Source organism: Metabacillus litoralis (genome assembly GCF_020524045.1).
GTDB lineage: Bacteria > Bacillota > Bacilli > Bacillales > Bacillaceae > Metabacillus > Metabacillus litoralis_C.
On the sequence record NZ_JAIVKL010000004.1, the window covers coordinates 1 to 170,984 of the forward strand.

At 33.5% G+C, this 170,984-nt stretch carries 170 protein-coding genes, 1 tRNA gene and 2 riboswitches; of the genes, 140 read left to right on the top strand and 31 right to left on the bottom strand.

Annotated features, from left to right (window positions below; all coding sequences use genetic code 11):
• Positions 1 to 273: 273 nt before the first annotated feature.
• The 5 genes from LC076_RS07825 to LC076_RS07845 all read left to right on the top strand — a co-directional run bounded on the left by LC076_RS07825 (position 274) and on the right by LC076_RS07845 (position 4,590).
• Positions 274 to 843 carry a 5-formyltetrahydrofolate cyclo-ligase gene (locus LC076_RS07825; RefSeq protein WP_226667434.1) on the top strand — a complete coding sequence of 190 codons (570 nt, stop codon included), beginning with the start codon at positions 274 to 276 and terminating at the stop codon, positions 841 to 843.
• Positions 836 to 1,633, top strand: a complete 798-nt coding sequence (locus tag LC076_RS07830; protein ID WP_226667724.1) for a DUF92 domain-containing protein — start codon at positions 836 to 838, stop codon at positions 1,631 to 1,633. Before LC076_RS07825 ends, LC076_RS07830 begins: the two co-directional genes overlap by 8 nt.
• Positions 1,634 to 1,699: 66 nt before the next feature.
• On the top strand, positions 1,700 to 2,632 hold the full coding sequence (locus LC076_RS07835) for an L-lactate dehydrogenase (protein WP_226667436.1): 933 nt from the start codon (positions 1,700 to 1,702) through the stop codon (positions 2,630 to 2,632).
• A 50-nt stretch (positions 2,633 to 2,682) separates the two neighbouring features.
• The gene (locus LC076_RS07840) at positions 2,683 to 2,850 is read left to right on the top strand and encodes a hypothetical protein (protein ID WP_226667437.1); all 168 of its coding nucleotides are present in this window, start codon (positions 2,683 to 2,685) and stop codon (positions 2,848 to 2,850) included.
• 204 nt (positions 2,851 to 3,054) lie between these two features.
• Positions 3,055 to 4,590 carry a rhomboid family intramembrane serine protease gene (locus LC076_RS07845; RefSeq protein ID WP_226667438.1) on the top strand — a complete coding sequence of 512 codons (1,536 nt, stop codon included), beginning with the start codon at positions 3,055 to 3,057 and terminating at the stop codon, positions 4,588 to 4,590.
• Here the strand turns inward: LC076_RS07845 and LC076_RS07850 are convergent.
• On the bottom strand, positions 4,580 to 5,455 hold the full coding sequence (locus LC076_RS07850; RefSeq protein ID WP_226667441.1) for a hypothetical protein: 876 nt from the start codon (positions 5,453 to 5,455) through the stop codon (positions 4,580 to 4,582). The genes LC076_RS07845 and LC076_RS07850 overlap by 11 nt on opposite strands.
• 169 nt (positions 5,456 to 5,624) lie before the next feature.
• Here LC076_RS07850 and LC076_RS07855 point away from each other — a divergent pair, with 169 nt between their 5' ends.
• Positions 5,625 to 7,088 carry a spore germination protein gene (locus LC076_RS07855; RefSeq protein WP_226667442.1) on the top strand — a complete coding sequence of 488 codons (1,464 nt, stop codon included), beginning with the start codon at positions 5,625 to 5,627 and terminating at the stop codon, positions 7,086 to 7,088.
• A gap of 648 nt (positions 7,089 to 7,736) precedes the next feature.
• On the opposite strand, the gene LC076_RS07860 is transcribed toward LC076_RS07855, so the two are convergent.
• Positions 7,737 to 9,167 carry a carbon starvation protein A gene (locus tag LC076_RS07860; RefSeq protein WP_226667443.1) on the bottom strand — a complete coding sequence of 477 codons (1,431 nt, stop codon included), beginning with the start codon at positions 9,165 to 9,167 and terminating at the stop codon, positions 7,737 to 7,739.
• Between the two features lie 338 nt (positions 9,168 to 9,505).
• Between LC076_RS07860 and LC076_RS07865 the strand changes: the two genes are divergently transcribed.
• The 6 genes from LC076_RS07865 (at position 9,506) to LC076_RS07890 (ending at position 16,541) form a co-directional block, all read left to right on the top strand.
• Positions 9,506 to 9,700 (top strand): YqgQ family protein, encoded by a 195-nt coding sequence (locus LC076_RS07865; protein WP_226667444.1) that lies wholly within the window; start codon positions 9,506 to 9,508, stop codon positions 9,698 to 9,700.
• A 113-nt stretch (positions 9,701 to 9,813) separates the two neighbouring features.
• Positions 9,814 to 10,770: an ROK family glucokinase gene (locus LC076_RS07870; protein WP_226667446.1), complete on the top strand. Its 957-nt coding sequence runs from the start codon at positions 9,814 to 9,816 to the stop codon at positions 10,768 to 10,770.
• A gap of 542 nt (positions 10,771 to 11,312) precedes the next feature.
• Positions 11,313 to 13,223: an LTA synthase family protein gene (locus LC076_RS07875; RefSeq protein WP_226667447.1), complete on the top strand. Its 1,911-nt coding sequence runs from the start codon at positions 11,313 to 11,315 to the stop codon at positions 13,221 to 13,223.
• A gap of 250 nt (positions 13,224 to 13,473) precedes the next feature.
• Entirely contained in the window at positions 13,474 to 14,568 is a 1,095-nt protein-coding gene (locus LC076_RS07880; RefSeq protein ID WP_226667448.1) for a M14 family metallocarboxypeptidase, read from the top strand.
• Positions 14,569 to 15,080: 512 nt separating this feature from the next.
• A complete protein-coding gene (locus LC076_RS07885; protein WP_413465963.1) occupies positions 15,081 to 16,196 on the top strand; it encodes a hypothetical protein in 1,116 nt (371 codons plus the stop codon).
• Positions 16,197 to 16,217: 21 nt separating this feature from the next.
• Positions 16,218 to 16,541, top strand: a complete 324-nt coding sequence (locus LC076_RS07890) for an MTH1187 family thiamine-binding protein (protein WP_226667450.1) — start codon at positions 16,218 to 16,220, stop codon at positions 16,539 to 16,541.
• A 245-nt stretch (positions 16,542 to 16,786) separates the two neighbouring features.
• Here the strand turns inward: LC076_RS07890 and LC076_RS07895 are convergent, their stop codons facing one another.
• Positions 16,787 to 16,960, bottom strand: a complete 174-nt coding sequence (locus LC076_RS07895) for a DUF2759 domain-containing protein (protein ID WP_146946436.1) — start codon at positions 16,958 to 16,960, stop codon at positions 16,787 to 16,789.
• A gap of 269 nt (positions 16,961 to 17,229) precedes the next feature.
• Here LC076_RS07895 and LC076_RS07900 point away from each other — a divergent pair, with 269 nt between their 5' ends.
• Positions 17,230 to 17,862, top strand: coding sequence for an MBL fold metallo-hydrolase (locus LC076_RS07900; RefSeq protein ID WP_226667451.1), 633 nt, complete (start codon positions 17,230 to 17,232; stop codon positions 17,860 to 17,862).
• Positions 17,863 to 17,919: 57 nt separating this feature from the next.
• Here the strand turns inward: LC076_RS07900 and LC076_RS07905 are convergent, their stop codons facing one another.
• A complete protein-coding gene (locus LC076_RS07905) occupies positions 17,920 to 18,168 on the bottom strand; it encodes a DUF2626 domain-containing protein (protein ID WP_098799530.1) in 249 nt (82 codons plus the stop codon).
• 348 nt (positions 18,169 to 18,516) lie between these two features.
• Here LC076_RS07905 and LC076_RS07910 point away from each other — a divergent pair, with 348 nt between their 5' ends.
• A complete protein-coding gene (locus LC076_RS07910) occupies positions 18,517 to 18,897 on the top strand; it encodes a Spx/MgsR family RNA polymerase-binding regulatory protein (RefSeq protein WP_319005495.1) in 381 nt (126 codons plus the stop codon).
• A 113-nt stretch (positions 18,898 to 19,010) separates the two neighbouring features.
• On the opposite strand, the gene LC076_RS07915 is transcribed toward LC076_RS07910, so the two are convergent.
• Positions 19,011 to 19,082, bottom strand: a tRNA-Gln gene (locus LC076_RS07915).
• A gap of 238 nt (positions 19,083 to 19,320) precedes the next feature.
• Here LC076_RS07915 and comGA point away from each other — a divergent pair.
• The 11 genes from comGA (at position 19,321) to LC076_RS07970 (ending at position 24,879) form a co-directional block, all read left to right on the top strand.
• The gene (gene comGA, locus LC076_RS07920; RefSeq protein ID WP_226667453.1) at positions 19,321 to 20,388 is read left to right on the top strand and encodes a competence type IV pilus ATPase ComGA; all 1,068 of its coding nucleotides are present in this window, start codon (positions 19,321 to 19,323) and stop codon (positions 20,386 to 20,388) included.
• Positions 20,378 to 21,412, top strand: a complete 1,035-nt coding sequence (gene comGB, locus LC076_RS07925) for a competence type IV pilus assembly protein ComGB (protein WP_226667454.1) — start codon at positions 20,378 to 20,380, stop codon at positions 21,410 to 21,412. The genes comGA and comGB overlap by 11 nt, the downstream gene beginning before the upstream one ends.
• A 9-nt stretch (positions 21,413 to 21,421) precedes the next feature.
• Positions 21,422 to 21,736, top strand: coding sequence for a competence type IV pilus major pilin ComGC (gene comGC / locus LC076_RS07930; protein ID WP_226667456.1), 315 nt, complete (start codon positions 21,422 to 21,424; stop codon positions 21,734 to 21,736).
• Positions 21,714 to 22,163 carry a competence type IV pilus minor pilin ComGD gene (gene comGD / locus LC076_RS07935; RefSeq protein ID WP_226667458.1) on the top strand — a complete coding sequence of 150 codons (450 nt, stop codon included), beginning with the start codon at positions 21,714 to 21,716 and terminating at the stop codon, positions 22,161 to 22,163. Before comGC ends, comGD begins: the two co-directional genes overlap by 23 nt.
• Complete coding sequence (gene comGE, locus LC076_RS07940; protein ID WP_226667459.1) at positions 22,150 to 22,473, top strand: competence type IV pilus minor pilin ComGE; 324 nt, start codon at positions 22,150 to 22,152, stop codon at positions 22,471 to 22,473. The genes comGD and comGE overlap by 14 nt, the downstream gene beginning before the upstream one ends.
• Positions 22,364 to 22,909 (top strand): competence type IV pilus minor pilin ComGF, encoded by a 546-nt coding sequence (gene comGF / locus LC076_RS07945; protein WP_264191477.1) that lies wholly within the window; start codon positions 22,364 to 22,366, stop codon positions 22,907 to 22,909. The genes comGE and comGF overlap by 110 nt, the downstream gene beginning before the upstream one ends.
• Positions 22,899 to 23,309, top strand: a complete 411-nt coding sequence (gene comGG, locus LC076_RS07950) for a competence type IV pilus minor pilin ComGG (RefSeq protein ID WP_226667461.1) — start codon at positions 22,899 to 22,901, stop codon at positions 23,307 to 23,309. The genes comGF and comGG overlap by 11 nt, the downstream gene beginning before the upstream one ends.
• Before the next feature lie 11 nt (positions 23,310 to 23,320).
• Positions 23,321 to 23,815 carry a shikimate kinase gene (locus LC076_RS07955; RefSeq protein ID WP_226667464.1) on the top strand — a complete coding sequence of 165 codons (495 nt, stop codon included), beginning with the start codon at positions 23,321 to 23,323 and terminating at the stop codon, positions 23,813 to 23,815.
• Positions 23,816 to 23,869: 54 nt separating this feature from the next.
• Positions 23,870 to 24,061 (top strand): YqzE family protein, encoded by a 192-nt coding sequence (locus LC076_RS07960; RefSeq protein ID WP_226667465.1) that lies wholly within the window; start codon positions 23,870 to 23,872, stop codon positions 24,059 to 24,061.
• 125 nt (positions 24,062 to 24,186) lie between these two features.
• Positions 24,187 to 24,405 carry a helix-turn-helix transcriptional regulator gene (locus tag LC076_RS07965; RefSeq protein WP_226667467.1) on the top strand — a complete coding sequence of 73 codons (219 nt, stop codon included), beginning with the start codon at positions 24,187 to 24,189 and terminating at the stop codon, positions 24,403 to 24,405.
• Positions 24,406 to 24,879 carry a hypothetical protein gene (locus LC076_RS07970; RefSeq protein WP_226667469.1) on the top strand — a complete coding sequence of 158 codons (474 nt, stop codon included), beginning with the start codon at positions 24,406 to 24,408 and terminating at the stop codon, positions 24,877 to 24,879.
• Between the two features lie 59 nt (positions 24,880 to 24,938).
• Here the strand turns inward: LC076_RS07970 and LC076_RS07975 are convergent, their stop codons facing one another.
• The 3 genes from LC076_RS07975 to LC076_RS07985 all read right to left on the bottom strand — a co-directional run bounded on the left by LC076_RS07975 (position 24,939) and on the right by LC076_RS07985 (position 26,189).
• Positions 24,939 to 25,253, bottom strand: a complete 315-nt coding sequence (locus LC076_RS07975; protein WP_226667470.1) for a DUF3889 domain-containing protein — start codon at positions 25,251 to 25,253, stop codon at positions 24,939 to 24,941.
• Positions 25,254 to 25,674: 421 nt separating this feature from the next.
• Positions 25,675 to 25,815, bottom strand: coding sequence for an anti-repressor SinI family protein (locus LC076_RS07980; protein ID WP_226667472.1), 141 nt, complete (start codon positions 25,813 to 25,815; stop codon positions 25,675 to 25,677).
• Entirely contained in the window at positions 25,812 to 26,189 is a 378-nt protein-coding gene (locus LC076_RS07985; RefSeq protein ID WP_226667474.1) for an XRE family transcriptional regulator, read from the bottom strand. Before LC076_RS07985 ends, LC076_RS07980 begins: the two co-directional genes overlap by 4 nt.
• A 450-nt stretch (positions 26,190 to 26,639) precedes the next feature.
• On the opposite strand from LC076_RS07985, the gene LC076_RS07990 reads away from it, so the two are divergent.
• From LC076_RS07990 to LC076_RS08090, 21 genes are all read left to right on the top strand, one after another.
• Positions 26,640 to 27,377 (top strand): YveK family protein, encoded by a 738-nt coding sequence (locus LC076_RS07990; protein ID WP_226667475.1) that lies wholly within the window; start codon positions 26,640 to 26,642, stop codon positions 27,375 to 27,377.
• The gene (locus tag LC076_RS07995; protein ID WP_226667477.1) at positions 27,367 to 28,035 is read left to right on the top strand and encodes a CpsD/CapB family tyrosine-protein kinase; all 669 of its coding nucleotides are present in this window, start codon (positions 27,367 to 27,369) and stop codon (positions 28,033 to 28,035) included. Before LC076_RS07990 ends, LC076_RS07995 begins: the two co-directional genes overlap by 11 nt.
• Positions 28,036 to 28,276: 241 nt before the next feature.
• Positions 28,277 to 28,432 (top strand): hypothetical protein, encoded by a 156-nt coding sequence (locus LC076_RS08000; RefSeq protein WP_226667479.1) that lies wholly within the window; start codon positions 28,277 to 28,279, stop codon positions 28,430 to 28,432.
• A 19-nt stretch (positions 28,433 to 28,451) separates the two neighbouring features.
• Complete coding sequence (locus tag LC076_RS08005; RefSeq protein ID WP_226667481.1) at positions 28,452 to 30,275, top strand: polysaccharide biosynthesis protein; 1,824 nt, start codon at positions 28,452 to 28,454, stop codon at positions 30,273 to 30,275.
• Between the two features lie 17 nt (positions 30,276 to 30,292).
• Complete coding sequence (galU, locus tag LC076_RS08010) at positions 30,293 to 31,174, top strand: UTP--glucose-1-phosphate uridylyltransferase GalU (RefSeq protein ID WP_226667483.1); 882 nt, start codon at positions 30,293 to 30,295, stop codon at positions 31,172 to 31,174.
• Between the two features lie 50 nt (positions 31,175 to 31,224).
• Positions 31,225 to 32,379: a glycosyltransferase family 4 protein gene (locus LC076_RS08015; protein ID WP_226667484.1), complete on the top strand. Its 1,155-nt coding sequence runs from the start codon at positions 31,225 to 31,227 to the stop codon at positions 32,377 to 32,379.
• Positions 32,364 to 33,470, top strand: a complete 1,107-nt coding sequence (locus LC076_RS08020) for a glycosyltransferase family 1 protein (protein WP_226667486.1) — start codon at positions 32,364 to 32,366, stop codon at positions 33,468 to 33,470. The genes LC076_RS08015 and LC076_RS08020 overlap by 16 nt, the downstream gene beginning before the upstream one ends.
• A 5-nt stretch (positions 33,471 to 33,475) precedes the next feature.
• Positions 33,476 to 34,366, top strand: a complete 891-nt coding sequence (locus tag LC076_RS08025) for a glycosyltransferase family 2 protein (protein WP_226667488.1) — start codon at positions 33,476 to 33,478, stop codon at positions 34,364 to 34,366.
• A 21-nt stretch (positions 34,367 to 34,387) separates the two neighbouring features.
• Positions 34,388 to 35,458, top strand: a complete 1,071-nt coding sequence (locus LC076_RS08030; RefSeq protein WP_226667489.1) for an EpsG family protein — start codon at positions 34,388 to 34,390, stop codon at positions 35,456 to 35,458.
• A gap of 11 nt (positions 35,459 to 35,469) precedes the next feature.
• Positions 35,470 to 35,616 carry a hypothetical protein gene (locus tag LC076_RS08035; RefSeq protein WP_226667491.1) on the top strand — a complete coding sequence of 49 codons (147 nt, stop codon included), beginning with the start codon at positions 35,470 to 35,472 and terminating at the stop codon, positions 35,614 to 35,616.
• 13 nt (positions 35,617 to 35,629) lie between these two features.
• Positions 35,630 to 36,238: a sugar transferase gene (locus LC076_RS08040; RefSeq protein ID WP_226667492.1), complete on the top strand. Its 609-nt coding sequence runs from the start codon at positions 35,630 to 35,632 to the stop codon at positions 36,236 to 36,238.
• Positions 36,235 to 36,870: an acetyltransferase gene (locus LC076_RS08045; RefSeq protein ID WP_226667493.1), complete on the top strand. Its 636-nt coding sequence runs from the start codon at positions 36,235 to 36,237 to the stop codon at positions 36,868 to 36,870. Before LC076_RS08040 ends, LC076_RS08045 begins: the two co-directional genes overlap by 4 nt.
• Before the next feature lies 1 nt (position 36,871).
• The gene (locus tag LC076_RS08050; RefSeq protein WP_226667496.1) at positions 36,872 to 38,041 is read left to right on the top strand and encodes a DegT/DnrJ/EryC1/StrS family aminotransferase; all 1,170 of its coding nucleotides are present in this window, start codon (positions 36,872 to 36,874) and stop codon (positions 38,039 to 38,041) included.
• Between the two features lie 45 nt (positions 38,042 to 38,086).
• Entirely contained in the window at positions 38,087 to 38,824 is a 738-nt protein-coding gene (locus LC076_RS08055) for a glycosyltransferase family 32 protein (RefSeq protein WP_226667497.1), read from the top strand.
• A 25-nt stretch (positions 38,825 to 38,849) separates the two neighbouring features.
• Positions 38,850 to 39,485 carry an acyltransferase gene (locus tag LC076_RS08060; protein WP_226667498.1) on the top strand — a complete coding sequence of 212 codons (636 nt, stop codon included), beginning with the start codon at positions 38,850 to 38,852 and terminating at the stop codon, positions 39,483 to 39,485.
• Between the two features lie 54 nt (positions 39,486 to 39,539).
• Positions 39,540 to 40,778 carry a glycosyltransferase gene (locus tag LC076_RS08065; RefSeq protein WP_226667499.1) on the top strand — a complete coding sequence of 413 codons (1,239 nt, stop codon included), beginning with the start codon at positions 39,540 to 39,542 and terminating at the stop codon, positions 40,776 to 40,778.
• The gene (locus tag LC076_RS08070) at positions 40,775 to 41,905 is read left to right on the top strand and encodes a polysaccharide pyruvyl transferase family protein (protein WP_226667501.1); all 1,131 of its coding nucleotides are present in this window, start codon (positions 40,775 to 40,777) and stop codon (positions 41,903 to 41,905) included. The genes LC076_RS08065 and LC076_RS08070 overlap by 4 nt, the downstream gene beginning before the upstream one ends.
• Positions 41,902 to 43,080 carry a glycosyltransferase gene (locus tag LC076_RS08075; RefSeq protein WP_226667502.1) on the top strand — a complete coding sequence of 393 codons (1,179 nt, stop codon included), beginning with the start codon at positions 41,902 to 41,904 and terminating at the stop codon, positions 43,078 to 43,080. The genes LC076_RS08070 and LC076_RS08075 overlap by 4 nt, the downstream gene beginning before the upstream one ends.
• 74 nt (positions 43,081 to 43,154) lie before the next feature.
• Complete coding sequence (locus LC076_RS08080; protein ID WP_226667503.1) at positions 43,155 to 44,150, top strand: glycosyltransferase family 2 protein; 996 nt, start codon at positions 43,155 to 43,157, stop codon at positions 44,148 to 44,150.
• Between the two features lie 92 nt (positions 44,151 to 44,242).
• Positions 44,243 to 45,796, top strand: a complete 1,554-nt coding sequence (locus tag LC076_RS08085) for a lipopolysaccharide biosynthesis protein (RefSeq protein ID WP_226667505.1) — start codon at positions 44,243 to 44,245, stop codon at positions 45,794 to 45,796.
• Positions 45,797 to 45,984: 188 nt separating this feature from the next.
• Entirely contained in the window at positions 45,985 to 47,079 is a 1,095-nt protein-coding gene (locus LC076_RS08090; RefSeq protein WP_226667506.1) for a polysaccharide pyruvyl transferase family protein, read from the top strand.
• A 297-nt stretch (positions 47,080 to 47,376) separates the two neighbouring features.
• On the opposite strand, the gene LC076_RS08095 is transcribed toward LC076_RS08090, so the two are convergent.
• Positions 47,377 to 49,494 (bottom strand): right-handed parallel beta-helix repeat-containing protein, encoded by a 2,118-nt coding sequence (locus LC076_RS08095; RefSeq protein WP_226667507.1) that lies wholly within the window; start codon positions 49,492 to 49,494, stop codon positions 47,377 to 47,379.
• 1,117 nt (positions 49,495 to 50,611) lie between these two features.
• Between LC076_RS08095 and galE the strand changes: the two genes are divergently transcribed.
• The 11 genes from galE (at position 50,612) to LC076_RS08150 (ending at position 60,411) form a co-directional block, all read left to right on the top strand.
• Positions 50,612 to 51,661 carry a UDP-glucose 4-epimerase GalE gene (galE, locus tag LC076_RS08100; protein WP_226667508.1) on the top strand — a complete coding sequence of 350 codons (1,050 nt, stop codon included), beginning with the start codon at positions 50,612 to 50,614 and terminating at the stop codon, positions 51,659 to 51,661.
• Between the two features lie 239 nt (positions 51,662 to 51,900).
• The gene (locus LC076_RS08105; RefSeq protein ID WP_226667510.1) at positions 51,901 to 52,200 is read left to right on the top strand and encodes a DUF5658 family protein; all 300 of its coding nucleotides are present in this window, start codon (positions 51,901 to 51,903) and stop codon (positions 52,198 to 52,200) included.
• A gap of 245 nt (positions 52,201 to 52,445) precedes the next feature.
• Positions 52,446 to 54,380 carry an asparagine synthase-related protein gene (locus tag LC076_RS08110; protein WP_226667511.1) on the top strand — a complete coding sequence of 645 codons (1,935 nt, stop codon included), beginning with the start codon at positions 52,446 to 52,448 and terminating at the stop codon, positions 54,378 to 54,380.
• A gap of 13 nt (positions 54,381 to 54,393) precedes the next feature.
• Complete coding sequence (locus tag LC076_RS08115; protein ID WP_226667512.1) at positions 54,394 to 54,537, top strand: paeninodin family lasso peptide; 144 nt, start codon at positions 54,394 to 54,396, stop codon at positions 54,535 to 54,537.
• Positions 54,538 to 54,804: 267 nt separating this feature from the next.
• Complete coding sequence (locus LC076_RS08120; RefSeq protein ID WP_226667513.1) at positions 54,805 to 55,749, top strand: aldolase; 945 nt, start codon at positions 54,805 to 54,807, stop codon at positions 55,747 to 55,749.
• Positions 55,742 to 56,047, top strand: a complete 306-nt coding sequence (locus LC076_RS08125; protein ID WP_226667514.1) for a lasso peptide biosynthesis PqqD family chaperone — start codon at positions 55,742 to 55,744, stop codon at positions 56,045 to 56,047. The genes LC076_RS08120 and LC076_RS08125 overlap by 8 nt, the downstream gene beginning before the upstream one ends.
• Positions 56,028 to 56,540: a lasso peptide biosynthesis B2 protein gene (locus LC076_RS08130; protein WP_226667516.1), complete on the top strand. Its 513-nt coding sequence runs from the start codon at positions 56,028 to 56,030 to the stop codon at positions 56,538 to 56,540. The genes LC076_RS08125 and LC076_RS08130 overlap by 20 nt, the downstream gene beginning before the upstream one ends.
• Positions 56,533 to 57,720, top strand: coding sequence for a nucleotidyltransferase family protein (locus LC076_RS08135; RefSeq protein ID WP_226667517.1), 1,188 nt, complete (start codon positions 56,533 to 56,535; stop codon positions 57,718 to 57,720). Before LC076_RS08130 ends, LC076_RS08135 begins: the two co-directional genes overlap by 8 nt.
• Before the next feature lie 11 nt (positions 57,721 to 57,731).
• Entirely contained in the window at positions 57,732 to 59,531 is a 1,800-nt protein-coding gene (locus tag LC076_RS08140) for an ABC transporter ATP-binding protein (RefSeq protein WP_226667518.1), read from the top strand.
• A 40-nt stretch (positions 59,532 to 59,571) separates the two neighbouring features.
• Positions 59,572 to 59,709 (top strand): paeninodin family lasso peptide, encoded by a 138-nt coding sequence (locus LC076_RS08145; protein WP_226667519.1) that lies wholly within the window; start codon positions 59,572 to 59,574, stop codon positions 59,707 to 59,709.
• Positions 59,710 to 59,808: 99 nt separating this feature from the next.
• The gene (locus LC076_RS08150; RefSeq protein WP_226667521.1) at positions 59,809 to 60,411 is read left to right on the top strand and encodes a hypothetical protein; all 603 of its coding nucleotides are present in this window, start codon (positions 59,809 to 59,811) and stop codon (positions 60,409 to 60,411) included.
• Between the two features lie 157 nt (positions 60,412 to 60,568).
• Here the strand turns inward: LC076_RS08150 and LC076_RS08155 are convergent, their stop codons facing one another.
• The 10 genes from LC076_RS08155 to LC076_RS08200 form a co-directional block, all read right to left on the bottom strand.
• Entirely contained in the window at positions 60,569 to 61,681 is a 1,113-nt protein-coding gene (locus LC076_RS08155) for a nucleotidyltransferase family protein (protein WP_226667522.1), read from the bottom strand.
• 14 nt (positions 61,682 to 61,695) lie between these two features.
• Positions 61,696 to 63,498 carry an ABC transporter ATP-binding protein gene (locus LC076_RS08160; RefSeq protein ID WP_226667523.1) on the bottom strand — a complete coding sequence of 601 codons (1,803 nt, stop codon included), beginning with the start codon at positions 63,496 to 63,498 and terminating at the stop codon, positions 61,696 to 61,698.
• Positions 63,485 to 63,970, bottom strand: coding sequence for a signal peptidase I (locus LC076_RS08165; protein ID WP_226667525.1), 486 nt, complete (start codon positions 63,968 to 63,970; stop codon positions 63,485 to 63,487). The genes LC076_RS08160 and LC076_RS08165 overlap by 14 nt, the downstream gene beginning before the upstream one ends.
• The gene (locus LC076_RS08170; RefSeq protein ID WP_226667530.1) at positions 63,960 to 64,226 is read right to left on the bottom strand and encodes a PqqD family protein; all 267 of its coding nucleotides are present in this window, start codon (positions 64,224 to 64,226) and stop codon (positions 63,960 to 63,962) included. Before LC076_RS08170 ends, LC076_RS08165 begins: the two co-directional genes overlap by 11 nt.
• Positions 64,226 to 65,008, bottom strand: coding sequence for a hypothetical protein (locus tag LC076_RS08175; RefSeq protein ID WP_226667531.1), 783 nt, complete (start codon positions 65,006 to 65,008; stop codon positions 64,226 to 64,228). The genes LC076_RS08170 and LC076_RS08175 overlap by 1 nt, the downstream gene beginning before the upstream one ends.
• Before the next feature lie 62 nt (positions 65,009 to 65,070).
• Entirely contained in the window at positions 65,071 to 65,262 is a 192-nt protein-coding gene (locus LC076_RS08180) for a hypothetical protein (protein ID WP_226667533.1), read from the bottom strand.
• 280 nt (positions 65,263 to 65,542) lie between these two features.
• Positions 65,543 to 65,878, bottom strand: coding sequence for a helix-turn-helix domain-containing protein (locus LC076_RS08185; protein ID WP_226667534.1), 336 nt, complete (start codon positions 65,876 to 65,878; stop codon positions 65,543 to 65,545).
• 114 nt (positions 65,879 to 65,992) lie between these two features.
• Positions 65,993 to 66,118 (bottom strand): anti-repressor SinI family protein, encoded by a 126-nt coding sequence (locus tag LC076_RS08190; RefSeq protein WP_226667728.1) that lies wholly within the window; start codon positions 66,116 to 66,118, stop codon positions 65,993 to 65,995.
• Positions 66,119 to 66,178: 60 nt separating this feature from the next.
• A riboswitch (cyclic di-GMP riboswitch) is annotated at positions 66,179 to 66,275 on the bottom strand.
• Positions 66,276 to 66,741: 466 nt separating this feature from the next.
• On the bottom strand, positions 66,742 to 67,539 hold the full coding sequence (locus LC076_RS08195; RefSeq protein ID WP_226667536.1) for a YqhG family protein: 798 nt from the start codon (positions 67,537 to 67,539) through the stop codon (positions 66,742 to 66,744).
• Between the two features lie 68 nt (positions 67,540 to 67,607).
• Positions 67,608 to 69,293 carry a DEAD/DEAH box helicase gene (locus LC076_RS08200; RefSeq protein ID WP_226667538.1) on the bottom strand — a complete coding sequence of 562 codons (1,686 nt, stop codon included), beginning with the start codon at positions 69,291 to 69,293 and terminating at the stop codon, positions 67,608 to 67,610.
• A 322-nt stretch (positions 69,294 to 69,615) separates the two neighbouring features.
• A riboswitch (glycine riboswitch) is annotated at positions 69,616 to 69,708 on the top strand.
• 247 nt (positions 69,709 to 69,955) lie between these two features.
• Between LC076_RS08200 and gcvT the strand changes: the two genes are divergently transcribed.
• The 4 genes from gcvT to LC076_RS08220 all read left to right on the top strand — a co-directional run bounded on the left by gcvT (position 69,956) and on the right by LC076_RS08220 (position 74,945).
• On the top strand, positions 69,956 to 71,059 hold the full coding sequence (gcvT, locus tag LC076_RS08205; RefSeq protein ID WP_226667539.1) for a glycine cleavage system aminomethyltransferase GcvT: 1,104 nt from the start codon (positions 69,956 to 69,958) through the stop codon (positions 71,057 to 71,059).
• Positions 71,060 to 71,283: 224 nt separating this feature from the next.
• A complete protein-coding gene (gcvPA, locus tag LC076_RS08210; protein ID WP_226667541.1) occupies positions 71,284 to 72,630 on the top strand; it encodes an aminomethyl-transferring glycine dehydrogenase subunit GcvPA in 1,347 nt (448 codons plus the stop codon).
• The gene (gene gcvPB / locus LC076_RS08215; protein ID WP_226667543.1) at positions 72,623 to 74,080 is read left to right on the top strand and encodes an aminomethyl-transferring glycine dehydrogenase subunit GcvPB; all 1,458 of its coding nucleotides are present in this window, start codon (positions 72,623 to 72,625) and stop codon (positions 74,078 to 74,080) included. The genes gcvPA and gcvPB overlap by 8 nt, the downstream gene beginning before the upstream one ends.
• Before the next feature lie 181 nt (positions 74,081 to 74,261).
• Positions 74,262 to 74,945 (top strand): helix-turn-helix domain-containing protein, encoded by a 684-nt coding sequence (locus LC076_RS08220; RefSeq protein ID WP_226667544.1) that lies wholly within the window; start codon positions 74,262 to 74,264, stop codon positions 74,943 to 74,945.
• Between the two features lie 83 nt (positions 74,946 to 75,028).
• On the opposite strand, the gene LC076_RS08225 is transcribed toward LC076_RS08220, so the two are convergent.
• Positions 75,029 to 76,267 (bottom strand): hemolysin family protein, encoded by a 1,239-nt coding sequence (locus LC076_RS08225; RefSeq protein WP_226667547.1) that lies wholly within the window; start codon positions 76,265 to 76,267, stop codon positions 75,029 to 75,031.
• 486 nt (positions 76,268 to 76,753) lie between these two features.
• The gene (locus LC076_RS08230; protein ID WP_226667549.1) at positions 76,754 to 77,134 is read right to left on the bottom strand and encodes a rhodanese-like domain-containing protein; all 381 of its coding nucleotides are present in this window, start codon (positions 77,132 to 77,134) and stop codon (positions 76,754 to 76,756) included.
• A gap of 182 nt (positions 77,135 to 77,316) precedes the next feature.
• On the opposite strand from LC076_RS08230, the gene LC076_RS08235 reads away from it, so the two are divergent.
• From LC076_RS08235 to LC076_RS08290, 12 genes are all read left to right on the top strand, one after another.
• A complete protein-coding gene (locus LC076_RS08235; protein ID WP_226667551.1) occupies positions 77,317 to 78,153 on the top strand; it encodes a biotin/lipoate A/B protein ligase family protein in 837 nt (278 codons plus the stop codon).
• A 561-nt stretch (positions 78,154 to 78,714) separates the two neighbouring features.
• The gene (locus LC076_RS08240; RefSeq protein ID WP_226667552.1) at positions 78,715 to 79,044 is read left to right on the top strand and encodes an SdpI family protein; all 330 of its coding nucleotides are present in this window, start codon (positions 78,715 to 78,717) and stop codon (positions 79,042 to 79,044) included.
• Between the two features lie 450 nt (positions 79,045 to 79,494).
• Positions 79,495 to 82,059, top strand: a complete 2,565-nt coding sequence (locus tag LC076_RS08245) for a vitamin B12-dependent ribonucleotide reductase (RefSeq protein WP_226667554.1) — start codon at positions 79,495 to 79,497, stop codon at positions 82,057 to 82,059.
• A gap of 730 nt (positions 82,060 to 82,789) precedes the next feature.
• A complete protein-coding gene (locus LC076_RS08250) occupies positions 82,790 to 83,551 on the top strand; it encodes an SDR family NAD(P)-dependent oxidoreductase (protein WP_226667556.1) in 762 nt (253 codons plus the stop codon).
• 42 nt (positions 83,552 to 83,593) lie between these two features.
• Positions 83,594 to 83,899: an ArsR/SmtB family transcription factor gene (locus LC076_RS08255; protein ID WP_226667557.1), complete on the top strand. Its 306-nt coding sequence runs from the start codon at positions 83,594 to 83,596 to the stop codon at positions 83,897 to 83,899.
• Positions 83,900 to 84,812: 913 nt separating this feature from the next.
• Positions 84,813 to 85,232: a transcriptional regulator MntR gene (gene mntR, locus LC076_RS08260; protein WP_226667558.1), complete on the top strand. Its 420-nt coding sequence runs from the start codon at positions 84,813 to 84,815 to the stop codon at positions 85,230 to 85,232.
• Between the two features lie 740 nt (positions 85,233 to 85,972).
• Positions 85,973 to 86,986: an ABC transporter ATP-binding protein gene (locus LC076_RS08265; protein ID WP_413465962.1), complete on the top strand. Its 1,014-nt coding sequence runs from the start codon at positions 85,973 to 85,975 to the stop codon at positions 86,984 to 86,986.
• Positions 86,967 to 87,935: an ABC transporter ATP-binding protein gene (locus LC076_RS08270; RefSeq protein ID WP_226667560.1), complete on the top strand. Its 969-nt coding sequence runs from the start codon at positions 86,967 to 86,969 to the stop codon at positions 87,933 to 87,935. Before LC076_RS08265 ends, LC076_RS08270 begins: the two co-directional genes overlap by 20 nt.
• A 50-nt stretch (positions 87,936 to 87,985) precedes the next feature.
• On the top strand, positions 87,986 to 89,599 hold the full coding sequence (locus LC076_RS08275) for an ABC transporter substrate-binding protein (protein ID WP_226667562.1): 1,614 nt from the start codon (positions 87,986 to 87,988) through the stop codon (positions 89,597 to 89,599).
• 251 nt (positions 89,600 to 89,850) lie between these two features.
• Entirely contained in the window at positions 89,851 to 90,858 is a 1,008-nt protein-coding gene (locus tag LC076_RS08280; RefSeq protein WP_226667564.1) for an ABC transporter permease, read from the top strand.
• A gap of 26 nt (positions 90,859 to 90,884) precedes the next feature.
• Positions 90,885 to 91,781, top strand: coding sequence for a nickel transporter permease (gene nikC, locus LC076_RS08285; RefSeq protein ID WP_226667572.1), 897 nt, complete (start codon positions 90,885 to 90,887; stop codon positions 91,779 to 91,781).
• A gap of 510 nt (positions 91,782 to 92,291) precedes the next feature.
• Positions 92,292 to 93,182, top strand: coding sequence for a patatin-like phospholipase family protein (locus tag LC076_RS08290; protein ID WP_226667574.1), 891 nt, complete (start codon positions 92,292 to 92,294; stop codon positions 93,180 to 93,182).
• On the opposite strand, the gene LC076_RS08295 is transcribed toward LC076_RS08290, so the two are convergent.
• Together LC076_RS08295 and LC076_RS08300 are read right to left on the bottom strand one after the other, a co-directional pair.
• Positions 93,179 to 93,556 carry an SA1362 family protein gene (locus LC076_RS08295; RefSeq protein WP_226667576.1) on the bottom strand — a complete coding sequence of 126 codons (378 nt, stop codon included), beginning with the start codon at positions 93,554 to 93,556 and terminating at the stop codon, positions 93,179 to 93,181. The two genes, LC076_RS08290 and LC076_RS08295, sit on opposite strands and share 4 nt — an antisense overlap.
• Positions 93,557 to 93,598: 42 nt before the next feature.
• Positions 93,599 to 94,549, bottom strand: coding sequence for a DUF1385 domain-containing protein (locus LC076_RS08300; protein ID WP_226667578.1), 951 nt, complete (start codon positions 94,547 to 94,549; stop codon positions 93,599 to 93,601).
• A 316-nt stretch (positions 94,550 to 94,865) separates the two neighbouring features.
• Between LC076_RS08300 and LC076_RS08305 the strand changes: the two genes are divergently transcribed.
• The 27 genes from LC076_RS08305 (at position 94,866) to spo0A (ending at position 119,923) form a co-directional block, all read left to right on the top strand.
• A complete protein-coding gene (locus LC076_RS08305; protein ID WP_226667580.1) occupies positions 94,866 to 95,396 on the top strand; it encodes a YqhR family membrane protein in 531 nt (176 codons plus the stop codon).
• 418 nt (positions 95,397 to 95,814) lie between these two features.
• A complete protein-coding gene (gene aroQ / locus LC076_RS08310; protein ID WP_226667582.1) occupies positions 95,815 to 96,252 on the top strand; it encodes a type II 3-dehydroquinate dehydratase in 438 nt (145 codons plus the stop codon).
• Position 96,253: 1 nt separating this feature from the next.
• Positions 96,254 to 97,315 (top strand): M24 family metallopeptidase, encoded by a 1,062-nt coding sequence (locus LC076_RS08315; protein WP_226667584.1) that lies wholly within the window; start codon positions 96,254 to 96,256, stop codon positions 97,313 to 97,315.
• A gap of 108 nt (positions 97,316 to 97,423) precedes the next feature.
• A complete protein-coding gene (gene efp, locus LC076_RS08320) occupies positions 97,424 to 97,981 on the top strand; it encodes an elongation factor P (protein WP_226667587.1) in 558 nt (185 codons plus the stop codon).
• 273 nt (positions 97,982 to 98,254) lie between these two features.
• Positions 98,255 to 98,536, top strand: coding sequence for a YqhV family protein (locus tag LC076_RS08325; RefSeq protein WP_226667589.1), 282 nt, complete (start codon positions 98,255 to 98,257; stop codon positions 98,534 to 98,536).
• A 90-nt stretch (positions 98,537 to 98,626) separates the two neighbouring features.
• Entirely contained in the window at positions 98,627 to 99,547 is a 921-nt protein-coding gene (gene spoIIIAA / locus LC076_RS08330; protein ID WP_226667591.1) for a stage III sporulation protein AA, read from the top strand.
• Complete coding sequence (gene spoIIIAB / locus LC076_RS08335; RefSeq protein ID WP_226667593.1) at positions 99,544 to 100,059, top strand: stage III sporulation protein SpoIIIAB; 516 nt, start codon at positions 99,544 to 99,546, stop codon at positions 100,057 to 100,059. Before spoIIIAA ends, spoIIIAB begins: the two co-directional genes overlap by 4 nt.
• A gap of 21 nt (positions 100,060 to 100,080) precedes the next feature.
• Complete coding sequence (gene spoIIIAC, locus LC076_RS08340) at positions 100,081 to 100,287, top strand: stage III sporulation protein AC (RefSeq protein ID WP_026558844.1); 207 nt, start codon at positions 100,081 to 100,083, stop codon at positions 100,285 to 100,287.
• A gap of 14 nt (positions 100,288 to 100,301) precedes the next feature.
• On the top strand, positions 100,302 to 100,694 hold the full coding sequence (gene spoIIIAD / locus LC076_RS08345; RefSeq protein ID WP_413465964.1) for a stage III sporulation protein AD: 393 nt from the start codon (positions 100,302 to 100,304) through the stop codon (positions 100,692 to 100,694).
• A gap of 51 nt (positions 100,695 to 100,745) precedes the next feature.
• On the top strand, positions 100,746 to 101,957 hold the full coding sequence (gene spoIIIAE, locus LC076_RS08350; protein WP_226667594.1) for a stage III sporulation protein AE: 1,212 nt from the start codon (positions 100,746 to 100,748) through the stop codon (positions 101,955 to 101,957).
• Positions 101,958 to 101,969: 12 nt separating this feature from the next.
• Positions 101,970 to 102,623 (top strand): stage III sporulation protein AF, encoded by a 654-nt coding sequence (gene spoIIIAF, locus LC076_RS08355; protein ID WP_226667596.1) that lies wholly within the window; start codon positions 101,970 to 101,972, stop codon positions 102,621 to 102,623.
• Positions 102,613 to 103,272: a stage III sporulation protein AG gene (spoIIIAG, locus tag LC076_RS08360; RefSeq protein ID WP_226667599.1), complete on the top strand. Its 660-nt coding sequence runs from the start codon at positions 102,613 to 102,615 to the stop codon at positions 103,270 to 103,272. Before spoIIIAF ends, spoIIIAG begins: the two co-directional genes overlap by 11 nt.
• 3 nt (positions 103,273 to 103,275) lie before the next feature.
• Positions 103,276 to 103,926 (top strand): SpoIIIAH-like family protein, encoded by a 651-nt coding sequence (locus tag LC076_RS08365; protein ID WP_226667601.1) that lies wholly within the window; start codon positions 103,276 to 103,278, stop codon positions 103,924 to 103,926.
• A gap of 696 nt (positions 103,927 to 104,622) precedes the next feature.
• Positions 104,623 to 105,126, top strand: a complete 504-nt coding sequence (gene accB, locus LC076_RS08370) for an acetyl-CoA carboxylase biotin carboxyl carrier protein (protein WP_226667603.1) — start codon at positions 104,623 to 104,625, stop codon at positions 105,124 to 105,126.
• Positions 105,127 to 105,138: 12 nt separating this feature from the next.
• Positions 105,139 to 106,491, top strand: coding sequence for an acetyl-CoA carboxylase biotin carboxylase subunit (accC, locus tag LC076_RS08375; protein WP_226667605.1), 1,353 nt, complete (start codon positions 105,139 to 105,141; stop codon positions 106,489 to 106,491).
• A gap of 24 nt (positions 106,492 to 106,515) precedes the next feature.
• The gene (locus LC076_RS08380; protein WP_226667606.1) at positions 106,516 to 106,926 is read left to right on the top strand and encodes an Asp23/Gls24 family envelope stress response protein; all 411 of its coding nucleotides are present in this window, start codon (positions 106,516 to 106,518) and stop codon (positions 106,924 to 106,926) included.
• Between the two features lie 506 nt (positions 106,927 to 107,432).
• Positions 107,433 to 107,825 carry a transcription antitermination factor NusB gene (gene nusB / locus LC076_RS08385; RefSeq protein ID WP_226667608.1) on the top strand — a complete coding sequence of 131 codons (393 nt, stop codon included), beginning with the start codon at positions 107,433 to 107,435 and terminating at the stop codon, positions 107,823 to 107,825.
• A 26-nt stretch (positions 107,826 to 107,851) separates the two neighbouring features.
• Positions 107,852 to 108,709: a bifunctional methylenetetrahydrofolate dehydrogenase/methenyltetrahydrofolate cyclohydrolase FolD gene (folD, locus tag LC076_RS08390; RefSeq protein ID WP_226667609.1), complete on the top strand. Its 858-nt coding sequence runs from the start codon at positions 107,852 to 107,854 to the stop codon at positions 108,707 to 108,709.
• A 412-nt stretch (positions 108,710 to 109,121) separates the two neighbouring features.
• Positions 109,122 to 110,474, top strand: coding sequence for an exodeoxyribonuclease VII large subunit (gene xseA / locus LC076_RS08395; protein ID WP_226667611.1), 1,353 nt, complete (start codon positions 109,122 to 109,124; stop codon positions 110,472 to 110,474).
• On the top strand, positions 110,467 to 110,721 hold the full coding sequence (locus LC076_RS08400) for an exodeoxyribonuclease VII small subunit (protein ID WP_226667614.1): 255 nt from the start codon (positions 110,467 to 110,469) through the stop codon (positions 110,719 to 110,721). Before xseA ends, LC076_RS08400 begins: the two co-directional genes overlap by 8 nt.
• Positions 110,718 to 111,602: a polyprenyl synthetase family protein gene (locus tag LC076_RS08405; protein ID WP_226667616.1), complete on the top strand. Its 885-nt coding sequence runs from the start codon at positions 110,718 to 110,720 to the stop codon at positions 111,600 to 111,602. Before LC076_RS08400 ends, LC076_RS08405 begins: the two co-directional genes overlap by 4 nt.
• 378 nt (positions 111,603 to 111,980) lie before the next feature.
• Positions 111,981 to 113,879, top strand: a complete 1,899-nt coding sequence (gene dxs / locus LC076_RS08410; protein ID WP_226667618.1) for a 1-deoxy-D-xylulose-5-phosphate synthase — start codon at positions 111,981 to 111,983, stop codon at positions 113,877 to 113,879.
• On the top strand, positions 113,876 to 114,706 hold the full coding sequence (locus LC076_RS08415) for a TlyA family RNA methyltransferase (RefSeq protein WP_226667619.1): 831 nt from the start codon (positions 113,876 to 113,878) through the stop codon (positions 114,704 to 114,706). Before dxs ends, LC076_RS08415 begins: the two co-directional genes overlap by 4 nt.
• Positions 114,707 to 114,959: 253 nt before the next feature.
• Positions 114,960 to 115,409: a transcriptional regulator AhrC/ArgR gene (gene ahrC / locus LC076_RS08420; protein WP_226667621.1), complete on the top strand. Its 450-nt coding sequence runs from the start codon at positions 114,960 to 114,962 to the stop codon at positions 115,407 to 115,409.
• Positions 115,410 to 115,497: 88 nt separating this feature from the next.
• Complete coding sequence (gene recN / locus LC076_RS08425) at positions 115,498 to 117,201, top strand: DNA repair protein RecN (RefSeq protein WP_226667622.1); 1,704 nt, start codon at positions 115,498 to 115,500, stop codon at positions 117,199 to 117,201.
• A gap of 337 nt (positions 117,202 to 117,538) precedes the next feature.
• Positions 117,539 to 118,816, top strand: a complete 1,278-nt coding sequence (spoIVB, locus tag LC076_RS08430) for a SpoIVB peptidase (RefSeq protein WP_226667733.1) — start codon at positions 117,539 to 117,541, stop codon at positions 118,814 to 118,816.
• A gap of 318 nt (positions 118,817 to 119,134) precedes the next feature.
• On the top strand, positions 119,135 to 119,923 hold the full coding sequence (gene spo0A, locus LC076_RS08435; RefSeq protein ID WP_226667624.1) for a sporulation transcription factor Spo0A: 789 nt from the start codon (positions 119,135 to 119,137) through the stop codon (positions 119,921 to 119,923).
• A gap of 222 nt (positions 119,924 to 120,145) precedes the next feature.
• Here the strand turns inward: spo0A and LC076_RS08440 are convergent, their stop codons facing one another.
• The 3 genes from LC076_RS08440 to LC076_RS08450 form a co-directional block, all read right to left on the bottom strand.
• Positions 120,146 to 120,640 (bottom strand): hypothetical protein, encoded by a 495-nt coding sequence (locus tag LC076_RS08440; protein ID WP_226667626.1) that lies wholly within the window; start codon positions 120,638 to 120,640, stop codon positions 120,146 to 120,148.
• 89 nt (positions 120,641 to 120,729) lie between these two features.
• Entirely contained in the window at positions 120,730 to 121,704 is a 975-nt protein-coding gene (locus LC076_RS08445) for a ketoacyl-ACP synthase III (RefSeq protein WP_226667627.1), read from the bottom strand.
• A gap of 350 nt (positions 121,705 to 122,054) precedes the next feature.
• A complete protein-coding gene (locus LC076_RS08450) occupies positions 122,055 to 122,207 on the bottom strand; it encodes a YycC family protein (RefSeq protein ID WP_226667629.1) in 153 nt (50 codons plus the stop codon).
• A 50-nt stretch (positions 122,208 to 122,257) separates the two neighbouring features.
• Here LC076_RS08450 and LC076_RS08455 point away from each other — a divergent pair, with 50 nt between their 5' ends.
• Positions 122,258 to 122,980, top strand: coding sequence for a glycerophosphodiester phosphodiesterase (locus LC076_RS08455; protein WP_226667631.1), 723 nt, complete (start codon positions 122,258 to 122,260; stop codon positions 122,978 to 122,980).
• A gap of 378 nt (positions 122,981 to 123,358) precedes the next feature.
• On the opposite strand, the gene LC076_RS08460 is transcribed toward LC076_RS08455, so the two are convergent.
• Entirely contained in the window at positions 123,359 to 123,595 is a 237-nt protein-coding gene (locus LC076_RS08460) for a DUF2627 domain-containing protein (RefSeq protein WP_226667633.1), read from the bottom strand.
• Between the two features lie 160 nt (positions 123,596 to 123,755).
• Between LC076_RS08460 and LC076_RS08465 the strand changes: the two genes are divergently transcribed.
• From LC076_RS08465 to LC076_RS08500, 8 genes are all read left to right on the top strand, one after another.
• Positions 123,756 to 125,828, top strand: a complete 2,073-nt coding sequence (locus tag LC076_RS08465; protein WP_226667643.1) for a sigma-54 interaction domain-containing protein — start codon at positions 123,756 to 123,758, stop codon at positions 125,826 to 125,828.
• A gap of 416 nt (positions 125,829 to 126,244) precedes the next feature.
• Positions 126,245 to 127,141, top strand: coding sequence for a phosphate butyryltransferase (yqiS, locus tag LC076_RS08470; protein WP_226667646.1), 897 nt, complete (start codon positions 126,245 to 126,247; stop codon positions 127,139 to 127,141).
• Positions 127,142 to 127,161: 20 nt separating this feature from the next.
• Positions 127,162 to 128,259 (top strand): Leu/Phe/Val dehydrogenase, encoded by a 1,098-nt coding sequence (gene bcd / locus LC076_RS08475; protein ID WP_226667654.1) that lies wholly within the window; start codon positions 127,162 to 127,164, stop codon positions 128,257 to 128,259.
• Positions 128,260 to 128,388: 129 nt separating this feature from the next.
• Positions 128,389 to 129,498: a butyrate kinase gene (buk, locus tag LC076_RS08480; protein ID WP_226667655.1), complete on the top strand. Its 1,110-nt coding sequence runs from the start codon at positions 128,389 to 128,391 to the stop codon at positions 129,496 to 129,498.
• A 54-nt stretch (positions 129,499 to 129,552) separates the two neighbouring features.
• Positions 129,553 to 130,977, top strand: coding sequence for a dihydrolipoyl dehydrogenase (lpdA, locus tag LC076_RS08485; protein ID WP_226667657.1), 1,425 nt, complete (start codon positions 129,553 to 129,555; stop codon positions 130,975 to 130,977).
• A 120-nt stretch (positions 130,978 to 131,097) separates the two neighbouring features.
• The gene (locus LC076_RS08490; protein WP_226667659.1) at positions 131,098 to 132,090 is read left to right on the top strand and encodes a thiamine pyrophosphate-dependent dehydrogenase E1 component subunit alpha; all 993 of its coding nucleotides are present in this window, start codon (positions 131,098 to 131,100) and stop codon (positions 132,088 to 132,090) included.
• Positions 132,091 to 132,102: 12 nt separating this feature from the next.
• Entirely contained in the window at positions 132,103 to 133,086 is a 984-nt protein-coding gene (locus tag LC076_RS08495) for an alpha-ketoacid dehydrogenase subunit beta (protein ID WP_226667661.1), read from the top strand.
• A gap of 44 nt (positions 133,087 to 133,130) precedes the next feature.
• Positions 133,131 to 134,420: a dihydrolipoamide acetyltransferase family protein gene (locus LC076_RS08500; protein ID WP_226667663.1), complete on the top strand. Its 1,290-nt coding sequence runs from the start codon at positions 133,131 to 133,133 to the stop codon at positions 134,418 to 134,420.
• A gap of 105 nt (positions 134,421 to 134,525) precedes the next feature.
• Here LC076_RS08500 and LC076_RS08505 read toward each other — a convergent pair whose 3' ends face one another.
• On the bottom strand, positions 134,526 to 135,437 hold the full coding sequence (locus tag LC076_RS08505; protein WP_226667665.1) for a diacylglycerol/lipid kinase family protein: 912 nt from the start codon (positions 135,435 to 135,437) through the stop codon (positions 134,526 to 134,528).
• Between the two features lie 612 nt (positions 135,438 to 136,049).
• Between LC076_RS08505 and LC076_RS08510 the strand changes: the two genes are divergently transcribed.
• The 9 genes from LC076_RS08510 to LC076_RS08550 all read left to right on the top strand — a co-directional run bounded on the left by LC076_RS08510 (position 136,050) and on the right by LC076_RS08550 (position 146,176).
• Positions 136,050 to 137,948, top strand: coding sequence for a methylmalonyl-CoA mutase family protein (locus tag LC076_RS08510; RefSeq protein WP_226667668.1), 1,899 nt, complete (start codon positions 136,050 to 136,052; stop codon positions 137,946 to 137,948).
• Between the two features lie 42 nt (positions 137,949 to 137,990).
• Entirely contained in the window at positions 137,991 to 140,102 is a 2,112-nt protein-coding gene (scpA, locus tag LC076_RS08515; RefSeq protein WP_226667735.1) for a methylmalonyl-CoA mutase, read from the top strand.
• Positions 140,099 to 141,103, top strand: a complete 1,005-nt coding sequence (gene meaB, locus LC076_RS08520; RefSeq protein ID WP_226667670.1) for a methylmalonyl Co-A mutase-associated GTPase MeaB — start codon at positions 140,099 to 140,101, stop codon at positions 141,101 to 141,103. The genes scpA and meaB overlap by 4 nt, the downstream gene beginning before the upstream one ends.
• Positions 141,104 to 141,261: 158 nt before the next feature.
• The gene (locus tag LC076_RS08525) at positions 141,262 to 141,699 is read left to right on the top strand and encodes a BrxA/BrxB family bacilliredoxin (RefSeq protein ID WP_226667672.1); all 438 of its coding nucleotides are present in this window, start codon (positions 141,262 to 141,264) and stop codon (positions 141,697 to 141,699) included.
• A gap of 329 nt (positions 141,700 to 142,028) precedes the next feature.
• Positions 142,029 to 142,820 (top strand): transporter substrate-binding domain-containing protein, encoded by a 792-nt coding sequence (locus tag LC076_RS08530; RefSeq protein WP_226667674.1) that lies wholly within the window; start codon positions 142,029 to 142,031, stop codon positions 142,818 to 142,820.
• Positions 142,821 to 143,090: 270 nt separating this feature from the next.
• A complete protein-coding gene (locus LC076_RS08535) occupies positions 143,091 to 143,753 on the top strand; it encodes an amino acid ABC transporter permease (RefSeq protein WP_226667676.1) in 663 nt (220 codons plus the stop codon).
• Positions 143,746 to 144,468, top strand: coding sequence for an amino acid ABC transporter ATP-binding protein (locus LC076_RS08540; RefSeq protein ID WP_226667678.1), 723 nt, complete (start codon positions 143,746 to 143,748; stop codon positions 144,466 to 144,468). Before LC076_RS08535 ends, LC076_RS08540 begins: the two co-directional genes overlap by 8 nt.
• A gap of 193 nt (positions 144,469 to 144,661) precedes the next feature.
• Complete coding sequence (locus LC076_RS08545; protein ID WP_226667680.1) at positions 144,662 to 145,615, top strand: aromatic acid exporter family protein; 954 nt, start codon at positions 144,662 to 144,664, stop codon at positions 145,613 to 145,615.
• A gap of 51 nt (positions 145,616 to 145,666) precedes the next feature.
• A complete protein-coding gene (locus LC076_RS08550) occupies positions 145,667 to 146,176 on the top strand; it encodes a L,D-transpeptidase (protein WP_226667682.1) in 510 nt (169 codons plus the stop codon).
• Positions 146,177 to 146,278: 102 nt separating this feature from the next.
• On the opposite strand, the gene prli42 is transcribed toward LC076_RS08550, so the two are convergent.
• Positions 146,279 to 146,371, bottom strand: a complete 93-nt coding sequence (prli42, locus tag LC076_RS08555; RefSeq protein ID WP_204954379.1) for a stressosome-associated protein Prli42 — start codon at positions 146,369 to 146,371, stop codon at positions 146,279 to 146,281.
• 158 nt (positions 146,372 to 146,529) lie between these two features.
• Between prli42 and mce the strand changes: the two genes are divergently transcribed.
• The 5 genes from mce (at position 146,530) to LC076_RS08580 (ending at position 152,245) form a co-directional block, all read left to right on the top strand.
• Positions 146,530 to 146,943, top strand: a complete 414-nt coding sequence (gene mce / locus LC076_RS08560; RefSeq protein ID WP_226667685.1) for a methylmalonyl-CoA epimerase — start codon at positions 146,530 to 146,532, stop codon at positions 146,941 to 146,943.
• Positions 146,944 to 148,497, top strand: a complete 1,554-nt coding sequence (locus tag LC076_RS08565; RefSeq protein WP_226667686.1) for an acyl-CoA carboxylase subunit beta — start codon at positions 146,944 to 146,946, stop codon at positions 148,495 to 148,497.
• A 20-nt stretch (positions 148,498 to 148,517) separates the two neighbouring features.
• Positions 148,518 to 149,636, top strand: coding sequence for a tripeptidase T (locus tag LC076_RS08570; protein WP_226667688.1), 1,119 nt, complete (start codon positions 148,518 to 148,520; stop codon positions 149,634 to 149,636).
• Positions 149,637 to 149,803: 167 nt separating this feature from the next.
• Entirely contained in the window at positions 149,804 to 150,907 is a 1,104-nt protein-coding gene (locus LC076_RS08575) for a CAP domain-containing protein (protein WP_226667690.1), read from the top strand.
• 180 nt (positions 150,908 to 151,087) lie between these two features.
• The gene (locus LC076_RS08580; RefSeq protein ID WP_226667691.1) at positions 151,088 to 152,245 is read left to right on the top strand and encodes an FtsW/RodA/SpoVE family cell cycle protein; all 1,158 of its coding nucleotides are present in this window, start codon (positions 151,088 to 151,090) and stop codon (positions 152,243 to 152,245) included.
• Positions 152,246 to 152,416: 171 nt separating this feature from the next.
• On the opposite strand, the gene LC076_RS08585 is transcribed toward LC076_RS08580, so the two are convergent.
• Positions 152,417 to 152,878, bottom strand: a complete 462-nt coding sequence (locus LC076_RS08585; protein ID WP_226667693.1) for a BsuPI-related putative proteinase inhibitor — start codon at positions 152,876 to 152,878, stop codon at positions 152,417 to 152,419.
• A 367-nt stretch (positions 152,879 to 153,245) separates the two neighbouring features.
• Here LC076_RS08585 and urtA point away from each other — a divergent pair, with 367 nt between their 5' ends.
• The 16 genes from urtA to LC076_RS08665 all read left to right on the top strand — a co-directional run bounded on the left by urtA (position 153,246) and on the right by LC076_RS08665 (position 167,590).
• Complete coding sequence (gene urtA / locus LC076_RS08590) at positions 153,246 to 154,493, top strand: urea ABC transporter substrate-binding protein (protein WP_226667695.1); 1,248 nt, start codon at positions 153,246 to 153,248, stop codon at positions 154,491 to 154,493.
• A 361-nt stretch (positions 154,494 to 154,854) separates the two neighbouring features.
• Positions 154,855 to 155,757, top strand: coding sequence for an urea ABC transporter permease subunit UrtB (gene urtB / locus LC076_RS08595; RefSeq protein ID WP_204954372.1), 903 nt, complete (start codon positions 154,855 to 154,857; stop codon positions 155,755 to 155,757).
• Between the two features lie 16 nt (positions 155,758 to 155,773).
• Complete coding sequence (gene urtC / locus LC076_RS08600) at positions 155,774 to 156,847, top strand: urea ABC transporter permease subunit UrtC (protein ID WP_413465965.1); 1,074 nt, start codon at positions 155,774 to 155,776, stop codon at positions 156,845 to 156,847.
• Positions 156,822 to 157,565 (top strand): urea ABC transporter ATP-binding protein UrtD, encoded by a 744-nt coding sequence (urtD, locus tag LC076_RS08605; protein WP_226667699.1) that lies wholly within the window; start codon positions 156,822 to 156,824, stop codon positions 157,563 to 157,565. The genes urtC and urtD overlap by 26 nt, the downstream gene beginning before the upstream one ends.
• 1 nt (position 157,566) lies before the next feature.
• A complete protein-coding gene (gene urtE, locus LC076_RS08610) occupies positions 157,567 to 158,268 on the top strand; it encodes an urea ABC transporter ATP-binding subunit UrtE (protein ID WP_226667701.1) in 702 nt (233 codons plus the stop codon).
• A gap of 13 nt (positions 158,269 to 158,281) precedes the next feature.
• Entirely contained in the window at positions 158,282 to 158,584 is a 303-nt protein-coding gene (locus LC076_RS08615) for an urease subunit gamma (protein ID WP_146946253.1), read from the top strand.
• A 35-nt stretch (positions 158,585 to 158,619) separates the two neighbouring features.
• On the top strand, positions 158,620 to 158,928 hold the full coding sequence (locus LC076_RS08620; protein WP_226667704.1) for an urease subunit beta: 309 nt from the start codon (positions 158,620 to 158,622) through the stop codon (positions 158,926 to 158,928).
• A 12-nt stretch (positions 158,929 to 158,940) separates the two neighbouring features.
• Complete coding sequence (ureC, locus tag LC076_RS08625; RefSeq protein WP_226667706.1) at positions 158,941 to 160,647, top strand: urease subunit alpha; 1,707 nt, start codon at positions 158,941 to 158,943, stop codon at positions 160,645 to 160,647.
• 9 nt (positions 160,648 to 160,656) lie between these two features.
• Positions 160,657 to 161,103, top strand: coding sequence for an urease accessory protein UreE (gene ureE / locus LC076_RS08630; RefSeq protein ID WP_146946250.1), 447 nt, complete (start codon positions 160,657 to 160,659; stop codon positions 161,101 to 161,103).
• Positions 161,096 to 161,782: an urease accessory protein UreF gene (locus LC076_RS08635; protein ID WP_226667708.1), complete on the top strand. Its 687-nt coding sequence runs from the start codon at positions 161,096 to 161,098 to the stop codon at positions 161,780 to 161,782. The genes ureE and LC076_RS08635 overlap by 8 nt, the downstream gene beginning before the upstream one ends.
• Before the next feature lie 26 nt (positions 161,783 to 161,808).
• Positions 161,809 to 162,426, top strand: coding sequence for an urease accessory protein UreG (gene ureG, locus LC076_RS08640; RefSeq protein ID WP_226667710.1), 618 nt, complete (start codon positions 161,809 to 161,811; stop codon positions 162,424 to 162,426).
• Positions 162,423 to 163,235 carry an urease accessory protein UreD gene (locus tag LC076_RS08645; protein WP_226667712.1) on the top strand — a complete coding sequence of 271 codons (813 nt, stop codon included), beginning with the start codon at positions 162,423 to 162,425 and terminating at the stop codon, positions 163,233 to 163,235. Before ureG ends, LC076_RS08645 begins: the two co-directional genes overlap by 4 nt.
• A gap of 162 nt (positions 163,236 to 163,397) precedes the next feature.
• Positions 163,398 to 163,865, top strand: coding sequence for a chemotaxis protein CheW (locus LC076_RS08650; RefSeq protein ID WP_226667714.1), 468 nt, complete (start codon positions 163,398 to 163,400; stop codon positions 163,863 to 163,865).
• Between the two features lie 118 nt (positions 163,866 to 163,983).
• Positions 163,984 to 165,219 carry a DNA polymerase IV gene (locus LC076_RS08655; RefSeq protein ID WP_226667717.1) on the top strand — a complete coding sequence of 412 codons (1,236 nt, stop codon included), beginning with the start codon at positions 163,984 to 163,986 and terminating at the stop codon, positions 165,217 to 165,219.
• A 172-nt stretch (positions 165,220 to 165,391) separates the two neighbouring features.
• Positions 165,392 to 166,804, top strand: coding sequence for an NADP-dependent phosphogluconate dehydrogenase (gene gndA, locus LC076_RS08660; RefSeq protein ID WP_226667719.1), 1,413 nt, complete (start codon positions 165,392 to 165,394; stop codon positions 166,802 to 166,804).
• A gap of 627 nt (positions 166,805 to 167,431) precedes the next feature.
• A complete protein-coding gene (locus LC076_RS08665) occupies positions 167,432 to 167,590 on the top strand; it encodes a hypothetical protein (protein ID WP_226667721.1) in 159 nt (52 codons plus the stop codon).
• Between the two features lie 32 nt (positions 167,591 to 167,622).
• Here LC076_RS08665 and zwf read toward each other — a convergent pair whose 3' ends face one another.
• Positions 167,623 to 169,098: a glucose-6-phosphate dehydrogenase gene (gene zwf, locus LC076_RS08670; protein WP_226667737.1), complete on the bottom strand. Its 1,476-nt coding sequence runs from the start codon at positions 169,096 to 169,098 to the stop codon at positions 167,623 to 167,625.
• A 630-nt stretch (positions 169,099 to 169,728) separates the two neighbouring features.
• On the opposite strand from zwf, the gene rnz reads away from it, so the two are divergent.
• Positions 169,729 to 170,661: a ribonuclease Z gene (rnz, locus tag LC076_RS08675; protein WP_226667723.1), complete on the top strand. Its 933-nt coding sequence runs from the start codon at positions 169,729 to 169,731 to the stop codon at positions 170,659 to 170,661.
• Positions 170,662 to 170,984 lie beyond the last annotated feature (323 nt).

Here is a 170,984-nt window from a genome sequence, read left to right on the forward strand (position 1 = left end):
GTACGTAATTCCTTTTTACCTTCCACGTGAATCTAGCCTCCTTTTATATTATCTATTATATAAGGATAAATTAGGTAAAATCATTTTTCTTTAAAAACCTTCTTTGTTTCCTAGTAATAGCAGCCTTCTTAGTCATTTCAGATATGTATCTCAAATCTCCTCTCCACTTAACAACTGCCATACAAGCTTACAACTTAACAGTTTTTTATAGAAAAATGATTTTACCTAATTTATCCTTATATAATAGATAATATAAAAGGAGGCTAGATTCACGTGGAAGGTAAAAAGGAATTACGTACATACATAAAAACGTTGCTTAATGAAATGAGTGATAACACTTATAGGACTTTTTCTGAAAACATAAGTAAGAACTTACAATCATTACTATTGTGGAAACAAGCAAACACGATCGCCATTACGATTTCTAGAGGAAGAGAGGTAGATACTAAATCAATTATTTTAAAAGCATGGAAAGAAAATAAAAAGATTGTCATCCCCAAATGTAATCCTCAAACGAAAGAAATGGTTTTTCATCATATAGAATCTTTTGACCAATTAGAAGAAGTTTATTTCGGACTTATGGAACCAAAAATAGCGGAAACTGCTGTTGTTAGACCTGAAGAAATTGATCTATTAATAGTTCCAGGTATTTGTTTTGATTCAAAAGGTTTTCGAATTGGGTATGGTGGAGGGTATTATGATCGCTATTTAGTTAATTTTACTAAGCCTGCGATTTCTTTAGCCTTTTCCTGTCAACTTGTCAATCATATACCAAAAGAAGCTCATGATATTCCAGTAACGAAGATTTTAACAGAACACGAGGTTATCACCTGTGATGTTTAGTTTATTCAATTTATTTGTGATTATTTTTATTTTCTTCGTATCGTACTCTGCTTGGAAATCAAAGTCTTTAAACTTGAGCGGATCAATTGGAGCTGTTGTTGTTGGTCTTTCCATTTATATTGGATTTTCGTGGGAAGGACTTGTTATACTAGGATGTTTTTTTGGGAGTTCTAGCTATGTAAGTAAGTATAAAGCAAAGCTAAAATCAAGTATTTTGAATATTATAGAAAAAGGCGAACAACGAGATATTTTTCAAGTAGCGGCTAATGGAGGGGTTGCTGCCTTAATGGGAATATCCACATTACTTTTTCCTAGCTATCATGAAGTTTTTCTCATAGGTTTTTGTGTATCGCTAGCTTCAGCTACATCAGACACATGGGCTTCAGAGGTTGGTACATTAAGTAGTAGGGACCCAAGAATGTTATTTACTTTAAGAAGAGTTCCTAAGGGTACATCAGGTGCTATATCAAGTCTAGGTACGTTTGCCGGCTTAATAGGCGCCATTTTCATTAGTATATTTTCAGTGTTGCTTTTTTCTATGTCAGCTTATTTGATTTTCTTTATAACATGCATGGGTTTTCTAGGAAATATTTTCGATACGATCTTAGGTCAAACAATACAAAATAAATATTATTGTCCTCTTTGTAAAAAAATAACGGAAAAACAGATTCACTGTTTTACAAAAGGAGAAAAAATAAACAAATACAGTTTTCTTAACAATGATTCTGTTAATTTTTTATCCATTGCCTTTACCACAATTTTCGCAATACTTATTTCACTTTATATTTAATGATTTTATCATATTGGACCAATATGAATTGTAAACAAAATTGCGTTTAAGAAAGGGTGAGATGTAATGGCTGTTCATGTTAATCGTGTGGCACTTATCGGAACTGGTTTTGTAGGATCAAGTTATGCATTTGCTTTATTAAATCAAGGTGTAACAGAAGAATTGGTTTTAATAGATCTTAACAAGGAAAAGTCCGAGGGAGATGCAATGGATCTTAACCATGGTTTAGCCTTCGCTCCAACAAGAACAAAAATATGGTATGGAGATTATACCGATTGTAAGAAAGCCGACATTGTTGTATTGTGTGCAGGTGCCAATCAAAAGCCAGGAGAAACTCGATTAGATTTAGTCGCAAAAAATTTAAGGATTTTCAAATCAATTGTCGAAAGCGTAATGGAATCTGGATTTGATGGAATATTTATCGTCGCGACAAATCCAGTGGACATACTTTCTTATGCTGTTTGGAAGTATTCTAACTTACCACAAAGTCGAATTATTGGTTCAGGGACGATTTTGGATACAGCCAGGTTTCGATATTTATTAGGAGAGCATTTTGAAGTTGATACACGTAATGTTCATGCCTATATAATTGGTGAACATGGTGATACAGAATTACCTGTATGGAGTCATGCCGATATTGGAGGAAATCCAATAATGGAAACAAGTGGTATTGAAAAAGCTAAACTCGATGAGATCTTTGTTAATGTAAGAGATGCAGCGTATCATATAATCGAACGGAAAGGTGCAACGTATTATGGAATTGCAATGGGGTTAGTGCGTCTTACAAAAGCAATTCTTCATAATGAAAGTTCAATTTTAACCGTTTCTTGTTATCTTGATGGTGAATATGGAGAAACTGACCTTTATATCGGTGTACCTGCTGTTGTAGGCAGTGAAGGAATTAAAAAAGTGGTAGAACTAAACTTAAATGAAACAGAAAAACAACAATTTGCTTCATCTGCTAGTGTATTAAAACAAACAATGCAGCCATTTTTTTAAAGGATAAAATTTCGCTTTCCTACTAAAACTAGGAGTAGGAGGGATGAAAAATGAGACGATTAATTATGCTTGCTGCTGGATCTTTTGCTTTGTACCGTTATCGTTATCGAATTGTTAATTATGTACTAGGTCATCCAGAATTACGTAGATTTTTTATTCAATTATCAATGAGGATCCCATTTATTAGAGATCGCTTTGTAAACAGAGCTTTTCATTAATAAAGACATTAAAAGAGCTGACTATAAATTATGTCAGCTTTTTTCTATCTCTGTATAACCTAGTTGTTTAATTGTTTGGGTGATCGAGACCAGTTTTCACGTTTACTTCAGGTGATCACCATTTGTCGCTTTTCATAATGCTTTTTTCTTCCTTTTTATTTTAACTACTTGATATAATAAACAAAAATGGGTCGGAGAGATTATATGGATATTGAACAGGATTATTTTTATTGGTCATTAATAGAGCAGCTTGTTATAGAGCAAAAATATACCATTTTAGGGTTATCACAAGATGGAAATGAAATCTTATTAGAACCGGTACGAAATAAACAATTTTCAATTGTGAGGCTAAGAAGGATGGATGTTGATTGGGGGAACTCCCTTTCAATTGATATTGAAAAAGCAGGACAAAAATTTCAGAGTCTTCTAAATCAAGGTGTTAGAACACCACTTACTATTGCAAATATCTATGTTTCAACTTTACCTCCTGTTGACGACTATCCAGATGCATTTGAAAATGGGTATACAATAGGCAAAAAGGGAGCTATTAATATCACATCTCTTCTATTGGTAAAGGATGAAAAAGACAATGGACTTAAAAGGGTAGAGGAGTTATTAAATGTACCCCTTAAAGATCGTCTGGAAGGTAAAGAAACAACTGACAATGAAGATGTTCAGAAAATAAGAAATCGAGTTGTAGCATATCATAATGATCTACGTGAAGAGGAACGTAAACTTTTTCAAAATGGGAAGCCTTTTTTTACATATATTTTTCTGATTATCCAAATTTTTATGTTTTTACTTCTCGAGTTTTATGGAGGAAGTGAAGATACAGAAACATTAATTCAATTTGGTGCAAAATTTAATCCGTATATTTATGAAGGTGAATGGTGGAGGTTTATAACTCCTATCGTATTACATATTGGGTTTTTCCATTTATTGATGAATAGTTTTGCTTTGTATTACATTGGTCCAGCAGTTGAAAGAGCTTACGGATCTGCCAGATTTTTGTTTATTTACCTTATTGCAGGTATTTCAGGTTCCATAGCAAGCTTTGCGTTTAGTCCGTTTGTATCAGCTGGAGCTTCTGGTGCTATTTTTGGTTGTTTTGGTGCTTTGCTGTATATTGGTATTCATAACAGAAAAGCCTTTTTAAGAACGATGGGGCCCAATCTATTTGTCATTATAGGAATTAATCTAGCACTGGGCTTTGTTATTCCAAACATCGACAATGCTGGTCATATTGGTGGATTAGTTGGTGGATTTTTAGCAGCTCTTATCGTCCAAATTCCACAAAAAAAACAGCGATTACTTAGTATCGCTGGAGTAATAGTAGCTATTGGTTTATTGTATGGGTTATATCAATATGGTATGAATGAAACCGAAAATCAATCTCCACAGTATACTTTATTAAAAGCTCAAGAGCTCATTAAAGCATATGAATATGAAGAAGCTTATACTTATTTAACTCAAGCCATACAGGAAGGAAATAGTTCACCGAACATCTTATTTACCTTATCTGTAGTTGAGATAGAGCTTGGTGAATATGATCAAGCGATAAAACATTTAGAGGAAATAACATCGAAAGACGACACATTTCATCAAGCACATTATAACTTAGCCATACTTTATGCAAATGAAGGGAATTTAGATCTTGCTTTAGAAAAAGTAAATCAGGCTCTTCAATATGATTCAACAAATGAACAATACAATCAACTAAAACAGAAGCTTATTCAGTAAACTCAATTCTTTGAATAAATTTAAATGGTTTTCCTTGTTCAGTTTGGGTAAGAACAATAATATGTGACGAATTTTTCGCGAGTAAGATCAGAGGCATGGTGCTACCTTTAGCTGGGTACACTTTGCCTTCTTTAGATTTTAAGCCTAAAAAATAATTCTTATATAACCCTTCCCATAAACTTCCGATGACTTCTTGTGTTTTAGCTTTTGACAGTCCTAATAGTGGAGAAGTGTTATATCTTATTAAATCGATTAGTGGTATAGCTTCATATTCATTACGTTCAATTTTATAATGATCGATTAATTGATTCCAGTTATATTCTAAATGTTGTTCAGTAACTTTATCTAATATCCCCTTCCATTCTTCCTCTTCTTTCGTCTGCGGTTTTTTGAAAGAAAAAAGCTCAGTGAACTCTGAGTCAATGACGTATAAATGATCACTAGTCATAAATTGCGTGCTTCGTATCAAATCATTATTTAAGTGGATTTCACCATAATGGAGACTGATGGATTGAAAATGACTACTATCTTCTCCTGTAACTTTTTTAAATTGAGCGAGCTTTTGACTTTGATCTTCCCATTCTGACAGTGTATCTATTAATTTTCCATCTGAAAATAAAAGGGATATATCTTGCCTTAAATAAATTTCCTTATCTGTGTATGAATGTACGTCCCATTCTATCATGTACTCATCATCATCCTTATTTCCAACGAGTTCTAATGAAGTAGCGGCTTTTTCAAAAGAAACTGATTCATCTATTGGGAAAAAGATGATACTTTCTCTTGCTGCATTACCATGGTAAAAGTAAAAAATTGCAGATGTGATAAAAGCAAAAATGATAATAAATAGCGATTTTTTTTTCATCAATAATCAACTCCGAGATAGGACAGGTTGCTAGAGTTTATGATGTTACGCTTGTATTTATGAATATAAGTGTGAATTTGTCATTGAAAATATAAAAATATACAGGTATGTTTTACCATTTATACGTCAATGATGAATACCAAATCGTTATGCGAAATGGAGTAATCTTATGACGGAAAAGAACGAGAAAAAACCAGTATCAAAAAATTTCGAAGAAAATATTACTTATTTAAATGAACGATTAGGTGTAAAGAAAAGCTTTGATGTCATTCAATTAGATGTAGAATATGCGAACCGAAATATGGCATTATTCATGGTTGATGGATTTGTGAAAGATGATATTCTTCACTATCTAATGAAGTACTTATCAGAGCTTACTCCTGAACAGATAGAAGAAAACACCTTGGAAAAACTACTAAAAACATATATTCCTTATGTTGAAATTGATAAAACGAATGACTTAAATATGGTTGTGCAAACTGTGTTAGCAGGACCAACAGCACTTGTGATTGATGGTATTGATGAGATTATCTTGATAGATGCTCGTACATATCCCGTAAGAGGACCTCAGGAGCCTGATATGGAGCGTGTTGTGCGTGGATCAAGGGATGGTTATGTTGAGACGATTGTTTTCAATACAGCGCTAACTAGAAGGCGAATAAGAGACAGATCACTACGCATGGAGTATTTGCAAATCGGAAGGCGTTCAAAAACAGATGTTGTTGTTTGTTATTTAGAGGATATCGCAGATTTATCACATGTGGAAGATTTGAAAAAGTCACTTGAAGCAATTGATACAGATGGACTACCTATGGGAGAGAAAACAGTTGAGGAATTTATCTCAGGTCGTCACTATAATCCATATCCAACTGTTCGATATACCGAGAGACCTGATACTGCTGCTGCCCATTTATATGAAGGTCATGTTATCGTTTTTGTTGATGGATCACCAAGCGCATTGATCACACCTACAACTTTTTGGCATCATCTACAGCATGCAGAGGAATATCGAAATAAGCCAATTGTTGGTGCTTATTTAAGATTTGTAAGATTCATTGCTGTTTGGGCTTCTTTATTTATTCTCCCATTTTGGTTTTTGTTAGCTCAAAACCCAGAACTTTTACCACCAGGATTAGAATTTATAGGAATAGAAGATCATGGACATATTCCTCTGCTTATTCAGTTTCTATTAATTGAACTTGGTATTGATGTCCTAAGGATGGCCGCCATACATACACCTTCTTCCTTAGCTACAGCTTTAGGTCTAGTCGCAGCACTCATGGTTGGTCAAGTTGCGGTAGAAGTTGGACTATTAACAAATGAAGTTATTTTATATTTGGCCATTGCGGCAATAGGAACATTTGCTACACCTAGCTATGAATTAGGTCTTGCTAATAGAATCTACCGAATCGTTTTATTGTTGTTTACAGCTTGGTTAGGTGTTATTGGTTTTGTCGTTGGAATTACAGGATGGATCATTATGCTTGCAAGAATGAAATCATTTAATGTTCCTTATTTATATCCGTTTATTCCATTTAACTTCAGAGCAATGCGTGATGTGTTATTAAGATCACCAATGCCATTAAAAAATCGCCGTCCAACCTTTTTACACCCGCAAGATCCAGATCGTTGAATGAAAGAAAGACCAGAATATTAATTGTTCTGGTCTTTTGTCTATGTAAAAAGTTTTTTCGAAAAACCAGATCATTTTATGCATAAAAATTCTACGAAGTAAAAAGCCTTTGTATATAACATCTAGTTATAATTTTCTGGAAAAATCCATTTGAGGCCATGGGAACACTGTTTTTACAGTGAATTAATGTTTAAACACCAAATTGAATTTGTCTTCCTGAGATTATTAAAAGTACTCTATCTACATTTACACTGTTGTCTTTCAGAATCTAAATAGAATGCTATTTGATTATCAATTCAAAACAGAAGTAATGCGCCAGGAATCTGGTTTTTTTTCTTCATTTTTTATTAAATACTAATTAGGTTGATTGTAACGAAAGGTGCGAGACTCCTGCGGGTGCAGCGGGACAGGTGAGATCCCACAGGCGCTTGCTCCGAGGAAGCTCACCGCCCGCCCCGCGGAAAGCGAGCAACCTGAAGTGGAAATCAACCCTTCGCACACTTATTATTATTATCCGTTAGAGATGAACTAATATAAAAGACCAGAGTATCACATGAAACATAATTTACTCTGGTCTTTTTATTAAAATATTCTTGTAAATAGTAAAAGTGAATTGACATCTAAAAGAACGCGAAAACAACCTTGTTATTAAGCTGCATGATCAAGCGGAATGGTTGTATTTTTATGTCTCTTAAGTTGATATAGAAACCAGGCTAATACAGAAACGAAAATGATTGCTCCGCAAATCATTGATGTTTCGTAGGATAAGTGAAATCCCTCAGGAGCATAGAAAATATATGAACCTGTTACTGCAGTCATAAATAATGCAGGTAAACTACAAATCCAGTGAAACTTTTTATTTTGCAACAAAAACATTGCCGCTGTCCAAAGCATCACAGTAGCAACTACTTGGTTTGTCCAACCAACATAACGCCAAAGGAAAGAGTAGTCCATTTGTGTTAATAAATAGGTTGGGATAACAACAGGAATTGTCATTAAGATTGTTTTCATCTTACTATCAAAATTTCCGAATTTACTTAATAACTCTACCAATATCATTCTAGATGATCTTAGAGCAGTATCACCTGTTGTGATTGGAAGAATAATCACACCAAGAATAGCAAGAATTCCGCCAAATTGACCTAAAGTTGTTTTGCTTATTTCATTTACAACACCTGCTGCCCCACCATTAGCTAATGCACCTTGTAATCCATCTGGTCCACCGAAGAATGTCATACCAGCTGCTGCCCAAATTAAAGCGATGATCCCTTCAGCCACCATTGCTCCAAAAAATACTTTTCTTCCATCACTTTCTTTTTTTAATGTTCTAGCCAAGATGGGGCTTTGAGTACTATGAAAGCCAGAGATCGCTCCACAAGATATTGTGACCATCAATAAAGGCCATATCGGTATTTCTCCAGGGTGTAAGTTTTCAAGAGTGATATTTGGAATGGAATGATCCATAAAAAATAAGGCAAAACCAATTGATACAGCCATAATAATTAAAACTAAACCAAAAATCGGATAAATTTTCCCAATTAGTTTATTTACAGGTAGAATAGCAGCTAATACAAAGTAAACAAAAATTAAAATTAATGATGCAGAGTAACTTAATGGTGTTAGTTCTTCAACTAATTGTGCTGGTCCTGCTGTAAAGGCAGCAGCTACAAGAATCATTAAAATAAGTGAAATAACATTGATAACCGATTTAACGTATTTACCTAAATATCTCCCAACAAGTGTAGGATATTGCTCACCACCATGTTTGAGTGAAAGCATTCCTGAAAAATAGTCATGAACAGCTCCAGCAAATAAGCAACCGATAACGATCCAAATAAAGGCAACTGGTCCATATAAAGCACCCAAGATTGCTCCAAATATTGGACCTAAACCTGCTATATTCAATAGTTGAATAAGAGAAGCCTTAATCCAACTCATTGGCATAAAATCTAAACCATCTGATTTAGAATATGCAGGGGTAATTCTTTGATCATCAATCCCAAATATGCGTTCTACAACCTTTGAATAAACAAAATAACCTACAATTAATATAAGTACTGATAGTAAAAATGTTGCCATATATTTGCTCCTCCTAAAACTTTCCTAATAAGTAATCCCTATTTTAAACGCGAAAGGAATGAAAAATCAATATATTTTTCGGAAAAAATAAATTATTCAGACAAATTTAGTATTTTCTTAATTGAATAGTATTAAAAGACAGTAGAATTAAGGGAGTTGTATTTTTATTTTTATATTAAAATATTTTAAACTTAATATTGAAATACTTATTTGTACTATATTTGAGGAATTTCTTAAACGTTTTCTTGACGCATTTTTCATTTTCTTTATACTTTATAGTAGAATGTAAAGTAAGATAGGCAAAAACAGCTATAGATATTGTGTAAGTAGGTGATCATATGAATTCAATTTATGATGTACAGCAGCTTTTAAAGAGATATGGAACGATTATTTACATAGGAGACAGAATTGCTGATTTAGAACTAATGGAAGATGAAGTAAAACAATTGTTTGAGTCAAAGATAATAGAACCAAAAGACTATCAAATGGCGATACTTTTGTTAAGACAAGAAGTTCAAAGATTGAAAGGTTAAGCGGTTAAACGAACTGTACAAGGCTTTATTACTGAATGAAATATCAGAGAAATAAATGCAAAATGAAAACGATTACGAGAAACATATATAATAGTAGGAAAAGGTGATTTTTTATGAACGAACAATGGTTAGTTGGAATTGATTTAGGTGGAACAACAATTAAGATGGCTTTTATTAACTATTATGGTGAAATGATAGAAAAGTGGGAAATACCTACTGATAAAACAGGTGAACACATCACAACAGATATCGCAAAAGCAATTGATGCAAAGCTTGATGAGTTAGGGTTACCTAAATCTAAACTGTCTGGTATTGGTATGGGGGCTCCAGGTCCTGTTGATTTAGAAAATGGACTGATTTATGAAACCCCAAATTTGGGTTGGGTAAATTATCCTTTACGTGCTCATTTAGAACTAGAAACAGGATTACGAGCTGTTGTTGATAATGATGCAAATATCGCAGCTCTCGGAGAGATGTGGAAAGGAGCTGGGGATGGTGCAAAAGATATTATATGTGTTACGCTCGGTACAGGTGTCGGAGGCGGACTCATTTCAAATGGTGAAGTAATACATGGTGTTAATGGCGCAGGAGGAGAAATTGGTCATATTACTGTTGTTCCTGAAGGTGGAGCACTTTGTGGTTGTGGAAAAACGGGATGTATTGAAACAATCGCGTCAGCAACTGGCATTGTAAGAATTGCAAAGGAAAAACTAGAATTAACTGATCAAGAAAGTATTCTTAAAAATTATCCAGAGTTAACTTCCAAAGATGTGTTTGATGCAGCAAATCAAGGAGATACTCTTGCAGAAGAAGTAATTGATTATGTCACTTTTCAATTAGGTTTAATGCTGGCAAATGTTTCTAACGGGTTAAACCCAGAAAAAATTGTTATAGGTGGAGGAGTTTCAAAAGCGGGGGATAAATTGATTACTAAAGTTGAACAAAACTTTAAACGATTTGCCTTCCCAAGAGTAGGTCAAGCAGCAACAATTACAATTGCTACACTTGGCAATGATGCTGGGGTCATCGGTGGAGCATGGTTAGCTAAAACAAAGTTAAATAATAACTAATAATGAATAACAATATATGAAAGGAGCATTCTACATGTTGAATGCTCCTTTTTTTATGTACTTAGTAGAACACTGGTTAAAATAACTACTTCTTTCTATTGATTAACAGATGTTCAGTTTATGTTTTATTTTCTGAATATTTTTACTTTAAATGAATTTGAAACTTTTTATCGTTTCATACGTCTAACAATAGGGAAGAAAGAATAAGCTTAACATTATAATTCTATCAGGCTATTGTAAGGAGAATGTTAAAAAGGATTGATTTTTTGTAAAAGAAGTATTAAGATATGATTTAGTTGTTCAATCACCAACCTAATAAATGGAAATTTATAGAGATAGGCTGTTTTCGTAAACTTTGCTGCTTTTTTAACTAAACTGAAGTAAACAATACTGTATAAAGCATTGAGGTATCTTTTCTTCATAGATTAGTACCTAAAACAATGTTCTTACTTCATATTTAGAGCAAGTGGCAACATTCTTACAGAAGAGAGCCAGAGATAAAAGGAAAGTGTATTTGTCCCAAGGGATGAGGAGGTAAATTAATGCGTAAGAAATCATTTTCGAAAATATCGTTTTTACTTATAGCAACTTTACTACTATGGCTAAAAACATATATAGTCTATAAAACTAGTTTTGATATAAAAATTGAAAATTTCACTCAAGAATTTATTTTATTCATTAACCCGTTAAGCTTTTTATTACTGATTTTTGGTGTAGGGCTTTTCATGAAAGAAAAAAATCGAAACCGTTATATATTTGGAGCTAGTATTTTTGTTACAGTTCTTTTAATATCTAACATGGTATTTTATCGCTTTTTTAATGACTTTTTAACAATCCCTGTTTTATTTCAGACAAGCAATATGGGGGATTTAGGAAGTAGTATCACAAGTTTATTTTTACCGACTGATTTGTTAATGTTTGTTGACTTAGGAATTTTATATTGGTTACTTAAAAAGCCAACATTCCGTGCAACAACAGTATTAACGAGAAAAGAAAAATCTGCATACTTCTTATTAGTAGCGGCTGTATTTTTCTTTAATTTAGGATTAGCTGAAACAGAACGTCCACAATTATTAACTCGTTCTTTTGATCGTGAGATGTTAGTTAAGAACATTAGTGTTTACAACTTCCATATCTATGATGCATTCTTACAATCTAAAACTTCTGCACAACGAGCACTAGCAGATAGCGATAATTTAACAGAAATTGAAAACTATGTTAATGCGAATCGCAAAGTCTCAGAAGAAGATTTAAAAGGTATTGCAGAAGGACGAAATGTGATTTTACTGTCACTTGAATCATTACAAAGCTTTGTAATTAATGAAAAATTAAATGGTGAGGAAATAACACCATATTTAAATGATTTAATCAATGAAAGTTATTATTTTGAAAACTTCTACCACCAAACTGGTCAAGGAAAAACATCTGATTCAGAGTTCATAGTTGATAATTCATTATATCCACTTGGACGTGGTGCAGTTTTCTTTACAAATAGCAATAATGAATACCATGCTACACCAGAAATTTTAAAAAATTACGGATACTACAGCACAGTTTTCCATGCTAACAACAAGAGCTTCTGGAACCGTGATTTAATTTATCAAACATTTGGTTATGATCGCTTCTTTGATGTGAATGATTATGAAGTAACAGAAGAAAACTCTATTGGTTGGGGTTTGAAGGATATAGATTTCTTTGAACAGTCTGTTCAACATATGGACAATTTACCACAGCCTTTTTATACTAGATTAATTACATTAACAAATCACTTCCCATTTGAACTTTCGGAAGAAGATCGCTTTATAGATGAATTTGATTCAAATAGTAAAACACTTAATCAATATATACCAACAGTTCGATATATGGATGAAGGTGTGAAACGTTTTGTTGAATCATTAAAAGAAACAGATGTTTATGAGAATTCAATTATCATTTTATATGGTGATCATTATGGAATTTCTGAGAACCATAATGTGGCAATGGCTAAGTTTTTAGGAAAAGAAGAGCTTACACCATTTGATGTTGTTCAATTACAACGTGTTCCATTTATTGTTCATATTCCAGGTGTAACTGATAAAAATCCACAAACAATCTCAAAAGTTTCAGGTCAAATTGATATTCGTCCAACGATCATGAGTTTACTTGGAATCGATACAAGCGAACAAATTCAATTTGGTACAGATGTTTTCTCTGATGATAAACTGTCGTTTACTGTATTAAGAGATGGTAGCTTTATTACTGAAAACAATGTTTATACAAGAGGGATCTGTTATGATAAAGAAACAGGTCAACCTGCAGATCAAGCAATTTGTGATCCATATATGGAAAAAGCAAAACAAGAGTTAAATTACTCTGACGAGATCATTTACGGTGACTTATTACGTTTTTACCAAGAAAATGCTGAAGCAGAAACTGAAACAGAAGCAACCGAAAAAGCTGAAAAAAACAAATAATTAGCAAATAAGGCTGACTTATGTAAGTATCTTCCGCAATAGTCGTGGAAAATCTTACGAGTCAGCCTTTTTATTTACGCATGGATGATACTTTTGCTTTTAAATAACCACTTGGATTTAACAAGTACTGTAAGTGTGAAAAATATAAACTCACAAGTAAAAATGTTTATGGAAAACCATATGAACATAACAACAATTTATCAATTGTTTCATAAGCTATAAGTAAAATAGGCTAATGGGGGTTAAATTGATGTTTGTTCGAGTTAAAAAGGCAATACCCTTAAAAGAACTCGCAAATCATTTAAAGCTTAATGAGCAACTTCTTGTTGACAGCAATAGAGATAAACGAAATAGAACCATTGATGAAAATGAGATCATTTGTATACCTGATGCTTGGAAAAAATATATACAAAACAATTTGTTTGTTGATTGTGAAGTTAATCAAACTAAAAGTTCCGAATTAACGACTAAGAAGCCGTATAATTCCGTTACTTTAGAACAAGATATTGAAAAATTACAGTTACAGTATCCTTTTATTAATAAACAAGTGATTGGATATAGTGTTTTAAATACACCTATTTATGAATTAACAATTGGTCATGGTAAAAAGAAGATTCATATGAACGGATCTTTTCATGCGAATGAATGGATCACAACAAGTGTCATTATGCATTGGTTTCAAAATTATTTAGAGGCATTAGTAAATGATCATGATTTAGATGGTCAATCATGTATAGATCTTTATAACGATACAAAGTTATCGTTAGTTCCAATGGTCAATCCAGATGGAGTTGATCTTGTGTTAAATGGGCTACCAGATCATATTGAATATGAGCCCTCTTTATTACAAATGAATGATCTTAGTATTGATTTTTCCCAGTGGAAAGCTAATATTAGAGGAATTGATTTAAATAATCAGTATCCTGTAAAATGGGAGATAGAAAAGGCACGTAAGCTTCCAAAAGCACCAGCACCACGTGATTACCCTGGTGATGCACCATTAACAGAGCCTGAAGCGATTGCGTTAGCTGAACTTGTTAAAAGAAGCCAATTTGATCGAGTACTTGCTTTTCATACCCAAGGGGAAGAGATCTACTGGGGATATCTAAGAAAAGAACCAGTAGAAGCGGAAGAAATCGTTAAAGAATTTAATAAACTTAGCGGATATAAGGCAGTGCGAGATATTGATAGTCATGCTGGTTTTCGTGATTGGTTTGTTAATGATTGGAGAAGGTCAGGTTTTACGATTGAATTGGGTATAGGTACAAATCCATTACCATTTTCACAATTTGATGAGATCTATCGCAAAAGCAAAGGAATATTTCTTGCGGCGTTATACATGTAATGATGTTTGAAGTGGCTGGGACATAAGTATTAAAGCTAATGATAAACCCGAATTATTAGGTGGGATATCAATTAATCATTCGCCTAATAGTTCGGGTTTTTATTTGCTGTTATCAATAGTTTTTTGATTTTGCGTAATAATTCTAACAACTAGTGGAATGGAGCGGAAGTCACTCGACTCCTACGGGAATTGAGGAAAGGCTGAGACCCCGCAGGCATGCCGAGGAGGCTCAGCTTCCTCCCCGTGGAAAGAGAGTGGCTGCAGCGCAATGGAACGAACTTGTTTCTGTCAGCTTAACTGAATTTAGATTTATGCGTCTTTTTGTATGACTTATATAATTATATCCCAGCCTCTTCTTAAAAATTTAGTCATATTTGAGTGTTTTTTTATAATATAGAAAAAAGAGAGTGAAAGTTGGAACATTTTCAAACGTTAATCGTATGATTAGTAACACTCATTTTTACGAATGATAATAATAGATCTAAAAAAGGCAAGGGGTGAATATGAAGTTGATGAGATTAACTAAATGTATAAATGTGTTTATGTTAATCATACTACTTGGATCAGGCTGTAAACCATCTCATCAACAAGACAATAAAGAGCTATCATCTATGAGGAAGCTTCCACTTCATAAAAAAGAAGCTACACATCAATTTTTTGGAGAAACTGAAGTTACACCGCTACAAATAAATGAAGCCTTATTTCATTCTGTTGCTGATTGGAAAGATGATGAAACAGTTTTATATGTGACAAACAATGCTCAAGGGTCTGAAGTGCATACATATAACATCTTTACTGGTGAAACAACACAATTCTATAAATCTGAATTTCCGATTTTACAAGTAGAAGCAAATGAAGAGCAAACTATGTTTCTTATCCATACAAGCCCATCAAACTATGAAGCTGAATTGGTGATCGTTAATGATGAGGCAGACATGTTGTATTCAACAAGAGTCGAGTCCTTTGAACTAAACTTTATATGGAATCACACAAAAACAGATCAGCTTTTTATATCAAGCTTTAAGGAAGATTGGACGTATGATACTTATGTTTTAAATGTTCTTGATAAAAAAATCGTTAAAAATCAAATTAATCAACCTTTCATACAATGGCTAAATGACCACCAAGTTACATACTTAAAATGGGATCAAGAGGAACCTTCGTTAACTGCACCACTTTATGTGTATAATATGGAAAAAAAATCAGAATCATTACATGTAGAAAATGTTGTTGCAAATACAAATTTTTCGAAAATGATCTCAACAATTGAGCTTTTTAATTCTGATGGTGATGCTAAAGTGGCTTTCTACGACAGTAATAATTTGAAGAAAATAAGTGAAATGAGTACTCGGTTAGTATCACTTTACTCTGATTGGTCAGTACCCTATCTTGATATGGATGAAAAGAATGGCATTTTTTATATGTTAGAAGTAAATGAAGCAAAAACAGCGTTCTCACTGGTGAGCTTCTCTACACTAACAGAAGAGAAAAAGGTGTTGTTAAACTCAATTGAAAATCTACCGATTAAACTATCTCCAAGTGGGGAATATGTATTATACGGTGCTAGATTAGAGCAGCTTATTGATGTAAATAAAGTAACGATGAAAGAATTGATTACTTTTAATTAGGATTAGAAAGGGATGAGATAAATGGCAATAGTAGACATTACAGTTATTCCATTAGGAACAAGTAGCCCAAGTGTAAGTGAGTATGTTGTAGATATTCAACATATCCTAAAAAATTATGAAATAGAAGGAAAAATTAAATATCAGCTTACCCCTATGAATACAATTATTGAAGGGGAATTACATACGCTGTTAGAAGTGATTGAAAGCATTCATGAAGCTCCATTTAGTAAAGGTGTTCAGCGAGTTGCTACAAACATAAGAATTGATGATCGTCGTGATAAAAAGTCAACGATGGAAGGTAAGCTTGAAAGTGTTCATAAACAAATTCAAGATGAAGATCAATAATAAAAACCAGAAAACTCTCTTAGGTATTAATTTCTAAGAGGGTTTTTTATTTCAGAGAATTAATTTTTGAAAACAGATAGGGTGTTATGAGGCACTAGACGGCTCAGATGCCTCCTCGGTGCTTTTCAGGTCGGTTATTTGTATCAATCTTTAACTTGGAGTGAGTACGGGTTATAAAGAGTTTATAAAATAAATGAAGGCCTTCACCGTTAAGAATGGTAAAGGCCTTCTGTTTGTATTTAGATTTAGTGAGCAGTTGGAAAGCCATGATGGATGACAGTCATTACTGCAAACCATCCAAAAACGACGAATGTACCGAATGCAAAAAATGCACCAAGAAGATTCTTATCCTTAAGTGAACGGATAAATCCAAAAATCCCAAGTATGGTTACAAGTGCAAAAATAACTACTAAGCCCATTATAAAAGCCCCCTTACTATATGTAGATCATTTTTCATTGTATCAATTAATAAGGTATACAAGATACAAAACAAGTCCTTCTAATATTTTAATCGGTTTCATGACGTTTGTCGAGTTTATTTTCTACTTAAGTAGACAGGAACGAAAAGTAAAAAGTATTCTCTTTTATTCTTATTATACCCATTTTAAACATTTGTAAAGAATGTCGTTAAAGAAGACAATAGTGTAAAATAGAAGATACACGTGAAAATATGGAGGGAAGAAAACAAATGGCATGGAGACAATTACCATTAGGTCCACTGCAAACAAATTGTTATATCTATTCGAACGATAAGAAAGAGTGTTTAATTATAGATCCTGGTGGTGATGCAAACAAGCTTATAGGAATTTTACAACAACAACACATAAAACCATTAGCCGTATTATTAACACACGCTCATTTTGATCATATAGGTGCTGTAGATGATGTTCGTAATAAGTGGGGAATTCCTGTTTATGTACATAGTAAAGAAAAACATTGGCTTACAGATCCATCTTTAAATGGTTCACAATTTTTCATGGCTGGTGCTATAAAAGTAGCAGACGCAGATGAAATAATAAAGAGTGAAGGTATTCTTACTATTGGAGATTTTTCACTAGAAATATTTGAAACCCCTGGTCATTCACCTGGCAGTGTTTCGTATTATTCGTCTGAAGAAGGAGTTGTTTTCTCAGGAGATGCTTTATTTGCAGGAAGTATCGGCAGAACAGACTTACCTGGAGGAAATCACGATCAATTAATCAAAAGTATTCATGATAAATTATTAACACTTCCAGAAGATACGATTGTTTTGTCTGGACATGGTCATGAAACAACTATTGAACAAGAAATGGAAAGTAATCCTTTTCTAAATGGATTTTAAGATAAGAAAAAATAAAAAACAGGCAGCCTTTTAAAAGGCTACCTGTTTTTTTGGGAATTAATGTCCCATGTTATGCCCTGGAATCATCATGAATGTTGTCCAATACGTAAATCCGACGAAGAAAATTGTTAAGTAAGCACCAAAAATATAGATGTACATGCGTTCGGATAATTTTAAGTAAGATAAGAAGACAAAAAATCCAGTTTGTCCGAAAAATAGTAAGGAAGTTGTCTTCATATCACCAAGGTAGAACATAACAGCGAAGATTCCTGTCCAGAATCCTAATACTCGGAACATACGATCCATATGTATCCCTCCTTTGTTGACTTTGCCTCAAGCTCTTCTTGTTTACATGAACAATCAAGCTATAAAGTTGTAATTAATACTGAAAAAGATAAATTCATAATGATAGCTTTTGACAAAAAGTTATTTGACATACAAGACATCACTCTAATTATTATAATGTACCCTTTATATAATTGTAAATAGCGTTTACACACTCGATACGACAATCTAACAAAGATCAATTCATATGTAAACAAAATGTTCAAAATATAATATAGCAAAACAGTGTACATAAGTTATACAAATAGTGTACAATAAGTTATACGAGAAAGCGGTTAGATAAAAACTATTTTAAAAGGAGAATGTATTGTGAATAAAATAACGTTCTACAGTTATCCAAGTTGTACATCTTGTAGAAAAACAAAACACTGGTTAAATGCACATCATGTTCACTTTCAAGAAAGGCATCTTTTCCGTGAAACTCCAACATTTGACGAACTCAAGCAAATTTTAGAATTAACAACAGAAGGTATAGACGAAATCCTTGCTACAAGAAGTCAAACATACAAAGACTTAAACATAGACATTAATGAATTAAGCTTGTCAGAACTACTTAATTTAATGATAGAAGAGCCAAAATTACTTCGTCGCCCTATCATTACTGATGGAAAAAAATTAATTGTAGGCTACAATCCTCAAGCATTAAGCAAAATAGCTCGTAAACATGATATTCAGAGATCAGTTTCATAAAAGTTTGTGAAAACGATAAAGACGCCCACTGTCATTTTTCAGTAGACGTCTTTATTTTGTTTCCTCGATACTCCTCCAGTTTTTACAACGAAGATCAAGGCGTTTTGTTCTAACTGGGCTAGCTGGATTTGAACCAACGCATGTCGCAGTCAAAGTGCGATGCCTTACCGCTTGGCTATAGCCCATTGATATTACTAATTAGGGCTGTGGTTAAGTAACAATATGTTGCTCTTTGGCATTTATTATTATGTTCAACTTTTAAATTTTTATCATATAAAATACAAAAAATGAACTGAAAATTAATTTTTCCCCATGTGAAAACATTCTTTTAATGGTGCATTTCTCATTTTTAATTATGTGCTATGTTTTCCAAAACCTTGTACAATGATGTTCAGAAGCAAAGGAAGGAGTTGAAGAAATAGCTTGCAGTCAATTGAACATTTGAGTGAGCGGATCATTGAAGAAGCCTGTGCGTTGAAAGCATCGGATATTCACATTATCCCTAGAGACCAGGAAACACTTATCCAATTTAGAGTTGACGATGATTTAATTGAAAAACATACAATGAAAAAAGACATTAGTGAAAGAATTATTTCACACTTAAAATTCTTAGCATCAATGGACATTGGTGAAAAAAGAAGACCTCAAAACGGTGCATTAACAATCTCTACAAAAAATGTTAATGTTCATCTCCGCTTATCAACATTGCCGACAATTCATGAAGAAAGTTTAGTAATAAGAATTTTACCTCAAGGAAAAATACCTCATATTACTCATTTATCTCTATTTCCTGCAACAACAAACAAATTACTTTCGATTCTAAATCACTCACACGGTTTGATGGTGTTCACAGGTCCGACCGGCTCTGGTAAGACAACCACATTATATTCACTTATTCATTATGCAAAGCGGCACTTTAATCGCAATATTATTACATTAGAAGATCCTGTAGAAACAAAAAGTGAGGAAGTCATGCAAGTGCAAGTAAATGAAAAGGCCGGTATTACGTATGCAGCTGGATTAAAAGCGATTTTACGTCATGATCCCGATATTATCATGGTTGGTGAAATTAGAGACAGAGAGACAGCTCAAATTGCGATAAGAGCTAGTATGACTGGTCATCTCGTCTTATCGACCATGCATACGAGAGATGCTAAAGGTGCGCTCTACAGACTGCTTGAATTTGATGTGAGTTTATCTGAAATAGAACAAACTCTAGTTGCTGTTACTGCTCAACGCCTTGTCCAACTAAAATGTCCTTTTTGTGAAGGCATTTGTTCGCCTTATTGTAAGAAGCTAAGACAAAAGCGAAGATTAAGTGTGTATGAATTACTTTACGGAAAAAATCTAACAGCAGTTATTAAAGAAGCAAAAGGAGAAGTATCAAGCTATTACTATCCGACTTTAAAGGATGTGATTAAAAAGGGGATTGCTCTTGGTTATCTTTATCCTCATTCTTATGATCGTTGGGTGTTCAAGCATGAAGACTAAACGAAGATGGGGTTTAAAGGAACAAGCATTTTTTCTTAAACGTTTAAGTAGTATGTTAGACAAAGGCTATACACTAAGCGAAGCTCTCAACTTTCTTTATGTAAATGAATCAAGTAAAAGAAAAGATGATTTATTAACTTGTCTTTCACAGCTCTCTGCCGGTCACTCTTTTCGGTACACTCTCTCAAATTTACACTTTCATAAAGATGTTTTAAGTTATTTGTATTTTGCAGAACAACACGGTGATCTTGAATTTGCTTTAAGGGAGTGTAGTGAAATTCTTTCTAAAAAAGTCACACATATTGAAAAACTCGGAAAAATCCTTCGTTATCCCATCTTTCTCATCTTTACAGTTAGTTTTATACTATCCATTGTCCAAGCTGTTATTACACCACAATTTGAACAACTTTATGATTCTATGAATATTGAAACTTCCTTTTTTTCAAGAACCTTATTGGTTGTCTTTGCATCCTTAAAATGGGTAGGAATTGGTAGTGTTATTTTCATTGTTTATATCATCTTTTATTATTTAGTATTCTACCGAAAAAAATCGGTGGAAACTCAGATGAAGCTAGTCAGTAAAATACCAATTTTAAGAAAAGTAGTTAGTATGCTTCATAGCTATTTTTTTGCTTTACAGCTAAGCAATTTATTAAGAGGAGGACTATCAACCTTTGAGAGCTTAAAGATATTTGAAACACAAACCATATTACCATTCTTTAAAGCTGAAGCAGATTATTTGATTCGCAAATTAAAAACAGGTGAACAACTTCACCAAATGATTAAAAGTCGCGGATATTATGAGCCAGAGCTTTCATTAGTCATACTCCATGGACAAGCAAACGGACAGCTTGCAAGAGAACTATATATGTACAGTCAAATACTACTTGAAAAATTAGAAAATCAAATTGTTAAAACAATAACCATCATTCAACCAGTCATTTATGCATTTGTCGGAATAATTGTGCTGTTTGTCTATTTATCTATGCTTTTACCAATGTATAAAATGATGGAAAATATTTAGGAGGAGCAAATGAAAAAAGAAAAGGGCTTTACACTTATTGAAATGTTAATCGTTTTGTTAGTCATCTCTGTCTTACTTCTTATTACGATTCCTAACGTAACAAAACATAATGCAAGTATTCAACAAAAAGGGTGTGAGGGATTAATTAATATGGTACAAGCCCAGGTGTCTGCTTATGAAATTGATTATAAAAAAACGCCAACACAAGCTAACTTAGTTGATGAAGGCTACTTAAGAGCAACACAAACCTGTCCTGATGGAAGCAGTATAGTGATCTCTGCTGATGGAGAGGTAACGAAGGGTGCAGCACCAACAGGAAGCTAAGAAAAATGGATACACACTTTTAGAAACCCTTATTGTCCTAGTTATCGTAAGCATAATGAGTTTTGTTTTAGTCATGAATATCAATCCGATTTATAATAAAAAAGTAATCAATACATTTATAAATCAATTAGAAAAAGACTTACTTTATGCTCAGCAATATGCGCTAGTCAATGAAAGTACCGTTTATGTGGTTTTTTCTGAAAGTGAGAAAAAATATCGTGTAACAAATGGTATAGGTGATGATCTATTGAGCAGGAATTATCATCAGCATGTTATATTCGAAGCTGCAACACTTGAAAACCGAGTAATCTACAATCGTCTCGGATCTATTCAAAAAAGTGGCACAATGTTTATTCATTATCATAGTGAAAAATACCGTTTAGTATTTTACCTAGGAAAAGGAAGGTTTACAATTGAGAAACTCTAAAGGATTTTCACTAGCTGAAACGATAGCTGCCTTTAGTTTATGGATGTTAATCACCTTACTCATCATACCTCAACTTGTTTTAATAACAAAAGAAAGAGTTAACACCCAGCAATCGTTAGCAGCATATAAAATTCTTCATGAGAAAACACAACAAGTGACTTATAATACCAATGAAAAAAGAAATGAAGTCATTAAACATGATGGTGTTGATTACCATTTATCTTGGGAGGAGGAAAATCCTTATAATAAAGCTTGCTTATCATGGGAAAATTCATCAAAAAAAGCTAAATCTGTTTGTTTCCTCTTATAATACTGAGAAGGGTTTCACGTTTTTGAATTTACTTTTCTCGTTTGTCATATACTCTCTAATTATTTCATCACTCACGATGCTTTTTACCTTTTTAGTAACAAATTCTCAATATGAAAATGATTTAAAGGCATACGAATGGGAACTTTTCATTATTCAACTGCATAAAGAAATGAAAAACTCAGATGATTGGACAGTAAATAAAGACAGCCTTTTATTTACAAATAAACAAGGACAACTCATAAGCATTAGCAAATATAATCAGTTGATCAGACGTCAAGTATTTGATAGGGGACATGAAATACTATTAATGAAAATAAGAGCATTAAAATTTGACCAACTTCAGGCAGGGATAAAAATGACTGCCATTAGCCAAGCGGGAAAAGAATACAACTTTACATTTAGATCATATAAGGATTTATCATATAATGAAAGCTGAAAAAGGATTTATTTTTCCATCCACAATGGTCATTGTTTTATTTTGCTTATTAGTTGTCACACATCTCTCAACAACACTTATTAGTGATAAGAAATTCTACTTTGAAACAGAACAAAAGTACATACTTGAAAATTTAATGACAGTCGCAGTTAATCAAACATTAAAAGAACTTCGTAATACTAGTGGAGAATTACAGCAACCAAAAACAATTACTACGCAAAATGGAAGCTTCACATACAAAATGACTGCAGTTTCAAGTGAGCTTACTGAAGTAAATATTAAGTGTGAAACAATAGAAAATCGAAAATATCAAGCAAGTTATCAATACAATTCATTAAAAAATGAAATATCAGTATGGTCTGAAAATTTAAAAATATGGTATGGTATAAAGAAAACGTGAGGAGAAATACCGTGAAGGCAATTTATTTAACAGGATTTATGGGGGTAGGAAAGACGACAATTGGAGAAGAATTAGCCAAACAATTACAGCTACCTGTCATAGATACTGATCTACAAATTGAAAAAAAATTAAACAAAAGCATCCGAGAGATATTTGAACAGCATGGAGAACAATACTTTCGTGATCAAGAAACACGCATTTTAAAAGAGCTTCCAACAACAAACACCATTATTACAACAGGTGGGGGGATTGTCATTAATCCAGAAAATCGCAAATGGATGAAGAAAAATGGACAAGTTGTATTACTACATGCTGACATTGATACCATTTATGAAAGAGTTCATGCTGATCTTAACAGACCTATAGCTAGTAAGAAAAATAAAGCTGAACTAACTGATTTGTACCAATCTCGTGTTGAGTTTTACAAAGATTGTACGTTTATTGTCAAAACAGCTCATAAAAATATTGACGAAATTGTTAACGAAATAAGCGAAAGACTAAAATAGCATAATCTTGGTAATAATGAAGGTTAAGAACTTATGAGTAATGAGGTGACTACCTTGTCTACAAACGATTATGTTAAATATGTCACACAGCAGCTTGTCAAATATATGGATACACCAAAAGAAGCTCGTAAAAAACAAAGAGAAGAACGTAAGCATAATGAAATTTCCTCAACCTTTTATAGTAACAGGTGGTTAGGTGTATTACCGTTTGCTTTCAAATTATTCTTAAAAAAACGCAAAAAGTAAATATCTGCAAAAGGAGCAGTCCATCAAAGGATTGCTCTTTTTTAAATAATGCATGTTAAGTCAACTTTATATTATGTTAAAAATACTTTACAATAATCTTAAGAGTAAATATAGAAGGTGAAAAAATGTTGCTTCAGAATCGTGTGAAAGAGCTTCGAGCAAGGTTTGATCTAACACAAGAGATGTTAGCGGTAAAAGTTGGTGTAACAAGACAGACAATTGCTGCGATAGAAAAAGGCTCATACACACCGTCCTTGTTATTAGGTTTAAAAATTTGTGATGTGTTTCAAGTAAGAACTGAAGAGGTATTTTGGATAATTAAAAAAGAAGAAGGAGAGAGGTAAATGAAAAATATTTTACAACCAGCGATATTAAATATAATTACAGTTATTCTGGCTGGATGGGCTTTAATTACACTTTTTAATACAAATGTACAATTTGCTAAAATAATGCAGAATCCAGAACCACCATGGGAGATAACAATAAATATGATACCAATCTTTACATTTTTTATTATTTGCACCCCTATTGCCATTTATTTATTGGTTATCAGTAAAAAGAAACATAAAAGCCTATTTAAAGCATTGATGTTACCTCCTGAACTTGAAGAAGCTGATGAAAGAGAACAACTGATCACAGCAAATGCTTGTAGAAGTTCATATATCGCTATGTGGTATGCCGTTCCTATTGCAGCAGGACTAATGAGCTTCTACCCTCTACTAAAAGAACTAATACCATACTATCCCATCATTATTCTTTTACTCATCCCAATTGTTCAAATGATTAGTTATTTTCATTCCATACAAAAACAGCAATAAAAAAAGCTGACTTGATGGATTTTAAAGCAATAAGCTTAAAATCATCAAGTCAGCTCCCATTATGCTTCTGGGATCACTTGGACTTTTTTAATTTCACCTGTTGATGAATCAAAGGTAATTGTTGTATAAACCGAAAAATCCTGCATACCCTCTCTTAAGGTAAAACGATACTGTTTTACAGTAATGTCCTTTTTCTTCTTATCCCAAATCTTTTGAGAAAATAAAACCTGTGATAAAGGATAACGTTTCTTAGTCTCTTTCACAGCAACATCTTCCCATGTTTTTTGAGACACTGCTTGTACACCAGAAGTAAAAGGAACTGTAGAAGTAGTTAAACCAAAAAGGATCGCAGTAAACAACATCCACTTTTTCACGTAGTAACACCTTCCTTACTACATATTTTTACCATTATCGAAGAAATCATACATATGCTCATATTCATTTAATATGTTTGTTAGTAGATAAGTGTAGCGTAATCAATACTTCTGGCCAATCCTTATGATCTATTGATTGCACCTTAAAACTTTGATCACACAGAAATAAAACTGTTTTAGGGATAGTTGATTTGTTAAAAGACAATTCATATCGTTGATCCGAAACAACTGAAGATTTCATAAATGATTAATATAATGAGTAGGTAGTGTGTTTGAGGTTTAATACTAGAAGATATTTCAATTACTTCTCTAAATGGCATTTGACAAGCTTGATGCTGATAAAAGTCTAGCTCTCGATTAGACTTTCATTAGCACCAAGATGAAACAATTTACTTTGAATTATATTTTACTGACTGCTTCTCTACTTTGTGGAAGATGTACCATGTTGAAGAAATTGAGAAATGTCATCAAAAGACAATCCAAGCTGCTTTGCTTCTTGTATTAGTTCTAGCCATTCCTGATCTAATTGTTCAATTTGCAGTTGATCTTGGATATCACTCATTTTGGCTTGTCCTCCTGAATAAGTTGATTGGTGTTTTTTGCTTCCTTCCACTTTCTAAACTTTAAATAATCACGAAATTCCTTGAAATCATTTTTACTCATACCCTCTGAAATGGCTTTATTCAATAAACGGCTCCATTCTTCATCCAAAACAAATTCCTGTGATTGAGCGGCCGAAGATGAACTTCCTAATAGATCTTCAACATCTGTTTGCAATGTTGTAGCAATCTTTCTTAAAAATTGTAGAGATGGATTTTTTTGAACATCTCGTTCAATATAACTTAAGTAAGATTTTGACACTCCTGCCAACTCAGCTAATTCACTAATTGAATATCCCTTCTGCTGCCTCAGCTCCCTTAAGCGTTCTCCAACCATGTATGCGGTCTCCTATCTTCTCGAACAAATATTTAAGCTTACATCATTCATTATATGAAACAATTCGTTCTTAATAAAATAACAAAAACATATGATAAAGAAAGATATCTAGAGAAAAATAGAACAAAACGTTCTTTTTAACGAAAAAATGACAAAATTTAAGAGTTTTTAATAATAGGTAGAATAGCATATATTGATAGGAGTAAAAGGTATTATAAAAAATTCAAAAGGTTATTTCATACATTTACATAAAATAAATAAGTTAAATGTTGTGACATCCTAGAAATTAAAATGATCTTTTGTCGATTCATAAGAAAATTGAAATTTTTTTCTTAAAAAAGGATTGACTTGTTCTTTATAGTGAACTATTCTGAATTTAGAGAACAAAGAATTAAAGGTAACATGAATCTTATCGTTCTTAATTAAGAAAAGAGAAGGTGGCAATTTGGTATGTCTAGCTTTCATGAGCTTGAAAATAAACAGCTAAGTGATCATAAGCAAGCGAAGGAAATCAACTTAACGGAAGTATTCATTGTAATTAGAAGGTATATGTGGATCATTGTTCTCATATCAATCCTCTCAACATCAGCTGGAGCGTACTATTCAAATGCAACATATAGTCCTTTGTATAAGTCGACAGCAAGAATCATTATAGGGGCGGACAGTTCTTTAATAGCTACACTTAAGGTTATCATTCAAGATTCAACCGTGTTAGAAAAGGTTGTACAAAAGCTAGATCTACCTTATTCTCCAGAAGCACTTAGTGGGAAAATTGAGGTAAGCAGTATCGCTGATTCACAGGTTGTCACAATATCTGTATTAGATTCAGATCCAAAGCAAGCGGCAATTCTAGCTAATGAGGTTGCTGAAACGTATAAAAAAGAAATCCCTAAAATATTAGACTTTAACGATGTAAAGCTACTATCGGAAGCAAAGGAAATTCCAATTCCTATCAATCAAGACAAAAATCGGATGGTAATCATCTCACTTATTGGCGGGTTTGTCATTGGGATAGGTTTAGCTTTCTTACTAGATTCTCTTAATAATAGTGTTAGAAAAGAGTATGAAGTAGAAGAAATACTAGGTTTACCTGTTTTAGGAACTGTATCAAAAATGAAAAAGAAAAATATGCAAAAGAAAAAAAGAATAACTAGATTTGAAAATAGGAGTGAGTCACTTGGTTCTTAAGTTAAATAAAAAAAAGGCTTTAAAGGAGATGACAAGACGACACTTTGTTTCCTATTCAAATCCAAGTTCCATAATAGCTGAACAATTTCGAACAATTAGAACAAATATTCAATTCTCTTCAATAGATGTTCAACATAAAACAATTATTATTACCTCACCATCATCAAGTGAGGGAAAAACAACATCAGCCATTAACCTAGCAATTTCGATTTCACAACAAGGAGAAAGAGTTTTATTAATCGATGCAAATTTAAGAAGACCTAAATTACATATTTCCTTTAATTTAAAAGAATCATATGGATTAACAGATGTGCTTATGGGAAGATTGCCTTTAGAAGAAGCTGTATTTCAATCACAAATTGGAAAATTAGAAGTGCTAACAAGTGGTATCATTCCACCAAACCCAACAGAAATAATCGGTTCAAAAGCAATGAGTTATTTTCTAAAAGATGTAAAAGAGGAATACGACACAGTTATTTTTGATTGTCCACCTGTACTAGAAACAACTGATACAAAATTACTAGCTGGACAATGTGATGGAGTCATCATGGTATTAAAAAGTGGAAAAACTGATCGAGAAAAAGCTATAGAAGCAAACCGCTTATTACATTTAGTAAGAGCAAAGGTTTTAGGAATAATTTTGAATGAAAAAGAATAATTTTTAGTTTATTGTTCTTTATAAAGAATTTAATAAACTTAATAAAGTTAAGGTGATGTCTCCTAGCCTTTATCAAAGGAGGTACTCGGTCATACTGTGGGTTGAAAAAAACCTTAGGCGCTTGTCGTCAAGAGTATGGTGTGAGGGCGGGTTAAATGCCCATATCTATTAAAATAATTACGCATATATCTTGGAAACAAGATTTATACGTAATTATTTTAGTATAAAAGGAGCCAAAGAAATGAAGGAATTTGATCAATTTCCAAAAGCAATGAAGAAACTCGTGCGATACATAAAACAAGATGCTTCAATAGAACAGCTTGAGTTATTTAAAAAGGAACTAGATGATGCCATGCAAAAAAGAACAATGCTATTAAAGAAAACGTCGCAAAATTAAATGAAAGGAGTGAAATACTTTGTCCTATCATAGTCGAATCTGGTTATTAATCGGATTAGATTCAATCATTGTTTTATCAACTATTTACTTTAGCCAAGCTTTGATAAACCCTAACATGCAAACTTTAACTCTTCCTGTATTTATTAGCTCAATTGCACTTTTACTAAGTCATCATCTTTTTTCTTTTACATATAAGCTTTATAAAAAAGCATGGGAATATGCAAGTGTTGGGGAACTTATTAGTATTTTTAAAGTTATTACTTTTACGATAATTTTAACAGCTATCGTACAACAAGTTGTTCTACGTCAAATAGATTTTCGCATCCTGGCCATTACATGGATGATTCATTTGCTATTTATTGGAGGCTCAAGGTTTGTTTGGAGAGTGTATCGTGATACATATTTAAGAAACACAGTTAATCAAAAACGAACACTTATTATCGGTGCCGGTTCTGCCGGAACAATGGTGGCAAGACAATTACTCCAAAATTATGATGCAGAGTTACAACCAGTTGCCTTTATTGATGATAATACGAAGAAACAAAAATTAGATATATTAGGAATACCTGTAGCTGGTGGTGTAGATCAAATTGAGAAAATCACGAAAGAATTCAATATAGCAAACATAGTTATTGCTATTCCATCACTAAATAAAAAGCAATTGAATCACATATTCAAAGAGTGTGCAAAAACAAATGCAAAAACACAAATGATTCCTATGCTTGAAGATCTTATGACAGGTAAAGTATCTGTAAATCAATTTCGAGATGTACAAGTGGAAGATCTTCTAGGTCGAGAAACAATAGAATTAGATATTACTAGTATTAGTGAATATGTAACAAATAAAGTTGTTTTAGTAACAGGTGCAGGAGGATCAATTGGGTCTGAAATTTGTAGACAAATATCTAGCTTCAAGCCAAAAGCACTAATTTTATTAGGACACGGTGAAAACAGTATTTATACCATTGAAATGGAGCTAAAAGATCTATTCAAAACATCTGGGATCGATTTCATTACTGAAATTGCAGATTTACAAGATTATGACAAATTGTCAAATGTGATGAAAGAATACCAACCACATGTTGTTTATCATGCTGCTGCTCATAAACATGTACCTTTAATGGAACGTAGTCCAGAGGAAGCAGTAAAAAACAATATGATAGGCACAAGAAATATTGCTCAAGCGACAAGTATTCATGGAGTTGAAACCTTCGTCATGATCTCAACAGACAAAGCGGTTAACCCAACGAGTGTAATGGGTTCAACGAAAAGATTAGCAGAGATGATCATTCAGCATTTCGATCAAATTAGCCCAACAAGATTTGTAGCTGTTCGATTCGGTAATGTACTTGGAAGTAGAGGCAGTGTTATTCCTCTTTTCAAAAAACAAATACAAAGCGGTGGACCTGTAACAGTTACCCACCCTGATATGGTTCGTTACTTTATGACAATTCCGGAAGCTTCAAGACTAGTCATTCAAGCGGGTGCACTAGCCAAGGGTGGAGAAATTTTCGTCTTAGATATGGGTGAACCTGTAAAAATTGTCGACCTAGCAATAAACCTAATAAAACTATCAGGAAATAATCTAGACGAAATTGGAATTGAATACACAGGTATGAGACCAGGTGAAAAACTTTTTGAAGAACTTTTAAGCAATGAAGAAGTTCACGAAGAGCAAATTTATCCGAAAATCTACATAGGTAAAACATCTGAGTTATATATAGAAGAAATTGATTACATTATTAATAACTTTAAATCACTAGATCGTGATCATTTACGAAAATCATTACTAGATTTAGCAAATGCAAGAGTTGTCTATAATAAAAAATTAGTCTCAGTTTAATAGAGGAGAGTGTCACTGTGAAGGTAAGAAAAGCGATTATCCCAGCTGCGGGATTAGGAACAAGATTTTTGCCAGCAACAAAAGCAATGCCTAAGGAAATGCTACCAATCGTTGATAAGCCAACGATTCAATACATTGTTGAAGAAGCGGTAGAATCTGGGATTGAAGATATTATTATAGTGACAGGTAAAGGAAAACGTGCGATTGAGGATCACTTTGATCATTCGTTTGAATTAGAACATACATTAGCGGAAAAAGGGAAAATTGAGCTTTTAAATGAGGTTCAAAAAGCATCAAAGCTGGTTGATATTCATTATATTCGTCAAAAAGAACCACGTGGTCTTGGTCACGCGATCTGGTGTGCAAGAAAGTTCATTGGGAATGAGCCATTTGCCGTTTTGTTAGGTGACGATATCGTTAGAGCTGAGAAGCCGTGTTTAAAGCAGATGATTGATCAGTATGAACGGTATAATGCTTCCATCATTGGTGTACAACACGTAAAAGACGAAGAAGTATCACGATACGGAATTGTAGATGCTGTTGAAGTTGGTGAACGGTTTTACAATGTTCAAAATTTGATTGAAAAACCACAATTAAAAGACGCACCATCGAACCTTGCTATAATGGGACGTTATATTTTAAGTCCAAAAATTTTTGAAATGTTAGCCGAGCAAAAGCCTGGTGCTGGTGGCGAAATTCAATTAACAGATGCTATTGCAACACTAAATAATTATGAAGCTATCTATGCATATAATTTTGAAGGCAAACGTTATGATGTTGGAGAAAAAATGGGCTTTATTCAAACAACGATTGAGCTTGCCCTTCAGCGCGATGATTTAAGATATGAGCTTCTTAACTTTTTAAATAAAGTCATAGAAAAAGAAGTAACAGGGATTTAACACCTAGTCATTAGTAGGTGTTTTTTCTTTTGAAAAAAGGATGATACAAAGTGGCAAATAAAGTATTATTTTGTGCAACTGTTGACTATCACTTTAAAGCATTTCATCTACCGATTTTAAAATGGTTTAAGGAAAAAGGCTGGGAGGTTCATATCGCGGCAAGTGGTGAGATGGATATCCCATTTGTTGATGAAAAGTTTAATATCCCGATTCAGAGGTCACCTTTCAATTATAGAAATCTAGCAGCTTATGAGGAATTAAAGTTAATTATTAACGAGAATGACTATAAAATCATACATTGTCACACTCCGATGGGTGGAGTTCTCACTAGGCTTGCAGCAAAACAAACACGAAAAAATGGCACAAAAGTGCTTTATACAGCACATGGTTTTCATTTTTGTAAGGGAGCACCTTTGATGAATTGGTTGCTTTATTATCCGATTGAGAAGGTGCTTGCTAGGTATACCGATTGTTTGATCACAATTAATGAAGAAGACTACCATCGTGCTATCACCCCTCGATTCATGGCTAAGGAAGTTGAACATGTACATGGTGTTGGGGTGGATACTGAAAGGTTTAAGCCCATAAACGAAGTAGATAAACTCAAGCGAAGAGTAACATTTGGTTACAATGAAAACGATTTTTTGCTCTTTTACGCTGCCGAATTTAATAAGAATAAAAATCAGAAGTTGTTAATAAAGTCCTTAGCGAAAATAAAGGAAACTGTTCCTAACGCAAAGTTGCTTTTAGCAGGAGAAGGTGTTCTGCAAAATTCATGTAGAAAGTTAGCTATCGAACTTGGTGTTGAAAATATGGTTGATTTTTTAGGATATCGGACTGATATAGTCGATATTCTTCCAATGTGTGATATCGCTGTGGCTTCAAGCTTACGAGAAGGACTGCCTGTTAATATTATGGAAGCTATGGCGTGTGGATTGCCTGTGGTTGCTACAAGGAATCGGGGACATAATGAGTTGATTGTTGATCAATATAATGGTTGGACTATCGATCCTGAAAAAACATATGATATGGCTGATAAAATAATACTTCTAGCAAATGAGAATCATCTTCTCACAAATTTAGGTAAGAATGGTCGAGACAGAATTGAAGAGATATATAGTTTGAAAATAATAGTAAATGAAAAAAGTCATCTATATGAGAGATTCATGGAAGAAATGGAGGGGAAAAGATGGATGGCCCAATAAGAGTATTGCATGTTGTCGTTAATATGAATCGTGGTGGAGCCGAAACGCTCATCATGAATTTATATCGCAACATTGATCGCTCGAAAATACAATTCGACTTTTTGACATGTAAAGAAGGAGTATTTGATCAGGAAATTTTAGATTTGGGCGGAAAGATCCACAAAATCCCTTACATTACTGATAGAGGACATTTTCATTACATTAAGAATTTAAACCAATTTTTCAAGGTAAATAAACATTACAAAATTGTCCATTCACACATGGATAAAATGAGTGGTTTTGTTCTTGAGGCTGCTAAGAAAGCTGGGATTCAGGTTCGTATAGCTCATAGTCATAATACACAGAGTGAAGGAGGTTTTGCTGCAAAGCTTTATAAAGAATATGCAGGCATCAATATAGGTAAATCAGCAACTCACTATTTAGCATGTTCAAATTCAGCAGCAAAATGGCTATTTAAAAGTAAAGCAAATTCCTCCAAGTTGTTGAAAAACGGGATTGATACGGAGAAATTCACATTTTCAAAGAAAATAAGAGATAAAATTCGTAATGAGCTTGGAGTAGAAGAAAGATTGGTTTTAGGAAATGTAGGACGCTTCAATCACCAAAAAAATCATTCGTTTTTAATTGATATTTTTAGTGAACTAAATATGGTGGAACCTAAAGCTTATTTAGTTTTAGTTGGGGATGGTGCTTTACGACCTGATATAGAAGAAAAAGTGAAGAGATTGGGATTAGAGGACAAAGTAAAGTTTCTTGGAGTTCGTAGTGATATCAATAGCTTGTTACAAGCTTTTGATTTTTTCGTTTTTCCATCCTTTCATGAAGGATTACCTGTAACTTTGATAGAAGCACAGGGTGCTGGGTTACCATGTTTAATTTCTGAGAACATTACGAAAGAAGTGGATATGGGAATTAATCTCGTAAAATTTTTACCGATAAATAAAAAAAATATATGGGTAGAAGAAATAGTTGGGGTTTTAAATAAGAAGGTAAGCCGCAATATTCCGCATGAAGCACTATCTCAAAAAGGATATGATATTAAAAATACTGCCAATTTTATACATGATTTTTACATGGAAAATGCGAGGTGAAATTGTTGAAGAAGTTGACTGTATTCACTCCCACCTTTAATAGAGCTTATTGTTTGCATGTTTGTTATGAAAGTTTAAAGTCTCAGACGAACAAAAAATTTATATGGTTAATAATCGATGATGGATCTACTGATAATACGGAAGAATTAGTTAAAACGTGGAAAAAGGAAGATGTTATTGAAATTTCTTATATAAAACAAGATAACCAGGGAATGCATGGTGCTCATAATACAGCATATGAACAAATTGATACAGAATTAAATGTATGTATTGATTCTGATGATTGTATGCCGTTTGATGCAGTTGAAAAGATTCTCGAATTCTGGGAAAAACATGGTAGTGATCAAGTTAGTGGGATGATTGGTCTTGATTCATTTAAGAATGGAGAAATTATTGGCACAAAAATGCCAGCATCTATAAAAAAATCTACTTTATTTGATCTTTATAATAAACATGATGTAAAGGGAGATAAGAAGCTTGTTTATAGGTCGGAGTTAACAAAAAAATACCCATACCCCATATTTGAAAATGAAAAGTATGTAGGGCTAGCATATAAATACCATAAGTTAGATGAAGAATATCCTATGCTTCTAATGAATGAAATTCTCTGTGTTGTTGAGTATTTACCAGATGGATCTTCATTGAATATGTTAAAACAATATAGAGTTAACCCAAAAGGTTTTGCTTTCTACCGTAAAGAGTTAATGAAATTACCATTTGTTGATATGAAATTCAAATATAGGCAAGCAATTCATTATGTCTCTAGTAGTCTTATATCAAAGAATAAAGATTTTATTAAAGAATCTCCTTTTAAACTGTTAACGTTTTTTGCAACGCCATTAGGGCTTATATTGTATTTCTTGATCATGTCTCGAACAAAAACGAGGTTGAATTAGTTAAATTGAAAGGGTAATTAAATGACTGTACTTTGGTATTTACTTCTAATCGTGTTTATTGTGGCTTACCTATCAAGGTATGTTCCAGCAAGTGGTGTTACTCATACTTACCTATTTATTAGACCTAATAAGTTAATGATATTTCTTGTTGTATCATGTTTAGTGCTAGTTTCTGGTTTAAGAAACACAATTGGAGATACCTATTTCTATATGCATGCATATGAAACAACTGACTTCACTTGGGAATATGCACTAGGAAATAAAGATCCAGGTTTTAGTGTTTTGCAGATGTATTTAAAGAATATATCGAACGATCCACAAATTTTCTTATTTATAACAGCGTTTGTTACAAATATATTAATAGTCATTACATTATATAAATATTCTAAAATGATTGAATTAAGCCTGTATGTATTCATAACATCTGGATTGTTTATTGTTTCAATGAACGGTGTACGGCAATTTCTTGCAGCTTCTATTATATTTTGGGCAACTAAATATTTGTTAGTTGGGAAATTTAAACATTATTTTTTAGTAGTTCTTTTCGCCTCAACGTTTCATGAAAGTGCTCTAGTCCTTTTACCAATATATTTTATTGTTCGTAGAGAAGCTTGGACGAAAACTACTTTTTTGTTATTAACTCTCGCTATATTGATTGTTTTAGGATTTGATCAATTTTCTAAACTACTGTTTTCTGTACTCGATAATTCCCAATACGGAAATTATAGTGATTTTGCCGAGGGTGGAGCAAATAAGATAAGGGTGCTTGTTGATGCCGTACCTATTGTAATAGCATATTTAGGAAGGCATAAATTAAGAGAACTTTGGCCTAAAAGTGACATCATCGTAAATATTTCAATTATAGGATTATTATTTACAATTATTGCAACACAAAATTGGATATTTGCAAGATTTAATATTTATTTTAGTCTATACAATTTAATCTTAATTTCTTGGATCATATATCTTTTTAAAGAGAATAGTAGGAAGTTTGTTTACTATGGTTTATTAGTTTGCTATTTTTTGTATTTTTATTATGAACAAGTCATATCGTTAAATTTGTATTATCGAAGTGAATATATAAATTTTTAAGAGGGTAGAAAATGAAATCTGATGAGAAGTTAACTGAGCAACATCTACAGGAAATTTTAGTGAATGTTTATAAAAAAGGACAAGAAACAGAAAATATCAGTGTTTTGGAATTAATAGAAGATATAAAACAACAATTTTTGTCATACACAACGAAGTGAGAGAGGGGAAAAAATGAAACGAATTTTTGATTTTGGTGTTTCTGTCATTATACTTATTTTACTTTCCCCACTAATGTTTGTAGTAGCTTTAATGATACGAATGAAACTAGGCTCACCAATCTTTTTCAAACAACTACGACCTGGCTTACATGGTAAGCCTTTTTATTTTTATAAATTTCGAACAATGACAGATGAAAAGAATGAAAATGGTGAGTTGTTGCCTGATGAATTTAGATTAACTTCTTTTGGAAAGTTTTTAAGAAGGACTAGTTTAGACGAGTTCCCACAGTTAATAAATGTGATCAAGGGAGATATTAGTTTAGTAGGTCCGAGGCCTTTATTAATGGACTATCTGTCACTTTACACAGCCGAACAGGCAAAGCGGCATAAAGTTAGGCCTGGAATAACTGGGTGGGCACAAATAAATGGTCGCAATAGTATTTCTTGGGAAAAGAAATTCGAATTAGATGTTTGGTATGTATCGAATAGGACTTTTATATTAGACATGAAAATTCTCTATTTAACTATATATAAGGTTATAAAATCACAAGATATAAATCAACCAGGAAATGTGACTGTCGAGAAGTTTAAAGGTTCAAACATAAGAGAGGGCCAACGATGAATATTGTCATTATAGGAACTGGTGGTCATAGTAAAGTAGTGAAAGATATTATTTTATCAAATAAGAATATACATATTGCTGGTTATTTAGATGATAAATTTGAAGATTTTTGGATTGAAGACGAACTATTATATGCTCCAATATCAGCATATAAATTTCTAATGGATAAATTTGATGAACTTAAATTTATCATAGCAATTGGCCATAATCAAATTAGGAAACAGATTGTTAATAAAATGAAACTTGAAGAGCATCATTATATGACTTTTATCCATCCTTCAGCAGTTATAAGTCCTAGTGCTAGGATTGGAAAAGGATCGGTTGTTATGGCAAATACTGTAGTAAATGCAGATGCTGTTATTGGCAACCACGTTATTGTTAATACAGGTTCAATCGTGGAACATGACAATAGAATAAATGATTTTGCTCATGTATCTCCAAATGCAACACTAGCAGGTTCTGTTTCATTAGGGGAGGGGACACATATAGGAACAGGTGCGAATCTTATTCCGAATGTAAAGGTAGGAGATTGGGCGACGATCGGAGCAGGTGCAACTGTCATTAACTCAATTCCATCCAATACAACTGCGGTTGGTATTCCAGCCAAATCAAAAATAAAGGAGGAGGTGTAATATGATGCAAAAAAGCGAACAAAAAAGAATCTTTCTTTCTGCTCCACACATGAGTGGAAATGAAATGAACTATATTCATGATGCATTTGAAACAAATTGGATTGCTCCGTTAGGACCAAATGTTGATGCATTTGAAAAAGAGATAGCCAATTATGTAGGAGTCAGTGAAGCTGTTGCCGTAAGTTCAGGTACTGCAGCAATTCATCTGGCTCTTTCTTTATTAGATGTAGAAAAGGGAGACAAAGTTTTTTGTTCTACTTTAACTTTTGTCGCGAGTGCTAATCCAATTCTTTACCAGGGAGCAGAGCCTGTTTTCATCGATTCAGAGCCTGAAACTTGGAATATGTCTCCTCAAGCTCTGGAGAAAGCTTTAAAAGATGCATGTATAAATGGAAATCTTCCTAAAGCAGTAATTGTTGTTAATTTATACGGACAAAGTGCCAAAATGGATGAAATCGTTTCTCTATGTAATCAATATAATGTTCCAGTAATTGAAGACGCAGCAGAATCTCTCGGATCGATTTATAAAGGGAAAGCTAGTGGAACATTTGGCAAGTTCGGTATTTTTTCATTTAATGGAAATAAAATTATTACAACCTCTAGTGGAGGAATGCTTGTATCAAATGATGTTGAAGCATTAAAGAAAGCAAGGTTTTTAGCAACTCAAGCGAAGGATCATGCTCTCCACTATCAACATAGTACTATTGGTTTTAATTATCGAATGAGCAATATCCTTGCTGGTATTGGTAGAGCACAATTAGAGGTATTAGATGAAAGAGTTCAGGCAAGAAGGCTACTATTTGATCGCTACAAGCAAGAGTTATGTTCTATTCCAGGACTTCATTTCATGCCAGAATTACAACATACAATATCAAATCGTTGGCTCACTGCACTAACAATTGATGAGGATGTTATAGGCACTTCCGTACACTCTATATTAAAAGCTTTATCTGAAGATAATATTGAAGCACGTCCTATTTGGAAACCACTGCATATGCAACCATTATTTGAAGGTGCTAACTATTATTCTCATAGTGAAAATATGAGTGTTTCAGAAAATTTGTTCAGTACAGGACTATGCCTTCCTTCAGGTTCAAATTTGAGGGAAGAAGATCAAATGAGAGTCATAAAATGTGTTAAGGAATTATTAAAAATGAGAGTTTCACTTTGATTCCTTTTATATAATGAACATGGTTGAAGGGAGGGTTTATAAAAAATGAATGAAAAGACGAATAAAATCCCTAAAATTATACATTATTGTTGGTTCGGTGGAAAAGAAAAGCCTGATATTGTTAAAAAATGTATAGCAAGTTGGGAAATTCAATTATCTGGTTACGAAATTAGGGAATGGAATGAACATAATTTTGATATAAATAGCAATAGCTATGTAAAAGAAGCTTATGAATTTGGCAAATTTGCTTTTGTAAGTGATTATGCAAGAGTATATGCTCTCTATCATTTTGGTGGAATATATCTAGATACTGATGTAGAAGTGTTTAAATCATTTGACGATTTATTACATCATGAGTCATTTTGGGGATTTGAGCAGGAAAACTATATTGCTACAAGTACAATAGGTGCAGCTAAAGAAAACAAACTTATTGGAAAGTTTGTCGATTCGTATAATGGAAAAAGTTTCATTAAGGAAGATGGGACTTTTGATGACCTAACAAATGTTGCAATTATTACAAGTATCCTTGAAAAAATAGGACTGATACCAAATGGAGAGTATCAAGAAATCAAGGACACTGGTGCTTTTTATCCGCAAACATACTTTTCTCCATACGACTATATAAATTGTAGGCAATTAATATCAGGGAATACCTATGCTATGCACCATTTTTATAAAAGCTGGTTACCACCTACAGCTCGAATAAAAAGTAAAATCAAAATAACTTTATCAAAAGTAATTGGTGGAGACAATATAGCTAGATTAAGGAAAACTTTAAGATAATAAATGTTTCTTAAGGAGAATTATCATGATTGGAGTTATAAAAAAAATTGTAAAAACCATCATTTCTCAAAGTCAATCTAGAGGGATATATTATGTTTTTCTTATGAATTTTTCACATTTAATAGGAATGATAAGAGGTTTATTTTATCGATTACTTTATTTGAAAAATATTAATGCTTCTATATTTTCTCTTCAATCAAACAGTAGGATAGAAGTTTTTAACAAAGATTCTAGAGTGAATATTGGGAAATTCGTATTTATTCGAAAAAATGCTAGCTTAAGAATTGATTTTAATGGTGTTCTTAAACTGGAGGACAATGTGTTCATTAATGATAACTGCAATATTAATTGTGTAAATAAGATTTTAATTGGAAAAAACACAAAAATAGCTCCAAATGTTTGTATCAATGATCATGACCATAATTATAAAAGTAAAACTGGGGATCATTTAATAAGAGGAGAAGTAACAATAGGCGAAAATGTTTGGATCGGTTCAAATGTAGTGATATTAAGGAATACAAAAATAGGTGATAATGCAGTAATAGCTGCAGGAAGTGTTGTAAAAGGGGATGTGCCTCCCAATACCCTATTTATAAATAAGAGAGATAACCGCTTCATAAATATGATAGGTGAGGAAAAGGATGTTTCTAAGGCGAACTAATTTAGGAGAATTAAATTAATATCATTTCATAGCTGACTTTTAGAGGGGAATAATATGAAAAAGGATATATTAATTTCTGTTTTTGATATGGAAATTGGGGGTATTGAAAGAAGCTTAATCAATATGCTAGAGAGCTTTGATTATGAGAATTATAATGTGGATCTATTTATTTGTGAACATAAAGGTGATCTTATGAATCAAATACCAAGTAAAGTGAATTTACTTCCACAAATAGATAAGTATTCTGTTTTTAGAAGACCAATTATTCAATGTATAAAAGAAGGCCACTATTCGACATCCTTAATAAGGTTAGTTAGTAAATGTATAGCAGGGATAAGAGCTAAATCGCAAAACTTTGAAGAAGGTTCTGGATATATTCAAATGCAACTCGTTCAAAAATATTCAACTTATTTTCTACCTAAACTGAAAAAAAAGTATGATGTTGCAATAAGTTATGCATGGCCTCACGATATTGTTGCCAATAACGTAGATGCTGAGAAAAAAATTGCTTGGATTCACACAGACTATAGTAAGTTGGAAATAGATAATAACTTGGATCAAAGTGTTTGGAAGACATATGATCATATAGTATCAATTTCAGAGGAATGTACCAAGTCATTTTTAATTAAATACCCCTCGCTAGAAGAAAAAGTAATTCTTTTGGAAAATATCACTTCACCTAGTTATATAAAGAATATGTCTCAAAATCATATACCGTATAAAGATCTAGATATTGAGAATTTTAATATTTTAACTGTGGGTAGATTGTCTTATGTTAAGGGGTTTGATATGGCGGTAAAGGCATTACGAGCACTTCATAATAAAGGTTTTAATAATATAAAGTGGTTTGTAATTGGGTACGGTGGATATGAATCGGAGTTAAAAGAGTTGATTTCTAGAAATGATCTAGAAGAAAGTTTTATTTTACTTGGAAAAAAAATAAATCCATATCCTTATATGGAAGCATGCGATTTATATGTTCAACCTTCAAGATATGAAGGAAAGGCAGTAACGGTTACCGAAGCAAAAATACTAGGAAAACCTATAATGATTACTGATTATAATACTGCACAAAGTCAAGTAGAAAATGGAATTGATGGATATATTGCTGAATTGTCTATTGATGGGATACTAGAAGGAATAAAAAAACTATACGAGAATTTTGAATTGAGGGAGGCCTTAGCTTATAAATGCAAAATGACGGATTACAGTAATAGTTATGAGTTAAAAAAGTTATATAGTTTAATTAATTCAAGTGAACTAAATGAAAACAATAAGGGCGTGAAAGCATGAAAGTCTGCACTATTACATGTCATGATGTATATAATCATGGAGCTTCGCTACAGGCTTATAGTTTAATGAAGTACTTGATGAATTGTGGTCATGAAGTTGAAATAATAGATTACAAACCAGAGTATTTAAGTAATCATTACAATCTATTAAGTATTGATAACCCTAAATGGGGAAAAAATATTTTAACTAAGTCAGTCTATTTATTATTAAAGGTCCCTGTTAAATTACCTGGATTAAAGAGAAAAAAGGCTTTCGATAAGTTTACTTCTACATATTTAAAAATAACTAACACACGTTATACTTCAAATAAAGAGATAAAGGAAGATTTGCCAACTGCAGATGCATATATATGTGGTAGTGATCAAATTTGGAATAGTTTACATAGTAATGGAAAAGATCCTGCATTTTATTTAGACTTTGTACCCCTTGAAAAAATAAAGGCATCATACGCAGCAAGTTTTGCAACAGATACAATTTCAGATGAGTACAAACCTATGGTAAAAGAAAAAATTGACAGACTAGATGGTGTAGGGGTAAGAGAAAAAAGTGGTATAGAAATATTAAAAAGTTTGAATATAACTAATGCAGTTAATGTTGTTGATCCAGTTTTTTTATTGAATAAAGAAGACTGGAATAATATATGTTCAAAGGAATTTAATGAGAAATATATATTAATATATGATTTTGATAACAGTCCCTTAATAGAGAGAATAGCTACGGAAATTAGTCAAGAAAAAGACTTTAAAATCTATACAATAAATCCAGGGAAGCTTAAATATGCAGATAAACAATTTAAGTATGAGGGACCTGAAACATTTGTCTCACTTGTTAAAAATGCACAATTTGTAATTTCTAATTCGTTCCATGCAGCAGTTTTTTCAATAATTTATGAAAAAGATTTTGTTATAGTGAATAGGGCAGAAGCCATCAATACAAGAATGAGAGATCTATTAGAAGATTTGCAACTAAATGATAGATTAGCAAAGGAAAATTATAAATTCGATAAATTGATTAAAAATATTGATTATAGAGAGCCAAAGGAAATTCTGAATAGAAAAATTGAATTCTCTAGGAATTATTTAGAAAGGATATTATCAAAGAGTAATAGATTGAGGGACATATTATGAAAAAAATCCTATTTGTTATAGACTCTTTAAATAGTGGGGGAGCTGAAAAAAGTCTTGTCTCACTGCTTTCAATAATTAACTATAAAAAGTATGAAGTTGATTTATTAATGTTTTCAATAGAAGGGCTTTATTTATCTTTATTACCAAAGGAAGTAAATGTACTAGATGTTCCAAACTTTTTTAAAAAACAAGCATCTGGAGTGAAAGGTCTATTAAAAAATGGGGATCTAAAAGAGTTGTTTATAAGAATTAAAACATCTATCTCTATTAGAAATCCCCGTTACAAGAAAATATTACATACTTCTCAAATAAATTGGAAATCAATATCAGAGAGTATTGATAAACTAGAAAAAAAATACGATGTTGCAATAGCTTATAGTCAAGGTATACCAACTTACTTTGTAGCAGAAAAAGTGAAAGCAGATAAAATATTGTGCTGGATAAATACAGACTATAAAATTGCATCTTATAATAATAAATTTGATAGAAAGTATTATGAAAAATACGACAATATAATCGCTGTATCGGACTATAATAAAAATGTTTTTGTAGATGAAATACCTAGTGTAAAAGATAAAATTAGGGTTATTTATGATATTTTATCCCCGAACTTAATAAAATCAATGGCTTCAGAAGATGGAGGATTTAAAGATAATTATTATGGTTTAAGAATATTAACTATTGGAAGACTTGTTGAAGCAAAAGGTTATGATATGGCAATTGAGGCTTGTATCAAGTTAAAAAAACATGGATACAAATTTAAATGGTATGTAATTGGTGAAGGGATTTTAGAAAATAAACTAAAAAAAATGGTTACGGAGTTCCAATTAGAAGATATATTTATCTTTTTGGGTACTTATCAAAATCCATATGTTTTTTTAAAACAGTGTGATATATATGTTCAACCATCAAGATTTGAAGGATTTGGGTTAGCGATAGCTGAGGCTAAGATATTACAAAAGCCAATAATAGCTACGAATTTTTCAGTAGTTCAAAACCAAATAAAAAACAAAAAGAATGGATTAATTGTAAATATGAATTCAGAATCTATTTTTAATGGTATTAAAGAAATAATAGATAATAATAAATTAATTAATCTTTTTTGTGAAAGATTGAGCAAAGAGGATGTAGGAACTGAAAGAGAAATTAATAAAATTTATTCAATGTTAGGTTAATATTATAAATTTGTTAATCTTTTAAAGATTTAACAAAAATTTAAATAGATTCTTTAAAGTAAGGAGAGTTAATAATGCCTAAAGTTAGTTTAATAATAGCTGCTTATAATATAGAAGATTATATTGAAAAGTGTATAGACTCTTTAACTAATCAAACCTTTTATGAAACTGAAATTATTATAGTTAATGATGGTTCTACTGATAACACCCTAAAAATAGTAGAAAACTTATCAAAGATAGATAGTAGAATAAAAATAATAAATAAAAAAAATGAAGGTGCCATTGAAGCAAGGGAATCGGGATTTAAAGTTGCGAGAGGAGAATATGTTTTATTTATTGATGGAGATGATTGGTTAGATAGGAATGCTATTAGTATATTATATAATAAAGCTAAAGAAGATAACTTTGATATAGTGTGCTATAAATTCTATAAGGCATACGATAATGGGGAAATTGTAAGACAAAATCAAAGTTATTATCAATATCAAGATGAAACAATGGTAGATAATAAGATTTTTCTTAGGTGGGTTATGACGAATGTTATACCACCTTCAATGTGGAGTAAGTTTATTAAAAAGAGTTTTATTACTGATAATAATATACCATTTCCAAGAAAAATAGCAATTGCTGAAGACTTAGCTTTTATGTGTACATTAGGTATACATTCTCCGAAGGTATACACTTTAAATGAACATTTGTATTTTTATTATCAAAGAGAAACATCTGTTACCAAGAAAGTATCATCAAAAATTTTGGATAGAATAAAAGCAACACAATACATAAAAGAACAACTTAAAAAACATAATTTATATTTAAAATATAAATCTGAATTTGAATACCTTGTGTTTATTCATAATTTTTATTGTATCATAAGTATTATTTATGGAGATAAGATATATGGTAGAAAGTTATACAAGGAATGGAAAAAAAAGGGTATAAATATTTATAATAATAAATATTATAAGAAATTAATTATTAATGAACCAATTAAAGTTAGAATAGCTACAAGGTTGTTTGAAAGGAATTATATGATAGGTAGAATATACTCTAAAATCAAAATAATGAATTGAAAGATCTTGGTAAGTAGTCTCTTTTTAAATTATAAAGGTAGTAAGCACCTGGACAATGTTAACTTAGTTAGTATCAGATTGGGAGTGTGGAGATGGGAAGGAGTCAATTAAAAGCGGGTGCTTTTTTATCGTATTTATCTTTATTTCTAGGTAACGCTATCTCAATAATTTATACACCTATTATGTTGAGATTGCTAGGACAATCCGAGTATGGACTCTTTATGTTATCTAATTCAGTTATTGGATTGTTAGGAATAATAAATTTTGGACTAGGAAGTACAGTTGTTAGATATTCTTCAAAATATAGGGCGATGAATGACAAAAAGGGAGAATATGCTTTATATGGTTTATTTTTTTTAATCTCTTCTATTGTATCGATTCTTGTTATTTTATTTGGAAGTATTCTAGTTTTTAATGTTGAAACAATTTTTTCAGGGGCGTTAACAAAGGAAGAACTTAATACTATTAAAATTTTAATGTATTTAATGGTTTTTAATTTAGCTATCACATTTTTATTTTCAATTTTTAATTCAATTATATTAGTATATGAGAAATTTATATTTCTTAAAGTAGTGGGGTTGATGCAAACAATCATTAACCCTTTATTTATGTTGCCACTATTATTAATGGGATATAAATCAATTACCATGACTATTGTAAGTACCATATTAACTATTATTACTATTAGTTTAAACGTTTTATTCTGTTTTAAATATATTAAAATAAAGGTAACATTTAATAAATTTGATTCTTCACTACTAAAAGAAATAGCTGGTTTTTCATTTTTTATATTTTTAAATATTGTAGTAGACAAGATTTATTGGAGCACCAATCAGTTTATTCTAGGTATAGTTTCTGGTACTGCAGCAGTTGCAGTTTATACAATAGGATTAACTTTTAACACTTATTTTATGTCATTTTCTACAGCAGTTTCAGGCTTGTTTTTACCTAGAATAACTGAGATGGTTACTAAAGATACATCATATAAAGTACTTTCAGATTTTTTTATTAGAGTAGGTCGTTTACAATATATAATTTTGTCATTTATATTAGGAGGATTTGTATTAATAGGTATGGATTTCATAAAAATATGGGCTGGTTCAAGATATGAAAGCTCTTATTTTATTGCACTAGTAGTAATGATTCCATTAACTGTACCACTTATTCAAACTATTGGGTTAACTATTCTACAAGCTAAAAATATGCACAAGTTTCGTTCATTAGTTTATCTAGCAATTGCAATATTAAATATAATATTTAGTATACCGCTAGCAAAACTTTGGGGAGGACTTGGTTGTGCAATGGCAATGTGTGTTTCAATGATAATTGGTCACATAATAATAATGAATATATACTATAAGAAAAAAATAAATATTGATATCTCCTCTTTTTGGAGAAATATTCTATCAATGTCTTTACCTTTAATAATCAGTTTAATATTAGGCGGGTTGATAAATATATATATTACAGAAGTAAGTATAATAACTTTATTGATCAAAGGGTTTATCTATTGTGTTATATTCATTAGCCTAATGTGGTTTACAGGAATGAATAAGAGTGAAAAAGATCTATTAATAGGATCACTTATAAATATCTTAAATAAGTTCATTAATAATAAAGTGAAAATAGTTAATAGTGAGCGTTGATGTTAATAAATCAGTTACTTAAAAAGATTTGTTATTTATATTGAATATCACTTGAATTTTTGTGAAATGTGAATAATTATTTTTATTTTAGTATTAAAAAGAGATTAATTGATTGATTTCTCTTCAATCAATTAATCAATTATAGTTACTCAGTAATAAAAATACCATTAGAAAAGTTAGGAGAAAAAATGAAGACAATTATGATTTATGCTTATACCAACTATAATTTAGGGGATGATTTGTTTATTCAAATACTTTGTAAAAAATATCCTAAAATAAAGTTTGTATTGTATACTCCAGATAAAAAATATAAGCATATTTTTAAAAATATTAATAATTTAAAATGCTTGTCTTATGATCTACTTTCAATAAGAATGATTAACTTTATTGCAAGAAAATTATTTAAAATAAATGATTTCCACCAAACTAGTTTAAAGAATAGTTGTGATGGTGCTGTTCATATTGGTGGGTCGCTTTTTATGCAACAAAAAGATTGGGAAAATTATTTTGAAAAATATACAAAATCTAAAAATATTAAAAATAAACCTTTTTTTCTTCTAGGAGCAAACTTCGGTCCATTTAATGAACAAGAATACTATGAAAGGCATAAAAAAACTTTTAAAGAATACACTGATATATGTTTTAGAGATAGTTATTCTTATAATCTGTTCAAGGAATTACCTAATGTTAGGATGGCAGATGATATAATATTTCAATTGAAAAGGCAAAAAATTCTTCAAGAAGAAAATCATATTGTTGTATCTGTAATCAAACCTTCGTTCAGAAAAAACCTTTTTGAATATGATGATGTATATTTTAATAAGATAAAAGAAATATCTGTTTATTTTATTGAACAAGGTTTTAATGTTACTTATATTTCATTTTGTGAAAATGAAGGGGATAAAGAGGCGATTAATAATATAGTAGATTTAATGCCCCGAATATATAAAGACAAGATTAAAAAGCATTTTTATTCTACAAACATAGAAGAAACACTTGATTTGATAGCGTCCTCTAAATTTGTTGTGGCAACAAGATTTCATTCAATGATTTTAGGATGGTTATATAAAAAACCTGTGTTTCCAATAGTATATAGTGAGAAAATGACAAATGTAATAGATGATGTAGGATTCAAAGGTTTATATACAAAGTTAAATAATATTTCTAATATAAATCCAGTAGATGTATATGGGTGTATTAATACCAATGCCATAGATGTGTCTAAACAAGTTAAAAATGCGGAAAAGCAATTTGAAAAGTTAGATGAATATTTATTAAAGTAAATATTAGTACTGCGACTATAATCTAAATAAATTCTCAGATTATACTTTAAATAGCCTTACGAAGTAATATTGTTCAATAAGAACATAAAAAGACATCCTTCTGTGAGAAATTAAGATATCAAATATTATTTAAAGGATGTTTGATCTGTCTTTAGAAAAACAAAAGCTGGTGAAAACTGCATTTAATGATTGGATTTTATTTGGAGATGAGTGCATATTTTTTCCTGTTAAGGATATTATCAAACCAGCGTATTGATAGGATAGAATGCAACTGGTAGTTATTTTCCTAAGAGTATATTAACTGATATCAATATCTGTTCCAAAAGCAGGCCTAGAAAGTTGAGAAGTAAATGAAGCATATTCTCTTGTTGTGATATTGTTAATTAGATTGTCTTTAATAACAGCTACTAATGGTGGTACCGGATTATTATTATTAACCCTTAAAGCACCAAATAAATCCAATCTTGCATTTGAGCCACTTTCACAGTTGAAGTAATTTTCAGTTATAAATAATTGTTTTTCAGCATAAATAGTAAAGCCTCTTAATGTAACAGTTGTTTGAGGAATGTTTATATTGTTTTTTTGAATAAAAACTTTGTCAAACAAGCTTAGTCTTAGAAATTCAGACCGATCCGGACCAGATATAGTAGCGGTTTTGTCTATAAGAACAGTATTGTTATTTATTACTGCACTTGAATTACTACCTTTACCTTCAATTTTAAAATAAACATCTCTCACATTGTTATTTGACATAGAAATTTTATTAGCTTTTGCCCAAAAACCATAATAGTTTGTTTTATCTTGTCTGCCTACAAATGTGTTATTATCAAGTACAAGTTCGTCAACTTCATATACTGATTCACCTAAACTAACATTCGTATTAAATTTATTATTTTTAAATACAAGTTTATTTTTAGACCAATCGCCTATGTGTGCTTCGCTCCTAAAGTAGTACCATTTACAATTAATGTTAAACTCACATGAGTCAAATAAAAGAGAGCCTTTTCTTAAAATCCATGACCATCCTTCATCTGGTTTGTTAAAATTAAATCTGCAATTTCTAAATTGAGATAATAAATAATTATCAGACTGTAAAATAAAGCTCATATTTTCAAAGATAGAATTTTCATAAATAGAATTTCCTGATAGATAAATTAGGGAATTAGTAAAATGATCATAACGGAAAACGACAAAAGTTCCATCTCCTCCAGCCAAAGAACTGCCACTACCTTGCGCTCCATTGTATTGATTATATTGAGAGACAAAGTTTTCACCTCTAGCTCCACCAAAACTCACTGTTCCATTAAATTTATTCATTTCAAGAAGTACATTTCTTGCACTAATTACAACAATATCTCCATTTTTATTATCGTGAAAGTGATTATTCCTTACGATAATGTTTTGATTTAAGTTATAACCATCCTCTAGATCAATACCAAAACCAGGTGCTGCACCTCCTATACCAGAAATTTCGCAATTTTCAATAGTAATAAACTGACCACCGATACCCGCTACTCCTAACGTCCTACAATCGTGTATATAGCAGTTTGATATATTAACAAATTGAGAGAATCCATCTGCTCTTATTGTAATAGTACTATCAGATATATTTTCAAATTTAGATCTAAAAGACAATTTAAATTTTGTTGCATTTATCGGGAAATAAGCTTTATAAAAGGGTTCATAGGTTCTTCGAGTAAGCTGACCTAAATATTTGTTATCCTTATCATAGAAGAAAGCCGTGATCATTTCCTTTGATAAATCAAATCCGGTACCATAACTCCCGTATCCATTACCACAAAGCATGAAATACCCTCGTTTATTTATTAAATTACTGGTTAGTGTGTAATATTTATTATTTCTAACCCAGTTTGAATTGGTAATTGGATTACCATTTTTATCAAATGTACCTGACTCTAATTCTGATCGATAGACCCAATTTATATGATCATATGTCGACCCCACAGCAATTCCATAACCTGTAGTATTTTTAATTTCTACAGTATCAATTTTTGTATTTCTACTCGCAGTAATTTTAATTCCTGTACCCCATTCGTGCGTCCCAGGCACCGTACTGTAATCATGTGTATTTTTATCTCCTTCGATAATTCCGCCAACAATACTCGCATTTACCTGGTGGTCTACTTTTATAGTTGCATATTCTTGGTAACCGTTGGATTCCTTTTTTATCAAACATCCATATAAGCTTAGTGTCATGTTACTAACCATTGTAATATGATTATCTTTATCTACTAAATATATACCATGAGGTAATTTACATTCGTTGTAATCATTATTCATAGCCCAAACAAGTGCATTATTAATACCATTAGTCGTATTCAGAGCGTCTGCCCCATCATTATTAATACCCCAACGATCAAGTTCTACAACATAGGTTGAATTAGAACTAAGCATAAGAATATTAAACCTCCTATTTTAATAATACTTTATTGTATTCTAGTGATGTAAAAAATGCTTGGACAAACAACAAATTGGTAATAATATAAATTTTCCTTAGTGAAATTCTAGTACTCAATAAATAATTAGAAAAAATTTCAGCTTTAATTACAACTAAATTCAGGGTAAAAGAAGTGTATGACCAACTAAAGTGGGTTGTCCATTCGGATATTTATTGCAATTGGACTATTGTGACCTTTTCGGCTTAATAATTATTGTATGACTTTATCTTCAATTTTCCTCAACCAGATATGCGCTGCCTTCTACAAGGAGCATTTAAATAATAGTTAATCTGTAAGGTTCATTTCGTTCTAAATGTTCGTAATCATAGATAGCCACAGTCAATCAGATCATCCACACATATATGCATTATTGTCAACCAACACTTTTGATCTTATAACTACACAAAGAGTAGTAATTGTAGATTTGTAGGAATGATTCTGTAGTTAATTTTTTCAGATAGTAATCGAAGTTCTTTCTTTTTATCTGATCTTCAATTAATTTCATAATTAATAGTCAAAGTCATTGTCCTTATGAAATTTTGTCTGTGTGGGTTCTAAAAGATCTATATCATCACTGCCTGAGAAAACAAATACTCCCCTAAATTTTTTATATGTGAAACACCCCTCGTTTTCGTACTGAAAAAGATAAAAGCTCTTTATCATAAATTACATTACTAAATTGTTGTATAAGAGGCGTCTGTGTCATCGTTCTTTTCCCCCACCATTCGAGTTCTACAAAGTAGTAATCTCTTAAATTAACCTTAGTATAATACCATCCTTTCTATATATTAAGTTGAATTTATTAGTTTATATAAGATTCTAATTATTGAAATTTGCTTGGACAGAATGGAACTTCATTGTATATTTCAACAAAAGACAAGTAAAAAACAAATGGTTGATAAATAATGGAGATGAGTGTAAAATGATAATAATTTCATTATAAAGAACAACGTCGTGCTTAATAAGGAAGTTAATAATGATGAAGAGAAAGTCTTTGAAACTAATTACAATCTTCACCATTGAATGAGAACAGACTTTTAATATATAAAACTAAATTTCAGAAGGAGATAAACATGTCTATATTAATTACCGGAGGAACAGGTTATATAGGATCGCATACATGTGTAGAATTATTAAATTCGGGATATGAAATTGTCGTAATTGATAACTTATCAAATAGTAGGAAAGATTCTCTTGATCGAATTAAAAGAATAACAGGAAAAAATATAAAATTTTATCATTCGGATTTATTAAATAAAGAAGACTTACATACAATCTTTTCTGAAAACAACATCGATGCGGTTATTCATTTTGCTGGTCTTAAAGCAGTTGGGGAATCAGTAAATACTCCCTTACATTACTATGAAAACAACATTACAGGAACCTTAAACCTACTAGAGGTAATGGAAAAGTTTGGTGTGTATAGGATGGTGTTTAGTTCTTCAGCAACCGTGTATGGTACGCAAGATAAAGTGCCACTATCAGAAGATCTGCCTCTCCAGGCAACAAATCCATATGGTAGGACAAAATTAATGATCGAAGAGATATTACGGGATGTAACAATTGCAAATAGTAATTGGAGTATTGCCTTATTAAGATACTTTAATCCCGTAGGAGCCCACCCTAGTGGCACTCTTGGGGAAGATCCGAATGGCATTCCTAATAATCTGGTGCCTTATATCTCTCAGGTAGCTATTGGAAAATTGTCAAAATTAAAAGTATACGGTAATGATTATCACACCCATGATGGAACAGGTGTAAGAGATTACATACATGTTGTAGATCTTGCTTCTGGTCACTTAAAAGCACTTGAGAAGATAATGAGATCTTCAGGGATTAATGCCTATAATCTTGGAACAGGTCGAGGATACAGTGTATTGGAAATGATTCATACATTTGAGAAGGTTTCAGGTAAGGCGATTCCATATCAAATTACTGAGAGAAGACCTGGTGATATTGCTATTAGTTATGCTGATTCATCGAAAGCTGAAAAGGAGTTAAATTGGAGTGCTCAAAAGAACTTATTTGAAATGTGTGCAGATTCTTGGAGATGGCAGATACAAAATCCAAATGGCTATGAATCGACCAAAACTGAAGATAACTCAAAATTAATCTTAAATTAAATCTCATATAAAATTTTTTATAAAGTATTAACCTTTTGATTATCCATTGTGAAAAATAATAAAATGAAAGTTTAAATTTACTATTGTGTTCTTAATAAAGTTATAGTAATGTTCTTTATATAGTATTTAATTATTTATATGTATATAAATCATCTTAGTAATTATTAATAAAAATTCAGGGTGTGTTTACATTTAAACTAATGTTCGTTATAAAGAAACACTCTAAGTGAGGACCCTTTATGAAATTTATTTGTCATTACTTAGCATTAATAAATTTAGTTGATGCGCATCTAACATTTATTGGTTTATCACTTGATTTAATCGAAGAAGTTAACCCACTAATGAGAGCTCTATATGAAATGAGTCCAGTCTACTTTCTATTTACTAAATTATTGTTGTCAGCTCTATTATATTTAGTTATCTATTTTGATAAACTACCACGCTTTAGATTAATAAAAATAATAGGTGGTTTTGGTGCTTGTCTTTACACAGGAGTTATGGTTCTCCACATTGGTTGGTTATTTGAGACCTTCATTTGATTTTAATGTTAGGAGTTAATAATGTGTTTAAAAAAATATGTTCAAGATGTGTAAATTTATCGTATAGCAGCACAAAAAATGATCGATGGCAATGTCCATATTGCCTCAAGGATCTTCAATTTGAGAGAGCATTTCATATTGACCATAAAATTAACTATGTAGCTATAAGTCAACGTTTAGAGCAACTAAGAGGGATTGGGGTTTATAAAAGTCAAATGAGATAAAGGATTTTCCAGGAGGATTGGATGAGTGCAATAGCTGGAATATTTAATTTTAATCAAGGAACTGTATTAGATGAACATAGTAGTAATATGATGAGAGCTTTAGAAAAATTCCCAGCGGACGATATTCAGACATGGCAAGGAAAAGAGATCTTCTTAGGCTGTCATGCTCAATGGATTACTCCTGAATCAGAAGGGGAAAAACTCCCATTCTATAGTGAAGAAAGAAGATTAGCTATAACAGCAGATGCAATCATAGATAACCGTTTAGAGTTATTTGAAAGTCTGCAGATCTCGATTAAGAAACAACAAATGATTACTGATAGTGAGCTTATCCTTTTATCGTATGAAAAATGGGGAGAAGAAGCTCCAAACTATCTAATCGGTGATTTTGCCTTCCTTATTTGGGATGAAAAAAAGAAACAAATTTTTGGTGCGAGAGATTTTTCAGGTAGTAGAACGCTTTACTATTATAGAAATAAACAGCAAATAGCTTTTTGTACAACAATACAGCCTTTACTTTCATTACCTTATGTAAAGAAAGTAATAAATGAAGATTGGTTATCCGAATTTCTCGTTATACCAAATATGATCGATGCGCTAGATACAAATTTAACTGTTTATAAAGACATTTTGCAATTGCCTCCATCTCATTCAATTATTGTAAATAGAGATTCAATAAAATTAAAGAGATATAGCAATATTGGTGATGAAAAGAAACTAGTTTTAAAATCTGATAATGAATATGAAGAAGCATTTTTAGATGTTTTTCAAACTGCCGTAAAAGCACGTACTCGAACTAAGCATAAGGTTGGAGCGCACTTAAGTGGTGGTCTAGATTCTGGTTCTGTAGTTAGCATGGCTTCTAGATCGTTAGTAGAAGAAAACAAAAAATTATATACATATAGTTATGTTCCTGAAGAAGGCTTTCTTGATTGGACCCCAAAACATAGAATAGCAGATGAAAGACCTTTAATTAAATCGACTGTTAATCATGTAGGAAATATAGCGGATACTTATTTAGATTTCAAAGGAAGTAGCCCTTTAGATGAAATCGATGAATGGCTTGACATGATGGAAATGCCTTATAAGTTTTTCGAAAACTCTTTTTGGGTTAAAGGGATTTTCGAACAGGCAAAAAATGATGGAATCAAAAGTCTGCTGAGCGGTCAAAGAGGAAATTTTACTATATCATGGGGTCCAGCTTTAGCATATTACGCAACTCTTTTAAAACAATTGAGTTTAATGAAACTAACAAAAGAAATCCATGCATTTAGTAAAAGAAAGAATGCAGATCCTTCAAAAGTTATGAAGGCAGTTACCAAGAAGGCTTTTCCTTCAATTGAAAATTTATTAAGCAACAAACAAAGTTATCAATTTCCTACATTAATCAATTCAAATTTTGCAAAAAAAACAGATATTTATCGTAAAGTACAAGAATATGATTTTGATATAACAGGTACTAAGAAGGTAGATAATTTTGAAATTAGAAAAAAACACTTTAATCATTTATATCATTGGAATGCAACAGGTACTAGCGCTACAAAACTATCATTACGGTATTCTTTGTGGAATCGAGATCCTACAAATGATTTAAGGGTTGTTCGTTTTTGTTTGTCAGTGCCTGAAGGGAAATGTGTAACTAATGGATTTGATCGTGCGCTAATAAGAAAATCAATGTTTAATTACCTACCTGATAATGTTCGATTAAATCAACGAACGAGAGGGATTCAGGGTGCAGATTGGCTTCATAGGATGATTCCAAATTGGGATAGTTTTACTAATGAGATTTCTCAACTATTGAAAGATGAAGCCGTACTGACTTATTTTAATCGGTCTTCTCTTGAGACAGCATTTAATAAGACAAAAACTGGTGTTTTGCCTAATGCTGCTTTTGATCCTGATTTTAGAACATTAATGAGAGCATTGATTATTTATCGATTTTTAAAAATGATTTAAAGGAGGTGATAAAATGAATAAAAATGGAAAAAAGTTATGGGAAACACCTGTTTTAGAGGAATTGCATATTAAATATACTGCGCAGGGACCAGGAATTAGAGATGTTGATCTAGTTTTTGAAGATGAAGATGAAGATGGTTTTCTTAGTAAGAGCTAAATCATATTTTATACAAGTAAGCCCCTTTACAGCGTATTGGGGGCTTCTGTATAATAATACCTACGCTATATCCTCTCTAAATTTCCCTCGATTAATAAATGACAAAATTAGTTTGACAAGTAGTAAATAAGATGATAAATTTTAAATATGTCGTTCTTTATAAAGGATATATAGACTTTAAAGATAAAATTTTTTGTTCGTTCGTTCGTTATAAAGTATATTATGTTTGGCTAATAGATTGTATGAAAAAGTTGGAGGATTAGATTAATGGAGGAAATCACTTATTACAATGCTTTTGGTCTAGATATAAAAAGTGAAATTAATCTCCCTGAACTCAAAAAAGCTAAAGAGCTCAGAGAGGAAAATGACACTATAATTTTAGATCTAACCATCCAAAAAAGAGATTTATCTACGAGATGGAAAGAAGTATCGGGTTCAAATAATTACTTTTTTATGCAAGAAAATATGTTTCTGTTTAATGTACCAAATGTTGCAATTTTCCTGGTTGAAAATGGAGAAAGGATAGTTGTTTCTCCAACACATAACTCGAGTGAAGATCAGATACGTCTCTACCTCCTTGGTACATGTATGGGAGTTTTGTTTATGCAAAGAAAGATCCTCCCACTTCATGGTAGTGCTATTGATATAGATGGTAAAGCATTTGCCATCGTCGGTCATTCAGGTGCAGGTAAGTCAACTCTTGCTTCTGCTTTCATAATGAAAGGCTTTCAATTAGTAAGTGATGATGTTATACCGGTTACTTTTAATGATGGAGGTTTTCCTGTAGTAACCCCTGCTTATCCACAACAGAAGCTGTGGTTGGAGAGTTTAGATGAATTTGGGATAGAGTCTAAAAATTTCAGACCAATAATCGATCGCGAAAAAAAATTCGCCATTCCCGTAGGAAATAATTTTTCTACAAAACTATTACCTCTAGAAGGTGTAATTGAACTTGTTAAAACTAAGCATGATGAAATTGAAATAAATCAAATTCATAATTTACAGCGTCTGCAAACACTATACAGACATACATATCGAAACGTTTTTATTGAATCTATGGGACTGATGGAATGGCATTTCAAAACGTCTGCAAAATTATGTAAACATATCAAAATGTATCAATTACAACGCCCAATAACTAGATTCACCGCTCACGAATTAACAGATTATATATTAGAAAAAGTTAAAAAAGGGGAAGAAGTTTATGGATAAAATTAAAGAGATTACTAGATTACATCTTATTTGTCAAAATGAAGGAAATATAGTCAGTGATATGGATGGAGAAACAGTCATGTTAAGTATTCAAAATGGTAAATATTATAACTTAGGGGAAATAGGAGGAGCTATTTGGGAACTAATTGATAAACCAATAACAATAAATCAATTAATCAATTTATTGCTAGAAAAATATGCAGTAGATCATGCTCAGTGTGAGGAACAAGTGATAGTATTTGTTAAGTCATTATATAAACAAGGTCTAGTGAAAGTTGATGAAACTGTCGAAGTATAGTTTTGGATTAATTTACAAAGAAAAGGATAGTGAGGTTTTGAATAAACTTAAGATTTTCCTATCATTGGACTTTAAAACTAAATTGATTTTATTAGAAGCTTATTATTTTCTTGGAGTAGGTCGTTATCTTAAAAGTGTACCATTTTCAAAACTGGCTACAATGCTGGGCGAACATATGAAAGAAACCACATACGATCTAAAAGCGGATAAACAAATTCTACGAAATATATCACAATCGATAAAAATAATGAGTCCTTATACCTTCTGGGAAAGTCAATGTCTTGTTCAGGCGATTGCTGCTATGAAAATGCTAGAAAAGAGAAATATAGAGTGCACTCTTTATTTAGGGACTGCTAAGGAAGAATCAGGAGAATTAATTGCTCATGCATGGTTGCGAAGTGGGTCATTATTTATAACTGGTTTTGAAGGGAAAGACAAATTTACAGTTGTAGGAAAATTCGCTAAAACAATTGGAGGTACAGTTAATGAGTAGTGCATCCACACTTAATTTAGCAAATGTACCTAAAGAGTTATTACTTATTCTAGAGATATTAAAGAATAAGAATAATGAAGACATTCATAATCTTAAATCGGAGCTATTCAGAGGTATTGACTGGGATTTGTTTATTAAGTTGTCGAAGCATCATCGAATATATCCAATACTTTATAAAAATTTAAAGAAGTTTAACAGTGATTTAATTCCTCCATATGTTTATAAATTTTTGTCTGTTGAATATAAGAGAAATACATTCAAAATGCTTCATTTATGTGCAGAAATTGAATATATAAATAAATGTTTCAGCGAAGCAGATATACAACTTCTTTTCTTAAAGGGACCGATAATAGCTCACAGTGTATATGGAGATATATCTCTTCGTACCTCTAGTGATATTGATTTTTTAATTCCTTTAAGTCAATTGGAAAACGCTGAAGCACTTTTAGCTAATCAAGGCTATATAAAGGATGATTATATTAAAACAGTCCTAAATGATTGGAAGTGGAGACATCATCATGTTACTTACTTTCATCCAGAAAAGAAGATTAAGCTTGAAATTCATTGGAGATTAAATCCAGGTCCCGGCAATGAACCTAGTTTTGAGGAATTATGGAGAAGAAAAGCCAAAAGTAATCTTTTTGATGCTCCGACATTTTTTCTCGGATCAGAAGACTTATTCTTATTTCTTGTATCACATGGGGCACGTCATGGATGGTCTAGATTAAGGTGGCTCTATGATATTCACCTAATGTTAGAGCTAGAGATTAATTGGCAGACAACGAGTACATTACTGAAAAAGTATCAATTTCACAATTTAGGAGCACAGGCATTAGTATTAACTAGTGAGTTATTATGTTCAAAAGTAACAAATGACATGAGTTTAGTAAGTAACCATTTTCGTTCTAAAACTTTGGCGAATGATGCAATCTTTTATCTTGAGAGAATGGTAAATTTACATACAGATCCTGTGCCAGATGATGTATCACGATATCATTCCCAGCATTTATTTTCATTGATGACAATCAGAAGAAAAGCTGTATTTCTATTAAGTATTTTACATCCCTATCCAGAAGATGTTGATGTTTTACCATTACCAAAGAAACTCCATTTTTTATACTTTCCCTTGCGACCGTTTATTTGGATTTGGAAAAGGACTAGGAAACATGCATTATCATAGGGGGAAGATACTTGGTACATATCGTATATTTCTTAAAACAAATACATTCTTATAAAGGAAAGAAATTATATTTTAATTTACTAGCATCTTTGATCATTAGTGTGTTAGATGGTGTAGGGATTTTGTTGCTTATTCCATTGATTAATTTAACGGGATTGGTCAACTTCAACACTGTACAAATTCCGTTCTTACAATTATTTAACTTTATTGATTATATTCCTACTAGCTTTGTGTTACCAGTTATTTTAGGGATATACGTAATATTAGTAGTTAGTCAAGCTTACCTTCAGCGTCACATAACTATTCAAAATGCAAAAATTCAACATGGATTTCTACGGTATTTACGTATTAAAACTTATAGAGATATCATATATGCTGATTGGGATTTTTTTATCAAAAACAGGAAGTCAGATCTTATCAATATAGTTACAACAGAAGTAAATCGTTCTAGTGCTGGAACAAATTCGTTGCTACAATTTTTAACTTCATTAATATTTACTTGTTTCCAAATTGGTCTTGCCTTTATCCTTTCACCTAATATAACTATATTTTTACTTATCTGTGGAATGGCCATTATTATTCTAAACCGTCAATTCTTGAAAAAATCTATGGCTCTTGGTAAACGAAATTATACATTGGGTAAAGACTTTCTTGGCGGAATTACCGATCATTTTAATGGGATAAAAGATATTAAGTCCAACACCTTAGAAGAGTCTAGACTAAGTTGGTATGACCAACTAACAGACAAAATGAAGGATGAACAAATCGAATACACTAAAATGAAATCAATCTCACAATTATACTATAAAGTTGCATCATCAATATTAATTGCCTTATTTATATTTATAGCTATAACTATGTTTAATGCACAATCAGCTCAATTAATGTTGATTATTATTATTTTTTCTAGACTTTGGCCAAGAGTTGCTGGTATACAAAGTTCAATGGAGCAAATAGCAACAACTATTCCATCTTTTAAGGCTGTTATAAAAATACAGAAAGAAAGTAAAGAGGCATTAGAGTTTAAGAAAATTGATTACCAAAAGATAAAATCCCTACAAGTGAATAAAGATTTAGAATGTCAAAATGTATATTTCCGTTATCATAAGAATGCTTCTAGCCCTTTTACTCTCAAAGATATTAATATAGTCATACCTGCAAATAAAATGACAGCTATTGTAGGAAGATCTGGAGCGGGGAAGAGCACTTTAATTGATTTATTAATGGGTCTTAATAAGCCGGAAGAAGGGCAAATCATAGTAGATGGAAAACCATTGAGTAGTGATGATTTATTCTCATTGAGAAAAGCAATAAGCTATGTTCCACAAGAACCTTTTCTATTTAATACAACTATCAGGGAAAACTTATCATTAGTGATGCAAAAAGCTACAGACAAAATGTTATGGGAAGCATTAGAGTTTTCTTCAGCCTCTGAGTTTGTAAAGAAACTTCCAAAAGGATTAGATACAATTATTGGTGATAGAGGAATTAGGCTTTCTGGAGGAGAAAGACAAAGAATTGTTCTTGCAAGAGCTATTTTACGAAGTCCTTCCATCTTAATTTTAGATGAAGCCACAAGTGCTTTAGATAGTGAAAATGAGGAAAAGATTCAACAAGCAATTGAAAGATTACAAGGAAAGATGACAATTATCGTTATTGCACATCGTTTATCAACTATTCGAAATGCGGATCAAGTGGTTGTATTAGACCAAGGATCAGTCATACAAAAGGGTGAGTATGGTTTCTTAGCAAGCGATAAAAAGAATTTATTTGGAAATTTGTTAACTAAACAAATGGGAATAACCCCTTGAGAAAGCAGATTAAAACAGTAGTGAGAGGAGGTGTAATAAAATGAAAAAGGAATGGACCAAACCGACTATGGAGATTTTGGATTTCAGTGAAACGATGAAATTCTGGCCACCTAGAGACCCAGATCCAGATAATCCTGGAGAACCAGGGGAAGAACCTGGATCAGGTTTAGAAAGCTAAAATAGAATACCACATCAAATAGCCCTAGTTTTAGGGCTATTAATATATAAATATCATTTGATTCTTTGAACAAATTTGAAATAGAGGAGGCTAAATAACATGAGTTTTTTTAATACGAATAAATATGCTATTGACTATGAGTTAGTATCCACAGTAAAGCAGCAAAAAGAGTTTGAGAATATATGGGGATATATGTGTGCTAAAAATGGCTGGTTAAACGATCCCTATGCAAGTAATGGTGTTCGTTACAATTTAATACAACGAACAAAATGGGGATTGAAAAGAAAGAGAGTGATTGGCACGATAGAATTTATCCCTTATCATCCTGAAAACCCTAATAGTACTGTGGAGGGACCAAATAGATACCAGTTTTCAAGGTTAGATGAGATAAAGCTTAATCACCAACACATATGGGAAATTGATAAGCTATGTATACATGAAGAATATCAACGTAGGGGAATCTTCCCTATATTTATGAAAGTATTCTATGATCATTGTTCTAAGTACAATCCTAAATACTATCTTGCACTTATTGAAAAAAAGCTATTTCGTATGTTGAAAATTTCCTTTAGTTTAGCTGTAGAACAAAAAGGCGATGACATTATTGGTCCAAATACTGCTCTTATTCCAATGATCTTCGATGTAGAGAAAATGATGAAGGATAAAAATAAGGTAGATAGCTTATTATCTTTAAGAAGCTAGTGTATAGGTTTGTCGATTTTAATACAAGCTTTTTTATTTTTTTGATAGAGGATAAATAGATGTCATACTGAGCTGACCAACTCCACAAAAGTTTTTTATAGTTGAAGAAATTTAATTGTCTAAAAAGAGAGGAACCTCTTTATAGACGAGCATCCTCTTATTTTGTAATGTTATTTTTTGTGAAGGCAGAATGGAATAATCTAAAAACTCGTTGCCTTAAAAGATTAGTATAGGTTATTTTCTTATTGTTATTAACTTCAACTATTAATCCAAACTCCGAAGGAAAAAGCCATTCAAATAACGCTATACAGCGATGATAAAACGTATCAAAACTATTAAACTGATAATCAATAAAGTCTAAATATGAAATGCTTTTATTTACACTAACACCTCGAATAACTTCGTACTGCCACGTAGATCCGTATTCTTTTTTAAAAGGTAACTTCAATAAATCATTTAAATGCGGAAACTGTTGATAAACAATCGATAAAGTACGCTTAACCCGTTTGAGTGTTTTATGATTTTGGGCTATCCTAAAAAGCAATTCATAATCTATTTTATTACCAAGTCTATGAATTATCTGAATAATATCTAAAAAATGTTTCATTGAATCTAAATTATGTCTCCAAGCATGTAGAATGATAAAGTAAAATGTATAAAAACTAGAAAGTTCTTTCACATATTCGCATCCACTAACAGTAATGGCTTCGTCCCAAACTTGATTAATTGGTAGTTCACTTGTATTTTCCCTTAAGAGATTCCAGTGAATTTCTACAAGTAATGGAACTGGTGAACCTGGAATAGGTTTGCTGAAAGTTCTATGAAAATGATCTTCATCGTTTTTTTCTTCATTTATATATCCTAATTTATTAATGCATGTAATAACATCATTTAAATCTTCGCGTTTAATTAATAAATCAATATCTGAAGAGGGACGAGCTGCAAAGTCTCCATAATACTTTTCAGAGAATAGAGGACCTTTTAAAGCAATAACTGAAAGTTTGTTGTCTTCTAAAGCTGATAAAATCATGTGAGTTTGATTCTTAATCAACATGTTTTGTATGAATTGAGTTTGATACGATTTCTTTAGATGGGTTGTGAAAAAGGCAGGAAGCTCTTCTGATTTTTCTTTCTCTAATAATTTCGTATAAATTTGTGATTCGTTGTTAAAGTAAGATATATCTTCTTCTATTAGTTTATACTGTTCTTCATCAATACTACATAGATTGCTAGGTGAAGTATAAAGATTTTCGATAAAAGTCCTAATCATATTAACACCAACTTTTATAAGGCTAGAGTATTTATTTCTGTTTTATGACCTAAATTTTGAGTTTGTGTAAGTCTTTTGTACATCCCTTCCTCTTTTATAAGTGTTTCATGAGTTCCTGTCTGAACAACCTCTCCGTTATCCATCACAACGATTAAATCAGCATGTTGAATCGTAGAAAGTCTATGTGCAATAACGAGTGTTGTACGATTTTTCATTAGATGCTCTAGAGCTACTTTTACTTGGAATTCGGATTCACTGTCTAATGCAGATGTGGCTTCATCAAGTAAAAGAATAGGTGCATCTTTTAAGATAGCTCTAGCTATTGATATTCTCTGCTTTTGTCCACCTGATAATCGAACGCCACGCTCACCAATCTCTGTGTTGTATTGATTTGGTAGAGACATAATGAATTCGTGGATATTTGCTTGAATAGTCGCATTAATCATTTCTATATCAGTAACATGAGGCCGAGCTAATAGCAAATTATCTTTAATCGTTCCGTTAAACAAAAACGTCTCTTGCGCTACTAAAGCGAAAGTACTTCTTAACTCAGAAGGGGAGAGTTTGTTTATTGGCTGATTATTCATTAAGATCTGTCCAATTTGTGGTTTCCAAAATCCTTGGATTAAATGAAATAAGGTAGTTTTTCCTGCACCGCTTGGACCAACAAATGCAACTAATTTTCCTGTAGGAATGTCTAAGTTAAGATTTTTAAAAATAGTTGTATGGGAATCGTAGGAAAAAGTAACATGATCAAATGTTATTGTTTTTGGCAATTTCTCCGTTTTTTTATAAAAAGGCAAATCTTGAAATTCGGCTTCGACATCTAATACGTTAGACAGTCTTTCAACAGCTGAGGCTGAGCTTTGAAAACTGCCCCAAATTCCAGCTAGTCCTGTTAATGGATTAATAAGTTGTTGCATGAGAGTAACAAATGTCAGTAATGATCCAACCGTAATATGGCCATTGGATACAAAAAAGGCCCCAATACAAATGCTAGTAATATAAGAAATAGAGGATATGGCATCACCAACAACCAAAAATGTTCCTCGGAGCTTAGCGTTCTTCAACTCAATATCCAATAATTCTCTATTTAATTTTGCTAATTTTTTAGAGAAAGACTTTTCAAGAACAAAGGAACGTATTACAGAAAGACCCTGAAATGTTTCGGTTAGCTGGCTGTTAATGTCACCGATTTTATTAAAAATATTCCTACTGTTATTTCGAATAAGAATACCAAAGATGCCACCTATAATAATGGCAAAAGGAATGATTAATAGGCTCATAATGGATAACTGCCAGTTTATTTGTATCATATAGATGAATACAGCTATTGATACTAAAGGTAGTTGAATAAGATATATAAGGTTACTACCAATCACTCCATCAATCGAACTAATATCGTTAGTAAAATGTGTTAGTAATTCACCCGATCGTTGTTTAGATAGTTTCTTGGGAGATAACAGGAGAATTTGTTTTAAGACATGGTCTTTTAATTCTTGTCTAATATTGCTAGTGATATAAGATTCTAGAAATGTACTAAAGAAAGTAGAAAATAAACTAATCACTAATAATATTAGTATGATTAGAATTAATGATTTTAGTGTTTCGAATTCACCTTTAACAGCAGCATCAGTAATTGCTCCAAAAAACCATGCAAACCCAATCGTAAGAAAAATTTCTACAAATAAAATAATAATGAGACCAATATAAAATTTAGTGTTTTTTAAGATATAAGGACCAACTAATTCAAAAGTCTTTCGAATTCCATCAAAATGAAATTCTTTAATAATTGAATTGACTTTATCTTTTATCATACAGATGCACCTGATCTAGATTTATTCGGATTTTTCGAGTTAAATAGTATTTAATAACCCTGGATAAAATCGGGAAAAATCTAATGGAATATCCCCATAGTTTAGAAGTTAGGTTTGATGTGTAAACTGTCTTCTTAGAATTGGTAATACTTATTAAAGAGCCGATAATTTGTTCCTTACTTATTGGTTCATCATTACTTACATTTGTATCTCCTTTTAAAATGAAATGTTTTTTCCCATTTGGAAATGTTTTTTCGTACAAAAATCGGTGGGCAATTAGTTGGCCGGTTGATGAATAATATAGAAGAATGTCACCTTGTCTAACTGTCGATTCATTAAAATTAGTAAAGCGACATATGTTTCCTTTTTTTATATATGGATACATACTAATTCCGTCAGAGGGGAGGTCCATCCATCCGTATTTTTTTATTGTTGATAGCAGAAGATCTACCGTGTCTTTATCAAATTGCATGACGAACCAATCCGAAATTTATTAGTTCGCTAATAAAATCTTCAATATCATTAGAAAGAGTGCTATTTTTAATTTGATAATGAATTTCTACTAATTGTGTAATTGATTGAATAGATTGAGGGTTTTCAAGTAAAGACCAGCAATAACCACCAATCCCATTTAGCTTCGTAACTGTGAATTTATCCGTATTCATCACAATCCATTCTTCGTCTAGTTGAACAGTTTCATATTCCCTTTCTTTTATATATAAATTCATTATGAAATCAACTCCCAAAAAGTATTGTTTTTCTGAAAATGCAGACTATACATTGGAACTTTTCGTGTTAGTATACTTAATAACATTAAAATTGTTTGCACTTCTTCTTTATTTGAAGTCCAGAAGAAGACTTTATCCAATAGTAAAAGAAATCCATCAGATTTAGTTAATTTGTTCCTCTTATTTACTGGTGATTGATTAAGTAAATCGATGCTTTTTAATGAATATGTATTTTGATTATGAGTACTATTTAACTCACTGCGAAAAGGAGAATCAAAAACAGTAATGTCATCTTCTGTAATTCTAATAAGAGTCGCTTCATCTGATAAAAGTTCTCGAGGTTGTGATAAGCGAGCTGCTGTTGATTTACCTGCACCTGATTGACCTGAAAAAACACAAGCTCCATTATTGTCAATAACACATGAAGAGTGTAGAAGAATACCCCAATTATGATGAACAATAAATGAACTATATAAATTCATTAAAGCATGTTTAAATGCTAATTCGTTATGTACAAACATCTTACAAACTTCATAGTCATTATCAACTTCAATTAAGTAGTCAGCTCTTTTGAAGAGTGTCATTGAATCAGATTTAGATATTTCTACCTCATAGTTTAGGAATGATTTTCCATAGTTAGAATGAAGACTAATTTTTATATCAGGTATTTTATCATCAGACTCGAGTGGTTTAAATTGACTTAGTAATTTTTCCTCTAAATCGTTTGTTGTAAACCAAAATTCAAATACATGCTCTCCAATAATCGTACGAAAGGTACTCATTCTTATCCTCCTCTTTAAAATAAAAGACATAGGTTAACAAAAAGTTAACCTATTGTCATAATTTAAATGAATTTGTTACCTTTTGTACCTATAAAGCCCACTCCATTGGCTTTCCCACATCCTTTAGAATTACCTCTATCAGATTGTGTTTTAGGATTATGGCCTTTTCCTGGATTACAACTCTGAGCAGTTTCAAAAATAATCATTTGATGATCTAACACTAATGGACGATTTTCTTTTAAAGTAGTTGACAAATTCTTCACCTCTTACAATAATATTCTTTATAAAGAACAAAGTGAGTAGAAATAGCTACTCAATATAGTGAATTTGCACTGTGTTGTTCTCAATATAATTATATCTCTTAGAGAAAAGAATGAAAAGTATATTATTTCGACAAGAAACATTCATTATCGACAAAATAAAGTCGTTAAAAAGAACGAAAATGTTCGAGAGATGATTCAATAAAACGAACATTCACATAACAAAAAAAGCACAATCAGCAGCCCTCACCAGCCACCAATTATGCTCTTATTATCATTTATCATTATCATTCTGTAGTCGCCATTTATTAAACTCTAAAAATTCTTTGAACTGCTCCTTAGATACCCCAGATTTCATGGCATCCTGTACGAGCTTTGTCCATTCGTAGTCAAGCTCTTTAGGATCTAATTCATTTTGTTCATTTAGAAGGGTATTAACAGATACACCTAGTACGGTTGAAACTTTTTCTAAAAATTGTACAGAAGGATTTGACTGGAGATTGCGTTCAATCGAACTTAAGTATGATTTTGCAACTCCTGCTCGTTCTGCTAGTTCGGATAGAGATAAATTTTTTTGAGTTCTGTATTTTTTAATTCGTGGACCAATCACGTCAAGTCACCTTCCTTTAATAGCATGATTATAACATATAAAGAAGGTTTTGTTTTATATGAAGAACAATTTTTGAAAAAAATTTCAAGCTTAATAAACGATCAAAAATGATTTTTAAATTGTTTGTACATTCGGTCTTTTGTTTTTGAAAAAGTCCTGTATTTCATCCACACTAATCCCAACCTCAAGAGCTTCTAGAATTAATTCTACCCATTCTTGATCCAATTCACCATCATACATTATTTTATCAACAATTTTGCTATTCAACTTTTTACCCTCCTAAAATACTTCGCCTGTATTTCAGGCAGCCCAGCCATCATAATTCACTTTTTTTTATCTGAACGGAAGACCTGTGACTTTGCGTCCCTATTTTTCAATAGGTTTGCCCTTGAACTGATTAAATTGTCCTGATTATGAATCTGGTTTATTACCTTAGTCTCTCTTATATGTATATCTATATCACTAATCTTATTATAAAAAGGAATTTTTAGTAAGTGTGCTGTTTTATGTCGACAGCAAAAAAATTTAATGAGAATTGTAAATTTTTACATGGTTGTAACATTGAGTGGGTCTTTAGGTGTGTTTTTGACACAAAAATAGTCATTTCTTAACCATTTTCTTTAACTAAATTTTAAGTAAGCTTTAACTACGAAAATTCAATTTTGTCGAATAATTTTTAAATTTTACATATTTTGTAGAAATATTTTAAATAGTATAAAGAAACAGTGATTATTTATGTTTTATATATGTAGGAAATATTTTTATAAAGAGGGATTAATGGATTTTGTGGATGTTGTCTTTATTTTTTCATAGATACGATAGGAGGGGGAAGAACCCACCTATCATTGATAAAATAAAAATAGCTACCTAAAAATAGCTTGAGGAGTCAAATAGAAAATCCCACCATTTTGAATAGATACATTAATTTGTGGTTCATAAAGTTCTTTTAGTGCTTCTTTTTCTAAGTGATAACAGTCTGGCTTTTCTTCAAGCTCTTCATAGAAGTGATTCAATAGCTTTTCATCTGCTTGCCATCTTTCTCTAGCAGAATCTGCCCATGATGTATTTTGCTGATTGATTTCCTGCATGATAAATTGCTCTATTCTTTTTATACCGCTTTGCGGTTTAATTAGTGGTGTCATTGTAAAGCAAAGATCTGGTATTTTAGGTGTTAGCTCTAAGTTTTCTAGTTTTTCTTGAAAGTTCTCTACTAGTGTTCCACTAACAAGATGTAAGCCGATTGAATAGAGTTGATCTTTTTTCATATCGCATTGGTAAGAAACCATAATATTCACACCAAGCCATGGGTGAAGGGGGACATTTCCACCAGTTGTTGTAGCTTGTTCAAATAATCTTATGTAGCTTCCTAGACCTGTTGTGGAGCGGAATATTTGATGAAGGCGAGGTGCACCAAAATGCATAACCTCACCTTTTAGATCTTTTGGTGCAGAATGTTGATCGGTTATTAATGTTAATTTCATAGGGTTAGGCACACCATTTGTTTTTTCGAGATAGTGCCAATAAAAAGGGCGGTTCATCAATTCTTTATCCATATCGATTGTTAATTGAACGGTCAGATATCCTGGTTCATTTTCAACAATGTCACACGAGTTTGCGATGAAGAAGCTTTCTAAATAATGATGAATTTTTTCCTGTTGCATGGTTTGCCACCTTTCATATGTAATCTTCTTTCTACTATATAAAATGTACAACCTTTAGCATAGGAAGCTTAATTGTTGCCACTTGCTGCTTTTCTTTGCTCTTGTGAGTGCTGAGCGTAATCCAAAATTGATGTTAAATTCTCCATTTTTATTTTCATTTCACCATCACTTTTGGAATTGTACATAATATCTTGAATCGTCTCGTCGAAATTTTTGATTTCGAGCTTGGTCAAAATTTCATCAAGATTACCTATTACTTTTTCAAATAAATTAATTTTTTCATAAAGTAGTTTTAAAATATGTTCTTCAACCGTGTTTCTTGTGGCCATATTGTATATATGAACGTCGTGTTCTTGACCGAGTCGATGGATACGGCCGATGCGTTGTTCTAGTCTCATTGGATTCCATGGTAAATCATAATTAATAATGTTATGGCAAAATTGTAGGTTAATCCCTTCACCACCAGCTTCAGTTGCAATTAATACTTGAACACGGTTTTTAAATAGTTCCTTCATCCAATCCTTTTTACCACGCTTAAATCCTCCACGGAATGGAACAGAGGTGATCCCGTTTTGTTGAAGAAACCATTGTAAGTAAAACTGAGTTGCACGATATTCTGTGAAAATAATTACTTTATCATCTATTTCTTTAATTAAATCTACCACTTTAAGAGCCTTTGAATTTTGAGTAACACCGTCGATTGCTATCATAATGTCTTTAATCACATTGTTAGGTAACACTCTTTCTTCTTCTTCAGGTTTGTCGAGCATTTTCTTTAATGTCATATAAACAGCTTCTCGACTACTACATGCTTCCCTTTGGAGAGTCATGATTGAAAACGTATTTGCTGCATAATCAGAAAGAGATTTTAGCTGTGTTATCGTGTTATATAAATGTTGTTCTGTTTCTGAAAAATCGATGGCTACTGTTTCAACATGGCGTTTTGGCCAATCAATGCCAGTATCACCTCTACGATTTCGAATCATCACTTTATTCACAAGTTCCTTTAAATGCTCATGATCATCTAATGAGCGTTCTTTAGCAGAAAAGACCTCTGTAAAGTGAGATTCATTTCCTAGATGACCTGGCTTAAGTAATGAAACAAGGTTAAATATTTCTTCAACTCTGTTTTGAACAGGAGTAGCTGTTAATAGTAAACAATATTTCTTTTTTAGATTTTGCACGAATTCATAGTTTTTGGTTTTATTATTTTTAAGCTTATGCGCTTCATCGATAATCACTAAGTCATAGGGTTGGTTATAAACAATATCACGATGAGGGTTTCTTTTTGCTGTATCTATAGAAGAGACAACAACATCACAAGCTTCCCATACATAACTTTTCTTTTGCTCAACTGCGGGAATAAAGAATTTTTCGTTTAATTCTCGTGCCCATTGTGAGACAAGAGAAGCTGGTACTAAAATGAGTACTTTCTTTACAAGTCCACGAATCATATATTCTTTTAAAATTAATCCAGCTTCGATCGTTTTTCCTAAACCAACTTCGTCAGCTAAAATCGCTTTTCCATTCATTTTTTCAACAACACGCTGTGCCACTTCCAATTGATGTGGAAGTGGAGTGAAATGTGGTAAATGGTTAGGGGCCTGTAACCCTTCAAAAGTTGATACAGCTGTATGTTGTTGTACCTCATAAGCAAGCTTGTATAACTCCCAGTTTGCCCAAGGTCCGTCATTTTCAAGTTTTTCAAAAAAACCTTCCTGCCAGGAAGAATCGAAATTTGTCTTGATATTCATAGAAAGACAGTCCTTTCTTCGTTTACTGCATTTTAATAATGTTCACTATTTTCTGCTTAAATGTATTAATTATATTAATAATTAACCTATTATGGACAAAACACGAACATTAGATAAGAAAAAAACTTTTTCATTAAGAAAAAATTGATTGCTGAAAGCATGTGATCATGGTAGTATGTAAAATAAGAAAGTTCTTAATTTGCTTATCATTCTGTAAGCTTAGCGCTTTCAATCTTCTTGTATTTTAAAATGTTAAAAATGTCAAAATGTCGTAATAATTAGTTTTAGTAGTATAACCAACTTTGTAACTAAATATGTGCGGGTGAGAATAAGGGGAGAGACTATAGGTATTATGTATAGCGCCGAAGGAGCAAGCAGCTGTGAATCTCTCAGGCAAAAAGACTCTTATTTGACGCAGCTCTGGAGAGTGTTTGCGTATCGTGCAAACTACCAAAGGGGAAAGCCTTATGGAAAATGCTAATTTCAAACTTTTTAGGTTTGGATTAGTAAGAACATTCATACATAGGGTAAACTTTCAGGTGAAAAGGACAGGGACTTCCATTAAATTTATGGGAGTACTATGTCCTTTTTTTGTATGCTTTTTTGGGTTGTTAATAGCCCAATAAAGATTGTTTACTCATAATTGAAGGGAGTCTATCAATATGACACAGCTAAACATAACACCATTATATGAGGTGTATAAAAACTACGGTGCAAAAACAATTGATTTTGGTGGATGGGATTTACCAGTTCAATTTTCTTCTATTAAAGAAGAGCATGAAGCTGTTCGTACAAAAGCAGGTTTATTTGATGTTTCCCATATGGGCGAGGTAGAAGTGAAAGGATCAGATAGTCTGAGCTTTTTACAACGTGTTGTGACAAATGATGTTTCTTTATTAAAGGTAGGCGGAGCTCAATACACAGCAATGTGCTATGAAGATGGTGGCACAGTGGATGACCTTCTAATTTATAAAAAAGCTGAAAATGACTATTTATTAGTGATTAATGCATCTAACATTGAAAAAGATATAGACTGGTTAACGTCTAATTTATCTGGTGATGTAACATTAACGAATATCTCGAATGAAACGGCATTACTTGCTCTTCAAGGTCCATTAGCTGAAAAAACACTTCAAAAACTAACAAACACAGATTTAACGACAATCAAATTTTTCAAATTTATTAATCCTGTAAATGTAGCAGGTGCGGAAGTTTTAGTATCTAGAACTGGTTACACAGGCGAAGATGGATTTGAGCTATATTGTGCTTCAGAAGATGCGGTTAGTCTTTGGGAGAAAATATTAGAAGCAGGCAAGGAAGATGGAGTTGTACCATGTGGTTTAGGAGCACGCGATACATTGCGTTTTGAAGCAACTCTTCCATTGTATGGTCAAGAGCTTACAAAAGATATTACTCCAATTGAAGCAGGAATCGGATTTGCGGTCAAACCAAACAAAGAAGATGACTTCAATGGAAAAGCAGTTTTAAAAGAACAAAAAGAGAACGGAACAAAGCGAAAATTAGTTGGAATCGAATTGATTGATAAAGGAATTCCACGTCATGGGTATGAAGTATTTTCAGGTGGTGAGGAAATTGGTGTTGTGACAACAGGAACACAATCACCAACACTAAAGAAAAATATCGGATTAGCTTTATTAAAGAAAGAATTTACTGAGCTTGGAACAGAAATAGAAGTCCAAATTCGTAAAAAACGTCTAAAAGCAGTTGTTGTGGCTACACCTTTTTACAAACGTCCTAAGAAATAAGTCATTTCTGCCAACTATTAAACTAGTCTAGTTAGGATATTTGCTGATTTCGAGCATTTATTTGCTGTTATACAAAATATATTTGCGGAAATCTGAATTATATTTGCTAGTTTACTCAATTTATTTGCTAATTCTTACAATATATTAGGAAAACGACAAAATACCACAAATTTCAACATATAAATAAATACTACTTTTTTATATCGGAGAGGGGCTCACGACCAATGAAACATCGTTATTTACCAATGACGGAACAAGATAAACAGGAAATGCTACAAGCAATTGGCGTAGAATCTGTTAATGAGTTGTTTCAGGATATTCCAGAAAGTGTTCGTTTTCAAGGAGAGTACAATATCAAGAAAGCGAAATCAGAAACGGAGCTATTAAAAGAGCTAACACAATTAGCAGCTAAAAATAAAGACCTACGTAGTCATGCTTCTTTTTTAGGTGCTGGAGTTTATGATCATTACATGCCTATTATTGTTGATCATGTTATTTCGCGTTCTGAGTTTTATACAGCGTACACACCGTATCAACCTGAAATATCTCAAGGTGAACTGCAAGCAATTTTTGAATTTCAGACGATGATTTGTGAGTTAACTGGAATGGATGTTGCGAATTCATCTATGTATGATGGTGGAACAGCTTTAGCTGAAGCGGCGATGTTAGCTGCTGGACAAACGAAAAAGAAAAAGATTCTTATTTCGAAAGCAGTAAACCCTGAAACTCGTGATGTTGTTCGAACATATGCAAAAGGTCAATACATTGAAGTTGTCGAAGTACCAGTTAAGAATGGTGTTACAGATCTTGTGGCATTACAAGAAGAAATGAATGAAGATGTAGCAGCTGTTCTTGTGCAATATCCTAACTTCTTTGGAAACATTGAGCCTTTACAAGATATTGAACCGATCGCTCATACTGGAAAGAGTATGTTTGTTGTTTCTTCTAATCCTTTAGCTTTAGGTGCTTTAACACCTCCTGGAGCATTTGGTGCAGATATTGTAGCTGGTGATGCTCAGCCATTTGGTATTCCTACTGCTTTTGGTGGACCACATTGTGGGTATTTTGCTGTTACAAATAAATTACTTAGAAAAGTACCAGGACGTCTTGTTGGTCAAACAACAGATGAAAATGGGAAACGTGGTTTTGTGTTAACGCTTCAAGCACGAGAACAGCATATTCGTCGTGATAAAGCGACTTCAAATATTTGTTCAAATCAAGCGTTGAATGCACTTGCTGCATCTGTTGCTATGACAGCTTTAGGTAAGCAAGGTGTGAAGGAAATGGCGATTCAAAATATTCAAAAAGCCAATTATGCGAAAAAAGCTTGTAGAAATGCCGGATTAGAAGTTCCTTTTGAACAACCGATTTTTAATGAGTTTGTTGTGAAGTTAGAAAAACCAATATATAAAGTAAACAAACAGCTTTTAGAAAAAGGGATCATTGGTGGCTTTGATTTAGGAAAGGTGTATCCAGAGCTTGAAAATCATATGTTAATTGCGGTTACAGAGCTTCGTACAAAAGAAGAAATTGACACACTTGTAAAGGAACTGGGGGATGACAATGAGTAATCAAGATCAAACGTTAATTTTTGAAGTTAGCAAAGAAGGTCGCGTAGGATATAGCTTGCCAGAGCTAGAAATTGAAGCATTGTCATTAGATGAGCTCATTCCTTCAACATATATTCGTAGTGAGCAAGCAGAGCTTCCTGAGGTTTCAGAATTAGATATTATGAGACATTATACAGCTTTATCAAGACGTAATCATGGTGTTGACTCAGGTTTCTACCCATTAGGTTCTTGTACAATGAAGTATAATCCGAAAATCAATGAAAATGTTGCGCGTATTGCAGGTCTAGCACATATTCATCCTTTACAGGAAGAAGAAACGGTTCAAGGTGCAATGGAATTATTATTTGATCTTCAAGAGCATTTAAAAGAAATTACTGGTATGGATGAAGTCACTCTTCAACCAGCAGCAGGTGCACATGGTGAGTGGACTGGATTAATGATGATTCGTGCGTATCATGAAGCTAATAATGATACAAAAAGAACTAAGGTCATCGTCCCTGACTCAGCACATGGTACAAATCCTGCGTCAGCAACTGTAGCTGGTTTTGAAACGATCACAGTTAAATCTGATGAAAATGGCTTAGTAGATTTGGAAGATTTAAAACGAGTTGTTAATGAAGAAACGGCGGCTCTTATGTTAACAAACCCTAATACTCTAGGATTGTTCGAAGCTCATATTCTAGAAATGGCACAAATTGTACATGATGCTGGTGGAAAATTATATTACGATGGAGCAAATTTAAATGCAGTACTAAGTCAAGCTCGTCCTGGAGATATGGGCTTTGATGTTGTTCACCTTAACCTTCATAAGACTTTCACAGGTCCTCATGGTGGTGGTGGTCCAGGATCAGGTCCTGTTGGTGTGAAAGAGGATCTAATTCCTTATTTACCAAAACCAGTGCTTGTTAAAACGGAAGAAGGCTATCATTTTGATTATAATCTTCCTGAATCAATCGGGCGTGTAAAGCCTTTCTATGGTAACTTTGGTATTAATGTTCGTGCATACACATATATTCGTTCAATGGGACCTGATGGATTAAAGGCTGTAACAGAATATGCCGTATTAAATGCAAACTATATGATGCGTCGTCTAGCTCCATACTTTGATCTACCATTTGATCAGCATTGTAAGCATGAATTCGTACTATCAGGCAAGCGCCAAAAGAAACTAGGTGTTCGTACACTTGATATTGCAAAAAGATTATTAGATTTTGGTTATCATCCACCAACAATCTATTTCCCGTTAAATGTTGAAGAATGTATTATGATTGAACCAACAGAAACAGAATCAAAGGAAACACTTGATTCCTTTATTGATGCAATGATTCAAATTGCAAAAGAAGCGGAAGAAAATCCTGAGATTGTTCAAGAAGCTCCGCACACGACAGTCATTAAACGTCTTGATGAAACAACAGCTGCTAGAAAACCAATCTTAAAATATCAAAGATAAAATGTTGAAAAAACTGACTTGCTGTATAGTAAGTCAGTTTTTTGTATTTAAATGTTGTAAATCTACAAAACCACTAACATTATGACTAGTTTTTAGAACCTTTGTCGATAGGAAGGAAATAGATAGAGAGAATATAGAACTAGTAACATAAGAAAAAATAGACAAAGGTTGGTGGAGTAGATTGGCAGCAAAATATGTAACAATTTCAAAAGCAGCGTCTCTTGTAGGAGAAAAGGTATTCATCTTGAAAAATTGGGAAGATGAATTTTCGGAGTTTATTGATATTAAAAGAGATGAAAAAAATGCACGACTATTAACACCTGAAAATATCGAAATGCTTCGGAAAATTAAATCTTTTAAAGATAGTAATATGGATACAAAAACAATCAAGCAGTTACTTTCCAATCAGCAATCAACAGCAGATAAGGTAAGTTCATCTGTAAAAAGTGATGCTGTGGAGGAAATGAAAGAATCGTTAACTAAGATTACAAATTTTATTGATTCGAAGGAAGTTCAGGAGATATTACAGCTGAATGAAAAATTAAATCAATTAGAGAAAAATGTTGTACACTCAGTTCATCATAAGATTTCCGAAACAGCAAAGTTGCAAACAGAAGTTGCAAGATTTGAATTTTCAGATGTCCAAGATATGATTTCGAACTTAGAAGAAACATCAAATCTTGAAAGAGAATTATACAAAGAAGAAATTCAAAATGAACGAGATCTTGCTCAGAAGCATACAGATGCACGAGAAGAGCGTTTTCTAGCTTTTGTAAAAGAGCATCAAGTACGTCAAGAAAGATTAAAGCAAGATCAAAGATTTGGGATAGGGTTTATAAAGCAAATTATGGGGTTTGCTAAGTAAAGCTAAAGTATAGTCATGCTATTTTTTCTGAAGAGAAAATGAGAAAAAGCTAAGCAATTCTATAGATTTGCTTAGCTTTTTGATTATTCACCAGGTGCTGTTTTCTTCGTGATCATAATCTTTTTTAATTTGTTGTCTTCTACAGATTGGATGTCAAAATGTAGATGGTGGTATTCGTAGGATTCGCCTTCAGTAGGGAATCGACCCATTTCTTTTAGTAAGAAGCCTGTTAAGATATCTTCTTGCTCTGGAATTTTCGTTTTAAAGACTTCATTTAAACGCCTTAAAGCTAATTTTCCATTACAAATAATATGTGAGTCTGTTAATTCATCAATTAAGATTTCTTCATCATCGTCTGTTTCATCTTTGATATCTTGACCAATCATCGCTTCGATAATATCTTCATGACTTATGATTCCCTTCGTTCCACCATATTCATCTAATACTATAGCTAAATGTCTTCGTTTTTTAAGCATCAATTTAAAAACCTTTTCAATTGAATGAAATTCGAAAACAAATAATGGGTCATTATCTATGAAATCTTCTAAGTTTTTATGTGGCTCTAGTGACCATGAAAGTAATGATTTTGAGTGAAGGACTCCTACAATGTGGTCCATATTCTCCTTATAAACTGGATATCTTGTGTGACTTCCATCTAAAACATACTCACGAGCTTCTTCAAAAGATGATTCGCATGGTATGCCTTGTATTTCAGTTCTAGGAGTTTTTAGAGCATCTCGTACATCAAGGTCATAAAAGTCAATAGCACCTTTAATCCGCTGATTTTCTTCATTTTGAAGAATTCCTTCAGATGTGGCAATGTTGACCATTGTTATTAATTCTTCTCTTGATATTGATGCTGTATTCACTTGGTTTTTCGATAAAAAACTGATAACGATTCTTGTAAACCTAGATAGTAGAAAAATTAAAGGCTTAAAAATAAACAGAATTATTCTGATCACTGGAAAAACAATATAAGCGATTTTATCTGCAAAAGTTGCTGCAATTGACTTTGGTAAAACTTCTGCAAAAATAATTAACACGACGGTTAAAACTCCCGTTGCTATTCCGACATTAATGTCATACTCAAGTGCAAGTATCGTAACAAGAGTAGGTAGCATAATATTTGCAATGTTGTTACCAATTAAAATGCCTGTGATTAATTCATCAGGCTTTGAGACAAATTCAAGCAGTTTTTGAGATTTTTTATCGTTGTTTTCAGCTCTTGTTTTTAATTTCATTTTGTTTACCGCAGTAAGTGCTGTCTCACTTCCCGATAAGAAAAAAGACATAAATAGAAAAAGCAGTATGGCGACTATCAAATTTAATACTCCTCCAAAATCTTGGTAAATGTTATTTGATTACTACTTCATATAATATCATTATTGAACTAGGTAGCAAATAAAAAGAGATTTACTTTTGTTAAAATTCCCTTACTTTTTGTTTTTACACTAATGAATATAATCTTCACTTGCATTAGACGATGTAGTTATCTATGTATTTTATATGCTGCTTTATTTTTATATCTTTGTTGTGGATTTCTGTACAACTATAAAATCAAGTTTTAACCTTGTTATATTAAAAGAAGCTACTTTTCCAGATAAGATGGTAAAGTAGCTTCTAATATGTGTTTAATTATGGCTGTTTTCTTAAACTTTGTTGCTTTAACAACAACTCCAAGTAAACAGCATTATATAAAGCATAGTGGCATCTTTTCTTCATAGGATAGTACCTATTTTGCTATAACCATCATGTTTCCACTGCATAATTAGGTCAATTAGCAACAATCTTTCAGAAAAGAGCCTTAATTATTTTTTCTTTACTTTACCTGTCCAGCCTTTAAAGCCGCCTTTTAGACAATTAATGTCATTGTAGCCTTTACGTTTTAACATTTGAGCTGCACGACCACTACGTACTGTGTTTTGACAGTAGAAGTATACAGGTTGATCTTTGCGAATTTCTTTATGACGCTGACGTAGTTGTGAAAGGGGAATATTTCTTGCGCCTAAAATATGACCACCTTCAAATTCATTTGGCTCACGCACATCAATTAATTGAGCTTTTCGATAGCCAGCTCTAAATTCTTCTTCTGTTAAATGCTTCATGATTTTGCGTTGATAGAAAAAGCTAAAAGCAGAGTATCCAATAATAGCTGCTGCTAAAATAATTAGTAACCATGTTGATGTCAATTTGCACGACCCCTTTTATATGTTATGTTTCTTATTAGAAGCTCTAAAGAACTCATATAGACCTTTATTATTATATAAGAGCTTGTCTTAATTGTCATTACCTACGATGCATTTATATTTTCTTCTTTAAAAACTTCTGCTAGACTTAATGAATAAAATGATCAATAAAGAGGGTTTACAACATGACGAAAGAAGTATGGCGTTTTATAGATTCTGGAAATTGTTCACCAGCATTTAATATGGCATTAGATGAGGTGTTGTTAGAATGGCATAGTGAGGGGAAAATTCCACCTACTATTCGATTTTACGGATGGAATCCTGCAACACTTTCAATCGGTTATTTCCAAAAAGCGGAAAAAGAAATTGATTTAGGAGCTGTTCAAAAATACGGTCTTGGATTTGTTAGAAGGCCAACAGGTGGTCGCGGTGTATTACATGATAAAGAGCTCACTTATAGTGTTATTGTTACTGAAGAACATCCTGAAATGCCAAAAACCGTCACAGAAGCTTACCGTGTCATTTCCGATGGGATTTTAGAAGGCTTTAAAAATTTGGGTCTGGATGCCTATTTTTCAATACCTCGAACAGAAGAGGAAAAGCAAGGCTTGAAGTCACCTCGATCTGCGGTTTGTTTTGATGCTCCATCTTGGTACGAGCTTGTTGTAGAGGGGCGAAAAGTTGCAGGTAGTGCACAAACTAGACAAAAAGGTGTTATCCTTCAACATGGCTCTATCTTACTGGATCTTGATGAAGATATGCTTTTTGATTTATTTAAATACCCCAATGAGCGCGTAAAAGAAAGAATGCAACGTGCCTTTAAGAGTAAAGCAGTTGCCACAAATACACTTCGTGAAGAACCGGTAACAATTGAAGAAGCAAAAAAAGCATTTAAAGAAGGTTTTGAAAAAGGTTTACATATTGAATTAGAGCCTTATGTGTTAACAGCTGATGAAATAGAGTATGTAAATACGATTGCAAGGAAGAAATATGAAACGGATGAGTGGAATTTCAAGAGATAGAAAATAAACGAACAGTGGGAGTTTTCCTATACTTGTCTCTTAAGCTTCATAATCTTTTCATCAATAATTAAGCTTTTTGATCAAACATGAATAGGTAGTAGATTAGTTTGGTGTACTAAGAGGATGGGACATAAGTATTAAAGCTAATGATAAGCTCGAATTATTAGGTGATGTAACAATTAATCATTCGCCTAATAGTTCGGGTTTTTATTTGCCTTCTTCAATAGTTTTTTTGATTTTGCAAATTATTTTTAAGAACTAGTGGAATGGAGCGGAAGACACTAATGCACCTACGGGAATAGAGGAAAGGCCTCGACCTAAGCAGGCGCTTACGTCGAGGAGGCTCAGCTTCCTCCCCGTGGAACGCGAGTGTCTGCAGCGCAATGGAACGAACTTGTTTTTTTCAGCTTAACTGAATATAGAATTATTCGTCTTTTTGTATGTCTTCTTAAAATACGTCTTAGTATGTTTTTTATGTAAATTTCTTTTGCAATGGAAAATAGGCTAAAAAATGAAACCATTTTGTTATTATTTCGTATTTATCATTAAGGGGTGTTTAAAATGGATAACATTATTATTGGTATTTTAAATATAAGTTGTGGTTTATTGTTTGTTGGTTTAAGTATTCCTCTATATAAAGAAAGAATAAAGATGAATCATTTATATGGTGTTAGATTTAGTGAATCATTTGAATCAGAGGAAAATTGGTACAAAATAAATAAATATGGTGCAAAAAGGATGATGATTTGGTCAATTCCTTTGTTTGTAATAGGCATTACTATAGTATTTCTACCACCATTAAATGACTTGTTACTGGTTTTTCTGACCTTTTTACCATGCATCATTATGATTCCTGCTATTGAAAGTTATAAATACGCAAAGAAGCTTTAGTTGAATTGGCAAATCTTGTGTCGGAAGTAAATTGAAACGATCTCGTCCCTTTTCAATTTATTAAGATCTTTTCTGATAGTTTGTTGTTAAGTGATTTCATTACTTACTAGACCACAATTATGATGTCAGACTTGTAGAATTTTGACGAAAACTTATTTTTTATGTAAAAATCAAAAGAAATGTTGAATTAACAGCGTTTTATGACATAAAACTACATGCAAGTGACAAAATCCTTCAAAAACCGCAGTTAAGTCCTCGAAATCTTACTTTCTCTTATTAATTCTCACTCTATTAATGAGTTATCAATTTGACAAATACAAAATGAATGCCCTAGAAAACTATATGTAGTGTTATATTTAAAAAACCTAACACTATATATTGAATTGTGGGAATAGATATGATAAATTAAATCAGGAGATTTAATAGAGAGATTGATTAGGAGTTGTTACAATGACAGTTGGAATCGAGCAAAAGATGAGTGTGGATGTTGAGAAGCTAAATAAAGATATAACTGTATTTCCACAAGTTCATCCTATTACAAAAGATATGAAATTAACACATAAAGGTGTATCAAGATTAGTTATGCTTGATCGCTACACGTTCAAGGATACAGAAAAAATTACCTTATCCCAAGGTGATTTTGTTGTCTTGACGATAAAAGAGGATCCGAAGTTCCCAGCACGTGGACTTGGATACATTAAAGAAATTGATTGGCAAGCAAAAATGGCAAGTGTATTAATTGAAGAAGAATATCGTCATTCTTTGGATAAAGTTGAGGAAGTTGAAACAGGGATTGTCAAACGCTCGTTAGACGTCATTGAAAAACCACTTGAAATCTTTTACGAACAGATCGCAAAACGTAATGCAACAGGACTAGCATCGGTTGAAACAACAGAAGAAAAACGTAAAGAATGGTTCGAAAAGTTTTACCAAGAATTAGTGAATCTAAACTTCATTCCTGCTGGACGTGTGTTATACGGAGCTGGAGCTGGTACAGAAGTAACATATTTTAACTGTTATGTTATGCCATTTGTACAAGACTCACGCGAAGGTATTTCTGAGCACAGAAAGCAAGTAATGGAGATTATGAGTCGCGGTGGCGGTGTTGGAACAAATGGATCTACGTTACGTCCACGTAATACATTAGCAAAAGGTGTAAATGGTAAGTCATCTGGTTCTGTTTCTTGGTTAGATGATATTGCCAAGTTAACACATCTTGTAGAACAAGGTGGAAGTCGTAGAGGTGCCCAAATGATTATGCTCTCAGATTGGCATCCCGACATTATCGAATTTATCATTTCAAAAATGCAAAACCCAAGAATTTTACGCTATTTAATTGAAAACACAAATGATGAAGCTATAAAAAAATACGCTCAAGATAAATTGAAGTTTACTCCTTTAACACAGCAAGAAATTGATATGTATCAAGGAATTGTCAACTATAAACAAATTGCTGGAACAGGCGGTTTTAGCGAGAAGATTATAAGAGATGCTGAGTTAAAGCTTCGTACAGGTGGAACATACAGTGTTCACAATTCAGAGTTTTTAACAGGTGCTAATATTTCAGTTACGTTAACGAAAGATTTTATGGATGCTGTGGAAAATGATGCTGATTATGAATTGCGTTTCCCAGATGTTGAGAGTTATGATAAACAAAACATGAAATCATACAATGAAAATTGGCATAAAGTTGGAGATGTTCGTGAATGGGAAAAGCAAGGCTATAAAGTTCGTACGTATCGTACAATTAAGGCAAAAGAACTTTGGAATTTAATTAATATTTGTGCAACCTATTCAGCTGAGCCTGGCATTTTCTTCATTGATAATGCGAATGATATGACAAATGCAAAAGCTTATGGTCAACAGGTAGTAGCAACAAATCCTTGTGGTGAACAACCACTAGCACCATATTCTGTTTGTAATTTAGCAGCTGTTAACTTAGCAGAAATGGCAAATAAAGAAACGAAAACAATAGATTTTGATAAATTAAGAAGAACGGTTGAAGTCGGTGTTAGAATGCAGGACAATGTTATCGATGCAACACCATACTTTTTAGAAGATAACAAAAATCAAGCATTAGGAGAACGTCGTGTAGGACTTGGTGTAATGGGGTTACATGATCTTCTTATCTATTGTGAAACTGAATATGGTTCAGAAGAAGGTAACGCATTAGTTGATAAAGTTTTTGAAACAATTGCAACTGCTGCTTATCGCGCTTCAATCGATCTAGCGAAAGAAAAGGGTAGCTTCCCATTCTTAGTTGGCGATCAAGAGACTGAAACAAATCGTCTTCGTGAAGCATTTACACAAACTGGCTTTATGAGTAAAATGCCTGCTGATATTTTAGAAGGTGTGAAAGAATATGGTATCCGTAATTCACATCTGTTAACAGTTGCTCCTACAGGTTCTACAGGAACAATGGTAGGAGTATCAACAGGTCTTGAACCTTATTTCTCATTCTCTTACTTCCGTAGTGGACGTTTAGGGAAATTTATTGAAGTAAAAGCTGATATTGTTCAAGAATATTTAGATCAGCATCCTGAAGCTGATGCGAACAACCTTCCTGCTTGGTTTGTTTCTGCAATGGAACTAGCACCTTCAGCACATGCTGATGTTCAATGTGTTATTCAACGCTGGATAGATAGCTCAATTAGTAAAACAGTAAATGCTCCAAAAGGTTATACAGTTGAACAGGTTGAAAAAGTGTATGAGCGTTTATATAAAGGTGGCGCTAAAGGTGGTACTGTGTATGTTGATGGAAGCCGTGACACACAAGTATTAACGCTAAAAGCAGAGGAAAACACATTTGATGAAAACGAAAATGAAGATGTGGGCACAAAGGAAAAAGGTAAAGTTGTTTTAGTTGATACTATTAATGCCCTTCGTTCTACAGATGTTACTATCGGAAATGAAGTTGGAAACAAATGTCCAGTTTGTCGTGAAGGTACAGTAGAAGATCTAGGTGGCTGTAATACATGTACAAGCTGTGGAGCTCAGTTAAAGTGTGGGCTTTAAGATAGATTAAAAAGATCTGATGTGGATTTATAAAAAAGATTGATCATTTATTATAAAGTTTGTTAAGAAATAACCTCTTCGGTATCATACTCGAATGAGGTTATTTTTTATTTTTTGGAAGAAATTGGTGTTTTAGGTGAAAAGAGACTTTAAATGATTTTATGAACAATATGGTGAAGAAGCAAGAAATAAATTTGAAGATGTGTGTTTCGATATTTTTGATTCAGAATAATCTGGTGACGTACATAAAATCCTAATAGAACAAGGAGAAGGGGGAAATGATCTAGGAATTGATAATGAAGACGGGTATATAGTAGTGCAATGTAAATTTTTTCTAGTAAAGTAGAAGATAGTCAAAAAGCGCAGATTAGAGAATCATTTAAGAAAGTAATAGAGGATAGAAATGGTGATTTGGATAAGTGGATTTTATGTATTTCTATTAATCTAACAAATAAAGAAGAGAAATGGTGGAAAAATTGGAAAGATAAAAAGAAAGTAGAGTTCAAACAACAGTATGGAAAAGATATTAAAATGATATTATTTACAAAAAATAAGATAATAAGCTTACTTAACAAATAATGTCTCTTCGTTAGGTCGCTCTACTCGATTGAAAGGAATCAACACATAAAAGGGGAAACTTTTTTCTTGACAATTAGGGGAAAGTTAATTACTATATGTTTATTGTATTAAACGTTTAAACATTTAAACTAATAAACGGAGGCTTATATCAGTGAAGAAAACTGCATTAATAACGGGGGCTACAAGTGGGCTTGGCAATGAATTTGTAGAACTCTTTTTGAAGGATGGATACAATCTTGTCTTAGTGGCAAGAAATGAAGAAAAGCTAAATGAGATAAAAAAGTCCATTACTAGTGTAAACGTGATGGTTATTGCAAAGGACTTAAGCAAACCACATGCTGCAAAAGAGATATTCGCAGAGCTTCAGGATAACCAAATTAACATTGATGTATTAGTAAATAATGCAGGGTTTGGGTTGTTAGGAAGCTTTGATGAATTAAGTATTGAACAACAGTTACAGATGATTCAGCTAAATGTTTCTGCCTTAACCGAATTAACATACTATGCGTTACCTTATATGAAAGAAAATTCTGGGAAAATATTAAATGTCGCAAGTACCGCAGCCTTCCAACCGGGACCATTAATGGCAGTATACTACGCGACTAAAGCATATGTCCTCTCCTTTTCTGAGGGTTTAGTAGGAGAATTGGAAAAATACGAAGTAACGGTAACGACGTTATGTCCAGGTGCAACGAAAACAAACTTTGGTGCTGTTGCCAACGTAGAAAACACAAAAATGTTCAATCGGGCGATGTCTTCTAAAGAAGTGGTGAAACAGGGATATGTAGCACTCATGAACGGGAGGGGAGTTGTCATTACTGGTGCCTTTAATCAAATTGGGGCAATCACTGCAAAGTTTCTACCAAGAAGAGTGGCAGCCAAAATTGCAAAATATGTTGCGAAGGAGAAATAATCCTTGTAATCTAAAAGGAATGATATAGCAAGGAGGAGTAGAATGGGACAACAAGCTATAGATAGATTTCGCTCATGCATCCCATTATTTACAACATTAAGTGACCCAGCCCGCCAAGATATTATCCTACTATTAGCGGAACATGAGCGGTTAAGTGTCAATGAAATTGCTGACAGATCAAATCTCTCCCGTCCAGCAATTTCTCATCATTTGAAAATATTACGTGATAATCAGCTAGTAACAATTGAACAAAAGGGAACACAACGATATTACTCCCTTTCTCTTGATAAGAGTGTGATACTACTAAAAGAACTCATTGATATGGTAGAGAAAGAGTGCATTGACTAACAAAACAATTTCATATCCTGCGCAGTACTAATTTTCTTTACTAAATGGATTTGTTAGTAAAAACGATGGCTTTTATTGAACAATCGCAACCCTGTAGTTAAAGAGGACGATCACCATTTTTATGGCAATCGTCCTTTTTTATTCTTTTCTATTAGCCTTTAAAACTTGAAAAATTTAATTACCAATTACATCAAATAAAGGCTAATTTAAAGCTTAAGGTTGATTTTTAACTTTGTTGATTGGAGGTGAATATCTGAGACTCCTGCTTAGAGAAGCGTTTCGAAAGGAGAACCCACAGGCGCGCAGCTTACGAGGAAGCTTCCGGACCTAGGAAAAAAGGGGACTATTTTTTCCCTAGGAAGAATTGTCCAATGCCTGTAACGGAAATCAACCACTAAGTTTAAAAGAAATGAAATTGGAATTTTGAACAATGATAAATAAATCAAAGGGACTCTAGTAAGACCGACTAGGATAGTTGATGACAAATTAACACTAGATTTCAAGCTAGATTACATAACATAAGCCCAGAAACCTTTGAGTTTCGAGAGGAGATGTTGCTCATCCTCTACAATCCCAAATTGATAACGGTGATTTAATCTTCGCAGTACGATGAAAATACGAAAGTAAAATGAATAAGATTTAAGCCATAACGAGTCTATAATGATAAAGCCCAAAGAAAAATTCGTAATTTATATAATATTAACCTCAAATTGGTATACTTTACGTAATATGTCAGATCCTTTGCCACTATGTCTAAATGTAGACTAAGTTAGAGCTAAAGAGTATACCAATCTTTAGTAAAGTTGTACTAAGACAAAAACCGCCCATGGTATTCCTCTTGTAAAGCCATAGAAACTCATGTAAAATTGATATGATTTCGTTTAATCAGAACGGCAATTTTGGAGGGGACCACATGCCAACACCAAGTATGGAAGATTACATTGAACAAATATATTTACTAATAGAAGAAAAAGGATATGCTCGTGTTTCAGATATAGCCGAAGCATTAACAGTACATCCCTCCTCAGTCACAAAAATGGTTCAAAAATTAGATAAAGACGAATATTTAATTTATGAAAAATATCGTGGGCTTGTTTTGACAAGTAAAGGTAAGAAAACAGGGAAACGTCTCGTATATCGTCATGAGCTTCTAGAACAATTTTTGAAAATAATAGGCGTTGATGAGGATAAAATATATGATGATGTAGAAGGAATTGAACATCATTTAAGTTGGAATGCCATTGATCGTATTGGTGATCTTGTTCAATATTTTGAAGATGATCAACAAAGGATAGATGTATTACGTAGCATCCCAAAAAATAATGAAGAATAATAAAAAAGAGCAACAAGTAGATTTAACTACTGGTTGCTCTTTTTTTGTTTTGCTATCGATAGTAAAACTTAGGTTTCAGCTCTGTTATTTTATTGTTATGTGAGTGCCAATAAATAGAAGTAACAATAGGCTCTAGTGCAGAGAAAAAAACATGATACTCATGAGAAAAGAGATGCCTAGGGGAAAATTTAAAACAGAGTTTAAAAGAGCATATAAAAAATAATACGGAATGTAAGATGAAAAACAAGTTGTTTGAACATTTATTAAGATTAAAATGAAGACATTATTAAACATTAATAGATAAATTTGTTAGATTTCATTCCAAGCTTGTCGAAAAAAACTAATTAATACTACTTAATAGTGAGAAATGAATGAGTTTGAACACAACTTGATCGCGGTAAGAAGGGGTTTTGGTTTCTCAGAAAACTCAAAGTGAATTTATACACTTAAAATACATTAAGGGATTAATAATATTATCCTAATTGTTATTTTAACAAAGTTGTTGAAGCGATATTTACGAGATGCAAGAAGGTGATTGTGTTATTGATGTTTAGAATACCTTAACTTAACACGTTAAAGTTGCTATCCTTTAACGCGTTGAATTAACATTTCAATTTATTGTCGAAATATTATTAGAATTTTTCGACAGTTTGTAGCAAAAAGATGAAAATATATGTGGAATAATAATCATTATATTTTAATAGTTTTAAATTTTCATACGATAATTGGTAGGTGATATTGTGAGGAACAAAAAAATACTTCAAATAAAAAATTTAAAAGTATCTTTTCAGTCTGAAAAAAAGTTAATACCTGCAGTAGATGATATTAGTCTTGATTTAGTTGAAGGTGAGATCTTAGGAATTGTAGGTGAATCAGGTAGTGGTAAAAGTGTGACATCTTTATCAACAATGGGATTAATTCCTAGTCCGCCTGGGAAAATTGAGCATGGTGAAATTTTATTCAATGAAAGAGATTTAACAAAGTTGAATGAAAAGGAAATGAGAAAAATTAGAGGTAATCAAATTTCAATGATTTTTCAGGAACCGATGACCTCACTAAATCCTTTGTTTACGATAGGAAATCAATTAATAGAAGCATTAAAGCTACATACGAAACAACCAAAAAAAGAATTAAGAGATCGTACGATTCAATTACTTAAATTAGTAGGTATACCACGGGCTGATGAACTTATTAATGAATACCCACACCAGCTTTCTGGTGGTATGAGACAAAGGGTAATGATTGCCATGGCAATGGCATGTAATCCACAGGTTTTAATAGCAGACGAGCCTACAACAGCTTTAGACGTTACGATCCAAGCGCAAATTTTAACATTAATGAAGGAATTAAATCAAAAAATGAATACTTCAATTATCCTAATTACGCACGACTTAGGAGTAGTTGCTGAGATTTGTGATAGAGTTCTGGTGATGTATTCAGGACAAATTGTTGAACAAGGTGATGTACATACGATATTAAAAAATCCAAAACATCCTTATACTATGGGTTTGTTAAAATCAGTGCCTGATATTAGAGGAAAGAAAGAAAGGCTATATAGTATTCCTGGTAATGTTCCAAGACCTGGAAGTATTATTCAGGGTTGTCGTTTTGCAGCAAGATGTGAGGAAGTATTTGGTCAATGTCTTGAGGAAACACCTGATTTATATAGCATGGAAAAACAGGATCACAATGTAAGGTGCTTCCTCCATAAAGTAAAAGAGGGAGCTGATGATAGTGTCGGAGTTACTTCTTGAAGTGAATGGCCTGAAAAAATATTTCCCAATTACAGGTGGGGTATTTGGAAAAAAAACTGGGGAAGTAAAGGCTGTTGATGATATTTCATTTTTTGTGAAAAAAGGTGAGACTCTAGGAATTGTTGGTGAAAGTGGTTGTGGAAAATCAACAACTGGTAGACTTCTCATGCGTCTAATAGAAGCAAGTGATGGAAGTGTTTTATTTGAAGATAAAGAGATTACTAGCATGACAAAATCTGAATTAAGAAAAACACGTAGAGATATACAAATGGTGTTTCAAGATCCATATGCTTCCTTAAATCCACGACATTCGATCGGGAAAATCCTTGAAGAACCTCTTATTGTCCATGGAATTGGTACGAAAGAAGAGCGTAAGAAAAGGGTTCAAGAAATGCTAGATATTGTAGGACTAAGTAGTTACCATGCAAGAAGATATCCACATCAATTTAGTGGAGGGCAACGACAAAGAATTGGCATAGCAAAGGCTTTGATGACTAAGCCTAAATTGATTATTGCTGATGAACCTGTATCCGCTTTGGATGTATCAATCCAAGCACAGGTTTTGAATTTAATGAAGGATATTCAAAATGAATTTCAACTTACCTATCTATTTATTGCGCATGATCTTGGTGTTGTTCGTCATATAAGCGATCGTGTAGGCGTGATGTATTTAGGTAGATTAATAGAATTAGCTGACAGTGAAGAACTTTATTCTAACCCACTTCACCCTTATACAAAGGCATTGCTTTCAGCAGTACCAATTGCTGACCCTGATATAAGACGCGAGAGAATAAATATTTCTGGGGAAATACCGAGTCCATCAAATCCACCTACTGGCTGTGCTTTTCATACAAGGTGCCCGGAATGTATGGATATGTGTAAAACGACTCGACCAGAATATCAAAGCATTGATGGTCATTATGTAGCATGTCATCTTTACAAGTCTTGATATGGTGCAATTATGATAAATTAAATAAAAAAATTGGGGGTAATGAAAGTATGACAAAGAAATCATTAAAACTGTTACTTGTTTCATTTTTAGCGCTAACTATGCTATTAGTGGGTTGTAGTAGTAACACAAACAATGAAGCTGAAGGGGAAGATCAACCAGCGAAAGAGGAAGCTAAAAAAGATACACTTGTTTTTGGACGTGGTGGTGACTCCACATCTCTAGACCCGATCACGACGACTGAAGGTGAAACCTTTAAGGTAACTGAGAATATCTTTGAAACATTGGTAGAATATGGTGAACAAGATACAACATTACATCCTGGTCTTGCAGAAACATGGGAAGTTTCAGATGATGCTTTAACGTATACATTAAAGCTACGCCAAGGAGTAAAATTCCATGATGGGACAGACTTTAATGCTGAAGCAGTTGTCTTTAATTTTGAACGGTGGATGAATGGAAATGCAGATGATTTCCCTTATTATACAATGTTTGGTGGCTTTAAAGGAGAAGAAGGACATGTTATTGAGTCAATCACAGCTGAGGATGAATTTACAGTTAAATTTGTCCTTAATAGACCACAAGCTCCATTTTTAAAGAATTTAGCTATGTCACCGTTTGGAATCGCAAGTCCAGCTGCTGTTGAAGAGCATGGTGATAAATTTAGAGAAAATCCTGTAGGAACAGGTCCATTTAAATTTGTGGAATGGAAGCAAAATGATCGAATTGTTATAGAAAAGAATACAGATTATTGGCAAGAAGGATTGCCTAAATTAAATCAAGTTATTTTCCGTGTAATTCCTGAGAACTCTGCTCGATTAAATGCATTAACAAATGGAGAAATTGATTTGATGGATGGTGTTAATAACTCAGATGAAGCAACTGTTACAAGTAATGATCAGCTTCAATTAATTGAGCGTCCATCGATGAATGTTGGATATTTAGGTTTTACAACAAATCGCCCACCATTTGACAATAAACTTGTTCGCCAAGCTCTAAATCATGCAGTAGATAAAAAAGCAATTATTGATGCTTTTTACGGTGGTAAAGCAGAAGCAGCTAAAAATGCAATGCCACCATCAGTTGAAGGCTATAACGATGATATTGAGGATTATCCATATGACTTAGAGAAAGCAAAGGAATTACTTGCTGAAGCTGGGTATGAAGATGGATTTGAAATGGATTTATGGGCAATGCCAGTAGCTCGTCCATATATGCCAGAAGGTATGAAAGTAGCTGAAGTTATTCAAGCATCATTCAGTGAAATTGGCGTAAAAGCAGAAATTCAATCAGTTGATTGGGCTACTTATTTAGATAAAGCATCTAAAGGTGAGTTTGATGCATACATGTTAGGTTGGACTGGTGATAATGGAGACCCAGATAACTTCTTATATACTTTATTAGATAAAGATAGCATTGGAAGTAACAACTATTCTTACTATAGTAATGAGAAGTTACATGATGTCTTAATTCAAGCTCAAACAGAAACTGATCAAGCTAAACGTAATGAATTATACAAGCAAGCTCAAGAAATTATTCATGATGATGCACCTTGGGTTCCGTTAGTTCACTCAACACCGTTATTAGCAGGAGCGAGTGATCTTATCAATTATTTACCACATCCAACTGGTTCTGAAGCATTAACGAATGTTGAATTTAAATAATCTTTTAGAGGGGGAGTTTTGACTCCCCTTTTATTAACGAAAAGTTTATCGTAATAGATTTATAAAAATCTCTGTTAGCTTTTATTGTAGTTTCTTGTTGGTGATAGGAAACCGTTCTGTTGCGGACTGCTAACTAATCGTTTCAAACATAGGATATTTGTTGGTTAAAAGTTAGCCACTTCAAGGATAGTTCCACATTTACCGATTTACAAACAATAATAGTTTAACAGTGTCTAAAAGAGGTGAGCAATATGTTTTCATATACTGTCCGTCGTGTGTTTTCACTTATACCTGTTTTGTTTGGTATGACTCTAGTTGTTTTTGCTATTATACGTGCTATTCCTGGAGATCCGGCACAAGTTATTCTTGGTCAAAAGGCTACGAAAGAGGCCATTGCTACATTAACAAGTGAATTAGGGTTAGATAAACCTTGGTATATCCAATACAGTGATTATATTAAAGCGCTTTTTACAGGAGATTTAGGAACTTCTTTAAGAACTAGAGGTCCAATTAATGAGGAAATCTGGCCTTATTTAGCTGCTACCATTGAATTAACTGTTGTAGCCATGATTATCGCTGTCTTTATTGGTGTGAATGCTGGAATTATAAGTGCCTGGTTTTCTAATTCATGGTTTGATTATCTTGCAATGATTCTTGCGTTAGTTGGTGTATCAATGCCAATCTTTTGGCTTGGATTAATGGAGCAATGGGCGTTTTCGATAGAATTAGGTTGGCTACCTTCAACAGGTAGAGAAGATGTAAGGAACCCAGTATCGGCTATTACAAATATATATATAATTGATACATTGATTCAAGGTAGATTTGATCAGCTGTGGGATGTTGTCAAACATATCATTTTACCAAGTCTAGCATTAGCAACAATTCCGATGGCGATTATTGCAAGGATGACTCGATCTACAATGTTAGAAGTGATGAAATCTGATTATATTCGCACTGCTAGAGCAAAAGGTCTTAAAATGTTTTGGGTTGTTTATAAGCATTCTTTAAAAAACGCAATTATACCAGTACTAACAGTCATTGGTTTGCAGACTGGACTTTTATTAGGTGGAGCGATACTAACAGAGACAATTTTTGGGTGGCCTGGCGTTGGAAGATATTTATATGATGCCATTGGTTACCGTGACTATCCAGTGATTCAATCAGGCATTTTGATTATTGCAGCAATATTTGTTGTGATCAATTTAATCGTTGATTTATTATATGCTGTTGTTGATCCGAGAATCAAATATCATCAATAATATACAAAAGGGGGGGAATAAAAAACATGGCTGAATTAGCAAAGAGTACTCAAAGTTTGCCGCCGAAAATAGAGGACGAAGTAACACCTCCATGGCAAGAAGCATGGCAATCGTTTTGTAAAAATAAACTAGCAGTTGTTGGTTTAGGAATTGTTATATTCTTTATCATTCTTGCAATTATTGCACCCTTAATTGCTCCTTATGGTTTTAAAGAACAGGAGTTATCCAAACGTTTATTAGCGCCATCAAGTGAACATTGGCTAGGAACAGATGATTTTGGGCGTGATATATTGTCCAGAATCCTGTATGGAGCAAGAATTTCTCTTTGGGTTGGTTTTTTCTCTGTATTAGGATCTGCTATTTTTGGTACAATCCTAGGCATTGTTGCAGGATATTATGGTCGATGGGTTGATGCGATTATTTCTCGAATATTTGATATTATGTTAGCGTTTCCTAGTATTTTGCTTGCTATAGCAGTTGTGGCCATTTTAGGTCCATCTTTACAAAATGCGTTAATAGCGATAGCGATTATTAATATCCCGAATTTTGGTCGTCTTGTTCGTTCAAAAGTATTAACCGTCAAACAAGAGGAATATATATTGTCTGCAAGAGCTGTAGGTATGAGAGATGCAAGGATTTTATTTAGGCATATTCTCCCCAATAGTATGACGCCGATTATTGTTCAAGCAACATTAGCTATTGCAACAGCGATTATTGAAGCAGCTGCACTAGGCTTTCTTGGATTAGGTGCACAAGCACCAACACCTGAATGGGGAAAAATGCTCTCTGATTCAAAGCAATATCTCGTACAAGCTCCGTGGACCCTGTTTTTTCCAGGTCTAGCGATTATGCTAACTGTATTAGGATTTAACTTAATGGGAGATGGACTTAGAGATGTGTTAGATCCGAAAATGAAGCAATAAAATCTATGAAGAACGAGTAAATGTCATGTAAACCAACCATTGAAAAGCAGCAAAATAAAATAACTAATGATAAACCCGAATGATAAGGTGATATTTTAATCAATTATACGCCTAATAGTTCGGTTTTTTTTTTTTTGCCGTCTTTAATAGATTTTTTGGTTTTGTATACTGTTTTTAAGAACTAGTGGAATGGAGCGGAAGACATTCGACTACAACGGGAATTGAGAAAAGGTTGAGACCCCACAGGCGCTTGCGTCAAGGAGTATCAGCTTCCTCCCCGTGGAACGCGAGTGTCTGCAGCGCAATAGAACAAACTTGTTTTTTTCAGCTTAATTGAATTTAGATTTATTCGTCTTTTTTTAGGAATTCTTTAATTATGTCCTAGCCTCTTTTTAATTATGTACTCACATAATTAGGTTCTTCTTAAGCTTCATTATAACTGTTAATAACATCTCTAATGGTCTATTTTCTATTTTACGTACTTACACTATAAGAGGAGGGGGAGAGACTATGTATATTGACGGTGTATTCTCGGGTGGTGGGATTAAAGGATTTGCGCTTATTGGTGCATATCAGGCAATCGAACAACGTGGATTCAGATTTAAGCGTCTTGCAGGAACAAGTGCTGGCTCAATTATTGCATCCTTTATTATTGCAGGGTATACAAGTAAAGAAATTATAGATTTAATGGATGAAATTGATTTAAAAATGTTTCTAGATAAACGTAAATCTTTATTGTCACTTCCTTTTACAGAGTGGATTTCTCTCTATTGGAATTTAGGGTTATATCGTGGGGTGAAACTTGAGGAATGGCTTATAACGAAACTAAAGAATAAAGGTATATCTACATTTGCGGATATCCCTCCTGGAAGTTTAAGAGTCATTGCTTCTGATCTAACCAATGGTCGATTAATTGTTTTACCAGATGATTTAACACTTTATGGAATCAATCCAGCTTCATTCTCGGTGGCCAGAGCCATTCGAATGAGCTGTAGCTTGCCTTATTTTTTTGAGCCAGTAAAGCTTGCAACATCTACTGGTGTAAATATAGTCGTAGATGGTGGGGTGCTTAGTAATTTTCCAATTTGGTTGTTTTATCACTCTAAAAAGCCTAATAAAAAAACAAGGCCTGTTCTAGGAATTAAGCTTAGCTCTAGTGAAAGAGATCGAACGAAAAAGAAAATAACGAATGCTATAGATATGTATGGAGCATTATTTGAAACAATGAAGGAAGCTCATGATAGTCGGCATATTTCAAGTAGACATGAAAAGGACATTGTGTTTCTTCCTGTTGAAGATATTATTACAACAGAATTTGAATTAGATGAACAAAAAAAACTAGCTCTAATTGAGCTAGGATGTAGTCGAACGAATAGTTTTTTGAAAACGTGGACGTATTAGAAAAATGCACGATTTTTCTTTTTGCCTTTTTTTCCTTCAATAACGGTTAAATGGGAAGGCTGTTTTTTCTTCTTAACTGCAGAGGTTTTTGATGATTTTTTTACTTGTGATAAGTTCTTAACATTTGAACCACGAGTATTTTTGTCGTCATAGCGTCTTTGAGATTGCTTGACTGCTTTGGCATAAGAAGAATATTCTTTTCCCATTCTTTTTTTCATAAAAAGGCGGTAAATGAGATAAATAATTCCAGCTAATGCTGCATAAATTGCAATTTGTTTTAAAAGCCATAATGGATCTGAAGCTAATGTTGTAATTAAACCAATTATACCTAATAAAATAATAACCAAGACGACACCGTTCATCCGTCGATTCATAAAACCACCTCCAATAAGGATACCAGTCAACAAATGTTGAAGTTAAACGATTTGTTCAGAAGATGCTGTTTCTGTCTCTTTTTCCATGCGTAAAAGTTCATTAAAGCTAGCAATTGCTACCTCAACTTGGTCATTCGTTGGTTCTTTTGTTGTTAATAGTTGTAACCATAATCCTGGATAACCTAAAAAGCGTAATACAGGGAGATCGCGAACTTTGTTTGTTATTTGTAAAACTTCAAAGGAAATCCCGAGTACAACAGGTATTAAAGCTAAACGGTTAACAATTCTTGACCATAAAGGTTCAGTAGGAACAAGTGTATAAACGAATATACCGACAATTATTGTAAATAATATGAAGCTGCTTCCACATCTGTAATGTAAACGAGAACTGCTTTGTACGTTTTCAACAGTAAGAGGTAGGTTGCTTTCGTATGCATTTATGACTTTATGTTCTGCACCATGATATTGAAAGACCCTTCTAATTAATGGTGTAAAGGATATAGCATATATATATGCTAATAATAATAATAATTTGAAAGCGCCTTCGACTACTATTTGCCCAAAATCTGATGAAACAAGAGGTCGCAATAATTCTGCTAAGAAAACAGGTAGTAGTGTAAAAATAACTTTACCAAAGAAAAAAGAAAGCACACCTACAGCAGCAATGCCTAGCCACATTGTTAGCTTTGAATCACTATTCTGTTTTTCTTCTATTCTTTTTTCATCTTCTTCTGGATTCACTTCAAATCGTTCTGTTGAAAAATTTAAATGCTTCGATCCGTTCGCACTAGCTTCAATAATTGCCACAATGCCTCGTAAAAAAGGAATCTTCTTCAATTTTGTTAAGATGTTTTGCTTTTTTCTTGGTACATGAAAATAATCAATGGATTGATCATTTCTTCGAATAGCTGTTACATAATGATGCTTACCACCAAACATAACACCTTCAATAACAGCTTGCCCACCATATGCAGGCTTACTTTGATTTGACATCTGACACCAACCTACCTATCTATTCTAATTCTCATTTTATATAACTAACGTTAAAAATTATTTTAACCATTATCTCTATAATACCGAATTTAGCTAGAAACCTCTAGAGAGATGTTTGAAGTTGATAATATTAATGTTAATTTTGATAAGAATAGGTGCTTATATAGATATTTCTAAAGGCTGGTAAACATTCCTATATTTACATTATACCCATGCTTTTTATAACTAGACATGTAAATTTACATCTTATAAAAAACTTCATTAATAACATGCTCAATTGGAAAAATGGACATAGTATGAATGGAGGTGTTACAAGATGACGGATAAAAAAGACACAACGGAAGATCAAAAAGCGAAAGATAACCCTAATCTTGAACAAAACAAAAAAGAGGAACCTCATTCAGCAATCGGGAAAGTGATATCAGTAGGTTTCATTGGTGGAGTATTTTGGAGTGCATTAGCATATTTGGCTTATTCTTTGAATTTTACAGAAATTAGCCCAAATCTTATCCTTCAGCCTTTTGCACTAGGAGATTGGAAAGAAGGGACGTTAGGTAATACCATTAGTATCGTTTTAATTGGAGTGGTTTCAATTGGAGTTGCTTTAGCTTATTATGCAATGTTAAAAAGGTTTCAGTCTATGTGGATAGGTATTGCCTTTGGAGCAGTATTATGGGCGTTAGTATTTTTTATATTAAACCCTATTTTCCCTAATTTAGATACTGTTTATGAATTACCTCGAGGTACGATCGTAACGACAGTGTGTTTCTATATTTTATATGGTGTTTTTGTAGGATATTCCATCTCATTTGATTATAATGAATTTCACTCAAGTGCCGAAAGCTAAAGGGAAAACATAGTGCGGTAGGGATTAAATATGATAGAATGTTCATGTGATGAACATTCTATTTTTAATGTGGTAAGAAGCACTTGATTAGAATTAAAATAAATACTCCAATGTTAATGTTGAAGGCTGTTTTCTGGACAATTGTTGCTATGTAACCAAATATAAAGTGAAAACAGTGTTTTTTCACTTTAAGGGTACTATTTTATGAAGAAAAGATGCCACTAGACATAATACAGTGCTGATTGCTTTGGGTATTAAAATGCAACAAAATTTGCGAAAACAGCCATGTTGAAAAAGCGTTCTTATTAATTTTTTATTCATTTAGGAAAGAACAATTTCAATCTAACATTAAAAAGTGCTTTTCATAAAGGAACAAAACAATTTTATAAGTAGATATGGAAATGAGGTGCTCACATAGATGAGAGTGATCGTTATAAATGGCCCAAACCTTAATCGTTTAGGAGTTAGGGAACCAGGTGTTTATGGTTCAAAAACATTAACAGATCTTGAACAACAGTTACTAGGATTTGGTGAATTAGCAGGAATTGATGTTTCATGTTTTCAATCTAATCATGAGGGAGATCTCATTGATGCGATTCATGAAGCAAATGAGCAATATGAGGGAATTATCATAAATCCGGGTGCATTTACACATTATAGTTATGCCATTCGTGATGCGATAGCGAGTGTTACTATTCCAACAATAGAAGTACATATATCAAATGTTCATGCTAGAGAGGATTTTCGTCACACATCAGTAACAGCACCGGTGACAGTCGGACAAATTGTTGGGTTAGGTTTTAAAGGTTATGAGCTAGCAATGTTAGCTTTAAAAGAACAACAAGGAGGAAAATAACATGAAACTTGAAAAAATGAGAAATCGATTTAAAGAATTATCAATCGATGGATTACTGATTACAAGTAATTATAATAGAAGATATATGACTGGTTTTACAGGAACAGCAGGAATAGCCGTTATTTCAGAAGATCGTGCTGTTTTTATTACAGATTTTCGCTATACTGAACAAGCAGCTAAAGAGATTGACGGATTCGAAATCGTTCAACATACAGGATCAATTGTTGAAGAAGTTGCAAAGGTAGTTGAAGAGTTAGGAATCAAAAAGCTTGGATTTGAACAAGATCATCTTACATATCAATCCTATTCCTTATATCATAATGCATTAAAAAATCTTGAGTTTATTCCTGTATCAGGTGCAGTTGAAAAGTTACGCTTGATTAAGTCATCTGCAGAGATTAAGATATTAAAGGAAGCAACAGAAATAGCAGATGCTGCCTTTAAGCACATCCTTACATTTGTTAAAACAGGTATAAAAGAAATCGATGTTGCTAATGAACTTGAGTTTTTCATGAGAAAAAATGGTGCAGTTTCTTCGTCTTTTGATATTATCGTCGCATCTGGTTATCGCTCAGCTTTACCACACGGTGTAGCAAGCAACAAAGAAATTGAAAAAGGCGATTTTGTTACCTTGGATTTTGGTGCATACTACAAAGGATATTGCTCTGATATTACTCGAACGTTTGCTGTTGGAGAGCCGTCAGATGAACTAAAGAAAATTTATGCAACAGTTCTTGAAGCTCAATTACGGGGCATGAATGGAATAAAGCCTGGTATGACAGGGAAAGAAGCAGATGCCTTAACCCGTGATTATATTAAAGAACAAGGCTATGGAGAATACTTCGGACATTCCACTGGTCATGGTCTAGGAATGGAAGTACATGAAGGGCCAGCTCTTTCTTTTAAATCAGATACTATTCTTGAAACCGGAATGGTTGTTACCGTAGAACCAGGTATTTATGTGGCAGGTCTTGGTGGTGTTAGAATCGAAGATGATACAGTCATTACTGAAACTGGTAATGAATCATTATCACACTCACCAAAAGATCTTATTATTTTATAATATGGAAGACATGTTCTTTACATATAGAGAAAAATTAAGTGATCAAGAACGATCGGGAGACTTATCATCATAAGCCCTTATTCAGCTATTTTTTAGGAGGATATTTTAATGATTTCAGTAAATGATTTTCGTACAGGACTAACAATTGAAGTAGATAATGGAATTTGGCGTGTAATGGATTTCCAACATGTTAAACCAGGTAAAGGGGCAGCGTTTGTTCGTTCTAAACTTCGTAACCTGCGTACAGGAGCAGTTCAAGAAAAAACATTCCGTGCAGGTGAAAAAGTAGCAAAAGCTCAAATTGAAACACGCAGAATGCAGTATTTGTATGCAAATGCTGATCAACATGCATTCATGGATACAGAAACATATGATCAAATCGAATTAAACTCAACACAAATCGAATATGAATTAAAATTCTTAAAAGAAAACATGGAAGTTCAAATTATGATGTTTGGTACAGAAACTCTTGGTGTTGAACTACCAAACACGGTTGAATTAGAAGTTACTGAAACAGAGCCAGGAATCAAAGGTGATACAGCATCAGGTGGTACGAAACCAGCAACTGTAGAAACTGGATTGACAGTTCAGGTTCCTTTCTTCATCAACCAAGGAGATCGTTTAATTATTAATACATCAGAAGCTTCTTATGTTTCACGTGCTTAATTGAATAAATAGTGATAAAAAGAGATGCGAGTGTTACTTGCATCTCTTTTTTATGTTTTCTTTTTAATATAAAGGTTTGAAGAATAGCTTTTAGTAAAATCAACATCTATTTCTCTCCTGGTTCCCCTACAGACCAATTATCTCTTTATTCTCATTTTAAAATAGTATCCTGAGGCTGTTGAAATACAGCCCGTCTATTTAATTGTCAAATACTTGTCTAAATATCTCTCAATCTGCATAAGGTGTAAAAACTAAGATATTTAGGAGGATATTATGAGACGTTTTTTCTCACATTTCGATTCTACTGTTTTAACAATGGCTGGACTCCGTATTTTATCGGCTTCTATTGAATTAACGGCAGCCATATTAATGTTGGTGTTTAATGATGTGAAAAAGGCTGTGACAATTAATTCTTTATTGGCGATTGTTGGCCCGGTTATTTTTATTGTGACAATGACCATCGGTATTTTTCATATTGCCGATCAACTTTCATATGCAAAATTACTATTTATTGGTCTTGGTGTGTTTTTTATTTTATTTGGAATATATAAATAGATTCTTAAAAACTTCAGGCTATTTAAGTCATGTTTATGGTCAAGCATGCATACATTGAAAGTAACGAATTGATTAATAGGGGGAAGCGGTATGAACGAAATTATTGAAATGCTTCCAGAATCAATTAGTAGAGAACTTCAAAAATTACATTCTGCTAGTTTAGCTCGTATTGAAGAAATTCGAATTCGTATGATGAAAAGGGTGGAAGTGACAATTGTCGGTAAACCTATATTTCTTCCATATGTTGTGACATATGAAGATTCAATGAATCTACTTAATGAACTAAGTCATTATTCGATTTATACTCTTGAGGAAGAGTTGAAAAAGGGCTACATAACAGTTCGTGGAGGACATCGGGTCGGGCTTTCTGGAAGAGTCATTACCGAGAATGGACGAGTTAAAGCAATTCGAGATGTAACGTCCTTTAATATAAGAATTGCTAAGCAGAAGATCGGGATTTCAGAAAAATATGTTCCGTTTCTTTATCAAGAAAGATGGTTGAATACTTTAATTATAGGCCCACCACAAACAGGAAAAACAACAATGCTAAGAGATTTTGCGAGATTAATAAGCAGTGGTTATTTCGAAATCGATTCTAAAAAAGTAGGAATTGTAGATGAAAGATCTGAAATTGCTGGTTGTGTAAAAGGTGTTCCACAACATCAGCTAGGAGAACGAATCGATGTGCTTGATGCTTGTCCAAAGGCAGAGGGAATGATGATGATGATTCGTTCCATGAGTCCAGATGTTCTTGTTGTAGATGAAATTGGCACGATTGAAGATGTTGATTCTGTATTAGAAGCTGTTCATGCTGGTGTTTCGTTATTTGTAACAGTTCATGGATACAAAATGAGTGAATTAAGAAATCGTCCAAGCTTAAAACCATTATTTGAAGCGAATGTATTTGATCGATATATGGAATTATCACGAACAGAGGGACCTGGTACAGTTCAACAAATCCTTAATCAAAATGGTCAACAATTACTAACTGAAAGAAGTGTGACGAAATGATTAAGTGGGTAGGTGCGATTTTAATTGTCATTGCAACAACATGGGTTGGATTTGAGGCTGCTAAGCATTTGAGTGAAAGAACGCGTCAGATTAGGCAGTTAAAAGTTGCTCTTCAATCATTGGAAGCAGAAATTATGTACGGTCATACCTCATTAATTACCGCTGCTCAAAATATTGCAAAACAATCACCAAAGCCCTTGTCTTGGTTTTTTGAACAATTTGCCGGGAAGTTATTGAAAGGTCACACAAGTGTAAAGGTTGCATGGGAAGAAAGTCTTCAAGACATATGGAAGTTCACGGCATTTAAGCAAGGAGAATATGAGGTTTTAAAGCAATTTGGTGAAACTTTAGGTCAGCATGACAGAATTTCTCAACAAAAGCATATTAAATTAACTTTAACACACTTAGAAAGAGAAGAAGCAGATGCGATTGATCGTCAAGCTAGATATGAGCGAATGGTTAAAAGTTTAGGGGTTTTAACAGGATTACTGTTAGTTATTTTATTGATGTAGAAGTCGAAGGGAGTCTTAGCAATGGGCGTAGATATTAACACGATCTTTCAAATTGCCGGGATAGGAATCGTCGTTGCATTCCTTCACACAATTTTAGATCAAATGGGAAAAAAGGAATATGCACAGTGGGTAACACTTATCGGCTTTATATATATTTTATTTATGGTTGCATCGATTGTAGATGACTTATTTAAAAAGATTAAATCTGTCTTTCTTTTCCAAGGGTAAAGGGGGGAGTTACTATCGAAATCATACAAATCGTTGGTCTAGGATTAATTGCCACCTTTTTAGCCTTAATCGTTAAAGAACAAAAACCCACCTTTGCTTTTATGCTTGTCGTGTTTGTAGGTTGTGTCATTTTCTTATTTTTAATCGATCAAGTATACGAAATCATTCGAATGGTTGAAAGAATTGCTTTAAATGCAAATGTAAACCTCATTTATGTTGAAACAATTTTGAAGATCATTGGTATTGCTTATATAGCTGAATTTGGTGCTCAGCTGACAAAAGATGCTGGACAAGGTGCCATAGCATCGAAAATAGAATTAGGTGGAAAAATTTTAATACTTACAATGGCTATTCCGATTTTAACCGTTATTATCGAAACTGTTCTTGAAATGATACCTGGAACTTAGAAAGATAAATCATAAAAGGTAGAAATTAGGTTTAGCTGGAGGTGTGATGCAATGCAAAAAGTACTTTCTTTTTTTATTTTACTTTCTATCTTTCTACTAAATCCAATAGATGTACAAGCCTCCACAACACCTCAGCAAGTAGAAAATTCAGAGACGAATGGAGAAGCTGTTAACCCAAATACATTTGTCAATGAACAAGTCGAACAGCTTGATATTAATGATATCAAAATATACTGGGATAAAGTAATGACAGAGTATGGTGGATTTTTACCTGAAAGTCAAAAGGGAAGTTTGCTGCAGTTTTTAAGTGGTGAAAAAGAATTATCCTTCCAAGAATGGATGAAAGCGTTACTGAAATTTTTATTTCATGAGCTAATCGCAAATGGAAAGTTGTTAGGGACATTAATCCTTTTAACAATCTTTAGTATGCTTTTACAATTATTGCAAAATGCTTTTAACCAAAGCACAGTAAGTAAGGTAGCATATGCCCTTGTTTATATGGTGTTAATAATTATTGCATTAAATAGCTTTCATGTAGCGATTGAATATACAAATGATGCAATTCATGCGATGACAAACTTCATCTTAGCGTTAATACCTCTTTTATTAGCATTAATGGCATCAGCAGGTGGTATTGCCTCTGCAGCTTTTTTCCATCCAGTTATCATTTTCCTTATGAACACTAGTGGATTACTCATCCAAAATATTGTGTTACCTTTACTTTTTTTATCAGCTCTTTTATATATCGTAAGTACGTTAACAGATCAATATAAAGTAACGCAGCTAGCAGGTTTACTTAGGAACATTAGCATCGGTTTACTAGCGTCATTTTTAACCATTTTTCTTGGAGTAATCTCTGTGCAAGGAGCATCAGCAGCAATCACAGATGGAATTACAATAAGAACGGCCAAATTCATTACAGGTAACTTTATACCAGTGTTAGGAAGGATGTTTACAGATGCGGCAGATACAGTCATAAGTGCTTCCGTATTACTGAAAAATACCGTTGGTGTCTTAGGGGTAGCTGTGCTGTTATTCATTGCAGCTTTTCCGGCAATAAAGGTATTATCACTAGCATTTATCTATAAATTTGCTGCATCTATTTTACAACCTCTTGGTGGAGGGCCAGTTATTGCTTGCTTAGATATTATCAGTAAAAGTGTCATTTATATCTTTGCTGCATTAGCCATTGTCTCACTGATGTTTTTCTTAAGTTTAACAGTCATTATTGCAGCAGGTAATTTGACAATTATGATGCGATAGGGGGAATCTACTTTGTCATTTTTAACTGAATGGATCACCAATATTATCGTATTTATTTTACTAGCTGTAGTAATAGATCTTTTATTACCAAATTCATCGATGCAAAAGTACGCAAAAATGGTCATAAGTTTACTGCTTATTATCGTAATTATCAACCCTATATTTAAATTGTTTTCTAAAGATATGAATGATGTACTCTCAGAATTTACGATTACATCAGCCTCTGAAAATGAAAACACAAAAAATTTAATAGAATTTCAAAAAAAAGAAATACAAGCCTCACAACGTGCATATATTTTAAAACAGATGGCTGTCCAAATGAAAACAATGGCAGACGAGGAGCTGGTGGATAAATATGATGTCATGATTGATAAGGTCCTTCTTTCCGAATCAGATCAAGTCGCAAACATTCAGTCTCACAAAGATTTGCAACAGATCCAGGTGGTGTTGAAAAAGAATCAACAGGGTCAAGTAGAAGAGAACACAGAAGTTGATACCGTAAAGCCGGTTTCAATTGATACAACAAAAGTCATACCAAAAGAAGATCTAGGAGACGAAGTGGATGCAGAAAAAATTGCAGCAGCACTAGCAGAAATTTGGGAAGTAGAAGTAGAAGTCATCAAACTCCAAGTGGAAAGGGGGGAGGAGTCATTAGATGAGCAATAAGGAATCGCTATTACAAAAGCTGAAATCATTACTTGGTCAGTCAGATTCTAAGAAACCATCAAAATATCATTATTTTATTCTTGTTTTTATTCTAGGTATTGCCTTCATGCTTGTTAGTAATTTGTTTACTAGTGATAGTAATCAAACTCAAGATGCTCTACCTACCGCTTCAACAAATTCATCACAAGAAAGTACAGAGGTCTTTAAGCAAGAAAAAAATGAAACTTCAGGCTCCATCTCTGATTATGAAGCTGAATATGAAAATCAGTTAAAAGAGGTATTAGAAACAATTTCAGGTGTTGGAGATGTTTCTGTCGTAGTGAATGTTGATGCCACTGCTCAGAAGGTAATTGAAAAAAATAGAGTCAATCAAACCCAAGTAACAAAAGAAACCGACCGTGAAGGCGGGACAAGAGAAGTAGAAGATCAATCAATTGATGAACAAGTTGTCATTATTCAGGATGGTGAAAAACAGACTCCCATTATTATTCAAATGAAAAAACCGGAAATTCGTGGAGTCCTCATTTCTGCTGCTGGAGCTGACAACATTCATATAAAAAAAACAATTATCGAATCCGTTACTCGAGTGTTAGGAGTTTCTAGTCATCGGGTAGCAGTAGTATCGAAAAAAATGAAGGAGGATGAATAGATTATGTTGAAAAAACAAACAGTTTGGTTATTAACAATGCTAAGTTTAGTGGTGGTACTATCCGTTTATTATGTAACATCTCCAGAAGATGGAACAGGTAATATGGCAATGACAGGTGAGGAACAGGCAAATGATGCTGCAACATCAGAAGAAAAAGCAGAAGAAGAGAAGCCTGCTGAAGAGGGTGTTGAAGAAGGAACAGAAGAAGGCGCTGAAAAAGGTGAAGAAGCTGAAGCTGAGGGTGAAGTACAAACAGAAGAATTTGAAGATGGAACAGTTATTTCTAGTGTAACAAATGCAAGTGATGAGTTATTTACAGAACTTCGTTTACAATTAGATGATCAACGTAATGAGTTAAAAGAGCAGTTACAAACAATTGTAGCAAGTAATGATGCTTCTCCAAATGAAAAAAGCGATGCTTACGATGAAATGGAAGCTTTAACAGATGCAGCGAAAAAAGAAAGCATCATTGAAACGCTTATTAAATCAAAAGGGTATGAAGATGCATTGGTAAGAGCGGATGGGAACAATGTGAAAATTACGATAAAAGCAAAAGAACATGACAAATCTTCTGCAAACAAAATCATGGCTCTTGTAAGTGAAGAAATGGATAACATGGAAGATGTAATCGTTACATTTGAGCCTGCTCAGTAATAGATTAAAGACGAATGGTCAATCCTATAAATTAGGATTGGCCTTTTGTATGGTATGGTCTTTAGATAACTTTAAATCTGCTCTTTTAAAATATTGTTTTTATCAACTTAGCTGTCTTAAAAGATTGTTAGGAAGAAAAATCCCCATTTCGATATAGTCAAAAATTCTCCGGGGAAGAAATCAGGCCTGCTTCGCCTTTAGGGTCTTTATCTTATCTCTTCACCTGAAGGAGTCAAATGTCATCCGCTCCATTCCACCATAATGTTTAAACTTAAATAAGGGTTGTTTTAATATTACTTTTTTATAACAGAAAAACTATTTAGGTTGATTGGAGCGGAAGGTGCGAGACTCTTGCAGGAGCAGAGGGACAGGTGAGATCCCACAGGCGCGTGCGCCGAGGAAGCTCACCGCACGCCCCGCGGAAAGCGAGCATCCTGTAGCGCAAATCAACCATTTGCAAAACTTATTGATAACCAGAAAGTTTGAATTCACATCTATTTTTTAAAAGGCAATTGAGTAAATAAATCAGTTATTCCTTCAATTAGGTGTAAAATAGGTACAATTGTTGTTGAATTTGTTTAGTGAAATATCGTAAGATAGAAATATAAGACTTAGTTTTAGTACTAGATTATAATTTTTTAGAAAATCATGTAGTGTATTACATACATGATTATATGATTGAAGGGGTGCCTAAGCATGCTAAAAATACAAGAAATAAGAGAGATCATTAAATTAATCGATCAATCTTCTATTAACGAATTTTCATTTGATCAAGATGGTACAAAAATTAAAATGAAAAAACAAACACAAGAAGTAGAAACAGTTGTGCGTAGCTCACCTGCACCAGCAGTTGATACAATTCAAGCACAACCCGTTACACCAACTGCTCCTGTTGCTCAACCAGCTGTCGAAGCGTTAAAGCAAGAAGAAGTAGTTGAAGCAAGTGTTGATACATCTAATTTACATAAAATTACTTCACCTATGGTAGGAACTTTCTATGCTGCATCTTCACCAGATGTTAGTGACTATGTTGAAGTAGGGTCAAAGGTAACAAATGATTCAGTTGTTTGTATCGTTGAAGCAATGAAGTTATTTAATGAAATTGAAGCAGAAGTGAAGGGTGAGATTGTTGAAATACTTGTACAAAATGGACAGCTTGTCGAGTATGGTCAACCTCTATTCTTAGTAAAGCCTGAATAAGGAGCTTATAAAATGATAAAGAAATTACTGATTGCCAACAGAGGAGAAATAGCTGTTCGAATTATTCGAGCATGTAAAGAACTAGATATTGAAACGGTAGCTGTTTTTTCTGAAGCCGATCGAGATGCATTACATGTTCAATTAGCGGATGAAGCTTATTGTATCGGTCCGAAGTCTTCAAAAGATAGTTATTTAAATTTCACCAATATTATAAGTGTAGCAAAGTTAACAGAAAGTGATGCTATTCACCCTGGCTATGGTTTTTTAGCAGAAAATAGTGATTTTGCAGAGCTTTGTAGTGAGTGTAATATCATTTTTGTTGGTCCTAGTGCAGATGCAATTTCTAAAATGGGAACAAAAGATGTGGCAAGGGAAACAATGCGCAAAGCAGGAGTACCGATTGTCCCTGGTTCAAAAGGAATTATTGAAGATGTTGAGGATGCAAAAAAATTAGCCAATGACATGGGCTATCCTGTTATAATTAAAGCAACAGCAGGTGGCGGTGGAAAAGGTATCCGTGTTGCAGTGGATGAACCTGCTCTTGTTAAAGGAATTCAAATCACACAACAAGAAGCTGCTACTGCTTTTGGTAATCCTGGTGTGTATATTGAAAAATATATTGAGGATTTCCGCCATGTTGAAATTCAAGTTATGGCAGATACACATGGAAATACAATTCATTTAGGTGAACGTGATTGTTCAATTCAAAGAAGATTACAAAAGCTAATTGAAGAAACACCATCTCCAGCACTAGATCAAGGCATTCGTGAACAGATGGGAGAAGCTGCTGTAAAGGCTGCTGAGGCAGTTGCCTATACTGGAGCAGGAACTGTTGAATTTATTTTTGATCATGTGAACAAGAAGTTTTACTTTATGGAAATGAATACTCGTATCCAAGTAGAACATCCTGTAACTGAAATGGTAACAGGAATTGATTTAATCAAGGAACAAATTAAAGTAGCTTCTGGAGAAAAATTGTCTGTTACACAAAATGAAGTTACTTTCAATGGATGGTCAATGGAGTGTCGTATAAATGCAGAAAATCCTGCAAAGAATTTTATGCCTTCTCCAGGGAAAATCGAGATGTACTTGCCGCCAGGCGGTCTAGGTGTTAGAGTAGACTCAGCGGTATATCCTGGATATTCGATTCCGCCATACTATGATTCAATGATTGCAAAATTGATTACTTATGGTGCAACAAGAGAAGAAGCAATTGCTCGTATGAAACGTGCTCTAAGTGAATTTGTTATAGAAGGTATTTCTACAACAATTCCATTCCATTTGAAACTTTTAGAACATGAAAAATTTGTAAGTGGGGATTTTAATACGAAATTCCTTGAATTGTATAAAGTGATGGAATCGTAAAAAACACACGGAGGTGCTAAGACCTTGAAAGATACAAATAATCTGTTAGAAATGAATCAAGAAAACAACGGTTTAGGCAAGGTAGAGATCGCTCCAGAGGTAATTGAAGTAATTGCTGGTATTGCTGCGTCTGAAATTGAAGGTGTTGCTTCTATGAGAGGTAATTTTGCAGCAGGTGTTGTTGAGCGACTTGGAAAGAAAAACCATGGTAAAGGTGTCAAGGTTGACCTGACTGAAGAAGGAATTATCATTGAAGTGTATTGTGTAATGATTTTTGGTGTGTCAATACCAACAGTCGCACAAAAAATTCAGGACAACATTCGTCAAGCATTGCTTAATATGACAGCTTTAGAGGTAAATGAAGTAAACATTCATGTTGTAGGTGTGCAATTTGAAACAAAAACTCAGGATGTTGAAATTGATCAAGAAATGTAACTCAGATTCTAATTAAGAGTTTTTGAAATATAGGATTTTATATTGTAGTAAATACATGAAAAAGGCTTAGAGGAAGCTTCCTCTAAGCCTTTTTTTAATATGTAAGAAAATATAGACACAAATAGTTCCTAGAATCATCAATTATGCCTCAAGTTTCTAAAAGTCGATTTGTAAGTATAGAACTTGGTTAATCATCTAAGATTATTTAATAGTTGGTTCGGGAACGTTTCTAAATAGAATTTGATTTATCAGATGGTCATGAAAAGCCATAAGGTACTGATAGGCTTTTTCAATATTCATGGCTTGGGAAAAGGTATTGTTTTGTCAGCGGGGTGAGAATGCTATAACGTAAATCAACAACAAAGTTAATAAAGCAGAAATAAAAGCCCTTACATTTGGGAATCTTTTAAAACAATACAATTACGGCATGATTCTAAAAGGTAGATATGGTATGATCACATTATGACATTTTCGACATTTTTAAACATTAAAGGAGCAAGTAAAGAATGAAGCGAAGAACAGCAAGAGAAAAGGCACTTCAGGCGTTATTTCAAGTGAATGTGAGCAACACAGATCCGAACGAAGCAATTGAACATGCTTTAGAAGAAATAGCTCAAGATGAATTTATGAATAAGCTTGTGTATGGTTCTATTGAGCATGAAAAAGAATTAGACGAACTCATAACACCGCATTTGAAAAATTGGACAATTGATCGGTTAGCTAATATTGATATTACGATTCTACGTATGGCTGCTTATGAATTAAAATATGAAGAAGACGTACCGAAAAATGTAACAATAGATGAAGCTGTTGAGTTAGCTAAAGCGTTTGGTGATGATCATTCTAGTAAATTCGTCAATGGTGTTCTCTCTAAAATTAAACAAAATCTAGAGAATTGATCACTAGTATCGAGGAGGAATTAGGAATGGCTGCAATAATAATTGATGGGAAACAATTATCTACAACAAAAAGAAACGAATTAGCAAAAGAAGTAGAACAAATAAAAGAGGGTGGTCTACTACCTAAGCTTGTCGTTATTTTAGTAGGGGACAATCCTGCATCACTATCTTATATTAGAGGAAAGAAAAAAGCAGCAGAGGAAATTGGTGTTGGCTTTCAATTAGAGCATTATCCAGAGTCATTGACAGAAAAAGAATTACTTGATGTGATTGAAAGCTATAACAATAATGACGAATATCATGGGATACTTGTTCAACTTCCATTACCTGCTCACATAGACGAAACTGCAGTAGTTGAGACAATTTCACCTCTAAAAGATGTAGATGGATTCCATCCTGTGAATATTGGACGTATGATGACTGGACAAGATACATTCTTACCATGTACACCAGCAGGAATTGTTGAAATGATTAAGTCTGTTGGAGTTGAGATCTCTGGTAAAAATGTAGTTGTTGTTGGAAGAAGTAATATTGTTGGGAAGCCAGTGGGACAACTACTCTTAAATGAGCATGCAACTGTTACATATTGTCATTCAAAAACACAGAATCTTTCATCTTATACAAAAGATGCAGATATTTTGGTTGCAGCTGTTGGACGAGCTAACTTTATTAAAGGTGAAGATATCAAGCCTGGTGCAGTTGTTATTGATGTAGGTGTTAACAGACTTGATACAGGTAAACTATGTGGTGATGTTGTCTTTGATGAAGCAAAGGAAGTAGCAAGTTATTTAACGCCAGTTCCTGGTGGGGTAGGGCCAATGACGATCACGATGCTTGCTCATAATACAGTTCAATCAGCAAAGAGATTCCTAGAAGGTAAATAAATTTTTCCTTTGTTCAAGCAATATAGCACCTTGAAGTACAATTTGTTTTAAGATAACTTTTAATAATTAGTTAGGCTATGTTAAAGCTTAATGTTGATTTTTAGCACTTAGTTGATTGGAGTGAAAGGCATGAGACTCCTGCTTAGAGAAGCGTGTCAAAGGGAGACCCCACAGGCGCGCAGCTTACGAGGAGGCTCCCGGACCGCCCGCGGAAAGCGAATGCCTGTAACGGAAATCAACAACAAAGTTTAACAGAACCATTAATTAAAAAGAGGATTACTCAAGAATAGTTTGACTTAATCATAAAAAGATATCACCTTTTTATTATCTTGAAGGTCTAAATATCTTTTTGTTGTGATGTCTGACTATTTGCTATGAGGATCCTCTAGTCTAATTTTAAGGAGGTTGTAAAATGAGTGATATTAAATATGTAACTGTTACAGCCTTAACAAAATACATAAAAAGAAAATTTGATGTTGATCCACATTTAACTGATATATGGATTAAAGGGGAAATATCTAATTTTAATTTACATAGCCGTGGTCATATGTACTTTACACTGAAAGATGAAAAAGCACGAATTCAAGGTGTGATGTTTGCAGGATCTAATAAATCGTTGAAATTTAAGCCTGAAAATGGAATGAAAGTATTATTACGTGGAGAAATTTCAGTCTATGAACAAAGTGGTGGCTATCAGGTTTATGTGAAAGAAATGCAACCAGATGGTATTGGTAGCTTGTATTTGGCATATGAAGAATTAAAGAAAAATCTTCAAAAAGAAGGATTGTTTGATTCTATTCATAAAAAGCCAATTCCTAAATATCCAAATCAAATTGGAGTAATTACATCACCTACAGGAGCAGCAATACGAGATATTTTAACCACAATTAATCGCCGTTTTCCTATGGCTAAGGTTATATTAATTCCTGCATTGGTTCAAGGGGTACAAGCGGGTTCATCTGTTGCTAAAGCGATAAAAACAGCGAATGAATTAGGAACATTAGACGTATTAATTGTAGGTCGTGGTGGTGGCTCAATTGAAGAGCTTTGGGCTTTTAATGAAGAAATTGTCGCTAGGGAAATATTTGCTTCTCAAGTGCCAATCATTTCAGCAGTTGGACATGAAACCGACTTCACAATTGCAGATTTTGTTGCTGATTTACGTGCTCCGACTCCAACGGGTGCTGCTGAGCTTGCTGTTCCTCATTTTACTGAATTATTAGATCGGTTATCAGAACGGAAAAACAGACTGAAAAGATCTATTCAAGAAAGAATCACCTCAAATAAGGAAAAACTAACCCATTATCAAGAATCTTATGCATTTAGATATCCTAAACAACTATATCAACAAAAAGAACAACAATTAGATATGATGGTTGATCGTCTCCAAAAAGTAGGTCAAAGAGCTTTTACATATAAAAAGGATGCTTATGTTGCTCTTAAAAACCGTTTGGGTAATGAACATCCATCTGATCAGGTGAAAAGATCAAACGAAGCATATATGTCATTACTTAAAAAACTTAATCGTGAAATGTCATCTGTTATCACGCATAAAAACTCGCAATTCAAAGCCACAATTGATAAACTTAATGCATTAAGTCCACTGAAAATTATGGATAGAGGATATAGCATTGTGTATCAAGAGGAACAGCTCATAAAAAGTATAAACCAAGTACAATCAGGTAACAGACTTAAGGTTCAACTAAAAGATGGTCAGCTTGATTGTCAAGTAATGGGAATAGAGGAGCGTACAATTAATGAGTAAAGAAAAGCAATTAAAAGAAGAAGAAGTTTCATTTGAACAAGCGATGCAGCAGCTTGAAGAAATTGTTGGTAAACTTGAGGAAGGTGATGTGCCTTTAGAAAAAGCGATTGACTATTTTCAAAAAGGAATGGTGCTATCAAAGCTTTGTCACGACAAGCTACAACATGTTGAAAAACAAATGGATTATATTTTGCGAGAAGATGGTGAATTAAAGCCGTTTGAACTACAGGAGGAAGAAAAGTCGTGACGATTGAACTGAGCGATTTTTTACTATCCCGAAAACAAACAATTGAAGCTAAATTACCTCAATATATTAACGAGCTTGAGGCGTCAAACACAATTAAAGAAGCTATGCTTTATTCACTCAACGCAGGTGGCAAACGGTTAAGACCGATTCTTGTGCTTGCTTTACTACATACTTATGGAAAACGTGAAGAATTAGGAATGGCAACAGCTTGTGCAATTGAAATGATTCATACGTATTCTCTCATCCATGATGATTTACCTTGTATGGATGATGATGATTTACGAAGAGGTAAACCAACAAATCATAAAGTATTTGGAGAAGCTGTTGCCGTCTTAGCTGGTGACGGATTATTAACACAAAGCTTTTCTTTAATCGTCAATGATCCGTACTGTTCGGTAGAAAACAAACTTCGACTCGTCTCAGAACTTGTAAAAGCCGCAGGCGCTGAAGGAATGGTTGGCGGACAAATTGCTGACATGGAAGGTGAAGATACAGTTTTAACTCTTGATGAACTTCAGTCTGTTCATGAAAATAAAACAGGAAAGTTGCTTCAATATAGCATTATCTCTGGTGCAATTTTAGCTGATGCTCCTGAAGAAGACATTGAGAAACTAAGAAAACTTGGTTATCATCTAGGAATTGCTTTTCAAATTCGCGATGATATATTAGATATTGAAGGAAATGAACAGAAAATAGGAAAACCAGTTGGATCTGATACATTGAACGAAAAAACAACATACCCTAAAATTTTAACGATGCCAGGTGCAAAGGCTAAATTAGAAGAGCATATTAGCCAAGCGAAAGATCTTTTAGAAAATTTGTCTGTACAGTCAAACATTCTCGTTCAAATTTGTGAATTAATCGCGAATAGAGATCATTAATAATCAATTAGAAAAGAGATTAACCGTTTCCATAGGTAACGGTTTTTTGTGTATCCTTGTAAATGAATACTCGTATTCACATAAAACATTGTAATTATAACGTTTTTATGGTAAATTTTTTTTGCTTGATTATCGTTTTAATAGGCCTCTTTATTATACGTAAATGAACTGTAAAATCTAAAAAGGTCTGTTTAAAATTCAATGGATACTACATGGAAATGTTCATAAAAGAGCCTTTTTATAAGTAAAATGACAGCTTGTACCCTAAAACGTTTTCAAATAAATGAGGTTTACGTTAAAATAGATAGATACAATAAAAACATAACATGAAATAAATTGACTATAAGAAACAAACTGAATCGAAAGTGAGTGATCCATTTGGATCTTCTATCCATTAAAGACCCAAGTTTTTTAAAAAAATTATCAAACCATGAATTAGAAAAACTTAGTGCCGAAATCCGTCAATTTTTAATTGAAAAGCTAGCTGATACTGGTGGGCATATAGGTCCTAATTTAGGTGTTGTTGAATTAACTATTGCTCTTCATAAAGTATTTGATAGTCCTAAAGATAAGTTTCTATGGGATGTAGGACATCAATCATATGTTCACAAAATTCTGACAGGTCGTGCTGGGCAATTTGATACATTACGTCAATACCAAGGATTATGTGGTTTTCCAAAACGCTGTGAAAGTGAACATGATGTATGGGAAACAGGTCATAGCTCTACTTCTTTATCAGCTGCGATGGGCATGGCTATAGCTAGAGATCTAAAAAAATCACAAGAACATGTTATCCCAATTATCGGTGATGGAGCTTTGACTGGTGGTATGGCACTCGAGGCACTTAACCATATAGGGAGCGAAAAGAAAGACGTTATTGTTGTTTTGAACGACAATGAAATGTCGATCGCACCTAATGTTGGAGCTCTTCATAATGTTCTAGGACGATTACGTACAGCAGGTAAGTATCACTGGGTTAAAGATGAGCTAGAATACTTATTAAAAAGAATTCCTGCAGTGGGTGGAAAACTAGCTTCAACAGCAGAACGTGTGAAGGATAGTTTGAAATATTTATTAGTGTCAGGTGTTTTCTTTGAAGAACTTGGTTTTACGTATCTTGGACCTGTAGATGGTCATGATTATGATGATTTATTTGAAAATCTTCAATATGCTAAAAAAACATCAGGACCAGTTTTATTGCATGTAATCACGAAAAAAGGGAAGGGCTATCAGCCTGCTGAAACAGATACAATCGGAACTTGGCATGGAACAGGTCCTTATAAAATTGAAACGGGTGATTTTGTAAAGCCTACTGTCGTTGGCCCAGCTTGGAGTAAGGTTGTTAGTGAAACAGTTCGTAAACTTGCAAGAAGTGACGAGCGTATTGTGGCAATCACACCTGCTATGCCTGTTGGCTCTAAATTAGAAGGATTTGCGGAAGAATTTCCTGATAGAATGTTTGATGTTGGTATAGCAGAGCAGCATGCAACAACAGTTGCAGCAGGTTTAGCTACACAAGATATGAAACCATTCTTAGCTATTTATTCAACTTTTCTACAACGAGCGTATGATCAAGTTGTGCATGACATCTGTCGCCAAAACTTAAACGTCTTTATTGGAATTGATCGATCTGGATTAGTTGGTGCGGATGGAGAAACACATCAAGGTGTATTTGATATTGCCTTTTTAAGACATATCCCTAATATGGTTATCATGATGGCGAAGGACGAAAATGAAGGACAGCATCTTGTTAATACAGCGATAAAATATAATGATGGACCAATTGCACTAAGATATGCTCGTGGTAATGGTATAGGTGTGCAAATGGATGAAGATCTAAAAGAGATTCCAATTGGCTCTTGGGAAGTGCTAAAAGAGGGCAAAGATGCAGTCATTTTAACATTTGGTACAACAATAGAAATGGCAATGGAAGCAGCGGACTTGATGTCTGAGCAAGGCAAATCCATAAGAGTAGTTAACGCACGATTTATCAAACCATTAGATGAAAGTATGTTGATTGATATTTTTGCTGAAGGAATTCCTGTTTTAACAATTGAAGAAGCAGTTCTACAGGGTGGATTTGGAAGTGCCGTATTAGAATTCGCTCAAAAACAACAAGCAACTTCAACAATATCTCGTATTGGCATTCCTGATCGATTTATTGAACATGGCAGTGTTTCTAAGCTTCTAGAAGAAATCGGTATGACAACAGAAAATGTTGTAAAGGAATTAAAAGAAATGTTACCTGAACAAGAAAAAAGAGTTATGAGATCATGAGTAGTAAAAAAGAAAGATTAGATATACTTTTAGTAGAAAATGGCTTGTTTGAAACACGTGAGAAAGCAAAGCGTGCAATAATGGCTGGACAAGTATATGGAAATGAAGAACGTTTAGAGAAACCTGGTGAAAAAGTTTCTCGGGACCTTCTTTTAACTGTAAAAGGGAAAACATTGCCATATGTAAGTCGAGGCGGATTGAAACTTGAGAAAGCTCTAAATGAATTTACAATAAATGTAGAAAATAAAGTGATGATTGATATTGGATCATCAACAGGTGGTTTTACAGATTGTGCTCTTCAAAATGGAGCAAAGCTTTCATATGCTTTAGATGTAGGCTATAATCAGCTTGCTTGGAAGTTGCGTCAAGATGAAAGAGTTGTCGTGATGGAACGAACGAATTTTCGATATGTTAAACCAGAAGATTTTGAAAAAGGTATGCCTGAATTTGCAAGTATTGATGTATCGTTTATTTCTTTAAAATTAATTTTTCCTGTTTTAAAAACCATTTTAGTACCTCATAGTCATATCGTTGCTCTTATAAAACCGCAATTTGAAGCTGGTCGAGAGTTTGTCGGTAAAAAAGGGATTGTTCGTGATCCTGCTGTTCATGAGCATGTACTAAAAGAAATGATGGATTTCGTTTTAAAGGAAGGCTATAATATTCAAAATCTTTCCTACTCACCTATTACAGGAGGAGATGGAAATATTGAATTTCTTCTTCATCTTTTATGGGAAGGTCCTAAAGATATAGGAGTTAACAACATTTCTGAATCAGCTAAAGAGATTGTTAATATGGCGCATGCTCAATTAAAAGAAAGTAAATAAAATGTAAAGGCAAGAATTGTAGCTATAGCTCAATTCTTGCCTTTTTTACGGAATTATCTGTATATTCATGCAAATGAATTATTTAGTCACATTCTTTAATTTTTATACAACAAGGTTTTATTATAGTTTTTATGCAGTTTTCAAGTAGAAATTTTTAATAAAACTGTACTTTTTATGGGTTTTCATATAAGATGTAAGGTATAAACATGCAAAGAATGAACAATAGTGCATCATTGCAAAAGGGGTGCTTAACGTGAATAAAGGACAAAGACATATAAAAATCCGTGAAATTATTACAAATAATGATATTGAAACACAAGATGAATTAGTTGATTTATTAAAGGGAATGGGCTTTAATGTAACACAAGCAACTGTTTCTAGAGATATTAAAGAATTACACTTAGTGAAGGTTCCAATGATTGATGGAAGATATAAATATAGCTTACCTGCTGATCAACGCTTTAATCCACTTCAAAAGTTAAAACGTGCATTAATGGATGCCTTTGTTAAGATAGATTCTGCAGGACATATGCTGGTGATGAAAACACTTCCTGGTAATGCAAATGCTATCGGTGCGCTTATCGACAATCTTGATTGGGATGAAGTGCTAGGAACAATTTGTGGTGATGACACAATTTTAATTATTTGTCGTACATCAGATGACACGGATTCGATTTCACAACGATTTCTAGACATGCTATAAAATAATATAGACATTATTTTTTAAATTTATTAAATGCATTAGCTAATGGCTAGTGCAGATACAAAATATATAAGAGGTGTGATTCTGTTTGTTAGCGGAATTATCTATTAAAAATTTTGCGATTATTGAGTTATTGACTGTCTCATTTGAAAAAGGTTTAACAGTATTAACAGGAGAAACAGGTGCGGGTAAATCAATTATTATTGATGCGATTCATCTTTTAGCTGGAGCTAGAGGTTCTTCGGAGTTTGTTCGATATGGTGAAAAACGTGCTGAATTAGAAGCTCTTTTCTTAATAGAGGATGAAAAACACCCTGTTTATAGTAAGTGTGAAGAATTTGGAATTGATGTTAGTGACGGAATGATTATTTTACGACGAGATTTATCGTCCAACGGTAAAAGTATCTGTCGGATAAATGGAAAATTAGTTACGATTGCGGTCTTGCGAGAGGTTGGGCAATTTCTTGTTGATGTTCATGGACAGCATGATAACCAAGAATTAATGAACGAAGAAAACCATATTCATCTTCTTGATCAATATGGAGGTAAGAAGATAAAACTAGCTCTTGAGAATTATTTTGATGTTTATCGAAACTTTGATTCCTTACAAAAGAAAATAATTCAATTATCAGAAAATGAACAAGAAATGGCACACAGATTAGATCTTTTACAGTTTCAATTAGAAGAAATTGAAGGTGCAGATTTACAGCCAAAAGAAGATGAGCTACTTCAAGAGGAAAAAAATCAAATTTCGAATTATGAAAAAGTGTATGAATCCTTAAATAATAGTTATAGTGCTCTACATGGTGAACAACGAGGGTTAGATTGGGTTGGACATGCTATGAGTAATCTAGAAAATGTCGGTAATATAAATAAAACATTAAAAGATCTTTCTGAGACTATTTCGAATGCTTATTATATGCTTGAAGATCTTTCATATCAGGTTAGAAATGAATTGGAATCTCTAGAGTTTGATCCAGAACGATTGAATACCGTTGAAAGTAGATTAAATGAAATCAATACTTTAAAGCGAAAGTATGGTCAAACTGTTGAAGAGATATTAACATATTCAGCAAAGATTGAAGAAGAAATTGATACGATAAAAAATAAAGATAGTCATTTATACAAACTACAAAAAGAATTGGACTCTATTTTAGAGGATTTAACTATTGAAGCTAAAAACGTCTCAAATATTCGCAAAAATTTTGCCAAGGTGTTAATTGATGAAATCCATCAAGAATTGAAAGAACTTTATATGGAAAAAACTACTTTTGATGTGAAGATTTCTACAAAACAAACATCCTCAGGGCAACAGGTTAAATATACAGCAAATGGTTCAGATGATATAGAATTTTTCATCTCTACAAATCCTGGTGAGCCTCTAAAATCATTAAGTAAAACTGCTTCAGGTGGAGAGCTTTCTCGTATTATGCTTGCGATGAAGAGTATTTTTTCACAGCATCAAGGGATAACTTCAATTATTTTTGATGAGGTTGATACAGGAGTAAGTGGACGTGTTGCTCAAGCGATTGCAGAAAAAATTTATCGGGTTTCAAATGGATCCCAAGTCTTGTGTATTACACATTTACCCCAAGTTGCTGCAATGGCAGATACTCATCTTTATATTGCAAAAGAAACGATTTCAGGTCGAACTAAGACGAGTGTTAAGCCTTTAATAGAAGAAGAAAAGATAAAAGAAATTGGTCGTATGATAGCAGGTGTAGAAGTAACAGAACTATCAAAGGAACATGCCAAAGAACTGTTATCACTTGCACATACCTCAAAAGGTTAAATTGAAAGTCTTTTAAGTCACCCAGTATTTTTGGGTGGCTTTTTATCATTCAAAAAATGACTGAAGTAAAAATGGAGAAATTCCATTACTGCTTTAAACTTATTAAATGCAACAAAATTGATGATTTTACAGAGCTATTTTATTCAAACATTTTATGGGTAAACTAAAATTATTGACTTATCGTCAATGATCTCCTAATTCTTACAACAAATCCTTTAAATTTCTACTTATTCAAGTTATAAATAAGCCTTAAAAAGGCTACATTAAAACTGTAGCCATATATACAGTGTGGTGTGGGTAGGAGCGAGGAGAGTGAAGGTTTTTGCAGACAGATAAAATGAGAAAAATTATTGGTGTACTTCTCCTTGTTTTATTTACAAGTTTAGGTTTTGTGAAAGAAGTAAGAGAATACGTTCAAATACCGAATCATATTAAGGTGTTTGAAACTCAAAATGTAAGTGTACAAAGTTCATTTCCGGTAAATGCTTCACAAGAAACAGCAGAGGCATTTACAGTTCAAAAAAATAGTGATGGTCAAACACTTGATGTTCATGGGAAAAAGGCAGGAGAAGGAGAAGTTGTATTCGATCTTGCAGGTTTTCCTGTTAAAAAAGTTGGTGTAGATGTTTTACCTGATTTTAAAGTTATTCCAGGTGGACAATCAATAGGTGTAAAACTAAATAGTCTTGGCGTATTGGTGGTAGGACATCACCAAATTAATACAGCAGATGGTAAAAAGTCTCCAGGTGAAATTGCAGGTGTAGAAGTTGGTGACATCATTACAAACATCAATGGAACAAAAATTGAACAGATGAGTGATGTTACACCATACATTCAGGATGCTGGTAAAACTGGAAAGCCACTTGATTTAGTATTAAAAAGAGAAGATGAAAAAATTAAAACTAAATTATATCCTTTAAAAGATGAAAATGATCGCTCCTTTAGAATTGGTTTATATATCAGGGATTCGGCAGCTGGTATTGGAACAATGACTTTCTACGATCCTAAATCAAAGAAATATGGAGCACTTGGACATGTCATTTCAGATATGGACACTAAAAAGCCCATTGTAGTTGAGGATGGACAAATAGTAAGGTCAACAGTTACATCGATTGAAAAAGGTAGTAATGGAAATCCTGGTGAAAAGTTAGCTAGGTTTTCGGAAGACAGAAAAATCATTGGAAATATTACACGAAATAGTGCCTTTGGAATTTTTGGTGAGCTTAATCAAGACATGAATAATGGTGTAATGGATAAAGCAATGCCGATCGCACTATCAAATGAGGTAAAAGAAGGACCTGCAAAAATTTTAACTGTTGTTGATAGTGATAAGGTGGAAGAATTTGAAGTCGAAGTTGTCAGTTCTGTTCCACAGAAGTTTCCAGCGACGAAAGGTATGGTTATAAAAATAACGGATAAACGACTTTTGGATAAGACTGGTGGTATTGTTCAAGGTATGAGTGGTAGCCCGATCATACAAAATGGTAAAGTGATTGGTGCTGTTACACATGTTTTTGTAAACGATCCAACAAGCGGGTATGGTGTTCATATTGAATGGATGCTAAATGAAGCTGGAATTGATATTTATTCCAAACAACAACAAAAAGTAAGTTAAAATAAAAACTGTCAAGAAAATTCTGTTTTCTTGACAGTTTTTATTATTTTTGCTTTCCATTTTAGGTGATGTTAGGTAAAATAAAAGAAAGAAAAGATTTTTCGACAAAACTAATATTAATATAAAAGTCAAATGGTGTATTTAGTCGAATTACGGAGTATAATGGAGAAAAACTATGTTTTCCTTCATTTTTTAAAGTTTTTTTAAAAATTTAAAGGAATTTTCGAAGAAATGTCGAAATTGTTAACGTAATCGTATATATATATAATAGGAATCATAAGTGCATTCGTGCTAATTAGGAATGAGGAGGAAATATTTGTGAATAAAATTAAAGTATGTGTAGTTGATGATAACCGAGAACTCGTAGGTTTACTTGAAGAGTATCTATCAAGTCAAGAGGATATGGAAGTTCTTGGTGTAGCATATAATGGTCAAGAATGTTTAACGATGTTAAAGGAGAAAGAACCTGATGTATTAGTGTTGGATATTATTATGCCACATCTTGATGGGTTAGGAGTATTAGAGAAGATCAGACAATTGGATCGTCCTCAGCCGAATGTAATTATGCTAACAGCTTTCGGTCAAGAAGATGTAACGAAGAAGGCTGTAGATCTTGGAGCGGCATATTTTATTCTAAAGCCATTTGATATGGAAGGTTTAGCGAGTCATATCCGTCAAGTTAGTGGAAATGCAGCGCCAATCCTTAAGCGTGCTAACTCAAGTATGAGATCTCATGAAACGCCAACTAAAGGTAGAAATCTAGATGCGAATATAACAAGTATCATCCATGAAATAGGTGTTCCAGCTCATATTAAAGGATATTTATACTTACGTGAAGCTATTTCAATGGTTTACAATGATATTGAACTATTAGGCTCAATCACGAAAGTGCTTTATCCTGATATCGCTAAAAAATACAACACAACAGCTTCCCGTGTTGAACGTGCAATTCGTCATGCTATTGAAGTTGCTTGGAGCCGTGGAAATATTGATTCAATCTCAACTTTATTTGGGTACACAGTAAGTATGACAAAAGCAAAACCGACAAACAGTGAATTTATTGCGATGGTTGCTGATAAACTTCGTTTAGAACATAAAGCTAGCTGAAAGGAATAAATTTCAGACGTGTTAAGGACATGGCTTTTTGAATTTATTGTTTCAGTAACAGAAGTAAGTGACAGACAGTCAATGTTCGTATTTAATTTTATCATTCAAAAGCATCCTAGTTTATTCGTCTTTCGATAAACAGGATGCTTTTTTGTTGTCTCATTATTAAGTTTCTTTCAGGATCTTCCTAGATGAATTTTAATTTGTTAAAAATTGTTGGCTTTATCTACGTTCTAACTTTTGTAAATGAGTGTGAGAATCCATTCTTAATTGTTTAAATATCGATAGTACATCATCTGGGAAAACCTCTATTAATTCAAGCTTGTTGTACATTGAAATATTTTCTTTTTCTTTTTCTATCCCGTTTGAAAATGCATGTTCAAGGGAGGGAGGGGAGTTTGTATAGTTTTTCGCTTTATCTTTGGGGACTTCTATGTTGTATTTCTTAAAAAGAGTTAGAAGTGTACTGATATGATGTTTTTCAGCCACTTTTATTTGAACAAATGGCCGAATTGCACCGAACTTATCAATATATACATCATAGTTGGCTTGTGCTAAATATTCATCTTCTAAAGAATAAGTTAAAGCTTTTACTAGTGAAAGATCTTGATCTCTTAGCGCCCCGTTGGCACCATAGGATTCTGGTGCTTTTGCATAGGTAGCATTGGTAGTGAAAATACTAAAAAGTAGAAGAAGTACTGTTAGGGTTTGTCTCATTTTCTCAACTCCTATGTTAAAACTATACTACATTTAGTATTTTCTATATTTGTTGAAATATGTAATTTTACTTTAACCTAAAGTTATAGTTAACCCCATCGAATTAAATGTCCACATTGTGTAAGGCCTCCACCAAACCCATATAATAAAACCAGATCACCAACATTAATCTTACCTTCTTTAATCCCAAGATCCATAGCTAGTGGAATGGATGCTGCTGAAGTGTTACCATACTTTTCTAAACTGTATAATGTTTGGTCGAGACGAATACTTGCTTTATTGCATATAGATTCAATCATTCTTAAATTTGCGCTATGAGGAATAAACCAGTTAACATCATGTAAAGTGTATGGAGATTTCTCCATTAGAGATTTTATTCCGTTAGGAACAGTGGATACTGCCCATTTATATACTTCACGTCCATTTTGAACAAACTGACGTTTATGTTGAAGCTCTTGGTCAAACATCATATGTGAAAAATTAGTTCCGTACAAATGCATTGCTTTTTCTCCCTCAGAGGTGACTGTAGAAGAGAGAAATCCACCATTCTCACTTTGTTCTACAAGAACAACACCTGCTCCATCTCCAAATAAAATACATGTAGATCTGTCAGTGAAATCAGTAATTTTTGATAATGTTTCAGCACCAACAACAAGGATCTTTTTGTGAAGTCCACTAGTAATTAAACTGTTTGCCATATGTAATCCATAAGTGAAGCCTGCACATGCTGCATTAAGGTCGATGGCTCCAGCGTGTTTTATACCTAACTTACCTTGAATATAGGAAGCTACACTTGGTGTTAGGTAATCAGGTGTTAGGGTTGTAACAATAATCATGTCAACATCACGAATGTCTTTATTAAAGCGCGCTGTTAAATCTTGAATAGCCTTCAAAGAAAGATCACTTGTATATTCGTCAACAGCTGCAATTCTTCGTTCTTTAATTCCTGTTCTTTTAGTAATCCATTCATCGTTTGTGTTTACTAGTTTTTCAAGATCATCATTTGTCATTACTTTGCTAGGAACATAACTACCTATAGCGGTTATACGAGCTTTTGAATTCATGTGTAAACACCTCTTATTTATTTATAACCTAATAATAACATCTGGAGTTAGTATCTGGTACTATATTTTATTTTTTAATTTATTTAGTTTTGGTCGATTTTACTCTATAGAACTTTATTGATTGGGCTAAATAAGTAAAATGTCTTTAGAAATTTCAAATAGGATGCTTCATGTCTGCACTATCTATATAATGGACAAACCAATGCTTTACTAAGCTAATTTTCAGTGAAATTGTAGCTAGGATGTTTTTGCTTTTATGGAAAAGTAGTATGATAATAGGAGTTGGTTTTTAGGAGTAGGAATTCGTTTAAAATAAATAAAATTTGCGCAACGAAAAAAGAAAGACTGATTTAGTCTTCCTTTTCGTTTTCTTCCTTTTTATTAAGTTCAGCTAGCTTTGCAAGTAAGATATGCTGTGGCATATGCATCACCTGTTCAAGTGGTATGTTTAGTGATTTTGCAAGCTTCTGTGCTGTATCTGCAGATATTTGTAATGGTCTCATTTAACATTCCTCCTGAATCTTATTTTACACGAAATGAAGGAGCATACAAGATGACATTGATTTTAGGACATAGAGGTGCCGCTGGGACATATCCGGAGAATACGATGCTTTCGTTTAAAGAAGCTATGAAAGCAGGAGCCGATGGAATTGAGTTAGATGTGCAAATGACAAAAGATGGTGTGCTTGTTGTTATTCATGATGAAACAGTTGATCGAACGACTAATGGTACCGGATTTATTAAAGATTTAACTTCTGATGAGATAACAAAGTTAGATGCTTGTTTTTCTTTTTCTCAATATAGTGGCAAGTCTTTTATACCAACACTAGAAGAAGTGCTAAAGTGGGCAGTTACGCTTCCAACAATCATTCTTAACATAGAGTTAAAGAACGGAATTGTCGAATATCCAGAGATGGAAGAAAAAACGATTTCTTTAATTTTAAAATATAAGCTAGAAGACAAAGTGATTCTTTCTTCTTTTAATCATTATAGCTTGGTGAACTGTAAGAGTATTTCACCTGATATCGAAACTGCTGCTTTATATATGGAAGGCTTATATAAGCCATGGGAGTACGCAAGAAGTATTGGTGCAGATAGTTTACATCCACATTTTTATGCTGCGAAAAATTCAATTATTAAAGAAGCTCAAGCTTGTGGGGTGGCTGTAAGGCCTTTTACAGTAAATGATCGAGGAGTGATGAAACAATTGATTCATGAAAAAGTAGCGGCGATTATTACTGATTATCCTGAACGTGCTTTGGAGATACGAGGGTAGATAAGAAAGAGGCTGGGACATAATTAAAGAAGTCATACAAAAAGACGAATAAATCTAAATTCAGGTAAGCTGAAAGAAACGAGTTCGTTCCATTTCGCTGCAGACACTCGCTTTCCGCGGGGAGGAAGCTAAGCCTCCTCGGCGCAAGCACCTGTGGGGTCTCAGCCTTTCCTCAGCACCCGCAGGAGTCGAGTGTCTTCCGCTTCATTCCACTAGTTCTTAAAAAGTATGGAAAATCAAAAAAATATTGAAGAGGCAAATAAAAACCCGAACTATTAGGCAAATGTTTAATTGACAGATCACCTAATAATTCGGGTTTTTTTATAGCCTAATACTTATCTCCCAACCTCTTTTTGCATGCTATTTTCTTTAAAACAATCATTTTCTAGCAAATCTTTTCTGAACTTTATTTCTTTTACGATCACGATAAAATATAAAACCTGCAACAAAGCTTAAACCGCCCAAAAATAGCAACAGACCTAATATAAATTGTAGCCATAGAAAAGGGATAGGGGGCTGAAGTAAGCCAAATGTCATATCGCGCATAAGTTTAATTCCATATACAGCAAAAAGACCTGGAATGACCATGATGATTAATGCAATTATTCTAGACATAAAAATATAGTCCTTTCTTTTTCTCGCATTATAATTGTCTGTTTCTATAACGAGTTTGTCAAGTCTTATCCTATAGGCTATGATAAAGGTGTGCAAAAAATTGCAAATGATCTCAATCGGGATGTTATATAACTAGTTATTTAAAGGGGATAGGTTAAATATGCAACGAGTCATGATTGTAGGTGCGGGTAAAGGTGGAATGGCCTTACTAAAAAGATTAGTGGAAACTAACATTATGCAAGTAGTTGCTGTTATTGACAAAGATGATCAAGCTCCTGGTTTGGCTTATGCGAGACAATTGGGAATTGCAACAGATGTTAGTTGGAAAAAGATGCTAAGTGAAAACGTAAGTATTATCATTGAAGCAACAGGTAGTGAAGAAGTTATGTATGAGCTTCAAAGCCAAGTGGCTCATGATGTGGTGATTATTCCCGGCTCTGTTGCGTATATTATTTCTGATCTTGTTGATGAAAAGGAAGTATTAATTGCCAAACTTAAAGAAGAAGCTTATAAGCAGCAAACCATTTTAGATTCAACAAATGATGGAATGATTGTCATTGATACGAATGAAAACATTATTCTTTTTAATAAAACGGCAGAAGAAATTACTGGGTTTTCACGAAAAAGTGCTCTAGGTATGAAAGTTAATGAAGTTATACCGTCAAGTTTACTTCCAAGAACACTTAAATCACGTGAGTTGGAAACAAACCAAGAACAAGTACTAGAAAATGGTTTGAAAATCATTACAACAAGGATGCCAATGATCGATGAATCTGGTAATTTACTTGGAGCAATATCTCTTTTTAAAGATATCACTGAAGTTGTTAATTTAGCAGAAGAAGTAACAGATTTGAAGGAAATTCAAGTGATGCTAGAAGCGATTATTCAGTCTTCAGAGGAGGCCATTTCTGTAGTTGATGAAGAAGGTCATGGAATTCTTATTAATCGTGCTTATACGAAAATGACAGGATTAACAGAAGAACAAGTAATAGGTAAACCAGCTACGGCAGATATATCTGAAGGTGAAAGTATGCATATGAAGGTGCTCCAAACAAGGCGGGCAGTGCGAGGAGCAAGGATGAAGGTGGGTCCTGCTAAAAAAGATGTTATTGTCAATGTTGCACCAGTCATTGTTAACGGAAAGCTAAAAGGTAGTGTTGGTGTCATTCATGATATGTCTGAGATTCAAACATTAACAACAGAGCTTCATCGTGCAAGACAAATTATCAGAACATTAGAAGCAAAATATTCATTTGAAGATATTATAGGAAATAGTGAAGAAATTAAAATGGCTATAGAGCAAGCGAAACTTGGGGCGAAAACTCCTGCTACAGTTTTACTAAGAGGTGAATCTGGGACGGGGAAAGAACTTTTTGCGCACGCCATTCATAATGCTAGTGATCGCAAATATAACAAATTTATTCGTGTGAACTGTGCAGCGATATCAGAAAACTTACTTGAAAGTGAACTGTTTGGTTATGAAGAAGGCGCTTTTTCAGGAGCGAAACGCGGAGGAAAACGAGGGTTTTTTGAGGAAGCGAATAATGGAAGCATATTTTTAGATGAAATTGGAGAATTATCTGCAAACATGCAAGCTAAACTTCTGCGCGTTCTCCAAGAAAATGAAATAGTTAGAGTTGGAGGAACAAAACCAATAGCTGTTAATGTACGTGTAATAGCTGCAACAAATGTCAATATAGAAAAAGCGATGTCGGAAGGAAGTTTTCGAGAAGATTTATATTATCGTCTTAATCGTTACCCGATTTCCATACCTCCACTTAGGGATCGAAAGGAAGATATACCAGCTCTTTGTGAAAGGTTAATTGGTAAGTTGAATCAAGACTACGGAAGAAATATTGAAAATGTTCACCCTAATGCAATTGACATTTTACTAAATTATGATTGGCCAGGAAATGTACGAGAGCTTGAAAACATCCTTGGTAGAGCTATTATATTTATGGAACATCATGAAGTGGAAATTGATGGTAAACATATTCCGATGCTTCAACTTGCATCAAAAGAAAAAAAAGTACAAGAAAATGTTCCTTTTGTTCATACTAATCATGAGAAACTCTCTGATGTTGTCGAAAAGGTTGAAGCAGATGTGATTAAGAATTCTTTAGAAATACATGAATATAATCGCACTAAGACGGCAAAAGCATTAGGGATCTCATTAAGGAGCTTGTATTATAAGATGGAAAAATATAACCTTGCAAATAATAGCGTGCAATAAAATTCATAGTTTGCAAAAAGGTGCATGATCGGTATATGATAAAGAAGTAGAAAATGAAATTTTATTACGGTTTGGACTAATAGGGTCTTTTAACATAGGTTGTTTTCATAAACTTTGTTGCTTTGGCATGCTTGAAGGAAACAGCACTTTATAAAGTCTAATGGAATCTTTTCTACTAGATCAGTACCACTTATGCGATAAAAAGACTGTTTTCAACAGATAATTAAGGCAATTAGAAACAATCTTTCAGAAAAAAGCTGTACATAAAGGCAAAATGATAACCTTAAACATGAATTTTAATAGGACAAGTTAATAAATGAATGAATTATTTTTTATAAGTAATGATTTTGGCACGTTTTTTGCATTAAGTTATATAGATGCAGATGAAAACTCTAGTGGAAGGATCTGGATAATAAATGAAGTTGGATAATCTGCTAATTGAAGCTGCCAAAATAAGGGGTAATACAGTTGCTGTTGCTTCGGCAGAAGATGAAGAAGTAATTGAAGCTGTAGTTGAAGCGATTAATCGTGACTTAGCTCACTTTTTACTTTTTGGAAATAGAGAAGAAATTGAAGAATTATTAATAAAAAAAGGCTGTAATAAGGAATATGTCAAAATAATTCATACAAGAACAAAGGAACAAGCTGCTCAGCAGGCAGTAAAATCGGTACATGAAAATGAGGCTTCTGTTTTAATGAAAGGCCATATATCTACAGCAACACTTTTGAAAGCTGTATTAAATAAAGAATATGGACTAAGAATGGGAAGGGTATTGTCACATGTTGCTGTTTTTGATATCCCAGATTTCCCTAAAGTACAGATTGTCACAGATGCAGCGATGAATATTGCTCCTGACTTAAATCAAAAAGAGCAAATCATTAACAATTCTGTTGAAATTGCTAGAGCGATTGGGATCAAAAAACCAAATGTAGCTGTCATTACTGCTGTTGAAACAGTTAACCCATCGATGCAAGCAACGGTCGATGCAGCTGCATTAACTTTAATGAACAAAAGAGGTCAAATTAAAAACTGTGTTATTGATGGACCATTGGGACTTGATAACGCCATATCTTTAGAAGCAGCTAAAATAAAAGGAATTAATAGTGATGTAGCTGGTCAATCAGATATTTTATTTGTGCCTTCTCTTGAAACAGGAAATGTTTTATACAAATCATTGATCTACTTTGCCAAAGCAAAGGTAGGGGCGGTCATTGCAGGAGCTAAAGCACCAATTGTGTTAACGAGTCGTTCTGATACTGCTGAAAGTAAACTTTATTCTTTAGCGTTAGCATTATGTTCAACTGAAAAGTAATATTTAGGAGGAAATACAGCATGGAAATTTTCAAATATATGGAGCAGTATGATTATGAACAACTAGTTTTTTGTCAAGATAAACAATCAGGATTAAAAGCGATTATAGCTATCCATGATACGACATTAGGTCCAGCACTAGGTGGAACTCGTATGTGGACTTATAATTCAGAAGAGGAAGCTATTGAGGATGCTCTTCGTTTAGCACGTGGTATGACTTATAAAAATGCTGCCGCTGGATTAAATCTTGGCGGTGGTAAAACAGTTATAATCGGAGATCCTAGAAAAGATAAAAATGAAGAATTATTCCGTGCTTTTGGACGATATATTCAAGGGTTAAATGGACGTTACATAACAGCAGAGGATGTTGGAACAACGGTAGCGGATATGGATTTAATTCACGAAGAAACAGACTATGTAACAGGAATCTCACCTGCATTTGGTTCATCAGGAAATCCATCTCCAGTTACAGCTTATGGTGTTTACCGTGGAATGAAAGCTGCGGCAAAGGAAGCTTTTGGATCAGATTCTCTTGAAGGTAAGGTTGTGGCAGTTCAAGGTGTTGGTAATGTTGCTTATAACTTATGTAAACATCTACATGAAGAAGGAGCACAATTAATCGTTACAGACATTAATAAAGATGCTGTTCGTCGTGCAGTAGAAGACTTTAATGCAAAAGCTGTCGAACCTAATGATATTTATGCTGTAGAATGTGATATTTATGCTCCGTGTGCACTTGGAGCAACGATTAATGATGTAACCATTCCGCAATTAAAAGCTAGTGTGATTGCTGGTGCTGCAAATAATCAATTAAAAGATACACAACATGGAGATTTAATTCATGAAATGGGGATTGTTTATGCTCCAGACTATGTGATTAATGCTGGTGGAGTGATCAATGTAGCTGATGAATTATATGGCTATAACAGTGAGCGAGCACTGAAAAAGGTAGAAGGTATTTATAGTAATATTGATCGAGTGATTGAAATTGCAAAACGTGACAAAATTCCAACATATAAGGCTGCTGATCGTTTAGCAGAAGAAAGAATTGAACGAATGAGAAATTCTCGTAGTCAGTTCCTTCAAAACGGTCACCATATTTTAAGCCGTAGGTCATAAGTAGTAGTTTTCATGGAGTTAGGAGGAGAAATCTCTTAACTCCAATTTCACATTGTTAAATAGAGAAGAGAAAAGGGCTAATGAACCCTAGTTGGGAAGGAAGTCTAACTTACTACGGAGGTTTATACGTTGCAGGTAAAAGAATATCGAATCCTTGTTATTAATCCAGGATCCACATCAACGAAAATTGGTGTTTTTGATAATGACCGATCAATGTTTGAGAAAACACTTAGACATGATACAGAGAAGATTAATATGTTTCCGAGCATTATCGCTCAATATGAATTCCGAAAACAAACGATTCTTGAGACTCTTGATGAAGAAGGAATTAACATTTCTAAGTTAAATGCAGTTTGTGGTCGTGGTGGTTTACTACGTCCAATTGAAGGTGGTACTTATACTGTCAATGATGAAATGTTAGAAGACTTAAGAAATGGATTTGCTGGACAACATGCGTCCAATTTAGGTGGTATCATTGCTTTTGAAATTGCTAATGGATTAAATATCCCTGCATATATAGTTGATCCGGTTGTCGTTGATGAAATGGATGAAATTGCGAAGATCTCAGGAGTACCATCAATTGAAAGAAGAAGTATCTTTCATGCGTTAAACCAAAAGGCAGTTGCCCGTCGTGTGGCAGCAGAACAAAATAAAAAGTATGAAGAAATGAACTTGATTATTACTCATATGGGTGGAGGTATAACCGTAGGAGCACATAAGCAAGGACGAGTGGTGGATGTTAATAATGGCCTTCATGGTGATGGACCATTTAGTCCTGAACGTGCAGGAACAGTACCTGCAGGAGATCTTGTTTCGATGTGTTATTCAGGAGATTTCTTTCGTGAAGAAGTGATGAAGAAACTTGTTGGTCAAGGTGGACTTGTAGGCTATTTAGGTACAAATGATGCAGTAAAAGTGGAGAAAATGGTAGAAGCGGGGAATTCTGATGCTTCTCTTATCTATTCAGCAATGGCTTATCAAATTGCAAAAGAAATAGGTTCAGCAAGTGCTGTTTTAAAGGGTAAGGTTGATGCAATTGTATTAACTGGTGGTTTAGCTTATGGCAAAAAATTTGTAAAAGAGATTTCGTCATATATAGATTGGATTGCAGATGTGCTAGTATTTCCAGGTGAAAATGAACTTCAAGCATTAGCAGAAGGTGCATTACGCGTTTTGATAGGTGAAGAAGAAGCAAAAAATTACCCTAATGAAAAGATGACTTCAAAAGTCTTTAATTGATTTTCAATATGTTACTTCTTAAACAAATGTTTAGACATAAAGGAGGCTGTATATATGGCGACTGAATATGATCTTGTTATTCTTGGTGGAGGAACTGGGGGATATGTTGCAGCTATTCGTGCATCACAGCTTGGACTTAAAACAGCTGTAGTTGAAAAAGCAAAGTTAGGTGGAACATGCCTTCATAAAGGATGTATTCCAAGTAAATCTTTGTTACGAAGTGCAGAAGTTTATGCTACAACGAAAAAAAGCGAAGAATTTGGTGTTGAAACGGCTGAAGTAAAGCTAAATTTTCTAAAAGTTCAAGAACGTAAGCAATCAATTATTAATTCATTACATAATGGCGTGCAACATTTAATGAAAAAAGGCAGTATTGATATCTATGAAGGAATAGGACGAATTTTAGGACCTTCCATTTTCTCGCCAATGCCAGGCACTATTTCTGTTGAAATGAATAACGGAGAAGAAAATGAGATGTTAATTCCCAAAAATGTCATTGTCGCCACTGGATCTAGGCCAAGAAGTCTTCCGGGGTTAGAGATTGATGGAGAATATGTATTAACTTCTGATGAAGCACTTGATTTAGAGAAATTACCAAAATCCATCATTATTGTTGGTGGTGGTGTTATTGGAATTGAATGGGCATCGATGCTTTCTGACTTTGATGTTGAAGTAACAGTTATAGAATATTCTAAGCGAATACTTCCAACAGAAGATCAAGAAATTTCTAATGAAATGAAAAAATTGATGACTCAAAAGGGCATTAAAATTATTACAAGTGCAAAAGTATTACCAGAATCACTTGTTAAAGATGAACACCAAGTAACCATTCGTGCAGATCACAATGGAGAACAACCTTCGTTTTCAGCAGAAAGAATATTAGTATCTGTTGGACGCTTACCAAATATTGAAGGTATTGGTATAGAAAATACTGATATTAAAGTGGAGAAGGGATATATTGACACAAACGAATTTTTTCAAACAAAGGAATCTCATATTTATGCAGTTGGAGATGTGATCGGTGGTTTACAGCTTGCACATGTTGCTTCACATGAGGGAATTATTGCGGTAGAACATATTGCAAATCAAAAACCTCTTCCAATTGATGAAACATTAATACCTAAATGTATCTACAGTTCACCTGAAATTGCTAGTGTAGGATATACCGAAGATGACGCTAAGGAAAAAGGATATAAAGTGAAGGTAGGCAAATTTCCGTTTAGTGCAATAGGTAAGGCTCTTGTTTTCGGAGAAACTGAAGGATTTGTAAAGCTTGTAGTAGATGAAGAAACAGATGATTTATTAGGTGTTCATATGATTGGACCTCACGTAACAGATATGATTTCTGAAGCTGCTCTAGCTAAAGTGCTTGATGCAACACCATGGGAAATTTCACATACGATTCATCCTCATCCAACATTATCTGAGGTAATCGGTGAGGCAGCACTTGCTGTTTATGGTAAAGCTATTCACTATTAATCAAAGGTAAGATCAATAATTGAATTTATACTTAGTTTTTGGAGTCAATCTTCAGGCGTCTATCTAGTCACTTTGGTTTGATAATGACGCTTCCGCTTTTCTAATTAAGGAGGTATAAACATGACAGAAAATCGTCATTCTTCACTAAATTTAACAAATGAAGATGTACTTAGTATGTATGAAACGATGTTGTTAGCTCGGAAAATTGATGAACGAATGTGGTTGCTAAACCGTGCAGGTAAAATCCCTTTTGTTATTTCTTGTCAAGGTCAAGAGGCTGCACAAGTAGGAGCAGCTTTTGCTTTAAATCGCAAAGAAGACTATGTTCTTCCTTATTACCGTGATATGGGAGTTGTATTAGCATTTGGAATGACAGCAAAAGAGTTAATGCTTTCCGCTTTTGCTAAAGCAGAGGATCCAAATTCAGGTGGTCGACAAATGCCTGGTCATTTTGGACAAAAGAAAAATAGAATCGTAACAGGGTCTTCCCCTGTAACCACACAAGTACCACATGCAGTTGGGATTGCTTTAGCAGGTAGAATGGAGAAAAAAAATCTGGTTACCTTTGTGACATTTGGTGAAGGTTCTTCTAACCAAGGAGATTTTCATGAAGGGGCCAATTTTGCAGCTGTTCATAAACTTCCAGTTATTTTTATGTGTGAAAATAACAAATATGCGATATCTGTTCCATATGAAATGCAAGTTGCATGTGATAAAATTTCTGATCGAGCTATTGGATATGGAATGCCAGGAGAAACGGTTGATGGAAATGATCCACTTGAGGTATTTCGTGCAGTCAAAGATGCAGCTGATCGAGGTCGACGAGGAGAAGGTCCTACATTAATTGAAGCCATTTCTTATCGATTAACACCACATTCTAGTGATGATGATGATCGAAGCTATCGAGAACAAGATGAGGTAGCAGAAGCTAAGAAAAATGATCCTATTCTAAAATTCGCTAGTTATTTGAAGAATTTAAATATTCTGACAGATAGCATAGAAAAAGAGATGGTAGAACGAATTATGCAGTTAGTTAATGAGGCAACAGAATATGCTGAAGCGGCTCCATATGCCGATCCAGAGCATGCATTAAAATATGTCTATGCAGAGTAAGGGGGAACTACTGTGGCAATAATTTCATATATTGATGCCATTACAATGGCGATGAGAGAAGAAATGGAAAGAGACGAGAAAGTCTTTGTGCTTGGAGAAGATGTTGGTAGAAAAGGTGGCGTTTTTAAAGCTACTGCAGGCTTGTATGATAGATTCGGAGAAGAACGAGTGATAGATACACCACTAGCAGAATCTGCTATTGCCGGAGTTGGTATTGGTGCTGCGATGTATGGGATGCGACCTATTGCTGAAATGCAATTTGCTGACTTTATTATGCCAGCTATAAATCAAATTATTTCAGAAGCAGCCAAAATTCGATATCGCTCAAATAATGACTGGAGCTGTCCAATTACCATTCGTGCACCATTTGGTGGAGGTGTACATGGAGCTTTGTATCACTCTCAGTCAGTTGAGGCTATATTTGCTAATCAACCGGGTTTGAAGATTGTTATTCCTTCAACACCATATGATGCAAAAGGCTTACTTAAAGCAGCTATACGTGATGAAGATCCTGTACTTTATTTTGAACACAAACGTGCTTATCGTTTAATCAAAGGTGAAGTCCCTGATGATGATTATGTAATACCAATTGGAAAAGCTGATGTCAAGCGTGAAGGTGAAGACATTACGGTTATTACCTATGGTTTATGTGTTCATTTTGCTTTACAAGCAGCAGAACGGTTAGCTAAAGATGGGGTATCTGTCCATGTATTAGATCTTAGAACAATCTATCCTTTAGATAAAGAAGCTATTATTGAAGCAGCTTCAAAAACTGGCAAAGTATTGCTTGTTACTGAGGATACAAAAGAGGGCAGTATTATCGGAGAAGTATCTGCGATCATTGCGGAAAATTGTTTGTTTGACTTAGATGCACCCATTATGAGGCTTGGAGGACCAGATGTTCCTGCTATGCCATATGCACCAACGATGGAGAAATATTTTATGGTTAACCCAGACAAAGTAGAAGAAGCATTGAGAAAGCTTGCTGAATTTTAATCATGTAGTTTCCAAGAATAGCCTTTAATATGGGAGGTAGTCAAGTGGCAATAGAACAAATTAAAATGCCTCAGTTAGGTGAGAGTGTAACAGAAGGAACAATTAGCAAGTGGCTGATTGCAGTAGGAGATAAGGTCAATAAATATGATCCTATTGCAGAGGTTATGACTGATAAAGTTAATGCAGAAGTTCCATCTTCTTTTACTGGAATTATTAAAGAACTGATTGCAAGTGAAGATGAGACTTTAGCTATAGGAGAAGTCATTTGTACTGTTGAGGTTGAAGGTGCTGCTACAACTGATTCAGATGACAGCTCTGTGTCAGATCAAGTTTCAAGCGAAGACACACAAAGTAATGTCTCCTTGAAAGAAGAACGAGAAGATCAACCAAATAAAAAGAGATATTCACCTGCTGTGTTAAAAATTGCACAAGAAAATGATATTGACTTAACATTAATTGAAGGAACTGGCGCAGGTGGAAGAATCACAAGAAAAGATCTATTGAAAATAATGAACAGTGGTACTATCCCAACAAAACATGAAACGAAAGAAAAGCAGCTTGAGTATCAACAAGAATCAATGAAATTAGAAGAACAAAAACCTATGAAACATACATCCACAGCATCAACATCTATCGGAGATATTGAAATCCCTGTTTCAGGAGTAAGAAAAGCGATAGCTGCAAATATGGTGCGAAGCAAGCAGGAAGCTCCACATGCTTGGATGATGATGGAAGTAGATGTAACAAATCTTGTTGAATATCGTCAGTCATTAAAAAATGAATTTAAGAAAAAAGAAGGCTTTAATTTAACATTTTTTGCTTTCTTTGTAAAAGCTGTTGCTCAAGCATTGAAGGAGTTTCCTGAAATCAATTCAATGTGGGCTGGTGATAAGATTATTCAGAAAAAAGACATCAACATATCAATTGCCGTTGCAACGGATGATTCATTGTATGTTCCTGTCATTAAAGCAGCAGATGAGAAAACTATTAAAGGCATTGCTAGAGAAATAACAGATTTAGCAAATAAAGTGAGAAATGGTAAGTTAACATCTGCAGAAATGCAAGGTGGTACCTTTACGGTAAATAACACAGGATCATTTGGTTCTGTGCAATCAATGGGCATTATTAATTACCCACAAGCTGCCATTTTACAGGTTGAATCAATCGTAAAAAGACCAGTTGTGGTAAATGGAATGATTGCCGTTCGTGATATGGTGAATTTATGTATGTCGTTAGATCATCGTGTCTTAGATGGTTTAATATGTGGAAAATTCTTAGCGAGAGTAAAAGAAATTTTAGAGCAGACCTCTAAAGAAACAACATCTATTTACTAAACTTATCTCAAAACGACTGTTTTCTCAAAGAAAGGCGAATAAGGTGTGATGGTAAAGAACACCTTATTCGCCTTGTGCTTTTATTGAATTTCAAACAAAACAAATTCACATTCCTTCCGTATTAGGAACTAAGAATTGATAATGCTTCTGTAAAAACGAAATGGAAAGAGGTGTTTTCATATGAATTTCACCATCTGTGTCAACTGGTAAAGATTGCTCTGTTTCAAGCTTAATTGTAGATCCCTGCATAAATGTAATAGCTGATGTATCAATATTCTTAGACTGATCTCGATCTGTTTTGATTCGAAAGGCATCTTTAAGAGCTGAAAGATCTGCTTTTTTAATAATATAGATTTCTCCTAACCCATCTTTTAAATTACTGTTTTTAAATGGTAGCTCATTTGTTCCTAAGAATCGTCCATTTGCTACAAGGATCATAAGTGCTTGACCAGCAATTTTTTCCCCATCAATCTTTAATGTAAAGGAAAATGGTTCGCTATGACTAAGTGATTTAACGGCACTAATAATATAACTAGCAGTCCCTAGAAAATTTTTTTGTTTGTTGGTAATGTTTTTCGAAGCTTCTGTTATTAAGCCAACTCCACAAAAATTAATAAAATAATTTTGGTTAACTTTTACACCATCGATAAGCTCTATCTTTCCTTTCAATAAATCCTCGCTGGCTTTGCGAATATTTTGGGAAATCATTAAAGATCTTGAAAAGTCATTGCAAGTACCTGTTGGAATAGGTGCAATAACAGGACGATTAGATGAAGATGAAATGCCATTTATGCAATCGTGAAGAGTTCCATCACCACCTAATAAAATGATTAAATCTACATCAGGACCATATTTATGGCTCAGATTCTTAGTATCATCTTTTTTCTTTGTTTTTCTAATAATGAGTTCCTCAACAGATGAACTAAAAATTGATGTACATACTCCCAGAGATTTTTCTATTTCTTCCTGACCAGCATATCCATTATATAGCAGCAATGCTTTATTAAAACTTTTCATAAAGAGATCTCCTTTTCATTTACGATCGTTTTGTGAAACATTACCCTTTTCTATCAATTTGTATACATAGACTTAAGAACTTCATTGATGATTGGTAAAAATTATAATAAAATAAGATTGAAGCACCTTTTTTAAAGGCTCTTTTCTGAAGGGTTGTTGCTATTGAACCTAATTACCTGTTAGTAACAATGTTTTTATCATATATAAGTACTATTCTAAGAAGAAAGGATGCCACTAGACTTTATATAGTGCTGTTTTCTTCATATGACTAAAAGCAACAAAGTTTACGAAAACAGACTTTTTTAAAATCCATAAATGTAAACGCATTCAAAAAAGGGATGCTAAAAAAATATTTAATTAATGGCTCTTTCTGAAAGATGGTTGCTAATGAACCTCATTATCTGATTAGTATTATATTTTCTCGTATAAAAAGTACAACTTTATAAAAGAAAGATGTTAATAGACTATATATCGTGCTGTGGTACTTAGGTTATCTAAAAAAAGTTTACGAAAATAGCCTAATTAAATTATTGGAATACCGCATAAAATGTATCAAGTTGATGGGTAGCATTTAAGTCAAAGGGGGTGGGCTTCCTAGATAGGAAGCACATAATGAGAGACAAACAACATGTTACAAGCAGTGGAAGGTGGAACGATTGGAAACGTGAAGCTGAAACGGCGCTAAGGGGTAAAGCGTTTGAGAGCTTATACACGTCTACTTATGAAGGCATTGAATTACAGCCATTATATGATTCATATGATACAGATAATAAAACCAAAGCAAAAAATCAAATCCTAAATTCTGCTACTAATGAATGGAAAATTAGTCAAGAAATAGTTGCAGAATGTCAGGAAGGTCTTTCAGAAAAAATAAAAATGGCAAAAACTCGAGGTCAAACCTCTTTTTTTATTAAAAATTTAAATATTTTACAAAATAGAGATGATTTACTTCAAGCAATGCAACATATTGATTGGAAGAAAGATAGAGTTTTTTTTGATATTAACGGTAATCTTTGCTTTGCTACACTTTTACTTAATGAATTGAAAGAAAGTAAAAATATCAACGATTTAAAAGGTGTAATTGCATTTGATCCTTATGAAGAGTTATTGATTAACGGTAAATCATCCGTAGATTTATCAACAAAGTTAGATTATCTAGCAGATTTAATGAAATGGACAGATGAAAATCAACTGTCTACAAAAACGTTGCTAATAAAAGGTAGCTTGTATCATGAAGCCGGGGCAAGTGCTGTTCAAGAGTTAGTTTATTCATTTTCTCATGCATTAGATGTATTAAACGAATTGTTAAATCGAAACGTATTGATTGACACAATTGCTCGCAGTACAGTATTTTCTTTTGCTACTGGTAGTCACTTTTTTATGGAAATAGCGAAATTTAGAGCAGCTAAAGAAATATGGGCTTCCCTCATAGCTGCTTTAGGTGGGAGTGAAGAATCACAAAAAATTTATATACATGCGAAAACATCAACCTTTAATAAAACAAAATATGATCGTTATGTAAATTTACTTCGTACAACAACTGAAGGGTTTGCTGCTGCGGTCGCTGGAATTGATGAACTAACTCTGGATTCCTTTGACTCTGTGTTTAACAAAAATAGTCAGTTAGGAGAAAGAGTTGCAAGAAATAGTCAATTTATTCTTCAAGAAGAAAGCTTGTTATCAGGTGTGGTAGATCCTGCTGCAGGAAGTTATTATGTTGAAACACTAACACATCAGTTAGCAGAAAAAGCCTGGAATGAAATAAAAGAATTGGATAGTTTTGGTGGGTTTTTAGAAGCATTAAAAAAAGGATTCATCCAAAAAAACCTTAATGAAAAGTATAAAGAGAAAGTAAGAGATTTAAATAATAGAAATTTGCAAGTAATAGGAACAAATGTATTTGCAAATCCAAATGATCAAGTTGAAATGGATGATAGTAGGAACATGGCAAAGAAACCATCTCACTTAAACCAGGTTTATTCCTTTAATGAAGCGATGAATTATGTAAACATTGAAAAAAAGGTTCCAGAATTAATAAGTAAAAACATCAATACACAGTTATCTATCAAACCTCTTCAGATTCATCGATTGGTAGAACATTTTGAACAACTGAGAAATAATGTTACGAAATATAAAATGAGAACTGGTATAGAACCTAAGGTTTTGATTGTGACAGTTGGAATATTAAAAAATTATAAAACAAATCTTGATTTTATCAATGGATTATTAACAGCAGGTGGCATCTATTGCGAGGTTATTCCTTATGAACAGATCAATGAGGTAAAACAAAAGTCATTCATTATATTTTGTGGAAAAGAAAGTGATTATGATTTGATAAAGTCAAAAGATGTTAATCGTTTGAAGACTGAAGATTCTTTTGTATATGTAACAATGGTAGGAAATTTTTCTGATGAAAAAATAGAGAACTTTGGAATGGATGGAAGAATCTCATCGAATATAGATGTGTATGAATTTTTACGTCATGTTCATGACATTATGGGGGTTAAGTAAATGATGAGACGTCGAACAATCGCATCAGCACCATTACTAAAAATGAAACATAATGTTGATACCTCAGCATCAATGACGTATAACACGAATGAGTTAATAAAGATAAAAAACCACTATACAAAGCAAGATCTTTTAAACATGGAACATCTAGACACTTACCCTGGGATGAAACCATATTTACGGGGTCCATATGCAACAATGTATAAAGATCGTCCATGGACCATTCGTCAATATGCCGGCTTTTCCACTGCTGATGAAAGTAATGCTTTTTATCGTCGTAATCTCGAAATGGGTCAAAAAGGGTTGTCTGTTGCTTTTGATTTAGCAACTCATAGAGGATATGATTCTGATCATCCACGGGTTGAAGGAGATGTAGGGAAAGCAGGAGTAGCAATTGATTCTATTTTAGATATGAAACGTTTATTCGATGGCATTCCTCTAGATGAAATGTCCGTTTCAATGACAATGAACGGAGCTGTATTACCAATTATGGCTTTTTATATTGTGACTGCTGAAGAGCAAGGAGTATCAAAAGAAAAATTATCTGGTACGATTCAAAATGATATTTTAAAGGAATATATGGTACGAAACACATATATTTATCCGCCTGACATGTCCATGAGGATTATTGGTGATATCTTTAAGTACACTGCCAAATATATGCCAAAGTTTAATAGTATAAGTATCTCAGGTTATCATATGCAAGAAGCAGGTGCACCAGCAGATCTTGAGCTAGCGTATACATTAGCAGATGGCCTTGAATATATAAGAACTGGGATAAAAGCAGGTTTAGATATAGATCAATTTGCACCAAGATTATCATTTTTCTGGGCAATTGGTATGAATTATTTTATGGAAGTAGCAAAAATGAGAGCAGCTCGTTTTATGTGGTCAGAAATTGTGCAGAAATTTAATCCAGCTAACCCTAAATCACTTGTATTAAGAACTCATTCTCAAACATCTGGTTGGAGCTTAACTGAGCAGGATCCATATAACAATGTTGTCAGAACTTGCCTTGAAGCACATGCGGCTGCGATGGGGCATACACAATCACTTCATACAAATGCTTTAGATGAAGCAATCGCTTTACCAACAGATTTTTCAGCTAGAATCGCCAGAAATACTCAACTATTTCTACAAAGTGAAACAGGAATTTGTGATGTGATTGATCCATGGGGAGGTTCCTATTATGTTGAAAGCCTTACACATTCTTTAATACATCGTGCAAAAGAACATTTAGAAGAAATAGAAAAGCTTGGAGGTATGACACAAGCTATTGAAACAGGTCTTCCTAAAATGAAGATTGAGGAAGCGGCTGCAAGAAGACAAGCAAAGATTGATTCTGCTAAAGAAACAATAATTGGTGTAAACAAATATAAATTAGATAAAGAAGATCCACTTGATATTTTATCGATTGATAATACAGAAGTAAGAAAAAAACAAATTGATCGAATCCATATGTTAAAGAAAAACCGCAATGAAGCGGTAGTTAATGAAACTCTTTTAGCTATAACACAAGCTGCTGCAAATAATGAAGGAAATTTATTAGAGTTAGCTGTAGAAGCAGCAAGAGCTAGAGCTACACTTGGAGAAATATCTTATGCGATTGAAAAAGTGAGTAAACGTCACCAAGCAATGATCAAATCAGTAAGTGGTGTGTATAGCTCTGAATATTCAAATGAAGAAGAAATAAAAGAAGTGAGAGAGAAAACAGATCAATTTTTTGAGCTTGAAGGAAGACGTCCAAGAATTTTAATCGCCAAAATGGGTCAAGATGGTCATGACAGAGGGGCAAAGGTCATTGCAACAGCTTTTGCTGATTTAGGATTTGATGTTGATATAGGGTCCCTTTTTCAAACACCTGAAGAAACGGCAGCTCAAGCTGTAGAAAATGATGTTCATGTTGTTGGAATGAGCTCTTTAGCTGCCGGACATAATACTTTACTTCCACAGCTAATTTCAGAACTTAAGAAACTAGGAAGAGAAGATATCGTCGTTATTATAGGTGGAGTCATTCCTTTTCAAGATTATGCAGAGTTAAAAGAAAACGGTGCAGCAGAAATATTTGGTCCTGGAACTGTTATTCCGGTAGCTGCTACTAAAGTAATAAACAAGATACTTGAACGATTAGGATATGAGGAAGTTGAAGAATGACCAAATATATAAGAAAGAATCGCGAAATTGCTGTTAATGATTATGTTGAAGGGATTGTTAACGGAAACAGAGTGATGTTAGCTCAAGCGATTACATTAGTCGAAAGCAACGCAGTACGTCATTTTGAAAAAGCACAAAAAATTATTGAAAAAGTTTTACAAAAGGAAAATTCAACCATTAGAATAGGAATCACTGGAGTTCCAGGTGCAGGAAAGAGCACGTTTATCGATGCTTTTGGCACATACTTAACAAATCTAGGTTTTCGAGTTGCAGTACTAGCAATAGATCCTAGTAGTCAGGTTTCGAAAGGAAGCATTATGGGTGATAAAACAAGAATGGAACGTTTATCGAAAAACCCAAATGCTTTCATCAGACCTTCCCCATCAGGAGGTCATTTAGGCGGTGTAAGTCGCAAAACGAGAGAAACAATTATTTTATGTGAAGCTGCTGGATTTGATGTGATTCTTGTTGAAACAATGGGTGTTGGTCAAGGGGAATTTGTTGTTAGAGATATGGTGGATTTCTTTTTGCTTCTTGTGTTAACTGGTGCAGGCGATGAGTTACAGACGATGAAAAAAGGCATTATGGAATTACCAGATTTAGTAGTAGTAAATAAAGCTGATGGTGATAATCTTCATAAAGCTAATATCGCAAAACAAGATTATAATACAATTCTCCATTTTCTACATTCTTATACAGAAGGATGGACAACAAAGTCACTGACAGCATCAGCTCTAAAAGAAACAGGTATTGATGAAATTTGGAATGTGATTTGTGAGTTCGAAATTCTAACCAAAAGTAGTCATGTGTTTGATACAAGAAGAAGTGAACAACAAAGAAAATGGCTTTATACATTAGTCGAGCAGGAGTTATATAAAGAATTTTATGAGCATCCTACGATTAAACAAAAGCTTCCGATTTTGGAACAAGCAATTTTAAAGGGAGAAAGAAGTGTTGCAGCAAGTGCATTGGATTTATTGGAGTCTTTTTTAAAGAAGTAGATAGAAAAGGCTCTTTCCTGAAAGATGGTCACTAATCAACATTAAGCCCTAACATGGCCTTTTTTAAATCGAAGCAAAGAAAGATAAGCTAACAATTTGCTCATTTCATTAAATTGTTGGTAAAATAATAATACTGATGTTAAAAGGAGAGATTTTCATTGAGTATGGATTTTAATTTATTTATGAATGATGTTGTACAACAAGCTCGTAAAGAGATTGTTGCTGCAGGGTATACAGAGCTAAAAACTCCAGAAGATGTAAATGAAACACTTACTAAAAAAGGAACAACACTTGTGATGGTAAATAGTGTTTGTGGATGTGCCGGTGGAATTGCAAGACCAGCAGCTGCTCATGCTGTTCATTATGACAAGCGTCCAGATCAATTAGTGACAGTTTTTGCTGGTCAAGACAAAGATGCAACTGCTAGTGCTCGTGATATGTTCACAGGTTATCCACCTTCATCACCATCTTTTGCCCTACTTAAAGATGGACAACTTATGACAATGGTTGAGCGTCATGAAATTGAAGGACATGATCCGATGTCAGTTGTTGCAAAATTACAAGCTGCATTTGATGAATTCTGTGAAGAAGTGTAAAAATAAGAAAATTAAGCAGTAACGTTAAGATGGAAAAATATATGTAAGTACATTAACAGACCAATCGTCCAGTGATTAGGTCTGTTTTTTTCTGCAAAAATCCCCTGGGAAACATTAATTCACCATCAGTGAAACGACGATTGAGATAATGAATCTTTCTTTAGTAATTATTTCAGAAAAGTTAAAATAAACAAAAAATAATGATAATTACATTTTTATAAATTCATATTGCATAATTATAAACATGTGTTAAAATACAAAATATCGAATAAATATTAGTTGCTATGCATGAAAGAAATTCGTATTAGAAATTATTGGAGGAAAGTATTGTGAAGAAAATATCGTTATTCATTATAAGTTTATTAGTATTTGCGTTTATATCAGCTTGCGGTACTGCAAATAATGAAAGTGAAGGAAATACTGGTGCTGATTCTGGTGATCAAAACGTATTGAAAATGGCTACATCAGCTGACTACCCACCATTTGAATACATTGATACAGCAAAAGGAAGCGAAATTATTGGATTTGATATAGATCTTATTCATGCGTTAGCAGAAAAAACTGGCTACGAAGTTAAAGTACAAGATATGGACTTTAATAGTTTAATACCAGCTCTACAAGCAAAACAAATTGATTTAGTATTAGCTGGTATGACACCTACACCTGAGCGTGCTGAAAATGTCGATTTTACAGATATCTATTATACAGCTAATCATATGATTGTTTCTTTGAAGGATAAAGAAGTAAAAAGTATTGAAGATTTAGAAGGTAAAACGGTTGGAGTACAACTTGGTTCTATCCAACAAGAAAAAGCAACTGAAATCTCTGAAAAGGTAACAATTAAAATTGAGAATCGTAATAAAATTTCAGAGCTTGTTCAAGAGTTAAAATCTGGCCGAATTGATGCGGCGATTATTGAAGATACTGTAGCGAATGGTTATTTTGAAAAAGACGAACAGTTAGCAGGCTTTACGCTTGATTCATCTGAAGAAGCTGGTTCAGCCATTGCTTTCCAAAAAGAAAGTAAATATACAGAAGAGTTTGATGCTGCACTAAAAGAAATGAAAGAAAATGGCGAACTTGATAAATTGATCGTTAAATGGTTTGGAGATCAACAATAAGAAAGTGTTTATATAAGGCTCTTTTCTGAAAGGTTGTTGCTATATAACCAAGATTTATAGTGAAAACAGTGATTTTCACTATAAGGGTACTGTTTTATGAAGAAAAGATGTCACTATGCTTTATATAGTGCTCTTTACAAGGAGCTATTAAAGCAACAAAGTTACGAAAACAGCTCTATATTAAAAGGACTGACAATACCATGTTGTCAGCCTTTTTAATGTTTGTTTTACTCCCAATGTGAGAACGTAAAAGAAAGGAATTAAATTAAAATGGATCTATTGAATTTTTCGTCAATCGTCCCATCTCTGCCGTTTATTTTAGAAGGGGTATGGGTGACATTAAAAATTGTTGTTCTATCCTTGGTGCTTGGATTTGCCTGGGGAATTATATTAGCATTATGCAAAATTAGTCGGATTAAACCTTTAATGTGGTTTGCTGATGCTTATACATCTATTTTTAGAGGAACACCATTGGTTTTACAATTACTTATCATCTATTTTGGACTACCACAAATTCTTGGATTTCCAATTGATCCATATCCAGCTGCGGTTGCAGCATTTACATTGAACTCAGGTGCATATATATCAGAGATTATACGTGCAGGTATAAATGCAATTGATAAAGGGCAACAAGAGGCAGCAATGGCTTTAGGAATTCCTTATTCTAAAATGATGAAGGACATTATACTGCCACAGGCTTTTAAAAATATTTTACCAGCATTGATGAACGAATTTATTACTTTAACAAAAGAGTCTGCAATTGTTACAGTGATCGGTGTACAAGACATCATGAGACGTGCATATCAAGTTGGTGCAGATTCTTATAATTATTTTGCACCATTATTGTTTGCTGGATTGGTTTATTATGTATTAGTTATGGTGTTAACACTCCTTGGAAAGGGTATTGAAGGGAGAATGAGACGAAGTGATTAAAGTTGAAAATTTGCATAAATCGTTTGGTAAATTAGACGTGTTAAAAGGTATATCTACAACTATTGCTTCAGGTGAAGTGATTGCGATAATTGGACCATCTGGTTCAGGTAAATCCACCTTTTTACGTTGTTTGAACTTATTAGAACAACCATCATCAGGGAAAATTTGGCTAGATAATCAGGAGATTACCAATTCAAAAACAGATATTTCTAAGTTTAGACAAAATGTTGGTATGGTTTTTCAACATTTTCATTTATTTCCTCATAAATCAGTACTTGATAACTTAACTTACGCGCCAATCACGGTTAAAGGTGTAACAAAGCAAGAAGCTGAAAAAATAGCAAAAGACTTATTGATTAAAGTAGGATTACTTGAAAAAGCTTCTGAATATCCAAATCGTCTTTCGGGTGGTCAAAAGCAAAGGGTTGCCATAGCAAGAGCTCTTGCTATGAAACCAGAAGTTATGCTTTTTGATGAGCCTACATCTGCGCTTGATCCTGAAATGGTTAAAGAAGTGTTAGATGTTATGAAAGATTTGGCTCAAACTGGAATGACGATGGCAATTGTCACACATGAAATGGGCTTTGCAAAAGAAGTGGCAGATCGTGTTCTTTTTCTTGATGAAGGGAAACTTGTCGAGGATGCGACACCAAGTGAATTCTTCTCTCAACCCAAAACTGAACGAGCACAGTTATTTTTAGAAAAAATGCTATAATATAGAACAACAAAAAACAAAAAAGATGATCGTAAATGGTCGTCTTTTTTGTTTTTAGCAAGTTTTATATTAAACATAAAAATATATTTGAAACAGATATGTCCTTTACGTTTTTGGTGTAAACTATGTATCATACTAGAAAAGTATTTTGACTTTTTTGAGAAATTAATCGGAGAAGATAAGGAGTTACTTAATGTTTAAGATTGGATATCGAACGGCAAAAACTGCATTAGGAACAACAATTGCGATTATGCTTGCTGAGTTTCTTCAGCTTGAGAACTATCCTTCAGCAGGGATTATCACCATATTATGTATACAAGTAACGAAAAAGAAATCGTTAAAAAGCTCATGGGCTCGTTTTCTTGCCTGTTCTATTGCGATGGTTTTTTCATTTGTTTTCTTTGAGGGCATAACTTATCATCCGCTTATCATAGGTTTATTACTGCTATTATTTATTCCTACTACTGTTATTGTTAAGGCGACTGAAGGGATTGTAACAAGTACTGTTGTTATTTTTCATTTATATAGTGAAGGGAATATAACGTTTGAGTTGATTGGAAATGAGCTCTTATTAGTCACAATTGGTATTGGAATAGCACTTATCATGAATTTATATATGCCGAGTGTCGAGAGTAAATTGAAAAATTATCAAGAAGAAATCGAACATAATCTTGCTAATATATTTAAAGAAATTGAACTTTATTTACTTGAAAAAGATCGGAAATGGGATGGTTTAGAAATTACGAAAACAGCTCAATTAATTGATGAGGCCAAAACTCTTGCATTTCGCGATGTAGAAAATCACTTTCTACGGCACGAAAATACATATTATCATTACTTTAAGATGAGAGAGAAACAATTTGAGATTATTGAACGAGTGATACCGATGATTACTTCTATACATATTGCCATAGATCAAAGTAGAATTATCGCTGATTTTATTCATGAATTACGATTAAATATTCACCCTGGAAATACGGCACAGCGATTTCTTATGCAATTACTTGAAATGAGAAAAGAAATAGAAGGGATGGAATTACCTAATACACGAGAGGAATTTGAGGCGAGAGCGGCTCTTTTTCATTTTTTGAAAGAAATGGAGAACTATTTAGTGGTTAAAAGTCAATTTAAAGGGATGGAAGTGTAGTATTTATTTAATTGCCCTTGAACATATTAAAAATAAAAGGACGTTGATAAGATGAAAACAATGCTTCTTTTATTTTTTATTATTACTTCACCAATTTGGCCTCTAGGACAAAATCCAATTGTGGGAGATCCGTTTATTATTATTAATAAGCAAAGAAACAAACTTGCGTATATTAACGAAAATGAAATTAAAGAAGTCTATCAAGTTGCTACTGGAGTTACAGAAGAACATACACCAGTAGGGAAGTTTACGATAACTGTCAAAGCAATAAATCCATATTATCGAAAAAAGGATATATCTGGCGGAGATCCTAAAAATCCGTTAGGAACGAGATGGATGGGTTTTAATGCAAAAGATACAGATGGTCGAATTTATGGTATCCATGGAACAAATAATAAAGATTCGATTGGTCGTTATACAACACAAGGGTGTGTCCGGCTTGAAAATGATCATGTGGAATCATTATATGAAAAAGTACCTATAGGAACGAATGTGTTAATCATCAACTCCCAAAAAAGCTTTACAGAGCTTGGGAAAGAATTTGGTGCATTAAAAAAATGAGTCTAAGGGCAAAAGAATTTTTTGCCCTTAGACTCATTTTTATGTTTTAAAGATAATAAAATGTGAAGGGATTGTTATCTTCTTAGTTAAGAAATAAAGAAATTAAAACCAAACAGATACACCTGCAAGTAAGGTAGTAATGAGCATTACGCCTATCATTAAATATACGACGATTTTTTGTGTTTTACGTGACATTTTTCTTCACTCCTTGTACGTATTATTTTAACGTGAATGTCGGATTTGGACAACATGTAAAATGTGAAAGAAATTCGACGAATAAGAAGGAGATTTCTATTCTAAAAGAGAATTTATCTATAATGATAGCGTTTTCATGAAAAGGGGTGGAGTCATTTATGGTAAATAAGGTAGATCATATTGGAATAGCTGTACATTCTATAGAAAAAGCATTGACGTTTTATATAGATATTTTAAAGCTTGATTTATTAGGCTATGAAGAAGTAACAACACAACGGGTGAAAGTTGCTTTTTTACATGCTGGAAATACAAAAATTGAATTATTAGAGCCTACATCAGAAGACAGTCCTGTTGCTAAGTTCCTAGTTAAAAAAGGAGAAGGAATTCACCATATTGCATTTGGTGTTGAAAATATTGAATCTCGATTACAGGAAATGAGAGAGGTAGGATTGCCTCTTATAGATGAGAAACCAAGGGATGGTGCGGCAGCTATGAGTATTGCCTTTTTACACCCTAAGGCAGCTAATAATGTACTGATTGAGTTATGTGAAAAAAAGCGAGGTGAAAGTTAAGTGCAAAACGATATTTATGGAAAAATAGATGAATTATATGATCGTAAAAGAGAGGTAGAACTTGGTGGTGGTGATGAGAGGATCGATAAGCAACATGAAAAAGGTAAACTAACAGCAAGAGAACGAATTAATTTGTTAGTTGATGAAGATACTTTTGTTGAAATCAATCCCTTTATGGAGCATCGCTGTAATGATTTTGGTTTAAAAGATACGAAAGGTCCTGGAGAAGGTGTTGTAACAGGTTATGGAAAGGTAAATGGAAGACCGATTTATCTATTTTCACAGGATTTCACTGTATTTGGTGGAGCTTTAGGTGAGATGCATGCTAAGAAAATAGCTGCTGTAATGGACTTAGCTGCCAAAAATGGTACGCCTTTTATCGGTCTAAATGACTCAGGCGGTGCGAGGATTCAAGAAGGTGTGTTATCATTAGATGGTTATGGGCAAATTTTTTATCGTAATACGATTTATTCTGGTGTTATTCCTCAGCTTTCTGTTATTTTAGGTCCGTGTGCAGGAGGAGCAGTTTATTCTCCGGCTATCACTGATTTTGTTTTTATGGTAGAAAAAACAAGTCAAATGTTTATAACAGGCCCTAAAGTCATTGAAACAGTAACTGGAGAAAAAATTAGCTCTGAAGATTTAGGTGGAGCAGCTGTACATAATACAATTAGTGGTAACGCTCATTTTGCTGGCTCAACAGAAGAAGAAGTATTGCTTCAAGTTCGTAGGTTATTAAGTTATTTGCCACAAAATAATGAAGAAAAGTCACCAATATCTTCTTTTGAAGAAGAAACACATGATCGACCTGAATTAACCGATTTAATTCCATTTGATTCAATAAGACCCTACGATGTTAGAATTGTTATTGATCAAGTTGTAGATAGTGGTTCATTTATGGAGGTACAAAAGGATTTTGCTAAAAATATCGTCATTGGTCTAGCGAGAATAAAAGGTGAGGTCGTTGGTTTAGTGTGCAATCAACCAAAAGTTATGGCAGGTGGATTGGATATAGATTCATCGGATAAAGCGGCTAGATTTATCAGGTTTTGTGACTCTTTCCAAATTCCACTCATCACGTTTGAAGATGTTACAGGCTTTTTTCCAGGTGTTAAACAAGAGCACGGAGGAATAATTAGACATGGAGCAAAGATTTTATTTGCTTATTCTGAAGCAACTGTACCAAAACTAACTGTTATATTACGAAAAGCATACGGTGGAGCATATGTAGCATTAAATAGTAAATCAATTGGTGCTGATCTTGTTTATGCTTGGCCAAACGCGGAAATAGCTGTAATGGGTCCTCAAGGTGCGGCGAATATTATTTTTGCAAAAGAAATTCAAAATAGTGACAATCCAGAGATAACCAGAGCTGAGAAAATTGAAGAATACCGAAAGAAATTTGCTAATCCATATGTTGCAGCGAGTCAAGGGATGGTTGATGATGTTATCGATCCGAGAGATACTCGTATGAAACTTATTCAAGCTCTTGAGATGTTAAGAACAAAAAAAGAGGTTCGTCCAACAAAAAAACATGGGAATATGCCCCTTTAAATTTTAGGAGGTAACAACAATTGATAAACAAAAAAAGGTTATTAGATGAATTTTTAGAACTTGTTCAAGTTGACTCAGAAACGAAAAATGAAGCAGAGATCGCTAAAGTTTTAAAGGAGAAGTTTTCTTCTTTAGATGTTGACGTTGTGGAAGATAACACAATGGCTATCACTGGACATGGTGCAGGCAATTTAGTTTGTACATTACCAGCAACTAAAGAAGGTGTAGACACAATTTACTTCACTTCACATATGGATACTGTTGTACCTGGCAATGGAATAAAGCCGAGTATTAAAGATGGATATGTTATTACAGATGGAACAACAATTCTTGGAGCGGATGATAAAGCAGGTTTAGCTGCCATGCTTGAAGCAATTAAAACACTTAAAGAACAATCTATTCAACATGGTAAAATTGAATTTGTTATCACAGTGGGTGAAGAATCTGGTTTAGTTGGTGCCAAAGCATTAGATCCTTCCTTGATGACGGCAAAATTTGGTTATGCTTTAGATAGTGATGGAAAAGTAGGTACAATTATTGTAGCAGCTCCAACACAAGCTAAGGTAAGGGCGACAATCTATGGAAAAACAGCACATGCTGGTGTTGCACCAGAAAAAGGTGTTTCAGCAATCACAATTGCTGCTAAAGCTATTTCAAAAATGCCCTTAGGAAGAATCGATCATGAAACAACGGCTAATATAGGTCGTTTTGAAGGTGGGACACAAACAAATATCGTTTGTGATTTAGTACATATTTTAGCAGAAGCTAGATCGTTAATTCCTGAAAAAATGGAAAAACAGGTAGGTGCAATGAAAGAAGCATTTGAAAATGTTGCTGCTGAAATGGGTGGACGTGCAGAGGTTGAAGTAGAAGTTATGTATCCTGGCTTTAAATTTGCAGATGGAGATCATGTGGTAGAGGTGGCTAAACGTGCTGCTGCTAAAATTGGTCGTGATAGTGAACTTCAAACAAGTGGCGGTGGAAGTGACGCTAATGTAATAGCTGGAAATGGAATTCCTACTGTTAACCTGGCTGTTGGATATGAAGAAATTCACACAAAAAATGAGAAAATGCCAATTGAAGAATTAGAAAAAACAGCAGAATTAGTGCTTTCTATTATTCAAGAGGTAGCTCAATAATATAATAAGGGAAAATACTTAGATCAGTGATCTAAGTATTTTTTTGGGGATTTTTAACTAAAAGTGTTTGTTGCCTCCAATTAAAAGTATAATTACCACCTATAGTTTCAAGAAATTGAAGGAAAATAAGGTGGTACGTAATACACATGTTAAAGGAGGCGTTACGTTTGATAAACAAAAAATTAGGATTCATCGCTACAAGTGCTTTAGTTATTGGGCTTGTTGGTTGTAATAATAATGACGAGGCCTTTGACGATAATAGAATGGGTCCAATGGATGTAACCGAGAATGTCAATGATAACGGTAATCGCACGTATGGACCTTTCGCTCGTCAAATAGATACAAGAGGTAACACAACACCAAATGAACTAAGAACAGGGCATCGTGATTATGAAAATAATATGGTTGATAACGATTTTGATTTTGTGCCTGATCGTAATCTAACAAATGATGATCTAAACGGCATGACAATTTCTAGTTCTAAAACCGATTTATCAAGTAAGAACTATCCTCATACAAAAGCAATAGCTGTTCAAGAAGCAAAGTTTAAGTTTGTCTCAGCTAACAATGCAGAGGATGCAAAAAAGCAAGCACAACAATATATTCAACAACAAAAACAACAAGGAATTCAAAGAGCGCAACAACTAGCACAACAACATCAAAACACACAAATGCAAATACAAGAAAAGTCACAACAACAAAGCCAGCAACAAGCTAAACAACAAGCAAAAGCTAATGAGCAACAAGCTCCTTCCAAAGAGCAAACACAAGCGCCATCTCAAAAACAGCAAGCACCAAAAGAACAAACACAAGCTCCAGAACCTGCTCCAGCTCCAAAACAAGAGCAGAACCAAGCAAATGAAAAAGCAGAAACACAACAACCTGCACAAAACATGAATGAAGCCGTTCAACAGGTGATTGAATTAACAAATCAACAAAGAAGAAAAAATGGGCTATCTGATTTGAAGGCTGATACTCAAATAAATGGTGTAGCTCAAAAGAAATCAGAGGATATGCGTCAAAATAATTATTTCTCACATACAAGTCCAACTTATGGTTCCCCTTTTGATATGATGAGAGATTTTGGAGTGTCATACAAAACGGCGGGTGAAAATATTGCACAAGGACAACAAACGCCACAGCAAGTCGTAGATGCATGGATGAATAGTGAAGGTCACAGAAAAAACATCTTAAGTAAAGATTTCACACATATAGGTGTAGGTTATGACAAAAATGGCCACCATTGGACACAAATGTTCGTTGGAAGATAAATTTATCTAGATGAATAGTCAATATTTGTATAAAATCCACCTCATTTATGGTACCTTAATAAATGTATGGTGGATTTTTTTGGTACTAAAAGCAACGCTGGAGATAAAAAACTTTAAAGAAAAATATAACATAATGATTGTAATAGTAAGGTAAATAATAATTTGAGAATGGTGATTTCTTTGACATCAAAAAAATTCGTCTATTTTGACGTTTCATTGATTTTTTTCTTGTTTTTACTAATGATTTGTAGTTGTGTGAGTATATTCAGTGCACAAAAATATGCTCAATATGATGAAAATTTCTTTTTGAAGCAGATTGTTTGGTTTGTTTTAGGAATCATTGTCGCAGCTTTAATTTTCCTCTTTGATTTTGAACAAATAAGTAAGTTAGCACCTTTCTTCTATGGAGTTGGTATACTTTTATTAATTGGGATATTAATCGCCCCTGAATCGATAGCACCAATTCGAAACGGTGCAAAGTCATGGTTTGTTGTACCTGGGCTTGGTTCAATTCAGCCCTCTGAATATATGAAAATATTTTTAATTTTGATGCTTGCCAAAATAACTCAAAGTCATTATAAAGATGATTTTCGTAAATCCTTCAAACAGGATATGTTTTTATTAATGAAAATAGGTGGAATATCGCTATTACCAATGTTGTTAATTTTGATGCAGAACGATTTTGGATCTTCATTAGTGATGCTTGTTATCACAATTTCCATCATCTTCTTATCTGGTATCGACTGGAGGATAATTGGAGTTATCTTCCTTGGCTTAATTGGAGTTGTTGGTATCCTAATTTACATATTTATAACCAATCCGGACTTTCTTTTAGAGATTTTTGGGACATACCAATTAAATAGAATTTATTCTTGGTTAGATCCTGAGCAACATGCAAAAGGTATAGGTTATCAATTAAATCAATCTCTCCATGCAATAGGATCAGGTATGGTTGATGGTAAAGGATTTCAAAACAGTAATGTTTATACACCAGAAGCTCATTCAGATTTTATTTTTACAATTGTTGCAGAAGAATTTGGATTTTTAGGTGGATCAGTTGTTATTGCTCTTTATTTTTTTATTATTTATAGAATACTAGGGATTGCTATGTATGTAAGAAAAGAAATATTTGAATTTTATATATGCATTGGCATGGTTGCGCTTTTTACTTTTCATAGCTTTCAGAATATTGGCATGGTAACAGGGCTTTTACCGATCACTGGGATTCCGCTATTGCTCATGAGTTATGGAGGAAGCTCTGTTTTAGCGAGTATGATGGGAATTGGTTTAGTATTAAACGTTTCATTAAGAAAGAAAGACTACTTTTTCTCTGATTAATTTTTTATATATTTTGGTTTATTGTTTACAGATACGAGTGTTCACTCAAATCAAGAAGAATAGTTTTAATTAACCCAATTTCAGTTTTGTTAAAAAGCTTCCCTGATTATATTAATAAGATAGTGAAAACGCTTGGATGAAAAATCCAAGCGTTTTGGTATATAAAATTATTTAGTTTACAGTGAAATCTATACTCACTTCGTATTTTTTACCCTCTTTTGGTGTCATCCATACAAAAAGCTCATACTCACCTTTTGAAAGATTTAAATCAGACAAATCAATGTTATATATGAATTCCTCACCTTGTTTTATTTTCTCTGTACCCAATGCAGCAAGAAACGAAGCTGTGCTTGAGAAAAGGTAAATCTCTTTTCCTTCTTTGGTTTTCACCTGATAATCCACTCGTTGTGAACTACTAAATTCAAGTTCTACAACTTCCTCTGTTTGATTCATAACTTTGTAAGTAAAGTTAAAAGGACTAGTCTCAATTAAACTAGGTACCATATCACCAGCGACAATCTCGCTTTGTTCACCATTATTACCTCCTTCTTTTGTGGTATCACTGTTGGTATTTCCTGTTCCACATCCACTTAGTAGCAAAATGATCAAAACGATACACCAATTCTTTTTCAAAGTTATAACCTTCTTTCTATTGAAGTATCTCTTACTGTATTTGTCGTAAATCTTAACTATTAAGTTACACTTTCTTACACAATAATTAAAATGTTAGAAAATATAACAAGAAAAATGTCGAATTCAACTGACAAAAACACTTGTGTTAAATGATTTGTATGTAAATACGAATAATGAATCCTCTAGATTATGTATTGTTAACGTTTACATAATAAAATATTAAAAAAATTTAAAAAATTCATTGTATATCAGTCAAAACTCTGTATAATGTGAAATATAAAGTGATGTTATGTTTTGTTACATATAAAGTTATTTTATATAACATTACTGTTGGAAGATTCCATTAATGAAAAGGGGCTGTTCTTTTATGAAAGTGAAAAAGAGGTTTTTAGCGTTAATGATGTCAACAATGGTTATGCTGGGTGCTTGTGCTTCTCCAACAAGTGAGCCTGAAACAACAACAGAAGGTAGTGATTCTAAAGCTACTGTTGAAGGTGACACAGTTGAAGTGGGGATACTGCACTCATTAAGTGGCACGATGGCGATAAGTGAGGTTTCCTTACGTGATGCAGAATTAATGGCAATTGAAGAGATAAATGCAGCTGGAGGAGTTCTTGGAAAGCAAATTGAACCGATCATTGAAGATGGAGCATCTGATTGGCCGACATTTGCTGAAAAGGCAAGAAAATTACTTCAACAAGATAAAGTAGCAACAATTTTTGGTGGATGGACTTCTGCTAGTCGTAAAGCAATGCTACCTGTTGTTGAACAAAACAATGGATTACTTTGGTATCCGGTTCAATATGAAGGTATGGAACAATCTCCAAATATTTTCTATACAGGTGCAACAACAAATCAACAAATTGTTCCTGCAATTGATTGGATGATTGAGAATCAAGGTAAAAACATCTTCTTAGTAGGATCTGATTATGTATTCCCACGTACTGCCAACAAAATTGTTAACGCGCAACTTAAAGCAAAAGGTGGAACAGTTGTTGCAGAAGAATATACACCACTTGGTCATACAGATTACAACACAATTATTAGCAAAATCAAATCTTCAAAACCAGATGCAATTTTTAATACATTGAATGGTGACAGTAATGTAGCTTTTTTTAAACAACTAGAAGATGCAGGAATTACTGCAGAAGATATTCCTGTTATGTCAGTTAGTGTGGCGGAAGAAGAAATTCGTGGTATAGGAACAGACGTATTAGCGGGTCACTTTGCTGCTTGGAACTATTACCAAACAACTGATACTCCTGAAAATAAAGAATTTGTAGCAAATTACAAAGCAAAATATGGTGATGATCGAGTTACTGGTGATCCTATAGAAGCAGCTTACATTGCCGTTTATTTATGGAAAGCAGCTGTAGAGAAGGCTGGTTCGTTTGAAGTTGATAAAGTGAAAGAAGCATCTGATGGTATTGAATTTAAAGCACCAGGTGGCGTAGTTAAAATCGATGGAGAAACTCAGCATATTTATAAAACCGTACGAATTGGAGAAGTTCAAACTGATGGTCAATTTAAAGAGGTTTGGAATTCAGGCGAACAAGTAAAACCTGATCCATACTTAAAATCATATGATTGGGCAACTAGTTTAAGTGAAAAATAGTAAGTTTAAGTTTATGGATGTCTTCTAAGGAATTTGTTGTACTAGAATTGGCCTTAGTTAAATGGTTGATACTCCATGGGTGAAGCCGAGGGAGGATAGCGTTTCTTCCTCGGTAAATCTTGAGTCTTGAGCGTAATCGAATGAATTCATTAGAAGTATGTGAAAATCATCAAGAGTATTTAAAGTCCGTTTTTACAAAATTTTAATTCATGCTTTAGAGAAACGTTAAAATATTTATGAAAAAATGAAGGAAAAGCCAAGCAGGATCAATTAAATGTATTTCTATTCCCCCTATTTTAATAGATTCTTACTAGTTGATCTTGCTTGTCTTTTTTTACTTCATACAAAGGAGGAATATTCCTTGTCAATTATCATTTCTCAATTATTTAATGGTTTGAGTCTCGGATCAATTTTATTATTAATCGCTTTAGGTCTTGCGATAACATTTGGTCTTATGAACATCATCAATATGGCTCATGGTGAATTCATTATGATTGGAGCCTATACTACGTATGTTCTCCAGCAAGCATTCATTCAATATCTTCCAGAATCCATCTTTGGATTATATTTTATTCTAGCGATTCCACTATCCTTTGTGATTGCAGCATTTATTGGATTTTTAATGGAGAAATCAATTGTAAGATTTTTATATGAACGTCCACTTGATAGCTTACTAGCAACTTGGGGAGTTAGTTTGATTTTACAACAAGTAGCGAGATCAATCTTTGGAGCACCAAATGTTGCTGTTGTCGCACCAGATTGGCTAAGTGGTGCATTAACGATTGGTAGTATGACATTTCCTTATAAACGATTATTTATTATTGCTTTAGTTGGTGTAAGTATCTTCTTGTTATTTCTTTATTTATATAAAACTCCTTCTGGGAGAAGAATGAAGGCTGTTACATTAAATCGTGATATGGCTTCTTGCTTAGGTGTTTCCACTAGAAAAGTTGATAGTACAGCTTTTGCTTTAGGAAGCGGCTTTGCTGGGATCGCGGGGTGTTCTTTAACCTTAATTGGCTCGATTGGCCCAACGCTGGGAACAACTTATATTGTTGATGCATTTATGATCGTTATTTTAGGTGGAGTAGGAAAGCTAAAGGGTACAGTATTGGCTGCATTAATGCTAGGTATCTTAAGTACATTTGTTGAACTATCAACAAGCGCAACAATTGCAAAAGTTATTGTCTTTGCCTTCATTATTATTTTCTTACAATGGAAACCAACAGGTCTTGTTAATGTTAGAGTGCGAGCATTAGATTAACGGAGGTGCAATTATGTTGAAAAAATATAGTCAAGGAGCCTATTACGGTGTGTTTTTTCTGATATTACTAATCGCCCCATTGCTGCTTACCGATTTTCGGATGGGGCTGCTAGCTAAATTCTTATGTTTTGCTATTATCGCTGTGGGCTTAAGCTTAATTTGGGGTTTTACCGGTATTTTAAGTTTAGGTCATGGTGTGTTCTTTGGTTTAGGGGCTTATTGTATGGCAATGTATTTAAAGCTTGAGGCATCACCAAGTGGATTACCAGATTTTATGGAATGGAATGGTATTACACAACTTCCTTTTATATGGACACTTTTTAAAAATCCCTTCTTTGCTATAGCAGCAGCTATTCTCCTGCCATTTTGTGTTGCTTGGATTATCGGTTACTTTACGTTCAAAAATCGTATTAAGGGCGTGTTTTTCTCTCTTATATCTCAAGCGGTTGTTGTAGTAACAGTAACTTTATTTATTGGTAGTCAGCATATTACTGGTGGAACTAGTGGATTAACTAACTTTTTTACTGTTTTCCAAGTACCGCTAGCTGATCCAGGAACAAAGCAAATATTATATTTTATTACTGTAGCATTATTGGCAGTTATTATGGGTGTGTCCCTACTATTAACAAAATCACGTTTTGGTCGTTTGTTAATTGCGATAAGAGATGGTGAAAATAGATTGCGTTTTTTAGGGTATAACCCAGCTATTTTTAAAGTGTTTATCTATGCTTTATCTGCGGCTTTTGCTGGTATTGCAGGTGCGTTATTTGTTCTTCAAGTAGGAATTATATCTCCGGAAATGATGGGGATTATTCCTTCAATTGAAATGGTGCTTTGGGTTGCTATTGGTGGAAGATATTCTATTTTAGGTGCTGCAATAGGAGCTATTTTAACGAATGGTGCTAAAAGCTTTTTAAGTGAAACATATCCAGATTTCTGGACAATTTTCCTTGGAGGTTTATTCTTACTAGTTGTTTTATATTTACCAAATGGTTTAGCAGGTTTAGTTGAACAAATGAAAGCTCGTTTTAGCTCTAATAAGGAAAAAAAGGAGGTAAAACAACGTGAAGCCGATTCTCTCGTGTCGTAATGTTATGGTTGATTTTTCTGGATTTAAAGCCCTTCAAGGTGTAGATCTAGATGTGCAAAATAAAGAGGTGTTATTTTTAATTGGTCCAAATGGAGCTGGGAAAACCACTTTACTAGATTGTATTTGTGGAAAAACTAGAGCAAGTAGTGGGCAAATTCTTTTTGAAGAAAAAATTGAGTTGTCAAAACTACCTGAACAGAAGATCGTCCAGGAAGGAATTGCTCGGAAGTTTCAGGCACCTTCCATTTTCCTTCATTTAACACCTTTTGAAAATTTAGAAATTGCGATGAAGCAGAAGAAAAGCTTACTATCCATTTTATTAGCAAAAATGACTCAAGTTCAGCGTGAGAAAATCGAGGCGATTTTAAAGCAGGTTGGTTTGTTTGAAGATCGTCATAAATTAGCAGGGTCATTATCTCATGGACAAAAGCAATGGCTTGAAATTGGGATGCAACTTATTCAAGAACCTACTTTACTATTATTAGATGAACCTATTGCTGGTATGTCGGGTGAAGAACGAACAAAGACGGGTGAGTTAATTAAAGAGATAGCTAATGACTGTACAGTAGTAGTGGTGGAACATGATATGGAGTTCGTTCGAAATTTCTCAAGTAAAGTCGTTGTGATGCATGAGGGGAAAGTGCTTTGTCAGGGCTCGATGAAGGATATTCAAGAAAACGAAGAAGTGAAGAATGTTTACTTAGGAAGGAGTGGTTAATATGCTTCATGTGTCAGAGCTACAAGCTGGTTATAACGAGACAATGATTTTACGGAATGTTGAATTTGATATTCAAAAGGGGAAAATTGTCGGGCTTTTAGGTAGAAATGGTGTGGGAAAGACAACTTTAGTGAAAGTGTTGATGGGACTTATCCCTACAGTTAACGGTCAAGTTGTATTTGATGGGAAATCCTTAAAAAAGGAAAAGCCTGAGCATCGAGCACGAGCAGGAATAGCATATGTTCCACAAGGAAGAGAGATTTTTTCAGATTTAACAATAAAGGAGAATCTTCTTATTGGGATGGAAGCACTTCCGAAATCGCAACGTTCAAAAACAATACCTGAGGAAATATTTCAATGGTTTCCTGTACTGAAAGAAATGATTGATCGTCGAGGTGGGGATCTTAGTGGTGGTCAACAGCAACAGCTAGCCATTGCGAGAGCGTTAATTTCAAACCCGAAGCTTCTTCTTTTAGATGAGCCAATGGAAGGAATACAACCGTCAATTGTTCAATTGATTCAAGATGTTTTAGTGAAAATAGCAAAAGAAAAAGATATGTCAATTATATTAGTTGAACATAATTTAGATGCTGTTTTATCATGTGCGGATCATTATTATATTCTAGATCGTGGTTGTATGGTGATGAATGGAAATTGTGAAAATGTTAATGAAGATGAACTATATAAGCACTTAGCCGTTTAAGGAGGAAATATCAATGAAGCTTACATCTCGTGAGCAAGAAAAGCTCATGATTGTCGTTGCAGCTGATTTAGCGAGAAGGCGACAAAAAAGGGGGTTGAAATTAAATTATCCCGAAGCTATAGCTATTTTAACTTATGAAGTAATGGAAGGAGCAAGAGATGGTAAATCAGTATCTCAATTAATGCAGGATGGTCGTCATATTTTATCTCGAGAAGATGTGATGGAAGGTATCCCTGAAATGATTCATGACATTCAGGTAGAAGCAACATTTCCTGATGGAACGAAGTTAGTTACAGTTCATGATCCTATCCAATAGGTGGGTACATTAAATAAGAGTTAGAGGTGATGCTCATGATTCCAGGTCAATATAAGTTAAAGAAAACTCCTATTATATGTAATGAAAATAAGGAAGTAACGAAAGTTGAGGTTGTTAATATTGGTGATCGACCTATTCAAGTAGGATCCCATTTTCATTTTTTTGAAGTGAATACTTTTCTTGAGTTTAATAGAGTAGATTCATTTGGTAAAAGATTAAATATTGCAGCTGGTACAGCTGTTCGTTTTGAACCAGGAGACAAAAAAGAAGTAGAGCTTATACCTTTCTCAGGAGAAAGAAAAGTATATGGCTTGAATAATTTAACAAATGACTCGTTAGGGTAAAGGAGTGTAAGTATGAGCTTTCAGATGTCGAGACATCAATATGCCGATATGTTCGGTCCGACGGTTGGTGATCAGGTAAGGTTAGGAGACACTGAACTATTTATTGAAGTAGAAAAAGATTACACAACATATGGTGATGAAGTAAAATTTGGTGGAGGTAAGGTGATCCGCGATGGAATGGGTCAACATCCATTGGCAACAAGAAAAGATGTTGTTGACCTTGTCATTACGAATGCGTTAATTCTTGATTATTCAGGAATTTATAAAGCTGATATTGGTGTTAAAGACGGTGTTATTACTTCGATCGGTAAAGCTGGTAATCCTTTATTAATGGACTCTATTGATATTGTTATTGGAGCTTCAACAGAGGTCATTGCAGCTGAAGGGATGATTGTGACAGCTGGAGGTATTGATGCACATATTCATTTTATTTGTCCACAACAAATTCAAACAGCAATCGAGTCAGGTGTAACAACAATGATCGGTGGAGGTACAGGTCCAGCGACTGGAACGAATGCAACAACATGTACACCTGGTAAGTGGAATATTCAAAATATGCTAAAAGCTGCTGAAGAATTTCCGATGAATATTGGGTTTCTTGGTAAAGGAAATGCATCTAATGAAGAGGCTTTAATAGAACAGATAGAAGCAGGAGCAATTGGACTTAAGCTTCATGAAGATTGGGGAACAACTTCATCAAATATTGATAAAGCGTTAACCGTTGCAGATAAATACGATATTCAAGTTGCGATTCATAGTGATACGTTAAATGAAGGTGGATTTGTAGAAGATACAATTAATGCAATTAATGGTCGTGTTATTCACACGTATCATACAGAAGGAGCAGGAGGCGGTCATGCGCCAGATATAATTAAAGCGGCTTCATACCCGAATATTCTTCCTTCTTCTACTAATCCAACAAGACCTTATACTGTCAATACAATTGCAGAGCATTTAGATATGCTTATGGTTTGTCATCATTTAGATCCTTCCGTTCCTGAAGACTTAGCATTTGCTGATTCAAGAATACGAAAGGAAACAATCGCAGCTGAAGATATTCTCCATGATCTAGGAGTGTTTAGTATGATCAGCTCTGATTCGCAAGCAATGGGAAGAGTTGGAGAAGTGATTTCGAGAACATGGCAAACAGCAGATAAAATGAAGCGACAACGAGGCGAACTTGTTGATGGTGAACAAAATGATAATTCAAGAGCAAAAAGATATATTGCGAAATATACGATAAACCCTGCACTAACTCATGGGATATCAGATTACGTTGGTTCAATCGAAGTAGGGAAAGTAGCAGATATCGTCTTATGGGACCCTGGATTTTTTGGTGTGAAACCAGAGCTTATTGTAAAAGGTGGAATGATTGCTTGGAGTGTAATGGGTGATCCTAATGCCTCAATACCAACCCCACAGCCAGCATTATATCGTCCGATGTTTGCTAGCTTTGGTAAAGCGAAATATTCAACTTCTATGACTTTTATCTCTAAAGCTGCATATGAACAAAAAGTTCATGAAGAACTTCGTCTAGAAAAGAAAATTGCTGTTGTAAAAAATATCCGGCAGCTACAAAAAGCTGATATGAAATTAAATGGGGAAACACCCGAAATAGAGGTAGATCCACAAACGTATGAAGTAAAGGTAGATGGTGAGCTAATAACCTGTGAACCAGATGAAAAAGTTGCTTTAGCGCAACGATATTTCTTATTTTGAGGTGAAAAGATGATTATTGAGAAAATAGTTGGAAATGTAAAAGAATTAGACAAAGCTCCACATCATGTTGAACGTGTTTATTTAAGAAGTGATGATTTAGTGAAAAAGATCCAAAGAGTGAAAACAGATCATGGAAAAGAACTTGGTATTCGACTGAAAGATGTGAAGGAACTAACAGATGGCGATATTTTATATCAAGATGAAAAAAACTCAATAATTATTAGTGTTGTTGAAGATGATGTAATTGTCATAAAGCCTACGAGTATCTTACAGATGGGGGAAATTGCCCATCAGCTTGGAAATCGCCATCTCCCAGCTCAATTTGAGAACAGTGAAATGGTTGTTCAATACGATTATTTGGTAGAAAAACTACTAAAAGAATTGGAAGTTCCATTTGTGAGAGAAAACAGGAGAATGAACAAAGCATTTAAACACATCGGACATTCTCATGACTAATCAATTGTTTCACTTGCTACAAATTTGTGATTCTAATTTTCCTTCAGGTGCATTTTCTCATTCATTTGGACTTGAAACATATATACAAGAAAACAAAGTATATAATAAGGAAAGTTTTTTAGTAGCATTGAAGGAATTTATTAAAACACAGTTCGTCTATACTGACGGAATGGCTTGTCGGATTGCATATGAATCTATGAAAAGTAATGTCCTTGATAAGGTGTGGCAAATAGATTCTGAATTGTTTGCATTAGCACTGGCAAAGGAAACTCGTGAAGGAAACAGAAGGATTGGTAGACAGCTAGCAAAAGTCATGGATGAATTATATGTGAATGATTATCTTATTGAATATCGTGAAAAGCTTGTAAAAAAACAAGTTCATGGACATAGCTCTATCGTTTTTGCTATGGTCTGCTTAGGGTTAGAAGTTGATTTAAAAACAACACTAGAAACCTATTTGTTTGCGACAACTTCCTCATTAGTCCAAAATGCAGTTCGAGGTATTCCTCTAGGGCAAACGGATGGTCAAAAACTATTGATCGAGATTCAACCATATTTAAATGAAATAATTGAAGAAATACTATCACTTGATGAAGCTGATTTTGGTGCTGGTGCCCAAGGTTTAGAGATTGCTCAAATGCTACATGAAGAGCTGTCTGTTCGATTATTTATGTCATAATATTATTTGAAGGGATGTAATCATACATGAGTGAACCAATACGAATTGGGGTTGGAGGACCTGTAGGTGCAGGTAAGACATTATTAGTAGATAAATTAACAAGAGAGTTAATGAGTGAATTGGAAATTGCCGTTATTACAAATGATATTTATACAAAAGAAGATGCGCAATTCTTAATAAAAAATGGAGCGCTTCCTGAAGACCGTATTATTGGTGTTGAGACAGGAGGTTGTCCACATACAGCCATACGTGAAGATGCGTCAATGAATTTTGATGCCATTGATGAATTAAATGAACGTCACCCAAACCTTGATTTGATTTTTGTTGAAAGTGGCGGAGATAATCTTGCAGCTACGTTTAGTCCGGAATTAGTGGATTTTTCAATTTATATCATAGACGTTGCGCAGGGAGAAAAAATCCCTCGTAAAGGTGGTCAGGGAATGATTAAATCGGATTTATTTATTATAAATAAGACTGATTTAGCACCATATGTTGGAGCTGATCTTGAAATTATGCGGAAAGATACACTAGTTTCTCGTGGAGACAGACCATTTATATTTACGAATCTCAAAGATGGCTCAGGAGTGAAAGATGTGGTGGATTGGATTCGTAAGGAAGCGTTTTTAGTTGGATTAGAAGCATGACGTATACAGGCTACCTGCAACTTGAGGTAGGCAAAAAACATGATCGGTCTGTTATTTCGAATAGTTATTTTGATGGAGTTTTCAAAATCACACGTCCTACCTATCTTCCGAATGGCTTGCCATTGCTTACACTTATTCATGTAGGTGGAGGGTATGTTGACGGAGATCGTTATAAAACGGAGGTAACAATAGGTGATGGGGCAAAATTTGCATTAACAACCCAAGCCTCTACAAAGGTCTATAAATGTTTAAAGTATGGTGTTTCACAAGAAATGGATTATTTCTTAGGTAATGAAAGTGAGTTGTTTCTTAAACAAGACTCATTAATTTTATATAAAGATGCAGATTTTAAGCAATATACAAATGTTTATATGAAATCATCGTCTGTTTTTTACTATACTGAAATTGTAACTCCGGGTTGGTCAGCAGATGGTTTGCTTTTTCAATATAAAAAACTAGCAATGAAAATGAAAGTCTACGTAGATGATAAGCTTGAAATTTTTGATCATCAGCTCCTACAGCCATGTAATCAGCTTGAAAATTTGATGCAGCTTGAAGGATATAGTCATATTGGCACACTATTTATCATTCATCCTGAAATAAATGATGAACTCCTTCAAGAAGTAAGAAGTTCTCTAAATGATGTTAAGAATGTACGAGTCGGTATCAGTGGATTAAATGTAAAAGGGATGGTTGTTAGGATTTTAGCTTACAGTACTCCTGCTGTAGAATCTACTTTCTCAAAATGTGAAAAAATCCTTCATGATAAATTATATAAAACAGAGCAAATTAATTGGCGGAAAAGCTAAAAATTACCAGAGGGAAATAGAGTCTTCATTTCCAAGATATTAGTGCAAATTATAGCTTTCTTGCATGAATATAAGAAGATAAAACCTTTTAAAACGATTGCATTCATAGTATGATAGTCATAGATATATCGAGTACAAGGTGTAATCCGAGAGGAGATTATCATGGAACTATCAAAAGTAGTTGTATTTCGTGCAGGTGATGAAGAATATGGCTTGCCGATTCAACACGTTATTTCTATTGAAAAACTAGAAGATATAAACGTCATTCCTAATATGCCCAACTATATGAAGGGTGTTGTAAAGGTCAGAGGAGAATTAATACCTGTTCTTGATACAAATAGAATTCTTTATCATCAAGACAGTATCATTGATGAACAAACGACAAAATTAATTGTTGTTCATTCTGATGAAATTTCTTCGGCACTTATTGTAAAGGAAGCAAAAGAAATTCTTGATATTCAAGAAGAACAATTAAAGTCTATATCAGTAGGCGCTTTTCAAGCTACTAAATACTTTGCAGCTGTTGCAAGCATAAAAGATCGTCTTATCACGATCATTGATCCAAACTTATTAATTGCTGGACTTGAAGGCATCGCTATTGTGAAAGAAGAGATTGTAAGTCACCAATAATTATATTGGTGGCTTTATTTGTATTAATGATTTTCTAGTATAGTAAACGATGTATGAAAACAATTTTTCCGTAATCATGGTAAAATAATAAGAAGAAAATGATGTGTGGTGAAGGAGTATGGGACAAACGACTAATAGAAGAATCATTTTACATGTTGATATGAATAGTTTTTATGCTTCTGTTGAAATGGCTTATGATCCTTCACTTAAAGGAAAACCGCTTGCTATAGCTGGAAATGTTGAGGAGAGAAAAGGGATCATTGTTACTTGCAGCTATGAAGCACGTGCAAGGGGAGTAAAAACGACTATGCCACTTTGGCAAGCTAAAAAGTTATGCCCAGAGCTTATAATCAAAAAGCCTAACTTTGATCGTTACCGCTCTGCATCAAGAGCAATGTTTGATTTACTAAGGGAGTTTACTGATCGCGTTGAACCAGTGTCAATTGATGAAGGTTATGTAGATTTTAGTGAATTTGATGGAGCTAAGCCGTTAGAGTTGGCAAAATCAATCCAAGATCGTCTCCTTGACGAACTTTTATTGCCTTGTAGCATTGGGATTGCTCCTAATAAATTTTTAGCAAAAATGGCTTCAAATATGAAGAAGCCTCTTGGAATCTCAATTTTAAGAAAGCGAGATTTACCTGTAAAACTTTGGCCACTACCTGCTAATGAAATGCATGGTATAGGTGAAAAAACAGCAGAAAAACTGAGAACAATTAATATAAATACAATCTTTGATGTTGCACACGCTGATTCTGTTCAACTTAAAGCGCTATTAGGGATCAATGGAGAACGCTTAAAAGAACGAGCGAATGGGATTGATTTAAGAGAAGTAGATCCTGATTCAATTTATGATTTTAAAAGCATTGGAAATTCTTCGACACTCTCTAAAAATACAACAAATGAAACAGAAATTAATGAAGTTTTATATAAGCTTGCACGCTCTGTTTCTATACGAATGAAACGAAAAGATGTACTAGCAAGTAAAATCTTCATCACTATTCGCTTTGGAAATTTAAAAACAATTACTAGAAGCAAGAAATTAGAGAATCCTATTGATGATGAAGCAGATTTATATAAAATAGCAAGACAGATGTTTTATTCACACTGGGAGGATGAGCCGATAAGATTATTAGGTATTACAGGCCAAGAGTTAATTGAAAAAAATGATGCGATTAAGCAGTTAGATTTGTTTTCCTTCGAAAAAGATGCGAAAGCTGAGCCACTTTTATCTGTTATTGATAAAATTAATTCAAAGTATGGAAATCAGCTTATTACACGAGGGGTAAAAGGTGAAAAGAAGCAAGATGATTCAGCTGGAACTAGCTTTAATAAAGATTTTTTAAGGGAGTAAGCGATTACATAAGATATGTTACTTGAAATGTATCTTAAAAATGTGTTATTTTCAAAGTTGTAGTCATAATAAATAATTCGAATTGTGTGTTAATTTAAAAGAAGTGTCGGAAAACTAAATCTTTTTTGTTTAGTTTTTACATACTATCAAGGATGAGAAGGGACGTAAGCGAATGTCGAAACAACAAATTGGTGTAATTGGCTTAGCTGTAATGGGAAAAAATTTAGCATTGAATATTGAGAGTCGTGGATTTTCAGTATCAGTTTTTAACCGTTCAGCAGAAAAAACAGAGGAATTCTTATCAGAAGCAAAAGGAAAGAATGTAGTAGGTACATACAGCATTGAAGAGTTTGTACAATCATTAGAAACACCACGTAAGATTTTATTAATGGTTAAAGCTGGGGTTCCAACTGATGCTACAATCGAACAGCTTTTACCACATCTTGATAAAGGAGATATCTTAATTGACGGCGGAAATACGCTTTATACAGATACACAACGTCGTAACAAGGATCTTGCTGAGAGTGGAATCCATTTCATAGGTACTGGTGTTTCAGGTGGAGAAGAAGGAGCTCTTAAAGGACCTTCAATCATGCCTGGTGGACAAAAAGAAGCATTTGATTTAGTTCAACCTATTTTAGAAGCTATTTCTGCAAAAGTAGAGGGAGATCCATGTTGTACTTATATTGGTCCAGATGGAGCAGGTCACTACGTGAAAATGGTTCATAACGGAATTGAATATGGAGATATGCAATTAATTTCTGAAGCATATTTCTTATTGAAGAACGTATTAGGATTAACTGCTGACGAGCTTCATGAAGTATTTGCTGAATGGAATAAAGGTGAGCTTGATAGCTACCTTATCGAAATCACAGCTGATATCTTCACGAAGAAGGATGATGAAACTGGTAAGCCTCTAGTAGATGTGATTTTAGATACTGCAGGTCAAAAAGGTACAGGTAAATGGACAAGTAAAAGTGCGCTAGATTTAGGTGTGCCACTTCCAATCATTACAGAATCAGTTTTTGCACGTTTTATTTCAGCAATGAAGGACGAGCGTCAAAAAGCAAGTAAAATTCTTTCAGGCCCAACAGTGAAGCCTTTTGAAGGTAATAAAGAAGAGTTAATTGAAGCTGTACGTAAAGCATTATACATGAGTAAGATTGTTTCATATGCTCAAGGGTTTGCTCAAATGAGAGCTGCTTCTGAAGAATATAACTGGGATTTAAAATACGGTGATATTGCAATGATTTTCCGTGGAGGTTGTATCATCCGTGCTGCATTCCTACAGAAAATTAAAGATGCGTATGATAAAGAGCCACAATTAGCAAACCTTTTACTTGATGATTACTTTAAAGAAATCGTTGAAGGTTACCAAGGTGCGCTTCGTGAAATTTTATCTGTTGCGATTGTAAACGGTGTTCCAGTACCATGCTTCTCATCTGCACTTGCTTATTATGATAGCTATCGTACGGAAACACTTCCAGCAAATCTGTTACAAGCACAACGTGACTATTTCGGTGCTCACACTTACCAACGTGTTGACAAAGAAGGAACTTTCCATACAGAATGGATGGAAAAATAAACACTATACGAAAACAGACAATCCAAATAAATGGCTTGTCTGTTTTTTTTTTGTATTTGACTGTTTTAAAAATGGTTTTTGTTTTCGTGGCATTATCGGAGACTGAATTGAATTTGTATAATAATTAAGTATGAGAAAACAATTTTTATATTTAATATAACTACCTAGCTTTTGTGGCTTCTCATTTTAAGTCACATTACACATTTGTATTAACTTGGTCAATATATATCAAAAAATGATTAACAATCAAAAAAAGAGCTATTACATAGGTAATAGCACAATTAGGAGTTTACTAGGGTTGCCTCTTACAATGTTAGTATATGCTACATTAAATTGATCGCATGAGGCAAATAGACAGGCTAATCCGCACATTTTTCGATCAGCCGCTGTTAAACATGGTCATTGGTTTCCGTTAAAGTGTTCCACAGTCTTAGAGCATTCAAGGTGATATCTCCATTGAACCCAGAAGAAACATGACAGGGACTTAATGTGACTATAAATAGCTAAGTAAACAATGTAGAAATGCTACCTAAAATAACACCTGCTAAACATCCTATATTAATGCACTTTAAGAAATTTTTTGGATAATAGAGTTCCATTTGTATCCCTCCCTAAGGGGAATTTACCATGTATTTACGGACATATGCAATGAAAATAACAAAACAATTATTAGTAATTAATGACAAAAGATTGAGAATCATAAAAAAGCCGATCATAGAATATCTATTGATCGGCTTAGTCGTTTCATTTTTCATTTTTGATATCGATTCCATATTGTACTTATAAAAAGGAATTAACTTTTTAATAGCCATTGTTCATTAATTTATTGGCCACCATTGGAACCCATCCTGTTTAAGCATGTTATCAGCTTCGTCAGGGCCCATAGAGCCTGAAGGGTAAGTAGTAAGTGCTGCTAATCCTTTTTTCCAAGCTTCTGAAATTGGATCTACATAACTCCATGATAGGGCAACTTCATCCCAATGGGTGAAGTTCGTTGCATCTCCACGCATACAATCATAAAGAAGTTTTTCATAAGCTTCAGGAGTGTTGATACCTTCTAAGAAATTATTAGAAAGATCTAAATTAACTGGTTTAGAATAGTCAGCTTCATCATCTTTTTTAGCATTTAATTGAAGTGTGATTCCCTCTTCTGGTTGAATATGAATAACTAGTAAGTTAGGAGGAACTGTTTCACCTTTATTATAATAAAGATTCATTGGAATATCTTTAAACTGAACAACAATTTTAGTTGATTTTGCTGCCATCCGTTTTCCTGTTCTTATATAGAAAGGAACGCCAGCCCATCTAAAGTTGTCTATAAGAAGCTTTCCAGCAACATATGTTTCAGTTTGTGATTGATCTTCAACATTGTTTTCTTCACGGTATCCAACTAGTTGTTTATCTTCTAGTTTACCGCCTACATATTGTCCTCTAATAAAATATTTAGAAACATCTTCATCTTTTACAGCTCTTAGTGCTCTTAATACTTTTACTTTTTCACTTCTAATTTCATCAGTCGTTAATTTAATCGGTGGCTCCATAGCAAGTAAAGCAACCATTTGAAGCATATGATTTTGTACCATATCACGAAGAGCACCTGATTTTTCGTAATAACGTCCGCGATCTTCAACACCTAAAACTTCACTTGATGTTACTTGGATGTTTGAGATGTAGCGGTTATTCCATAGAGGTTCAAACAAGGCATTTGCAAAACGGATAACCTCGATATTTTGAACCATTTCTTTTCCTAAGTAATGATCAATACGATAGATTTGATCTTCATTAAAAGCTTCACGAATTTCTTGGTTTAGCTTTTGTGCGGATGGAAGGTCATGACCAAATGGTTTTTCGATAACAAGCCTACTCCAGCCATCAGTTGCAGTTAAACCTTCTTTTTTAAGATTTTGTGCGATTGTACCAAAAAATTCTGGTGCCATCGCTAAATAAAAGATACGGTTGCCTTCTGTTTGATAAGTTCCATCTAACTTACTTAATAAATCATTAAGCTCTAAATAAGAAGAAGGATTTGTTACATCAAATGGATGATAATGGAAATGTGATGAAAATTCATCTAAATTCTTTGATTCTTTCATTGATGTTTGGATTGAATCGGAAACATTGCTACGAAATTCTTCATTTGTCCATGGTCTTCTTCCAACACCGACAACTGCAAAATTCTCGCCAATTTTATTGTTTTGCACAAGGCGATAAATAGATGGAAACAGCTTTCTTTTTGCTAGATCACCTGTTGCTCCAAAAATGACAATAACTGATTTAGGATGTTCTTGTGTAATCACGTTCGTACCTCACTTTGTCAAATGCATTTATTTATTTCATCAGTGCAAAAATTATAAAAACGATACGTTTTTTATAATAAAGCTTATTTTTACTATGTAATCGCGTTATTTGAACACTGATCGTAAAATACTCCTATACAAATACTTAATTTTAAAGGTTATCGTAAAGTAAATCAAACATAAACGTTTAAATGTTGTTCTTTACTTATTATAAACGATTGTAAAAAAAATATCGTCTGATATGCACCTAAATTAATAAAATGTTTCTATAATTCAGTCTATTCTAGTAAATAATATCGGATTGGTCAAGTATTGTTTCTTACATTTATTTCATATAGCTCACATATGAAGGTTCTATTCTAAAATATAGTTGAGGTTTATCGTTTTATTAAAATAGTTTTTTGGTTTTGTATTGTTTGTTATTAAAGCAAATGCAAAGTAGTAAGCATGAAGAGTAAGAGATAAGTTGAGTTTGTATAAAAGAGTATTAGCGCTTACCTTGTTTTGCTCTATCTACTTAAATAGAACCTCCGTTTTGTACTCGATGTGTTTCAAAACATCATTGTTTCGCTATTTTTCACTTTCGTGTATTCTAAGAGAAGTGATGATTATTAGGAGGAACTGTAAGTGAATGTTATGTTTCTTGGGACAGGTGCTGGAATTCCCGCCAAATCTCGTAATGTTACAAGTATTGCTTTGCAATTATTAGAAGAAAGAAATGCTGTTTGGCTTTTTGATTGTGGAGAAGCAACACAGCATCAAATTTTACATACACCAATAAAACCTCGAAAAATTGAAAAAATCTTTATTACACATTTACATGGCGATCATATTTATGGATTACCTGGTTTGATAAGCAGTCGTTCTTTTCAAGGTGGTGAAGGTCTTTTAACAATTTATGGACCGAAGGGAATAGAGGAGTTTGTTAAAATTGCTCTATCTGTTAGTCATACACACCTTAGTTATTTTATTAAGTTTATAGAAATTGAAGAAGGGGTCATTTTTGAAGATCATCTGTTTCAAGTGACTGCCATAAAACTTGAACATGGAATTGATTCATATGGATATCGTGTAATAGAAAAAGACTTACCTGGCACTTTATTAGTGGATAAGCTTGAACAAGCGGGAATTAAACCAGGTCCCATTTATCAAAAAATCAAGAGTGGTGATACAGTTACACTAGAGGATGGTTCTGTTATACATGGACCTGATTTTATTGGTCCAGCCCAAAAGGGGAGAATTGTGACAATATTAGGAGATACAAGATTTTCTAAAAGAAGTTTAGAGCTTGCAGAGCAAGCTGACTTACTAATCCATGAAGCGACCTTTTCTGAAGAAGATGAAAAACTAGCTTATAATTATTTTCATTCCACAACGAAGCAAGCTGCTCAGGTTGCTTATGAAGCTAAAGCTAAGAAGCTTATTCTCACTCATATTAGCTCACGTTATCAAACAGATCATGATTTAGACAAATTAGTAAAGGAAGCTCAAGCTATATTCCCAAATTCTTTTATTGCCAATGATTTTATGCAAATGGAAATTCCTAAAAAGCGTGAATAATAAGGTGTTTGTGATAGACTTTTTTGGTAGGGACTTCCTTGAGTGCTTTTTTAACTTAGGGAAGTCTTTTTTTATTGAGATAGTCCTTTTAGATAAAGGTGTTTTTATTGATTAATGTCTAATCGAAGATAAATCAGCAGAATCGAAGATAAATTCTCTTAATCGAAGATAAAATCGAAAAAACGAAGATAAATCCGAAAGGGACTTTTAAGCCCCCTTAATCACTTGGACACGAAAATCGATAAAGAGTACAATCTTTTTAACCGAAGATGATCGATAAAGGTGGTGAGGGAATGGCTAAGAAGAAGATCGAACTTTTTGAG

What these genes read in the sequence shown, in the direction of transcription:
- LC076_RS07830 (WP_226667724.1), top strand. Translation starts at nt 836, where the DNA reads ATGTTTAGTTTATTCAATTTATTTGTGATTATTTTTATTTTCTTCGTA.
- LC076_RS07835 (WP_226667436.1), top strand. Translation starts at nt 1,700, where the DNA reads ATGGCTGTTCATGTTAATCGTGTGGCACTTATCGGAACTGGTTTTGTA.
- LC076_RS07840 (WP_226667437.1), top strand. Translation starts at nt 2,683, where the DNA reads ATGAGACGATTAATTATGCTTGCTGCTGGATCTTTTGCTTTGTACCGT.
- LC076_RS07845 (WP_226667438.1), top strand. Translation starts at nt 3,055, where the DNA reads ATGGATATTGAACAGGATTATTTTTATTGGTCATTAATAGAGCAGCTT.
- LC076_RS07850 (WP_226667441.1), bottom strand. Translation starts at nt 5,455, where the DNA reads ATGAAAAAAAAATCGCTATTTATTATCATTTTTGCTTTTATCACATCT.
- LC076_RS07855 (WP_226667442.1), top strand. Translation starts at nt 5,625, where the DNA reads ATGACGGAAAAGAACGAGAAAAAACCAGTATCAAAAAATTTCGAAGAA.
- LC076_RS07860 (WP_226667443.1), bottom strand. Translation starts at nt 9,167, where the DNA reads ATGGCAACATTTTTACTATCAGTACTTATATTAATTGTAGGTTATTTT.
- LC076_RS07865 (WP_226667444.1), top strand. Translation starts at nt 9,506, where the DNA reads ATGAATTCAATTTATGATGTACAGCAGCTTTTAAAGAGATATGGAACG.
- LC076_RS07870 (WP_226667446.1), top strand. Translation starts at nt 9,814, where the DNA reads ATGAACGAACAATGGTTAGTTGGAATTGATTTAGGTGGAACAACAATT.
- LC076_RS07875 (WP_226667447.1), top strand. Translation starts at nt 11,313, where the DNA reads ATGCGTAAGAAATCATTTTCGAAAATATCGTTTTTACTTATAGCAACT.
- LC076_RS07880 (WP_226667448.1), top strand. Translation starts at nt 13,474, where the DNA reads ATGTTTGTTCGAGTTAAAAAGGCAATACCCTTAAAAGAACTCGCAAAT.
- LC076_RS07885 (WP_413465963.1), top strand. Translation starts at nt 15,081, where the DNA reads ATGAGATTAACTAAATGTATAAATGTGTTTATGTTAATCATACTACTT.
- LC076_RS07890 (WP_226667450.1), top strand. Translation starts at nt 16,218, where the DNA reads ATGGCAATAGTAGACATTACAGTTATTCCATTAGGAACAAGTAGCCCA.
- LC076_RS07895 (WP_146946436.1), bottom strand. Translation starts at nt 16,960, where the DNA reads ATGGGCTTAGTAGTTATTTTTGCACTTGTAACCATACTTGGGATTTTT.
- LC076_RS07900 (WP_226667451.1), top strand. Translation starts at nt 17,230, where the DNA reads ATGGCATGGAGACAATTACCATTAGGTCCACTGCAAACAAATTGTTAT.
- LC076_RS07905 (WP_098799530.1), bottom strand. Translation starts at nt 18,168, where the DNA reads ATGGATCGTATGTTCCGAGTATTAGGATTCTGGACAGGAATCTTCGCT.
- comGB (WP_226667454.1), top strand. Translation starts at nt 20,378, where the DNA reads ATGAAGACTAAACGAAGATGGGGTTTAAAGGAACAAGCATTTTTTCTT.
- comGC (WP_226667456.1), top strand. Translation starts at nt 21,422, where the DNA reads ATGAAAAAAGAAAAGGGCTTTACACTTATTGAAATGTTAATCGTTTTG.
- comGF (WP_264191477.1), top strand. Translation starts at nt 22,364, where the DNA reads ATGGTGTTGATTACCATTTATCTTGGGAGGAGGAAAATCCTTATAATA.
- comGG (WP_226667461.1), top strand. Translation starts at nt 22,899, where the DNA reads ATGAAAGCTGAAAAAGGATTTATTTTTCCATCCACAATGGTCATTGTT.
- LC076_RS07965 (WP_226667467.1), top strand. Translation starts at nt 24,187, where the DNA reads ATGTTGCTTCAGAATCGTGTGAAAGAGCTTCGAGCAAGGTTTGATCTA.
- LC076_RS07970 (WP_226667469.1), top strand. Translation starts at nt 24,406, where the DNA reads ATGAAAAATATTTTACAACCAGCGATATTAAATATAATTACAGTTATT.
- LC076_RS07980 (WP_226667472.1), bottom strand. Translation starts at nt 25,815, where the DNA reads ATGAGTGATATCCAAGATCAACTGCAAATTGAACAATTAGATCAGGAA.
- LC076_RS07985 (WP_226667474.1), bottom strand. Translation starts at nt 26,189, where the DNA reads ATGGTTGGAGAACGCTTAAGGGAGCTGAGGCAGCAGAAGGGATATTCA.
- LC076_RS07990 (WP_226667475.1), top strand. Translation starts at nt 26,640, where the DNA reads ATGTCTAGCTTTCATGAGCTTGAAAATAAACAGCTAAGTGATCATAAG.
- LC076_RS08000 (WP_226667479.1), top strand. Translation starts at nt 28,277, where the DNA reads ATGAAGGAATTTGATCAATTTCCAAAAGCAATGAAGAAACTCGTGCGA.
- LC076_RS08020 (WP_226667486.1), top strand. Translation starts at nt 32,364, where the DNA reads ATGGATGGCCCAATAAGAGTATTGCATGTTGTCGTTAATATGAATCGT.
- LC076_RS08030 (WP_226667489.1), top strand. Translation starts at nt 34,388, where the DNA reads ATGACTGTACTTTGGTATTTACTTCTAATCGTGTTTATTGTGGCTTAC.
- LC076_RS08035 (WP_226667491.1), top strand. Translation starts at nt 35,470, where the DNA reads ATGAAATCTGATGAGAAGTTAACTGAGCAACATCTACAGGAAATTTTA.
- LC076_RS08040 (WP_226667492.1), top strand. Translation starts at nt 35,630, where the DNA reads ATGAAACGAATTTTTGATTTTGGTGTTTCTGTCATTATACTTATTTTA.
- LC076_RS08045 (WP_226667493.1), top strand. Translation starts at nt 36,235, where the DNA reads ATGAATATTGTCATTATAGGAACTGGTGGTCATAGTAAAGTAGTGAAA.
- LC076_RS08050 (WP_226667496.1), top strand. Translation starts at nt 36,872, where the DNA reads ATGATGCAAAAAAGCGAACAAAAAAGAATCTTTCTTTCTGCTCCACAC.
- LC076_RS08055 (WP_226667497.1), top strand. Translation starts at nt 38,087, where the DNA reads ATGAATGAAAAGACGAATAAAATCCCTAAAATTATACATTATTGTTGG.
- LC076_RS08060 (WP_226667498.1), top strand. Translation starts at nt 38,850, where the DNA reads ATGATTGGAGTTATAAAAAAAATTGTAAAAACCATCATTTCTCAAAGT.
- LC076_RS08065 (WP_226667499.1), top strand. Translation starts at nt 39,540, where the DNA reads ATGAAAAAGGATATATTAATTTCTGTTTTTGATATGGAAATTGGGGGT.
- LC076_RS08070 (WP_226667501.1), top strand. Translation starts at nt 40,775, where the DNA reads ATGAAAGTCTGCACTATTACATGTCATGATGTATATAATCATGGAGCT.
- LC076_RS08075 (WP_226667502.1), top strand. Translation starts at nt 41,902, where the DNA reads ATGAAAAAAATCCTATTTGTTATAGACTCTTTAAATAGTGGGGGAGCT.
- LC076_RS08080 (WP_226667503.1), top strand. Translation starts at nt 43,155, where the DNA reads ATGCCTAAAGTTAGTTTAATAATAGCTGCTTATAATATAGAAGATTAT.
- LC076_RS08085 (WP_226667505.1), top strand. Translation starts at nt 44,243, where the DNA reads ATGGGAAGGAGTCAATTAAAAGCGGGTGCTTTTTTATCGTATTTATCT.
- LC076_RS08090 (WP_226667506.1), top strand. Translation starts at nt 45,985, where the DNA reads ATGAAGACAATTATGATTTATGCTTATACCAACTATAATTTAGGGGAT.
- LC076_RS08095 (WP_226667507.1), bottom strand. Translation starts at nt 49,494, where the DNA reads ATGCTTAGTTCTAATTCAACCTATGTTGTAGAACTTGATCGTTGGGGT.
- galE (WP_226667508.1), top strand. Translation starts at nt 50,612, where the DNA reads ATGTCTATATTAATTACCGGAGGAACAGGTTATATAGGATCGCATACA.
- LC076_RS08105 (WP_226667510.1), top strand. Translation starts at nt 51,901, where the DNA reads ATGAAATTTATTTGTCATTACTTAGCATTAATAAATTTAGTTGATGCG.
- LC076_RS08110 (WP_226667511.1), top strand. Translation starts at nt 52,446, where the DNA reads ATGAGTGCAATAGCTGGAATATTTAATTTTAATCAAGGAACTGTATTA.
- LC076_RS08115 (WP_226667512.1), top strand. Translation starts at nt 54,394, where the DNA reads ATGAATAAAAATGGAAAAAAGTTATGGGAAACACCTGTTTTAGAGGAA.
- LC076_RS08120 (WP_226667513.1), top strand. Translation starts at nt 54,805, where the DNA reads ATGGAGGAAATCACTTATTACAATGCTTTTGGTCTAGATATAAAAAGT.
- LC076_RS08125 (WP_226667514.1), top strand. Translation starts at nt 55,742, where the DNA reads ATGGATAAAATTAAAGAGATTACTAGATTACATCTTATTTGTCAAAAT.
- LC076_RS08130 (WP_226667516.1), top strand. Translation starts at nt 56,028, where the DNA reads ATGAAACTGTCGAAGTATAGTTTTGGATTAATTTACAAAGAAAAGGAT.
- LC076_RS08135 (WP_226667517.1), top strand. Translation starts at nt 56,533, where the DNA reads ATGAGTAGTGCATCCACACTTAATTTAGCAAATGTACCTAAAGAGTTA.
- LC076_RS08145 (WP_226667519.1), top strand. Translation starts at nt 59,572, where the DNA reads ATGAAAAAGGAATGGACCAAACCGACTATGGAGATTTTGGATTTCAGT.
- LC076_RS08150 (WP_226667521.1), top strand. Translation starts at nt 59,809, where the DNA reads ATGAGTTTTTTTAATACGAATAAATATGCTATTGACTATGAGTTAGTA.
- LC076_RS08155 (WP_226667522.1), bottom strand. Translation starts at nt 61,681, where the DNA reads ATGATTAGGACTTTTATCGAAAATCTTTATACTTCACCTAGCAATCTA.
- LC076_RS08160 (WP_226667523.1), bottom strand. Translation starts at nt 63,498, where the DNA reads ATGATAAAAGATAAAGTCAATTCAATTATTAAAGAATTTCATTTTGAT.
- LC076_RS08165 (WP_226667525.1), bottom strand. Translation starts at nt 63,970, where the DNA reads ATGCAATTTGATAAAGACACGGTAGATCTTCTGCTATCAACAATAAAA.
- LC076_RS08170 (WP_226667530.1), bottom strand. Translation starts at nt 64,226, where the DNA reads ATGAATTTATATATAAAAGAAAGGGAATATGAAACTGTTCAACTAGAC.
- LC076_RS08175 (WP_226667531.1), bottom strand. Translation starts at nt 65,008, where the DNA reads ATGAGTACCTTTCGTACGATTATTGGAGAGCATGTATTTGAATTTTGG.
- LC076_RS08190 (WP_226667728.1), bottom strand. Translation starts at nt 66,118, where the DNA reads ATGTATGATGGTGAATTGGATCAAGAATGGGTAGAATTAATTCTAGAA.
- LC076_RS08195 (WP_226667536.1), bottom strand. Translation starts at nt 67,539, where the DNA reads ATGCAACAGGAAAAAATTCATCATTATTTAGAAAGCTTCTTCATCGCA.
- LC076_RS08200 (WP_226667538.1), bottom strand. Translation starts at nt 69,293, where the DNA reads ATGAATATCAAGACAAATTTCGATTCTTCCTGGCAGGAAGGTTTTTTT.
- gcvT (WP_226667539.1), top strand. Translation starts at nt 69,956, where the DNA reads ATGACACAGCTAAACATAACACCATTATATGAGGTGTATAAAAACTAC.
- gcvPA (WP_226667541.1), top strand. Translation starts at nt 71,284, where the DNA reads ATGAAACATCGTTATTTACCAATGACGGAACAAGATAAACAGGAAATG.
- gcvPB (WP_226667543.1), top strand. Translation starts at nt 72,623, where the DNA reads ATGAGTAATCAAGATCAAACGTTAATTTTTGAAGTTAGCAAAGAAGGT.
- LC076_RS08235 (WP_226667551.1), top strand. Translation starts at nt 77,317, where the DNA reads ATGACGAAAGAAGTATGGCGTTTTATAGATTCTGGAAATTGTTCACCA.
- LC076_RS08240 (WP_226667552.1), top strand. Translation starts at nt 78,715, where the DNA reads ATGGATAACATTATTATTGGTATTTTAAATATAAGTTGTGGTTTATTG.
- LC076_RS08245 (WP_226667554.1), top strand. Translation starts at nt 79,495, where the DNA reads ATGACAGTTGGAATCGAGCAAAAGATGAGTGTGGATGTTGAGAAGCTA.
- LC076_RS08255 (WP_226667557.1), top strand. Translation starts at nt 83,594, where the DNA reads ATGGGACAACAAGCTATAGATAGATTTCGCTCATGCATCCCATTATTT.
- mntR (WP_226667558.1), top strand. Translation starts at nt 84,813, where the DNA reads ATGCCAACACCAAGTATGGAAGATTACATTGAACAAATATATTTACTA.
- LC076_RS08275 (WP_226667562.1), top strand. Translation starts at nt 87,986, where the DNA reads ATGACAAAGAAATCATTAAAACTGTTACTTGTTTCATTTTTAGCGCTA.
- LC076_RS08280 (WP_226667564.1), top strand. Translation starts at nt 89,851, where the DNA reads ATGTTTTCATATACTGTCCGTCGTGTGTTTTCACTTATACCTGTTTTG.
- nikC (WP_226667572.1), top strand. Translation starts at nt 90,885, where the DNA reads ATGGCTGAATTAGCAAAGAGTACTCAAAGTTTGCCGCCGAAAATAGAG.
- LC076_RS08290 (WP_226667574.1), top strand. Translation starts at nt 92,292, where the DNA reads ATGTATATTGACGGTGTATTCTCGGGTGGTGGGATTAAAGGATTTGCG.
- LC076_RS08295 (WP_226667576.1), bottom strand. Translation starts at nt 93,556, where the DNA reads ATGAATCGACGGATGAACGGTGTCGTCTTGGTTATTATTTTATTAGGT.
- LC076_RS08300 (WP_226667578.1), bottom strand. Translation starts at nt 94,549, where the DNA reads ATGTCAAATCAAAGTAAGCCTGCATATGGTGGGCAAGCTGTTATTGAA.
- LC076_RS08305 (WP_226667580.1), top strand. Translation starts at nt 94,866, where the DNA reads ATGACGGATAAAAAAGACACAACGGAAGATCAAAAAGCGAAAGATAAC.
- aroQ (WP_226667582.1), top strand. Translation starts at nt 95,815, where the DNA reads ATGAGAGTGATCGTTATAAATGGCCCAAACCTTAATCGTTTAGGAGTT.
- LC076_RS08315 (WP_226667584.1), top strand. Translation starts at nt 96,254, where the DNA reads ATGAAACTTGAAAAAATGAGAAATCGATTTAAAGAATTATCAATCGAT.
- efp (WP_226667587.1), top strand. Translation starts at nt 97,424, where the DNA reads ATGATTTCAGTAAATGATTTTCGTACAGGACTAACAATTGAAGTAGAT.
- LC076_RS08325 (WP_226667589.1), top strand. Translation starts at nt 98,255, where the DNA reads ATGAGACGTTTTTTCTCACATTTCGATTCTACTGTTTTAACAATGGCT.
- spoIIIAA (WP_226667591.1), top strand. Translation starts at nt 98,627, where the DNA reads ATGAACGAAATTATTGAAATGCTTCCAGAATCAATTAGTAGAGAACTT.
- spoIIIAB (WP_226667593.1), top strand. Translation starts at nt 99,544, where the DNA reads ATGATTAAGTGGGTAGGTGCGATTTTAATTGTCATTGCAACAACATGG.
- spoIIIAC (WP_026558844.1), top strand. Translation starts at nt 100,081, where the DNA reads ATGGGCGTAGATATTAACACGATCTTTCAAATTGCCGGGATAGGAATC.
- spoIIIAE (WP_226667594.1), top strand. Translation starts at nt 100,746, where the DNA reads ATGCAAAAAGTACTTTCTTTTTTTATTTTACTTTCTATCTTTCTACTA.
- spoIIIAG (WP_226667599.1), top strand. Translation starts at nt 102,613, where the DNA reads ATGAGCAATAAGGAATCGCTATTACAAAAGCTGAAATCATTACTTGGT.
- LC076_RS08365 (WP_226667601.1), top strand. Translation starts at nt 103,276, where the DNA reads ATGTTGAAAAAACAAACAGTTTGGTTATTAACAATGCTAAGTTTAGTG.
- accB (WP_226667603.1), top strand. Translation starts at nt 104,623, where the DNA reads ATGCTAAAAATACAAGAAATAAGAGAGATCATTAAATTAATCGATCAA.
- accC (WP_226667605.1), top strand. Translation starts at nt 105,139, where the DNA reads ATGATAAAGAAATTACTGATTGCCAACAGAGGAGAAATAGCTGTTCGA.
- nusB (WP_226667608.1), top strand. Translation starts at nt 107,433, where the DNA reads ATGAAGCGAAGAACAGCAAGAGAAAAGGCACTTCAGGCGTTATTTCAA.
- folD (WP_226667609.1), top strand. Translation starts at nt 107,852, where the DNA reads ATGGCTGCAATAATAATTGATGGGAAACAATTATCTACAACAAAAAGA.
- xseA (WP_226667611.1), top strand. Translation starts at nt 109,122, where the DNA reads ATGAGTGATATTAAATATGTAACTGTTACAGCCTTAACAAAATACATA.
- LC076_RS08400 (WP_226667614.1), top strand. Translation starts at nt 110,467, where the DNA reads ATGAGTAAAGAAAAGCAATTAAAAGAAGAAGAAGTTTCATTTGAACAA.
- LC076_RS08415 (WP_226667619.1), top strand. Translation starts at nt 113,876, where the DNA reads ATGAGTAGTAAAAAAGAAAGATTAGATATACTTTTAGTAGAAAATGGC.
- spoIVB (WP_226667733.1), top strand. Translation starts at nt 117,539, where the DNA reads ATGAGAAAAATTATTGGTGTACTTCTCCTTGTTTTATTTACAAGTTTA.
- LC076_RS08440 (WP_226667626.1), bottom strand. Translation starts at nt 120,640, where the DNA reads ATGAGACAAACCCTAACAGTACTTCTTCTACTTTTTAGTATTTTCACT.
- LC076_RS08445 (WP_226667627.1), bottom strand. Translation starts at nt 121,704, where the DNA reads ATGAATTCAAAAGCTCGTATAACCGCTATAGGTAGTTATGTTCCTAGC.
- LC076_RS08450 (WP_226667629.1), bottom strand. Translation starts at nt 122,207, where the DNA reads ATGAGACCATTACAAATATCTGCAGATACAGCACAGAAGCTTGCAAAA.
- LC076_RS08455 (WP_226667631.1), top strand. Translation starts at nt 122,258, where the DNA reads ATGACATTGATTTTAGGACATAGAGGTGCCGCTGGGACATATCCGGAG.
- LC076_RS08460 (WP_226667633.1), bottom strand. Translation starts at nt 123,595, where the DNA reads ATGTCTAGAATAATTGCATTAATCATCATGGTCATTCCAGGTCTTTTT.
- LC076_RS08465 (WP_226667643.1), top strand. Translation starts at nt 123,756, where the DNA reads ATGCAACGAGTCATGATTGTAGGTGCGGGTAAAGGTGGAATGGCCTTA.
- yqiS (WP_226667646.1), top strand. Translation starts at nt 126,245, where the DNA reads ATGAAGTTGGATAATCTGCTAATTGAAGCTGCCAAAATAAGGGGTAAT.
- bcd (WP_226667654.1), top strand. Translation starts at nt 127,162, where the DNA reads ATGGAAATTTTCAAATATATGGAGCAGTATGATTATGAACAACTAGTT.
- lpdA (WP_226667657.1), top strand. Translation starts at nt 129,553, where the DNA reads ATGGCGACTGAATATGATCTTGTTATTCTTGGTGGAGGAACTGGGGGA.
- LC076_RS08490 (WP_226667659.1), top strand. Translation starts at nt 131,098, where the DNA reads ATGACAGAAAATCGTCATTCTTCACTAAATTTAACAAATGAAGATGTA.
- LC076_RS08505 (WP_226667665.1), bottom strand. Translation starts at nt 135,437, where the DNA reads ATGAAAAGTTTTAATAAAGCATTGCTGCTATATAATGGATATGCTGGT.
- LC076_RS08510 (WP_226667668.1), top strand. Translation starts at nt 136,050, where the DNA reads ATGAGAGACAAACAACATGTTACAAGCAGTGGAAGGTGGAACGATTGG.
- scpA (WP_226667735.1), top strand. Translation starts at nt 137,991, where the DNA reads ATGAAACATAATGTTGATACCTCAGCATCAATGACGTATAACACGAAT.
- meaB (WP_226667670.1), top strand. Translation starts at nt 140,099, where the DNA reads ATGACCAAATATATAAGAAAGAATCGCGAAATTGCTGTTAATGATTAT.
- LC076_RS08535 (WP_226667676.1), top strand. Translation starts at nt 143,091, where the DNA reads ATGGATCTATTGAATTTTTCGTCAATCGTCCCATCTCTGCCGTTTATT.
- LC076_RS08545 (WP_226667680.1), top strand. Translation starts at nt 144,662, where the DNA reads ATGTTTAAGATTGGATATCGAACGGCAAAAACTGCATTAGGAACAACA.
- LC076_RS08550 (WP_226667682.1), top strand. Translation starts at nt 145,667, where the DNA reads ATGAAAACAATGCTTCTTTTATTTTTTATTATTACTTCACCAATTTGG.
- prli42 (WP_204954379.1), bottom strand. Translation starts at nt 146,371, where the DNA reads ATGTCACGTAAAACACAAAAAATCGTCGTATATTTAATGATAGGCGTA.
- mce (WP_226667685.1), top strand. Translation starts at nt 146,530, where the DNA reads ATGGTAAATAAGGTAGATCATATTGGAATAGCTGTACATTCTATAGAA.
- urtA (WP_226667695.1), top strand. Translation starts at nt 153,246, where the DNA reads ATGAAAGTGAAAAAGAGGTTTTTAGCGTTAATGATGTCAACAATGGTT.
- urtE (WP_226667701.1), top strand. Translation starts at nt 157,567, where the DNA reads ATGCTTCATGTGTCAGAGCTACAAGCTGGTTATAACGAGACAATGATT.
- LC076_RS08615 (WP_146946253.1), top strand. Translation starts at nt 158,282, where the DNA reads ATGAAGCTTACATCTCGTGAGCAAGAAAAGCTCATGATTGTCGTTGCA.
- LC076_RS08620 (WP_226667704.1), top strand. Translation starts at nt 158,620, where the DNA reads ATGATTCCAGGTCAATATAAGTTAAAGAAAACTCCTATTATATGTAAT.
- ureC (WP_226667706.1), top strand. Translation starts at nt 158,941, where the DNA reads ATGAGCTTTCAGATGTCGAGACATCAATATGCCGATATGTTCGGTCCG.
- ureE (WP_146946250.1), top strand. Translation starts at nt 160,657, where the DNA reads ATGATTATTGAGAAAATAGTTGGAAATGTAAAAGAATTAGACAAAGCT.
- LC076_RS08635 (WP_226667708.1), top strand. Translation starts at nt 161,096, where the DNA reads ATGACTAATCAATTGTTTCACTTGCTACAAATTTGTGATTCTAATTTT.
- ureG (WP_226667710.1), top strand. Translation starts at nt 161,809, where the DNA reads ATGAGTGAACCAATACGAATTGGGGTTGGAGGACCTGTAGGTGCAGGT.
- LC076_RS08645 (WP_226667712.1), top strand. Translation starts at nt 162,423, where the DNA reads ATGACGTATACAGGCTACCTGCAACTTGAGGTAGGCAAAAAACATGAT.
- LC076_RS08650 (WP_226667714.1), top strand. Translation starts at nt 163,398, where the DNA reads ATGGAACTATCAAAAGTAGTTGTATTTCGTGCAGGTGATGAAGAATAT.
- LC076_RS08655 (WP_226667717.1), top strand. Translation starts at nt 163,984, where the DNA reads ATGGGACAAACGACTAATAGAAGAATCATTTTACATGTTGATATGAAT.
- gndA (WP_226667719.1), top strand. Translation starts at nt 165,392, where the DNA reads ATGTCGAAACAACAAATTGGTGTAATTGGCTTAGCTGTAATGGGAAAA.
- LC076_RS08665 (WP_226667721.1), top strand. Translation starts at nt 167,432, where the DNA reads ATGTATTTACGGACATATGCAATGAAAATAACAAAACAATTATTAGTA.